The following is a 230,686-nucleotide window of genomic DNA, read 5'->3' on the forward strand; positions in this document are numbered from 1 at the left end:
ACATCCTGCTGACCAACCGGCTGATTGTGCAGCCGACCGCCGAGCTGAATGTCTACGGCAAAAACGATCCGCAGCGGGGCATTGGTTCCGGGCTCTCCAACACCGAAGCCGGGCTGCGGTTGCGCTATGAAATTCGCCGGGAAATCGCCCCGTACATCGGCGTGACCTGGAACCGCACCTACGGCAAAACCGCCGATTTCGCCAAAGACGATGGCGAGGATCGCAGTGAAGCACGCGTCGTTCTCGGCGTTCGGCTGTGGTTCTGATCGCACTCACATCACCATCAAAAAAAACCGCTTCGAGCGGTAAAGAGGCCTTGCATGCGCACAATGAAAACCACCGCTGTTGTCATCGGCTTGCTCATGAGCACACTGGCTCAGGCGCACCCGAAACTGCTCTCATCCACCCCGGCCGAAGGTGCGGATGGCGCGGCACCGAGCACAATCGAACTGCACTTTTCCGAAAGCCTCATGACCCAGTTTTCCGGCGCGAAACTGGTCATGACCGAGATGCCCGGCATGGCGCACTCCCCGATGCCGATGAAAGCCAAAGTCACCGGCGGCAGCGACCCGAAAACCATGCTCATCACCCCACTCTCGCCGTTGCCCGCCGGCAGCTACAAAGTCGAATGGCGCGCGGTGTCTTCGGACACTCACCCGATCACCGGCAACGTTACGTTCAAAGTGAAGTGATTGATGAGCGACTGGGTCAGCATTGCACTGCGGTTTGGGTTGTATGTGGATTTGATGGTGCTGTTTGGGCTGGGATTGTTCGGGCTCTACAGCCTTGCGGGGCGCGAGCGGGTGTCCGGGGCGGTGCTGCCGTTTCGGCTGATCCTTCAGGTGACGGCCGCGTTCGGAGTGCTGTTGTCCGTGGCGAGCATGCTGACGATGGTGAGTGCGATGAGCGGAGAATCGGACTTCACCGAGCTGCGACCGCATGTCCAGATGATGGTGTTCGAGACGGATTTCGGGTTGGCCTGGTCGGTTCGAGTTGTTGTGCTGGTGATGGCCGGTTTGATGCTGATGGTCAATCACCGCCTGCCCGGCGCCAGCTTGCTGGTTGCGTCGATTTGCGGCGCGATCGCCCTCGCCTCCCTGGCCTGGAGCGGTCATGGGGCGATGGATGAAGGCAGCCGTCGTTATTGGCATTTTGCGATGGACATTCTGCATCTGCTGGCGGCAGGCGCGTGGCTGGGTGCGCTGGTCGCGTTTGCATTGATGGCGAAAATCAACGCGCTGAAAACCGCAGAACGCATCAGGTTACTGGCTCGGGCTGTCGCTCGATTTGAATGGGTGGGCGCGGTGATCGTGGTCGTCATCACTGTCACGGGTGTCGTGAATTACCTGTTCATCGTCGGGCCGAAGCTTGATGACGTGTTGCTAAGTACCTACGGGATTTTGCTGTTTATCAAAGTGGGGTTGTTTGCCGGGATGCTGGTGCTCGCCGCGTTGAACCGGTTTCACCTTGGGCCGTTCCTGGAGCGCTCGTTACGGGAGGGGAAATACGAAGTTGCCGCCAACGCGTTGCGACGCAGCATGGTGGTCGAGTTGGCGCTCGCGGTGTTGATTGTGGGGCTGGTGGCCTGGCTGGGGACGCAGAGTCCGGAAATGCAGTCCGCAGCGCAATAGCCAATCGGGCAGCAGAATCCGAAGTACTTATAACCATCGGCAGGAAAAATTAAGTACTCTCAGCCCCAATCCATCACGGAAGTCGGGTACACATGAAAACCAATAAATACACAGTAATGCTCGGTAGCCTGCTCGCACTATCGTTTGGCGCCCAGGCCGAACAATCGCACCTGGACAGCGTCATCCAGCAAGGCCAACTACGCGTGTGCACCACGGGCGATTACAAGCCCTACACGTTTAAAGCCGAGAACGGCGAATACTCAGGCATCGACATCGCCATGGCCCGCTCGCTGGCCGACAGCCTTGGCGTCAAGGTCGAGTGGATACCGACCACCTGGAAAACCCTGATGCCCGACATGCTGGCGGGCAAATGCGACATCGGCATGGGCGGGATCTCGGTCACCCTGGAACGTCAGAAAAAAGCCTTCTTCAGCACCACGCTGGACGTCGACGGCAAAATCCCGTTGGTGCGCTGCGAAGATCAGGCGAAGTATCAGACCGTCGAGCAAATCAACCAGCCTTCGGTTCGCTTGGTCGAACCGGCCGGCGGCACCAACGAAGCGTTCGTTCACGCCTTCCTGCCCAAGGCGCAATTGAGCCTTCACGACAACGTGACCATCTTCCAGGAGCTGCTGGACAAGAAAGCTGACGTGATGATTACCGACACGTCGGAAGCCCTGTATCAGCAGAAACTCAAACCCGGTTTGTGCGCAGTGAATCCGAGCCAGTTCATGCAGTACGGTGAGAAAGCTTATTTATTGCCGCGAGACGACATGACGTGGAAGTTGTACGTCGATCAATGGCTGCACCTGGCCAAAGTGACGGGCAACTACCAGAAAGTTTTAGGCCAGTGGATCGCCACGCCCGAGCCTAAATAGGCTTATTTCAGGTAACAGGTGGGCGAACAGGCAACGGCAGGATTACCGCGCCGTTGCCGGTCAGTCGTCGTGCAACAGTCCCGAACCGTATTCACCGAAGCTGCTGCCCAATGCACTGCCATGGAAGTTCAGCTGACTGTGGCTATTGGTCGGGCCAGGACCGAAGCCGGCGGACGGCTCGAGGTCTTCTGAATAGTCGTTATGGGTGCTGACGCCCGAACAGGCGCTCAACAGCAGCGCACCACCGATCAGCAAGACTTTGAAGAAGTTCGAGATCATTTTTCAGGTTCCCTGTGGCCGGAGGTGGGGTGATGCAATCTTCAGTGTCCATCCTAGGCTGCGAACCCGGCAGCATCGTGAAACTTCACGCAGCGACAGCATTTGTTCAGGTATTCCGATTTCCCGAGCCCTCCAAAAAGGCTGTGGACGGTGGTGTTCGCAAGTTCGACAGGCTGCTGCAGCTGCTAAGCTCTGCGTTCAGTGCCCGCACAAAAAACAACATCCGCCGCGAGAGAAAGGAAGCATTGAATGAGTGGAATCACCGTTGATGACAAACATCGTCTTGCCCTGGTTGACGCATTGCGCTGTTTTGCATGCTTCTGGGTGGTTCTGTTTCATTTATCCGAAGGAAATCACATCCCAACCCTGCTGGCAGCCATTCCAGGCTGGTTGAAATACATGGTCTTTGACGCAGGCCATTTGGGAGTGCCTATATTTTTCGTACTAAGCGGCATTGTCATGGCGACCACGACATCCCGGGTGCCAATGAATAACGTGAACGCCACAAACTTTGTGGCACGTCGCCTGGTACGCCTCGCCCCTCCCTACTACGCCGCCATTGCACTGGGCGTGGCCGTGATCGCCGCAAAACACATGCTTGGGCAACCCGGAATCGAAATCCCCGGCGTGACGGCCATACTCGCCCACGTGCTGTTTCTCCAAGATTTCCTTGGCATCAGAAACATCATCACGGTGTTCTGGACCCTGTGTATCGAGGTGCAGTTCTACATCTTTTTTGCGGTGCTGCTGTGGTTAGCCGATCGTGCTGGAGAGGGTGTAACACCCAAGCGTCGCAACCTCTGGATTTGGGGCAGCGCATTGCTGGCGCTGCTGTGGCCCGCCGGGATAATTCATGCGATAGGCTGGAAAGGCGGATTTATTGCGTTCTGGTTCAGCTTCATGGCCGGGGTGCTGTGCGCTCAAACCCTGAGCGGCACTAAACAAAGCCGTTACATCGCCATTGGTTACTGTGCATTGGCGCTTGTTATCGGTCTTGCAACTAAAAACTCATTCACCATTGCTGCCGGGTTGACGGGCTTACTGTTCTGCTTCCTGGTTAATCGCTCCACCATGCTGGGTTTTATATCCAGCTACCCCGTGCAGAAAATTGCCCTGATTTCCTACAGCCTGTACTTGTTCCATTCTCCTGTGACCGGTTTCTTCATGCGCGTTTACCGGGCTTTCATGCCAACCGGCCTTTTCTCGGATGCACTGGCCGCCGTCCTGATCATTGCAACGTGCATCGCATTCTCGGCCATGGCCTATCTATTGTTCGAACGTCCCGCCATCGCGTGGAGCAGACGCATCAAGTTCAAGCGGCCTGATGCCGTCGTTCTGAATCGTACGTAAAGTCAGGCCAACCTGAGTCGCCCGCTCGCGGTCACAGACAGGGCTTGTCGGTGGTAGTGAACTCCAGAAATGAAAAAACCTCGCTTTGGCGAGGTTTTTTACATAACAAGGATCAACGTCAGAAAGCCTCGACAGGCTTCTTGGCCTGCTGAGCCATTTTGTGCTCATCGAGTTTCGGAAAAGAAAACTTGATAATGATGCTGGACTCATCGCCCTCGCCAGTGACTATCAAATCAGCCCCTCTAATGTTGGCGGGCGCTGATGCCATCAAGCTATGCACGTTGGAAGCGCCTTTGAACGAAGTAACTCCTTCAAAAAAGGAATAGGTCAATTCGTTGGCGTTCAACGCAACACTTTCATAATTCGTGAGCGTGGCTGTGTATTCATCTTTGCTTTTTGCTTTACCCGTGAGTTCAACGAGGTCCAGCACCGATTTCCCGTCAGTCAGTGCCACCAGACCAAACGTCTTGGCAAGGGCGCCAATGGCACGCGCGAATACATCGCGATCGTAGGGTGTAAACAGCGAAACAATAATCAGCTTGTCATCACTAAAAACCAGACTCGCCGTGAATTTTTGATCAATGAAATCCACATCATCAATACACCTGGCGGTAGCCCCCACATCAGCAGAGCAGTCATAAAAACCTGCAGCCTCGGTGTAATTCGCGAGAGGCGTGTCATAGGCGTAGCTCTTGAACAGGTTGTCACCCGCAACAGCATTTTGCATGCCGACAAAAATACCCAGTGTGGCCAACGCTATAGCAACAATCTTTTTTTGCATGGATTCCCTTCCTGAAGGTGCATCGGGATTGATAGCCAGATGCTATCAGCCAAGGGGCAGATTTGGCTACCAAGGTCTGACGGCTTCATTCCTCGGCGCTTGATTCAGCCTTGGAAAATTGCTCGCGGTCGAAGGCTTGGCTTTCCTGATAAACTGCCTTCCCGTCCCGATTGATCCGCATCTACGCCGTGCAGGACGTCAAGATGTCCTTGTGTTTGCGTGATGTGATCGTGCCCATTTCCTGTTGCTACATTGCCGATTTCGCTTGCTACCTTGTAGCAACCGAATTTGAAGGACAATGGAAATGGGTAAAAACCGTCGTATAAAAGATCTGTATCAATGACCTTCGAAAACCCTGAAGCGCCCGTAATCACTAGCCCCAATCGTTCTGAGCCGTCACGACGTTTCAGCGTGGCGCCCATGATGGACTGGACTGATAGGCATTGCAGATACTTCCTGCGCCTGCTCTCCAAGAACGCCCTCCTCTACACCGAAATGGTCACCACCGGCGCGCTGCTCAACGGTGATCACGATCGTTTCCTGCGCCACAACGAAGCCGAACACCCCCTCGCCTTGCAACTCGGCGGCAGTGTTCCGCTGGACCTGGCCGCTTGCGCTCGCATGGCGCAGGAGCACGGTTATGACGAGGTGAACCTGAATGTCGGCTGCCCGAGTGATCGGGTGCAGAACAACATGATCGGCGCGGTGCTGATGGGGCATCCGCAGTTGGTGGCTGATTGTGTGAAGGCGATGCGCGATGCGGTGTCGATTCCGGTGACGGTGAAGCACCGGATAGGGATTAACGGCCGGGACAGTTACGAGGAGTTGTGTGATTTCGTCGGCACGGTTCGCGATGCCGGATGCACGAGTTTTACGGTGCATGCGCGGATCGCGATTCTGGAGGGCTTGTCGCCGAAGGAGAACCGCGATATTCCGCCCCTGCGTTATGACGTGGCGGCGCGGTTGAAGGCGGATTTTCCGGAGCTGGAGATTATTCTCAACGGCGGGATCAAGACGCTGGAGGCCTGTCACGAGCATTTGCAGACCTTCGACGGTGTGATGCTGGGTCGTGAGGCGTATCACAATCCTTATGTGATGGCTGAGGTGGATCAGCAACTATTCGGCAGCACGGCGCCGGTGATCACTCGGGCGCAAGCGCTGGCGCAGTTGCGACCTTATATCGCGGCGCATATTGATGCAGGCGGTTCGATGCACCACATCACCCGGCATGTGCTGGGTCTGGGCACCGGGTTTCCGGGGGCGCGCAAGTTTCGGCAGTTGTTGTCGGTGGATATCCATAAGGCCAAGGAGCCTCTGGCGTTGCTGGATCAGGCGGCGGAGTTGCTTGAAGGGCGTTAACGGTCACCCGCGTTGAACCTGCGCCCGGATTTGGCATCGTATTTACGGACACCGCGCCCCGCCTTTCAAACATCCGTTTTCCAGATGTTGCCGCCGGGGCCTTCGATACGTACATGTGCCCTTGAGTGGCTGTCAGCGCTCGGGTAATGTCATTAGACCCATAGGACAGAGCACGCCCATGACTTCCAAGCTGGAACAACTCAAACAGATGACCACCGTGGTTGCCGACACCGGCGACTTCGAAGCGATCGCTCGCGTTAAACCGGTGGACGCTACCACCAACCCTTCCCTGCTGCTCAAAGCAGCGGCCATTCCGGGCTATGCCGAGTTGTTGAACGCTTGCGTCAGCGACTGCAAGGGCGATGTGGGCCTGGCCAGCGACCGTTTTGGCGTCGCGGTAGGGCAAGAGATCCTGAAAGTGATTCCGGGCCGTATTTCCACTGAAGTGGACGCGCGCCTGTCGTTCGACACTGACGCCGTATTGAAGCGTGCGCACCGTCTGATCGAGCTGTATGAAAAGGCCGGCATCGGCCGTGACCGCGTGCTGATCAAGATCGCTTCCACCTGGGAAGGTATCCGCGCTGCCGAAATCCTGGAAAAAGAAGGCATCCAGACCAACCTGACATTGCTGTTTTCGTTCGCCCAGGCGGCGGCGTGCGCCGATGCAGGTGTGTTCCTTATTTCGCCGTTCGTGGGCCGTATCTACGACTGGTACAAGAAGGCCAACGGCAACGACTACACCGGCGCGGATGATCCGGGCGTCCAGTCGGTGACGCGTATCTACAACTACTACAAGGCCAATGACTACAAGACCGTGGTCATGGGCGCGAGCTTCCGCAACCTGAATCAGATCGAGCAACTGGCCGGTTGCGACCGCCTGACCATCAGCCCGGACTTGATCGATAAACTGGCGGCGGACACTGGCAAGCTGGAGCGTAAATTGGCGCCAGGTCATACCGGTGAAGCGCGCTTGAGCCTGAATGAAGCGCAGTTCCGTTGGTTGTCCAACGAAGATGCGATGGCGACCGAGAAACTGGCGGAAGGGATTCGTCAGTTTGCCCGGGACCAGGAGAAGCTTGAGGCGCTGTTGCAGGCCAAGCTGTGATCTAGTTCAGCGCAATGCAAAAAGGGCGAACCTTGATGGGTTCGCCCTTTTTTGTGTGCGTTTGTTTGGTGCTCGCTTTGGGGATGTAGGGGCGATGAGGCCAGTCCCGCCCCTACCCTTTCAAAGGATCAATGACGCTCCAGCGCATTCACCAGATCATGAAACGCTTCACGATTCGAATCATTCAGCCCCATGAGGATCTTGTGCGCTTCAAGCACTTTGATCCGCACCACTTCTTCCGACTGGTCCTGGTCAGGCAAGTCGGTCAGGCACTCAGGGCACGGGATCGGGCGGTCAACGATGTTGAACACCTGCTCGAAGCCCATGGACTGCAGCAGACGCGTGATGTCTTCGTGGGTGGTGACGACGGTCGGCAGCAGGCCGACTTTCTGCCGCGACAGGATCGACAGTTTGGCCAACAGGCCAAGGGTGGTGCTGTCGATGCTGCGGGTTTCGGTCAGGTCGATCACGATCGCGTTGAAGTTCAACGCCGTGAAGATCCGCTCAATAGTCGCATCCAACGCCGAACACAGGGTCAGGCGAACTTCACCGACGAACTTCAGGACGAAGGTGCCGTCCTGCTCGGCGAACTGGATTCTACCGGTACTCATTAAAGATTCCTGCTCAACACCAACAGGGCGATATCATCCGGCATCTCCCCTAGCGTGGCCAATCCAAAAACCTGCCGCAGCCCATCCAGGGTGCCGCCCGCTGCCTTGACCCGCTGGGGCAAAGCCGCTTCTTTTTCTTTGAGTGTAGGTTCTGGCAAAAGGTCCAGAATGCCATCGGACATCAGCGTCAGGCTGAACGTCGGCGGCAGCTCCAGCACGTGATCTTCGTAGGTGGCTTCATTGAAGAGGCCCACCGGCAGACCACGCCCTTCCAGATATCGAACACTGTCTGGCGTGTACAACACAGGCAACGGTAAATGACCACCGATGCTATAGGTCAACAAACCTGTCTCCTCGTCGATGACTCCACCGACCATTGTGACGTGTTTACCCAGCTTACAACTGATCAGGCCCCGGTTGATATGACCAAGGACCTCTGAAGGCTTGAATTCCGGCAATGTGCCGTTGCGCTTGGATTCGAACAGCAAGCGCGTGGTCATGAATTTCAGCAGCACCGTGACGAAGGCTGAAGAAGCGCCATGACCGGAAACGTCCGCCAGGTAGAACGCTACCCGACGCTCGTCGACCCGAAAGTAGTCAACGAAATCACCCGACAGGTACAGCGACGGGATGATCTGGTGTGCAAACTGGAATTCGTCAATGGTCCAGGGGCTGACCGGCAGCATGTTCATCTGCACCTGGCGACCGGCATTCTGGTCTTCCTGGAGCAGGTTCAGGCTGGCTTCAAGCTCGCGATTGGCCTTTTCCAGCTTCTCACGGTAGCGCTGGTTTTCCAGCAGCAGACGCGCGCGATCCAGGGCCCGGCGCACAGAGTGCTCGAGCACGGCCAGATCTTCGAGAGGCTTGATCAGGTAATCCGCCGCACCCAGGCGCAAGGCCTCGACTGCGTCGTTCATCACGCCGGCACCCGAAACCACAATCACTGGGGTTTGCGGTGACCGCTCGGTGACCTGGCGAATGAGTTCGAGTCCGCCCATCTGCGGCATGCGCAGATCGCAGATGACCAAGTCGGGCTTGTCTTGCTCGAATACCTGAAGACCCTGCTGGCCATTGCTGGCCTGCAAGACGCTGAAACCACTGTCTTCCAAATAGGCGGCGAGGCTCGCGCGCACTACTTCGTCATCATCGATTATCAGCAGCGTGGCACTGGTTTTTGGCATGTGGGCAAACGGCGCCAGAATTAGGTTGGCGTAGCAGGCTGGGCAATTGACCCCGCACACACTACTGGATTCGCTTTCTAGCCTCTCTGTTGCACCGCTTTCGGGCATCGACCCTACTGACAGGCACACCAGAGGTGCCCTTCTAAGGCGCAGACGGTACTCCCATCCGCGGGGCGTTTCAAGCTCACGCCGATGGTCGCTTGACGTCTTTACTTGTCAAATCACCGAGAGTTATAAGAACTGATAAAACCGTAACCCAATGGAAGGATGAAGCCCATGAGCCAAACCGAACGGGACTACAGCGAAAAGCGTGATTTCATCCGCATGCGAGTCGATGCCGATGTCGCGCTGATTCATGAAGGGGACGAAGTTGCAGCCGTCTGCATCGACCTTTCCAGCAGTGGCATGCAGGTTGAGGCACCGCGTCTGTTCAAGGTCGGCGACCGGCTCAGCGTGCGGATCGACTCCGATCATGCGGCACTCAAAGGGCTCGAAGCCGACACTGAAGTGGTCCGGGTTAAAGAACAGGACGGCGCCAGTCAGAAACTCGGCCTTACAATCTTGAAAATGAAATAACCCGGATCCAAAACCAAAAAAGGCGGCCAACGGGCCGCCTTCTTCGTTTTTACCGGTCGAGATCAAAAATCGTCTTCGACCTGACCGTCTTTGACTTTGAACTCGCGGTTCTGCAAGTACGCATTGCGGATGAAGGTGTACTTGTCGCCGCTGATCAGCTTCTCGGCCGACAGCAGACTGGCGCGGGTGTCGACGATGTTCAGGGCGAAGATCGAGTTACGCACCGGTACGTCGTGGATGTACGGGTACGGGCCGGTGTAGCCGTCGACAAACTTGGCAGGCGCATCACGCAGAGTGCTTGGGCCCAGCAACGGCAGCATCACGTACGGGCCGCTTCCTACACCCCAGTAGCCCAACGTCTGACCGAAATCTTCGTCGCTGCGATTGAGGCCCATCTTGGTGCCCACATCGAAGAAACCCAACAGGCCGAAGGTGGTGTTGAAGATCAGGCGTGCGGTGTCGACGCCGGCAGCTCCCGGTTTGGCCTGCAAGATGTTGTTGGCAAGGTTGGTGACATCACCGACGTTGCGGAACATGTTGTGGATGCCGTCTTCGAGAAATTGCGGGGTCACGAACTGGTAGCCCTGCGCCAGAGGCTTCAGCGCATAGGTGTCGAGCACGTCGTTGAACTTGTAGATCGGACGGTTGATGCTTTCCCAAGGGTCCTCTTCCGTGGCTGCCTGGGCAGCGAACGGGGCCAGCAACACACTGGCGCACACACAAAACTGAGCTAGATGATTGCTCCAGCGCATAGAAAAACTCCTTGGATTGTACTGGCGCGGGCGTCTTGGCCCGAACATTAAGCCGGTGAGTATAAGACGGAAAAGCCGCTTTAGGCAGCATCGTGCGTGATGGCCTACGGATGATTCGCCATGACTGTGAGCGATTCACATCCATGTCACTCAACTGTCACCGGCGGCGCATAGCCTTGACGCTATTTCAGGGATGTTGACATGCCGCACGCCGAAACCTTGCCCCTCGCCGCCCCCAGCCTGACCGCCGTCCTGTTTGGCCTCAGCGGTTGCCTGGTGGACTTCGGCGCCCGCACGCACCAGCGCGGCGACCATTGCGCCGAGCATGCCGAAGTCACACCTGGCGCTCTGGACAGCCTGCACAGTTTGCAGCGCCAGCAGATTCCCTGTGCCTGGCTCGACGAACTTCCCCCCGCATTGAGCCTCTCGCTGGCCGCCGCCCTGCCCGACTGGGTCAAGCCGTCGCAACACCCCGCAACAATCAATCCGTGGCCAGCACCTAATGCATGCTGGCAAGCCTTGATGGCGCTGAATGTCGGGCAACTGGATGGTTGCGTGCTGGTCAGCGGCGAACCGCGATTGCTGCAATCGGGCCTGAATGCCGGGTTGTGGACCATCGGCCTGGCCTCCTGCGGCTCACTGTGCGGGCTGGCGCCCAGCGAATGGCAGGCCTTGAGCCAAAAGGAACGCGAACACCTGCGCGGCAAGGCCACCGTGCAATTGTTCGGCCTGGGCGTGCATTCGGTGATCGATCACCTCGGCGAACTCGACACCTGCCTGGCCGACATCAGCCTGCGTCGGCTCAAGGGTGAAAAGCCCTGATCGAGATCATGCAGGTTGCGCGCGAGTGGATTAATCTAAAGGTCAGCCATAGACCTTTGGCGCGCTGCCACGGTCTATGCCAGTGCCTATCGATAAAAGGAAGAACGCCATGCCTGCCCGCGAACTGCAACAACAGCTCAATGCCCTGCGCGAGCAATTGGAACAGAATCCTCCGCTGACCGAAGCAGAGCGCGCCGACCTGCATGCGCTGATGCAACAGATCGAACTTGAGCTTGAACTCGAAACCAAAACCCAGGACTCCAGCCTCGCCGATGGCGTAAACCTGGCCGTCGAACGCTTTGAACTTGAACACCCCGCCATTGCCGGCACCTTGCGCAACATTGTGCAATCCCTGGTCAGCATGGGGATCTGAACCCGCCAGATACAAAAAAGCCCCGCCAGTGATAGCGGGGCTTTTTCATAGCCCGGATTTGCAATGCAACCCCCTGTAGGAGCGAGCCTGCTCGCGATGGCTGAGTGTCAGTCAACATCAATGTTGAATGTGCTGGACTAATCGCGAGCAGGCTCGCTCCCACAGGGGTACTTTACTGGCGGACCAGGCGATGGTTCGGCAGTTGCACGTCTTCAGTGCTGCGATACGGGTTGATGTCCAACCCGCCGCGACGCACATACCGCGCGTACACCGTCAATTTCTCCGGTTTCAGCAAGCGTTGCAGGTCGAGGAAGATCCGCTCCACGCATTGCTCATGGAAGTCCGAGTGCTGACGGAAGCTCACGATGTACTCCAGCAGACTCGCGTGATCCAGCGCCGCGCCACGGTATTCCACCACCACGCTGCCCCAGTCCGGCTGACTGGTCACCGGGCAGTTGGATTTGAGCAAATGACTGTGCACGCTCTCCTCGACGATGCGCGAATCATCACAACGCAGCAGCTCCGGACGCGGATGCTCATAGTTGCTGACGCTGATGTCCAGGTCATCGATGCACACACCCGGCAACGCCACGACGCCTTCCGCTTCAACGTCTTTCAGGCGGCGAACCCGCACGCCGACCGGCTTGCCTGCCGCAGCGGACAGGTCGTTCACCAGGGTCGCTTCAAGGCTTGCGATATCGGCAAACGGTGTCTGATTCAGCGAGTTCAGATACAACTTGAACGACTTGGATTCGATAATGTTCGGCGAATCCGCCGGGATGCAGAATTCGCCGATCGCCACCACGGGTTTACCGGACGGCAACAGCCACGACAGCTCGAAGCAGTTCCAGAAATCCACGCCTTTATACGGCAGGGTTTCAGCCGTCAGCCCCAGCTCCGCCCATTTCGCAGTGCGCGGGATCGGAAACAGCAAGGACGGCGTGTAAGTGGCGATGTATTCGCTGGATTTACCCAGCGGCGAGTGTTCGGCTGCGGGATGCATGGCGGAAACCTGACTGAAGAATCAGCGGATTCTACCAGCCTTTGCTCGCGCCTTAGAGTGCTTACTGACTGACTGTCAGTTTACCGACCATGCCAGCCTGATAGTGACCTGGAATATTGCAGGCAAATTCCAGGTTGGTGGCCTTGGTGAAGGTCCAGGTCAGTTCGGCGGTTTTACCCGGCTCGACCAGCACGCTATTGGGGTCATCGTGTTTCATACCATGATCCATTCCCGCCATCGCGCCGTGGTCCATTTCCTTCATCCCTGTAGGCGTAAGCATGCCGCTCTGCTGCATCTTCATCATTTCCTGCTGATGTTTTGCATGCATCGCCGCGTCACCGAGGTTGAATTCGTGCAGCAACTGGCCTTTATTCACCAGCACAAAGCGAACTGTCTCACCGGCCTTGATATCGATGGCCTTTGGGGTGAACGACATGTCGCCCATCACCACTTCAACGCTGCGGGTCGCCTTGGCAGCCGGGGCCGGCTGCCCGAAGTCGTAGGTGTGCGCCGGCGATGCCCACACCGGCGAACTCAGCACCAGCAGGCACACAGCCAGCACCAGGGGTTTGCGCAAAAACATAGTCGTACTCCAACAAGATAAAGTTCAGCCTGCGGAAAACACTAAACTGCGGCCACTGCCCGTAACCTGACAGCCAGATTACAACTTTGTCAGGTTGGCCTGCACAACCGCTGCCCACGGTATAAAGCGTTCGTTCCATTTACCTCGAGTCGCCCATGAAACTGCTGATCGTCGAAGACCAACCGAAAACCGGCCATTACCTGCGTCAGGGCCTGACCGAAGCCGGGTTCAACACCGAATTGGTGGCCGACGGAGACACTGGCCAGCAATTGGCATTGAGCGGTGACTACGCGCTGTTGATCCTCGATGTGATGTTGCCCGGTCGCGATGGCTGGCAAATCCTCCAGGCAGTGCGCAGCGCAGGCCTCGACACGCCGGTCCTGTTTCTGACCGCGCGCGACGCGGTGGAAGACCGGGTTCACGGCCTCGAACTGGGCGCCGACGATTATCTGGTCAAACCGTTCGCCTTCTCCGAACTGTTGGCCCGGGTCCGCAGCCTGTTGCGTCGCGGCAGCACCACGCCACAGGAAACCAGCCTGCAACTGGCCGATTTGCGTCTGGATCTGATCCGCCGTCGCGTCGAACGCAGTGGCCAACGCATCGACCTGACCGCCAAGGAATTCGCCCTGCTGGAAATGCTTCTGCGCCGTCAGGGCGAAGTGCTGCCCAAATCGCTGATCGCTTCCCAGGTCTGGGACATGAATTTCGACAGCGACACCAATGTCATCGAAGTCGCCATCCGCCGTTTGCGCCTGAAAATCGACGACGAGTTTCCGAACAAATTGATCCATACCGTGCGCGGCATGGGTTATGTCCTCGAAGAGCGCCCGGCCTGATGCGCCGACTTTCATTGAGCAGCCGTCTGGCGCTGCTGTTTGCAGCTTGCACCGCCGTGGTTTCGTTGTTCGCTGGCGTGTTGTTCAGCCGAGCCAGCGAGGCGCACTTCGTTGAACTGGACCAGCAATTGCTGGACGGCAAGCTCATTGGTTTGCGCCGAGCGCTTCACGATCTTCAGTCCAGTGAAAGCGAAGTCAGACTGGCGGATGAATTGAACCGTCAGGCTGATTTGTCCCTGCGCATTTCTGGCAGCGACGGCAAGCGTTGGTACGACAGCGCCGCGAGCCTGCCCGACAAACTTCCGCAGAGGCCGGGTTTGTCGACCATGAACGACAACGGCACCGACTACCGCGTCCTCAATGCGCCGTTGTTTGTCGACAAGCCTGACTCACCGCAATTGACCCTGCTGCTGGACATCACCCACCACCAACACTTTCTGCAGCGCATGCAGCACTTGATCTGGCTGACCGTCGGTTTGTCGGCCCTGGCCACCGCTCTGCTAGGTGCCTGGGCGGCGCGTAGCGGGTTGCGTCCGTTACGGCGCATGAGTGCAATCGCCAGTGGCGTTTCCGCGCAGTCGCTGAACGCCCGACTGCCCGAAGAGAGCATGCCCCCCGAACTTGCGGAAATGGCCCACAACTTCAACGCCATGCTCGGACGCCTCGACGACTCTTTTCAGCGGCTCTCGGCGTTTTCTGCCGACATCGCCCATGAACTGCGCACCCCCCTGTCAAATTTGCTGACCCACACCCAGGTCACCCTCACCCGCCCACGCCCCCTTGAGGATTACCGCGAAGCGCTGCACAGCAACCTCGAAGAACTGCAATGGATGGCGCAACTGGTCAACGACATGTTGTACCTGGCCAAGGCTGATCACGGGTTGCTGATGCCCAAACGTGAACCCCTGGAATTGGCGGAAGAAGCGGATGTGTTGCTGGAGTTTTTTGCGCCATTGGCCGAAGACGCCCAGGTGACGTTGAGCCGCGAAGGCAACGCGCGCCTGGAGGGAGACCGGAGCATGTTGCGTCGGGCACTTTCGAATTTGCTGGATAACGCGCTGCGATTCACGCCGGCCGAAGGTGAGGTTCGGGTGCGGATGATCGAGCGGCCTGAAGGTTTGAGTCTGACGGTCGAGAACAGCGGCGAAGGCATTGACGGGGCATTACTGCCGCGTTTGTTTGATCGGTTTTATCGGGCAGATCCGGCGCGACAGGAAGGCAGCAGTGAACATGCGGGGTTGGGGTTGGCGATTACCCAGTCGATCATTCGTGCCCATGGCGGGCAGATTCGTTGCGAATCGGAGAATGGGTGGACGCGGTTTGTGATTGAGTTGCCGAAGGGAGATTGAGGCTAGCAGGGCCGACCTCATCGCGAGCAGGCTCGCTCCCACATTAGTCCTGAGTCGCCTCGGTCAATTGTGGGAGCGAGCCTGCTCGCGATAGCGGTGTCAGGGCTTACGAATATCTCAGCGCGTGAGCCGGCTCGATCTTCGCCGCACGCCACGCCGGGTAAACAGTGGCGAGGAAGCTCAACACAAACCCGGCCGAGCAGATCAGCAACACATCCCCACCCTGCAACTCCGAAGGCAGGTTGCTGACGAAATATACGTCAGAACTGAAGATGTGCTGCCCACTGACCCGCTCCACCCAGCCCACCAGCTCACTGACGTTCAGTGCGGCAATCACGCCGAGCACGCCACCGATCAAGGTGCCGACCACGCCGATCACCGTGCCCTGGACCATGAAGATCGCCATGATCTGCCGTGGCGTGGCACCGATGGTACGCAGGATCGCGATGTCCGCGCCCTTGTCGTTCACCACCATGATCAAGGTCGCGATGATGTTGAACGCTGCCACCGCAACGATCATCAGCAACAGCAGGCCGATCATGGTTTTTTCCATCTTCATCGCGCTGAACAGGCTGCCCTGGGTGTGAGTCCAGTCGTCAGCCTTGTATGCCGTGCCCAAGCCGCCAGCGATATCGCTGGAGACCTTCGGCGCCGCGTACAAATCCTTCACCGCCAGACGCACGCTCTGCACCTGATTCGGTTCCCAATGCTGCATCTGCGCGGCATCTGCAACGTGGATCAGCGCCATCGAGCCGTCCAGCTCTGCGCCGACCTTGAACACGCCTACTACGTTAAGCCGCTGCATGCGCGGGGTGATCCCGCCCGGTGCGGTGCTGACTTCCGGCACGATCAGGGTGATCTTGTCCCCGACATTCAAGCGGAAACGTCGTGCCGTGATCTCACCGATCACCACACCGAACTCGCCCGGTTTCAAGGCATCGAGACGCCCTTGGACGATTTGCTGGGCAACGATCGAGACCTTGCCTTCCAGCGCCGGATCGACACCACTGACCTGGATCGGCTGCATCGTGCCTTTATAGGAAAGCATGCCTTCCATTTCGGTGAACGGCACGGCGGCGGTCACTTCCGGGTTTTTCATCGCGGCGTCGGCCACCGGCTGCCAATCGTCGATCGGGTTCACGCCGACGATGGTCGCGTGAGGCACCATGCCGAGGATGCGCGAGCTCATTTCGCGCTGGAAGCCGTTCATGACCGACAACACCACGATCATCGCCAGCACACCGAGGGCGAGGCCGATCATCGAGGTCATCGAGATGAACGAAACAAAGCGATTGCGGCGCTTGGCGCGGGTATAGCGCGTGCCGATAAAGATCGATAACGGTCTGAACATTCGCTGGGGCACCGTATAAAAACAAAAAGACCCGACGCCTTTTCAGACATCGGGTTTCGGCCAATCAGATAGGCGTCAGGCAACCTTCCTGCAAGTGCAGGACGCGATCCATCTGGCGAGCCAGGTTCATGTCGTGAGTCACCACCAGGAACGCCGTGCGCATCGAGGTGCTGAGCTCCAGCATCAAATCCTGAATACCCTGGGCGGTGTGGGAGTCGAGGTTGCCGGTCGGCTCGTCGAGCATCACCAGCCCTGGCTTGTTCACCAGCGCGCGGGCGATGGCCACGCGTTGACGTTCGCCACCAGACAATTCCGCCGGTTTGTGTTCCAGGCGATGGCCCAGCCCTACCCGCTCCAGCAGCGCCGTCGCACGCTGACGCGCTTCCGGGATCGCGGTCTTGCCGATCAGCAACGGCATGCAGACGTTTTCCAGCGCGGTGAATTCCGGCAGCAAATGGTGGAACTGGTAAACGAAACCCAGCGACCGATTGCGCAACAGGCCGCGATTCTTCTCGCTGAGTGCCGACAGCTCTTCGCCGTCGAGCCAGACGCTGCCCTTGGTCGGCGTGTCGAGACCGCCCAGCAGGTTGAGCAAAGTACTTTTGCCCGAACCCGAGGTGCCGACAATCGCCACGCGCTCACCCGGATGCAGCTCCAGCTGCAGACCGGCCAACACTTCTACCGATTCCGGGCCTTCCTCGTAGGATTTGCCCAGGTTGCGGCAGCTCAAGATTGCTTTATCACTCATGCCCGACTCACTCATAACGTAGCGCCTCCGCAGGCTGGGTGCGCGCGGCACGCCAGGCTGGATACAGGGTGGCGAGGAAACTCAGGACCAACGCGGCGGCGCAGACCATCAACACATCCTGGCTCTGCACTTGCGACGGCAGGTAATCGATGAAGTACACGTCGGCGTTGAGGAACTTGTGTCCGATCAGGCCTTCGAGCACCGAGATCGCGGCGCTGACGTTCAGCGCGGCGAAGATCCCGACCACGGCGCCGATCAGCGTACCGACCACACCGATGACCGTGCCCTGCACCATGAAGATCGCCATGATCGAACCCGGCGTGGCGCCGAGGGTACGCAGAATGGCGATGTCGCCCTTCTTGTCGTTCACCACCATCACCAGCGTGGAAATGATGTTGAACGCGGCCACGGCAACGATCAGCAGCAACAGCAGACCGATCATGGCTTTTTCCATGCGGATAGCCTGATACAGATTGCCGTGGGTACGGGTCCAGTCGCGGGCGTAGAAATGGTCTTCACCGAGCTGCTGGGCGATGTTCCACGCGGTACGTGGCGCCTGGAACAGGTCGTCGAACTTCAGGCGGATGCCCTGCACCTGATCCGGTTTCCAGCGGTGCAGCTTCGCCAGATCCTGCAGATTGGTGACGCCCAGGTAACCGTCGATTTCACCGGCGCCGACATGGAAGATGCCGACCACGGTAAAGCGTTTCATGCGCGGGAACATGCCGGCCGGGGTCACGGTGACTTCCGGCGCAACGAAGGTCAGCTTGTCGCCGATGGCCGCGCCGAGCTTGGCGGCCGCCTTGTCGCCGATGACGATGCCGAAACTGCCGGGCGCGAGGTCGTCGAGTTTGCCCTGCAGCATGAACTTGTCAATGATCGACACCTGGCGTTCCAGCGCCGGGTCGATGGCATTGAGCAGCACCTTGGAGACCTTGCCGTTGTTGGTCAGCAACCCCTGCATCTGGGTAAACGGCGCCACGGCCGTCACTTGCGGGTTCTGCTTGACCTTGGCGGCGAGGCCCTGCCAGTCGCTGATCGGCTCACCGGACTCGATGGTCGCGTGGGGCACCATGCCCAACACGCGCGTGCGCATCTCATGATCGAAGCCGTTCATGACCGACAGCACGACGATCATCACGATCACGCCGAGGGCAAGACCGATGATCGAAGTCAGGGAAATGAACGACACAAAATGATTGCGACGCTTTGCACGGGTATAACGCGTGCCAATAAATACGAAGAGAGGTCTGAACATGTCGGGGCTTGTTCGGAGGGAAAAGGAACGTCCTTGTGGCGGGGGTCGATAACCAGCTTTACACTCAGACCACCGCCGCTACCATGGGTTCGCCATGTCGACATTAGATGAAGAAGATCGCCGCGAATACTACCGTATCGAGGACACGATCGCACTGGAAATTCGGCCCCTGTCCGCTCCCGAAGCCGCAGGCCAGGAAGTGTTGCAGGATGCTTCCCCACTCTTCAACCTGCTCAGCGAATTGCACCTGAGCGAATTCGAGTCGCAACACCTGCTGCGCCAGATCAGTGAACGCGACCGCACCCTCGCGGCGTTCCTGAAATCCCAGAACAAACGCATCGATCTGCTCAGCCAGGTGATCGCCATCACCGTGCTTGGGCAGATCGGCGAGCCGCAGCCAGTGATCATCTCGGAAGGCGGTATCGATTTCCAGAATCCGACCGCTATCGCTGAAGGCACTCACTTGTCGGTGAAACTGGTGTTGATGCCACAAGCCCTCGGCCTGCTGCTTCGGGCGCGCGTCACCCATTGCGACCGCAAGGGCGGCGGCTTCGACATCGGTACCGAGTTCGAACGCCCGACCGATGCCCAACGCCAACTGCTGGCCCGTTACATTCTGCAAAAGCAGGCCCAGGAACGACGCCTGGCCCGCGAAAACGAATCAGGCAATTAATTTAAGGAAGAACCGTGACCCTCATCTACGGCCATCGCGGCGCCAAGGGCGAAGCACCGGAAAACACGCTGAACAGCTTTCAGCAATGCCTCAAGCACGGCGTGCGCCGTTGCGAACTGGACCTGCACCTGTCCATGGACGGCGAGCTGATGGTCATCCACGACCCGACGCTCAAGCGTACTACCGACCGACGCGGCAAGGTGGTCGAGCACACGGCCGCCGAGCTGGTGACCTACGACGCGCGCAAGGGCGGACCGGGCTGGATCAAGCCGTGCCCGATTCCTACGCTGGAAGAGCTGTTCGAGAAATGCGATTTCGAACACTGGCAGCTGGAAGTCAAAAGCGCTTCACGCACCCGCGCCGCGACCACCGTCCTGGCGATTCGTGAAATGGCTGTACGTCACGACCTGCTCGACAAGGTGACCATCACCTCAAGCTCGCGCGAAGTACTGAAAGCCGCGCTGGACCTGGTGCCGGACGTGTCCCGCGGATTGGTAGCCGAGTACGCCTGGCTCGACCCGTTGAAGGTCGCGGCAAGCTATGGCTGTGAGATTCTGGCGCTGAACTGGACCCTGTGCACGCCGGAGCGCCTGGAGAAGGCACAGCGACAGGGGTTGCATGTGTCGGTGTGGACAGTCAACGAGCCCGCGCTGATGCGCAGACTCGCCGACTTCGGCGTTGACAGCCTGATTACAGACTTTCCCGGTTTGGCCACCGCCACGCTCGAGAATTGCTGAAATCGGTCTCCCCGGCCGGCTCAGGCCACCGGCCGGAGCCGCTCAAAAAAGCCGGTTGAGGCCATCGTACGCCGCTACCCGATAGGCTTCGGCCATGGTCGGGTAGTTGAACGTGGTGTTGACGAAGTACTTCAGCGTGTTCAATTCGCCCGGCTGGTTCATGATCGCCTGACCGATGTGCACGATCTCCGACGCCTGATAACCGAAGCAGTGCACGCCCAGCACTTCCAGCGTTTCGCGGTGGAACAGGATCTTCAGCATGCCCTGAGGCTCGCCGGCGATCTGCGCACGCGCCATGCCCTTGAAGAACGCCTTGCCCACTTCGTACGGCACTTTGGCCTGAGTCAGCTCCTGCTCGTTCTTGCCGATCGAGCTGATCTCCGGAATGGTGTAGATGCCGGTCGGTACATCGTTGACGAAGCGCCAGCTGCCGTTGTCGACGATGCTGCCAGCGGCCGAACGGCCCTGGTCGTGCGCAGCACTGGCCAGGCTCGGCCAGCCGATCACGTCACCGGCGCCGTAAATGTTCGGCACGCAGGTGCGGTAGGCTTCGTCGACTTCGATCTGGCCACGGCTGTTGACCTTGACGCCGATGTTTTCCAGACCCAACTGATCGGTGTTGCCGGTACGACCGTTGCACCAGAGCAAGGCGTCGGCCTTGATCTTCTTGCCGGACTTGAGGTGCAGGATCACACCGTTGTCCACGCCTTCGACGCGGTCGTAGTCTTCGTTGTGGCGAACCGTGATGTTGTTGTTGCTGAAGTGGTAGCTCAGCGCCTGGGAGATTTCCGAGTCGAGGAAGCTCAACAACTGACCGCGGTTGTCTACCAGCTCAACCAGTACGCCCAGACCACTGAAGATCGACGCGTATTCGCAACCGATCACGCCGGCGCCGTAAACGATGAGTTTGCGCGGGGTGTGGCCGAGGCTGAGGATGGTGTCGCTATCGTAGATACGCGGGTGATGGAAATCGATGTCCGCCGGGCGATAAGGACGCGAGCCGGTGGCGATGATGATGTGCTTGGCCACCAGTTTTTCAACCACACCGTTGGCGCAGACCACTTCGATGGTTTGCTCGTCGGCGAAGCTGCCGGTGCCGAAGAACACGTCGACGCGGTTACGGGCGTAGTAGCCGGTGCGCGAAGCGACTTGTTTGGAAATGACTTTCTCGGCGCTTTTCAGCACGTCCGGGAACGAGAACCAGCGCGGCTCACCAATGGCCCGGAACATCGGGTTGGTGTTGAACTGCATGATCTGCCGGACGGAGTGACGCAGTGCCTTGGACGGGATGGTGCCCAGGTGGGTGCAGTTGCCGCCAACCTGGCGACGACTATCGACCATCGCCACCTTGCGCCCTGCTTTGGCGGCGTTCATTGCCGCGCCTTCTCCCGCCGGGCCGGAACCCAGCACCACCACGTCGTAGTTGTAGACAGCCATGCATACTCCTCAGAACAGGCCGCGGCGCTCTCGGCACCCGCGGCTAAATCACGCCGATCTGCGGCGTGAAGGAACAATTTGGGGCCAGTGCAGAACCCGGACACAGTCTATAGAAGCGTCAACGCCGCGCACATTAACCCTTGGTCGCGTCGTAGGCTACTTTTGCCTGCACTACAACGCCAGTTTTCAATGCGTGCATCACCGTAATCATTCGGTTTTACCACCACTGAGACGCTCAAAAGCCTGATTGGTACGTATGACGAAACCTGTATCGGCACGAATCACAAAGAATGCACCTATGTTGTGGGTTTCGGCATAGTCCCAACCCCGTTCAGGACCGAGAATCAGCAACAGCGTCGATAGTCCATCGGCCATCAACGCTGAAGGATGAATGACCGTGACTGACGCCAGTGTGTGTGAGACCGGCGTACCGGTGTGAGCATCGAAGGTGTGGGAATAACGCCGACCGTCCTGCAGAAAATAGTTGCGATAGTCGCCGGAAGTGGAAACGCCGTAGCCGTCGACCGCGATGATGCGTTCTGCAACTTGCTGATCGTCTCGGGGTTGTTCAAGCGCGATGCGCCACGGCGAGCCATCAAGTTTCTTGCCAGCAGCCTTGAGCTCTCCGGTGGCTTCGGCGAGGTAGTCGTGGATGCCCATCGCGTCGAGCTTTGCGGCAATCGTATCGACGGCGTAGCCGGCGGCGATGCTATTGAAGTCGACTTCGACGGCAGCGTCCTTGCACAACTGATCGCCTTCGATGCGCAGATGCTGATAACCGACTCGCTGCCGCACCTCGGCAAGCGCTTGGGCATTGGGCACTTTTTCTTCACGCGCCCGGGGGCCGAACCCCCAGAGATTGAGCAATGGCTCCACGGTCAGGTCGTAGGATCCTTCGCTTTGCTCTGACAGTTGTTCACCAACGCGGATCAATTTGAGGATGGACGCGGGCATTTTCTGACAGCGATTGGCGGGCAGATCGTTGAAGCGTTCGATGTCCGAATCGCTGCGATAGGTAGACATTTGCTTGTCGACCTCGGCGAGGATCTTCTCCACCTCGCTGCGCACCTGTGCGGGCGCGGGCAGATTGGCATGGCGCACGTATTTGATTGAATAAGTGCTTCCCATAGTCGGGCCGCCGACGCTTTCCATGGAATCGCCATTGCCGCAGCCAGCCAAAACACCAGCCAGCATCACAACCACCTTCCAACGTCCAGTTAACAAATCTTCATCTCCCAGTAAAAGCACGCCAGCCATTATGGGACACACGCGAAACGCTTTCTTACAAGTTTTAAAAAGTGAGTATCCAGACATGTCCTCCACGACCGGCAAAGGCAAAGCGATTTTTCGCGTTGTCAGCGGCAACTTTCTCGAGATGTTCGACTTCATGGTCTACGGCTTTTACGCCACAGCCATCGCCAAAACCTTCTTCCCCGCCGACAGCGCTTTCGCTTCCCTGATGCTGTCGCTGGCCACCTTCGGTGCCGGCTTCCTGATGCGCCCGTTGGGGGCGATTTTCCTCGGTGCCTACATCGACCGTCATGGCCGCCGCAAAGGTTTGATCATCACCCTCGCGATGATGGCGGCCGGCACGGTGCTGATTGCCTGCGTGCCGGGTTACGCCACGCTGGGCGTGGCCGCGCCGCTGATCGTGCTGTTCGGCCGACTGCTGCAAGGTTTCTCTGCCGGCGTGGAACTGGGCGGTGTGTCGGTGTATCTCGCGGAGATTTCCACACCGGGGCGCAAAGGATTCTTCGTCAGTTGGCAGTCTGCCAGCCAGCAAGCGGCGGTGGTGTTTGCCGGCCTGCTGGGGGTGGGTTTGAACCACTGGCTCAGTCCGGAAGAAATGGGCGAATGGGGGTGGCGCGTGCCGTTCCTGATCGGCTGCATGATCGTGCCGGTGATCTTCGTGATTCGCCGTTCGCTGGAAGAAACGCCTGAGTTCCAGGCACGAAAACACCGCCCTACCCTGCGGGAAATCGTCCACTCGATCGGTCAGAACTTTGGCATTGTCATCGCCGGCATGGCGTTGGTGGTGATGACCACGGTGTCGTTCTACCTGATCACCGCCTACACCCCGACCTTCGGCAAGGCCGAACTGCACCTGTCGGATCTGGATGCGTTGCTGGTGACGGTCTGTATCGGCCTGTCGAACTTTTTCTGGCTGCCGGTGATGGGCGCTGTGTCCGACAGGATCGGGCGAAAACCCCTGCTTCTCGCGGCGACCATTCTGGCGATTCTCACCGCCTACCCGGCCCTGTCGTGGCTGGTAGCGAACCCGAGCTTCAGCCATTTGCTGATCGTCGAGTTGTGGTTGTCGTTCCTGTATGGCTCGTACAACGGTGCCATGGTCGTGGCGCTGACCGAGATCATGCCGGTGGAAGTTCGTACGACCGGCTTCTCTCTGGCCTACAGCCTTGCGACAGCAACCTTCGGTGGGTTTACGCCAGCAGCCTGTACGTACCTGATTCATGTGCTGGATAACAAGGCTGCACCGGGGATCTGGCTCAGCGGTGCGGCAGTGCTGGGGTTGATTGCGACGCTGGTGTTGTTCCGTGGTAACCGGCATGAGTTGCGGACGGCGCAGGCAGCGGTGGTTGGCGGCGCCTGACAGACCGCCATCGCTAGCAGGCTAGCTCCCACATTGGGTCTGTGTCGTTCACAAGCCCCCTGTGGGAGCTAGCCTGCTAGCGATGAGGCCCGACCTGGCGATACGGCTCAAAAGCCTGCACAAACAAAAACGCCCCGACCAAAGTCGGGGCGTTTTCATGTGCAGCTAAGGCTTAGCGCGGGAATGCTGGCGGGTTTACACCGGCCATGTCTTCCATCACGCGAACCACCTGGCAGCTGTAACCGAACTCGTTGTCGTACCAAACGTACAGAACAACGCGGTTATCTTGGGTGATGGTTGCTTCAGCGTCCACAACGCCTGCGTGGCGCGAGCCAACGAAGTCGGTGGAAACCACTTCCTGCGAATTGACGAAGTCGATTTGCTTGTGCAGATCGGAGTGCAGCGCCATGTAGCGCAGGTACTCGTTCATCTCTTCGCGGGTAGCGGCTTTCTCAAGGTTCAGGTTGAGAATGGCCATCGACACGTTTGGCGTCGGAACACGGATCGCGTTACCGGTCAGCTTGCCGGCCAGCTCAGGCAATGCCTTCGCAGCAGCGGTGGCAGCACCGGTCTCGGTGATCACCATGTTCAACGCGGCGCTACGGCCACGGCGATCGCCCTTGTGGAAGTTGTCGATCAGGTTCTGGTCGTTGGTGTACGAGTGAACCGTTTCAACGTGACCATTGACGATGCCGAACTTGTCGTTGACAGCCTTCAGCACCGGCACGATGGCGTTGGTGGTGCAGGAAGCAGCCGAAACGATCTTGTCGTCAGCGGTGATTTCGCCGTGGTTGATGCCGTGAACGATGTTCTTCAGCTTGCCTTTGCCAGGCGCGGTCAGAACAACGCGGTCGATACCCGGGCAGGCCAAGTGCTGGCCCAGACCATCGGCGTCACGCCATACACCGGTGTTGTCCACCAGCAGCGCGTCTTTGATGCCGTACTGGGTGTAATCCACTTCAGTCGGGTTCTTCGCGTAGATAACCTGGATCAGGTTGCCGTTGGCGGTGATGGTGTTGTTTTCTTCATCGATGGTGATGGTGCCGTTGAACGAACCATGTACCGAATCGCGGCGCAGCAGGCTGGCGCGCTTGGTCAGGTCGTTCTCGGCGCCCTTGCGCACCACGATGGCACGCAGACGCAGACCGTCGCCGCCACCGGTTTTTTCGATCAGGATGCGCGCCAGCAGACGGCCGATACGACCGAAGCCGTACAGCACAACGTCGGTGCCTTTGCGAGCGGAGGCGTTTTGCTGGCCAACCACTTCAGCCATTTCTTCACGGACGAACTGCTCGGCAGTACGGCCATTGCCTTCGACGCGGAATTTGTACGCCAACTTGCCCAAATCTACCGAAGCCGCGCCGAGCTTGAGCTCGCTCATGGCTTTCAGCAGAGGGAATGTTTCGTGGACGGAGAGTTCGCTATCGTCGGAAGAACGATGGCGAGCAAAGCGGTGAGCTTTGAGAATCGCGATGACAGACTGGTTGATCAGGCTGCGGCCATAGATCGAGCTCACCACGTTGTTATTGCGGTAGAGCTGACCGATAAGCGGAATCATCGCTTCTGCGAGTGCTTCACGGTCGATCCATTCACCAAGACACTGGTCGGGCTTCTGAGTCACGGGAACCTTCCACATGTAGGGGCAGAAAAAAGGGGCTACATTATGCCGCCGAGTGTCTCTCGTAGCAATGCGCGCCTGTCGTGCGATCCGTAACAATTTCTTCTTCAAAAAAATTACGCACCGCCGAAGCCCAGTAAAACCGCGGCTTTCAGCGAAGTCAATTTTTTGGAGACATCGCTGTCTTATCCGTAACCCTCCGTAACACTCGGTCATTTTGCCACTACATAATCAGTAATTTTCAGCAAAAAACCGGCGTTTTTTGTCTTTACCACTACATTTCGCCAAACCTGCGTAATAGACACAGTCAGCAACTGACAGGCGGCACCCGGGGCCGCTACAATTACCGACTTTGTCGCAACGCTTGGAGCTCAACCTTCCGTGCCCGTTCTGCGTCTACCGCTTCTCCCTGCCGCGGCAGGTAAACAGCACTGGGGCAACCTGCCCGGTGCCGCCCTGAGCCTGGCCATTGCCGAGGCTGCCAGCGCTGCCAAGCGCTTTACCCTGCTACTGACCGCCGACAGCCAAAGTGCCGAGCGGCTGGAGCAGGAGCTGGGTTTCTTCGCCCCGGATTTGCCGGTGCTGCATTTCCCGGACTGGGAAACCCTGCCCTACGATCTGTTTTCGCCACACCAGGACATCATTTCCCAGCGCATCGCTGCTCTATATAGATTGCCGGAGTTGAGCCATGGCGTGCTGGTGGTGCCGATCACCACGGCCCTGCACCGCTTGGCGCCGACCAAATTCCTGCTCGGCAGCAGCCTGGTGCTGGACGTTGGCCAGAAGCTCGACGTCGAGCAAATGCGCACCCGGCTTGAGGCCAGCGGTTATCGCTACGTCGACACGGTGTACGAGCACGGCGAATTCACCGTCCGCGGCTCGCTGATCGATCTGTTCCCGATGGGCAGCAAACTGCCCTTCCGGATTGACCTGTTCGATGACGAAATCGAGACGCTGCGTACCTTCGATCCGGAAAACCAGCGCTCCATCGATAAAGTCGACACCGTCCGCTTGCTGCCTGCACGGGAATTCCCGCTGCAGAAAGATGCGGTCACCCGTTTCAAGGCACGCTTCCGTGAGCGCTTCGATGTCGATTTCCGCCGCTGCCCGATCTTTCAGGACCTGAGCAGCGGGATTACACCGGCGGGTATCGAGTACTACCTGCCGCTGTTCTTCGACGAAACCTCGACCCTGTTCGATTACCTGCCCCAGGACACCCAGGTGTTTTCCCTGCCGGGCATCGAGCAGGCGGCGGAAAACTTCTGGAACGACGTGCGCAATCGTTATGAAGAGCGCCGTGTCGATCCGTCCCGCCCTTTATTACCGCCAGCCGAATTGTTCCTGCCGGTGGAGGACTGCTTCGCACGCCTGAAGAACTGGCCACGCGTCGTCGCCAGTCAACAGGACGTTGAAACCGGTGTTGGCCGCGAGCGCTTCCCGGCGCGAGAACTGCCGAACCTGGCCATCGAAGCCAAAGCCACTCAACCGCTGGCCGCGCTGGCCGGTTTCCTCGACGAGTTCCCTGGTCGCGTGCTGTTCACCGCCGAGTCTGCGGGCCGTCGCGAAGTGCTGCTGGAACTGCTGGAACGCCTGAAGCTGCGACCGAAAACCGTCGACAGCTGGCCCGACTTTGTCGCGAGCAAGGAGCGCCTGGCGATCACCATCGCACCGCTCGACGAAGGCCTGGTGCTCGACGATCCGGCCCTGGCGCTGGTCGCCGAAAGTCCGTTGTTCGGTCAGCGCGTGATGCAGCGCCGTCGCCGTGAAAAACGCGCCGACGCCAACAACGACGCCGTGATCAAAAACCTCACCGAACTGCGCGAAGGCGCGCCGGTGGTGCACATCGATCACGGCGTTGGCCGCTATCTGGGCCTGGCGACGCTGGAAATCGACGATCAAGCCGCCGAGTTCCTGACCCTGCAATACGCAGAAGGCGCCAAACTGTACGTGCCGGTGGCCAACCTGCACCTGATCGCCCGCTACACCGGCAGCGACGATGCCCTGGCCCCATTGCACCGTCTCGGCTCGGAAACCTGGCAGAAAGCCAAACGCAAAGCCGCCGAACAGGTGCGCGATGTGGCGGCTGAATTGCTCGACATCTATGCCCGCCGCGCTGCTCGCGAAGGTTATGCCTTCGAAGATCCGAAAGCCGATTACGCCACTTTCAGCGCCGGGTTCCCGTTCGAAGAAACCCCGGACCAGCAAACCACCATCGAAGCCGTGCGTGCCGACATGCTCGCGCCAAAACCGATGGACCGGCTGGTCTGCGGCGATGTCGGTTTCGGCAAGACCGAAGTGGCGATGCGCGCTGCGTTCATTGCGGTGCACGGCGGTCGCCAGGTGGCAATCCTGGTGCCGACCACCCTGCTCGCCCAACAGCACTACAACAGTTTCCGCGACCGCTTCGCCGACTGGCCGGTGACCGTGGAAGTGATGAGCCGCTTCAAGTCGACCAAGGAAGTGAATGCCGCCGTCGCCGACCTCGCCGAAGGCAAGATCGATATCGTCATCGGCACGCACAAGCTGCTGCAAGACGACGTGAAAATCAAAAACCTCGGGCTGGTGATCATCGACGAAGAACACCGTTTCGGTGTCCGTCAGAAAGAACAGCTCAAGGCCCTGCGCAGTGAAGTCGACATCCTCACGCTGACCGCCACGCCGATTCCGCGCACGCTGAACATGGCAGTGTCCGGCATGCGTGACCTGTCGATCATCGCCACGCCACCGGCCCGTCGCCTGTCGGTGCGGACGTTCGTCATGGAGCAGAACAAGAGCACGGTCAAAGAGGCGCTGCTGCGGGAGCTGCTGCGTGGCGGCCAGGTCTACTACCTGCACAACGACGTGAAGACCATCGAAAAATGCGCCGCCGACCTCGCCGAACTGGTGCCGGAAGCGCGGATCGGCATCGGTCACGGGCAGATGCGCGAGCGCGAACTCGAGCAGGTGATGAGCGACTTCTACCACAAGCGCTTCAACGTACTGATCGCCTCGACCATCATCGAGACCGGCATCGACGTGCCGAGCGCCAACACCATCATCATCGAGCGCGCCGACAAATTCGGCCTGGCGCAGTTGCACCAGTTGCGCGGACGCGTCGGTCGCAGTCACCACCAGGCCTATGCTTATCTGCTGACACCGCCGCGCCAGCAAATCACCCCGGACGCTGAAAAGCGTCTGGAGGCGATCGCCAATACCCAGGACCTCGGTGCGGGCTTCGTGCTCGCCACCAACGACCTGGAAATCCGTGGCGCCGGCGAACTGCTGGGCGACGGGCAGAGCGGGCAGATCCAGGCGGTCGGCTTCACCCTGTACATGGAGATGCTCGAGCGTGCGGTGAAGTCGATCCGCAAGGGCGAACAACCGAATCTCGATCAGCCGTTGGGCGGTGGCCCGGAAGTCAATTTGCGTGTTCCGGCGCTGATTCCCGAAGACTATCTGCCGGATGTCCACGCGCGACTGATTCTCTACAAACGCATTGCCTCGGCCACCGATGAGGAGGGTCTCAAGGACCTGCAAGTCGAGATGATCGACCGTTTCGGCCTGCTGCCAGAACCGACCAAGAACCTGATGCGCATCACGGGGCTGAAGTTGCAAGCCGAAGTGCTGGGCATCAAGAAAGTCGACGGCGGCCCGCAAGGCGGCCGGATCGAGTTCGCGGCGCAGACACCGGTCGATCCGCTAACCCTGATCAAACTGATTCAGGGCCAGCCTAAACGCTACAAATTCGAAGGGGCCACGATGTTTAAATTCATGGTCCCGATGGAGCGCCCGGAAGAGCGCTTTAATACTGTAGAGGCATTGCTTGAATGCCTCATTCCGAAAACTGCTTGAAGGACGCCGCATGCGCCTGTTTCGTTTACTGACTTTGCTGACCACCCTGGTCGCCCCAACGGCGTTTGCCGATGACCTGTATCAGATCGAAATGATTCTGGTCCGGCAAAACGCCGTGCCCGCCATCGTCAGCCGCGCCGCGCCGGAAGACTGGGCCGCCGGCGCCCAGCAAATCCGCCCCGAGAGCCTGCGTACGCCGAGCCTGAATGGCGAAGTGGAAAAACTCACCGCCAGCAATGAATACACAGTGTTGCTGCACAAGGCCTGGCAGCAAAATCTCGGCGAAGAAGCCAGCAAAGTTGCGGTCAGCGACGGCAAGGAACAGTTCGGCCAATTCCCGATCGAGGGCACGCTGAACCTGAAACTGGGGCGCTTCACCGACGTTGACGCCGACTTCTGGGTCAACCAGATCGACGCCAACGGCATGGTGACCGCCAGCGAACGCCTCAAACAAGAAAGCCACACCAAGAACGGCCAGCTGAACTTCCTCGACAACGGTCACCTCGGCCTGCTGATCAAGATCACCTCGCTCACCGCCCCTGCGCCTCGGCCAGTCCCCGAACAAATTCCGGACTGATTGAAGTCCCTATGCCCGCGACCCTGAGCAAACCCCTGGCACCTTCATGGGTCAGTCGATTCAAGGAACAAAGCCTGGAGCGCGGCCGCCGCTATGCGCTGGAGAACCGCGTCAGGATCGTGGAAGTCGGCGACGCAACCATTACTGCCGCGTGCGAAGGTTCTGGCGGTAACGTATACCGTCAGACCATTCGCCTGCGCGAGTCAGCCAAAAGCACGCTGCTGATGGTCGATGCCACGTGTACATGCCCGGTCCGCAGCAACTGCAAACATTGCGCAGCCGTGCTGTTGAAGGTGCAGGAAACCCTCGCCTATCCCGCCGCCGCTCAAGACGCCGAATTGCTGGAAAAACTCCAGGCCGTACTGGAAAACCGCAGCCCGAAAGCACCGCCGCAAGTGCTGGTGGACAACGTGCAACCGGTGCCGCGCCTGTGGCTGGCGAGCATTGAGTTCAGCGCCTTCGAGCCTCGCAACGGCAAGATGCAGCGTTACATCCAGCATCGCGCTGCGTTGTCTTTCAGCTATCTGGATGAATACGTTTGCGGACAGAAAAACGCCGACATCCTGATACGTCAGGAGGCGCAGACATTACGGATAAAACGCCATCCGGAAGTCGAACAGGCCTACAGGGAACAGTTACGAATCCTCGGTTTCAAGATCGCCACCCGGCAAAGTAAAGCCTTGCCGGAAAGTGCCGGCGAACTCTATGAGATGGTCAATGACAGTGCCTGGCTGACCTTCACGCTCAATGAGTTGCCGAAGCTGCGCACTCAAGGCTGGGAGTTGCAGATCGACGAGGATTTCGGTTTCGACCTGACCGCCGTGGACGACTGGTACGCCACCGTCGAACAGGCGCCGGAGCGCGACTGGTTTGATCTGGAACTGGGAATCATCGTCAATGGTGAGCGGTTAAGCCTGCTGCCCATCCTGTTGAACCTGATGCGCTCCCACACCGAGATCCTCAACCCGGAACGCCTCGCACGACGTCGCGACGATGAATTGATTTTGGTGAACATCCCCCATCGCCCGAACTCCGAGCATGGGCCGTTGCAAGTCGCCCTGCCCTTTGGCCGGTTGAAACCGGTGCTGGCGACCCTCGGCGAGTTCTATCTGCAAGAGCCCGGTGAAACCACGCTGCGCCTGAGCAAGGCCGACGCGACACGCCTGAATCCGCTGGAAGACCTGCCGCTGCTCTGGGAAGGTGGCGAACAGATGCGCAGCTTTGCCCAGCGTCTGCGGGACATCAAGGACTACACCGCAGCTGCACCGGAAGGCTTGAACGCGACCTTGCGCCCCTATCAGCTGGAAGGCTTGAGCTGGATGCAATCGCTGCGGCAACTGGAGGTTGGCGGGATTCTCGCGGATGACATGGGCCTGGGCAAAACCCTACAAACCCTGGCGCATGTTCTCAGTGAGAAAAACGCCGGGCGCCTCGATCGTCCGTGCATGGTGGTGATGCCCACCAGCCTGATTCCCAACTGGCTCGACGAAGCGGCGCACTTCACGCCGCAACTGAAAGTACTGGCACTGTACGGCGCCAGTCGTAAAAAGCATTTCGACAGTCTGGCCGATTACGACCTGATCCTCACCACCTACGCGCTGCTGCCCAAGGACGTCGAACGCCTGGCCGCACAGCCACTGCACGTGTTGGTGCTGGACGAAGCGCAATACATCAAGAACCCCAACAGCAAAGCCGCCCACGCCGCACGCGAGCTGAATGCACGCCAGCGTTTGTGCCTGAGCGGTACGCCACTGGAAAACCACCTGGGTGAGCTGTGGTCGCTGTTTCACTTCCTGCTGCCCGGCTGGCTCGGCGACGTAAAAAGCTTCAACCGTGATTACCGCGTGCCGATTGAAAAGCGCGCCAGCGAAGTACGACTTCAACACCTCAACGGCAGGATCAAACCGTTCCTGCTGCGCAGGACAAAAGAGCAGGTGGCTACGGAATTGCCGCCGAAAACTGAGATCATCCATTGGGTCGAGCTCAACGAAGCCCAGCGCGATGTGTACGAAACCATGCGTTTGGCGATGGACAAGAAAGTCCGCGACGAAATCACCCGCAAAGGTGTGGCACGCAGCCAGATCATCATCCTTGAGGCGTTGCTGAAGCTGCGTCAGGTCTGCTGCGACTTGCGCCTGGTCAACGACGCAGCCCTGCCGACTCGCGGAAGCACCTCGGGCAAGCTCGACAGCCTGATGGAAATGCTTGAGGAGTTGTTCGAGGAAGGCCGACGGATTCTGCTGTTTTCGCAGTTCACTTCGATGCTGGCGTTAATCGAGGTCGAACTGAAGAAGCGCGGCGTGGAGTATGCGTTGCTGACCGGACAGACTCGCGACCGACGCTCCCCGGTGAAAGACTTCCAGAGCGGCAAACGTCAGATCTTTCTGATCAGCTTGAAGGCAGGCGGTGTTGGCTTGAACCTGACGGAAGCGGATACGGTGATTCACTACGACCCGTGGTGGAACCCGGCGACGGAAAACCAGGCGACTGACCGCGCATATCGCATCGGCCAGGAGAAACCGGTGTTCGTTTACAAGATGATTGCCCGGGGCACGGTGGAAGAGAAAATTCAGCACCTGCAGAAGGAAAAATCCGACTTGGCAGCAGGCGTGCTGGATGGGCGCAAGGCTGGGGACTGGAAGTTGCAGAGTGATGATATCGAGGCGTTGTTTGCGCCGCTGCCGGAGAAGATCGATAAGTAGTGGCGCCAGTTAGATTGCCATCGCGAGCAGGCTCGCTCCCACAAGGGTTCTGGCCTACCCAAATCCCCCTGTGGGAGCGAGACCGGCTTGCCGGCGATAGCGTCGACTCGGTCTATCGACAGACTAACCTTTAAGCACCCGCGCCAACGTCGACTTCACCTTACCCATTCCGTCATGCAACGCCTGCTCGATCTCGGCCATGGTAATCACAGCTGTCGACTTGCCCGCCGCCGGGTTCACCACCAGCGCCAGGCACGCGTAATCCAGCTCCAGCTCACGCGCCAATGCCGCTTCCGGCATGCCGGTCATGCCGACGATGTCGCAACCGTCACGCTCCAGACGAGCAATTTCCGCCACCGTTTCCAGGCGCGGCCCCTGCGTGCAGGCATACACGCCATGACTGCTGTAGCCAACGCCTTCAGCCGCCAATGCCGCGATCAATTGCTCGCGCAGCGGTTCGCTGTAGGGATAGCTGAAGTCGATGTGGGTGACCTGTTCCAGATCATCGGCAAAATAGGTGTGTTCGCGACCGCTGGTGTAATCGATCAGTTGATGCGGCACGCAGAAATGCCCGGTGCCCATCGCGGCATGAATCCCACCAACTGCGTTGACCGCAAGAATCGCTTCGGCGCCAGCCTGCTTTAGCGCCCAGAGGTTGGCGCGGTAGTTCACCTGATGCGGCGGGAAACGGTGCGGGTGACCATGACGCGCGAGGAACAGCACTTCCTTGCCGGCGTACTCACCGATCTGCACCTCGGCCGAAGGCGTGCCGTAAGGGGTGTCCACCGCCAGTGACTGACGGATGCTCAGGCCTTCCAGTTGAGTCAGGCCGGTGCCACCGATAATCGCGTAAACCGTCATAACGTAAAGTCCTTATTCAATCAGTTGAGCGTCTTTGAGCGCACCAATGGCCGTCAGCCAGCGCGGGTCTTGACGGTATTCAGTGCTGGCATACGACTGGCCGCGCATCCGCGCAATGCGCTCGGACGGTTTGACCTTCAGACGCTGGGCGGCACTCAGCGCGAGCTCCGCAGCCGCGCGGTCGTTGCACACCAGGCCCATGTCGCAACCAGCGCTAAGCGCGGCTTCGATACGGCTGGCAGCATCGCCGACCACGTGAGCGCCGGCCATCGACAGGTCATCGCTGAAGATCACGCCGTCGAACTGCAACTCGCCGCGCAGGATGTCCTGCAACCAGCGACGGGAGAAGCCGGCCGGCTGGGAATCGACTTGTGGATAAATGACATGGGCCGGCATGACGGCGGCCAGTTGCTTGCTCAATTTGGCAAACGGCACCAGGTCGTTGGCGCGGATTTCATCAAGGCTGCGCTCGTCATTCGGGATCGCGACGTGGGAATCGGCCTCCGCCCAGCCGTGGCCAGGGAAGTGCTTACCGGTGGCGGCCATGCCGGCGCTGTTCATGCCACGGATAAATGCACCTGCCAGCAGTGCGGCGTGTTCCGGGTCACCTTCGAACGAACGGGTACCGACCACGGCGCTGCGCTGGTAATCCAGATCTAGCACCGGGGCAAAGCTCAGGTCGAGGCCGACGGCCAACACTTCGGTCGCCATGACCCAGCCGCACTGCTCGGCCAGGTATTCGGCGTTCGGGTTGTCGGCAATGGCGCGCATGGCCGGCAGTCGCACGAAGCCCTGGCGCAGGCGCTGCACCCGACCGCCCTCCTGATCCACTGCCAGCAGCAGATCAGGTCGAACGGCGCGGATGGCGGCGCTCAGTTCGCGCACCTGACGCGGGTGTTCGATGTTGCGGGCAAAAATGATCAGGCCGCCCACTTCCGGTTGGCGTAACAATTGGCGATCTTCAGCCGTCAGCCAGGTACCGGCGACGTCCACCATCAACGAGCCTTGCAGGCCAGCAGTCATAGAGATTCCTTGATAACGATAAACCCGGCTCGCACGCGTTCGCCGCTGCGGACTTTGCCCGGCAGGTCGGCGATATCTATGGGGAGCGGGTTCAGAACGAGAGTCGGCATGGGCGGCTAGCTTAGCGGATGTCAGCTGCCGCGCCCACCCGTGCGCGGTTAAACCTTGGCGGCAACCTGTGTCGATTTGCTGCGCGGACGCAATTGCGCAGTGGCCATGGCCGAGTCGGTCACGCCGGTTTCGGCGCGCATGCCTGCAGCCAGGAACGGCACCATCAGGCGCATCACTTGCTCAATGGAGGTGTTGACGCCGAAATCGGTCTCGGCAATCGCGCGCAAGGCCTTGATACCGGACATGCTGAACGCTGCCGCACCCAGCATGAAGTGCACGCGCCAGAACAGCTCGATCGGTGGAATGCGTGGCGCGGCTTCGTTGACCAGCATCATGTAGCGACGGAATACCTTGCCGTACATGTCTTCCAGATAACGACGCAGGTGACCCTGGCTCTGACTGAACGCCAGCCCCAGCAAACGCATGAAAATCGAGAGATCGTTGCCGCTGCGTGGCTGTACCACCAGGGCTTGCTCGACGAGAATTTCGAGCAGTTCTTCAAGTGTCGGCTTGTTCTCGGGCTTGGCCTGACGCCGCTCCAGCTCTTTATCAAGGCTTAAACAGAACGGCCCGAGAAAGCGCGAGAAGACGGCTTGAATCAGCGCCTTCTTCGACCCGAAGTGATAGTTCACCGCCGCCAGATTGACACCGGCCTTGCTGGTGATCAGACGCAACGAGGTTTCTGCGAAACCTTTTTCCGCGAACAACTGCTCGGCAGCATCAAGAATGCGTTCAACGGTTTCCGACTGGGCCATGGCTACTCCGCCTGACAAACACTTGTTTGAAACATACGTTTCAGCCCAGGCCTTGTCAAGTCTGGCGGTTCGTTTTGGGAATGGCCGGTCAGCTATTTAACCATACAACGACGACGCTTTAATCAGCCGGCTGATCGACCGTCTGGCGGCCGGTAAAAAAAGGGGCATTGCCAACTCGCTTTCACTGTATATAATCCCAGTCACTGTATAAAAAGACAGAGCGATCAATATGCTAAAGCTGACGCCACGCCAAGCCGAGATTCTGGCCTTCATCAAACGCTGCCTGGAAGACAACGGCTACCCGCCGACCCGCGCGGAAATCGCTCAGGAACTGGGTTTCAAGTCGCCCAACGCAGCGGAAGAACACCTCAAGGCGCTGGCTCGCAAGGGTGCGATCGAGATGACGCCGGGCGCATCCCGCGGCATTCGCATCCCTGGTTTCGAAGCCAAGGCCGACGAATCCACCCTGCCCATCATTGGCCGAGTGGCTGCCGGTGCACCGATCCTTGCCCAGCAGCACATCGAAGAATCCTGCAACATCAACCCAGCCTTTTTCCATCCTCGCGCTGACTATTTACTGCGCGTTCATGGCATGAGCATGAAGGACGTGGGTATTTTCGACGGTGACCTGCTGGCCGTCCATACCACCCGCGAAGCCCGCAACGGCCAAATCGTGGTGGCGCGGATCGGCGACGAAGTAACGGTCAAACGCTTCAAGCGTGACGGCAGCAAAGTCTGGTTGATTGCAGAAAACCCTGAATTCGCCCCTATCGAAGTGAACCTGAAAGATCAGGAACTGGTGATCGAAGGCTTGAGTGTCGGCGTCATTCGCCGCTAAAGGAGGCTTTATGCAGTTCCCACACACATCACAGCAAGCCCAACTGCCGTTGTTCGAGGCGTTCATGGTGCAGCCGATGGCACCGATTCTGAAGGATGTGGTCGAGTCGCCCTGGAGCGCCGAACCTGAAGTTTTCAGTGAGCTGTCATTGCGTGGTGCGGCCGGGAACTGCCTGAGCCTTCTGGCACCGATCCTCAGGGAACTGAGCGAGGATCAGGATGCACGCTGGCTGACATTGATCGCCCCGCCGGCCAGCCTGACACAAACCTGGCTTCGAGACGCTGGCCTGAATCGTGAACGCATTCTGTTGCTGCAACCGCGCGGCACCCAGAGCGCACAACAGCTGACCTGCGAAGCGTTGCGTCTGGGTCGCAGCCACACTGTCGTCAGCTGGCTCAATCCACTGAGCACCACATCACGGCAACAGTTGATCAGCGCCGCCCGGACCGGGGACGCACAAAGCCTGAACATTCGACTGGGTTAAACGAAGCACGCATTGAACTGCGCGGGGCTTCTCCAAGGATAGAGAAGCCGGTCTGTAGCTGTATCAGGAAAAAGCGACGAACGGGATCAATGAAGGACCCGTGAGCTCTCATCCGTATTGAAATCACCTTCAACCAAGCGGCCAGCCATCTGAACGCCGACGCTCAACATCGCCTTGGCGACTTCCACGTGCTGGCCCTGCAGGAACGCTTTGGCATCCTCAGAGAAATCCAAAGTAACCAGAGAACCCTCGTCCTCGGCCCTGCGCAGCTCGATTCGGCCGTCTGGTAACTCGACAATTTCTAGAAAGGACGTTGGCATAAAGGTCTGTTCTCCACGAAAGGCGGCGATTATATAGGCATCGGACAGGCTTCGCTCAGGATCTTGACCAGATGCCATTACGAAGAGACATTTCTCACAACACTCATCCCTGAAACGGACAGCCCGTCGGCCCCTCCGTTAAACACTCAATCCTTCAGCACTCGTTCAACCCTTCGCGAAAACGAATCGCCAGGCCTTTCAGGTTCTGACGCCAGCTCTCCAACTCCTCCCGACTCAGCTCTTCCGGCGAATCTTCTTCATCCAGATTAACGGCCAGGATCAACGGCTGTGTCACGTCGCCCTTGGGTTTGTGCGGTGCACGCGGCGGCTGGAACAACGCAGCATGAGCCGACAGCAGCTTGGCCAGCCAGGTTTCCGGGTTTTGCGCCAACTCGACCATCTCGGCCATTTCGGGAATGGCAATGGCTTCCAGCACTTCCCGAGTCAGCAACATCTCCGCCCGAGGCGCATTGGCCTGAGGCAAGCGATAGAAACCGGCAATTTCATGGCACAGCCCCAGCAACGCACCGTACAAGTGAAACAACGCCGATTCGCGCCCGGCCTGAATAAGCGCCAGGGAGTTCATCGCCCGCCCCTCTTCTGCCTTGGCAAGCGCTTCCAGCGACAGGCCGGCGAAATAAATCTTCTGATTGGTACGGGTATAGAGTTCGTGGGCCATGACGGCAGCCTCCACAACGAAATAATTGCTTCACACAGGTCAGACAGTGTCGTGGATCACCCAAGCACACCGCAAGCCCAAAACAAAAAGGCCGCATGAAAACCCGAGGGTTGTCATGCGGCCTTTTAATTACAGCGCTGTTTAAGCTTTGGCTGCCGGGCGCTTGTCTTCAACCGTCCACTTGCCGCCGTCGTAATACGCTTTCCAGCCAGTCGGCTTACCGTCGACTTCCGTCTGCACGTACTGCTCTTTGGTCTTGCGGCTGTAACGGATCACGGCAGGGAGACCGTCCGGGTCCTTTTTCGGCGCTTCACAGAGGAAGTGGTACTTCGGATCGATCTCATCCTTGTGCGGGATGATCTCCATGACCAGCGGCGCACGGGTCTCGCGGTTTTTCGGGAACTGGCTGGCGGCCAGGAACAGGCCGGAAGCCCCGTCGCGCAGGATGTAGGTGTCGTTGACCTTTTCGCATTTCAGCTCAGGCATCTTCACCGGATCCATCTTCGGCGGCGCAGCATCACCGCTTTTCAGCAGTTTGCGGGTGTTCTTGCACGTTGCGTTGGTGCAACCGAAGAACTTGCCGAAACGGCCCGTCTTGAGCTGCATCTCGCTGCCACACTTGTCGCATTCCAGGCTCGGACCTTCGTAGCCCTTGATGCGGTAAGTGCCCTCTTCGATTTCGTAGCCGTCGCAGTCCGGGTTGTTGCCGCAGATGTGCAGCTTGCGCTTCTCGTCGAGCAGGTAAGCGTCCATCGCCGTGCTGCAGATCGGGCAACGATGCTTGCCACGCAGCACCAGCGATTCCGACTCACCCTCGTCGTCCGCGGCGATTTCATCACCCGGCACCAGGTTGACGGTAGCCTTGCAGCGCTCCTTCGGCGGCAGGCTGTAACCCGAGCAACCGAGGAACACGCCGGTCGATGCGGTACGGATCTGCATCGGACGGCCACAGGTCAGGCACGGAATGTCGGTCATCACCGGCTGGTTGGCACGCATGCCGCTTTCCGGGCTTTCGGCCACTTCGAGCTTCTTCTTGAAGTCGCCGTAGAACTCGTCCAGCACGTTTTTCCAGTCGCGTTCGCCTTGGGCCACGTCATCGAGATTCTCTTCCATGCCGGCGGTGAAGCCGTAGTCCATGAGATTGGAGAAGCTCTCGGACAGGCGCTCGGTGACGATGTCACCCATCTTTTCCGAGTAGAAACGACGGTTGTGCAGCGCTACATAGCCACGGTCCTGAATGGTCGAAATGATCGCCGCGTAGGTCGAAGGACGACCGATACCGCGTTTTTCCATTTCTTTCACCAGGCTCGCTTCCGAGTAACGCGCCGGCGGCTTGGTGAAGTGCTGGGTCGGATCAAGCTTGATCAGCTTCATCGCGTCGCCCTGGGCCATGTCCGGCAGCACGTCGTCATCACCAGGCTTGGCGATTTGCGGCATGACGCGGGTGTAACCGTCGAACTTCAGGATACGGCCCTTGGCGCGCAGCTCGAAATCGCCGGCACCGACGGTGACCGTGGTCGACAGGTATTGCGCCGGCAGCATCTGGCAGGCGAGGAACTGGCGCCAGATCAGCTCGTAAAGCCGCTCTGCATCACGCTCCATGCCCGACAGCTTGCTTGGCTCGGTGTTGGCGTCAGACGGACGAATCGCTTCGTGAGCCTCTTGTGCGCCTTCCTTGCTGCTGTAGACGTTCGGGGTTTCCGGCAGGTACTTCTTGCCGAATTCGCCTTCAATATACGTACGCGCCATTGTCACGGCATCGGCCGAGAGGTTGGTGGAGTCGGTACGCATATAAGTGATGTAGCCGGCTTCGTACAAGCGCTGGGCCATCATCATGGTTTTCTTCACGCCGAAGCCCAGGCGGTTGCTCGCGGCCTGCTGCAGGGTGGACGTGATGAACGGTGCCGACGGCTTGCTGCTGGTCGGTTTGTCTTCGCGCTTGACGATGCTGTAGCTGGAAGCCTTGAGCTTCTCCAGCGCAGCCATGGCCTGGGCTTCGTTCAGCGGCTTGAACGCTTCACCCTTCTCGCGGGCCACGTCGAAACGCACGGTAGCGCCCTTGGCAGTGCCGAGGTCAGCATGGACTTCCCAGTACTCTTCCGGGATGAACGCGCGGATTTCACGCTCACGCTCCACCACCAGCTTCACGGCAACCGATTGCACGCGACCGGCGGACAGGCCACGGGCGATCTTGGCCCACAGCAGCGGCGAAACCATGTAACCCACCACGCGGTCGAGGAAACGACGCGCCTGCTGGGCGTTGACACGGTCGATGTCCAGCTCGCCTGGTTTGGAGAAGGCTTCCTGAATCGCTTTCTTGGTGATTTCGTTGAACACCACGCGCTTGTAGCGGCTGTCGTCACCACCGATGGCTTCGCGCAGGTGCCAGGCAATGGCTTCCCCCTCGCGATCCAAGTCGGTTGCGAGATAGATGGTGTCAGCATCCTTGGCGAGCCGGCGCAGCTCTTCGATAACCTTTTCCTTGCCCGGGAGGATCTCGTACTTGGCTTTCCAGCCATGATCGGGATCGACACCCATGCGCGAGACCAGCTGCTTGCGCGCTTTCTCTTTAGGCGAGAGCACCGGACCTTCACCCGCAGCGGCTTTGCCGCGCTTGGCGGCTGGCTCTTTGCTGGCGCTAGCCGAACCGCTGGTGGGCAGGTCTCGGATATGGCCGATACTCGACTTCACCACGTATTGGTTACCCAGATACTTGTTGATGGTCTTGGCCTTAGCCGGGGATTCCACAATGACCAGCGATTTGCCCATGGATCAGAAAATTCCTGAATTCTAGAAGTGAAAGGCGGTTGGCGCCTGACGCGGCACCGCTATATATAGTGGCTACAAGGTGAGGTCAAGCGCAGGGTTCTGCGCGCTCTCAGCTTATGGCTTGGTAAAAAGGCTCGGTTCGGCTTGCACCAAAGCAAAGCGTGGCACCTGTTCACCGTCAACCTCGACCGACTCCAGGAACATGCTCAAGGGGCGCACCCAAAAGCCGTAATCGCCATACAGGGCTTGGTAGAAGACCACTTCTTCTTCCGTTTCCGAATGCCGCGCAATACTGAATACGCGGTACTGCGGACCTTTGTAATGTTGGTAGAGCCCAGGTTGTATCGGCATGGTTTGGCCCTCACTCAAATTTTTTCAAAATAAAAACAAAATAAATCCGAAAAAACAAAAACCGGGGCACTTGGCCCCGGCTTCCGTCAACGGAACGCTTAAACGCGTTCGAAGACGGTGGAGATGCCTTGGCCGAGACCAATGCACATGGTGGCTACCCCGAAGGTGCCGCCATTTTGCTTCATCACGTTCAGCAAAGTGCCGGAGATACGCGCACCGGAGCAACCGAACGGGTGACCCAGGGCGATCGCGCCGCCGTGCAGGTTAACCTTCTCGTTCATCTTGTCGAGCACTTTCAGATCTTTCAGCACTGGCAGGGCCTGTGCGGCGAAAGCTTCGTTGAGCTCGAAGAAGTCGATATCGTTGATGCCAAGGCCCGCGCGCTTCAGTGCTTTCTGTGTTGCCGGTACTGGACCATAGCCCATGATTGCCGGATCCACACCTGCCACTGCCATCGAACGAATCACCGCCAGAGGCTGGATACCCAGATCCTGTGCACGCTGCGCCGACATCACGATCATGCACGAAGCACCATCGGTGATTTGCGACGAAGTACCGGCTGTCACGGTGCCACCCTTCGGGTTAAACGCTGGCTTCAACGCCGCCAGGCTTTCCAGGGTAGTTTCCGGACGAATGGTTTCGTCGTAGTCGAACAGTTTCAGGAAACCGTTCTCGTCGTAGCCCTGCATCGGGATGATTTCGTCTTTGAACTTGCCTTCCACAGTCGCCTTGTGGGCGAGCTGGTGGGAGCGCACGCCGAAAGCGTCCTGCTGTTCGCGAGTGATGCCGTGCATTTTGCCCAGCATTTCAGCGGTCAGGCCCATCATGCCCGAGGCTTTCGCCGCGTACAGCGACATGTGCGGGTTCGGATCGACACCGTGCATCATGCTCACGTGGCCCATATGCTCGACGCCGCCGACGACGAACACGTCACCGTTGCCGGTCATGATCGCTTGCGCAGCAGTGTGCAGAGCGCTCATCGACGAGCCGCACAGGCGGCTGACGGTCTGGCCGGCAGCGGTGTGCGGGATCTGAGTCATCAGCGACGCCATGCGAGCGATGTTCCAGCCCTGCTCCAGGGTCTGGTTCACACAGCCCCAGATCACGTCTTCGACTTCGTTCGGGTCGACCTTGACGTTGCGTTCCAGCAATTTGCTGATCAGGTGTGCCGACATATCTTCAGCACGGGTGTTGCGGTGCATGCCGCCCTTGGAGCGGCCCATCGGAGTACGACCGAAGTCGACAATCACGACGTCTCTTGGATTCAAGCTCATAAAATTTCACTCTCGCTCAAAAGTTGGGACGCTTAACCGAAGAACCGTTGGCCGGTTTTGGCCATTTCACGCAGTTTTGCGGTCGGGTGGTACAGCGCGCCCAAATCAGCGTACTGGTCAGCCAGGGCAACGAACTCGGCAACACCGATCGAATCGATGTAGCGCAGCGCACCGCCACGGAATGGAGGGAAACCAATACCGTAGACCAGACCCATGTCGGCTTCGGCAGCGGTTTCGACGATGCCGTCTTCCAGGCAACGCACGATTTCCAGGCACAGCGGGATCATCATCCAGTTGATGATGTCTTCGTCAGTCACTTCGCGCTGTTCAAAGACGATTGGCTTGAGCACTTCCAGCACCGACGGGTCGGCAACTTTCTTCTGCTTGCCCTTCTTGTCGGTCTCGTAGGCGTAGAAGCCTTTGCCATTCTTCTGGCCCAGGCGCTTGGCTTCGTAGAGCACGTCGACAGCCGAACGGCGGTCGTCTTTCATGCGGTCCGGGAAGCCTTCAGCCATTACGTCGCGACCGTGGTGGCCGGTGTCGATGCCGACCACGTCCATCAGGTACGCCGGGCCCATCGGCCAGCCGAATTTTTCCATGACCTTGTCGATACGGACGAAGTCCACACCGGCGCTGACCAGCTTGGCGAAGCCGCCGAAGTACGGGAACAGGACGCGGTTGACCAAGAAGCCCGGGCAGTCGTTGACGACGATCGGGTTCTTGCCCATTTTCTTGGCGTAGGCAACGGTAGTGGCAACGGCCAGCTCGCTGGACTTCTCGCCACGAATCACTTCAACCAGCGGCATCATGTGCACCGGGTTGAAGAAGTGCATGCCGACGAAGTTTTCCGGACGCTTGAGGGCTTTGGCCAGCAAGGTGATGGAAATGGTCGAGGTGTTGGACGCGAGGATGGTGTCCTCTTTGACCTTGTCTTCCACTTCAGCCAGCACAGCCTGCTTGACCTTAGGGTTCTCGACGACCGCTTCAACCACCAGATCCACGTGACCGAAGTCGCCGTAGGACAGGGTCGGACGAATGCCGTTGAGCACTTCGGCCATTTTCGCCGCGGTCATGCGACCTTTATCAACGCGACCGACCAGCAGCTTGGCGGCTTCAGCCAGGCCTTGCTCGATGCCGTGTTCGTTGATGTCTTTCATCAGGATCGGCGTGCCTTTGGAGGCCGACTGATAAGCGATACCGCCACCCATGATGCCGGCGCCCAATACGGCAGCCTGCTTCACGTCTTTGGCGATTTCGTCGTAGGCCTTGGCCTTTTTCTTCAGTTCCTGGTCGTTCAGGAACAGACCGATCAAGCTCTGCGCGGCAGAGGTCTTGGCCAGTTTGACGAAACCGGCGGCTTCGACTTCCAGCGCTTTGTCGCGACCGAAGTTCGCGGCTTTCTGGATGGTCTTGATCGCTTCGACCGGTGCCGGGTAGTTCGGGCCAGCCTGGCCTGCCACGAAACCTTTGGCGGTTTCGAAAGCCATCATTTGTTCGATGGCGTTCAGCTTCAACTTTTCCAGCTTCGGCTGACGCTTGGCCTTGTAGTCGAACTCGCCGGAGATGGCGCGTTTGATCAGTTCCAGAGCGGCTTCCTGCAGTTTCCCAGGCTCAACCACTGCATCGACGGCGCCGACTTTCAGCGCGTCTTCAGCACGGTTTTCCTTACCGGCGGCAATCCACTCGATGGCGTTGTCGGCACCGATCAGGCGCGGCAGGCGCACAGTGCCGCCAAAACCCGGGTAGATGCCCAGTTTGACTTCCGGCAGACCGATCTTGGCCGTGACGGACATGACGCGGTAGTCCGCCGCCAGGCACATTTCCAGACCGCCACCCAGGGCGATGCCGTTGATCGCGGCGACAGTCGGGACGTTGAGGTCTTCGAAATCGCTGAAAATCTTGTTGGCTTCGAGGTTGCCAGCGACAAGCTCTGCATCAGGCAGCTTGAAGTTCTCGACAAATTCGGTGATGTCGGCGCCGACGATGAACACGTCCTTGCCGCTGCTGACGATCACACCCTTGATCGAAGCATCTGCCTTGATGGTGTCTACGGCCTGACGCAGTTCGTTCAGGGTTAGACGGTTGAACTTGTTGACGGACTCACCCTTGAGGTCGAATTTCAATTCGACGATGCCACTTTCAAGAGCCTTAACCGTGATGGCTTTACCTTCGTAAATCATCAACTGATCTCCACGATATGGAAGCTGAACAGTACACGTCGGAAGCAGGCGAATGGCTTGGCAGTGACGTTTATCGTCGATGCTACGCCAATCCACCCGGCACACCCGCCAACGCGATAGTCGGGATTCTGTAGGAGCGATCTGAAATACAAACGCTCAATTCATACGCCCGTTTGATTTGGGTACGTCACCTTCACGGAATTTCCGACAATTGTCAATCGCCCAAAACACGGGTTGAAACGCGACTTTCCGGTCATTTCCGTAACACGAAGACCTGCAACACCCGGCTGCATGTGAGGCCATTCATAGAATCAATAGTTAGAAAAGTCGCCCTAATTCACGGCAGCCTTTGCTTAACGGGCTACGCTGGGCGGGAGATTGAGGAAAAAATATGAACGCGTCGGCGAATGCCCGGCGTAAGATCAGCGCACAGCGAATTACCGGCCTGCCTGGCCAACTCCAGCCCGATGTTGAATGTCGGGCTTTTTATTGCCTGCCCGTTAACCAAAATCCTGTAGGAGCCGGCTTGCTGCGGGCGGCGTTCCGACGATCCAGACGCCGCGGTTCGCCAGATAAACCGCGTTGCCTGGATCGCCAGCAAGCCGGCTCCTACAGGGATCGGGGGTCAGGCGAGGGCTTTGAGGGTTGCATCGATTTGTTGCAAAACTGTCGCTTCGCCCTTCTCGCCCCAGTACAACGTGATCATCTGCTTGTCCGCTTCGACCTTGTAGACGTTGGCCGGCAACTTTTCGAAATGAATCAGCAATGCCGGATCCTCGCAGACCTCCTGCCATTGATTCACCCAAACGCCCGGCGACTTTTGCCAATAACTCCAGCACGCAGGCTGATTGCCGCGACGCGGTCGATGGTACTGCGCGCAAGGGCTCGGCGGTTCCTGACTCAGCCAGTGCGGCCACTCCTGAGGCGCCAGTTGCATGGCCAGCCCGATGCGTCGCGCCTCCATGCGCAGGGCCATGCGGCCGCTTTGCCCACGGGACGGACGCAACCACGCCAGCGGACTGAGAACCACCAACAGGATTGACACCACTATCCAGACCGTCATATCTGTACTCCCGATTCTTGATGAGCGCTTTGAGTCACTTTGAAAACACTGCGCTTGAAACCAGCCATACTTACCAATATTGCAATCCTCAGGAGGAGCACCTCATGCCCTACAACCACATTCTGGTCGCTGTAGACCTGACCGAAGAGTGCGACCCTGTCATCCACCGAGCTCGCGAACTGTCGGTGAGCAACGGCGCGAAATTGTCCCTGGTGCACATTGTCGAGCCGATGGCCATGGCCTTTGGCGGCGACGTGCCGATGGACCTTTCCCAGTTGCAGCAGCAACAGTTCGATCAGGCCAAGGAACGTCTTGACCGGCTGATCGTGAAGTACCCGGAACTGTCCAAAGAGTACAGCCACCTGACCTACGGCCAGCCACGCCAGGAGATTCATCACCTGGCCAAAGAGCAGACCTGCGACCTGATCGTGGTGGGCAGCCATGGCCGGCATGGCCTGGCATTGCTGCTGGGCTCCACCGCCAATGACGTACTGCACGGCGCACCTTGCGACGTACTTGCCGTGCGCCTGCAAAACAAAAGCTGATAACCGATCCTTGTAGGAGCCGGCTTGCTGGCGATCACGGTGCATCAGTCGACATCAATGCCAGCTGACAAACCGCGATCGCCAGCAAGCCGGCTCCTACAAGGGATCGCATACGAAAAGCCCGGCGTTCATCACTGAACGCCGGGCTTTTTTATTGCAGGATCAATCAGGCATCCAGCTCGGCCCAACGCTCGACCATCACGTCGAGCTCAGCCTGCAACTGCTCCAACTGAGCGATCACCGCGGCCGTCTCGGCAGCAGGACGCTGATAGAAGCCAGCATCGGCCATCTGGGCCTCAACGACGGCGATCTGCTGCTCCATGGCTTCGATCTGGCCCGGCAACATTTCCAGCTCACGCTGCAACTTGTAGCTGAGTTTCTTCTTCGCCACCGGCGCTTCGACCGCCGCCGCAATCGGTGCAGGCTCAGCCGTCACGACCGCCGACGTCAGGTCGGCCTTGCCGGACTTGCTCTCGGTCACGCCCAGCAGGCGCGGCGAACCGCCCTGACGCAGCCAGTCCTGATAACCACCGACGTATTCGCGAACCTTGCCTTCACCTTCGAAGACCAGCGTGCTGGTGACCACGTTATCGAGGAATGCCCGGTCGTGGCTGACCATCAGCACGGTGCCATTGAAGGTCAGCAGGACCTCTTCCAGCAGTTCGAGTGTTTCCACGTCGAGGTCGTTGGTCGGTTCGTCGAGGACCAGCAGGTTGGCCGGCTTGCTGAACAGTTTCGCCAGCAACAGACGCGCACGCTCACCACCTGACAGCGCCTTGACCGGCGTGCGGGCACGCTGAGGGCTGAACAGGAAGTCGCCGAGATAACTCAGCACGTGACGGCTCTGACCATCGATGTCGATGAAGTCGCGACCTTCGGCCACGTTGTCGATCACGGTCTTTTCCAGGTCCAGCTGATGGCGCAACTGGTCGAAGTACGCCACGTCGATGCGCGTACCCTCTTCCACTTTGCCGCTGGTCGGTTGCAGACCGCTGAGCATCAGCTTCAGCAGCGTGGTCTTGCCGGTACCGTTGGCGCCGAGCAGACCGATACGGTCGCCGCGCGTCAGGACCATCGAGAAATCCTTGATCAGGAACGGGCCGCCCGGATGCGCGAAACTCACGTTCTCGAGGACCATCACCTGCTTGCCGGACTTGTCAGCGGTGTCCAGCTGAATGTTGGCCTTGCCGGTGCGCTCACGACGCTCGCTACGTTCAACGCGCAATGCTTTCAGTGCACGGACGCGACCTTCGTTACGGGTGCGACGGGCCTTGATGCCCTGGCGGATCCAGACTTCTTCCTGGGCCAGTTTCTTGTCGAACAACGCGTTGGCGGTGGCCTCGGCGGCCAGCTCGGCTTCTTTGTGCACGAGGAAACTGGCGTAGTCGCCGTTCCAGTCGATCAAGCCACCGCGATCCAGTTCGAGAATGCGGGTCGCGAGGTTTTGCAGGAAGGAACGGTCGTGCGTGATGAACAGCACGGCGCCCTGGAAATCCTTCAGCGCTTCTTCGAGCCAGGCAATCGCACCGATGTCCAGGTGGTTGGTTGGTTCGTCGAGCAGCAGCAGATCCGGCTCGGACACCAGTGCCTGCGCCAGCAGGACGCGACGACGCCAGCCGCCGGACAATTCGGCAAGGGTCTTGTCGGCCGGCAGTTGCAGACGGCTGAGGGTGCTGTCGACCAGGGTTTGCAAACGCCAGCCATCGCGGGCTTCGAGGTCGTGCTGGACGTGCATCAGCTTGTCCAGGTCGGCGTCGGTGACGATGTTCTGGCTCAGGTGGTGATACTCGGCAAGCAGCGCACCGACACCGTCCAGGCCTTCAGCCACTACGTCGAACACGGTCCGCTCGTCGGCTACCGGCAATTCTTGCGGCAATTCGCCAATCTTGAGGCCGGGTGCGCGCCACACGGAGCCGTCGTCAGGCTTCTGGTCGCCCTTGACGAGCTTCATCATGCTGGACTTGCCAGTGCCGTTGCGGCCGATGATGCACACCCGCTCACCACGGGCGATCTGCCAGGACACCTTGTCCAACAACGGCATAGCGCCGAAAGCAAGGGACACATCGCTGAATTTGAGCAGGGTCATGAGCTTCTCCAAAAACCGGGCGCGCATTCTACCTGACTTGAGGCTTCATAAGGCCGGCAATTTCACCTTCGGGGCACTCTGCATGACAAATGTTGCGAACTGATGCTGACAGGCCCGCAAAGCTTTCGCCGGTTGCTGGCAAAAGGCTAAGCTACAGATTATTCAGTGCGGGCATGCCTCGCACTTGTCATGATTTCTCTGCCCGGACGTCTCATGCGCAGTCGCCTTTTCAGTCTTTTATCCTGCTTTCTTCTCTCTGCCACTGCCGTTCAAACTGCCCAGGCGGTGGACCTGTCCACTCAACGCCAGTATTACGATGAAGCCAAGCGCGCCCTGGCCAAGGGTGATACCGGCCCGTACTTCCGTTATAGCAAGGCGCTCAGCGACTACCCGCTGGAGCCGTACCTGGCCTATGACGAACTGACCGCACGCCTGAAAACGGCGAGCAACGCCGAGATCGAAAAATTCCTCGCCGAACACGGTGACTTGCCGCAAGCCAACTGGATGAAATTGCGCTGGTTGCGCTGGCTGGCTGATCGCGGCGAATGGGCGACCTTCGTCAAGTACTACGATCCCAAGCTGAATTTCACTGAGCTGGACTGCCTGAACGCGCAGTACCAGATCGGGCACAACCTGAAATCCGAAGGCTACGCCAACGCCAACAAGCTCTGGCTGACTGGCAAATCCCTGCCTGCGGCGTGCGACGGCTTGTTCGGAGTCTGGGCTGCCGAAGGCCAACTGACCGAACAGAAACGCTGGGAACGCACCAAGCTTGCCGCCCAGGCGCGCAACTATCCGCTGGCCAACAGCCTGGTCAACGGCCTGACCACCCTCGCCCCTCGCGGCCGGTTGCTGGTGGACGTGGCGCAGAAACCCGAACTGCTCAACCAGCCGTCGCGCTTCACGCCAGCTGACGAACCGATGTCCGACATTGTCAGCCTCGGCCTGCGCCGCCTGGCCAAGCAAGACCCGGACAAGGCCATGGCGTTGCTCGACGGTTACGCCAGCAGCATGCATTTCTCCCGGGACGAAAAAGTCGCGATCGCCCGGGAAATCGGCCTGACCCTCGCTCGCCGTTTCGACAGTCGCGCGCTGGACGTGATGACCAAGTACGACCCGGAATTGCGTGACAACACCGTGTCCGAGTGGCGCTTGCGCCTGCTGCTGCGCCTGGCCCGCTGGGACGATGCCTATCAGTTGACCCGCCGTTTGCCTCAGGACCTGGCGACCACCAACCGCTGGCGTTACTGGCAGGCCCGCAGCCTGGAACTGGCGCAACCGCAGAACCCGGAGGCGCAGACGCTTTATAAAGGCCTCGCTCGCGAACGTGACTTCTACGGTTTCCTCGCTGCCGACCGTTCGCAGCTGCCTTACTCGCTGAACAACAAGCCGCTGGTATTGAGCCAGGCGCTGATCAACAAGGTTCGCAACACGCCGGGCGTGCGTCGCGCCCTGGAATTCCATGCGCGCGGGCAGATTGTCGATGGGCGTCGCGAGTGGTATCACGTCAGCCGCCACTTCAACCGTGACGAAATGGTCGCCCAGGCCAAACTGGCCTACGACCTGAAATGGTATTTCCCGGCGATCCGCACCATCAGTCAGGCGCAGTATTGGGACGATCTGGACATCCGCTTCCCGATGGCCCACCGCGAAACCCTCGTGCGTGAAGCCAAGGTTCGCGGCCTGCATTCGAGCTGGGTATTCGCCATTACCCGCCAGGAAAGCGCGTTCATGGCCGACGCCCGCTCAGGCGTAGGCGCCAGCGGCCTGATGCAACTGATGCCGGGCACCGCCAAGGAAACCGCACGCAAGTTCAGCATCCCATTGGCCTCGCCACAGCAGGTGTTCGATCCGGACAAGAACATCCAGCTCGGCGCCGCGTACCTCAGCCAGGTGCACAGCCAGTTCAACGGCAACCGCGTCCTCGCCTCCGCCGCCTACAACGCCGGCCCGGGGCGCGTGCGTCAGTGGCTGCGCGGTGCGGATCACCTGAGCTTCGACGTCTGGGTGGAAAGCATCCCGTTCGACGAAACCCGCCAATACGTGCAAAACGTACTGTCGTACTCGGTGATCTACGGCCAGAAGCTCAACTCGCCACAGCCGTTGGTGGATTGGCATGAGCGCTATTTTGATGATCAATAAGCCTGTCTGAGGCGTAAACAAAAATGCCCGCATTGAGAAATGCGGGCATTTTTTTTGGCGCTTCTACCTGGATCTGCACCGTGCTGCAACAAGCTCACCCTGCGCAGTCAAGCGGTAGCGTTGCACCGGGCTACGGGGGGAATCAGGATCAGTCATCTCAATCAAGCCTTCTACCAATGCAGGCTTGAGGTAGTTGGCCCGAAATGTCGCCTTGTGAGCCAATCCGAGCTCTGCCATCAGATCGTTAACCTTCGCGGGAGCGCTTCCACGCAGAGCACGAAGCAGTTTCGTTACTTGGTCGGTTACTTGGTCGGTTACTTGGTCGGTTACCGGCTCGGTTCTAACCGCCTCATCAAGCGCAAGGCTCAACGCTTGCAGCATGAACTCGACAAAAGGCGTCGATTCGGCCATTTGGTCGGCTGCCGATAACGCCGCGTAATAAGCATCCTGCTGCTCCCGAATCACGGCTTCGACCGGCAGATAAGCCAACACCGGGCGCCACCGACTGAGAATCAATGTCTGCCAAAGACGACCCATACGTCCATTGCCGTCTGCGAAGGGATGGATGAACTCGAATTCATAGTGGAAGACACAACTGATAATCAACGGATGCCAATCAGAAGCGCCGAGCCACGCCAGCAAATCATCCATCAAATGCGAAATGCGGCTCGGTGGCGGTGCCATGTGAACCAATTTCTCGCCACGGTAAATGCCCACACCGGCTCGGCGAAACTGCCCACAGTCGTCAATCAAGCCGCCCATCAGTAACTCATGCGCACGAAGCAGATCAACATGACTACTCGGCTGCCAATCCGGCATGGCTTCGTAAGCCGTGAAGGCATTACGCACTTCCTGGATTTCCCGAGGTAATCCCAGCACTCGCTGCCCCGCCAGAACAGCAGTCACCTGCTCGATGCTCAGGGTATTGTTCTCGATCGCCAGTGAAGCCTGAATCGTGCGAATCCGATTACCCCGCCGCAGTTGAGGCGTCTGCCGTCGATCATCCACAGCCGAAAGTTGACCGATCCGCTCACTGATTTCGGCAATCAACGTGAGCATCTTAGTGGTCAGGGTCAACGGTGGTTGATAACGGCTCATATCCTCATCCATGCTCGCACTGAGCTCGACATAATGCCCGAACCCGGCAGTATTCAGCAGCGTTCATTCATGCCGCTTCATGCCCATCACTGAACTGCAACGCCGCCAACCGCGCATACAGTGCATTGCTCGCAATCAGCTCCTGATGCGTGCCCACCGCCACCAGTTTCCCTTGATCCATCACTGCAATCCGGTCGGCGTTTTTAACCGTGGCCAGACGATGGGCGATGACCAGGGTGGTGCGGTTTTTCATCAGGCTGGGCAGGGCTTGCTGGATCAGGTGTTCGCTCTGGGCGTCGAGGGCGCTGGTGGCTTCGTCGAGCAGCAGGATGGGCGCGTCCACCAGCAGCGCTCGGGCGATGGCCAGGCGTTGGCGCTGGCCGCCGGACAAACCGAGGCCTGCGTCGCCCAAATGAGTCTGATAACCGTGGGGCATGGCCTCGATAAAGTCATGGGCGTAGGCGATTTTCGCCGCTTCCTGAACCTGTTCCAGCGTCGCTGTCGGGTTACCGTAGCGGATGTTCTCTTCGATGCTGCCGAAGAACAGCGCCGGGCTTTGTGAAACCAGCGCGAAGCAACGGCGCAAGTCCAATGGATCGAGTTGGGTCAGTGGCACGCCGTCGAGCAGGATGCGTCCTTCGGCGGGATCGTAAAAACGCAGCAGCAGGTCGTACACCGTCGATTTGCCAGCACCGGACGGCCCGACCAGCGCGAGGGTTTCGCCCGCCTTGATGGTCAGATTCAAGCCATCGACGGCGTAGCTTTCCGGACGCGACGGGTAGGAAAAACGCACCTCCTGCAGAACGAGATTGCCCGTCACCCGCTCGGGCAACGTCACCAGGCCAGTCGCCGGTGGCTGGATGATGTTTTCCGAACGAAGCAGTTCGGCAATCCGCTCGGCGGCGCCGGCGGCGCGCTGCAGCTCACCAATGACCTCACTCAACGTGCCGAATGCACTGCCGACAATCAGGCTGTAAAAGACGAACGCCGCCAGTTCCCCCGCTGAAATTCGCCCGGCCATCACGTCCATGCCGCCCACCCAGAGCATCACGCCGACCGCCCCCAACACCAGCACGATCACCAGGGTGATCAGCCAGGCCCGCTGGAAAATCCGTTTGCGTGCCGTGTTGAACGCCTCTTCCACGGTCACGGCAAAACGTTGTTCGTCCTGGGTCTGGTGGTTGTAGGCCTGCACGGTTTTGATCTGGCCCAGGGTTTCGGAAACATAACTGCCGATATCGGCAATCCGGTCCTGACTCAGGCGCGACAGGCTGCGTACCCGGCGACCGAAAATCAGGATCGGCGCAATCACCAGCGGCAAAGCCACAACGACGATGCTGGTGAGTTTGGGGTTGGTGATAAACAGCAACACAATCCCGCCGATCACCATCAGCAGATTGCGCAGGAACAGGGACAGCGATGAACCGATCACTGATTGCAGCAACGTGGTATCGGCGGTCAACCGCGACTGGATTTCGGAGCTACGGTTGTCTTCGTAAAACCCGGGATGCAGATAAACCAGATGATTGAACACCTGACGGCGGATGTCGGCGACCACGCGCTCACCGATCCACGACACCAGGTAGAAACGCGCGAAGGTGCCAATCGCCAGGCCTATCACCAGCAACATGAACAAACCAATCGTCTGGTTGAGCAGGTGCGGGGACTGGGTCATGAACCCCTGGTCCACCAGCAGGCGAATCCCCTGCCCCATGGACAAGGTGATGCCGGCCGTGACGACCAGCGCGAGCAAGGCGCCGAAGGCCTGCCAACGATAGGGCGCGAGAAAAAGGCTGGTCAGGCGAATCGCGCGGCGTTGACGGGCAGAGAGCATCGGGTTCATCCAGTTACACAATTGATAGGGCCAGCCTGACGGTTCAATGGGGTTGAACGCTGTAAATCACAATGAGTCAGGTTAATTATGACCGCGATGACCAGGTCCTAGACGCTATTGGTCTAAAGTCCGGGTGGTAACGTCTTGGTATTTCTGGTGGACTGGTGTGGCCGCTCGGGAAAGATCGCAGGGAGTTGTCATAGCCCGGTCACCTGACGGTTCTACAGTAAGCACACACCTGAAGAGGAGACAGGCCATGTCCTTGCAAAATAGCAGCGATGACAAGATTCAAGTGATCCGCACACAGCCAGATCAGTCTCTGGGTTGCTCAATCATTGACGAAAAAGGCCGCGAAGTACCGATCACTGAGGGCATGATCCAGGACGCTTGCCGCGAACTGGAAAAGCGATTGGTCAAGCCTGCCAAACAAGATTGATATAGCCCCGTCTTCTTGACCCGGCCCTGATGGCCGGTTTTTTTGTGGGTGTTGATCCGGAATTGCGGTGTGGCTGTTCGCGGGCAAGCCACGCTCCTACAGGGTCGGCGCCATTTTCAACATTGCACGGTCCCTGTATGAGCGAGTGGTGCGGCATCCCGACTTGCCCGCGAAGGCGGCCGACTAAATTTCTAGACGGCTGTTGCCCCCAAAGCCGCCACAATCTTCAGCAACTCAGGCGAATCCCCCTCAATCCGCACCCGCAACCCATCAATCTCGCGCCGCGATGGATAATTCTTGCGCAACGCATCAAACGCCGCACGCTGCTCGCTCACACTGCCTACAAGACTGCGGCGGAAATCCGCGTCGTCGCGGCGCGGGTCGTACACGCCACGGCACAACATCGCCAGCGCCCAGGCAGGATCGCTCTCAGCGTTCAAGGTCACCTGCGACAACCACGGTGCCGGCAGCAAATCGCTCAAGCGGACCTGCGCCGGTTGCCCGAGAAAATCGCAGTACGCCTGGTAGATCTGCGCCGTCCCGCGTTGCTTGCCGTCGAGGCTGTAACCGGCAATGTGCGGCGTGGCCAACACGCAGAGCTCGGCCAGTGCCACATCGACCTCAGGCTCGCCCTCCCAGACATCCAGCACCGCTTGCAGGTCTTCGCGTTGCAGCAGCACCTCGCACAGGGCGGCGTTATCTACCACCGGGCCACGGCTGGCATTGATCAGCCAGGCACCGGGCTTGAGCTGGTTCAAACGGTTTTGGTCGAACAAATGCCAGGTCGAACCGGCACCGTGTTTTTTCAACGGCGTGTGCAGGCTGATGACATCGCATTGCTCGATGATCTGCTCAAGGCTGACGAAATCGCCCCCTTCAGCAGCTTGCCGTGGCGGATCGCAGACCAGCACGTTCCAGCCCAGCCCTTGCAGCACCTTGACCAACCGCCCGCCCACTTCGCCGGCACCGACCACGCCGTACGTGCGCAGGGTGAGATCGGTGCCTTCGATTTCGGCGAGGGTCAGCAAACTGCCCAGCACGTAGTCGACCACGCCACGGGCATTGCAGCCGGGGGCGCTGGACCAGGTGATGCCGGCCTGCTGAAAGTAATCGAGGTCGAGGTGATCGGTGCCGATGGTGCAGGTGCCGACAAAGCGCACCTTGCTGCCTTCGAGCAACCCGCGATTGACGTTGGTCACCGAGCGCACCAGTAGCACATCGGCCTGCTCGACGGTGGCGCGGTCGATTGAACGTCCCGGCACCCGTCTGATTTCGCCGAAACCTTCGAAGAAGGCATCGAGCAGCGGAATATTTTCGTCGGCAACAATCAGCATGGCAGGCTCCTTTGGCGGATCGGCAGTGTAGGCGCAGATGACACTTCACGCCTAGCACGCACAATTTGTAGGAGCGAGCCTGCTCGCGAAAAACGCAAGAGCACTGCGGTGATTCAGGCAGCCCTCGTCATCGTTTACGTCCATCGCGAGCAGGCTCGCTCCTACAGGTTTTTGTGTGATTACAAATGGGTAACACAGGACTTTTCCTGACCGTTGCGTCAACGCGTAGAATGCGCCGCCTCGCGCATCAAAACCTTTTGGACGTTTTGCCTTTGAATTCCGTGACTGACCGCCTCGCCGCCATTTCCCTCAATCGCCCCGCCCGGGTTCGTCTCGAGCTGAAGAACCTGCTCGGCCTCGCGCTACCGATCATGATCGCGCAGCTGGCCACCACGGCGATGGGCTTCGTCGATGCGGTAATGGCCGGTCGCGTCGGGCCACGGGATCTGGCGGCGGTGGCGTTGGGCAACTCGATCTGGGTCCCGGTGTTTCTGTTGATGACCGGTACGCTGCTGGCCACCACGCCGAAAGTCGCCCAGCGCTTTGGTGCCGGCACCCACAGCGAAATCGGCCCGATCGTGCGCCAGGCGTTGTGGCTGGCGCTGGTGGTGGGCGTGATGGCGACCGGCATGCTGTTCAGCGCCGAACCGATTTTGCACCTGATGAAGGTCGATCCCGAGCTGATCGGCCCGTGCATGCAATACCTGCACGGTATCGCCAGCGGGCTGCCCGCCGTCGCGCTCTACCATGTGTTGCGCTGTTTCAGTGACGGCCTGGGACGCACGCGCCCGGCGATGGTCCTGGGGTTGTGCGGGCTCGCGCTGAACATTCCGCTGAACTATGTCTTCATTTATGGCCACTTCGGTGTGCCGGCCATGGGCGGCGTCGGTTGTGGCTGGGCCACGGCGATTGTGATGTGGGTGATGGCGCTGGGCATGGCCGGCTGGGAACGCTGGGCGCCGGCGTATCAGTCGAGCCAGTTGTTCAGCCGTTTCGACTGGCCGCAATGGGCGGTGATCAAACGCCTGCTGGGCATCGGCTTGCCGATCGGCATCGCGGTGTTTGCCGAATCGAGCATCTTCGCGGTGATTGCCCTGCTGATCGGCAGCCTCGGCGCCACGGTGGTGGCCGGGCATCAGATTGCACTGAACTTCAGTTCGCTGGTGTTCATGATCCCCTACTCCCTCGGCATGGCCGTGACGGTGCGCGTCGGCCAGGCCCTCGGTCGTCAGGAACCCCGTGAAGCGCGCTTCGCCGCCGGTGTCGGCATGGGCACGGCGCTGGCTTACGCGTGTATTTCGGCGAGCATGATGCTGTTGCTGCGCGAGCACATCGCAACGATCTACACGGCTGATCCGACGGTGATCCGCGTAGCGGCGATGCTGATTGTGTATTCGGCGCTGTTCCAGTTTTCCGATGCGATCCAGGTCACGGCGGCCGGCGCGTTGCGCGGTTTTCAGGACACCCGGGTGACCATGATCCTGACCCTGTTCGCGTACTGGGGCATTGGTTTGCCGGTGGGTTACGCGCTGGGCCTGACCGACTGGCTCGGCACGCCGAGCGGCCCGAGCGGGCTGTGGCAGGGTTTGATCGTGGGCTTGAGTTGCGCCGCGCTGATGCTGTCGATCCGCCTGACGCGCAGTGCACGCAAGCGGATCCGCATCAGTCATTCGGCGGGTTAAGCGAGCTTCTTGCGGATCCAGTAGAGGTAGGTGCCTGCCTCTTCATGCTGCGCAACCAGCTCGTGGTCGAGGAACACGCAGAACTTGGGAATGTCGCGACGGGTCGACGGGTCGGTGGCGATCACCTTGAGCAGGCCGCCGGGCGCCAGGTCACGGATGTGCTGGTGCAGCATCATCACCGGTTCCGGGCAGTTGAGGCCAGTGGCGTCGAGGGTGCCGTCTACCGGCGTATCAAGCATTTCACTCATGATTCACTCCTGAAACTGGCCGGCATTGTCGCGCATTACCGGGTGTTCGGTCATCTGTGGCATGACGCCATACCTGTAGGAGCCGGCTTGCTGGCGATCCAGACACCGCGGTGATTCAGATACACCGCGTAACGCGCTATCGCCAGCAAGCCGGCTCCTACACGGGTTGTGTACATCAGCGGGACTTGGGTTTTTTCACGTCCAGGCGGCGCAGGTGGCACGTCACTTCTTCGCGGTCGTGATACAGCTGCTTGCAGCCGATTTCGACGCGAATCCCGCGCTCCTTGAAACCGTCGGCAATGCGCTCCAGCAAGCGTTTCACTTCGGCGTAACGCTGCTTCATCGGCAGCTTGAGGTTGACCACCGCTTCGCGGCAATGCCCTTCGCCAATCCACTCTTCCAGCATCGCCGCGTTGCGTGCCGGTTTCTCGACGATGTCGCAGACCATCCAGTCCACAGGCTGCCGTGGCTTGAAGGTGAAACCGTCAGCCATCAAATGCTGCACCAGACCAGTGTCCATCAGGCTTTCAGCCATCGGGCCATTGTCGATGGCGGTCACCAGCATGCCACGATTGACCAGTTGCCAGGTCCAGCCACCCGGCGCCGCGCCGAGGTCGACGCCGGTCATGTCGCTGTGCAGACGCTCGTCCCACTGATCGCGCGGGATGAAATGGTGCCACGCCTCTTCCAGCTTCAACGTCGAACGGCTCGGCGCCTCGCGTGGAAACTTCAGGCGCGGAATGCCCATCGGCCACATGGCCGAGTTGTTCGACTCGGCCAGGCCCATGAACACTTCGCGACCACTCTTGAACGTCAGCAGCAAACGCGGCTTGTTCGCATCTTCCACCAGTTTGCCGGCCGCCATCAGCGCCTTGCGCAGGTGCACTTCGAATTTCTTGCAGAAGTTCGACAGCTCTTTGCCGTCGTTGGTGTCGACCATTTCCAGCCACAGGCTGCCGCACAGCGGGAAATCCGCCATGTGCGCGAGAATCACGCTGATGCGATCGGTTTCCGGCAGGTCGATGAAAATCCCGCGCGCCCATTGGCGCGGGAAGATCAGCTCGGCGAAACGCTGACCGCGCATCAGGCGCTCGGCGCCGTCTTCTTCGGTGCAGATGAATTCGGCGCAGGCGCTGGCGGTTTTTGCCTTGGCATAACCGGCCACGTTCAGCCGTGCGGCGTGTTCAGAAATCTCGGAACAGACTTCGCCTTCGAAGCCCGGCCGGCAATGCATAAAGAGGGTGTTCATTCTTACTCCTGGGCAGTTGGCGAAGAATTCAGCCACTGCGCGATGCCCAGACTTGCGTTGAAGCAAAGCCTGTCACGAAAACCGGCGCATGATAGCCGACTTCGGAACCTCGGGCTTATCGATAGAGTCCAGTTATTAGCCAGCTACTTAAAACAGGGCTAGGTTTAATGCTCTGTCCGTCCCCTCAGTCCGTAGCCGTGCGGACTTTAAGGAGTGATCGTAATGCCGTCCCTCGATAGCCTGAAAACCCTTAAAACCCTGCAAGTCGACGACAAGACCTACCATTATTTCAGTCTGCCCGATGCCGCCAAAAGCCTCGGTGATCTCGACAAGCTACCGATGTCGTTGAAAGTGCTGCTGGAAAACCTGCTGCGCTGGGAAGACGAAAAAACCGTGACCGGCGCCGACCTGCGAGCGATTGCCGCCTGGCTCAAGGAGCGCCGCTCCGACCGCGAGATCCAGTACCGCCCCGCCCGCGTCTTGATGCAAGACTTTACCGGCGTTCCCGCCGTGGTCGACCTCGCCGCCATGCGCGCCGCCATGGCCAAGGCCGGCGGCGACCCGCAGCGGATCAATCCACTGTCGCCGGTGGACCTGGTGATCGACCACTCGGTGATGGTCGACAAGTTCGGCAGCGCCAGCGCCTTTGAACAGAACGTCGACATTGAGATGCAGCGCAACGGCGAGCGTTACGCCTTTCTGCGCTGGGGCCAGAGCGCCTTCGACAACTTCAGCGTGGTGCCGCCGGGCACCGGGATTTGCCATCAGGTGAACCTCGAATACCTCGGCCGCACGGTCTGGACCAAGGATGAAGACGGCCGCACCTATGCGTTCCCGGACACGCTGGTCGGCACCGACTCCCACACCACCATGATCAACGGCCTCGGCGTCCTCGGCTGGGGCGTCGGCGGGATCGAAGCGGAAGCGGCGATGCTCGGCCAGCCGGTGTCGATGCTGATTCCGGAAGTGATCGGCTTCAAACTCACCGGCAAATTGAAGGAAGGCATCACGGCCACCGACCTGGTGCTGACCGTGACCCAGATGCTGCGCAAGAAAGGCGTGGTCGGCAAATTCGTCGAGTTCTACGGCGACGGTCTCGCCGACCTGCCGCTGGCCGACCGTGCGACCATCGCCAACATGGCCCCGGAATATGGCGCTACGTGCGGCTTTTTCCCGGTGGATGACATCACTCTGGATTATCTGCGCCTGTCCGGTCGTCCACTTGAAACCGTGAAACTGGTCGAGGCCTACAGCAAGGCGCAAGGCCTGTGGCGTCTGCCGGGCAAGGAACCGGTGTTCACCGACAGCCTGGCGCTGGACATGCGCAGCGTCGAAGCCAGCCTCGCTGGGCCGAAACGCCCACAGGACAGGGTGTCGTTGCCGAATGTTGCGCAAGCATTCAATGACTTCACCGACCTGCAATTCAAACCTACCAGCAAGGAAGAAGGTCGCCTCGAAAGTGAAGGCGGCGGTGGCGTTGCGGTGGGCAATGCCGACTTGGCCGGTGAAGCCGACTACGATTTTGAAGGTCAAACCTATCGCTTGAAAAACGGCGCGGTGGTCATCGCCGCAATCACCTCCTGTACCAACACCTCCAACCCGAGCGTAATGATGGCCGCCGGCCTGGTGGCAAAAAAAGCCGTGGAAAAAGGCCTCAAACGCAAACCGTGGGTGAAAAGCTCGCTCGCTCCCGGTTCCAAAGTGGTGACCGACTACTACAAGGCTGCCGGGCTGACGCAATACCTGGATCAACTCGGTTTCGATCTGGTCGGTTATGGCTGCACCACCTGCATCGGCAACTCCGGGCCCCTGCCGGAGCCGATCGAAAAAGCCATCCAGAAAGCCGACCTGACCGTCGCTTCGGTGCTGTCGGGCAACCGCAACTTCGAAGGCCGCGTGCATCCGCTGGTGAAAACCAACTGGCTGGCCTCGCCGCCGCTGGTCGTCGCGTTTGCGCTGGCCGGCACGGTGCGCATTGATATCAGCAGTGAGCCATTGGGTGACGACAAGGACGGCAACCCGGTTTACTTGCGGGACATCTGGCCAAGCACCCAAGAAATCGCCGACGCGGTGAATCAGGTCAACACCGCGATGTTCCACAAGGAATACGCCGAAGTGTTTGCCGGCGACGAGCAATGGCAGGCGATTGAAGTGCCTCAAGCGGCGACTTATGTCTGGCAGGACGATTCGACTTACATCCAGCACCCACCGTTTTTCGACGACATCGGCGGACCGCCGCCCGTGGTCAAGGACGTCGCGGGCGCACGGGTCCTTGCGCTGCTCGGCGACTCGGTGACCACCGACCACATCTCCCCCGCCGGCAACATCAAGACCGAGAGCCCGGCCGGCCATTACCTGCGCGAGAAAGGTGTGGAGCCGCGGGACTTCAACTCCTACGGCTCCCGTCGCGGCAACCATGAAGTGATGATGCGCGGCACCTTTGCCAACATCCGCATTCGCAACGAGATGCTCGGCGGCGAGGAAGGCGGCAATACGATTTACATTCCTACCGGGGAAAAACTGGCGATCTATGACGCGGCCATGCGTTACCAAGCCTCGGGCACGCCGCTAGTGGTGATTGCCGGACAAGAATACGGCACCGGTTCGAGCCGCGACTGGGCGGCCAAGGGCACCAATCTGTTGGGCGTGAAAGCGGTCATCGCCGAAAGCTTCGAGCGGATTCACCGCTCCAATCTGGTCGGCATGGGCGTGCTGCCCTTGCAGTTCAAGCTGGATCAGAACCGCAAGAGCCTGAACCTGACCGGCAAGGAGACCCTGGACATTCAAGGCCTGAGCGGCGTCGAGCTGACGCCGCGAATGAACCTGACGCTGATCATCACCCGTGAAAACGGCAGCCGCGAGAAGATCGAGGTGTTGTGCCGGATCGATACGCTGAATGAAGTCGAGTACTTCAAGTCAGGGGGGATTTTGCATTACGTGCTGCGACAGTTGATTGCGTCGTAAGTGTTTGCAGAAAAAGACACCGCCTTCGGGCGGTGTTTTTGTTTGTGGGGTGTATGTCCCTATAATCGCCGCGCTTTTATATACCGGACACCACACCACTGTAGGAGCGAGCCTGCTCGCGATGGGGCCGTAACATCCAATATCAGTGCCGCCTGACACTCCGCCATCGCGAGCAAGCTTGCTCCTACAAGGGACCGAGGCGACCCGCAGAATTTCGAACACAAGGACTTCAGATGTTTGCTTTGCCATGGACCTTCCTGGCCCTGCTCTCCCTCGGTTATGCCATGGCGCTGTCCTACGGCCATCTCGGCTGGCTGGCGCTTATCTCGGTCGCATTGCTGTTGATCGCCGGTTTCGCCGTGCGTCAGCAACAGGTCCGGGTCGGTCATTACCTCGGTCACGGCCTGTTTATTTTCATGGCGCTGGCACTGGCGATGCACTGGCTTCCCGGCTTCTACAACGGTCGAGGTATCAATCCGCATCGTATTACCGACGATGCCGTACCGTTTGCGCTGTACCTGAATCTGGACAAACCGCTGATTGGTTTCTGGCTGTTGCTGGTCTGCCCGTGGATTGTCGGCCGGCACTCGCTGCGGCTTTCCATTCCCGCCGCGCTGCTGGGGCTGACACTGAGCAGCGTGCTGGCATTGGGTGGCGCGCTGTTGTTGGGTGTGATCAGTTGGGCCCCGAAATGGCCTGATCAGGCCTGGCTGTGGCTGTTCAACAATCTGTTGCTGGTGACGCTGGTGGAAGAAGCGCTGTTTCGCGGCTACCTTCAGGGCGGCCTCAGCCGGCACTTTAAACACCTGCCTTATGGTGAAAACCTGGCGCTGCTGCTTGCCTCGCTGTTGTTTGGCCTGGTGCATGCGGGCGCTGGCTGGCAATGGGCGTTGCTGGCGAGTCTGGCAGGTGTCGGCTATGGTCTGGCCTACCGTTTCGGCGGGTTAGGTGCGGCCATTGCCACGCATTTCGGTTTGAACCTGCTGCATTTCAGCCTGTTCACCTATCCGATGCTGGCGGGCTGACGCAACGGTCGTTTTGCGACGCGCCGCTGATTATTGAAAAATATTTTCAATAAATCCCTGACGGTGCCGACAACCTCTCAAAGCCTTGCGGATTGAAAAAAGCCATGCGTAACAACCAGCCCATTACACAACGCGAACGGACCTTCCCGGCTCAGCAACGGTTGATTTCCACTACCGATGCCAAGGGCGTGATCACCTACTGCAACGACGCTTTCGTCGAAATCAGTGGGTATTCCCGCGAGGAACTGATCCGTGCACCGCATAACCTGGTTCGTCACCCCGACGTACCGGCCGCGGTGTTCGCGCACATGTGGGGCACATTGAAACAAGGCTTGCCATGGATGGGCATTGTCAAGAATCGCTGCAAGACCGGTGACCACTACTGGGTTAACGCCTACGTCACACCGGTGTTCGATGGCAACCAGGTGATCGGTTACGAGTCGGTGCGGGTCAAACCCACCGCCGAGCAGATCCAGCGTGCCGAAGCGCTCTACCAACGCATCAACCAGGGCAAGTCAGCGATTCCTTCCACCGATAAATGGCTGCCGGTCCTGCAGGACTGGTTGCCGTTCATTCTGGTCAGCCAGCTGAGCTTCATGATCGGTGCCACGCTCAACTCCCAATGGGGTTTTGCCCTGGCCGCCGGTCTTTCGGTGCCATTGGGCCTGCTGGGGTTGAGCTGGCAACAGCGCGGCCTCAAGCGCTTGCTGCGCCTGGCCGAGCAGACCACCTCCGACCCGCTGATCGCGCAGATGTACACCGACAGCCGTGGTGCCCAGGCTCGTCTGGAGATGTCGATCCTCAGCCAGGAAGCCCGCCTGAAAACCTGCCTGACCCGTCTGCAGGATACCGCCGAGCACCTGAGCGACCAGGCGAAACAGTCCGACACCCTGGCTCACAGCAGCTCCACCGGCCTGGAACGTCAGCGCGTCGAAACCGAACAAGTGGCCACCGCCGTCAACCAGATGGCCGCCACCACCCAGGAAGTCGCCAGCCACGTGCAACGCACGGCGGACGCGACTCAGGAAGCCAATCGCCTGACCGGGCGCGGCCGTGACATCGCCGGGGAAACCCGCCAAGCCATTCAGCGCCTGTCGGAGGTGGTCGGCGAAACCGGTCTGACCGTGACGCAACTGGCCAAGGACAGCGATGAAATCGGCGGCGTGGTCGACGTGATCAAAGGCATCGCCGACCAGACCAACCTGCTGGCATTGAACGCCGCCATCGAAGCGGCGCGTGCCGGCGAGATGGGTCGCGGCTTTGCGGTGGTTGCCGACGAAGTTCGCCAATTGGCGCAGCGCACCAGCGAATCCACCGGGCAGATTCACGCCCTGATCGCCAAGCTCCAGCAAACCGCCAGCACCGCCGTGCAAACCATGGAATCCGGGCATCGCCAGGCGGAAGAAGGTGTGGCACGGGTGCTCGAAGCGGATCAGGCACTGGTCGGGATCAGCGAAGCGGTGGCACACATCACCGACATGACCACCCAGATTGCGGCCGCGACCGAAGAGCAAAGTTCAGTGGCCGAAGAAATCAGCCGCAACATCAGCAACATCTCGCAACTGGCCGACCAGACGTCGGAACAGGCGCAGCACTCGGCGTTGTTGAGTGAAGAGCTGACCAAGACCGCGAATACCCAGTATTCGTTGGTGGAGCGGTTTAACCGCTGATTGATGCGGGAAAGACAAAAACCCGAATGGTGTAAACCTCCGGGTTTTTTATTGCCTCCATGAAGGGAGTGTTGCCTTTCCGGGCCTCTTCGCTGGCAAGCCAGCTCCTACAAGGTTTTGCATTGCTTACAAAATCCAGCTACACCGCCGGTCACTGTAGGAGCTGGCTTGCCGGCGAAGGGGGCATCCTCTGCGCCGCAAACCTCACCGAAGAAACGCAGCTACCCGACTCGCCGCAGCCGCCAAATGCTGCTCATGCGTAAACCCCGAAGCCTTCAACGGCTTCAAATCATGATCCCCCGCCACCAGCCAGAACACCTCGATACTCGGCGCCAACGCGTAAGCCTCGACCGCCTCACGATTGCCCAACGCATCGCGCTCACCCTGGACAATCAGCGTCCGGGTCTTCAGCGCAGCCAGATGCTCGACCCGTGGCTTCTCCGGTTTGCCTACGGCATAGAACGGATAGCCGAGGCACACCAACGCATCGGCTTTGAGCTCATCGGCCAATAGACTGGCCATCCGCCCGCCCATGGACTTGCCGCCAATGGCCAGGCGGCCAGTGACATGGCGTCGCACCACGGCGTATACCTCACGCCAGCACTCCTGCAGTTTCGGCGCCGGGTTCGGGGGACGCTTGCCGCCATCGACGCGTCGTTGCGCCATGTAGGGGAACTCGAAGCGCAACACGTTGACGCCCTGCACAGCAAGGCGCGCGGCCATGTCGTTCATCCAGGCGCTGTCCATCGGCGCCCCGGCGCCATGCGCAAGAATCAGCGTCACAGGCTCACCCGAAACCGTTGAAGCGGCTTCATTCCACAGCCATCCATGCTCCCGCACACACTGCGCCCATTGATCCCCGTCAATACTGGCCTTGTGCTCTTTGTCCATGCTTGCCTCGCTTTTAGTCTGCCTATAACTCCAGGCGAAGGGAGCGTCTGCCTTGCGCGAACGCCCTTTCGGCTGAACCGTGGATGGGGAACCATGAACACTTCTATCAGTACCGCCTACAACTACAAGGTGGTCCGCCAATTCGCCATTATGACGGTGGTGTGGGGCATCGTCGGCATGGGGCTCGGGGTTTTTCTCGCGGCTCAATTGGTCTGGCCCGAACTCAACTTCAATTTGCCGTGGACCAGTTTCGGCCGCTTGCGCCCGCTGCACACCAACGCGGTGATCTTCGCGTTCGGCGGTTGCGCCCTGTTCGCCAGTTCGTTCTATTCGGTGCAACGCACCTGCCAGACACAACTGTTTGCGCCGAAAGTCGCCGCGTTCTGCTTCTGGGGCTGGCAACTGGTGATCCTGCTGGCGGCGATCAGCCTGCCGCTGGGTTACACCAGTTCCAAGGAATACGCCGAGCTGGAATGGCCGATCGACATCCTGATCACCATCGTCTGGGTCGCCTACGCCATCGTGTTTTTCGGCACGTTGGCCAAGCGCAAGACCAAGCACATCTATGTGGGCAACTGGTTCTTCGGTGGTTTCATCATCACCGTGGCGATTTTGCACATCGTCAACAACCTTGAGCTGCCGGTGAGTTTCACCAAGTCCTACTCGCTGTACGCCGGTGCGACCGATGCCATGGTGCAGTGGTGGTACGGCCACAACGCCGTAGGCTTTTTCCTCACCGCCGGTTTCCTCGGGATGATGTATTACTTCGTGCCGAAACAGGCCGAGCGTCCGGTGTATTCCTATCGCCTGTCGATCGTGCACTTCTGGGCGCTGATCACCCTGTACATCTGGGCCGGCCCGCACCACTTGCACTACACCGCGCTGCCGGACTGGGCGCAATCGCTGGGCATGGTGATGTCGCTGATTCTGCTGGCGCCAAGCTGGGGCGGCATGATCAACGGCATGATGACGCTCTCCGGCGCCTGGCATAAGTTGCGCAGCGACCCGATCCTGCGCTTCCTCGTGGTCTCGCTCGCGTTCTACGGCATGTCGACCTTCGAAGGGCCGATGATGGCGATCAAGACCGTGAACGCCCTCTCCCACTACACCGACTGGACCATCGGCCACGTGCACGCCGGCGCACTCGGCTGGGTGGCGATGATTTCCATCGGCGCGCTGTACCACATGATCCCGAAAATCTTCGGTCGCCCGCAGATGCACAGCATCGGCCTGATCAACGCGCACTTCTGGCTCGCCACCATCGGCACCGTGCTGTACATCGCCTCGATGTGGGTCAACGGCATCGCCCAGGGCCTGATGTGGCGCGCAGTCAACGAAGACGGCACGCTGACCTACTCCTTCGTCGAAACCCTGGTGGCCAGCCACCCAGGCTTCATCGTGCGACTGGTGGGCGGTGCGATCTTCCTCAGCGGCATGTTCCTGATGGCTTACAACACCTGGCGCACCGTGCGGGCCTCGCAGCCTGCCGAAGTCGCCGCTGCCGCGCAGATGGCCTGAGGAGTCCGAGATGAAACACGAAACAATCGAAAAAAACGTCGGCCTGCTGATGCTGCTGATGGTCCTGGCCGTGAGCATCGGCGGTCTGACCCAGATCGTCCCGCTGTTCTTCCAGGACGTGACCAATAAACCGGTGGAAGGCATGAAGCCCTACACTGCGCTGCAACTGGAAGGTCGCGACATTTACATCCGCGAAGGCTGCGTCGGTTGCCACTCGCAGATGATCCGGCCGTTCCGCGCCGAGACCGAGCGTTACGGTCACTACTCGGTGGCCGGGGAAAGCGTCTGGGACCACCCGTTCCTGTGGGGCTCCAAGCGTACCGGTCCGGACCTGGCCCGTGTCGGCGGCCGTTACTCCGAAGACTGGCACCGCGCGCACTTGTACAACCCGCGCAACGTGGTGCCGGAATCGAAGATGCCGGCCTATCCATGGCTGGTGGCCAATCAGCTCGACAGCAGCCACACCGAAACCAAGATCAAGGCGATGCGCACCCTCGGCGTGCCGTACACCGATGCCGACATCGCAGGCTCGGTCGAATCGCTCAAGGGCAAGACCGAAATGGACGCGCTGGTCGCCTACCTGCAAGTGCTCGGCACTGCCATCAAGAGCAAGAGGTGAGCCATGCCCTTTGAAATAATGAGCGTAATGAGCAGTGGATTGATTCGCGGCCTGGGCACGGTCGTGGTGTTCGTGGCCTTCGTCGGCCTGACGTTGTGGGTGTTCAACAGCAAGCGCAATCCGGAGTTCGCCGAAGCACGTTTGCTGCCGTTCGCCGATGAGCCGCAAGCCGATAGCACCCAAGAACCTGAAGCAAGGAGTACCCGGTCATGACCACTTTCTGGAGTACGTGGATCTGCGTACTGACCATCGGCAGCCTGATCGGCCTGACCTGGCTGCTGATCGGCACCCGCAAGGGCGAAACCAAGGGCAGCGTCGACCAGACCATGGGCCACAGCTTCGACGGCATCGAGGAGTACGACAATCCGCTGCCGCAATGGTGGTTCATGCTGTTCGCCGGCACGCTGGTGTTCGCCGTGGGCTACCTGATTCTTTACCCGGGCCTGGGCAACTGGAAAGGCATCCTGCCGGGTTACGAGAACGGCTGGACCGGCGTTCACGAATGGGAAAAGGAGATGAACAAGGCCGACGCGAAGTTCGGACCGATCTTCGCCAAATTCGCCGCCATGCCGGTGGAAGAAGTGGCCAAGGACCCGCAAGCGCTGAAAATGGGCGGTCGCCTGTTCGCCTCGAACTGCTCGGTGTGCCACGGCTCGGATGCCAAGGGCGCTTTCGGCTTCCCGAACCTGGCCGACAGCAACTGGCGCTGGGGCGGCGACGCCGAGATGATCAAGACCACGATCATGGGTGGACGCATGGCGGCGATGCCGGCCTGGGGTGAAATCCTCGGTGAAGCCGGCGTGAAAAACGTTGCCGCGTATGTGCGTCATGAACTGGCCGGCCTGCCATTGCCGGCTGGCGACACCGCCGACCTGCACGCCGGACAGCAAGCGTTCAGCACCACCTGCGTAGCCTGTCATGGGGCAAACGGCCAGGGCACTGAAGCCATGGGGGCGCCGAACCTGACGCAACCGGCCGGTTTTATCTACGGTACAAGCCTGGCGCAACTGCAACAAACGATCCGCCATGGCCGCCAGGGCCATATGCCGGCGCAGAACGAACTGCTCGGCAACGACAAAGTGCAACTGCTGGCCGCTTATGTGTACAGCCTGTCCCACGGTCTGAATACAGAGCGTTTGCAGGCCGAAGGCAAAAGCGAATAATTCTTGACCGCTCTGCTGCCGCATTCTTCTCGGATGCGGCAGTTCCCTGCCCCTTTGCGACCCATTGTCGCACCCCTCCGTTAGTCCGCCTTTCGGTTCACCAGATTCGGGTCTAAGCTTGCCCCGATGCGGACTGGCTTGAGCCGGTTCCAGGTCGACCCGACCCGATGTGTTCGACGAATCAGCTCGATGACAAGCCGCAAAGGCTGGTAGATACCGGCTGTCGTGCCAATTGCCATCGGTCACCCGATCGTTGCGTTTGAACACACCCCGTTACAACTGACCTGACCCTCTCATCATTTTCGTTCGCTGCGACATTTTGTCCGAGGGCGATTTTGTCCTTACGCGGCGCATGGAAAGGCCGCAGAATCAGCTTTTGAAAGCATTGACCCAGGTCATGGCGCGTTGCAATGACCCCCTGCTTTCTCCATACTTGCGGCCGATTTTTACTCCTAATAAAACACCCAAACCGTGGAACCTTAGAATGAGCACAGCAATCAGTCCGACTGCTTATAACTATAAGGTAGTCCGCCAGTTCGCCATCATGACGGTGGTCTGGGGGATCCTTGGCATGGGGCTCGGTGTCTTCATCGCCTCGCAACTGGTCTGGCCGGAGTTGAACTTCGGTCTGCCGTGGACGAGCTTTGGACGCCTGCGCCCGTTGCACACTAACCTGGTGATTTTCGCCTTTGGTGGTTGTGCACTGTTTGCCACTTCTTATTACGTCGTGCAGCGAACCTGCCAAACGCGACTGATTTCCGACAGCCTCGCGGCCTTCACCTTCTGGGGTTGGCAAGCGGTGATCGTCGGCGCCATCGTTACCTTGCCGCTGGGTTACACCACCACCAAGGAATACGCTGAGCTGGAATGGCCCCTGGCTATTCTGCTGGCCATCGTCTGGGTCACCTACGGTCTGGTGTTCTTCGGCACCATCACCAAGCGCAAGACCAAGCACATCTATGTGGGCAACTGGTTCTACGGTGCCTTCATCGTCGTGACGGCGATGCTGCACATCGTCAACCACGCCTCGCTGCCGGTCAGTTTCTTCAAGTCCTACTCGGCCTACGCCGGTGCGACGGATGCGATGATCCAGTGGTGGTACGGCCACAACGCCGTAGGTTTCTTCCTGACCACCGGCTTCCTCGGGATGATGTACTACTTCGTTCCGAAGCAGGCCGAGCGTCCGATCTACTCCTATCGCCTGTCCATCGTGCACTTCTGGGCGCTGATCACCCTGTACATCTGGGCCGGTCCGCACCACCTGCACTACACCGCGCTGCCGGACTGGGCGCAGTCGCTGGGCATGGCCATGTCGATCATCCTGCTGGCGCCAAGCTGGGGCGGCATGATCAACGGCATGATGACCCTGTCGGGCGCCTGGCATAAGCTGCGCACCGACCCGATCCTGCGTTTCCTCGTGGTCTCCCTGGCGTTCTACGGCATGTCGACCTTCGAAGGTCCGATGATGGCGATCAAGACCGTCAACTCGCTGTCGCACTACACCGACTGGACCATCGGCCACGTACACGCCGGCGCTCTTGGCTGGGTAGCGATGATCTCGATCGGCGCGATCTACCACATGATCCCGAAACTGTTCGGTCGCGCGCAGATGCACAGCATCGGCCTGATCAACGCACACTTCTGGCTCGCGACCATCGGTACCGTGCTGTACATCGCTTCGATGTGGGTCAACGGCATCACCCAGGGTCTGATGTGGCGTGCAATCAACGACGACGGCACTCTCACCTACTCGTTCGTCGAAGCGCTGCAAGCCAGCCACCCGGGCTTCATCGTTCGCGCATTGGGCGGCGCCTTCTTCGCCACCGGCATGCTGCTCATGGCCTACAACGTATGGCGTACCGTACGTGCCTCGAACCCGGCAGAAGCTGAAGCCGCCGAACAGATTGCTGTAGTTGGAGCTCACTGATGAAGCATGAAGCAGTCGAGAAGAATATTGGCCTGCTGGCCTTCTTCATGGTCATCGCCGTCAGCATCGGCGGCCTGACCCAGATCGTTCCGCTGTTTTTCCAGGACGTCACCAACAAGCCGGTCGAAGGCATGAAGCCTCGTACCGCCCTTGAACTGGAAGGCCGCGACATCTACATCGCCAACGGTTGTGTCAGCTGCCATTCGCAGATGATCCGCCCGTTCCGTGCTGAAACCGAACGCTACGGCCACTACTCGGTTGCCGGTGAAAGCGTCTGGGACCACCCGTTCCTGTGGGGTTCCAAGCGTACCGGTCCGGACCTGGCCCGTGTCGGCGGTCGTTACTCCGATGACTGGCAGCGTGCGCATTTGTACAACCCGCGCAACGTAGTGCCCGAGTCGAAAATGCCGGCCTACCCGTTCCTCGTGGAAAACAAGCTCGACGGCAAAGACACCGCCAAGAAAATGGAAGTCTTGCGCACGCTCGGCGTCCCTTACACCGACGAAGACATCGCCGGCGCCAAGGATGCTGTGAAGGGCAAAACCGAAATGGACGCGCTGGTGGCCTATCTGCAAGGCCTGGGCACCATCATCAAAAGCAAACGGTGATTTAGATGGATATCGGGATGATTCGTGGCCTGGGCACCGTTGTTGTGATGGTGGCCTTCATCGGTCTGGCGTTGTGGGTGTTCAGCCCCAAGCGCAAGTCGGAGTTTGAAGACGCGACCTTGCTGCCTTTCGCGGATGATCCCGAAGCCATCAAGCACGTCGAGCAAGCTTCTAGGAGTAACAAAGAATGACTACGTTCTGGAGTCTGTACGTCACAGTCCTCAGTCTCGGCACCATCTTCGCCCTGACCTGGCTGTTGCTGTCCACCCGCAAGGGCCAGCGCAGCGAAGCCACCGAAGAAACGGTTGGCCACTCCTTCGACGGGATCGAGGAGTACGACAACCCGCTGCCGAAATGGTGGTTCATGCTGTTCGTGGGCACCATCATTTTCGCCCTGGGTTACCTGGTGCTGTACCCGGGCCTGGGCAACTGGAAAGGCCTGCTGCCAGGTTACAACTACCTGGATAACGAGAAGCAGACCGCGTTCGCCAACGGCCAGAGCGGCTGGACCGGCGTTCACGAGTGGGAAAAGGAAATGGCCAAGTCGGACGCCAAGTTCGGCCCGATCTTCGCCAAATTCGCTTCCATGCCGATCGAAGAAGTCGCCAAGGACCCGCAAGCCCTGAAGATGGGTGGCCGTTTGTTCGCCTCCAACTGCTCGGTTTGCCACGGCTCCGACGCCAAAGGCGCTTATGGCTTCCCGAACCTGACCGACGCCGACTGGCGCTGGGGCGGTGAAGCGGAAACCATCAAGACCACCATCATGGGCGGCCGTCATGCGGTCATGCCGGCGTGGGCTGAAGTGATCGGCGAGCAAGGCGTTGCTGATGTTGCTGCGTTCGTCCTGACCAGCCTCGATGGCCGCAAGCTGCCGGAAGGCACCAAGGCTGACCCGGCTGCCGGGCAAAAACTGTTCGCCGCCAACTGCGTGGCGTGCCACGGTCCGGCGGGCAAAGGGACGCCAGCGATGGGCGCACCTGACCTGACACACCCGGGCGCGTTCATCTACGGTTCGAGCTTCGCTCAACTGCAGCAGACCATCCGTTACGGCCGTCAGGGCCAGATGCCTGCGCAAGAACAGCTGCAAGGCAACGACAAGGTTCACCTGCTGGCCGCTTACGTCTACAGCTTGTCTCACGGTGAGAAAGCTCCGGCGGCGGATGCCCAGTAAGGCAAACGCTTGATGCAAAAAAACGGCCCCGCCAGTGATCTGGCGGGGCCTTTTTTATGGGCGACGGGCCTGAATTCATGTCACCGGCACTGTCGCTATCAGCTCACGTTTCTGCCACTGGTTGTTGTCGACCGCATAGACGTGCAGGTTTTTGCGATCCTCGGAAAAACTGGCGATCAGATAGGTCTGCTGGGATGCACTGCCGCTGATGAAACCGGGCACACTGCTCGTGTACCACATGGAGCCGCTGCTCCCATGGAGATGACCGGCGAATACTGCAGTCACTTCATACTTATCGACCATATCCCTGAACCGTTTTTCCTGACTCCAGTCACCCATAAAATCATTGGGTTTATGCATGTTCAGCAGAATGATTTTCCCCTGCGCGCGTGCCTGCTGAAGATCACGCTCAAGCCAATCGAGTGCCGGGGTTATTTCAAAAACCGTCGGACTGAAAAAAGTCCCCGAAGAGAAGGTCACCGAGTAAGTTGGCTCGTTATGTAACTGCACCAAGTGCACATCGCCATAATCCCTGGAGTACGCGAGACTGCCGTAATAAGTGGTGCTCGGCCATGAAGCCCGCGCTGCCAGATCCATACTGCCGACTTTTCCCCAATAGCGCTCCTTCAGATTTTCAATGCTTCCAGCGGCGCAATTATTCAGAAAACAATCATCCACGTTATTTTGATAGTCATGATTACCCAACCCGTAGTCATAATCCCCTTGAAGTTTCACATCCAGCGTCTGCTGGACATAGGAACGCTCATCCGCATGACCGAAGGCGGTCATATCGCCATTGATCATCACGGGAACCGCCGCGCCCCCACCCTGTTGCCGCCTGAAGTCGGCAATACTGTCGTACTGCGTTTCGATCAGCCAACGGGAGCGCTCCCGCTTCTGCGAATCGGACTCCGGCAACCGGGCGTCAGTGTTATCGGTCCAGGGAAACTGCGGGTCCGAAGCGAACACGATATGCCGTGGCATACTTTCATTTGAATGCGCGAGAGATGCCAACGACAGGATCCACATACACGCAAGTAATCTTACGCACTTTGTTACGCTCATAGAATTCCATTTCCACTTCAACTACATTTAATTTAAATAAAGCACATAAAATCTCGATCAAATACAAAACAAAAGCAACATCCAAAACAAATACAAAGCATTTCCCGCAAAATAGAACTCAGCATCCACAACACGCTTACACCTTGAAACCCATACCCACTGGAAAACAACCACAGAGTAGCCGTAACGTCTCTGCAACTTGATGACCGGCTTAAACTCCAGCGCAAGCAAACCTATAGTTAATTAAACACAAGGAAGTCATTACATGAACAACAAAACAACCGCCAACAGTTCCAACAACAATATTAAACCTGCCGTGCCTAATGAAGATCTACCACTGACTGAAGTAGTCAGCGAGACAACTGTCCTGAAACGCCGCGCAAGGTCGGCGGGCATCTCGAGCATCGCAGACCGACAAAAACCCCGCGGAACCGGGCTCGACAGCCTGGGTGGCGGCAATCTCCTTTTTGAAGAGGACTAAATTCCGCTGATGGATTGCAGCGCAGGCGCTCTGCAATCCATTGTCGTTGCGTGTGGTGCTCACCAAGACGAAATACGATTCGTCTATAGTCAATTGACCTGCATCATGTTTTGTTACATTCGCTACACCATTAGTAATTTTTCCCCAACGCGACCAAAGGTCGCACCCTTGATCTAGAGCTACAGGCGTATCATTGCGCCACTGCAACACCCCTTTTTGACCGCGGTCGGCATGTACTGACCGAGGCATTTTTCCACTGCCGTGGGATGCAACTGATGAGCAACCAGATTCCGGTACACGACGTTACCCCGCCTGCCAAGAACGCGAACAACAGCGTCGACCTCTACGCCTCTCGAGAAAAGATCTACACCCGCGCCTTCACCGGCCTGTTCCGTAACCTGCGGATGATGGGCGGCGCGTTTTTGTTTCTGTTGTATTTCGGCACGGTCTGGCTGAACTGGGCCGGTCATCAAGCCGTCTGGTGGAACCTGCCGGAGCGTAAGTTCTTTATTTTTGGCGCAACGTTCTGGCCGCAGGATTTCATCCTGCTCTCGGGCATTCTGATTGTCAGCGCGTTCGGCCTGTTCTTCATTACCGTGTACGCCGGTCGTGTCTGGTGCGGTTATACCTGCCCGCAGAGCGTCTGGACGTGGATTTTCATGTGGTGCGAGAAGGTCACCGAAGGCGACCGCAACCAGCGCATCAAGCTCGACAAGGCGCCGATGAGCGCCAACAAGTTCCTGCGTAAATTCAGCAAGCACTCGATGTGGCTGCTGATCGGCTTCGCAACCGGCATGACCTTCGTCGGTTACTTCTCGCCGATCCGCGAACTGACCATCGAATTCTTCACCGGCGAAGCGGATGGCTGGTCGTATTTCTGGGTCGGGTTCTTCACCCTCGCCACTTACGGCAACGCCGGCTGGTTGCGCGAGCAGGTGTGCATTTACATGTGTCCGTATGCGCGCTTCCAGAGCGTGATGTTCGACAAGGACACGCTGATCGTTTCCTACGATCCGCGTCGCGGTGAAAGCCGCGGCCCGCGCAAGAAAGGCATCGACTACAAGGCTCAGGGCCTGGGCGATTGCATCGATTGCACCATGTGCGTCCAGGTCTGCCCGACCGGCATCGACATCCGCGACGGCCTGCAAATCGAATGCATCGGTTGCGCTGCGTGCATCGATGCCTGCGACAGCATCATGGACAAGATGGATTACCCGCGCGGCCTGATCAGCTACACCACCGAGCACAACCTGTCCGGGCAAAAAACCCATAAACTGCGCCCGCGCCTGATCGGCTACGCCGCTGTATTGCTGGCGATGATGGCGTTGCTGGCGACGGCGTTCTTCATGCGTTCGCTGGTCGGTTTCGACGTCAGCAAAGACCGCGTGCTGTACCGCGAGAACGCCGAAGGCCGGATTGAAAACGTCTACAGCCTGAAGATCATGAACAAGGATCAGCGCGACCACACCTACGTGCTGGAAGCCGCCGGCCTGCCGGATCTCAAGCTGCAAGGCAAACGCGAGATCAAGGTCGCCGCCGGCGAAATTTTCAGCCAGCCGGTGGAACTGTCCATCGCGCCGGAAAAACTGCCATCGAGCACCAACGAGGTGAAATTCATCCTCAAGGATGCCGATGACGAGAGCATCCACGTTGAAGCCAAGAGCCGGTTCATCGGCCCACAAATTCGTTAAGAGAAGTGATCATGCCCGCAGCAAACGCCGCAAGTCCCTGGTACAAGCATCTTTGGCCGTGGATCATCATTGCCATCCTCGCCTGTTCGGTGACCTTGACCTTGTCCATGGTGACCATCGCGGTGAACAACCCGGATAACCTGGTCAACGACAACTACTACGAGGCCGGCAAAGGCATCAACCGCTCCCTCGACCGTGAACTGCTGGCGCAAACCCTGCTCCTGCGCGCCAGCGTGCACCTGGATGATGTGACCGGCGAAGTCGACCTGCGCCTGAGCGGCAACAGCCAACCGAAAACCCTCGAACTGAACCTGATCTCGCCGACCCAGCCGGAGAAGGATCGCAAGATCACCCTCGCCCAAAGCGAAACCGAACAGGGCCGCTACATCGGCCAGTTGAGCGACAAGGTTGAAGGTCGTCGTTTTGTCGAACTGCTGGGTACTCAGGACGACCACATCTGGCGTATGTTCGAAGAAGAGCTGGTCAGCCATGACAAGGATCTGCTGCTGGGTGACGAACCGCTGCAGGGCGCCGAAGACCTGAAAAAGTAAAGTCGCGCTTCGCGCATCGCCGGCAAGCCGGCTCCTACAGGATAGTGCGAACCCTTGTAGGAGCTGGCTTGCCAGCGATGAGGCCCTTCCAGACGACATAGATCCAAAATCATGACCACCCCAACCCCCTGCTATCACTGCGCCCTGCCCGTCCCGGCCGGCAGCCGCTTCACCGCGGCCGTCCTCGGTGAAACCCGCGAGTTCTGCTGCCCGGGTTGTCAGGCGGTGGCCGAAGCGATTGTCGCCGGTGGGCTGGAGAGCTATTACCAGCACCGCAGCGAAGCCTCGGCCAACCCCGAAGCGTTGCCGGTGCAGTTGGTGGATGAACTGGCGCTGTACGATCGCGCCGACGTGCAAAAACCCTTCGTGCGCCACGATGGCGAACTCGCCGAAACCACGCTGCTGATGGAAGGCATCAGTTGCGCGGCCTGTGGCTGGCTGATCGAGAAACACCTGCGCGGCTTGCCGGCGGTGGCCGAAGCGCGCCTCAACCTGTCCAACCATCGCCTGCACGTACGCTGGGCCGATGCGCAATTGCCGCTGAGCCAGGTGCTCAGCGAGTTACGTCACATCGGTTACGCCGCCCATCCCTATCAGGCCGACCGCGCCAGCGAACAACTGGCCAGCGAAAACCGCCTGGCCCTGCGCCAACTCGGGGTTGCCGGGCTGCTGTGGTTCCAGGCGATGATGGCGACCATGGCCACCTGGCCGGAATTCAACATCGACCTCAGCCCCGAGCTGCACACCATCCTGCGCTGGGTCGCGCTGTTCCTCACCACGCCGATCGTGTTCTACAGCTGCGCGCCGTTCTTCAAAGGGGCGATGCGCGATTTGCGTACCCGCCACCTGACCATGGACGTCTCGGTGTCGCTGGCGATTGGCAGCGCCTACATCGCCGGGATCTGGACTTCGATCACCGGGGTCGGCGAATTGTATTTCGATGCCGTCGGCATGTTTGCGCTGTTCCTGCTGGCCGGGCGTTATCTGGAGCGTCGCGCCCGAGAACGCACCGCCGCCGCCACCGCACAGCTGGTCAACTTGCTGCCCGCCTCGTGTCTGCGCCTGAGCGCCGACGGCCAGAGCGAGCGGATCCTGCTCAGCGAACTGCGCGTCGGCGATCAGGTTCTGGTGCATCCCGGTGCGATCCTGCCGGCCGACGGCAAGATCCTCGACGGCCAGTCGAGCATTGACGAATCCCTGCTGACCGGCGAATACCTGCCACAGCCACGCACGCTCGGTGATGCCGTCACCGCCGGCACCCTGAACGTCGAGGGCGCGCTGACCGTGGAAGTCCTCGCCCTCGGCCAGGACACCCGACTGTCTGCCATCGTCCGCCTGCTCGACCGCGCCCAGGCCGAGAAGCCACGACTGGCAGAGATCGCCGACCGCGCCGCGCAATGGTTCCTGCTGCTGACGCTGATCGCATCCGCTTGCATTGGCCTGCTGTGGTGGGAGCTGGACTCATCGCGCGCCTTCTGGATTGTCCTGGCGATGCTCGTCGCGACCTGCCCGTGCGCCTTGTCCCTCGCCACACCGACCGCCCTCACCGCCGCCACTGGCACGCTGCACAAACTGGGTTTGTTGTTGACCCGCGACCATGTGCTGGAAGGCCTGAACCAGATCGACACGGTTATTTTCGACAAGACCGGCACCCTCACCGAAGGGCGCCTGGCGCTGCGCTCGATCCGCCCGCTCGGCGCGCTCGACAGCGATCAATGCCTGGGCCTCGCCGCCGCCCTCGAAAACCGTTCCGAACACCCCATCGCCCGTGCGTTTGGTCGCGCGCCATTGGCCGCTGAAGAAGTCCACAGCACGCCGGGGCTGGGCCTGGAAGGCGTGGTCGGTGAGCAACGCCTGCGCATCGGCCAACCGGGTTTTGTTTGCGAACTCAGTGGCGCTGCCATCCCGCTGATGCCGGATGAAGCCGGCCAATGGCTGCTGCTCGGCGACAATGCCGGACCGCTGGCATGGTTCGTCCTCGACGACCGTTTGCGCAGCGATGCGCCCGCATTACTGGAAGCCTGTCGGGCGCGCGGCTGGCGCACGTTGCTGCTGTCGGGTGACAGCTCGCCGATGGTCGCCAGCGTCGCCGCCGAGCTGGGCATCGACGAGGCCCGTGGCGGTTTGCGTCCGGACGACAAATTGCAGGTCCTGCAACAGCTGCACAAGGAAGGGCGCAAGGTGTTGATGCTCGGTGACGGCGTGAATGACGTGCCGGTGCTGGCCGCCGCCGACATCAGCGTCGCCATGGGTTCGGCCACCGATCTGGCGAAAACCAGTGCGGATGCGGTGCTGTTGTCCAATCGCCTGGACGCGTTGGTGCAAGCCTTCAGCCTCGCTCGGCGCACCCGTCGGGTGATCATCGAGAACCTGTTGTGGGCCGGGCTGTACAATGGCCTCATGTTGCCGTTCGCCGCCCTCGGCTGGATTACGCCAGTGTGGGCGGCGGTCGGCATGTCCATCAGTTCGTTGACCGTGGTGCTGAACGCCCTGCGCCTGACTCGCCTGCCGAGCACGCCGGCCGCCAGCGCCGCGCCAGAAACCCGCCCGCTGCCGGCCTGAGCCGCGCGGGCATGGAGCCTCACCATGCCAGCTCTCTACGTGATGATCCCGGCCGCACTGCTGATCGTCGCCATTGCGGTCTACATCTTCTTCTGGGCGGTCGACAGCGGTCAGTACGACGACCTCGACGGCCCGGCCCACAGCATCCTGTTCGACGACCAGGACCCGAACCACACCGCAGCGGTCGACGAGGCCAGTGGCCAGCCGGCCAAACCGGACGACAAGGCGCCCCCGCATGTTTGAGCTGGCGCCACTGCTGGTGTCGGCGGTCATCCTGGGCCTTCTCGGCGGGGGGCATTGCCTGGGCATGTGCGGCGGCTTGATGGGCGCGTTGACCCTGGCAATTCCCAAGGAACAGCGCAGCCGCCGGTTTCGATTGCTGCTGGCCTACAACCTCGGGCGGATTCTCAGTTACGCAGCGGCCGGCCTGCTGATCGGCCTGGCGGGTTGGGCGGTGGCGAACAGCCCGGCGGCGATGTTCATGCGTATCCTCGCCGGATTGCTGCTGATCGCCATGGGGCTTTATCTCGCTGGCTGGTGGAGCGGCCTGACCCGCATCGAAAGCCTTGGTCGCGGTCTGTGGCGGCATATCCAGCCCGTCGCGAACAAGCTGCTGCCAGTATCGAGCCTGCCGCGAGCCTTGTTGCTCGGCGCGCTCTGGGGCTGGCTGCCGTGCGGGCTGGTTTACAGCACGTTGCTGTGGTCGGCGAGCCAGGGCAATGCGCTGGACAGTGCATTGCTGATGCTCGCATTCGGGCTGGGCACCTGGCCGGTGTTGCTCGCCACGGGGCTGGCGGCCGAGCGGGTCACGGCACTGTTGCGCAAACGGTATGTACGCATGACGGGCGGCTTGCTGGTGATGCTGTTTGGCATCTGGACCTTGCCGGGGCCGCATCAGCATTGGCTCATGGGGCATTGATCGGCGGCGCGGCCTTCGCGGGCAAGCCTCGCTCCTACTTTGAAATGCATTCCCCTGTAGGAGCGTGCGGTGCGACGATTCGACTTGCCCGCGAAGAGGCCCGCACCCACAACACAAATCCTGACCGTTGATGCAAATCAAGATGCCCCAACGCCGCACCCCATAGACTTGCCGACACTGCCAGCCTATCCGGGGGAATGCCCGCATGATGCTCGACGCCATTCGTTGGGATACCGATCTGATCCGCCGTTATGATCTGGCGGGACCGCGTTACACCTCCTACCCGACCGCCGTGCAGTTCGATGGTCATGTCGGCACCTTCGACCTGTTCCATGCGCTGCGCGAAAGTCGCAAGGCCCTGCGGCCTTTGTCGCTGTATGTGCACGTGCCGTTCTGCGCGAACATTTGCTACTACTGCGCCTGCAACAAAGTCATCACCAAGGATCGCGGCCGCGCCCTGCCCTACTTGCAGCGCCTGGAGCAGGAAATCCAGCTGATCGCCTGCCATCTCGACCCGGCGCAGAAGGTCGAGCAATTGCATTTCGGTGGCGGCACACCGACCTTTCTCAGCCATGACGAACTGCGTCAGCTGATGGCCCAGTTGCGTAAAAGCTTCAATTTGCTGGAGGACGATTCCGGCGACTACGGCATCGAGATCGACCCTCGCGAAGCCGATTGGTCGACCATGGGCCTGCTGCGCGAACTGGGTTTCAACCGGGTCAGCATCGGCCTGCAAGACCTCGACCCGGCCGTGCAGCGCGCGGTGAATCGCCTGCAAAGCCTGGAGGAAACCCGGGCGGTGATCGACGCCGCACGGACGCTGCAATTTCGCTCGATCAACATCGACCTGATCTACGGTTTGCCAAGGCAGACGCCGGAGAACTTCGCCCGCACGGTCGACGAAGTGATCAACCTGCAACCGGACCGCCTGTCGGTGTTCAACTACGCGCACCTGCCGGAGCGCTTCATGCCGCAACGGCGAATCAACAGCGATGAATTGCCGACGCCGGCACAGAAGCTGGAAATGCTCCAGCGCACCATCGAACAGCTGACCGCCGCCGGCTACCGTTACATCGGCATGGATCACTTCGCCCTGCCCGACGATGAGCTGGCAATTGCTCAGGAAGAATCAACCCTGCAACGCAACTTCCAGGGCTACACCACTCACGGCCATTGCGACCTGATCGGCCTCGGCGTCTCGGCCATCAGCCAGATTGGCGACTTGTACTGCCAGAACAGCAGCGACCTGAATCAGTACCAGAACGCCTTGGCCTCAGCACAACTGGCCACCAATCGCGGCCTGCTGTGCAATGCCGATGACCGCCTGCGGCGGGCGGTGATTCAACAATTGATTTGCAGTTTCAACCTGGAATTCGCCGAGATCGAGAAGGCTTTCAACATCGATTTTCGCGGTTACTTCGGCGAATTGTGGCCGCAACTGCAACGCATGGCCGAAGACGGACTGATCGAATTGAACAATGAACGGATCACCGTATTGCCGGCCGGGCGGTTGCTGGTGCGTTCGGTGTGCATGGTGTTCGACGCGTACCTGGAGCAACAGAATCGCCAGCGGTTTTCGCGTGTCATCTAACGCTCCACCAGCAGGGAAGTCGTCTTCAGCACTTGCTCAGGGGTCAGGCTCGCCTGCGAGATGGCTTTGGACAGCACCATATTGGCCGTGATCAGCCCGCCATTGAGGGTGGTGATGGTCGCTTGCAGCGCGCCGAGCTTGGCCCTGCGTTCTTCTGCTGAAAGTCGCTTGTCTGCCATTACCGCTTGCATGCTCGCGACTTTCTCGGCGATCTGCTTCTGTATTCGGCGAATCATTTTCAGGATCTGTTGAATGTTTTCCGGCAACCCGCTTTCTTCAATGTCCTTGTTGTCATCGTGGGAACTGGCAGCCCTGGTCAAACCGGCGCCAGACAACGAGACTTTGATGCCTTCAGCCACGGGCGAAGTGCCCGGGCCAATGGCGATTGCCGAGTCTTCGCCGGCCAAGCCGTTTGCGGGCTCATGCAGTGTTTGCACGCCACTGTTGCCGGGGTTGAGCACGCCGATGGTGGCCATGAAACGAGTACCTGCGCATAGGTTGGTGCCAGGTTATCGGCCGCCGATAGCGGCGCTTTACCATGGCGTGACAAATCGGCACAGCGCTGGCCTGAACGTCTTCCGGTAAGGTACCCTTACGTCTTATGTGTGCTTTCCCACAAGGATTTAAGAAATGTCCGAGCCAGTAAAACTGCGCGCTCATAACCAGGCCCATTGCAAGGACTGCAGCCTGGCTCCCCTCTGCTTGCCACTTTCTCTGAATCTGGAAGACATGGATGCGCTGGACGAAATCGTTAAACGTGGCCGCCCACTGAAGAAGGGCGAGTTCCTGTTCCGTCAGGGCGACGTTTTCGACTCCGTTTATGCAGTACGTTCTGGCGCCTTGAAAACCTTCAGTCTCAGCGATGGCGGTGAAGAACAACTCACCGGCTTCCATCTGCCGAGCGAGCTGGTTGGCCTGTCGGGCATGGACACCGAAAAGCATCCGGTCTCGGCGCAGGCGCTGGAAACCACCTCGGTCTGCGAAATTCCGTTCGAACGCCTCGACGAACTGGCGCTGCAACTGCCACAACTGCGCCGTCAGTTGATGCGCGTGATGAGCCGTGAAATCCGCGACGACCAACAGATGATGTTGCTGCTGTCGAAAAAAACCGCCGACGAGCGCATCGCCACCTTCCTGGTCAACCTGTCGGCACGCTTCCGCGCTCGCGGCTTCTCGGCCAATCAGTTTCGCCTGAGCATGTCGCGCAATGAAATCGGCAACTACCTGGGCCTGGCGGTGGAAACCGTGTCGCGGGTGTTCACGCGCTTCCAGCAGAACGAGCTGATCGCCGCCGAAGGCAAGGAAATCCACATCCTCGACCCGATCCAGCTCTGCGCCCTCGCCGGCGGTTCGATCGAAGGCTGATTACGACCACGGCGGCTGAGCGAAACGGTTCAGCCGCCGTTATACTGCGACGTTTGCAGCCTGCCAGGACACCTAGACAATGGTCTTCGACTCCTTCGACATCAAATCCCTGATCCGCCCGGTGATCGACTTCCCGAAACCGGGCGTCATTTTTCGCGACATCACCCCGCTGTTCCAGTCGCCCACGGCTCTGCGCCTGGTGATGGACAGCTTTGCCCACCGTTATGTCGAGGCTGATTTCACCCACATCGGCGCCATGGATGCCCGTGGTTTCCTGATCGGTTCGGTGCTGGCCTATCAGTTGAACAAGCCGCTGGTGCTGTTCCGCAAGCAAGGCAAACTGCCGGCGGATGTGCTGGCCGAAGGTTATGCGACCGAGTACGGCGAAGCCTTCCTCGAAGTCCACGCCGACAGCTTGTGTGAAGGCGACTCGGTGGTGATGTTCGATGATTTGATCGCCACCGGCGGCACGCTGATTGCGGCGGCGAACCTGATTCGACGCATGGGCGCCCGGGTGCATGAAGCGGCGGCGATTATTGATCTGCCGGAGTTGGGTGGATCGCAGCGCCTGGAAGATATGGGGATTCCGACGTTTTGCCTGACGCAGTTTGCCCTGGCTGATAAATAAGCGGCGCGCTCAAGGACGCCATCGCCGGCAAGCCAGCTCCTACAATTTCGAGTCGTGCCGAATGTGTGCGAACGACACCGAACCTGTAGGAGCTGGCTTGCCGGCGATAGCGTCAGCAGCAACACCACAACACTCAAAGCCCCATCTGCTTACTGATGATCTCGTTCATCACTTCCCGCGTCCCGCCGCCAATCGACAAGATGCGATTGTCGCGGTACAGCCGCTCCACCAGGCTTTCACGCATGTAGCCAAGACCGCCAAGGATCTGCACCGCATCCGTGGTAATCCGATCCGCCGTGTCCGTCGCGAAATTCTTCGCCATGGAAATCTCCTTGATCACACTCTGCCCCGCCGCCATTTTCGCCGCCTGGCGGTAAGTGAACTCCCGTGACACTTCCAGCGCCGTGGCCATTTCGGCGAGGCGATGCTTGAGCACCTGAAACTTGCCAATGGGCTTGCCGAACGCTTCGCGCTGACGAGCCCATTTCAGGCTTTCCTCCAGCGCCAGTTGCGCGGTCATGTTGGCCATCAGCGCCAACGCCAGGCGTTCGCTCTGGAAGTTGCCCATGATGCAAGCGAAGCCCATGTTCTCCGCGCCGATCAGATGGCCTACAGGTACGCGGCAATCGTCGAAGAACAACTCGGCGGTGTCCGACGCCCACCAACCCATTTTCTTCAACTGACGGCCTACGGTGAACCCTGGCGTGCCCTTCTCGATCAGCAGCAGGCTGATGCCACCGAAACCGGGCGCACCGGTGCGCACCGCAACGGTGTAGTAATCCGCACGCACGCCACTGGTGATAAAGGTTTTGCTGCCGCTGACCCGGTAGACGTCGCCGTCACGCACGGCGCGGGTTTGCAGGTTGGCCACGTCGGAACCACCGCTGGGCTCGGTGACGGCCAGGGCGCTGATCTTCTCTCCAGCCAGCACGGCCGGCACGATGCGATCGCGAACGTCCGGCCTGGCCCATTTGAGAATGGGCGGCAGACCGATGTCCAGCGAACCCAACCCGGCGACCAGACCGCCAGAGCCGCAGCGCATCAACTCTTCGCTGGCGGCGATCTTGGCGAACAGATCACCTTCATGGCTGCCGCCCAGAGCTTCGGGATAACCGATGCCCAGGATCCCCGCTGCACCGGCCTTGAGGTAGAGTTCGCGGGGAAAGCTTTCGGCTTCTTCCCACTGGTCGATGTCCGGAAGAATCTCGCGCTCGACGAAACGTCTGACGCTGTCGCGGACCAATTGGTGGCTGGGGTCGAAGTATTCCTGGAAGGCAGGCATCGGCGAACTCCATGGAAGGGTTCAGCGACGTTAACCGAGCGCTTGCTTGGTTTTCAACAGGATTGTGTGAATCAGCGGGACCGAGCTGCCTGGATCGCCAGCAAGCCGGCTCCTACAGAGGTATCGTGTTCCCTTGTAGGAGCCGGCTTGCTGGCGATAGCCTCGGTAAAAACACTACAAAGCGATCGGCTTACGCCCCGCAAACGAATGCGCCAACGTCCCGCCATCCACCAGTTCCAGCTCGCCACCCAACGGCACGCCGTGGGCAATCCGCGAGGCGATCAGGCCTTTGTTGCTGAGCAACTGGGCGATGTAGTGCGCCGTAGCTTCACCCTCGACCGTCGGGTTGGTCGCCAGGATGACTTCGGTAAAGGTGCCCGCCTCTTCGATCCGCGCCATCAATAGCGGAATCCCGATGGCTTCCGGCCCCAGCCCGTCGAGCGGCGACAGGTGGCCCTTGAGCACGAAGTAACGACCGCGGAAACCGGTCTGCTCCACCGCGTAGACGTCCATCGGCCCTTCCACCACGCACAGCAAGGTGTCGTCGCGGCGGTTATCGGCGCATTGCGGGCACAGGTCGTCTTCGGTCAGCGTGCGGCACAACCGGCAATGCCCCACCCCTTCCATCGCCTGGCTGAGTGCCAGGGCCAGTCGCGAGCCGCCGCTGCGATCACGCTCGAGCAGCTGCAACGCCATGCGTTGGGCAGTTTTCTGACCCACACCTGGCAAAATTCGCAGGGCATCGATCAGTTGGCGAATCAAAGGGCTGAAGCTCATGGGGAAACGTCCGACAAAACAACGAGACGCGGTTTATACCCGCGCCTCTCTTTAGCGTCAAATACTCAGTCCTGCGCGACGCGCACCACCAGTTTGCCGAAGTTGCGTCCCTCCAGCAGACCGATGAACGCCTCGGGCGCATTCTCAAGACCTTCGACCACATCTTCACGGAATTTCACCTTGCCGTCGCGCACCCACGGCGCCATGGCGCTGACGAATTCCGGCTGACGATCACCGTAGTCGTCGAACACGATGAAGCCCTGGATCCGCACACGCTTGGTCAGCAAGGTGCGCTGCAACTGCGGCAGGCGATCCGGACCGGTCGGCGCCTCGCTGGCGTTGTAGGAAGCGATCAGGCCACACAATGGAATCCGCGCCTTGGGGTTGAGCAACGGCACCACCGCGTCGAATACCTTGCCACCGACGTTCTCGTAATAAATGTCGATGCCCTGGGGACACGCCTGAGCCAGCTCATCGGCGAAGTCGGGACTCTTGTGGTCGATGCAGGCATCGAAACCCAACTCATCCACAACATAGCGGCACTTGTCCGCGCCACCGGCCACGCCGACCACACGCAAGCCTTTGATCTTCGCCACTTGCCCGACCACCGAACCCACCGCACCGGACGCCGCCGCGACCACAAGGGTTTCTCCGGAGGCTGGCTGGCCGATGTCCATCAAGCCCATGTAGGCGGTCATGCCCGGCATGCCGAGCACGCCCAGCGCCATCGACGGGCTCGGCAACCCGGACGGCACCGGAATGATATTGCGACCGTCGCTGATGCTGTGGCTCTGCCACCCGGTAGCGCCGACGACCAGGTCACCTTGCTGAAATTTCGGATTCAGCGAGCGCTCGACACGGCTGACGGCGCCACCGGTCATCACTTCGTCGATTGCCACTGGCGCCGCGTAGGACGGCGCGTCACTCATGCGGCCGCGCATGTAGGGATCCAGCGACAGGTACAGGGTTTTGAGCAATATCTGGCCATCCGCCAGGTCCGGCAGTGCTTCCCGTTCCAGGCGAAAATTCTCCGGCGTCGGTGCGCCCACCGGGCGGGATGCCAGGACGATACGTTGGTTGAGGGTCAATGCTTGTGGCATCTGAGCGTCTCCTTTGATCGATGAATTTGGCGGTATAGGGAAGCAGACCTTTGTGGCGGTCGGGTGTTCGATGTTTCTGTTCGAGACCGAGTCGACTTCTTCGCGGGCAAGCCTCGCTCCTACAGGTCATGAGTCGCTCTTGTAGGAGCGAGGCTTGCCCGCGAAGGCGCCCCCACAGACACTACATCTCCAACAGACAGAAACAAAAATGCCAGGCGCAATGCCTGGCATTTTTATGTAGCTCATCCGACGCGCTTTGGCGAATCAGAACGGCAGCTTCATCCCCGGTGGCAGTTGCATGCCAGCGGTCATGCCGGACATTTTGTCCTGGCTGTTGGCTTCGATCTTGCGCACGGCGTCGTTGACGGCGGCGGCGAATACGGCCTCCAGCATCTCTTTGTCGTCTTCACTCAGGCCTTCGACCAGGCTCGGATCGATGGTCACGCGCTTGACGTCGTGACGACCGGTCATCACCACGGTGACCATATCGCCACCAGCCTTGCCGGTGACTTCGGCGTTGGCCAGCTCTTCCTGCATCTTGGCCATTTTTTCCTGCATCTGCTGCGCCTGCTTCATCAGGCCGGCCATGCCACCTTTCATCATGGGAATCACCTCAAAGTACTTGGATAAAAACAGCGCCCGGCCCTTTCGGCCGAACGCCTTCAGTTATTAGCCCTGACTGACCAGAGCTTCGACAGGTTCAATAGTATCGTTACGGACCACCGCACCGAACTGCTGCATCATTTGCTGGATGAACGGATCACCGTGGATCGACTCTTCCGCCTCGCGCTGACGGTTGGCACGGCGCCGGGATGCGGCCTGGGCCGGGGTCTCCTGCTCGGGCTTGATCAGCTCCATGCTCAGGGTCAGCGTGCGCCCGTGAAACTGGTTCAGCGCATCGTTGAGACGACGTTGCTGAGTCGCGTTGAACAAGGCGCTATGGGCCGGGTCCAGGTGCATCAGCCAGTGGTCACCTTCCACGGAGATCAGCGTGCAGTTGGCGGCGATGCTCCCGGTCATGCCGGAAATCGGCAGTTTCGGGAACAGTTCCAGCCATTGCAGGGCCAGACCGGTGGCGGGCATCGCGGCCGGCTCAGGTTCGGGTTCCGGCGCGGGTTCGGCGGCGTGTTCACTGGCCAGTTCGTCGAGGTAGCTGTACGCCGAATCCATGTCCGGTTCGATGTAGTCCTCGTCCAGCGGCGGCTCGTCGTCGGAGTCGATGCCCCGTGTCGCGGCGTCGACGTCGGCCACGGAAGGTTCCGGGATCGGCGCAGCGGCCCATTCCGGCGCGTCTGGCACAACGCTGTCAGGCGTCGGCAACGGCATCGGGGGCAATTCGGGTTGTTCAGCGGCGGTTTCCAGCACCGGCTCGACGGCTGGCTGCTGGACGACTTCGGGTTCTACCGGATCATTCCACGGCAGATCGACGACCGCTTCGACCACTACCGGCGCAACAACGGGCTCCGGCACGACGACCGGCTCAGGCTCGGGAGCAACCACCGGCGCGACCGGCGCGGCAACAACCGGTGCAACTGCCGCAGCGACTACCGGCGCAACAACCGGCGCGGCAGCCACTGAGTTTGCGGAATCAACTGTGGCCTGGCTGATCCCCACTGGCTTTAGCGGTTGCCTCGGCGCATCCGCGGTGTCCGCCGGGCGGAACGCGAGCATCCGCAGCAAGACCATTTCGAAGCCGCCGCGCGGGTCCGGCGCCAGCGGTAAATCGCGGCGGCCGATCAGGCCCATCTGGTAATAAAACTGCACGTCTTCGGCCGGTAAGGCCTGGGCCAGCGCCAGCACCCGATCACGGTCGCCGTGACCGTTGTCGACGCCTTCAGGCAAGGCCTGGGCGATGGCGACACGGTGCAGCACGTTGAGAATTTCCGAGAGCACGCCGTTCCAGTCCGGGCCTTGTTCCGCCAGATGGCGGACGGCCTCGAGCAACGCCTTGGCGTCGCCTTCGATCAGCGAGTGCAGAACGTCGTAAACCTGACCGTGATCGAGCGTGCCGAGCATCGCCCGCACATCGGCGGCCATGACCCGACCTTCACCGAAGGCAATCGCCTGGTCGGTCAGGCTCATGGCATCGCGCATCGAACCGTCAGCGGCACGACCCAGCAGCCACAGCGCGTCGTCTTCGAACGGTACGTTTTCGACGCCCAGCACGTGGGTCAAATGCTCGACCACCCGTTCAGGGGTCATGTTCTTCAGCGAGAACTGCAGGCACCGCGAAAGAATCGTTGCAGGAAGTTTCTGCGGGTCAGTGGTCGCCAGGATGAACTTGACGTAGGGCGGCGGCTCTTCGAGGGTTTTCAACAGCGCATTAAAGGAATGGCTGGAGAGCATGTGCACTTCGTCGATCAGGTAGACCTTGAAGCGCCCGCGGCTCGGGGCGTACTGCACGTTGTCGAGCAGCTCGCGGGTGTCCTCGACCTTGGTCCGGCTCGCGGCGTCGATCTCGATCAGGTCGACGAAACGGCCTTCATCGATCTCGCGGCACACCGAACATTCGCCACACGGCGTCGAAGTGATACCCGTTTCACAGTTCAGGCATTTGGCAATGATCCGCGCGATGGTCGTCTTGCCGACCCCGCGCGTGCCCGTAAAGAGGTAAGCGTGGTGCAGCCGCTGGCTGTCCAAGGCATTGATCAGAGCCTTGAGCACATGGGTCTGGCCGACCATTTCGCGGAACGAGCGCGGACGCCATTTACGTGCAAGAACCTGATAACTCATCGAAAACCATCGCCACTGGGAAGCAGAAGCGGCTAATGCTAGCGGAGCAAGGCCAAAATTGCATCCGGCGCGCTCGTCTAATCTGGCTAAGCTGCACTTGCGGTGATTTTTATCGGCTCGATTTTCATCGATAGCGGAGCGTTTATGCGGCTGGCCTTGGGGGCACTGCTGTTGATGAGTCTGAACGTTATGGCTGCCAACGCGCCGCTGCGCTTCGTGGTGCCCGACAGTTGGGCGATGCCGATGGTGCAGCTTTATCAAGGCCAGCCGACCCAGGGCATCCTGCATGACGTGATGGTCAGCCTCGCGACCCAGGTTGGCGTTCCGGCCGAGTTTCACGTACTGCCGCGGGCCCGGGTGCAAAATGCCATGGAGCACGGCGAGATCGATGTCCGCTGCTACGCCGCGCAAACGTGGTCGCCAAATCAGTCCGGAGACTACATCTGGAGCATTCCGCTCTGGACCCAGCCGGACGTGCTGATCAGCCGGCACGAGTTGCAGACCTCAATCGATCCGGCGAATTTGCCACAACAATCCATCGGCACGGTGCTCGGCTACAGTTACCCCACCCTGCAACCGCTGTTCGACGCCGGGCGCCTGCTTCGCGAGGACGCGCGCAATCAGGAACAGGTCCTGGAAAAACTCATGGCCGGACGCTACCGCTACGCCGTGAGCAATCAATGGACGCTGGACTGGTTCAATCAGCGCCTGCTACCTGAGCAGCAACTGCAAGGCGTGGCGGTGCTGCAAGTGCAGAGTGTCGGTTGTTACGTGCGTAATGACCCGAAAGTGCCCGTGCAACGCATTCTGCGCACGTTACTGAGGATGAAAATGTCCGGGGAAATTGATGACATTATCCGCCTCTATGTCGGCAAACCCTGAACCTGTGGGAGCGAGCCTGCTCGCGATTGCGTACTTTCAGCCAGCACTTGCGTGATAGACACACCGTCTTCGCGAGCAGGCTCGCTCCCACATTTGATCTTCATAGGTCTGACAGTCTCAGGCTGTTTGATCGAGTGCCCGCCATTGCGCCGGCGCGACAAAACCTTCGACCCAGCCCGGCACATCAACCGCCGGCATCGGCCGGGCGATGAAATAACCTTGGGCAACGTCGCACCCCAACTGCATCAACAGCTCGCCGTGCTCGATACTTTCCAGCCCTTCGGCGATCACTTGTCGGCCAAACGCGCGGGCCAGGCCAATCACTGCGGTGGTGAGGGCCAAGTCGTCGCGGTCATGCAAAATGTCGCGGATAAACGACTTGTCGATCTTGATGGTCTGGGTGCGCAAGCGCTTGAGGTAGTTCAAGGACGAATAACCGGTGCCGAAGTCACCCAGTGAAAACTGCACGCCGAGCGCCTGACAGGCCTGCAGACAGGCGCTGACATGCTGGATGTTTTCTATCGCCACCGACTCGACGATTTCCAGATCCAGCATCTGCGGCGCGACCCGGGCATGGCGGGCGAGTACCTGCCTGAGCCGGTCGACGAAATCCGCTCGCTGGAAATGCCGGGCGGCGATGTTGACGCTGATCGGCCAGCCCTGCCCCGCTTGCTGCCAACGGTCCAACTGCATCAACACCTGATCCATCACCCATTCACCGATATCGATGATCAGGTCCGTCTCCTCCACCATCGGTAAAAACTCTCGGGCCGGCACCATGCCATTTTGCGGATGCTCCCAGCGCAAGAGCGCCTCGAAGCCGACGACGACACCGCGACGCATATTCACTTTTGGCTGGAAATGCACACGCAGCTCGCCGGCGGCCAACGCCTGCCGAACCCGTTCGACGGTCTGGTGAGTGGCCTTGACCTCTCGATCCCGGAACACGTCGAATAAATGAAAGCGATTGCGCCCGCTCTGCTTGGCCACGTACATCGCCTGATCGGCGTGACGCAGCAAGGTTTCAGCATCTTGATTGTCATCGGGGAACAGGGTGACGCCGATGCTGGCAAATACATTCAGGGTCTTGCCCCGCAGCTGGTACGGCGCCGAAATCGCGCCCAACACACGGTTCAGCGCCGCACGCAACTCCGGTACATCACGCACATAGCGCAACACCAGCACGAACTCGTCACCGGCCAGCCGCGCCACCACATCCTCGCCGCGAACAATGTCGCGCAAACGCTTGGCCACCTCCACCAGCAACAGATCGCCACTGGCATGCCCGTAGCCGTCGTTGACCGCCTTGAAGCCGTCGAGGTCGAGCATGCACACCGCCAGCGGGATGTTTTCCTCACGCGAGAACGCCAGCGCCTGATCCAGCAGGTCCGAGAGAAACGCACGATTGGGCAGCCCGGTCAGCACGTCATGGCCGACCCGCCATTGCAGGGAATGCAGCAGTTGGCGTTTTTCGCTGATGTCGAAACGGATCGCCAGGTAACGATGAATCCGCCCGGTGGCGTCATCCAGCAGTGGCACCAGCGTGCTTTCGACCCAATACAGACTGCCATTCTTGGCGCGATTGCAGATCTCGCCCTTCCAGACATTGCCCAGCGCAATGGTGCGCCACATGCCGGCGAAGAAATCAGCGGAGTGCAGGCCGGAATTGAGCAGGCGATGGTTCTGCCCAAGCAGTTCTTCGCGACTGTAACCGGAGACGGCGCAGAACTGATCGTTGACGTAGGTAATCCGGCCGGTCAGATCGGTCTCGGAAAAGATTGCGGCGGCGTCCACGGCCCTGCGGTATTTCTCATCCATGAGTCAGGCTCACTGTCGCTAGCGGTGGTACCGCTCGACCAGCGCAAAATGCCCGGAAGAGATGTTTTGATTCGTACTGCGCAGAGCCACGTGATCACTCCAGGAACAGCGATTGATGGCCCTTTGGCCGCCGAAGATCAACTAGGCTCAAAGACCCGGACAAAGGGCAGCAACAACGATTTCGATAACATTTTGCAAGGCTTCAGGGAGGCTTCGGCACTCCACATATTGTTCAAGGGAGCACCCTACTGGCTCTTTCGCATCAGCCAAACTTACGCAAACAGGTCACCAAATACCCTTTAGAGGAGGCAATTCTACGAAATGCATCACATTTTGCAAAGCAAGGTGATGGATCATGCAGTTGTCTAATGCAAAAATCTATCGTTAAGTTCTTGATTCTAAATGGGAATTGAGCGATGCAAATTTCAAGTTTGGGTTCAGCCATTCGGCGTTACCGCAAGGTCGCGGGGCTTACTCAGGCTGAACTCGGCGAAAAAACCGGTTTTGACCCGAAAACCATCAGCCGTTTTGAAACCGGCACCTACACCCCCAGCGTGGAAGCCCTGTTCCTGCTTGCCGGCGTGCTGGGGGTGAAACTGAAAGCCTTCTTCGCAGATTTGGGCGATGAGGATGAACAGCGGGCGTACCTGTTCGGAGTCATCCACAAAGCCACCCCGAAGGATCTGGGAAAGCTGATTGCAGCGGTTGACCAGGCCATGTCCAAGCCTTAGTGGCAGAAATGAAAAAGGAGGCCGACTTGTCGTGATTCGACAGGTCGGCCTCCTTTTTTGCGCCTGTTTTCAAAACGGAAACGACGAAAAATCCGCCCTGGACGAAATCCATGGCAGAGCAACAAGACAGTATTTTTTGATGAAAAACGCGAGAGAAGGCTCGCGGTGCGTTATGGAGGCAACCCCACCAGCCACACCCCGGCACACAATGTTCCCGCTGTGGCTGCTTCCTTCCGGATCTGACCAGGTTCACGGGTAATCGTTGCGGGGGGACCGATGGGGTCACCATAACGACGCTCACCTGACGGCGAGCCGCGCCATTGTACCTATCTGAGGCGAAGTTACAACCGTTCGGGCGGATTAAAAAATATGAGCGGCTTCAAGGACATGCGCAGTCCTGAAAAGAGCGCGGGCGCCTACAGGTCCTGCACCACTTCATCCGCCCTGCCGCCCTCCTGCTGGATCACCAGGTGAATGAAGTGCAACTTGGCAATCACCGCCGGCGGCAATATGAACGGGTAGAAATCCGGCTGGCCCATGCTGCGCGACAGTTCGTTGAGCATGCCGGCGAGTTCGATCCACGCATTGACGAATGACAGGAACGCCGCGCCGCCGGGATGCTGCGGATCATAGAGAGTACTGGACGGGAATGGCTGGTAGTCGAAATCCATTTCCCGCGCACTCATGCCGAAGCCGAGGGCGGTGTCCACCGCGTCCATCATGTGCAGGTAATGCGCCCAGGTTTCGGCCCAGTCTTCCCAGGGATGCATGGTGGCGTAGGCGCTGACGAAATGTTGCTGCCAGTCGAGCGGCGCGCCTTGCTGGTAATGCCGGTCGAGCGCCTCGGCGTAACTTGCGCGCTCGTCGCCGAACACGCCACGAAATGGTTCCAGCCACTGGCTGCTGGTGATCAGCCGATCCCAATAATAATGCCCGACCTCATGACGGAAGTGCCCGAGCAACGTGCGATACGGTTCGTGCATCTGCACCCGCACCTGCTCGCGGTGCGCGTCGTCGGCTTCTTTGATATCGAGGGTGATCAGGCCGTTGGCATGGCCCGTGGTCGGCGGCTTGCCTTCGAGGTCGACGCCGATGAAATCGAAGGCCAGCCCGCTCTCTTCGTCCACGGTTTTGGGGATGACCTGCAAACCCAGGCTGACCAATTGCGCGACCAGCCGACGCTTGGCGATTTCGACCTTGCGCCAGCGTTCGTGATTCTCGGGAAGCGATAGATCAGGAATGGTGTGATTCAGGCTACAGGCGATGCACAAGGTTTCGTGATCGTTGACCGGCAATAGCCAGTTGCAGGCGGCCGGGGTGTCGAGATTGGCGCAGCGCCGGAAGATACCCGCGCCGGGGTCGGCATCGAGAGTCCAGGTATCGGCCTGCGAAGCGGGCTGTAACGACGATAGGCGACCCTGTTCAGGCTGATAGCCCAAGGCCGCCGAACAGGCCAGGCACTGGCTGTTGCGAAAGAACAGTGACTGCCCGCAGCGGCAATGCCAGACCTTGCTGTTGCGCGAGCTTTCGCCAATGAAAGGCGCGGCGATGCGTGAACTGAGCTGTTCGAAGAAGCGGTACATGGCGATCTCTCCCTGGGCTTGCCAAGACTAGATCATGATTGGTTGTTGATCGTTCCCGGATTTTGCGTGATGGCGAATATCGCCTTCGCGAGCAGGCTCGCTCCTACAGGTAACCGCGTTTTTCCAGTAGGAATGCGGTCAAATGTGGGAGCGAGCCTGCTCGCGATTGGCATCACACAGAAATACCGTGCTTGCTCAAAAACCCGACAAACGCCTCTTCATCCAGCACCTTCAACCCCAGCTCATTGGCCTTGGCCAACTTCGAACCGGCGCCCGGCCCGGCCACCACGCAATGGGTCTTGGCCGACACCGAACCGGCCACTTTGGCGCCGAGGCTTTCCAGTTTATCCTTGGCAACATCGCGACTCATCAATTCCAGCGAACCGGTCAGCACCCAGGTCTGCCCTGCCAGCGGCAAGCCTTCGACGACCTTCTTCTCGCTCTGCCAATGCATGCCGAAATCACGCAGCTGCTTTTCAGCGGCTTCAGCGATCTGACGATTTTCGGCGACGGCAAAGAACTCACGAACCGAATTGGCCTGTTTCTCTGGCAAGGCCTGGCGCATGTCCAGCCAGTCAGCAGAAAACACACCCTCCAGCGAACCGAATTTTTCCGCCAGCTTCTGCGCCCCGCCCGGCCCGACCGAAGGAATGTGCAGCTTGTCGAGGAAACCGCCCAGCGTGGTGCTCGCCGCAAACTCGGCGCCCAACTCGCCCTGATCCTGAATCTGCAGGCCATGCTTGAGCAGATCGGCGATCACCTGCTGGTTATGCGCATCTTCGAAGAAGCTGTGAATCTCGTGAGCCACTTCCAGGCCGACATCCGGCAAGTACGTGAGCACTTGCGGCAACGCCTGCTGAACCCGCTCCAGCGAGCCGAGGGAGCGTGCCAGCACCTTGGCCGTCTCTTCGCCGACATCGGGAATGCCGAGGGCGTAGATGAAGCGCGCCAGGCCCGGCTTTTTGCTGTCTTCGATGGCGCTGAGCAGGTTCTTGCTCGACAGCTCGGCAAAGCCTTCGAGATCGACGATTTGCTCGAACGTCAGGGCGTACAGATCGGCCGGCGAACTCACCAGACCTTCATCCACCAACTGCTCGACGCTCTTCTCGCCCAACCCTTCGATGTCCATCGCTCGACGGGAAACGAAGTGAATGATCGCCTGCTTGAGTTGCGCGCCACAGGCCAGACGACCGACGCAGCGATACACCGCGCCCTCGCTGATAGTCTCGCGCCCCTTGCTGCGCTTGACCAATTGTGTGCGTTCGACATGCGAACCGCAGACCGGGCACTGCTCAGGAATCTGCACTGGCCGTGCGTTTTCCGGGCGGCGCTCCATGACCACTTGCACCACCTGCGGAATCACGTCGCCCGCGCGGCGGATGATCACAGTGTCGCCGATCATCAACCCCAGACGCGCCACTTCGTCCATGTTGTGCAGCGTCGCGTTGGCCACGGTGACGCCCGCCACCTTGACCGGCTTCAAGCGCGCCACCGGCGTTACGGCACCGGTTCGCCCGACCTGGAATTCCACGTCGAGCAATTCGGTGAGCTCTTCCATCGCCGGGAATTTATGGGCAATCGCCCAGCGCGGTTCGCGGGCGCGGAAGCCCAATTCACGTTGGGAGGCGATGCTGTTGACCTTGAACACCACGCCGTCGATTTCATAGGCCAGGCTGTTGCGGCGCTCACCGATGTCGCGGTAGTAATCCAGGCATTCATCGATGCCGTGTGCCAGTTTCAGCTCGCGACTGATCGGCATGCCCCATGCCTGAAGCTGCTTCAGATTGCCGATGTGGGTGTCGGCAATCTCCGCCGAAACCTGACCGATGCCGTAGCAGCAGAATTCCAGCGGACGGTTGGCAGTGATCTTCGAATCCAGCTGCCGCAAGCTGCCCGCCGCCGCGTTGCGCGGGTTGGCGAAGGTCTTGCCGCCGACTTCCAGTTGCGTGGCGTTGAGCCGTTCGAAACCGGCCTTGGACATGAACACTTCGCCGCGCACTTCCAGGGTCGCCGGCCAGCCGGTGCCTTGCAGCTTGAGCGGAATATTACGCACGGTGCGTACGTTGACACTGATGTCTTCACCGGTGGTGCCGTCACCGCGCGTTGCGCCGCGCACCAGCACACCGTCCTGATAAAGCAGGCTGACCGCCAGGCCATCGAGCTTCGGTTCGCAGCTGTACTCCACCGCCGCCCCGCCGCCAAACAAGTCGCCGGCTGGCAGGTCGAGACCTTCAGTCACCCGACGATCGAACTCGCGCATGTCGCTTTCTTCGAAGGCGTTGCCGAGGCTGAGCATCGGCACTTCGTGACGCACCTGGGTGAACGTCGACAGCGCCGCGCTGCCGACGCGCTGGGTTGGCGAGTCGCTGGTGATGAGGTCAGGATTGGCTGCTTCGAGGGCCTTGAGCTCATGGAACAACCGGTCGTACTCGGCGTCCGGAATGCTCGGCTCGTCCATCACGTGGTAGCGATAGTTGTGCTGATCCAGCTCAGCGCGCAGCTCTAGAATGCGGGTTTTGGCGGCGGTCATGGGTGTTCTCTCATAAAGCAAAAGAGCAGCCGAGGCTGCTCAATCTGTGGTGCGGCGTAGATTCAATGTAGGAGCCGGCTTGCTGGCGATGGTGTGTCAGTAGACATAGATGTATCTGATCCACCATCGCCAGCAAGCTGGCTCCTACACAGACCTGCGGAGAATTCAGAATTTTCCGCAGGCCACCAATATCAGCGCTTCTGGGTCAGGGCGCGGCGTTCGAATTCGACGATGCGCTGACGGTAATGCTCGATCGTCTGCGCGGTCAGCACGCTGCGCTGGTCGTCTTTCAGTTCGCCGTTCAGCTCCTGGGACAGTTTGCGCGCCGCAGCCACCATCACGTCGAAGGCCTGCTTCGGATGACGCGGGCCTGGCAGGCCGAGGAAGAAGCTCACGGCCGGTGTGCTGAAGTGGTCGATGTCGTCCAGATCGAAAACGCCCGGCTTGACCGCATTGGCCATCGAGAACAGGACTTCACCGTTGCCAGCCATGCTTTCGTGGCGGTGAAAAATGTCCATCTCGCCGAAGCGCAAACCGCTTTCCAGAATGTTCTGCAACAGCGCCGGGCCTTTGAAGCCAGCGGCGTCGCGGCAGATCACGCTGATTACCAGCACTTCTTCGGCTTGCGGTTGTTCTTTGTCGCTGACCGAAGGCGAAGACTTGGCGTCAACCGGGAAATCGTCGTCACGGCTGCTGAAGCTCGGGCCGCCGTCCAGGTCCAGGCTGAGGTTCATGTCGCCTTGCGACGGCTCGCCATGGCCACGCTTGCCGCGCTTGGAACCCGACTCACGGGGCTCACGGGCAGGCATGCTCACCGACGGCAGATCGTGCTCGTCCAGTTGCGGTTCTTTGTGGGTATCCAGAACGCGCGGCGGGCCCAACAGCTCGGCGCTGGTGTCCTCGTCCGGCAAATTGGACAGACTTCGATCAAGACGGAACTTCAGTTTTCCCTTGCCGCCGCGCATACGGCGCCAGCCATCGAAAAGAATACCGGCAATGACAATAATGCCGATGACGATCAGCCACTCGCGCAGACCGATTTCCATGTAATCCCGTGCCTCTATAAAAAATGCTGAAAAATAAGGGGTTTACAACTCGTAAACCGCTTTAAAACGTGGCGCCAACTCTATGTTCTGACAGGCGTTTTGCCCACGTATACGAAAAATTGACATTAAACTAGCACGACCAAAGGCAACTTTACACCGTCTGTCACAATGGCTTGCGCGAATATGTCGATTGGCCAGCAAGTCAAGGAAGGTAAATAAGTCCTACGGACAAAAAATACTCAACCTACAGACGCCGACTCAGGCATCCACCATCGCCATCGCCTCCTCGACATCCACTGCCACCAGACGCGAGCAACCCGGTTCGTGCATCGTCACCCCCATCAATTGATCGGCCATTTCCATGGCGATCTTGTTGTGGGTGATATAGATGAACTGCACCGTCTGCGACATCTCTTTCACCAGCCGGGCGTAGCGTCCAACGTTAGCGTCATCCAGCGGCGCGTCAACTTCATCGAGCATGCAGAACGGCGCCGGATTCAACTTGAAGATCGCAAAAACCAGGGCCAATGCGGTCAGGGCTTTTTCGCCACCGGAGAGCAAATGGATGGTGCTGTTCTTCTTTCCGGGCGGTTGCGCCATGATCGTCACCCCTGTATCGAGTAGATCTTCGCCCGTCAGTTCCAAATACGCGCGTCCTCCACCGAAAACTTTTGGGAAAAGCGCCTGTAAACCGCCATTGATCTGATCAAAGGTATCCTTGAAGCGGTTGCGGGTTTCCTTGTCGATCTTGCGAATCACGTTCTCGAGGGTGTCCAGCGCCTCGACCAAATCGTCGTTCTGCGCATCCAGATAACGTTTACGCTCGGATTGTTGCTGATATTCGTCGATGGCCGCGAGGTTGATCGCGCCGAGGCGCTGAATGCGTGCGGCAATGCGTTCGAGTTCCTCTTCGGCGTCCTTCTCGCTGGCTTCGGTCGTCAGCGTGGCGAGTACGCCGTGCAGGTCGTAGCCGTCTTCCAGCAACTGATCTTCCAGGGTCTTGCGGCGCACGGTCAGGGCTTGCCATTCCATGCGCTGGGTTTCCATCTGGCCACGAATCAACTGCGATTGCTGCTCAGCCTGGTGGCGGCGTTTTTCGGCGTCACGCAATTCGCGGTCGGCGTCTTCGAGGGCAATCTGTGCGGTCTTGAGTTCTTCGTCGACAGTCATGCGCTTGTCGAGCAACTCTTCGAGCTTCAGGCGCAGCTCTTCCAGCGGCGCCTCGCCCTCCTCCAGATTGAGGCTGAGCTGTTCGCGTTTTTCGGTCAGGCGCTCGGACTGCATTTCCAGCCGCTCCAGCGCCTGACGCGTCGAGTCGTGTTGCGCCTTGAGCGAACCCAGACGCACCGCCAATTGATGCGCGTGATCCTTGTGCTGCCGGGCTTCCTGACGCACGCGATCAAGGCGCTCGCGCAAGCTGTCGCGCTGGGCCAGCAGCAGCTCACGCTGCTCGGTGTCCAGAGCCATGGCGTCGAGAGCTTCCTGCAATTGCAGGCGCGCTTCGCCGATGTTTTCGTGTTCCAGCGCACGTTGCTCGGCCAGTTCGGTGAGCTCTTCATCGAGCCGAGTACGGCGCAAGGTCAACTGCTCGACCTTGGCTTTGCCGGCGGACAACTGGGCTTTCAATTCGCCTTGCTGACGCGCTTCGTCCTGCAGCAAACGGCGCAAATGTTCGCGACCGTTTTCCTGTTGACGCTGTTGCGCCCGCAGATTCTGAAGTTGGGTTTCGAGGGTTTCGACCGTGGCCTCGCGCTCTTCGCGTTCGCTGCTCAGACGCTGGATTTCCTGGCCGCGAGCCAGCACGCCACTTTCCGCTTCGCTGGCGCGGCGCACCCGTAAAAAGTGCCGACCGACCCAGTAACCATCACGGCTGATCAGGCTCTGACCGGCGCTCAACTGACTGCGCATTGCCAAGGCTTGTTCGAGGTTTTCAACCGGCTTGACCTGCCCCAGCCACGGCGACAGATCGATCTGCGCCTCGACCTTGTCGAGCAGACTGCCTGGCACGCGCACGCCATCGCTGGCGGGGCTGAGCAATCGCAAATCGCCCTGGGCAAAACCGGCCAGGTCGAAACCGCCGAAATCGTCCACCAGCACCGCTTGCAGATCGGCGCCGAGCACGGTTTCCACCGCCAGCTCCCAACCGGCTTCAACCTTGAGGCCTTCGGCCAGGCGTGGACGGTCGGCCAAGTGTTGTTCGCGCAACCATTCAGCGGTGCCGGTGCCCGGATCGAGCGCGGCTTGCTGCAAGGCTTCAAGCGAGGCGAGACGCCCGTTGAGACGCTGCAAATCACCCTGCGCCTGTTGCTGCGCCGACAACGCTTGCTGCAATTCCTGACGCAGTTGCTCAAGTCGCTCGACCTGCGCTTCTTCGCTGGCCTGCAAGTCTTCGAGCGTGGCCTCGGAAGCGGCCAACTGCTCGCTGAGTTCCATGATCGCCGCGTCTTCCGGGTCCGCCGAAAGCAAGGCGCGCTCTTCGCCGAGGCGCTTCTGGCGATCAGCCAAACGCTCCATGCTGGTTTCCAGCTGCTGGATGCGCGACTGCTGGACTTCGGACTGGCGACGCGGCTCGGCGGCGGTCAGGTTGAACGTGTCCCACTGCTCCTGCCAGCCGTGCATGGTGGTTTCGGATTCTTCCAGCGCGGCGGCGGCTTCTTCGGCGGCGGCGCTGGTGACTTCCTGCTCCGGCGTGAGCATGTCCAGCTCTTCGCCGAGGGTCAGCAGCAACGTGCGGTCGTGGCCCAGATGCGACTCGGTTTCCAGACGCGCGCGCTCGGCTTCTTTCAGATCGTCTTGCAGCTGACGCAAGCGCTGCTGGCCGTGCTGGATGCTCTGCTCGACCCGGGCGATGTCGCCACCGACCGAATAGAAACGCCCCTGCACCAGATTGAAGCGCTCCGACAGGTCATGGTGCCCGTCGCGAAAGCGTTCGATGCTCGCGTCGGCGTTTCGCTGCTCGGCCACCAGCGCTTCGAACGTGACTTCCTGGGTGCCAATGATCGCTTCGCGTTGACCGACCTGTTCGTTCAAGGCCTGCCAGCGCAGGGCCGATAGTTGCGCCTTGAGTTGACGCTCTTCGCCCTTGTATTCCTGATACTTCTTGGCCGCTTCCGCTTGGCGGTGCAGGCGTTCAAGCTGACGCGTCAACTCTTCGCGCAGGTCCGTCAGGCGCTCCAGGTTTTCGTGGGTGCGACGAATGCGGTTTTCGGTCTCGCGCCGGCGCTCCTTGTACTTGGAGATGCCCGCCGCTTCTTCAATGAAGTTGCGCAAGTCTTCGGGTTTGGACTCGATCAGCTTGGAGATCATCCCCTGCTCGATGATCGAGTAGCTGCGCGGGCCCAGGCCGGTACCGAGGAAGATGTCGGTGATATCGCGGCGACGGCATTTGGTGCCGTTGAGGTAATAAGTGGTCTGGCTGTCGCGGGTCACTTTGCGGCGAATGGAAATTTCCGCATAGGCGGCGTATTCGCCAAGCAGCGTGCCGTCGGTGTTGTCGAACACCAGCTCGATGCTGGCCTGGCTCACCGGTTTGCGGCTGGTCGAACCGTTGAAGATGACGTCGGTCATCGACTCGCCGCGCAAGTTCTTGGCCGAGCTCTCGCCCATCACCCAGCGCACGGCGTCGATGATGTTCGATTTGCCGCAGCCATTGGGCCCGACCACCGCCGCCATGTTACTGGGGAAGTTCACCGTGGTCGGATCGACGAAGGATTTGAACCCCGCCAGCTTGATGCACTTGAGCCGCACGCTTAAGCGTCCGTCAGGGCAGAAATCACCAGATCGCAACTGCGCTGGCAATACGCGGTCAGCACGGTGCGAATCAGCGCATGGTCACGGGCGATCACGGCCGCGAGCAAGCGTTCGAACAGTTCCAGATACTCGCTCATCGAGGCCTTGCGCTGCTCCAGGGCGAGGAAATACGCACGGCTCATGGCCGGTTGCAGATTCTCGACGGTTTCCTGCAAGTACGGGTTGTTGGCAAACCCGTACGTGGCGCGCATCACATTGAAACTGTCGTCGACGAAGGCATGGATGTCCTGGCGCTCGTAGCTCGCGGTCAGGCGCTGCTGGATCTGCACGAACGGCGCCAGGTCGGCCTGGACTTGCCAGCCAGTGGCCACGGCATTAGCGAGCAGGATGTACATCTCGCCCATCAGCGTGCACAGGCTCTGCACCTTGTGCACGGTGAGTTCGGTCACATGCGCGCCGCGTCGCGGCAGGATCGCGATCAGGTGGCGACGCTCGAGGATCAGCAAGGCTTCGCGGACCGAGCCGCGGCTGACATTGAGGGCCAGCGTGACCTTCTGTTCCTGGATGCGCTCCCCGGGCTTCATTTCGCCACGAATGATGCGTTCGGCGAGGTGGTGAGCAATTTGCTCGGCGAGGCTGTCCGGCGCCTTGAACGTCATGGGTGTCCTTCAAATTCTTCGATCTGTACAAGCGGCGCAGTGTAGCGCACATGAGGGGTCATGGCGGAGTGCCCACTCGGCGGTTTTTGGCACGAATCCCGCAAAAAGCAGGCTAACCCGCAAGGGTCAATAATGAAGGAACGAGTCGTTGATCGACAAAATGCTATTTCCTGACCTTTAAGTCAGAAAATCATTGACCGCAAAGTCAGACCTGATAAATTCGGTCCAAGTCGGTTAACAACAATAATGAGTCTGCGAGGCCTTCCGTGATCCAGTTTTTACTTAACCAGGAACTCCGTAGCGAGCACGCCCTGGACCCAAACCTGACCGTGCTCAATTATCTGCGCGACCATGTGGGCAAACCCGGCACCAAAGAAGGTTGCGCCAGCGGTGACTGCGGCGCGTGTACCGTGGTGGTGGGCGAGTTGCAAACGGATGACGATGGCCGCGAACACATTCGCTATCGCAGCCTCAACTCGTGCCTGACGTTCGTTTCGTCGCTGCATGGCAAACAACTGATCAGCGTCGAAGACCTCAAGCACCAAGGCGAACTGCACAGCGTGCAGAAAGCCATGGTCGAGTGCCACGGCTCGCAATGCGGCTTCTGCACCCCCGGTTTCGTGATGTCGCTGTTCGCGCTGCAAAAGAACAGCGAACAACCGGATTCGCATAAAGCGCACGAAGCACTGGCCGGCAACCTCTGCCGTTGCACCGGCTATCGGCCGATTCTGCAAGCCGCCGAGCAATCCTGCTGCGGCAAGCAACCCGATCAATTCGACGCTCGAGAAGCCGAGACCATTGCTCGTCTGAAGGCCATCGCGCCAACCGATATCGGCGAACTCAACAGCGGCGACAAGCGCTGCCTGGTGCCGCTGACCGTCGCCGATCTGGCCGACCTCTACGACGCTTATCCACAGGCCCGGCTGCTGGCCGGCGGAACGGACCTGGCGCTGGAAGTCACGCAATTCCACCGCACGCTGCCGGTGATGATTTACGTCGGCAACGTCGCCGAGATGAAGCGCATCGAACGTTTTGACGATCGCCTGGAAATCGGCGCCGCCACCGCCCTTTCCGATTGCTATGAAGCCTTGAACGCCGAGTACCCGGACTTCGGCGAATTGCTGCATCGCTTCGCTTCGTTGCAGATCCGCAACCAGGGCACCCTCGGCGGCAACATTGGCAACGCCTCGCCGATCGGTGACTCACCACCACTGCTGATCGCCTTGGGTGCGCAGATTGTGCTGTGCAAGGGCGAAACCCGCCGCACGATGGCCCTGGAAGATTATTTCATCGATTACCGCGTCACCGCGCGTCAGGAAAGCGAGTTCATCGAGAAGATCATCGTGCCGCGTGCCAGCGCCGAACAACTGTTCCGTGCGTACAAGGTTTCCAAGCGTCTGGACGATGACATTTCCGCCGTTTGCGCCGCCTTCAACATCCGCCTGGAAAACGGTGTGATCGCCGACGCACGCGTTGCCTTCGGCGGCATGGCTGCCATCCCGAAACGCGCCGCCAATTGCGAAGCCGTATTACTCGGTTCACCGTTCAACAACGCCACCGTCGAACGCGCCTGCGCTGCACTGGCCGAAGATTTCACGCCGCTCTCGGACTTCCGCGCCAGCAAGGAATACCGCCTGCTCAGCGCGCAAAACCTGCTGCGCAAATACTTCATTGAACTGCAAACGCCGCACATCGAGACTCGGGTGACCGCTTATGTCTAATCATCACGCTGTAGAGAAGACCCAAGCCGAACTGGCTGAACTGTTCGCCAAGGACCTGACCACCGGCGTCGGCCGCAGCGTCAAGCACGACAGCGCCGCCAAGCATGTGTCCGGTGAGGCGCAGTACATCGACGACCGCCTGGAGTTTCCGAACCAGCTGCACGTTTACGCACGGCTGTCGGACCGCGCCCACGCGAAAATCATCAGCATCGACACCAAGCCTTGCTACGCCTTCGAAGGCGTGCGCATCGCCATCACCCACGAAGACGTTCCGGGGCTGAAAGACATCGGCCCGCTGATGCCCGGTGATCCGTTGCTGGCCATCGACACCGTGCAGTTCGTCGGTCAGGTGGTATTGGCCGTTGCCGCTCGTGACTTGGAGACCGCACGCAAAGCCGCCATGGCCGCAGTGATCGAATACGAAGACCTGGAACCGGTGCTGGACGTGGTCGAGGCCTTTCGCAAAAAGCATTTCGTGCTGGACAGTCACACCCATGAACGCGGTGATTCAGCGGGCGCGTTGACGACAGCGAAAAATCGTATCCAGGGCACGCTGCACATTGGCGGCCAGGAGCACTTCTACCTCGAAACGCAGATTTCGTCGGTGATGCCCACTGAAGACGGCGGGATGATCGTCTACTGCTCCACGCAAAACCCCACCGAAGTACAGAAACTGGTGGCGGAAGTACTGGACGTGTCGATGAACAAAATCGTCGTCGACATGCGCCGCATGGGCGGTGGTTTTGGTGGTAAGGAAACCCAGGCAGCGAGCCCGGCCTGCCTGTGCGCGGTGATTGCGCACCTGACCGGCCAACCGACCAAAATGCGCTTGCCGCGTGTCGAAGACATGCTGATGACCGGCAAGCGTCACCCGTTCTATGTCGAGTACGACGTGGGCTTTGACGACAGCGGGCGCCTGCACGGCATCCAGCTGGAACTGGCGGGTAACTGCGGCTGCTCGCCGGACCTGTCGAACTCGATTGTCGACCGTGCGATGTTCCACGCCGACAACTCGTACTACCTCGGCGATGCAACCATCAACGGTCACCGCTGCAAGACCAACACCGCGTCGAACACCGCTTACCGTGGCTTCGGCGGCCCGCAAGGCATGGTCGCCATCGAAGAAGTGATGGACGCGATTGCCCGGCATCTGGCCCTCGACCCGCTGGCGGTGCGCAAGGCCAACTACTACGGCAAGACCGAACGCAACGTCACCCATTACTACCAGACCGTCGAGCACAACATGCTCGAGGAAATGACCGCCGAACTGGAAGAAAGCAGCCAGTACGCCGAGCGCCGCGAAGCGATTCGCCGCTACAACGCCAACAGCCCGATCCTGAAAAAAGGCCTGGCGCTGACCCCGGTGAAATTCGGTATTTCCTTCACCGCCAGTTTCCTCAACCAGGCCGGTGCGCTGGTGCACGTCTACACCGACGGCAGCATCCACCTGAACCACGGTGGCACGGAAATGGGCCAGGGCTTGAACACCAAAGTCGCGCAGGTCGTGGCCGAAGTGTTCCAGGTGGAAATGGACCGCGTGCAGATCACCGCGACCAACACCGACAAGGTGCCGAACACCTCGCCGACCGCCGCGTCCAGCGGTGCTGACCTGAACGGTAAAGCCGCGCAAAACGCGGCGGAAATCATCAAGAAACGCCTGGTGGAATTTGCTGCGCGCCAGTACAAGGTCAGCGAAGAAGACGTGGAATTCCACAACGGTCACGTACGGGTTCGCGATCACATCCTGACGTTCGAAGCGCTGATTCAGCAGGCGTATTTCGCTCAGGTGTCGTTGTCGAGCACCGGCTTCTACAAGACGCCGAAAATCTTCTACGACCGCAGCCAGGCACGTGGTCGGCCGTTCTACTACTACGCGTTCGGCGCGGCGTGCTGCGAAGTGATCGTCGATACGCTGACCGGCGAGTACAAAATGCTGCGCACCGACATTCTCCACGACGTCGGCGCCTCGCTGAACCCGGCCATCGACATCGGTCAGGTCGAGGGCGGTTTCATCCAGGGCATGGGCTGGCTGACCATGGAAGAATTGGTCTGGAATGCCAAGGGCAAACTGATGACCAACGGCCCGGCGAGCTACAAGATTCCGGCGGTGGCCGACATGCCGCTGGACCTGCGGGTGAAGCTGGTGGAAAACCGCAAGAACCCGGAAGACACGGTGTTCCATTCCAAGGCTGTGGGCGAGCCGCCGTTCATGCTCGGCATCGCGTCGTGGTGTGCGATCAAGGACGCTGTGGCGAGTCTGGGTGATTACAAACATCAACCGAAAATCGATGCGCCGGCGACGCCGGAGCGGGTGTTGTGGGGCTGTGAGCAGATGCGGCAGTTGAAGGCGGCGAAGGCCGTCGAAACCGAAACCGAGTTGGCTTCGCTCTAAGACCGAGGCGCGGCCAATCGCTAGCAGGCTAGCTCCCACAGGGGAATGCGATCAACTGTGGGAGCTAGCCTGCTAGCGATGAGGCCCGGATAGACAACACAGATGTCGAGGTGAAACATGTACAACTGGATCGACGCCCTCGCCGACCTGCAAAACCGCGGTGAACCCTGCGTGTTGGTGACCATCATCGAAGAGCTCGGCTCGACGCCGCGCAATGCCGGTTCGAAAATGGTCATCAGCGCCAGCCAGACCTTCGACACCATCGGAGGCGGGCATCTGGAATACAAGGCCATGCAGATCGGCCGCGAGATGCTCGCCAGCGGCAAACAGGACACGCACCTGGAGCGCTTCAGCCTCGGCGCCAGCCTCGGCCAGTGCTGCGGCGGCGTGACCGTGCTGCTGTTCGAACCGATGGGCCAGGTCCAGGCGCAGATCGCCGTGTTCGGCGCCGGCCATGTCGGTCGCGCACTGGTGCCGCTGCTCGCCAGCCTGCCCTGCCGGGTGCGCTGGATCGATTCGCGGGAAGATGAATTCCCTGAACAGATCCCCCACGGCGTACGCAAAATCGTCGCCGAAGAACCGGTGGATGAAATCGACGACCTGCCCGCCGGCAGCTACTGCATCGTCATGACCCACAATCATCAGCTCGACCTTGAACTCACCGCTGCGATCCTCAAGCGCAACGACTTCGCCTACTTCGGCCTGATCGGTTCGAAAACCAAACGGGTGAAGTTCGAACATCGCCTGCGCGACCGTGGTTTTGACAGCAGCGTGCTGCAACGCATGCGCTGCCCGATGGGCATCGGCGAAGTCAAAGGCAAATTGCCTGTGGAAATCGCCATCTCCATCGCCGGCGAAATCATCGCCACCTATAACGCGAATTTCGGCCAGCACACCGCCAGCGCCGGATCGTCGATTGCCAAATTGCTGCCTGCTTCACGCCGCAGCCAAGCCTCTAATTGAGAACGCCCATGCCTCTGACTCGCAAAGCCTACCGCGCCGCCATCCTGCACAGCATCGCCGACCCCGCTGAAGTGGGGATCGAAGCCTCGTACGAGTATTTCGAAGACGGCTTGCTGGTGGTCGATAACGGCCAGATCAGTGCCCTCGGTCACGCCAGCGAATTGCTGCCAACCCTGCCCGCCGATATCGAGATCACTCATTATCAGGACGCGCTGATCACCCCCGGTTTCATCGACACCCACATCCATTTGCCGCAAACCGGCATGGTCGGTGCGTACGGCGAGCAGTTGCTGGACTGGCTCAACACCTACACCTTCCCGTGTGAAAGCCAGTTCGCCGACAAGACTCACGCCGACGAAGTCGCAGATATTTTCATCAAGGAACTGCTGCGCAACGGCACCACCACTGCGCTGGTGTTCGGCAGCGTGCACCCGCAATCGGTGAATTCGTTCTTCGAAGCGGCTGAACAGCTGGACCTGCGGATGATCGCCGGCAAGGTGATGATGGACCGCAACGCGCCGGACTACCTGACCGACACCGCCGAATCCAGCTATGTCGAAAGCAAGGCGCTGATCGAGCGCTGGCACGGCAAGGGTCGCTTGCACTACGCCGTGACGCCGCGCTTCGCCCCGACCAGCACCCCGGAACAACTGACCCTCGCCGGTCAGTTGCTGAGTGAATATCCGGACCTGTACATGCAGACCCACATCAGCGAAAACCTCAAGGAAATCGAGTGGGTCAAGGAACTGTTCCCGGAGCGCAAAGGCTACCTCGACGTCTACGATCACTACCAGTTGCTCGGCGAGCGCTCGGTGTTCGCCCACGGTGTGCACCTGTGCGATGACGAATGCGCGCGATTGGCAGAAACCGGCTCGGCCATCTCGTTCTGCCCGACTTCGAACTTCTTCCTCGGCAGCGGCCTGTTCAACCTGCCGATGGCCGAGAAGCACAAACTCAATGTCGGCATCGGCACCGATGTGGGTGGCGGCACTAGTTTCTCGCTGCTGCAAACATTGAACGAGGCGTACAAGGTCATGCAACTGCAAGGGGCGCGGCTGAGCCCGTTCAAATCGTTGTACCTGGCGACGCTGGGCGGCGCACGGGCACTGCGGTTGGAAGACAAGATCGGCACACTGCAGCCGGGCACCGACGCGGACTTCCTGGTACTGGATTACAACGCCACGCCGTTGCTGAGCTACCGCTTGAAGCAGGCGAACAACATTGCCGAGACATTGTTTGTGTTGATGACGCTGGGGGATGACCGGACGGTATTGCAGACGTATGCGGCGGGGAATCAGGTGCATCAGCGATAAGGTTTTTCGGGCATAAAAAAATCCCCTGGCGGCGTTTGCCCCAGGGGATTTTTATTGCCTGTTCTGCCGCCATCGCTGGCAAGCCAGCGATGGGCGCGACTCGGTCTATCAGATTTTCGCCGGCGAACGGCCTGGCTTCTTGGTCTGCAACAAATGCGAGAACACCGCATGCAAATCATCCGACGCGCTTTCTTCGTCAAGGTTGAGCTTGCTGTCGATGTGGTCCATGTGATGCATCATCAGGTTCACCGCCAGCTCACCGTTGCGCGCTTCGATCGCGTCGATCAGTTGGGTGTGTTCGTCGTAGGAACAGTGCGAACGGTTGCCGCTTTCGTATTGCGCGATGATCAACGAAGTCTGGGACACCAGGCTGCGCTGGAAGCTGATCAGCGGTGCATTCTTCGCTGCTTCGGCCAGTTTCAGGTGGAATTCGCCCGACAGACGAATGCCGGCACCGCGATCGCCACGGGAGAAGCTGTCGCGCTCGTCGTTGACCATCTGCCGCAACTCGGCGATTTGCTCGGCGGTGGCGTGCTGCACGGCCAGTTCAGTGATCGCGCGCTCGACCAGACGCCGGGCGAGGAACACCTGGCGCGCTTCCTCGACACTCGGGCTGGCAACCACGGCGCCGCGATTCGGCCGCAACAGCACGACGCCTTCATGGGCCAGGCGCGACAGCGCGCGGCGAATGATGGTGCGACTGACCCCGAAAATTTCCCCCAGCGCTTCTTCGCTCAACTTGGTGCCGGGCGCCAGGCGCTGTTCGAGGATGGCCTCGAAGATATGCGCGTAGACAATATCGTCCTGGGTACCGCTGCGGCCGGCTTTGCCTGCTCGCGGTTGTTTCTTGAGGGGTTGCAACTGTTCGTTCATGGGCACTCGAGTCGGGAGAACTGCGGCGAATTGACCGTGACTGTAATACGGCACAGTGGGTCGCTGGCAAGTATCGCGTAAAAAACACCGCGATTGTACACAATGGATGGTGGCAACACGACTGTACGGCTGTTTGTCGCCTTTGCTGTATCGCAACGATTGCTTACGTTTGAGTTTAGGCTTATCCGCAGAATCCGCAGCGAATACGCTCCCCTGTAGGAGCCGGCTTGCTGGCGATGGCGTGTCAGACACATTGATGCTGACTGACACACCATCGCCAGCAAGCCGGCTCCTACAAGGGATTGTGTTGCTTTGGGTATTTTCGTACGTATTAAGGAACACCGTTGTCATGAACGACGCCACGCACACGCAGCTCCGCCCATTGGCGGACACGTCCCCTTCCGCCGTCGTCGCCGGGTTCATCGCGATGATGACCGGCTACACCAGCTCCCTGGTGTTGATGTTCCAGGCCGGGCAAGCGGCAGGCCTGAGCAGCGGGCAGATTTCGTCGTGGATCTGGGCGATTTCCATTGGCATGGCGGTGTGTTCGATTGGCCTGTCCCTGCGTTATCGCACGCCGATCACCATCGCATGGTCGACACCCGGCGCGGCGTTGCTGATCACCAGCCTGGGCGGTGTGAGTTATGGCGAAGCCATTGGCGCCTACATGACCTGTGCGGTGCTGGTGACCGTTTGTGGTTTGACCGGCAGCTTCGAACGCCTGGTGAAGAAGATTCCAGCCTCATTGGCCGCCGCGTTGCTGGCCGGGATTCTGTTCAAGATCGGCAGCGAAATCTTCGTCGCCGCCCAACATCGCACCGCGCTGGTGCTGGGGATGTTTTTCACCTACCTGGTGGTCAAGCGCCTGTCGCCGCGCTACGCGGTACTCGCTGCACTGCTGATCGGTACGGCGCTGTCAGGGATCATGGGGCTGCTGGATTTCAGCGCGTTTCACCTGGAAGTGGCGACGCCGGTCTGGACCACGCCGCACTTCTCCCTGGCCGCGACCATCAGCATCGGTATTCCGTTGTTTGTGGTGGCGATGACCTCGCAGAACATGCCGGGCATTGCGGTGCTGCGCGCCGACGGTTACACCGTGCCGGCCTCGCCGCTGATTACTACGACGGGCATCGCCTCGCTGCTGCTGGCGCCGTTCGGTTCCCACGGGATCAACCTGGCCGCCATCAGCGCGGCGATCTGCACCGGGCCGCATGCCCACGAAGACCGCAACAAGCGTTACACGGCCGCCGTGTGGTGCGGGGTTTTCTACGGGATTGCCGGGGTATTCGGCGCGACGCTGGCGGCGCTGTTTGCCGCGCTGCCCAAAGAACTGGTGCTGTCGATTGCGGCGCTGGCGTTGTTCGGCTCGATCATCAATGGCTTGAGCATTGCCATGGCCGAAGTGAAGGAACGCGAAGCGGCGCTGATCACCTTTATGGTCACGGCGTCGGGGTTGACGCTGTTTTCCGTGGGTTCGGCGTTCTGGGGGATTGTGGCGGGGGTGTTGACGCTGGTGATTCTGAATTGGCGCAAGGCTGCTTGATACACACCGTCCCCTGTAGGAGCGAGCCTGCTCGCGATGGACGTTAACGATTACGTGGGGATTCTGATACCCCGAGGTGCTCTGAAGTCCATTGCGAGCAGGCTCGCTCCTACAGGGGGGCGATGACTTTCTGACTGGCATAAAAAAACGGCGACCCTTGGGTCGCCGCTTCTTTTATGACATCAAGCTACCGGATTGATCGGCTTTTCCGGGTACCAGACGTCGATCAGCGGGCTGACGGTCACTTCAGTCAGTTCGCTGCGGCCTTTGAGCCAGGCTTCAACAGCTGCACGCTGCTCTTCGGACACCGAGCCACGTTTCTGCAGGCAAACCAGACCGAAGTCGTCGCCGCCAACATAGCCCAGACCGTTGGCTTCCATGGCTTCTTTCAGGAACGCGTCGAGGAAAGCATCAATGGCTTCATCAGCCAAATCTTCTTTGAAATCCAGGTTCAGCTCGAAACCCAGCTCTTGAAATTCATCGACGCACAGTTTTTTGCGCAGACGCTGGGAACGGTTAGTCGCCATTGGAACAATCCTCATAAGTAATAACGGGCGGCACTTTAGCAGTTTAAGCCGCCAATTGCCCGACTCTCTGGGCGCAACGCGTTACCGCCGGTAAAAAAATAGCGGATTAGAAGGCGCGGGCACGGCACAAGCCGCTACACCTTGGGGCATAATGCCGACACTTTCATGACCACTGAGGGAAATTATCTTCATGCCCTCGTCTTTTTCCCCCTCGGCTGTAGGGTTTTATTTCAGATGATCAAATCTTTGCGTCCACTGCTGCTGGCCAGTCTTCTTCTCCCGCTGGCCCTCCCCGTTTCCGCCGCCACCATCAACACCGCGCTGTCGCCCAACGTCGAAAAAGCCCTCAAGGCCAGCAAGCTGCAGGACAACGCCCTGTCGCTGGTGATGATCCCGCTCAACGGTCCTGGCACCCCGACCATTTTCAACGCTGACGTCTCGGTCAACCCGGCGTCCACCATGAAACTGGTGACCACCTATGCAGCGCTGGAAATGCTCGGCCCGAACCACCAGTGGAAAACCGAGTTCTACACCGACGGCACCCTCAGTGGCGGCATTCTCAACGGCAACCTCTACCTCAAGGGTGGCGGCGATCCGAAGCTGAACATGGAAAAACTCTGGCTGCTGATGCGCGATCTGCGGGCCAACGGCGTGACACAAGTCACCGGCGACCTGGTGCTGGATCGTGGCTTCTTCGTGCAACCGCAACTGCCGGAGTTCAACGATGACGGCAATGACGAGAACAAACCGTTCCTGGTCAAACCCGATTCGCTGCTGGTCAACCTCAAGGCCCTGCGCTTCGTCGCGCGCAACGACAACGGCCGCGTGCTGATCTCGGTAGAGCCGCCGATTGCCAGCATCCGCATCGAAAACCAGGTCAAGGCCGTCAACGGCAAGCAATGCACCGGTGGCGTGCGTTACAACCCGGTGACCCAGGCCGACGGCAGCGTCACCGTGACCGTCGGCGGGCAATTGGGCGATGGCTGCAGCTCGCAGACTTACCTGTCGCTGCTCGACCACGCAACGTACACCGCCGGTGCCGTCCGGGCGATCTGGAAGGAACTGGGCGGCAGCATTCAGGGCAAGGACGTTCTGGCGGCCACGCCGAAAGACGCCAAGGTCCTGGCTCGCGCCTTCTCGCCGGACCTGGCGGAAGTCATCCGCGACATCAATAAATACAGCAACAACACCATGGCGCAGCAGCTGTTCCTGAGCCTGGGCCAGAAATTCCGCACCGACGCCGACGCCGATGACGCCAAAGCGGCCCAGCGCGTGGTGCGTCAGTGGCTGGCGAAGAAAGGCATTACCGCGCCGCACCTGGTGATGGAAAACGGTTCCGGCCTGTCCCGCGCAGAACGCGTGAGCGCCCGTGAAATGGCGGCGATGCTGCAAGCCGCGTGGCATAGCCCGTACGCTGCCGAGTTCATCAGTTCGATGCCGATTGCCGGCACCGACGGCACCATGCGCAAACGCCTGAAGACCACCGCGATGCGCGGCGAAGCCCACGTCAAGACCGGCACCCTGAACACCGTGCGCGCGATCTCCGGCTTCAGCCGCGACGTCAATGGCAACACCTGGGCGGTGGTGGCGATCCTCAACGACAAGGCCCCGTTTGGCGCATCGTCGGTGCTGGATCAGGTGCTGCTGGACCTGTATCGCCAGCCGAAACTGCCTGATACCGCTTCAGTGTTGTAAGCACACCTCAAATCCAATGTGGGAGCTAGCCTGCTAGCGATAGCGGTGTGTCAGTCGGCACATGTATTGACTGACACACCGCTATCGCTAGCAGGCTAGCTCCCACAGGGGTTGTGTGTAGCCCTGACTTAACCCAACTCGCCCTGAACCCGATCCCGTCCCGCCTGTTTCGCCGCATACACCCCCGAGTCCGCCCGCAACAGCAGCGCATCCGCGCCTTCGTCGACACGCCAACTGGCAATGCCGAAACTCGCCGTGACGACCCCGACATCGTCGATCGGTGAACTGCGCAAGCCCTGCCACAACTCCAGCGCCAGCCCATAGGCTTGTTCGCCATCGATGTCCGGGCAGAGCACCATGAACTCTTCACCGCCCAGGCGACAGAACACATCGGTGCGACGCAGGCGATTGCCGATGCGCTCGCACACCGCCTGCAACACCCGATCGCCCACGGCGTGGCCATGCTGGTCATTGATGCGTTTGAAATGGTCGATGTCGAGCATGATCACCGACAACTCGCCGCCACCGCGTTCCACACGAACCATCTCGGTGGTCAGGCGTTCCTGGAAGTAGCGCCGATTGTGGATCCCGGTCAGCGAGTCGGTGATCGACAGCGCCCGCAGCTCTTCTTCGACACGCTTGAGGTCGGAGATGTCCGAGATGTAACCATGCCAGAGCACGCCACCGCCGGGCAGTTCCTCCGGGGTCGCTTCGCCACGGACCCAGCGCACCCCCCGCGTTGGCAACTGCACGCGGTACTCTTCGCGCCACGGGCTGAGCGTGTCCGCCGACGCCCGGATCGAAGCGCGGACCCGGGTGGTGTCCTGGGGGTGAATCCGGGTGAAAATCGCTTCGGCATTGAGCAACAAGACATCCGGCTCGAGCTCGTAGATATCGCGGATACCATCGCTGGCGTAGATCACACTGAAGCGCCCGTCGAACTCCATCTTGAACTGATAGATCCCACCGGGCACATGGGCGCTGAGTTTCTTCAAGAGCAAATCCCGAGCAGCAAGCGCCTCGTACACGCGCTTACGCTCGGTGACGTCGATGCAAATCGCCAGGTGCCCGACCCACAAACCTTGCTCGTCGAGCACCGGGGTCGCCAGCATGTTCACCGTCAACTGGCTGCCATCGCCACGCACCAGCGTCCACTCCCGCGCCTCGTGACCGCCCTCCTCGCCCCCCTCGACCAACATCGCCTGGCATGTCGGAATCGGTTTGCCATAACGTGCACTCAACTCGGCCGAACGCGCGGCAAGTTCCCGGGGCAGGTGCAGGTTTTCCAGGGTCATGTGCCCCACCACTTCCACGTTTGAGTAGCCGAGCATCTGCTCCGCTCCGGCGTTGAACGTGCTGATGACGCCGCGCAGGTCGGTGGCGATGATCGCCACCTGGGTCGCGGCATTCAATACGCCACGCAGCTGACCATGGGTACCGCGCAGTTCCTGCTCACGGGCGCGCAACTCCTGGGTCCGCTGCTCGACCATTTTCAGCGCGCGTTGACGCTGACTGACCAACACATAAAGCAGCGAGCTGAGCAGCAGACTGAGCAACCCACCCAGCACCACAAGGCTGCTGACCGAAGAGTGGTTGGCTTGCAGGAAGGCCTCGCTGGGCTGGATGTCGACCTGATAGTCATGGTCGGCCAGCCGCAGCAGCCGGGTCGCGGACAACTCACTGACGGCAGGGCCGTTGGGCGATTCGTAAAGCACTTCGTGCTGTTCTTCGATGGACAGGTCGAGGATTCGCACTGACAGATAATCACGGCCCGCTTCCGGCAAGCCATCGGCCAGCAACTGCCGCATGCTGATCACCGCCATCACATAACCGTAAGGTTTCGTGTCTGGACTTTTGCGTGGCATGACCGGCGCCACCAGCAACACGCCCCGTGCATAAGCCGGCTCGATAGCGACAAGATGCATCGGCTGCGACACCGCCATCTGGCCATGCTGGTCCGCCCGGTCCAGGGTGGCACGGCGCAGGGGCTGCGCGGCCAGGTCGTAACCCAACGGTGAGCCGAGCTTGCTCTGGGTCTGGCTGTACAGCACCGCGACATACTCATCGCGCTCCGCCGCCAATTGCAGCTGACCGTCGGCATTGAGCTCACGAATGTTGAAATCGGGTACCCCTTCTTTCCGCACCCGACGCTCAAACTCCGCCCGCTCGGCACGGCTGACCCGCAGGGCGAACGAATAGGCCTGAGTCCGGTGCAGCAAAGGTTGGGTGTAACCGTCGAATTCCTCGCGGGCAACCGAAGCGGAATTGACAAAGAACCGGCGCAGGCCATCGAGGCGCTGCTCCTGATCTTCGAAGCGTTCTTCGATACGGCTGTAACGTTCACTGGCCAGCAGTTGGAAACGTTGCCGCAATTGTTGGTGAAACAGATTCAGGGTCGACCAGGCGAGCAACCCGGTGAGAACCCCGCCGACGACCAATACAAACAGCGCGACCAGCCGGGCCGAGACGTCTTCACTGATAAAACCCAGGATCTTTGGGCGCACGGCGTGCAACGACATAGAGGCAACTCAAAACGCCAGGTGCCGGAAAAGCCCATTGGCCATGCGATGAGTTATAGCTATTAGCCATCAATTTGACCAGCACTGAAAGAAGCCAAGAGCCTTTAAAAATCAAGGCTCTGTGGATCCAATGCAAAAAACTGTCAACGCGCAGTGATTTTCCAGGCCCGGTGGATCTTGCCGTTGCGGGCGAAGTCCGGATCGATGGTCTGGGTCGTGATCTCCTCGACCGCGTAACGCTCGGTGAGGTTTTCCTCGAGCGCGAACTTGCGGAAGTTGTTGGAGAAGTACAACACGCCACCCGGCGCCAGTCGTGCCATGGCCAGGTCGATCAACTGCACCTGATCTCGCTGCACGTCGAAGATCCCTTCCATGCGCTTGGAGTTGGAGAAGGTCGGCGGGTCGATGAAGATCAGGTCGAACTCGTCACGGCAGGCATCCAGCCAGACCATCACGTCGCTCTGCTCCAGACGGTTCTTGTCGGAGAAACCGTTCAGCGACAGGTTGCGACGCGCCCAGTCGAGGTAGGTTTTCGACAAGTCGACGCTGGTGGTGCTGCGCGCGCCGCCCTTGGCTGCGTGGACGCTGGCCGTCGCGGTGTAGCAATACAGATTGAGGAAGCGCTTGCCGGCCGCCTCTTTCTGAATGCGCATGCGCATTGGCCGGTGGTCGAGAAACAGCCCGGTGTCGAGGTAGTCGGTGAGGTTGACCAGCAGCTTCACGCCGCCTTCGTTGACCTCGACGAACTTGCCTTGTGCAGCCTGGCGTTCGTACTGCTTGGTGCCGCTCTGACGCTCGCGACGCTTGACCACTACGCGGTTCTTGTCGATGTTCAACGCCTGTGGAATGGCTGCCAGTGCATCGAACATGCGCGCCGAGGCTTTTTCCGGGTCGATGGATTTCGGCGCGGCGTATTCCTGGACGTGGACCCAATCCTGATACAGGTCGATGGCCATCGAGTATTCCGGCATGTCGGCATCGTAGACGCGATAGCAGTCGATGCCTTCACGCTTGACCCACTTGCCCAGTGCCTTGAGGTTCTTTTGCAGACGGTTGGCAAACATCTGCCCGCCTTCGCTCAAACGCGGTTGCTCGATCACCGGAGCGGGTGCCGCGGCCGGTTTGATCGGGTTACCGTTTTTGTTGTACTGGCGTTCCTGCGGCTCGTTTGGCGCCTGATCGTATTCCGCCTGCTCGCGCTCGACCTGACGCTGCTCCGGGGTGCGACGCTCGCCGGTGACGAACTGATCCGGCGTGACCTTGATCAGCAGCAGCTTGCACGGCAACGCGCCGTTCCAGAACGAATACTGTTTGTGGCTGCGGATGCCCATGCGCTTGCCCAGGTCCGGCGCGCCGGTGAACACCGCCGCTTCCCAGTTCAGGCAGGCCTGACGCAGACGCTCGCCGAGGTTCTGGTAGAGGTAGAGCAAGCTCGCCTCGTCGCCCAGACGCTCGCCGTACGGTGGGTTGCAGATCACCAGGCCTTTCTGGTTCTGGTCCGGACGCGGCTCGAAGGTGCCGACTTCGCCCTGGTAGATCTTGATCCACTCGCTCAGGCCGGCACGCTCGACGTTGTTGCGGCCCGGTTGAATCAGGCGCGGGTCGGCTTCGTAGCCACGAATCCACAGCGGTGGCTTGGCCAGACCGGCCGCAGCGCGCTCGGTGGCTTCTTCGTGAAGCTTTTTCCACAGCGCCGGCACGTGGCCAAGCCACGCGGTGAAGCCCCACTGCTCGCGACGCAGATTCGGTGCCATATCGGCGGCGATCATCGCCGCTTCGACGAGGAACGTACCGACACCGCACATCGGGTCAGCCAGCGCGCCGCCGTCGGCAGCAATGCGCGGCCAGCCGGAACGGATAAGGATGGCGGCCGCGAGGTTTTCCTTCAGCGGCGCCGCGCCTTGCTGCAGGCGGTAACCGCGCTGGTGCAGGCTGTGGCCGGAGAGGTCGAGGGACAGGATCGCTTCGCCACGGTCCAGGCGCAGGTGAATGCGCAGGTCCGGGTTGAGTTTGTCGATGGACGGACGGTCGCCCTGCGGAGTGCGCAGTTTGTCGACGATGGCGTCTTTGACTTTCAGGGCGCCGAAGTGCGTGTTGTCGATGCCCGAACCGTGACCGCTGAACTCGACGGCCAGGGTGCCGTCGTTGAGCATGTGGTCTTGCCACTCGATATCGAGCACGCCGTGATACAGGTCTTCGGCGTCCTTCATCGGGAAACGCTTGAGCACCAGCAGCACCCGGTTCGCCAGACGCGACCACAGGCACAGGCGATAAGCGGTTTCCATGGTCGCCATGCCGCGCACGGCAGAGGTGTGCTCACGCGCTTCTTCAAGGCCAAGCCCGACGGCTTCCTCGATGAGCAGGCCTTCGAGGCCTTTGGGGCAAGTGAGGAAGATTTCGAATTGATCGGACATTGGAATTTCAGAGCCTTTGGCTAAGTGAACCGACAACGCATTGCCGGCCCGGTTTTCAATCAGGCGCTTTTCTAAAAGAGCGCCCGCGTGGCACGAAGGTGTGCCGTCCCACCCGTGCTGCTCAGGTTAGAAGAGCTTAGATGCACGGGCAGATAAAAAAGTTGATGCAACAAAATGTCATAACTCGACCCTTCGTCGAATAATGCCCGAGACCAACGCGAGGCATTCTCACTAAAGGATTAACCCCATCATCCTGCGGGGGGCCGATCATACAGGGCTTTGGCTAATAAACACGGGACAAACATCGTGTTACTTATGGCCATAGCATCTTTATGGTTACGTCCTTATGACAAAACGATCATTCCCTCGATGTGACGCATTGGTTAGAACTCAATACAGGTTGGCGCCACAACGGACGTCAACACCTTGGCTCGCCACGCCGGCAGCGAGCCCCCCAACGGCAGACATTTCTGCCAGACCTCGATTGAGGTCAACGCGATACATACAGTCAACAAGTGAGGGCAACACCCTATGAGAAGACTTAAGCGTGATCCGTTGGAAAGAGCATTTTTGCGCGGATATCAATATGGCGTTGGTGGTAAATCCCGTGAGCTTTGCCCATTTACTCTACCGTCAGTACGCCAAGCCTGGATTAACGGCTGGCGAGAAGGACGCGGCGACAACTGGGACGGTATGACCGGCACTGCGGGAATCCATAGACTCAACGAACTTCACGCCGTCGGCTAACACAGGGCACACACTCCGACACGACAACCTGATTACGTAACGACTTACCACGCACGCCCCATCCGGGCGGCGGGCTTCGGCCCAGGGGCTCCTTCAAGGGGCCCTTTTTTATGCCTGCATTCTGACAAAACACATTCCCCTTGTAGGAGCCGGCTTGCTGGCGATGGCGGTGGGTCAGCGACACACGTATCGCCTGATAGGACGCCATCGCCAGCAAGCCGGCTCCTACAGGGTTATGCAATGCTGCGAAAGCGATCTCGAGGACGCCAAAGTCCCTGTAGGAGCCGGCTTGCCGGCGATGGCGATCTTGGAGACGCCATCGCCGGCAAACGGAACGCCGCCCGGCCGCTCCTACACAGGTACGGGGTTTAGCGCAGGGCGGCGATGGCGTCTACGGACTCGCGAATCAGCGCCGGGCCTTTGTAGATGAAGCCGGAATAGAGCTGCACCAGGCTCGCACCCGCCGCGATTTTTTCGGCGGCATGCTTGCCTTCGGTGATGCCGCCCACGGCGATGATCGGCAAGCGACCCGCCAATTCTGCCGCCAGCACCTTCACGGTGTGGGTGCTCTTGTCACGAACCGGCGCCCCGGACAGACCGCCCGCCTCGTCACCGTATTCCATGCCTTCGACGCCAACGCGGCTCAAGGTGGTGTTGGTGGCGATCACCGCGTCCATCCCGGTTTCGATCAGCGCTTGAGCGACTTGCGCGGTTTCTTCGTCGGTCATGTCCGGTGCGATCTTGATCGCCAACGGAACATGTTTACCGTGACGCAACGCCAGCTCGGCACGACGAGTCGCCAGGTCAGCCAGCAATTGCTTGAGCGAATCACCGAACTGCAGGCTGCGCAGGCCTGGGGTGTTCGGCGAGCTGACGTTGACCGTCACATAGCTGGCGTGGGCGTAGACCTTGTCCAGGCAGATCAGGTAGTCGTCGACTGCACGCTCGACCGGGGTATCGAAGTTCTTGCCGATGTTGATGCCCAGCACGCCCTTGTACTTGGCCGCAGCCACGCGGGCCAGCAGGTGATCGACGCCGAGGTTGTTGAAGCCCATGCGGTTGATGATCGCCTCGGCTTCCGGCAGACGGAAAATGCGTGGCTTCGGATTGCCCGGCTGTGGACGCGGCGTGATGGTGCCGATTTCGACAAAACCAAAACCCAACTGGGCAAAACCGTCGATGGCCGCGCCGTTCTTGTCCAGACCGGCCGCCAGACCCACCGGGTTCGGGAAATCCAGGCCCATGACGCTCACCGGCATTTTTGCCGGCGCCTTGCACAGCAAGCCATTGAGGCCCAAACGCCCGCCCGCGCCGATCAGGTCCAGGGACAGATCGTGGGAGGTTTCCGGGGAAAGTTTGAACAACAGCTGACGGGCCAGGGTGTACATGGGCGGCGTTGACTCGAATGGCGGCGAAATGAGGCGGCGATTATAGCCGGGCATCGGGGTCGCAAGCGAGGCACGCGACAAAATCAGCAAGCGATGGCATATGCCTTGCACCAACACAGGCATCAGCACTCATGCCAACGACGGGATGAGTGGAAGGACAATGGCGTCGTCACCCGGCTTTGCTTGAGCGAAGGCCTGGGACGACGTTTTTTTTGGAAGGTGTTTTGCCATGAATGAAACCACAGTGGGCCCTCTGGCCTGGGTCAACGGCAGCGATGCCCCGGAAAAGACCGACATCAATCTCGGTTTCATGGCCTTGAGCGATTGCGCCTCGGTGGTGGTCGCCGCCACTCAGGGCTTCGCCCAGCCCTACGGCCTGACCTTGAATCTCAAGCGCCAGTCTTCCTGGGCCAACCTGCGGGACAAACTGGTCAGCGGCGAACTCGATGCCGCCCATAGCCTGTACGGTTTGATCTACGCCGTGCACCTGGGCATCGGCGGCGTGGCGCCGACCGAGATGGCGGTGCTCATGGGCCTGAACCAGAACGGCCAGAGCATCAACCTTTCCCACGGCTTGCAGGCGTTGGGCGTGACCGGTCCTGAAGCACTGGACCGCCACGTGCACCAAACTCGCCCAAAACTCACCTTCGCCCAGACTTTTCCGACCGGCACCCACGCCATGTGGCTGTATTACTGGCTGGCGAGCCAGGGCATTCATCCGTTGCACGACGTCGACAGTGTGGTGGTGCCGCCGCCGCAAATGGTCGCGCACCTGCAAGCCGGGCGGATTGACGGTTTCTGCGTCGGTGAACCGTGGTCCGCCAGCGCCGTGAAACACAATCTCGGCTTCACCATGGCAACGACCCAGACCATCTGGCCCGATCATCCGGAAAAAGTCCTCGGCTGCACCCGCGCCTTCGTCGAGCAATACCCCAACACCGCACGGGCGCTGGTGAAGGCGATTCTGGAGGCCAGTCGCTTCATTGAAGAAAGCGTCGAGAATCGCCGCAGCACCGCCCAATTGCTGAGCGCCCCCCAATACCTGGACGCACCGCTCGACTGCATCGAACCGCGCCTGCTCGGCGACTACGCCGACGGCCTCGGCAATCGCTGGCAAGACCTGCACGCGCTGCGCTTCCATGGCGCCGGCGAGGTCAATCAGCCTTACCTGTCCGATGGCATGTGGTTCATGACCCAGTTCCGTCGCTGGGGTTTGCTGCGCGACGACCCGGACTACCTCGCGGTGGCCCGTCAGGTCCAGCAACTAGACTTGTATCGAGAGGCCGCCAGCGTGGTCGGTGTCGATTCTTCGGCCAGGGAAATGCGCAGCAGCCAGTTGATCGACGGCAAAATCTGGGACGGCTCGGACCCGGCCGGGTATGCCCGCAGCTTCAAACTGCACGCCATGAGCGACAGCTCGCCCCTACTCGCCAGCCGCTGACAGGAGACTACGAACATGCTGCGTATCCTGCTGATCAACGACACCGCGAAGAAAGTCGGCCGTTTGAAGGCCGCCCTGACCGAAGCCGGATTCGAGGTCATCGACGAGTCCGGCCTGACCATCGACCTGCCCGCGCGCGTCGAAACGGTGCGTCCGGATGTGATTTTGATCGATACCGAGTCACCGAGCCGCGATGTGATGGAGCAAGTGGTGCTGGTGAGTCGAGACCAGCCACGGCCGATTGTGATGTTTACCGACGAACATGACCCCGACGTGATGCGTCAGGCGATCAAGTCCGGGGTCAGCGCCTACATCGTCGAAGGCATTCACGCACAACGCTTGCAGCCGATTCTCGACGTGGCCATGGCACGCTTCGAAAGCGACCAGGCCCTGCGCGCGCAACTGCACGCCCGCGACCAGCAACTGGCCGAGCGCAAGCGCATCGAGCTGGCCAAGGGGCTGCTGATGAAGATGAAGGACTGCAACGAGGAAGAGGCCTACACGCTGATGCGCCGCCAGGCCATGAGCCGGCAGCAGAAGCTGATTCAGGTGGCGGAGCAGATCATTGCGATGAGTGAATTGCTTGGCTGAAGGACGCCTTCGCGGGCAAGCCTCGCTCCTACGGGGTTTACGCTGTACCTGTAGGAGCGAGGCTTGCCCGCGAAAGGGTCGACTCGATCTTGGACTGTTGGCACAAATCTCGCTAAGCAATCACTACAGGTAACCAACGGCGGTTGCCCCACCTACGACAAAGACGTCGCTCACCTCATTTGCCCATGGCGAATCGGGTGGCGGCGTTTTTTTGTTTTGGCCCCACAGACCGGGGCCGGTGGTGCGGCCGTTGCGGCCCCCCACCTGCAAGCTCATGACTCCTTCTCGAGACGACTCACAGCTGAGGTGCGCGATGAATTCAAGCTTCTGGAAATCCGGCCATACCCCGACCCTGTTCGCGGCCTTCCTCTATTTCGACCTGAGTTTCATGGTCTGGTACCTGCTCGGCCCTCTGGCGGTGCAGATCGCCGCCGACCTGCACCTGACCACCCAACAACGCGGGCTGGTGGTGGCCACGCCGATTCTGGCCGGGGCCGTACTGCGCTTTATCATGGGCATGCTGGCGGATCGCCTGTCGCCAAAAACCGCCGGGCTGATCGGCCAGGTGATCGTCATCTGCGCCCTGTTCGTCGCGTGGAAGCACGGCATTCAAAGTTACGAACAAGCGCTGCTGTTGGGCTTGTTCCTCGGCATGGCGGGCGCGTCGTTCGCCGTGGCCCTGCCGCTGGCGTCGCAGTGGTATCCGCCGCAGCATCAAGGCAAGGCCATGGGCATCGCCGGGGCCGGTAACTCGGGCACCGTGCTCGCCGCGCTGATCGCTCCGGTGCTGGCCGCCGCGTTCGGCTGGAGCAACGTGTTCGGCTTCGCGCTGATCCCGCTGATCCTGACCATCATCGTCTTCGCCTGGCTGGCCAAAAACGCGCCTGAACGGCCGAAAGCCAAGTCGGTATCCGACTACTTCAAAGCCCTGGGCGACCGCGACAGCTGGTGGTTCATGTTTTTCTACAGCGTGACCTTTGGCGGCTTCATCGGCCTGGCCAGCGCCCTGCCCGGCTACTTCAACGACCAATACGGCCTGAGCCCGGTGACTGCCGGTTACTACACGGCGGCCTGCGTGTTTGGCGGCAGTTTGATGCGTCCTCTGGGCGGCGCACTGGCCGACCGCTTCGGCGGGATTCGCACATTGCTGGCGATGTACACGGTGGCGGCGATCTGCATTGCGGCGGTGGGTTTCAACTTGCCGAGTTCCTACGCGGCGCTGGCACTTTTCGTCTGCACGATGCTCGGCCTGGGTGCCGGTAACGGCGCAGTTTTCCAATTGGTCCCGCAACGTTTTCGTCGCGAGATCGGTGTGATGACCGGTTTGATCGGCATGGCCGGTGGTATCGGCGGCTTCGCCCTCGCGGCGGGCATGGGCGCGATCAAGCAAAGCACCGGCAGTTATCAACTGGCGCTGTGGTTGTTCGCCAGCCTCGGCGTCCTCGCCTGGTTCGGTCTGCACGGTGTGAAGCGTCGCTGGAGAACCACTTGGGGTTCGGCGGCCGTCACCGCTGCGCGGGTGTGAGGGCTGAATGAGCCTGCAACTGAGTTTTGCCGAAGCCAGCGCCATCGGTCCGCGCGAGGAGAACCAGGACGCCCTGCGCCTGGTGACGCCGGCCCCGGCACTCGCGGCGAGCAAGGGCTACCTGTTCGCCATCGCCGACGGCGTCAGCCAATGCGCCGATGGCGGCCTCGCGGCACGTTCGACCTTGCAGGCGCTGGCACTGGACTACTACGCCACCCCGGAAACCTGGGGTGTCGCCCAGGCACTGGATCGTTTGCTGCTGGCGCAAAATCGCTGGTTGCAGGCCAATGGCGGTGGGCAACCGCTGTTGACCACCGTCAGCGCCTTGGTCGTGCGCGGCAGGCGTTTTACCTTGGCGCATGTCGGTGACTGCAGGGTTTATCGCTGGCACGCCGATCAATTGCAGCGGGTCACGGAGGACCACGTCTGGGATCAACCGGGCATGCAGCATGTGCTCAAACGGGCGCTCGGCCTCGATCAGCATCTGGTGCTGGATTTTCTCGATGGCGAACTGCGCCTGAATGAGCATTTCGTGCTGCTCAGCGACGGCATCTGGGCTGTGCTGGGCGACACCGCGATTGCGGCGATTCTGCGCGATCAACCGGATCTGCACAGCGCCGCGCAGACCCTGGTGAATGCGGCGCATCTGGCGGGCAGTCAGGACAACGCCAGCGCGTTATTGGTGCGGGTCGACGCCCTCGGTGAAACGAGCATCGGCGATGCGTTGATTCATGTGCAGCAATGGCCGCTGCCGCCAGCGCTGAAATCGGGCCAGACGTTTGAGGGCTGGCACGTCGAAGGAATACTCGGCCAGAGCCAGCAGTCGCTGCTCTATCGGGTGCGCGACGCACAGCAACAACCCTGGCTGCTGAAAACCCTGCCCGGCGCGTTGCGCGACGATCACCTGGCCGGGCAAGCCTTGCTGTCGGAGGAATGGTTTCTCAAGCGCGTGGCCGGCCGGCATTTCCCTGAAGTCCATGCCGCCAGTCAGCGTCAGCATTTGTACTACGTGATGCGTGAATATTCCGGTTCGACTTTGGCGCAACTGGCTGAGCGAACCACAACGCTGCCGCTGGCCCAATGGCAGGATCTGGCGGAACGTTTGCTGCGGGCGGTCGGTATGTTGCATCGACGGCAGATTCTGCATCGCGACATCAAACCGGAGAATCTGCTGCTGGGGGATGACGGCGAGCTGCGGTTGCTGGATTTCGGCCTGGCCTACTGCCCTGGCCTGTCTGAAGATCAGGCCTCGACCCTGCCCGGAACACCCAGCTACATTGCGCCGGAAGCTTTTCGCGGTGACGCGCCGAGCCCGCAACAGGATCTGTATGCGGCCGGCGTGACCTTGTATTTCCTGCTCACCGGGCATTATCCCTACGGCGAAATCGAAGCGTTCCAGCGTCCACGGTTTGGTGTACCGGTCAGCGCCAGTCGCTACCGCCCGGACCTGCCCGAATGGATCGCACAAAGCTTGGAGCGCGCCGTGGCGGCGGACCCGGCGGAGCGATTCGAAACCGCGGAAGAATGGTTATTGGTGCTGGAACAGGGTGAACGACGCAGTTTGAGCGTACGGCCCCGGCCGCTGCTGGAGCGCGAGCCAGTGAAGGTCTGGCGGACGTTGGCGTTGGTGGCGCTGCTGGTGAATGTGGTGCTGCTGGTTTTGCTGTTTCGCGGCTAGACCGAGTCGCGTCCTTCGCGAGCAAGCTCGGCTCCTACAGGTTGCGGGTTGATCGACCTGTAGGAGCCGAGCTTGCTCGCGAAGGCGGACTGACAACCAACACAGATCCATCAGCAACCCGCTCCATTAGCGGGCACCACGCTTCGATTCGGTGCAGAAGCCCCCTTTGACAAAGCACTCCGAGCCAACAAAACCGGGCGCAGGACAACTTGGCACAACCACTGCATTACCTCTCTCAACAGACATAAAGCCCAGCCTTCAACGACGAAGGATGCGCTTCCCGAGAGAACGGGACCAGGACAAAGGCGTCCTCGCTAGGCAACTAGCGGGACGCCTTTTTTTGTTTGCGCAAAATTTGTCGAGCACGACCTGAACGCCCTGTCGAGGCGGGTCCGAGCTCCCCGGAGAACCTGATGAAAAAACTAAAACTGGTGATGATCGGCAACGGCATGGCCGGGGTTCGCACCCTGGAAGAGCTGCTCAAGCTGAGCAACGAGCTGTACGACATCACGGTCTTCGGTGCCGAACCCCATACCAACTACAACCGCATCCTGCTGTCGCCGGTACTGGCCGGCGAGCAAACCTTCGAAGAGATCGCGCTCAACGACCTGGACTGGTACCTGGACAACAACATCAAGTTGCTGCTCAACCGCAGAGTCGTAGAGATCGACCGGATCAAACGTCGGGTCATCGCCGACGACGGCACCGAGGCCGAATACGACCGTCTGCTGATTGCCACCGGCTCGACCCCGTTCATCCTGCCGATCCCGGGCAACACGTTGCACGGCGTGATCGGCTACCGCGACATCGCCGACACCCAAGCCATGATCAACACCGCAAAAACCCACAAGCACGCGGTGGTCATCGGCGGCGGCCTGCTCGGCCTGGAAGCGGCCAATGGCCTGATGCTGCGCGGCATGCACGTCACTGTGGTGCATAACGGTGAATGGCTGTTGGAGCGGCAACTGGACAGCGTCAGCGGCCGCTTGCTGCAAACCGCGCTTGAGGACCGTGGCCTGCACTTTCGCCTGCGCGAGCAAACCCAGGCCCTGCATGATGCCGGCAATGGCCGGGTCGGCTCGGTCGAGTTCAAGAACGGCGAGCGCATCCCCGCCGACCTGGTGGTGATGGCCGCCGGCATCCGCCCCGCGAGCGAACTTGCGGAGCGCTCCGGGCTCCCGTGCAACCGTGGGATTCTGGTCAACGACACTCTGCAAACTTACGACCCACGGGTTTACGCCATCGGCGAATGCGCCAGCCATCGCGGCATCGCCTACGGCCTGGTGGCGCCGCTGTTCGAACAGGCCAAGGTCTGCGCCAACCATCTCGCACAGCTTGGCTTCGCCAGCTACAAAGGCTCAGTGACCTCGACCAAATTGAAAGTCACCGGCATTGATCTGTTCTCCGCCGGCGATTTCATGGGCGGCGAAGGCACCGAAACCATCACCCTTTCCGACCCGATCGGCGGGATCTACAAAAAACTGGTGATCAAGGACGACGTGCTGGTCGGGGCCTGCCTGTACGGCGACACGGCCGATGGCGGTTGGTATTTCCGGCAGATTCGCGAGAACCGGAATATCGACGAAATCCGCAATCACCTGATGTTTGGTGAAAACATGCGGGAAGCCAGCTGATGAACCGCCAGATCACCGCCTCCACCTGTTGCTACTGCGGCGTCGGCTGCGGCGTGCTGATCGAGCATGACGGCGAGCGCATCCTCGGCGTCAGCGGCGATCCGGCCCACCCGGCCAACTTCGGCAAGCTGTGCAGCAAGGGCTCGACCCTGCACTTGACCGGCGACCTCGCGGCCCGAGCGCTGTACCCGGAACTGCGCCTGGGCAAAGGCCTGGCCCGCAGCCGCACCGACTGGGACACCGCCCTCGATCACGCCGCCAGCGTGTTCGCCGAAACCATCACCGAACATGGCCCGGACAGCGTGGCGTTTTACATCTCCGGGCAGTTGCTGACCGAGGATTACTACAGCTTCAACAAACTGGCGCGAGCGTTGGTCGGCACCAACAACATCGACAGCAATTCGCGCCTGTGCATGTCATCGGCAGTGGTCGGCTACAAGCGCAGCCTCGGTGCCGACGCACCGCCATGCAGCTACGAAGACCTTGAATCAAGCGACTGTGTGATGATCGTCGGCAGTAACATGGCTTACGCCCACCCGGTCCTGTTTCGTCGCCTGGAAGAGGCCAAATCCCGCCGACCACAGATGAAAGTCATCGTCATCGACCCACGTCGTACGGATACCTGCGACTTGGCTGACCTGCATCTGGCGATTCTTCCCGGCACCGATGTCGCCTTGTTCCATGGGATTTTGTACCTGCTGCTGTGGGAAGACTGGATCGATCGCGACTTCATCGAGGCCCACACCGAAGGCCTGGCCGAACTGAAAAACCTGGTGCGCGATTACACGCCGCCGATGGTCTCGCAACTGTGCGGGATCAGCGTCGAGCAACTGCAGCAATGCGCCGAGTGGGTCGGCACCTCGCCAAGCTTTCTGTCGCTGTGGTGCATGGGACTGAACCAGTCCACCGCCGGCAGTGCGAAAAACAGTGCGCTGATCAACCTGCACCTGGCCACCGGGCAGATCGGCCGTCCCGGCGCAGGACCTTTCTCCCTGACCGGTCAGCCGAATGCCATGGGTGGTCGCGAAACCGGCAGCCTGTCGAACCTGCTGCCAGGCCATCGCGAAGCGGCCAATGCCGGGCATCGCGCAGAAGTCGCAGCCTATTGGGGCGTGGATCAACTGCCGGCAAACACCGGGCTCACCGCGATCGAACTGTTTGAGCAGGTTCGTAACGGAACCATCAAAGCCCTGTGGATCGCCTGCACCAACCCCGCGCAATCGATGCCGGACCAGAGCGCCGTGCGCGAGGCGCTGCAAGCCTGCCCGTTCGTGGTGTTGCAGGAAGCCTTTCGCACCACCGAAACCGCCGCGTTCGCCGACCTGCTGCTGCCTGCTGCCAGTTGGGGTGAAAAAGACGGCACGGTGACCAACTCCGAACGGCGGATTTCCCACGTTCGCCGGGCGATTGTCACCCCCGGAGAAACGCGTTCCGACTGGGCAATTACAGTGGATTTCGCACAGCGCCTGGAAAAATACCTGCGTCCCGGACAACCCAGTCTGTTTGCGTTCGACACCCCGGCGCAGGTCTTCGATGAGTACAAACTCCTGACGCGCGACCGGGACCTGGATTTGTCCGGTATCAGTCATGAGCTGATTGATCGTCTCGGTCCACAGCAATGGCCGTTTCCCGCCGGCGCCCGTGAAGGTACGGCCCGACTGTATCGGGACGGAATTTTCCCGACCGCCAACGGGCGTGCCCGGTTCGTGGCCGATCCGTACCTTGCCGCCAAGGAACAACGCGATGGGCAATTCCCGCTGACCCTGATCACCGGCCGCCTGCGCGATCAGTGGCACGGCATGAGCCGCACCGGCACTGCCGCGCAGTTGTTCGGTCATGTCAGCGAGGCCGTGCTGAGCCTGCACCCGGATGAATTGCATCGCCATGGACTGCAACCGGGAGAACTGGTCAGTTTGAAAAGCCGTCGCGGCGCGGTGATTGTCGCCGTCGGCAGCGATGACAGCGTGCGTCCGGGCCAGGCGTTTCTGCCGATGCACTGGGGCGACCGGTTCCTGAAGGGCGGGGTCAATGCGCTCACCCAACCGGCATTCGATCCGTTGTCGAAACAACCGGAACTCAAACACAGCGGCGTACGAATCGACCCCGTGCATTTGCCTTGGAACCTTTTCGTACTGATTGAGGGCGATGTTCAAGAGCATTTTGAGACGCTACGACCACTCTGTGAGGCGTTTTCCTACGTTAGCCTCAGTCTCACCGGTCGTGAACGCCCTGCGCTGCTCATACGCGCTGCCAGCGCCACAGCGCCAGATCCGCAATTGTTATGCGATATCGACCGTTGCCTTGGGCTCAATGAAGGTCCGGTGCTGGCGTACGACGACCCACGGCGCGCCATCGGCAAACGGGTGCGGATCGAGCACGGCAGGATCACCGCGATTCGCCTGGCCGGCGAAACCCTCGCACAGCACTGGCTGCAGGACCTTTGGCAAGAAGGTCGCGCCGATGAACAACTGCGGCGCTGGCTGCTTGCACCGCTGAGCGCACCACCGGGCAACGCCACCACATCGGTTGCCGGCACTAAAACCCTGTGCAACTGCAAAAACGTCAGCCAAGGCGCGGTCTGTGCCGGTATCCGTCGAGGCCTGGATTTGCAGGGGTTGAAACAGGAATTGGGCTGCGGCACGCAATGCGGCTCGTGCGTCCCGGAAATCAAGCGTTTGCTGGCCACCACGGCGCAGCCGATCGCCGTCATCTCGTGAGGAAAACACTATGAACGCAAAAGTCTGGCTGGTGGGTGCGGGTCCTGGTGACCCGGAATTGCTGACCCTCAAAGCCGTCAGGGCGCTGAGCGAAGCGGATGTGGTGCTGATCGACGATCTGGTGAATGGCGCCGTGCTGGAGCATTGCCCGCAGGCGCGGATCATTCCGGTGGGCAAGCGCGGTGGCTGTCGCTCGACGCCTCAGGCGTTCATTCATCGATTGATGCTGCGTTATGCCCGTCACGGCAAATGCGTGGTGCGGCTCAAGGGTGGCGATCCGTGCATTTTTGGGCGGGGCGGTGAAGAAGCGCAGTGGCTGCGCGAACGCGGGGTCGACGTGGAGCTGGTCAATGGCATCACCGCCGGGCTGGCCGGTGCGACGCAATGCGATATTCCATTGACCCTGCGGGGCGTTGCGCGTGGCGTGACGCTGGTCACCGCTCACACTCAGGATGGCAGCAGCCTGAATTGGCAAGCCCTGGCACAAAGTGGCACAACACTGGTGGTGTACATGGGCGTAGCGAAGCTCAGTGAAATTCGCGAGCAACTGCTGGCCGGAGGGATGGCGGCGGATACGCCGGTGGCGATGATTGAAAACGCTTCCCTGCCGCATCAACGGGAATGTCGGAGCGATCTGACAGCGATGGAGGAAGATGCCTGCGCCTTTGAGTTGAAAAGCCCGGCGATTCTGGTGATCGGTGTTGTAGCGGCACGCTCTGAAACCTGTAGGAGCCGGCTTGCTGGCGATGATTCTGTGATCACCGCGGGGTGCCAGGCTTAACGCGTCATCGTTGACGACCATCGCCAGCAAGCCGGCTCCTACAGGGGGCCGGTGATTCGAAAACCCAAATCGCAGGCAAAGAAAAGCCCGGCCTAAGCCGGGCTTTTCTCAGAGCTGCGGGCTAATTACTTAGCTTGAGCTTCAACCTGCGCTTCTACGCGACGGTTTACAGCGCGGCCAGCGTCAGTTTTGTTGTCAGCAACTGGGCGGGATTCGCCGTAGCCAACAGACTGAACGCGGGACGATTCAACACCGTACTGGTTGGTCAGAACTTGCTTAACGGCGTTTGCACGACGCTCGGACAGTTTCTGGTTGTAAGCGTCAGGACCGACGTTGTCAGTGTGACCTTCAACAGTAGTGGTGGTGGATGGGTACTGCTTCATGAAGTCAGCCAGGTTCTTGATGTCGCCGTAGCTGTTGGTTTTAACAACAGATTTGTCGAAATCGAACTTAACGTCCAGCTCAACACGAACAACTTCAGCAACTGCTGGGCAGCCATCAGCGTCAACAGTTACGTTGGCTGGGGTGTCCGGGCACTTGTCAACGTTGTCGCAAACGCCATCGTTGTCGCTGTCGGAGCAGACTTCAGCTGGTGCTGGAACTGGAGCAGCTGCAGGCTTGGAGCCGCCACCGAAGTTCACACCGATACCGACGCTTGGAGCCCACTCGGTGTCACCTTGGTCGATGTTGTACTGAGCTTCAACGCCGGCACGGGCGTAGAAATTGTCAGTGAAGTACAACTTGGCACCGCCGCCAACGTTGGCGAAGGTGGAACCGTTACGACCACCGCGATCGTTCTGACCGATGCTCTGATCGGAGAAGCCGGCCGAAACGTACGGACGCAGCATGTCGCCTGGGTTGTTGAAGTGGTACAGAGCGTCCAGGGCAGTGTTGGAGCCCTTGATGTTCTTGCCCGACTCGCTACGAACGTTGTGCACTTCGTCGTAGCCCAGACGCAGTTCAACGTCGTCGGTCAGGAAGTAACCAACCGAACCACCGAACAGGTTGCCGTCGTTTTTGAAATCGCGCTGGCTATCGTAATACTCTTTCTTTGCAAAGCCTTCGATTTCAACTGCGCCTTGGCCTTGTGCCAATGCGCCGAACGAAGTGGCCGCAATAAGAGAACCAATGGCCAAGCCCAAGGTGTTTTTCAGTTTCATCCGTTAAATCCCCATCTGGTGATTGTGAAGCAGTCCCGCAAACCGGGGGACAACTCGGCGGCAAGTCTATCAGAACTTGCCTACACGTAAGAGATATTTGCGCCGAACTAAGTTTCAGCAATGCCTGCAAATTTCTCACGCAATTTGTCTAGAGCGCGTTTGTAACGCATTTTTGTCGCACTCAAACCCATGTGCATGATGTCTGCGATCTCCTGAAACTCTAGCTCTGCGACAAATCGTAGCACCAGAATTTCACGGTCAATCGGGTTCACATACACCAGCCAGCGATCAAGCCCGCCCTTCTCCTCGGGTTTCGGCGCCTTTTCTTCAGACGCTTCCTCGAGGGGGTCCAGACTCAATGCGTCCATCAAGCGACGCTTTCGCCGTTCTTTCCGATACTGTGTGATGCACTCGTTGTACGTGATGCTATATAGCCATGTCTTGAACTTCGATTTACCTTCGAAGTTCTTCAAGCCATACAACACCTTCAACATCACTTCCTGACAGACATCGTCTGCATCGCGATCGTTCCCAAGATATCGTGCACAAACGTTAAATAATGTTCGTTGGTAACGGCGCATCAATTCTTCATAGGCGCGCGTTACGTGAAACAGCTCGGTATGCGAGCGCGCGACCAACTCCTCATCAGAGAGCTCGCGGGGGTCGTAGCGCGTGGAGAGCGATTGAGCTTTATTCAAAACAAGTCGGGCCGACAGTCAGGTCAATGTCCGCCGCAGCCCTTCAGGGCATTTTGCGGCGGCATACATTAGCAGGGTTTGCCGGGTTAGCGGCTACTCACATGCTGCTCCAGGAGAATCCGATTAGAGAGAGAGACTAGCTCACCCTCATCGGTCAGCAATGTGGTCTTAACCGTGCCGATCTCTTCGATCTGACCTTCGACCTCGCCAACACGCACTTGTTGCCCAACCTGATACAACTCACGCACATAGATTCCCGCAAGAATCTGACCGGCAATTTCCCGGCTTCCCAACCCCATGGCCAGCGCTACCGCCAGACCAACGGTAATCAAAACAATCACAATCACATGGTTGAGCAGGTCAGTCTTGACCTCCAACTGGCTGATTGCGACCGAAATACTGATGATAATCACCAGGCCCTGGGCAATTCGCCCCAGCCCGGCGGCGTAATCCAGCCCTACGCCCTCTGCCGCACCTCGCACCAGCCCATTGGCCAGTTGTGCCAGCAAAACACCTACCAGCAGCACCAGCGCGGCGCCAAACACTTTCGGCAAATACAGCGCAAGCATGTCCAGCGTAGCCGAAACTCGCTCAAGTCCAAGCGATTCTGCTGCAGAAACCAGAAAAATCAGTAAAACGAACCAATAGACAATTTTGCCTATCAGCGTCGAAATCGGCACTTGAAGGCCGGCCCGGGACAGCAATTTTGTCAGACCGGTGCCACCCATCAAGCGGTCGAGACCGAGCTTGGCGAGCAACTTGGACAGCAAAGTATCCAAAAGTTTCGCCACGACGAAACCCAACAGCAGCACGACCAGTGCGCCGAACAGGTTCGGAATGAAATTCGCAACCTTGGTCCATAACGCAGTCATTGCAGTGACGAGGCTCTGAGTCCAGAGATCAAGTTCCATATTCAATCAGCCTTATCAGCAGTGCGAACGGTAGGTTTACGGTGACGGGAAACCGGCGAGACGTGAGCCGATCCGTTGTTCAAGGCGATCATCAGCGCGGGCAACCAGCGGCCCAGCAGGCTGAACAGATCGCCGGCGCCGACCTGGCGGTTGGCGGTTTTCAGGACGCGCCCAAGACACGCATCGTCGTCGCGGGTGGACGGCGAAGCGTTCAGCATGTCACGCAAAGACTGTTCAAACGGATCGTGCATACGCACCTCTCGTGATGTCTGTGAAAGACGCGGTCAAATTTACCCGGGTCACATGGCGCATCGTCATACCCAGCGCAAACGTCGGAATAACCACCACTGCCCCAGTGCCACCGAGATCATCATCAGGCAGGCAATCAGGAAGCCATACGGGCTGGCAGAGAACGGAATACCGCCGACGTTGATACCCAAAAGACCGGTCAGAAAACTCATCGGCAAAAAGATTCCGGTGATGATCCCGAAGCGGTACATCGTGCGATTCATGCGCACGCTCAAACGTCTGTCCTCGGCCTCGAGGACCAGCCCCACCCGCTCCCGGGTCAATTCCAGCTCCTCGAGATAGCGGGTCAGGCTGTTGTTCAATTCGTTCCAGTAGTCGCCGTCATCTTCGACAAACCAGGGCAGTTTTATCCGGGTCAGTTGCCCGAAAATATCCCGCTGCGGTGCCAGGAAACGTTTCAGCGCGGCAGCCCTGCGACGGATCTGCAAAATGGAGTCATGCTCGGGTGAATACCGTTCGTCGGCATCCAGTTTTTCTTCTTCCTCATCGACCACTTCCGAGAGGCAACTGACCAGATCCTGCACCTTATTGGTGAGGTACTGGGCCATATAAAGGATGAGTTCGGAAGCGGTCTTCGGCCCCTTGCCCTCCGCGAGCTGCACCAGCAACTCGTCGGTGGCGCGCAATGGACGCAGGCGCAGGGAAATAACCCGCTGTGCCGAGGCGAAGATCCGCACCGAGACCATGTCTTCCGGCTCGGCCCCGGGGTTGAGGTTGACCCCACGCAAAAATAGCAGCAGTTCGCTGTCGGAAAGCTGTAGAAGACGCGGACGGGTGTTTTCTTCCAGCAGCAGATCACAGCTGAATTCGCTCAGACCGCTGGATTTGCGCAGCCAGGTCTGGGTTTGCGGGTGACTGCGATCCCAGTGCAGCCACAGGCTTTCATGGGCCTGAAGCTGCAAGTCATCGAGTTCAGTCCGGGCTATCGAACGCGCGCCGCCTTTACCATCCAGCACCAGGGCATGCACCAGCCCCCACTGCGCGTTTTCTTCCTCGAACATCCTCACCCCTTCGGTTGGCGCAACGCTTATTCAGGCATCTTCAGCGGGCTTGGCGAGATGATCACGCCATTATTGTCCGCATAAATGTATTCGCCTGGACGGAACGTCACACCGGCAAACGTCACCACAACGTTGAGATCGCCAATGCCACGTTTGTCGGTTTTCATCGGGTGACTGGCCAGGGCCTGAACGCCCAGATCAGTCTGCGCGATGACATCGACGTCGCGGATGCACCCGTAGATCACCATCCCTTCCCAACCGTTTTTAGCGGCTTTCTCGGCGATCATGTCGCCCAGCAGCGCGCGACGCAGGGAACCGCCACCATCGACCACCAACACCTTGCCATTACCCTTGAGTTCGGCTTGCTCCTTGACCAGCGAGTTGTCTTCGAAGCACTTGATGGTCACGATTTCGCCGCCGAAGGAATCACGGCCGCCGAAATTGCTGAACATCGGTTCCAGCACCTGTACCAGTTCCGGATAGGCGTCGCACAGGTCAGGCGTGAGGTAATGGTTCATCGAGAAACTCCTGTAAAGAGGAAGACAATCGAGGATGTCGCAAAGTGACCAGAAAAGCTCAATGCGTCATATCTTAGCCGCAAGCCGATCAGAGCGGAATGCCCTTGATAGAGCATCGGGCTCAGACTGCCGAGGCCAAATCCGCTTTTTCACCGAGCAAAGGCGTGTGCTGATCCGACAGCCAACGCGCCACCAACGGCCAGACTTCGGCTTGAGCGGCTTTGCTGACCAACATTTCCACGTGACCGAAATTGTCGCCAAAGCCCTGCTCGCGGCCAAGGTTGATGAATTGCTTGTGCTCGGAACCGATCTGATCAAACAACTTGCGGCACGCCCACGCTGGATCCTGATGATCGCTGACGGCACTCACGGCCAAGACAGGGCTCTGAACGTCAGCCAATCCGGCCCACCAATCCTTGTCGGCATCGCCAAAACGCCCGAACAGGCCATACCAACGCATGCTTTCCAGGGCCAGGCCAATCGGCTCGTCCTCCGGACCGCGCTTGAGCCGTGATCCGGACAGTTGGGCAAAACGCTTGAGAATGAAGCGCCCGCTCCACTCCACCGGCGGAATTTTCAACGGCCAATAGGTGCGGCTGACTTGCGTACCGAAGAATGCCGCAGATGCGACGACCGGTTCACCGATGTACCCGCCACCCAAGGCTGCCGCCAGGGTAATGCCACCCAGCGAGTGACCGATCCAGTGCGGAACCTGGCCGCTCTGCTCGCGCACGAACGCGCCAATGGCCGGCAGATCGTAACGAGCGTAGTCGGCGACGCGGTTCTTGCGATAGTTCTGGTTGCGCTGGGACAGGCCATGACCGCGCATTTCCGCGATCCACACATCAAACCCCAGGCGCGCCAGATAGGCGCCCAGCCCCAGGCCTTTAGGGGAGAACCAGAAGCGCCGATTGGAAAAACTGCCGTGCAACAGAATTACCGGCACACCACCGTGCGCGGGCGCGTCCGCCATGCCCAGACGGGTCACGGCCAGTTCCACGGTGCCGTCAGGGCTGTTGCCAGGTTTCAAACGATAAACGTCTTCGCTCAGATCACCGCGCCGCTCGGCGCTGATCAGGGCGACAGGAAATAGGTTGCTGCTGCTTTGCATAGTCTCTTGCACAAAAAAGGGCGGCATCCAGAGGAGCCCGCCCTACTTCAATCTCTTAAAACGGCCACCCCCTGTAGGAGCACAGTTTGCTGGCGATGGCGATTTTGAAGACGCCATCGCCAGCAAGCTGTACTCCTACAGTGAGCGAGCCGTTCCCACACCATTAAGCCGAAGCTTGACCTTCAGCCAGGAAGAACCAGGTTTCCAGTACGGAATCGGGGTTCAACGAAACGCTTTCGATGCCCTGCTCCATCAGCCACTTGGCCAGATCAGGGTGGTCCGAAGGCCCCTGACCGCAGATACCGATGTACTTGCCCGCCTTGTTGCACGCAGCAATGGCGTTCGCCAGCAGCTTCTTGACCGCAGGGTTACGCTCGTCGAACAGGTGAGCGATGATCCCGGAGTCACGATCCAGGCCCAGCGTCAGCTGAGTCAGGTCGTTGGAGCCGATGGAGAAACCGTCGAAGAACTCAAGGAATTCTTCCGCCAGAATCGCGTTGGACGGCAGTTCGCACATCATGATCACGCGCAGACCGTTGTCGCCACGGGCCAGACCGTTTTCGGCCAGCAGGTCGACGACCTGGCTCGCTTCGCCCAGGGTACGGACGAACGGCACCATGATTTCAACGTTGGTCAGGCCCATCTCGTTGCGCACGCGCTTGAGGGCGCGGCACTCGAGCTCGAAGCAGTCACGGAACGATTCGCTGATGTAACGCGAGGCGCCACGGAAGCCCAGCATCGGGTTTTCTTCTTCCGGCTCGTAGAGCTTGCCGCCGATCAGGTTCGCGTATTCGTTGGACTTGAAGTCCGACAGACGCACGATGACCTTTTTCGGCGTAAACGCGGCGGCCAGAGTGCTGATGCCTTCGACCAGTTTGTCGACGTAGAAGTCGACCGGGTCGTTATAACCGGCAATGCGCTTGTCGACGCTGTCCTTGATTTCCTGCGGCAGGCCGTCGTAGTTCAACAGCGCTTTAGGGTGCACACCGATCATGCGGTTGATGATGAATTCCAGACGGGCCAGGCCCACACCGGCGTTCGGCAGTTGCGCGAAGTCGAAGGCGCGGTCCGGGTTGCCGACGTTCATCATGATCTTGAACGGCAGATCCGGCATGGCATCCACGGAGTTCTTCTTGATGTCGAAGCCCAGCTCACCTTCGAAGATGTAACCGGTGTCGCCTTCCGCACAGGAAACGGTCACGCCCTGGCCGTCTTTCAGCAGTTGGGTGGCGTTGCCGCAACCGACCACGGCCGGAATGCCCAGTTCGCGAGCGATGATCGCCGCGTGACAGGTACGACCGCCACGGTTGGTGACGATGGCGCTGGCGCGCTTCATGACCGGCTCCCAGTCCGGGTCGGTCATGTCGGAAACCAGCACGTCGCCTGGCTGGACTTTGTCCATCTCGGACACGTCCTTGATGATCCGCACTTTGCCGGCGCCGATGCGCTGGCCGATGGCGCGACCTTCAACCAGCACGGTGCCGGTTTCTTTCAACAGGTAACGTTCCATGACGTTGGCCTGGGTGCGGCTCTTCACGGTTTCAGGACGGGCCTGAACGATGTAGAGCTTGCCGTCGTCGCCGTCTTTGGCCCATTCGATGTCCATCGGGCACTGGTAGTGCTTCTCGATGATCATCGCTTGCTTGGCCAGTTCGCTGACTTCGGCGTCGCTCAGGCAGAAACGTGCGCGATCGGCCTTGTCGACGTCGATGGTCTTGACCGACTTGCCGGCCGTGGCGACTTCGCCGTAGATCATCTTGATGGCTTTGCTGCCCAGGTTGCGACGCAGAATCGCCGGACGACCGGCGGCCAGCGTGCCTTTGTGGACGTAGAACTCATCCGGGTTCACCGCGCCTTGTACGACGGTTTCACCCAGGCCGTAGGCGCCGGTGATGAACACCACGTCACGGAAGCCCGATTCGGTATCGAGGGTGAACATCACGCCGGCAGTGCCGGTTTCGGAGCGGACCATGCGCTGCACGCCAGCCGACAGGGCGACCAGCTTGTGGTCGAAGCCCTGGTGCACGCGGTAGGAGATCGCACGGTCGTTGAACAGCGAAGCGAACACCTCTTTGGCGGCGCGAATAACGTTTTCGACACCACGGATGTTCAGGAAGGTTTCCTGCTGACCAGCGAAGGAAGCATCCGGCAGGTCTTCGGCGGTAGCGGAAGAGCGCACGGCCACGGCCATGTCAGGGTTACCGGCCGACAGCGTGGCGAACGCGGTGCGGATCTCGGCGTTGAGCTTCTCGGGGAACTCGGCTTCCATGATCCATTGACGGATCTGGGCGCCGGTCTTGGCCAGGGCGTTGACATCATCGACGTCCAGGGCGTCGAGGGCGGCGTGGATCTGATCGTTCAGGCCGCTCAGTTCCAGAAAATCACGATAAGCCTGAGCTGTCGTGGCGAAGCCACCGGGCACCGATACACCGGCACCTGCAAGGTTACTGATCATCTCGCCCAGGGATGCGTTCTTGCCCCCCACATGCTCAACATCGTGTTTGCCGAGCTTATCGAGGGAAACTACGTACTCTACCAAGGTGATCTCTCCACTAACTGTGTTGGAAAAGCTCAGAAGCCGGCGCTCGAAAGGAGCATTTGCCGGCTGTATGGCCTGGACCTGGAAAATAAGTGAGAATGCGGGCCACTCGAGGCCGGCAAACCGCGCCTATCATATCCAAGATTCGTCACTAGCTTAAGGCCCAAGGTGCAAATGAAACGATCTGCTTTCTTTATCTCCGATGGCACCGGCATTACCGCCGAAACCCTGGGTCAAAGCCTCTTGGCGCAGTTCGAAAACATTACCTTCAGCAAATTCACGCGGCCGTACATCGACAACGTGGATAAAGCGCGGGCCATGGTACAACAAATCAACAAGGCCGCCGAAACCGACGGCTTCCGGCCGATCATATTCGACACCATCGTCAACCAGGACATTCGTGAGATCCTCGCGACGTCCAATGGTTTCATGATCGACATTTTCTCGACTTTCCTGGCACCGCTTGAACAGGAACTGACCGAGCATTCTTCCTACACTGTCGGCAAGTCTCACTCTATCGGTGGCAACTCCAATTACATGGAACGCATCGAGGCGGTGAACTTCGCCCTCGACAACGACGACGGTGCGCGCACGCATTATTACGACAAGGCCGACCTGATCCTAGTGGGGGTGTCGCGTTGTGGTAAGACGCCGACGTGCCTGTACATGGCGATGCAATTCGGCATCCGCGCGGCCAACTATCCGCTGACCGAAGACGACATGGAGCGCCTGACGCTGCCAAACGCCCTGCGCGCCCACCAGCACAAGTTGTTCGGACTGACCATCGACCCGGACCGCCTGACCGCGATCCGCAATGAGCGCAAGCCCAACAGCCGCTATTCGAGCTACGCGCAGTGCGAGTTTGAAGTGCGCGAAGTGGAGAACCTGTTCCGCCGCGAGAATATTGCGCACATCAACTCCACGCATTTTTCGGTGGAAGAGATTTCGGCGAAGATTCTGGTGGAGAAAGGTGTGGAGCGGCGGTTCAAGTAGTTATTCAGCGTCTGTCAGGCCGCTATCGCGAGCAGGCTCGCTCCCACAGGGGTTTTGTGAACGCCGCAAATCCACTGTGGGAGCGAGCCGGCTCCGGGCGGCGTTCCGACGATGAACGATTACACGGTCTCTGTTAATGCCCCGACCAACGCTTCAAACCCTCGAATCAACAATCCATCGTCCCCCGACGAATTACACACACTCGCCCGAATGAACTGCGGCACCGCCCCATGCCCGACCGCAAACGCCTCGGCGGTGGCGACCAGGTAATTGTTTTCCTTTAGCTCCGCCGCAATCTGCGACGCCCGCCAGGGCTCGGGCACTTCGATCCAAAAGTGCGGGCTGTCGGGATGGGTTTTGTACACCACGCCCTCCAACACCCCACTGACCAAAGCCTTGCGCCGACCGATCTCGACAATCTGCTGAGCCAGCAACTGCGCCGCACTACCGTTTTCGATCCAAAGGCTCGCCACCTCCAGCGCCAACGGACTGGCCATCCAGCACGTTCCGCGTACCGCAGCGCTCAAGCGCCCAATCAACGGTTGCGGCGCATGCAGATAACCGACGCGCAACCCCGCCGAAACCGCTTTGCTCAGGCTGCCGATCAACACCGAGCGCTCCGGGGCGAAATAACTCAAGGGTAACGGTCGCTGCCGAGCCAACACCGCGTGGGCTTCATCCTCAAAGATCAGCAGATTGTGCTGCCGACAGACCTCGGCAATCGCCTCACGCCGTGGGACGGACATCACCGCCGCCGTAGGATTCTGGATCGTCGGCGTGCAGTACAGCGCCGACACACGATGGTTGCGACAAACGTCTTCCAGCGCATCAGGCATCAGCCCTTCGTCATCCATCGCGACGCCGATCAGTTTGATCCCAAGCATGCGTGCAACGCTGATCAACCCCGGGTAAGTCAGGTGTTCCGTGACCACGGTATCGCCCGCCTTGAGCAACCCCATCAAGGCACATAACAGACCGTGCTGGCCGCCGTTCACGCATACGACCTGCTCGGCGTCCGGCACAAATTGCAGGTGCCGCAACCAGTGCGCACCCGCCGCACGATGGCGTAGCGATCCGGCATCGGCGGTGTAGCCGCTGATGCTCTGCAAGGCATCTGGATCGAGCGCCAACGCCTGCAAGCTCTGGCTTAAAAACAGTGCTTCATGCCCCGGAATCGGTTGATTACGGCTCATGTCGAAACATGCCTGCGGCTCTTCGCTGACATTGCGAAAGCCAGCATCGCGCTGACGTTCCATCCCGCGCTGACGCACGTAAGTGCCATCTCCTACGCGAGCGACCACCCGTCCTACGCGCTCGAGCTCGCCGTAAGCACGGCTGACGGTGCCGATGGTCACGCCGAGGCTGTCGGCCAACAGCCGATGCGGTGGCAGTTTGCAGCCGGGCTCGATCACGCCTTCAACGATCGCTTTTTCCACGGCGTCCGCCAGGCGCTTGTACTTCACGCCCAGTCCGTTGACGAGCCCGTCGCGCAGGATTGACACCATGGCAATACTTACTTTGACACTCATTTCAGTCCCGAATAGCGTGCTTTAAACAGGTTCAATCAGGGATAGACCTTTTGCAGATGCAGGTCAATTCCGACAACAAAAAAGGAGCTCGATCATGTCCGTCGCTCTCATCGCGAATTCAAGCACTGGAAAACCCTGGTTAGCCGCGCTGATCACCAGCGTCCTGTTTCTGATCGTGTGCCTGAGCTGGGGAACGACATGGCTCGGGATCAAGATTGCGGTTGAAACGGTGCCACCGCTGACGGCCGCCGGGCTGCGGTTCCTGATCGCCTTTCCGTTGTTCCTTGTTTTCGCCCTCATACGTCGTGAGCCGTTGATGTTCCCCAAGGAAAGCCGCTGGTTTTTCCTGTTCGTGACGCTGTCGTATTTCAGCCTGCCGTATTACTTGCTCAACTACGGCGAGATGCATGTTTCATCCGGGCTCACGGCCCTGCTGTTCAGTTGCATGCCGGTGTTCATCCTGCTGTTTTCCGCGCTGTTTCTGCGGGAAAAAATCTACCCGTCACAAGTGCTCGGCATTGCCATCGGCTTCGGCAGCCTGTTCATGATTATTCGCAGCCAGGGATTGCACCTGGACCACGCCGAACTGTTCGGCGTGCTGGCGATTCTCTGTGCGGCGGTGATGCATGCGTTGTGTTACGTGGTGACCAAGAAACACGGCTCGGCGATCAGCGTGATTACCTACAACACGCTGCCGATCGGCATTGCGGGCTTGATGCTGTTTGTCGCGGGGCTGAATGTCGAAGCGCCGGTGTTCGATGGGATCAGCCTGCGTTCCTGGGGCGCCCTGCTCTACCTGGGACTGGTGGCGTCGGTGGGCGGGTTTATCGTTTATTTTTTGCTGCTCAAGCGGCTGAGCCCGATCATTTTGTCGTTTGTGTTCATCATTTTTCCGGTGTTCGCGGTGGTGATCGGCGCTTGGTATGAGGGGCAAAGCCTTTCGCGAGAGTTGATGATCTATTCGGCGATCTTGTTGAGCGGGTTTGCGATAACCAAATTGCCGCTGGAGAAATGGCTGACACGGACCTTGTAGGAGCCGGCTTGCTGGCGATCACAGACGCTGCGGTGTTTCAGGTAGACCGCGTAACGGCTATCGTCGGAACGCCGCCCGCAGCAAGCCGGCTCCTACAGGTGTGTAGTCAGATTACGAACAGGTCCATGAAGCGGTTCACCGGCGTGGCTTCAAGCGCTGCCTGATCCTTGCACAAGGCAAAAATCTCGGCACTGCGCTGGCCGGTGAAGCGTGTCGCCAGGTTGGCTTTGAACTTGTCTTCCAGCAACGGAATGCCGTCGGTGCGGCGCCGGCGATGGCCGATCGGGTATTCCACCACCACGTTCTCGGTGCTGGAGCCGTCCTTGAAAAACACCTGAATCGCATTGGCGATCGAGCGTTTGTCTGCCTCCAGGTATTCGCGGGTGAAGCGAGGGTCTTCGACGATGACCATTTTCTCGCGCAGCACATCGATGATCGGGTGCGCCGCGTGGAACTCGTCTTCGTATTGCTCGGCCACCAGATTGCCGAACGCCAGCGGCACGGCGGCCATGTATTGAAGGCAATGATCGCGGTCCGCCGCATTGGCCAGCGGGCCGACCTTGGAGATGATGCGGATCGCCGACTCATGGGTGGTGATGACGATTTTGTCGATTTCGTGCAGGCGATTCCGGACTTGCGGGTGCAGGGTGACGGCGGCTTCGCAGGCGGTTTGTGCGTGGAATTCGGCCGGGAAGCTGATCTTGAACAGCACATTTTCCATCACGTAACTGCCGTACGGGCGGGAGAAACTGAACACACGTTTGCCTTCAGGTTTGAGCGCCAGGTCGTTGTTGCTGTGGCTGAACAATACGTCGTAGAAACCCCACTGTTTGGCAGTCAGCACGCCGGGGATACCCATCTCGCCACGCATCGCGATGTCGGCCAGACGCACGCCCCGGCTGGAGGCATCGCCCGCTGCCCAGGATTTGCGCGACCCGGCATTCGGCGCATGCCGATACGTGCGCAACGCCTGACCATCGGCGAAAGCATGGGACAACGCCGACAGCAGCTGCTCGCGATTGGCGCCCATGAGTTTGGCGGTGACGGCGGTCGAGGCAACTTTCACCAGGATGACGTGATCGAGGCCTACACGGTTGAAGGAGTTTTCCAGCGCAATCACGCCTTGAATCTCATGGGCCATGATCATCGCTTCGAGTACGGCGCGAACGGTCAGCGGCGCATCGCCATTGGCCTGGCGCTTCTGCGACAGGTGATCGGCCACCGCAAGAATGCCCCCGAGGTTATCGGACGGATGGCCCCATTCGGCGGCGAGCCAGGTGTCGTTGTAGTCGAGCCAGCGCACGATGCAGCCGATGTCCCAGGCTGCTTTGACCGGGTCGAGACGGTAGCGGGTGCCCGGCACGCGAGCGCCGAACGGGACGACGGTGCCTTCGACAATCGGGCCAAGGTGCTTGGTGCATTCGGGGAAGCGCAGGGCCAGGAGGCCGCAGCCGAGGGTGTCGATCAGGCAGTTGCGGGCGGTGTCGAGGGCTTCTCTGGATTCGATCTTGAAGTTGAGGACGTAGTCGGCAATGTCCTGCAGGACCGTGTCGTAGTCGGGGCGGTTGTTCAGGTCGACGTTGGTGCTCATGTTCGATTCACTCGTAAAGTGGTTCGTTGATGGGACCTCGGTTCAGGTAAATCACATTCTTATAATTGAAATGCGGTCCCTGTAGGAGCCGGCTTGCTGGCGATTCAGACGACTCGGTATGTCAGGCAGACCGCGTTGACAGGATCGCCAGCAAGCCGGCTCCTACAGGGGTTGTGTGGGGTTAGAAGGCATCGCCAGGTATGCGCACGAAGCCTTCCATCAACACCCGCGCACTGCGGCTCATGATGGCTTTGTTGACGGTCCACTCGCCGTTCACCTGGCTGGCTTCAGCACCCACACGCAAAGTGCCGGACGGATGACCGAAGCGTACGGCGTTGCGTTCGATACCACCCGCCGCGAGGTTTACCAACGTGCCGGAAATGGCGGCAGCAGTGCCGATAGCCACCGCAGCAGTCCCCATCATCGCGTGGTGCAACTTGCCCATCGACAACGCACGCACCAGCAAGTCGACGTCACCCGCAGCAATCGCTTTACCGCTGGAGGCAACGTAATCCGCCGGTTTGGCCACGAAGGCAACCTTGGGCGTGTGCTGACGCTTGGCCGCTTCGTCCAGCGACTTGATCAGCCCCATGCGCAACGCGCCATACGCACGAATGGTCTCGAACATCGCCAGCGCTTTCGGATCACCGTTGATGGCGCGCTGCAACTCGGTGCCGGTGTAACCGATGTCTTCGGCATTGACGAAGATGGTCGGAATGCCCGCATTGATCATGGTCGCCTTGAAGGTCCCGACGCCGGGCACTTCGAGGTCATCCACCAGGTTGCCGGTCGGAAACATCGAACCACCGCCGCCCTCTTCTTCTGCCGCCGGGTCCATGAATTCGACCTGCACTTCGGCCGCCGGAAAGGTCACGCCGTCGAGTTCGAAATCACCGGTTTCCTGTACTTCACCGTTGGTGATCGGCACGTGGGCGATGATGGTCTTGCCAATATTGGCCTGCCACACGCGCACCACCGCCACACCGTTGTGTGGAATGCGGCTGGCATCGACCAGACCGTTGCTGATGGCGAACGAACCGACCGCTGCGGACAGGTTGCCGCAGTTGCCGCTCCAGTCGACGAAAGGTTTGTCGATGGATACCTGACCGAACAGGTAATCGACATCGTGATCAGCCTTGATGCTTTTCGACAAGATCACGGTTTTGCTGGTGCTGGAGGTCGCGCCACCCATGCCGTCGATTTGCTTGTCGTACGGGTCGGGACTGCCGATCACCCGCAACAACAAGGCATCGCGCGCCGGGCCTGGAACCTGCGCCGCTTCGGGCAAGTCTTTCAGGCTGAAAAACACGCCTTTGCTGGTGCCGCCACGCATGTAGGTGGCGGGGATTTTGATTTGAGGTGCGTGAACCATTGGTGCTCCTTCAAAGCGGACACGGAATCTGAAACTCCGTGCCCGCACAGCGTGTTTTAGACGGCGACGGCCGATTCTTCGAGGAAGTCCTGGGCGAAGCGTTGCAGCACGCCACCGGCCTCGTAGATCGACACCTCTTCGGCGGTGTCGAGACGGCAGGTGACTGGCACCTCGACGCGCTCACCGTTCTTGCGATGGATCACCAGTGTCAGCTCGGCACGCGGCGTACGCTCACCGATCACGTCGTAGGTTTCGCTGCCGTCGATGGCCAGGGTGTGACGGTTGGTGCCCGGCTTGAACTCCAGCGGCAACACGCCCATGCCCACCAGGTTGGTGCGGTGGATGCGCTCGAAACCTTCGGCGGCAATCGCTTCCACACCGGCCAGACGCACGCCTTTGGCCGCCCAGTCGCGGGACGAACCCTGACCGTAGTCGGCACCGGCAATGATGATCAGCGGCTGCTTGCGCTCCATGTAGGTTTCGATGGCTTCCCACATGCGCATGACCTTGCCTTCCGGCTCGACGCGGGCCAGCGAACCCTGCTTGACCTTGCCGTTTTCCTGGACCATTTCGTTGAACAGTTTCGGGTTGGCGAAGGTGGCGCGTTGCGCGGTCAGGTGGTCACCGCGGTGCGTGGCGTAGGAGTTGAAGTCCTCTTCCGGCAAGCCCATTTTCGCCAGGTATTCGCCGGCGGCGCTGTCGAGCATGATCGCGTTCGACGGCGACAGGTGATCGGTGGTGATGTTGTCCGGCAGCACCGCCAGCGGGCGCATGCCCTTGAGCGGACGCGCGCCGGCCAGCGCACCTTCCCAGTACGGCGGACGGCGGATGTAGGTGCTCATCTCGCGCCAGTCGTACAGCGGTGCCACTTTCGGGCCGGTGTCTTCGTGGATGGCGAACATCGGAATGTAGACCTGACGGAACTGCTCCGGCTTCACCGACGCTTTCACCACCGCATCGATTTCTTCATCGCTTGGCCAGATGTCTTTCAGGCGGATTTCCTTGCCGTTCGCATCCAGGCCCAGCACATCTTTTTCGATGTCGAAACGGATGGTGCCGGCGATGGCGTACGCGACTACCAACGGCGGCGAAGCGAGGAATGCTTGCTTGGCGTACGGGTGAATCCGGCCGTCGAAGTTGCGGTTGCCGGAGAGCACGGCCGTGGCGTACAGGTCGCGGTCGATGATCTCTTGCTGGATCATCGGGTCGAGCGCACCGGACATGCCGTTGCAGGTGGTGCAAGCGAAAGCTACGACGCCGAAACCGAGTTGTTCCAGCTCGTCAGTCAGGCCCGCTTCATCGAGGTACAAGGCCACGGTTTTCGAGCCCGGTGCCAGGGACGATTTGACCCACGGTTTGCGGGTCAACCCGAGCTTGTTGGCGTTGCGCGCCAGCAGGCCGGCAGCGATCACGTTGCGCGGGTTGCTGGTGTTGGTGCAGCTGGTGATGGCGGCGATGATCACCGCGCCGTCCGGCATCTGGCCGGGCACATCGTCCCACTGGCCGGAGATACCTTGAGCCGCCAGATCGGAGGTGGCGACGCGGGCGTGCGGGTTGCTCGGGCCGGCCATGTTGCGCACCACCGAGGACAGGTTGAAGGTCAAGCCGCGCTCATATTGCGCGCCCTTCAGGTTGTCGGCCCACAGGCCCGTGGTCTTGGCGTAGTTCTCGACCAACTGCACCTGCTCGTCTTCGCGGCCAGTGAGTTTCAGGTAGTCGATGGTCTGCTGGTCGATGTAGAACATCGCCGCCGTGGCGCCGTATTCCGGGGCCATGTTGGAGATGGTTGCGCGGTCGCCGAGGGTCAGCGCGGAAGCGCCTTCGCCGAAGAATTCCAGCCACGCGCCGACGACTTTTTGCTTGCGCAGGAACTCGGTCAGCGCCAGCACCATGTCGGTGGCGGTGATGCCTGGTTGCAGCTTGCCGGTCAGTTCGACGCCGACGCTTTCCGGCAGGCGCATCCACGATGCGCGGCCGAGCATCACGCTTTCCGCTTCGAGGCCACCGACGCCGATGGCGATCACGCCCAGCGCATCGACGTGCGGGGTATGGCTGTCAGTGCCGACGCAGGTGTCGGGGAACGCGACGCCGTCACGCACCTGAATCACCGGAGACATTTTCTCCAGGTTGATCTGGTGCATGATCCCGTTGCCCGGTGGGATCACGTCAACGTTCTTGAAGGCCTTCTTGGTCCAATTGATGAAGTGAAAACGGTCTTCGTTGCGACGGTCTTCGATGGCGCGGTTCTTCTCGAACGCCTGTGGATCGAAGCCACCGCGCTCGACGGCCAGCGAGTGATCGACGATCAATTGCGTCGGCACCACCGGGTTCACTTGCGCCGGGTCGCCACCTTGTAAAGCGATGGCGTCACGCAGGCCGGCGAGGTCGACCAATGCGGTCTGGCCGAGGATGTCGTGGCACACCACGCGAGCCGGGAACCATGGGAAATCGAGGTCGCGTTTGCGCTCGATGAATTGCTTCAGGGATTCGGTGAGCGTGGCCGGGTCGCAGCGACGCACCAGGTTTTCCGCCAGCACGCGGGAGGTGTACGGCAGAGTGTCGTAGGCGCCGGGCTGGATGGCTTCGACTGCCGCACGGACGTCGAAATAATCCAGATGGCTGCCGGGCAGCGGTTTACGGAATTCAGTGTTCATCGTCAGGACTCGGTCACGGTAATAACAAAAGGCGGGGCGGCACCAGTTTCAAAATCAACACAATCCACTGTGGGAGCGGGCCTGCTCGCGATGACTGAGTCATATCCGACATTGATGCCGATTGACCCACCGCTATCGCGAGCAGGCTCACTCCCACAGGGATCTGAGTTGAATTCAGATCCCGGTGCTGGCCCCCACCATTCAGCGTTGTTCGATTGGCACGAACTTGCGCTGTTCGACGCCGGTGTATTCGGCGCTCGGGCGGATGATGCGGTTGTTGGCACGCTGTTCGAACACATGCGCCGCCCAGCCGGTCAGGCGCGAGCAGACGAAAATCGGCGTGAACAACTTGGTCGGGATGCCCATGAAGTGGTACGTCGACGCATGGTAGAAATCGGCGTTGGGGAACAGTTTCTTCTGCTCCCACATGGTTTTGTCGATGGCTTCGGAAACCGGGAACAAGACAGTGTCACCCACCTCTTCAGCGAGTTTTTTCGACCAACCCTTGATCACCTCGTTGCGCGGATCGTTGTCCTTATAGATCGCGTGGCCGAAGCCCATGATCTTGTCCTTGCGCTCGAGCATGCCGAGGGTGCCTTTGATCGCCTCTTCCGGCGATTTGAAGCGCTCGATCATTTCCATCGCCGCTTCGTTGGCGCCGCCGTGCAGCGGACCGCGCAGGGAACCGATGGCGGCGGTGATGCAGGAGAACAGGTCGGACAGGGTCGATGCACACACCCGAGCGGTGAAGGTCGAGGCGTTGAATTCGTGTTCCGCGTAGAGGATCAGCGAAACGTTCATCACTTTGACGTGCAGCTCGCTCGGTTTCTTGTCATGCAGCAGGTGCAGGAAGTGGCCGCCGATGGAGGGCTCGTCGCTCACGCAACTGATGCGTTTGCCGTCGTGACTGAAGCGATACCAGTAGCACATGATCGCCGGGAACGCGGCCAGCAGGCGGTCGGTTTTGTCATGCTGCTCGGAGAAATCCTTCTCCGGCTCGATGTTGCCCAGGAACGAGCAACCGGTGCGCATCACGTCCATCGGGTGGGCGTCGGCGGGGATGCGTTCCAGCACTTCTTTCAGCGCTTGCGGCAGGTCGCGCAGCTTGCCGAGTTTGCTTACGTAAGCGGCGAGTTGCGCCTGGGTCGGCAGTTCGCCGTACAGCAGCAGGTAGGCCACTTCTTCGAATTGGGCGTCAGCCGCCAGTTCGCGAACGTCGTAGCCGCGATAGGTCAGGCCTGCGCCCGACTGGCCCACGGTGGACAGTGCGGTTTGCCCGGCAACCTGGCCACGGAGCCCGGCGCCACTGAGTACTTTTGCTTCGGCCATTGCTGTCTCCAATCTTGAATTTATTAGGGAAACCTGTAGGAGCGAGCCTGCTCGCGATGCAAGCTCTGACACCACGGTGTGTCAGGAGCCCCGCGTTATCGTTGGCGCCCATCGCGAGCAGGCTCGCTCCTACATTTACAGGTACAGGGTGTTCATTACTTCTTCGCGGCGAACAACGCATCGAGCTTCTGCTCGAACGTGTGGTAGTCGATGCGATCGTAAAGCTCCATGCGCGTCTGCATGGTGTCGATCACGTTCTGTTGCGTACCGTCGCGGCGGATCGCGGTGTAGACGTTTTCCGCGGCCTTGTTCATGGCGCGGAACGCGGACAATGGGTATAGCACCAGCGACACATCGGCACCGGCCAACTGCTCGGTGGTGTACAGCGGCGTCGCGCCGAATTCGGTGATGTTGGCCAGGATCGGCGCTTTCACACGGCTGGCGAACAGCTTGTACATCTCCAGCTCGGTGATGGCTTCCGGGAAGATCATGTCGGCGCCGGCCTCGATGCACGCTGCAGCGCGATCCAGTGCGGATTCCAGGCCTTCAACGGCCAGGGCGTCGGTGCGAGCCATGATCACGAAGCTGTCATCGGTGCGCGCATCAACAGCGGCCTTGATGCGGTCGACCATTTCCTGCTGCGAGACGATTTCTTTATTAGGGCGGTGACCGCAGCGCTTGGCGCCAACCTGGTCTTCGATGTGAATCGCCGCCGCGCCAAACTTGATCATCGACTTGACGGTACGGGCGACGTTGAACGCCGAGGAACCGAAACCGGTGTCCACGTCCACCAGCAGCGGCAGGTCGCAGACGTCGGTGATGCGGCGTACGTCGGTCAGCACGTCGTCCAGGCCGGTGATGCCCAGGTCCGGCACGCCGAGGGAGCCGGCAGCGACGCCGCCGCCCGACAGGTAAATAGCCTTGAAACCGGCGCGCTTGGCCAGCAACGCGTGGTTGGCGTTGATCGCGCCGACCACTTGCAGCGGATGTTCGCTGGCGACCGCATCGCGGAAACGCTGGCCTGGAGTGCTCTTGTTGGAACTCATGACTCACCTCGTTCAGTGGCTGTCGGGTTAGCGCCGTCCTGGTAGTGACGGGCGATATTGCGTTTGGAGGCGCCGATGTGACGGCGCATCAACAACTCGGCCAGTTCACCGTCACGGTCGGCGATGGCATCGAGAATCCGGTGGTGCTCGGCAAAGGCCTGGCGCGGGCGATTGGGCGTGGTGGAAAACTGGATGCGGTACATGCGCACCAGTTGATAAAGCTCGCCGCAGAGCATCTGCGTCAGGGTGCGGTTGCCGCTGCCCTGGATGATTCGGTAGTGGAAGTCGAAATCGCCTTCCTGCTGGTAGTAGCCGACACCGGCCTGAAACGCGGCGTCGCGCTCGTGGGTTTCGAGGACCCGGCGCAGTTCGTCGATTTCTTCGACGGTCATGCGTTCGGCGGCCAGGCGACAGGCCATGCCTTCGAGGGATTCGCGGATTTCGTAGAGTTCCAGCAGCTCGGCATGGCTCAGGGAAACCACTCGTGCGCCGACGTGCGGCACGCGAACCAGCAGGCGCTGGCCTTCCAGACGGTGGATCGCTTCGCGCAGCGGGCCGCGGCTGATGCCGTAGGTGCGCGCCAGTTCCGGTTCGGAGATCTTGCTGCCAGGGGCGATCTCGCCTTTGACGATGGCCGCCTGAATGCGCCGGAAGACGTTCTCGGAAAGTGTTTCCGAATCGTCTTGGGCTATGACTGGGGGATCGAGTTGATCCAGCATATTGTCGACACCTTGTAAGCTGATGCGGCAAAAACTAGCGAATAGCGGGGTAATAGTCAAAGGATAAATGGGTATTGTCGACAATCGTCTAATAACCTATCTGCTTTTTGTAGGAGCGAAGCTTGCTCGCGAAGGCTTTGTGTCAGGCGGTTGGTTTTTTGGGGGTGTACATATCCGTTTCTTCGGTAACGGCGGCTAATGGTTTCGCTTTTACAGCGAGTCACTTTCGAAAAGCCCCAAAGTAACCAAAGGGCTCTTGCCCCTTTCGTTCGGTACCTCGCTAATGCTCGGCATGCCCTCGCTCCGGTCCTGCTCCGTGGGCCCGCCGCCATCGGCCATCCATGGCCGGGGGTGGCTAACCCGGCATCCTTGCCGGGTTGCCCACTGCGCAGAACCTGCGCTCGGCCTCTCGAGGGGGCGCTCAGATCAAAAGCTGAAGGCGAGCTAACGCTCGGCCTGATGAGTGGTGAAAAAGCGAAAGCAAACGCGATTACCTGTAGGAGCGAGGCTTGCCCGCGAAAAACGTCTGGGCGACGCGTTCATTCAGACAGCCCGCGTTATCGTTGGCGTCCATCGCCGGTAAGCCAGCTCCTACAATTTCAAACCGTGTGAACCCAATCCCGTGTAGGAGCCGGCTTGCTGCGGGCGGCGTTCCGACGATAGCGGTGTATCAGTCGACGCATTTATCGCCTGAACAGACGCCATCGCCAGCAAGCCGGCTCCTACACGGGATCGGTGTACATATCCGGAATAAGTGGCCGCAGCAGTGAAACAGAACGCGTACGCAAAATGAGCCAGGTCGGCTTTCAGGCCGCCTCGGCGGCTGTGGCGGTAGTCGCCCCCTCGAGAGGCCGAGTGGAGGTTCTGCGCAGTGGGCAACCCGGCATGGATGCCGGGTTAGCCGCCCCCGGCCATGGATGGCCGATGGCGGCGGGCCCACGGAGCAGGACCGGAGCGAGGGCATGCCGAGCCTTAGCGAGGCACCGAACGAAAGGGGCAAGAGCCCTTGGTTACTTGGGGCTTTTCCAAGTGACTCGCCGTAAGGGCGAAACCAATCCCCGCCATCACCCAAATAACGGATATCCCCCCCATCACCCAAACACCAAACCCAAGGCCCCAGCGCTGGCGCCATAAAACCACCGTGCTAGAATGCCGCCCGCATTTGTTTGTGACATCTGCACGAACTGTCACAAATAGTTGATAGGCATACGAGGGAGCTTGCGCAGCGATGCCAGGGCCTTGAATCGAAACACGGACCGCTGCGCACCAGGATTTATGAGACTCAAGCCCTTCCCCACCTTCCTTTATCTGCTTTGCCTGCCCGGTGTCGCCGCGGCGGGGGAAAAAACCGTGTACGGCCTCAACGAGTACGCCTCGCTGGACGGCATCAATCTGGAAGTCGCGGCCAAACTCGACACCGGGGCGAAAACCGCCTCCCTGAGTGCCCGCGACATCAAACGCTTCAAACGCAATGGCGAGTCCTGGGTGCGCTTCTATCTGGCGATCGACGCAGCGCACTCGCACCCGATCGAACGACCACTGGCCCGCGTCAGCAAGATCAAGCGTCGTGCCGGCGACTACGATCCGGAAGAAGGCAAGAAGTACACCGCCCGTCCGGTGATCGAGCTGGATATCTGCATGGGCTCGGCGTTACGCAGTATCGAAGTGAACCTTACCGACCGCAGCGCTTTCCAATACCCGCTCCTGATCGGCTCCGAAGCGCTCAAGCGCTTTGATGCGCTGGTCGACCCCAGTCTTAAATACGCTGCTGGCAAACCCGCCTGCGCCACCGACGCTCATACCGCAGAGTAATTCCAATGCGCTCTCTTACCCTCCATCTGAAAATGCTGATCGCCATCCTGGTGGTGCTGGGCATTTCAGTTACGGCCTATCAGATCTTCGTGCTCGGCATTCCCGTGACCGAAGACGCCACCGACGACTTGTGGAACATCGACGCCAAGGTCGAGTTCGTCGCCAGTGCCAAAGACCCGGTCAAGATCCAGATGTTCGTGCCACCGCTGAGCCGTGATTTCGTCAGCCTCAACGAAAGCTTCATCTCCAATAATTATGGCGTGGCCGTGAACCGTATCGACGGCAACCGCAAGGTGACTTGGTCGGCACGTCGGGCCAAAGGCAACCAGACCCTTTATTACCGCCTGGTGCTGACCAAGCGCTACACCGGTGAAAAATCCAAGGTCAAAGGCCCGACCTTCCGCGACAGCATCGCCGTCGAAGGCGCGGAAAAAGTTGCCGCTGAAGCCTTGCTCGCGCCGATCCGCCAGCACTCGGCTGACGTCGAAACCTTCATCGGCGAAGCGATCAAGCGGGTCAACAACGTCAACGACGACAACGTGAAACTGTTGCTGGGCGGCGATCCGTCCAGCGGGCACAAGGCCAAAATCGTTGAACTGGTCCTGTCCATCGCCCACGTGCCGGTGGAAAAGGTCCACACCATCCGCCTCGTGGCCGACCAGCCGCAAACCCCGGAGCTCTGGCTGCGCAGCTTCAACGGCACCGACTGGCTGTACTTCAACCCGGAAACCGGCGAACAAGGCCTGCCGACCGACCGCCTGTTGTGGTGGACCGGCGACGAAAACCTGATCACCGTCGATGGCGGCAAGAAGGCCACTGTCACCTTCAGCATGAACAACAGCGAAATGAACGCCATTCGCCTGGCCAAGCTGACCGACGAAAACACCGACGCCAATTTCCTCGAATACTCGCTGTACGGCCTGCCGCTGCAAACCCAGCAGACTTTCATGATCATGGTGATGATCCCGATCGGCGTGCTGGTGATCCTGATCCTGCGCAACCTGATCGGCCTGCAGACCCTCGGCACCTTCACCCCGGTGCTGATCGCCCTCGCCTTCCGCGAAACCCAGCTCGGGTTTGGCATCGTGCTGTTCACCATCATCACCGCGCTGGGGCTGTCGCTGCGCTCCTACCTTGAACACCTGAAGCTGCAAATGCTGCCGAGGTTGTCGGTGGTGCTGACCTTCGTCGTGGTGCTGATCGCGGCGATCAGCCTGTTCAGCCACAAGCTGGGCCTGGAACGCGGGTTGTCCGTGGCGCTGTTCCCGATGGTGATTCTGACCATGACCATCGAACGCCTGTCGATCACCTGGGAAGAACGCGGCTCCGGGCATGCGATGAAAGTGGCCATCGGCACGTTGTTCGCTGCGTCCCTGGCGCACCTGATCATGAGCGTGCCGGAGCTGGTTTACTTCGTGTTCACCTTCCCGGCGATCCTGCTGATCCTGGTGGGCTTCATGCTGGCTATGGGCCGTTATCGCGGCTATCGCCTGACCGAACTGGTGCGTTTCAAGGCTTTCCTGAAGAAGGCTGACGCCTGATGTTCGGCTTCTGGAAGACCTGGAAAGCCCTGGAAGCCCGGGGCATCATGGGGATCAATCGGCGCAACGCGGACTACGTACTCAAGTACAACAAGCGCAGCCTGTACCCGATTGTCGATGACAAGATCATCACCAAGGAGCGCGCCATCGCCGCCGGCATTCATGTGCCGGAACTGTATGGCGTGATTTCCACCGAGAAGGAAATCGACAACCTCGACGAAATCATCGGCGGGCGCAGCGATTTCGTGATCAAACCGGCCCAGGGCGCCGGTGGCGACGGCATCATTGTCATTGCCGACCGCTTCGAGGGGCGTTACCGCACGGTGTCCGGCAAGATCATCAGTCATGAGGAAATCGAGCACCATGTCTCCAGCATCCTCACCGGCCTGTATTCGCTGGGCGGCCACCGTGACCGTGCGCTGATCGAATACCGCGTGATCCCCGACCAGATCTTCAAAAGCATCAGCTACGAAGGCGTGCCGGACATTCGCATCATCGTGTTGATGGGCTATCCGGTCATGGCCATGTTGCGCTTGCCGACGCGCCAGTCCGGCGGCAAGGCCAACCTTCACCAGGGCGCCATCGGCGTCGGCGTCGACCTCGCCACTGGCCTGACCCTGCGCGGCACCTGGCTGAACAACATCATCGCCAAGCACCCGGACACCACCAACGCGGTGGACGGTGTGCAACTGCCCTACTGGGACGGCTTCATGAAACTCGCGGCCGGCTGTTACGAGCTGTGCGGACTGGGTTACATCGGGGTCGACATGGTGCTGGACCAGGAGAAAGGCCCGCTGATTCTTGAGCTGAATGCCCGGCCGGGGTTGAACATCCAGATCGCCAACGATTGCGGCCTGACGTTGCGCACCCATGCGGTCGAGGCACGGCTGGAAGAATTGAAAGCACGCGGGATTACCGAGACTGTCGAGGAACGCATGGCGTTTGTGCAGGAGATGTTCGGGCATATTCCTGCGGTTGAGGGTTGATCCGGGACCGAGTCGCGCCCATCGCGAGCAGGCTCGCTCCCCCAGGAGTATGCGATCCCATGTGGGAGCGAGCCTGCTCGCGATGGCTGACCGTCGGCCACCACAGCTCTTGACCCTGCCCCCAATCTGCCAATCCCCTACATCCCCTCTAGGAGCAATTCCCCGAGGGGACTACAATCGCCACCCCGCCTCGATGGCTGATCTGCCCCGCCCATGCTGACCTGTTCCGTACATCCGCTGCCCTATCGCGCCAACCCCGCCGAGTACTTCGCGGCGATCCGTCATGCCCCCGGCGCCGTGCTGCTCGACAGTGGCCGGCCAACGGCTGATCGCGGGCGTTATGACCTGCTCAGTGCCTGGCCATTGGAACAACTGGCGGTAATGCCTGACGAAAGCGGTGGCGATTTCCTGCAACGCCTTCGCGACAATCTGACACGACTCGGTGAGGCGACGCTGGCACCTGACCTGCCCTTCGCCGGTGGCCTGATCGGCTACCTGAGCTACGATTTCGGCCGCCATCTGGAAAACCTGCCGAGCCAGGCACAGGACGATCTGCAATTGCCGGATGCGCGTTTCGGGCTCTACGACTGGGCACTGATCAGCGATCACCAACGGATGACCAGTCAGCTGGTGTTCCACCCGTCGCTGATCGACAGCGAACGTCAACGCCTGATCACGCTGTTCAGTCATCCCGTGGCTGAAACGTTCGAATCGTTCAAGCTCAAGGCACCGATGAGCGCCGACCTGAGCGCTGATGACTATCGCCAGGCGATAGAACGTATTCAGCAATACATTCAGGCGGGCGACTGCTATCAGGTCAACTTTGCCCAACGCTTCCGCGCCGAGTGCCAAGGTGATCCGTGGGCCGCGTACTGCGCGTTGCGTGCGGCGTGCCCGACGCCATTCTCCGGTTTCCAGCGCCTGCCCGACGGTGGCGCGGTGCTGAGCCTGTCGCCGGAGCGCTTCGTCAAAGTCAGCGACCGCCACGTGGAGACCCGCCCGATCAAGGGCACTCGCCCTCGTGGCCAGAACGCAGCGGAAGATGCGGCGAACGCCGCCGAACTGATGGCCAGCCCCAAGGATCGCGCAGAAAACCTGATGATCGTCGACCTGCTGCGCAATGACCTTGGCCGTACGTGCCGCATTGGCTCGGTTCGGGTGCCGGAGTTGTTCAGTCTCGAAAGCTATCCGAATGTGCATCACCTGGTGAGCAGCGTGACCGGCGAACTGGCAGATGACCGGGATGCACTGGACCTGATCGCTGGCAGCTTCCCCGGCGGTTCGATTACCGGCGCGCCGAAGATTCGCGCGATGCAGATCATTGATGAACTGGAGCCGACCCGACGCGGTTTGTACTGCGGTTCGTTGCTGTATCTGGATGTGCGCGGCGAGATGGACAGTTCAATCGCGATTCGCAGCTTGCTGGTCAAGGATGGGCAGGTGTGTTGCTGGGGTGGTGGCGGGATCGTTGCGGATTCGCAGTGGCAGGCCGAGTATCAGGAGTCGATCACCAAGGTGAAGGTGTTGCTCGATACCCTGCAAAACCTTTGAAAGCTTCGCGGGCAAGTCGGATCGCCGCCCGCTCGCTCCTACAGGTGATCACCGGTCGCTGTAGGAGCGAGGCTTGCCCGCGAAGGCGTCCTAGAAAACGCCTACAAACTCAACGCCCGATTCGAAGCCTTGATGAACTCCTGCTTCAAATCCTCAAACGTATGCACCGCAGGGAATTGCGGGAACTCGCGAATCACGTTATCCGGCGCATGGAACAGAATCCCCGCATCCGCCTCGCCCAGCATCGTGGTGTCGTTGTAGGAATCCCCCGCCGCAATCACCCGATAATAAAGACTCTTGAACGCCAGAACCGACTGACGTTTCGGATCTTTCTGACGTAACTGATAGCTGGTCACCCGCCCGGCATCGTCGGTAATCAGACGATGGCAGAGCAAGGTAGGGAAACCCAGTTGGCGCATCAGCGGTTGGGAGAACTCGTAGAACGTGTCCGACAGAATCACCACCTGAAAGCGCTCACGCAGCCAGTTGACGAACTCGATGGCGCCGTCCAGCGGCTTGAGCGTGGCGATCACTTCCTGGATGTCGGTGAGTTTCAGGCCATGCTCATCGAGAATCCGCAGGCGCTGCTTCATCAGCACGTCGTAGTCGGGAATATCCCGAGTGGTGGCCCTGAGGGATTCGATTCCGGTTTTTTCGGCGAAGGCGATCCAGATTTCCGGGACCAGCACACCTTCAAGATCCAGACAGGCAATTTCCACAAGACACTCCCATTTGTATTGATTATTGAGTCGAGCGAGCAAAAGGACTGCCGAACTCTAGCGACTCGCACTGACCTGCGCAACGCAGAGGGCGCGCCAGTGGTTGCAGGATTTTGTTACCATCAAGGCCATATAGAGCGCCCAGCGCCACCGACCTGTAGGAAGCCGCCCTGATGAGCCCATCGTTCGATGTCGTGGAACTCGCCACGACCTATGCCAACAAATCCGCCCAGGACATCCTGAAACTCGCGTTTGCCGAGTTCGGCGATGACCTGTGGATATCTTTCAGCGGCGCCGAAGACGTGGTGCTGGTAGACATGGCCTGGAAGCTGAACAAGAACGTCAAAGTGTTCAGCCTCGACACCGGCCGCCTGCACCCCGAGACCTACCGCTTCATCGATCAAGTGCGCGAGCACTACAAGATCGACATCGAGCTAGTGTCGCCGGACTACACGAAACTCGAACCGTTCGTGAAGGAAAAAGGCCTGTTCAGTTTCTACAAGGACGGCCATGGCGAGTGCTGCGGTATCCGCAAGATCGAGCCGCTGCGCCGTAAACTCTCGGGCGTGACCGCCTGGGCCACCGGCCAGCGTCGGGACCAGAGCCCTGGCACCCGCAGCGCCGTTGCGGTGCTGGAAATCGACACCGCCTTCTCCACCCCGGAACGCACCCTGTACAAATTCAATCCGTTGGCGCAAATGACCAGCGAAGAGATCTGGGGCTACATCCGCATGCTCGAGCTGCCGTACAACAGCCTGCATGAACGCGGCTTCATCAGTATCGGCTGCGAACCGTGCACCCGCCCGGTGCTGCCGAACCAGCACGAGCGTGAAGGTCGCTGGTGGTGGGAAGAAGCGACGCAGAAAGAATGCGGGTTGCATGCGGGGAATATCATCAGCAAGTCAAAAGCCTGATCCCATACAGGCCTGACGAATTCCCTGTAGGAGCCGGCTTGCTGCGGGCGGCGTTCCGACGATGGCGGCGTACCAGTCAAAACCTCCATCGACTGACACACTGCTATCGCCAGCAAGCCGGCTCCTACAGGTTTTCGTGACCGGTCCAGTAAATGTGTACACACGAATGTCACCTTAGGTGCCATTTATGTGTGCACTTTTCGTTTCTGCGCCCTGAAAAGTTACATTCATCCCGCCTGACACTCCCTCGTTCACACCTCCGCGAATCCCGCTGAAAAATAAATACCTGTTCAATCGGTCAATTTATATCGTCTTGATTTCAGTTACTTACCAATTACAGATAACAAAACGAAATTACCGGTGAATTTTATAGATCGCTGACTGGCATGGATCTGGCTTAAGTGCATACATGTTTTGTATACAATTACTTCAAAACATACACACACTTTAGATCCGCAAGCCTGAAGCGCCCTATCCCGTACAGGCTGCAGATGCCCCGTAACCAATGATGCTTGTTGTCCGCGACGAAGATTTGTCGAGCCCACGCTCATGCACAGTCATCGCGACGCCAAGCTCGGAGCCTGCCGGAATGCGTACTAGTCTCTCCAATAACAACATCGCGCTGGATCTGCCCTCCTCTTCCCCCGTTCAAACGTTTCAAGACCCCGTGGTGCTCAGCCCGCGCCTGCACAATAAAGACCTGGCACCGACCAAGGCCGAAGGCCGGCGCTGGGGCCGTTACAGCATTTTTGCCCTGTGGACCAACGACGTTCACAACATCGCCAACTACTCCTTCGCCATCGGACTGTATGCGTTAGGTCTGGGCGGCTGGCAGATTCTGTTGTCGCTCGGGATCGGCGCGGCGCTGGTGTATTGCTTCATGAACCTCTCCGGCTACATGGGCCAGAAAACCGGTGTGCCGTTTCCGGTCATCAGCCGGATCAGTTTCGGAATCCATGGGGCGCAAATTCCTGCATTGATCCGCGCCGTTATCGCCATCGCCTGGTTCGGCATTCAGACGTACCTCGCCTCGGTGGTGTTTCGCGTGCTGCTGACGGCGGTGCATCCGGGATTCGCCGACTACGACCACAACTCGATACTCGGTCTGTCGAGCCTGGGCTGGGTGTGTTTCGTCGCGATCTGGCTGGTACAACTGGCGATTCTTGCCTACGGCATGGAGATGGTGCGGCGCTATGAAGCGTTCGCCGGTCCGGTGATTCTGCTGACCGTCGCCGCCCTGGCCGCGTGGATGTACACCCAGGCCAACGCGACCATCGCGTGGTCGATCCGTGAGCCGCTCACTGGCGGCGAGATGTGGCGCAACATTTTTGCCGGTGGCGCGTTGTGGCTGGCGATCTACGGCACACTGATCCTCAACTTCTGCGACTTCGCCCGCTCTTCACCGTGCCGCAAGACGATCAAGGTCGGAAATTTCTGGGGCCTGCCGGTGAACATTCTGGTGTTCGCCGGCATCACCGTCCTGCTGTGCGGTGCGCAATTTCAAATCAACGGCCGAATCATCGAAAGCCCGACGGAAATCATCGCGTCGATCCCCAATACTTTCTTCCTGGTCCTCGGTTGCCTGGCCTTCCTGATCGTCACCGTGGCGGTGAACATCATGGCCAACTTCGTCGCCCCGGCCTTCGTGCTGAGCAACCTGGCACCGAAATACCTGACCTTCCGCCGCGCCGGGTTGATCAGCGCGACCATCGCCGTGCTGATCCTGCCGTGGAACCTCTACAACAGCCCGTTGGTGATCGTGTATTTCCTGTCCGGCCTCGGCGCCCTGCTCGGCCCGTTGTACGGCGTGATCATGGTCGACTACTGGCTTGTACGAAAAGGTCAGATCAACGTGCCGCAGTTGTACAGCGAAGATCCCGACGGCGCTTATTACTACAGCCGAGGCGTCAATTTACGTGCGGTGGCGGCGTTCATTCCTGCAGCGCTGATCGCCATCGTCCTGGCGCTGGTGCCGGGTTTCCATCTCGTATCGCCGTTCTCCTGGCTGATTGGTGCCGGGATTGCCGGGATGCTCTACCTGATCATCGCCAAGCGGCAGCCGCACTACGCGGATGTCAGCGGCGAAGCCATCGCGGTCGATAACGTCAGCCACTAACCCCATGACGGCCCGGCACCGTCGGGCCGCTGAACCACCCCGCCATAAGGACTTTCCATGCGAATTCTCGTGGTCAACGTCAACACCACCGAATCCATCACCCAGGCCATCGCCCGTTCGGCTCAAGCCGTGGCCGCGCCAGGCACCGAAATCATCGGCCTGACACCGCACTTCGGCGCCGACTCCATCGAAGGCAATTTCGAAAGCTACCTGGCTGCCATCGCCGTGATGGATCGAGTGATGTCCTACGATCAACCCTTCGATGCGGTGATTCAGGCCGGTTACGGCGAGCACGGTCGCGAAGGGTTGCAGGAACTGCTCAACGTACCGGTGGTGGACATCACCGACGCTGCCGCCAGCACGGCGATGTTCCTCGGTCATGCCTATTCGGTGGTCACTACGCTGGACCGTACCGTGCCGTTGATCGAGGATCGGCTGAAACTTTCAGGGCTGTGGGACCGTTGCGCATCCGTGCGGGCCAGTGGCCTGGCGGTGCTGGAGCTGGAATCCGATCCGCAACGGGCGCTTGAGGCGATTGTTCGTCAGGCAGAATTGGCGGTACTGGAGGACAAGGCTGAGGTGATTTGCCTCGGTTGCGGCGGGATGGCCGGGCTGGACGAGCAGATTCGTCAGCGCACCGGCGTGCCGGTCGTAGATGGCGTGACGGCGGCGGTGACGATTGCCGAGTCGCTGGTGCGATTGGGGTTGTCGACGTCGAAGGTGAGGACGTATGCGACGCCTCGGCCGAAGAAGATTGTGGGTTGGCCGGGGCGGTTTGGGCGGTAGACCGCGTTATCGTTCTTCGCGGGCAAGCCTCGCTCCTACAGAATACGTGTGATCCCTGTAGGAGCGAGGCTTGCCCGCGAAAGGGCCGACTCGGTATCAATCCTGACTCATACCGCACTAAACCGCGATGCCAACCCCTGCTCCGCAAACTGTTCAATAATGAAATCCACAAACGCCCGCGTCTTGCCCGGCAACAATTTGTGCTCAGCGTAGTAAATGGAAATGTTGCCATCGTCGACGTACCAGTCCGGCAATACCCGCTGCAACGTCCCGGCTTCCAGATAACCCGAAGCAAACGGCATGCTCACCAATGCGATCCCCAACCCCTGAACCGCCGTCGCACACGCCGCTTCGGAATCGCTCATGGTCATCCGCGCCTTTAGCGTCAAAGGGCTGTGTTGCTGGGTGCGGCTGGTCAATTGCCAGGAGCGCACTCGCCCCGTCTGCGGCGACCGAATCAGAATCCCGTCGTGATGTTTGAGATCATCCGGTTCAACGACCACTTCGCGCCCCGCCAGATATTCAGCTGACGCCACCAACACCCGATGCGCCGGCGTCAGCTTGCGCGCGACCACGCCCTGCGGCAGCTCGAATCCACCGCCAATTGCGGCATCGAACCCTTGTGCAATCAGATCGACCTGGCGGTTATCAAAATGCCAGTCCGGATTGATTGCCGGAAACCGCCTCAGAAACTCGCCCAGCAACGGCACCACATACAATCGCCCGAACACCGTGCCCATGCTGACTTTCAGCGTTCCCGCCGGACGCCCTTCGGCGCTCGCGAGATTGGCCACGGCATTCTGGATCGTGTGCAGGCTGGAACTGACTTCGCCGAGAAACAGATGGCCGGCCTCGGTCAGCGTCAGGCTACGGGTGCTGCGCTGAAACAGCCGCACACCGAGCCGCGCCTCAAGTTTTGCCACACTCTTGCCCACCGCCGCCGGGGTCAGGCTCAGGCGTCGCGCGGCCTCGGCAAAGCTGCCGACTTCGGCGCTGCGCACGAAGCATTCGATACTGCTGAAGGTTTCCATAAGCGCCACTATAAACTTTTGGTTTACACAGACTATCGCAATTACCGTCTACACAGCCTGTAATCCTGAATCAATACTAGGCTCCATCAACCGCGGCATCTCGCCACGGCGACTTTGGAGATCGACATGACTACTCAGAACCTCAGCGGCAAAGTGGCTTTGATTCAAGGCGGGTCCCGCGGCATCGGCGCTGCCATCGTCAAACGCCTGGCCGCTGAAGGCGCGACGGTTGCCTTCACCTACGTAAGCTCCACGGCCAAGGCCGAAGAACTGCAGAACAGCCTCACCGCCAACGGCGGCAAAGCGCTGGCCATCAAGGCTGACAGTGCCGACGCCGAGGCGATTCGCAACGCCGTGAGCGCCACCGTCAAAGCCTTCGGTCGCCTGGACATCCTGGTCAACAACGCTGGCGTGCTGGCCGTTGCCCCGCTGGAAGACTTCAAACTCGAAGACTTCGACCAGACATTGGCGATCAACGTACGCAGCGTGTTCATCGCGACTCAGGCCGCCGCGAAACACATGACCGAAGGCGGCCGCATCATCAACATCGGCAGCACCAACGCCGACCGCATGCCCTTCGCCGGCGGTGGCCCGTACGCGATGAGCAAAGCGGCACTGGTCGGCCTGACCAAAGGCCTGGCACGCGACCTTGGGCCACGGGGCATCACCATCAATAACGTGCAACCGGGCCCGGTCGACACCGACATGAACCCGGCCAGCGGCGACTTCGCCGAAAGCCTGATCCCGCTGATGGCTGTGGGTCGTTATGGTAAGGCTGAAGAAATCGCCAGCTTCGTCGCTTATCTTGCAGGCCCGGAAGCCGGGTACATCACCGGTGCCAGCCTGACCATCGACGGTGGTTTCGGCGCCTGATTCGGGAAGGTTAAACGCAAAATAAACTGTGGGAGCGAGCCTGCTCGCGATAGCGGTTTGTCAGCCTACATTGATGTCGACTGAAAAACCGCTATCGCGAGCAGGCTCGCTCCCACATGGGTCTGTGTCATTGCACCAATCGTGTTAAGACCACTCAAGCGCCGGCAAACCGCACGCACTCGGCTTGAACGCTTTCAACGTACGAAGAATGCCATCGGCATGTGCGTATTTTTCGTCGGCCATCGCGGCGTCGGGAATCGCAATCGCCGTCATCCCCGCCGCTTTCGCCGCAGTCACGCCGAACGGCGAATCTTCGAACACCAGGCAATCCCCCGGCGCCACGCCCAGGCGGCGCGCTGCGGTGAGGAAGATGTCCGGCGCCGGTTTGGCCGCACCGACTTCCGGGTCATCGGCTGTCACGACGAAGTCGAACAGCGCAAACCAGTCACGGTGCAACGTGGTTTTCTGGCCGAACGACAGACGCGACGAACTGGTGCCCACCGCGATCGGAATGTTGTTGGCCTTCAAGTGCCGCACCAGCTCCTCGGCACCGGGCATCGCCAGCGCGGTGGGAAAACGCTCGCGCATCAGCGGCTCGCGGATCACCAGGAACTCCTCGGCGGTAATCGGCAGGTCCAGCGCTTCAACCACATAACGCGCCAGGTCACCCGCACCACGGCCGATGATGTTCTGTTTGACGCTCCAGTCGAAAGTCCGGCCATATCGCTCGGCGATCATCGACGTGACTTCGGTGTAAATGCCCTCGGTGTCCAGCAACAAGCCGTCCATGTCGAAAATCACGGCTTTGATCGGGCCGAACTCTTTCAGCGGTGCATTCATCGCATCTGATCCGTTTTTAATGACACCCCGGTTGGCTCAGGCATAGCTGATTCCGGGATTTGATTAAAGGGTTCAGCAGCATAGCGAGCGCGGCCGGCAGAGAGCAACGGGCAATCTCCCGGCGGTGACAAAACCTTTGCCGAATCGCTGAGCATGATTTAGCGATTCGCCCTACACCAAACACCTCCTTTCCCGACTTCTTTCCTCGTTGATCCCCCGCAAAGTCTCGCGACCCCAATTTATCCGCGCGAGGGACTGCGAATGTTCAACCCTGACAAGGTCCTGGCCTTGAACAACGCCATCGGCCTGTTGGTGGTGGCAGCCATGAACCCCGAGCATCCGGACGTTGAAGCACTGCTCGGCGATTTTCGCCTGTGCCTCAACGACTACGAGGCCTGGGCGGAAAGCTTCTGGACAGGATGGGCGCTGGATGTCGAGCAAGTGTTCAAGGTCGGCAACGACGTTCGTTTGAGCACACCGAGGGATTCCTCCGCCCCCGTCAGTTCGACAATCGCCAGATGCCCGGCCAGCGGTCCGTTGACCCTCGTGCATATGTTCGACGCGGCTCGCTTTGTGCCCATTGGTGATACGCCGCTGATGCTCGAACCGATCATTGAAAAGAGCAACGGCGAGATGACCTTTGGTGAACCGGTGCATCACACCATCGGCCCCAGCGGCATCCTCGAAATCCCTGAGTGTTGGCGCGGTCATCGTTACCGCATCACATTCTTTCCCAATGTTTCCACCGCTCATGTCCAGGCGCTTCATGCCTCCTATCACAGCGTGATCGATGAGCTTGAAGGCTGGTTGCGCAACGAGTGGACGAGTGAATTCCAGCCTTTATGGGCGGGGTTTTCCGAGGCCGGTTTCCCTGAGCGCTACGGCATGCTGCAACGGGCCGACTGGCGCGGATTCGAGAAGTCGCTGCACGGCTTGTGGGATGACGTGAAGCAGATCTACGCCCTGATCGCGGACCTGCAGGCCAATAGTGAAAATCTTCTTGAATACCTGACCGAGGTTGAACTCGAGACTCTGCTGAACGCTCCGGCCGAAGCCATCGCCAATGTGATGCTGGTGTTGAGTGATGAGCCGTTGATGTTCATTCATCTCGCGGCTTTCACCAGTTGGCTGCGGATGTTGCCGCCGCAGTACATCGCCGAAGTGGTCGCGGAAATTCGTACAGAAATACTCATCGCTTTCCTGCTGGTGCGGCTCACAAGTCCTACAGGCCTGAAACTCGGCATTAGCGCCAAGGTGCTGGGCAAGATCAAGTCCGAGCGAGCCCGACAATGGCTGGCCGCCGCAAGCTTGCGCCTGGCTGAGCGTCCGAACAGGTCGGATCTGAGCAGCCACGCCGGCACCCTCAAACCGTTGATGGTTAGCGCGCGGAACGTGCCACTCAAACCCGCGCCGGCCACTCCGTTGCACATCACCACCGGTGAATCACCGATTGTGCGGGTGAACAACCCGGTCGCCCTTGCCCGTGACAAGTCCGAAGCCAAGACCCGCCTGAGCCGCCAGGAACACCGCGACGACGCCCCTGCTCCCGCGCAAAACCCAAACGGCGACAACGTCGATTCAGCGGATAGAACCACAACCAACGGCTGCCCGGTATCGATGGTCACTGGCGAAGAACTGCTGACCCTGATCGATGGTTCGCTGGATGGGCGGTTGCCGTTCGAGTTCATCCGCGTGTATCGCACCAGTGCTGTCGGAATCGACTTCGGGCTCGGATTTGGCTGGAGTCATGCCCTTGCACACCGGCTGGAAATCGACGGCGAACAGGTTAGCTGGATCGACCACGAAAACCGTCGTACGACCTTCCCTTTACCCAAGGTTGAACGCCCGAGCATTCACAACAGCCTGTCGCGGGCGGCGATTTTCCTGGGGGATGAGCCGGAAGAACTGATCCTCGCAATGGCAGGCGAAGCGACGCGTTTTTACCACTTTCGTACAGGCCGGATGACAGCCATCAGCGATGCCTATGGCAACCGTCTGACAGTGCAACGGGACAACGCCGACAGAATCATGCGCCTCGACAACGGTGCCGGACGCTCGCTGCGATTGCGCTATGACCGCCGACACCTCGCCGCTGTCGAGTATCAGCGCTTTCATCCCGCCGACACCCTGGAAGATGCCTGGCGCACTGAACAGACATTGGTGACCTACCGCTACGACGCCTGTCATCGCTTGATCGAAGCGACCAACGCCGCCGGCGAAAGCGAACGTTACGACTATGACGACCAGCACGTCATCCTGCAGCGGCAATTGGCTGGTGGCGCGAGCTTCTTCTGGGAGTGGGAAAGGTCCGGCAAGTCTGCGCGATGCGTCCGACATTGGGCGTCGTTTTCGCAGGTGGACACGCGCTATGTCTGGGATGACAACGGCGGCGTGCAGGTTAAAAACGTTGATGGCAGCGAAGCGTTTTACCAGCACGACGACCGGGCACGCCTGGTGCGGAGGGTCGAACCCGACGGGGCGGAACACCTCAATGCCTATGACGACCAGGGGCGGCTGATTGCCGAAAAGAATCCGCTCGGGGCAATTACCCACTACCGCTATGACGATGTCGGCCGGCTGATTGCCCTGATTCCACCCGAAGGTGAGCCAACGTCTTACGAATACCGCAATGGTTTCCTGCATGCGCGGTATCGCGGCAACGCCGCGTGGAAGTATCAGCGCAATGCTCAGGGTGAGGTCATCGAGGCGACCGATCCCGAGGGGTATGTCACCCACTACCACCACGATGAAAAAGGCCTGCTGCTGTCGATCCGCTTTCCCGACAACAGTCGGCATGTCTTCGTCCGCAATGCCTTGGGTCAACTGATCGAAGAGACCTTGCCGGATGGCGGTCAGCGGCGCTTTTCCTATGATGCGTTGGGCCGGCAGGTTACCCGCCAGGACGAACACGGTGCCGTCACTCGCTACTCATGGGATGCCGTTGGACGACTGATTCAGACGACGCTTCCTACAGGTGCCAGTCGCACCTTCAGCTACAACGCCTACGGCAAGATCACCGCCGAGCGCGATGAACTGGGGCGCACCACGCGCTTTGAATATGCCGATGATCTGCATCTGGTCAGCCGTCGGATCAATCCCGATGGCACACAACTGCTTTATCGGTACGACAACGCACGGTTGTTGCTGACCGAAATCGAGAATGAGTCCGGCGGGAAATATCTGCTGGACTACACGCTCAATGGATTGATCCGACAGGAAACCGGATTCGATGGCCAACGCACCGCGTATGCCTACGACCTCAATGGACAGTTGCTGAAAAAAATCGAGTTCGGCGACGACGGCTCGCAATGGGTCACGGGCTATCAACGGGACTCAACGGGACGGCTGCTGGTCAAGACGCTGCCCGACGGTGTCAATGTCGAGTACCGATACGACAGCCTTGGCCGACTGGTCAGCGTCGATGACGGTCACGATCACCCGCTGGAGTTCGAATACGACAAACAGGGTCGGCTAATCACCGAACACCAAGGCTGGGGCACGCTGCGATATGGCTACGATGCCTGTGGCCAACTCAACCACCTGCGCCTGCCCGACAACAGCAAACTCGATTACCACCATGCCAAGGGTGGCGCGCTGACGGCCATTGATCTCAATGGCGCCCGACTGACCGCTCACACCTTTTTCGCCGGCCGCGAACAGAACCGTCAACAAGGCCTGCTGCTCAGCGACTATCAGTATGACAATCAAGGCCGACTGAACGCCCACGCTGTCCGGCAAAACCTGCAACCTCTGTATCGCCGCGACTATGCCTACAGCGCCAACGGCAACCTCGACCACATTGCCGACACGCGGCACGGTCAGCGCAGCTACCTCTACGATTCGCTCGATCGCCTGATCCGCGTCCGCCACTCCCGAGATCACCAACCGGAAAACTTCGCCCACGACCCGACCGGCAACCTGCTGATGCAGGACCGCCCCGGTCCGGCCATGGTCAAAGGCAATCGCCTGCTGATGCAAGGTGACCGCCACTACGATTACGACGCCTTCGGCAACCTGATCCGCGAACGCCGCGGCACTGCACAAAAACTGGTCACAGAGTACCGTTACGACTGCCAGCATCGCCTGATCGGCGTCACCCTGCCCAACGGCAGCCAGGCGACCTACCGCTACGATGCCTTCGGCCGTCGCATCAGCAAAAACGTCGATGGCAACACCACCGAGTTTTTTTGGCAGGGCGACAATCTCATCGCCGAAAGTAGTCGCGAGCACTACCGCAGCTACGTCTACGAACCCGGCAGCTTTCGCCCGTTGGCCATGCTCGACGGCAAAGGCCCGCGCAACGCCTGCCCGTTTTACTACCAACTCGATCACCTCGGCACACCGCAAGAACTCACCGATTACAGCGGCGAAATCGTCTGGTCCGCCCAATACACCGCCTACGGCCGCCTCACCCGCCTCAACCGCGACACCCACCAGATACTCGACCAGCCGCTGCGGTTTCAGGGCCAGTACTTCGACCCGGAAACAGGCTTGCACTACAACCGGCATCGGTATTACCAGCCGGATGTGGGGCGGTATCTGACGCCGGACCCGGTCGGATTGGCGGGTGGTCTGAACGGGTATCGGTATGTGTTGAGCCCCACGGGGTGGGTTGATCCGTTGGGGTTGAGTGATTGTCCGGGGATGGGTGGGTGCGGGTCGGTTGAGGGGGTTGAGGATCCGGCGGGTAAGGTCGCGGTTATTATTAGTGAACCCGATCTACCCACTGTGGCCTATGGGGTCGACCCAAAAAATTTGAACAGAACGCACGCCATTTCAGGTAAAGGCTCGACTAAAAAAGTAGAAAATCTGGCAAAAGATATGCGCGACAGTGGTTTTGACGCTACATACCCTATCGATGTAGCTGAACATGACGGGGAACTTTATATACTTGACGGGCACCATCGCGCCTCTGCCGCAAGGCAGACATCAACTGACGTGATAATAAAACTAGTGAAAGACATCAAGGGTCACAGGGGCTACCTCAACAACATTGATGAAGTCTTAGAGTCAGCCAACAACGTAGGACACGACAGACTGGAGCCTCGTAGACGATGAGTGAAAGAAACCTGGATTTAGAACAATTGATATTTGATTTCCTTGCCAAAGTAGAAAAAGCTACTGCTTTGCTGGAAGAAAAATTTGGCACGCGCTGCATTCTTGGGTTATGGCGAACCAATAAAATCGAGCGATGCGGAACAATTGTTGGAAACATCACGTACGAGCTGCACGGAGTTGGCTGTGCGATTTATCTGCCTGAGGCATGCGTAGACTTTGATTACGGGACAGATGAGAGAATAGATGGCTTCGATGCCTGGCGTCTTTACTTGTTTGCTTGCGAGCTGCCTCAACAATATAAAAAGTACACAGACAAAAAAGTTTTGAAGGCTGATTTTCAAAACTATATAGCAGCAGGATTTCTCGAAAAAATGTCAGGACCTACAGATTACTTATACATATTTAAAGGTCGCGATATTTGAGTTTGCCGTACTCGGCATACCTGACTAATGAATAGCCGCTCAAACGACAAGCGGCTATTCGGCAATACACGTATCAACTCGGTTCGCCCGAGCAATCATTCCCTGCAATATCCGGATCGTCAGCGTCAGCCTCAACATCAGTGCGCCGCACGTCATCATCCGGCACCTGCTCCACCCCCACCTCATCATCATCCGGTGGACGCTGGTCACGACTCAGAGAATCTGTAGGTGAAGGCAACGGATACTCAGGGGTGTCATCGACATCAGTATCTTTCGGGTCAGTGTTCATAAAGCACCTCTCACAGGGGTATTGAAAACAACACCTGAAATTTTGATGACACCACCACGGAAACCGTTCGATCGAAGGGACGATCGGTTGAGCGGATAACGATCTGTCGATCACTGCTCGTCTTCAAACTCAGTCAGCCCCACGTCACCCGCGTTATTGGCATCGTTGAGCGGCAACGTTCCGATATCACGCTCGCGAAAATGAAAAACCCGGCACCAGGCCGGGTTTTGCTGTCACTGAACGTCGAATCAGTGGTGTTTGTTCTTGTGCTTATGTTTGTGTTTGTGCCCGTTGCCGGAATGGGAGCTGCCGCTGTCAGTACCCAGGTTGTTGCCCACCGCACCACCCGCTGCACCGCCGAGGCCTGCGCCAATGGTCGAACCGGTCTTGCCGCCAAGGCTGTTACCAATCACCGAGCCGCCCGCCGAGCCCAAACCACCACCGATCGCTGCTTCAGTGCGACTGCCTTTAGGTGCACCAACAGCGCTACCCGCCGCGCCGCCTACACCTGCGCCAATCGCGGCACCGGTGCTGCCGCCCATTTGCTGACCCACAACGTTACCCAATGCACCGCCGATACCACCGCCAACAGCAGCGGTGCCATCACCGGCAGCCATCGCACCTTGAGCAACCAAGAGTCCCAGAAACAATGTGGACAATGTCAAACGCATGATATGAACCTCTAATTCCGCATCGGGAGAAAAGAATTCGCTGCGGATGGGCGGAGTCTAGCACCTACCCCCACTGAATCCGGCCTGCGATGACCGTTGGACCGCTAAAGATGCAAAAGCTGCGAAATAGAAACAGCCAGATACAAAAAGCCCGGCATCAAGCCGGGCTTTTTGAGCGGATCGATCAGGATCAGTGGCGCTTGTGGCCCTTGGCCAGGTTGCTGCCCACGCCGCCGCCCAAAGCACCGCCCAGGCCTGCGCCGATGGTCGAACCGGTCTTGCCGCCCAGGCTGTTGCCGATTATCGAGCCGCCCGCAGCACCCACGCCGCCGCCGATGGCCGCTTTGGTGCGGCTGCCTTTGCGTGCTCCAACAGCGCTGCCGGCGGCGCCCGCGACACCAGCACCAATCGCAGCGCCAGTGCTGCCGCCCATGCTTTGGCCGACCACATTACCCAGCGCGCCACCCAGACCGCCACCCAGTGCGGCAGTGCCGTCGCCAGCAGCCATTGCACCTTGAGCAACCAAAAGCCCCAGAACCAGAGCGGGCAGTGTTAAACGCATGACAAGAACCTCAAAAATAGGGGGAAATCAAAAAGGGTCGAGATTGAATGCTTTAGCGGCGAGAAAGTCCAGACACACAGCCCCAACCTCACCATCGGCGACGGTTGGACAGCTTTTATGGAAAAGGTTTTATGCCAGACAAAAAAAAGCCCGCTGGGGAGACGGGCCAGGTGTTGCTTTCTAACGGATGAGTTGAGATTACGTAAGGCCTTGTGAAAACTTTGTGAAAACCCAGGCCGAAAAACACACGTCGCAAAAAAGGTTTCGGGCATAAAAAACCCCGCTCAATGACGGGGTCTGGAGAGGATGGATTACTTCCTGACGGGTGCCGCAACCTTGGGTAAAAATTTCGCCTTCGGCCCTTGGGGCACCTGGGATTTCATTTTGCCAAGTTTGGCCTGGTCATCACCAAAGCCCACCACATACTCCGCCTGGCCACACCGCACGCAATTGTTGATCGGAAATTCAGCACCGTCGTCTTCGATATACGGATCAGCCATCTTTTCGCCCCTTTCAAAAGCGGGATCGATACCGGCAAGCCCTTTTGCCTGAAACATATCGACCACCAAGCTTTTGAGACTAGCCGGTCATTACCGGACTTGTAATTCAGATTCCCCAAGACCCGACGAATGGCCCGCACCGCTTCCTACAAAACAAACACATGAACCGTTACCTGACTCACCTCAGTTTGACGGCCGTCCCGGTCACAAATACCACCACCATGCCGCCCTTGCCGGCCGGCATGCTGATCTCATAATCGAGCCCCACCACCGCGTCGGCCTGCAGTGCCCGCGCCCGCTCCTTGATCTCGTCGGTGGCCTGAATCCGCGCCTCCTTCAATGCACGCTCCAATGTTTGAGAGCGCCCGCCGAAAAAATCCCGCATCCCGGCGAACATGTCGCGGATAACGTTGACACCCTGCACCGACTCGGCGCTGACGATGTCGAGGTAAGCGGTGATTTGGCGGCCTTCGATGGCGTGGGTGGTGGTGGTGATCATGGGCATTCCTTCTTCATAAATAGTCACTCAAGGCCTGAAACCTCAATTATTGATACACAAAGAGATCCTCTGAAGAGTCCACCTCTCCCCACTCTCCAGTGTAAGCAACGGCGTGTATCGGCACCCGCCCCGCATCAATGACGTGTTGAAGCGTGTTCGTCATATGCACCTTGTCACTCTGTTCCGGGGTCAAGGCCTGGCGAAGCCGGACGACCTCTGCCCATCCCTCAGGCGTGAAGCGTAGAAGCCCCATGTATTGACCCTGAACATCATCGACTGAAGTCGGTTTGTTGCCGATTTCGGTCAAGGTGCCGGTAGAGGCAAGGCGGAACGTTTCGGCATCCAGTAACGGATCACCAAAGCGCTGTGTCCAGAGCGCCAGCCAGTTCGGATCATAGGTGACGGCCAGGGAAGCCTTGCATGTCATTAACGATTGGACTGCTGCGGGGCTGTAAAAGATGTCGGAGTAACTCACGATGCACGGAGCATCCTGCAACCAGGCTTCAGCACACGCCAATGAGGAGACCATGTTGGTTTGCGCCCAGCGAGGATTATGGAACTCGATCAGCCCTTGGTCTGCCAACACCTCGCGCTTGTAGCCGGTCACGATGGCTATCTCGCTAATGCCTGCACCGCGCAGCGCCAAAAGTTGCCACTCCAGCAGTGTCTTGCCACGCAATTCGACCATGCATTTCGGACGTTCATCCGTGAGACTTTTCATGCGGCTGCCACGTCCGGCAGCCAGAATAATGGCTTTCACAACAGTCCTACCTCATGAAATGTCTTTATTAACCGAACAATTGCTTCAGTCGATGAACGTCGTGCGCAGCCCAGACGTCCTCTCGCTCCGGGTGCCACATCCAGCCCTCCCAAGGGAGGTTGCGGTGCCGGATGGCTTCAATTTCCCCATCCCCACTGCACGCCAGGACCTCAAAACCTTCCGGGCAAGCGGCAAGCGAAAAACCGTGATAACTGTTCACCTCGGCAACGATTTTTCCTGACAGTTCATGCCGGGTTCGCACATGACCGTTCACCGCTTTCAGCTCGCCGCCCGACCAGTGCGCAATCATCTGCATGCCCCGGCAAATTCCAAGTACGGGCAGGTGGAGGGATCGTGCATGGGCGAGCAATCTGCCTTCAGTCAGGTCGCGCGCCGGACACTGGCCGATGTCATTTCCCCCCGAAAGCACAATGGCTTGTGGCGACACCGTGTGCAGCCAGTCATGCAGGGCGTCCTGAGTCAGCCGTCCGTCAGCGGTTTGCAGACACAACCCGTTGGGCACCGGCACCGGCAAAAAGCCGGCATCCAGTAGAAAGCTGATCAGACGCTGGTCAACTGCATCGCGGCTTTCACCACGCTCGGGAAATACGTCCACACGCTGGCTGAGGGCAACGACTTTCATGCCAGCATCTCCACGCAGCGCCCCGGACAATCCAGGTGCAAGCGTTGCGCCGCCGACCAGCGCCGATAGAGGACTTCGCCGGCACCGATCACTGCCGGCAAGCCAAGTTCTCCTGCACGAATCGCCATGTGAGAGTTCGCGCCGCCCCAAGCCGTTATCAACCCGGCAATCGGGTAGGCAAACAACCAATCGAACCCGGGGTCCGCATTGGGAATGCAAACAATCGCACCGGCGAGTTTTTCTCGGTCATCACTACCCACCACGGGGGCAGTCACCTGCTTCTGGGTGATGAAGTTGGGAGCTGTTTCCGGCCATTCGAAGGACCAGACATCCTCAGGCCGGGTGATCACCGGCGGTAGCGAGACCTTTAGTGTCTCTGCGTGGCGGGCCTTGCCCTGCTCAATGCTGCGCAACAGCACATCGCTCGTGTTGGCTGCCGCAACGTGCAGCTCCTTGAAGACACTGATGTCGCAATAGGCCATGTCTTCACGGCTGATGCCGTGCTGGGCGCCCACTTGCGCGATCAATGCCAGGGCATCCGAGAGATTGCGGGTGAAGTGGAACTTGGCCAGCTCGCGCAGTTCGATTCCTGCTTGCATGAAGTCCAGCAAGCCGACGGGGTCGGGCTGCAAGCCGTGTGATTCCAGTTGCTTCACGATTTCGCGCATTTGTGGAAGGGTCAGCGAAAACGGTTGTACGGGCTCCGGGACGGACGGACGCTGAGTCCAGTCAAAGTAAAGTTCCGGCGCTTCATCGTAGCGAGGCGAAAGGATGTCGTAGGTGCCCGGGCGCAAGTGGCCGTAGCGCGCGAGGAACGTCGCCTTGTCCAATGTCGCGCGATCACGTGCCAACTGGCCGCTGACAGTCGACACCCCCCCCATGAAACAATCGTAGTCAGCCTGCGAGAGCACACCCACCGTCATCAGGGATTTGAGCATCTGCACCGCGACGAAGCCGGCGCGGGCCAGACCGGCGAATGGCAGGGTCCCGTAGCGTTTGGCATCCTCCAGCAGCCAGTAAATCCGTTCCAGAGGGTCGGCGTTGGAGGCCAGCAATGCCTCACGTCGCGCATTCAGCGTATCGAGTTTGTTGGCATCAGCGCGCCACAAGCCATCCTTGGGATGGACGATGCGGTTGGTCAATTTGCGCAAACTGCTGCTGATGGCTTCCAGCTCATGCTCCAGGAAACCGGCACTCGCCAGGCGCTCCAGTCGTTGCGACAAATCCAGTGTGTAGCACGAGAACACAATCTCGAACTCCACTTTGTCGTGCAGCGTCGGCTCCGACAGCAGCCGATCGATATAGTGGTCGACCAGACGCCCCGCCAACCCCTCATCCAGGTCTGCCGGGATGAACGAGTTGAAAGACAATCGAACATCGATGTACGGCAGCCCGAAAAAATGCGGCATCAGCGGAAAGCTGCGCAAGTTGCGGTAGCCGTAATTATGGCGTTGATAGGCCCAGATCGAGTCAGTCACCAATTCCCGGTAAAGAGAAAGCGCCAGTGGTTTGGGACGGATACCGATAATTTCGGCCGGATTCCAGTCCGGCATCACACCATAAACGGTACGCTGGCCGATCAGGAACGGGTGCGGTCGCATGCCCCGCGCCACCTTGCGTTGAATATTATCCAGCCGCTCGGCTTGAGTTGCTTCGGATTCCGGGCGTGCTGGCAAAATCAGTGGTCGGGCTTGCAATAACCACAACACCTCGCCTTCAGCCTCCCGCGTGACAGCGAACTCACAGTCGACCGGCACCCCCTCGAACAACCCCAACAACTCTTCGAGCAAGGTCACGACGGGCAGCATATCTGGCGGTGGCGGCACTTTGCTGTGGGCCGCCTGCTGCCAAAGCCGGCCACCCAGACCGCCCGTGACAGAGGCAGTGTCACGGCCCTCCGTCCAGTTCACCACCCGATAGGGCGCACAGGTATTCGGGTCGTGGGAAAAGGCAACGCCGGACCGAACGACATTGTTCAACATCGGTTGAATCAGAACTTCGTCTGCCTGGTTGGCATCGCCATAACTGGCGATGACCTGTTCAACCGCCGATTCCAACCCTGCTTCATTAACGTCAAGTACAGAGAGAAACGCCCCCGCACCGGATGCTTGTACGCCATCTTCGCGCAGACAACTGGAGCGCACGATCCAGGGGCCGGCGTCCAAGCGTCCCTGAATGTCGCGAAAACAGGCTTGCCGGCCCATTTGCCAATCCCTTACGGTGAAAGACAGCAACGGAGCAATGCGCGCCGAAGTCAGCCGCTCTTGCAGGCCGGCAAGCGTACCGGCCTTGGTGGAAAATCGCAGAGCCATCAGGATTATCTCAGCTGAGCAACCCAGATATTGGTTGAGTACGGAATCTGGATCGAGGCAGTCCCCAGGCCTTTCAAATAGTCATCGATTGCGCTAATCACCTCATGGAAATTCGCACCTGCCTGACGCTCAAGCGTTGCGTGAGAACGCCACGCCTCCAGACATTCTTCAATGGTTTGTTCGTGAATGACACGCGCATCAAGATGAACAACAGGACCGAATAGCGCACTGGCATCAATCACCGCAGTTTGATCTTCACGACGAGTACCGTAGCCGTAACCCTGAACCCGCTCTTTAATGATCGCTTCAATTCGGGCCTGGACAGGATCTTCAAGATGACGATGATTCCACATACAGGCGAACCAGCCTCGCGGCTTGAGAATGCGCGCGGTTTCCTTGAGAGCCTGTTCACGGTCACAGACATTGAAGGAACTGCCGAAAGTGACCATGTCGAAAGCTTGCGACTGCTGCCCTGTTACTTCGCCTGTGCCTTCATGCCAACTGACATGAGTCAGGTCCGCGGTACGCTTGATGCCATTTGCTCGCATCGCATCATTAGGTTCCACCGCAACAACATCCAGGCCTCGCGCAGCCAACATTAAGGTCAGGTGCGCAACCCCGGCTCCAACGTCGCAGAACTTGTCGCCTTTCTCGGCGCCTGCAATCGAAAGCATTGCATCGATCGCAGCATCGGCGTAGTCAGGACGCTTCAAGTAAGCGTCAGCCAGTGTGGTGTAATCCCATTCCGTCTTCATACCAACTTCCTTTTATAAAAATGGTGCAGTAAGTCATCAGTCAACATAGATAGAGGGCGGTGGGGGTCGAACTCCACCACCCAGTCTGCCGCGCCCGGTTCATCAATCGACAAATCTAGCCCCGCGACGTTGTGCAACTCGCCCGCATCGAACCGGCGATAGATGCCCTTGGGATCCCGACGGCGCAGCTCCTCCATCGGCACCTTCAAATAGATTTCGAAATAACCAGGCAGGTGGGCACGGTTCCACGCATGAACTTCGCGGAACAGCGAAATCGTGGCGATCACCACCGTGAACCCCTGCGCCGCTATGACCCTGCATAAATGAGCGTATTGCATGGCCAGCGCCAACCGCCCTTCACGCCCGTGGTTTTGCGCATTGGCCGTACTTGCGCCAAACACATCACGCAGTTCATCGCCATCCAGCATGACAACCGGATGACCATCGTTTCTAAGCCTGGCAACAAGCTCATGGGCCAGCGTTGATTTACCGGCACCCGACAAACCGGTAATCCACACGACTTCGCCGATAGAGTTATTCATATCAACACTGGGAGCCTGAAAGTTACTCACGATCATTGCAGCGCTCTTTCAGGATCGCTAATGAGGTTCTCGTGAACGCCCCCAAAAGAGTCGATCACACAGTAACGAAAACGGGACTCATGTCGGTTTTCAACCAACTCAAGAAACACCTCATCAGGATGATGAAGCCCGCTGTACTCTGAGTCGTAGAACTTCTTATAAATGAAGTACTTTTGCTCTGAAGTAAGCAGTTTAAATCCAAGCACCATATCCTTAAGCTCATCGCCATTTTTAGCGATCGGCAACAAGCCCTCCATTTGTTCCAGCCAGGCTTTGACGATTGGACTGCTATCGTGACCCACTGGAACATAATAAATGGGCAGCTTGCACGTATTCAGCATAAAGGACACACCACCACTGGAGGCATCAGTGATGATCGTGTCACATATCCGATAGAAGTCTTTACTGCTGCCTTTAGTATCGTCAATTGAAACCCATGGGTACTGGGCAAGTTGCTCACACAACTCTTTTACATAGGGACGTTCAAAATCCGTCATATACGGTCGAAAAATAATCTTTGCATGAGGAATCTGGGATTTCACCGAGTTAATGACCACCTCCATGTTTTCAAACAGAGAAGCGCCACTCGGGCAAATACCTATCTGGGTAGGCAGAAGACCAACAACATACTCCTCGGACATGCACCGAAACTCAGGGGGACCGCTGAACACTTCGGGAATTTTGATGGGCAGTACGGATACTGCGCTAGTGTTTCGAAGGTCCGTACGTGATCGGTCCGGTTCAAGCTCCAGACGCAAGGCGACTCTGTCCCGCCTGAAGTAGTACATACCTGTTTTAATCAAATCAAAAAGCGATCTGGAGGAGGAAACAATTACATCCCAATAGGATGTCCAGCCGGAACAGTAGTAAACATCCGCGAGGGGCATCCCTACATTGCCGTGCGCAATAAAAATGGAAAAATTTGATTCATCAATTAACTTCCCGATAGAAGCATCGTTCGAGATAATTACTTGTGATTTCAGTTTTCCAATATCATCCAGCCCCACCTCTTCAACTGGACAGCCTAGAAACTGTTCTGCTTCAAACTTGCTGATACCGACAATATTTGTCTGAAGCACAATGCAGTTGTAGTGATTGCGAAGAGCATTTAGCGCTGGCAGCAAGTACTCAAGATAGGTTTTTCCGCCATTATTGACGTTACTGATCAAATAAACGCTTTGCATATAAAACGCGCACCTTCAAAGCTGTCCCAGGCAAGCCAGGCTTAGGCCAAGTAAACGTGCAAAAAAGGGGAAAGCATTTGATCCTGCCTAAGTGCATACCCCTTTCGCACGTGTACATCCTTGTTGTTAAGCGAATCAGACTAAAGTCGTATTAATTTTCATTGAAAATCAATGATAAGGCTTTGATCCTGGTCACATAAACGGCGCCAATATATCATACGCTGGCAAATTGACACCCCACCAGGCAAGCATTTTTTACCCTTGTCGCGGCCAACGTGCCGCCTCGAAATCCAGACACCCAGAAACCACAAAACCCCTGATTTCTTTCGAAATCAGGGGTTCTGGCTACATCGAATTTGGCGGTGAAGGAGAGATTCGAACTCTCGATACAATTTCTTGTATACACACTTTCCAGGCGTGCTCCTTAAGCCACTCGGACACTTCACCGTATCTCGTCAAACATGTTCTGTCTGTCGAGGCGCGCTAATGTAGTCGAAAGCTTTTCTGATGGCAAACTTTTTTTGCAGAATTTTCATGTGCTTAGCGGTTTGGAGGTTCCGGGAGCATTCCGGGCCATGGCAAACCTGCCAATCTCTGGCTTCGCGCTCTCCTATATAGAGAGAGGAATGCACGGCGGGAGCGGCGGGCTACGCTTGCCCGGCGGGGAAAGGGTGACTGGCGGGTCAGTCACGGCGCTTTACCTGGCCTGCGGCGGTGGGTAACGTCTGCCCCAACTTTCATACAAGGAATAGCGTCATGAGTGAGTTGATTTCCTACCACCTCGAAGACGGTATCGCGACCCTGACCTTGAGCAACGGCAAGGTCAATGCCATCTCTCCGGACGTGATTGCTGCGTTTAATGCTGCGCTGGATCAGGCGGTGACTGATCGTGCAGTGGTGATCATCACCGGTACGCCAGGAATTTTGTCGGGCGGTTATGACTTGAAGGTGATGACAGCAGGCCCTAAAGAAGCCGTATCGCTGGTGACGGCTGGTTCGACATTGTCCCGTCGTCTGTTGTCGCACCCGTTTCCAGTAATTGTCGCGTGCCCTGGGCACGCAGTGGCCAAGGGTGCGTTCCTGTTGTTGTCGGCGGATTATCGCATTGGTGTCGACGGCCCGTTCAGCATTGGCCTGAACGAAGTGCAGATCGGCATGACCATGCACCACGCCGGTATTGAAATCGCCCGTGATCGCCTGAGCAAGGCAGCGCTGCATCGTTCGGTGATCAACGGTGAGATGTTCAACCCGAAGAGTGCCGTGGATGCCGGTTTCCTCGACTTGGTGGTGTCGCCCGAAGAGCTGCAAGGCGCGGCGCTGGCAGCGGCTCGTCAGTTGAAGAAGATCAACATGACCGCGCACAAGAACACCAAGCTGAAAGTGCGCAAGGCACTGCTGGACACCCTGGACAACGCAATCATCCAGGATCAGGAGCATTTGGGTTAACCCAAAGATGCTGCACCGAAAAGCCTGACCATCGTGTCGGGCTTTTTCATACACGCTCTGTGGAAAAGTCTACAACCCCTCTAGAACACATCTGACCAACTAGTCGGAAACATGCGCTCAAACATCGGCTATCTCCTACCTCTATAGAGGCAATTGCCGAAAACAGTGCACATCCGTACACTGCGCCACCTTTTGTCCCGGTGGGGCCTGTAAATGCTGTTCGTGTTTCGTATGTTATTGATGGGCCTGCACTTTATTCTCGCTGGTGTGCTGGGGGTGATTCTGGGGCTGTTTCGCCCGTTCAACCCGGACAACAGCCGTTTGTGCGCGCGCCTGTATGCGTGGCCGGCAATGTGCATTTTGCGTTTGCGAGTGAAGGCCGACGTCGGGCCATTGATGGACAAACCCGAGAGCTGCGTGATCATCGCCAACCACCAGTCCAACTATGACTTGTTTGTTTTCGGCAACGTGGTGCCCCGCCGCACCGTGTGCATCGGCAAGAAGAGCCTGAAGTGGGTGCCGTTGTTCGGTCAGCTGTTCTGGTTGGCCGGTAATGTGTTGATCGACCGTGGCAATGCGCACAAGGCACGCCAGTCGATGCTGACCACCACGCACACCTTGCAACATGAAGACACCTCGATCTGGGTGTTCCCGGAAGGCACGCGCAATCTCGGTGAAGACCTGCTGCCCTTCAAGAAAGGCGCGTTCCAGATGGCGATCGCGGCGGGCGTGCCGATCGTCCCGGTGTGTGTCAGCAGTTACGTCAAACACATGCGATTGAACCGCTGGCGCAGTGGGAAAATTCTGATCCGCTCTTTGCCGGCCATTCCAACTGCCGGACTGAGCCTGGACGACATGCCGCTGCTGATCGCCCAGTGCCGCGAGCAGATGCGCGAGTGCATTGCCTCGATGGATCGGCAACTGCAAGCCGCGTGAAACGAAACCCGCCCTGTGCGGGTTTTCTTTTGCCTGCGAACTTTTGCCTGCGAACTCTGCAGATTTCACTGACTCTCAAGCGGTATAGAAGGATAAGCTGAACACTGCCTGCTACTAATAAGAAGTGAAGCTGAATCATGGGTAGAGTTGTTGCTGCTGCGGTTTACAGCGCTGGTAAGAAGGTCACCAATATCACCCTCGACGAAGGCGCTGCCTGGGCCGCCAAGCCTGGTCACTTTGTCTGGATCGGCCTCGAAGAGCCGAATGCCCAGGAGCTGTTCAATCTGCAACGCCAGTTCAACCTGCACGAACTGGCCATTGAAGACGCCCTGGAAAAACACAGTCGACCGAAGTTGGAAACCTTTGGCGATGCGCTGTTTATCGTCACGTATTCGCCGATCCGCCATGAAGGAAAGCTTGAGTTCATCGAGACTCATATCTTTGCCGGCAACGGTTACATCATTACTGCGCGTAACGGTCATTCGGCGTCCTACGCTTATGTCCGCCAGCGTTGTGAGGCGCGTCCACTGTTGCTGGAGCACGGGGAAGATTTCGTACTCTATGCCATCCTCGACTTTGTGATTGAAAACTATCAGCCGATGGGCGAAGCGATCCATGCAGAGATCGATGAGCTGGAACGTAACGTCATGTGCAGCTCCCTCAACGAGCGCGACATTCAAAAACTCCACAGTCTGCGCCGCGATGTATTGCGTTTGCGGCGGTATGCGGCGCCGATGGTGGAAATCGGTGAGGAGCTGCAGAAGCTGAGTTTTCCGTTCATCGACAAGAACATGCGCCCGTACTTTCGCGATGTGCAGATCCATGTGACCCGGCAGATGGAAGACCTGACGACCCTGGCGGACATTGCCAGCCAGACCATTGAAGTCGGGGTGTTGCTGGAGGCGTCACGGCAAAGCGTGGTGCAGCGTAAGTTCGCGGCGTGGGCGGCGATTCTGGCGTTCCCGACGGCAGTGGCCGGGATCTATGGGATGAACTTCCAGAACATGCCCGAGCTGACCTGGCATTACGGGTATTTCGCGGTGCTGGGGTTTATTGCGGTGGGGTGTGTGAGTTTGTGGGCGAGTTTCAAGAAGTCGGGGTGGTTGTAGCCACAACCGAGTTGTCAGTGACATTCGCGGGCAAGTCGGATCGCCGCACCGCTCGCTCCTACAAGGAGCGAGGCTTTTCAGCTTCAAACAGTTTCTGGTTTATGCGCCACAAACCGCATCATCCACTCCGCAACGGTCGCGCCATGATGCTCATGCTCAAGGCTCGCCATGCCTTTGGTATACACCTGCTCGCCCAACGCTTCCTGACGAATATCCAGCAAGGCTCGCGAGTAATCGTGAATGAATTCCGGGTGCCCCTGGAAGCACAACACCTGATCGTTGATGTGGTACGCGGCAAACGGGCAGAAATCGCTGGAAGCGATGACCGTGGCGTTTTCCGGCAGCGACGTCACCTGGTCCTGGTGGCTGATCAACAACGTCAACTCTTCGCGCACCGGGCTCATCCACGGTGCCTTGGCGGCGAGTTTGTAACTGTGGGTGCCGACGCCCCAGCCCTGGGTCGCACGCTCGCTCTTGCCGCCCAGCAGCAGCGCCAGCAACTGATGGCCGAAGCACACGCCCAGCAGTTTGTCGCCGCGTTCGTAGCGGGTCAGCAGGTAAGCCTTGAGGGTTTGAATCCATGGGTCGGTGCCGAAGGAATCGGCCTTGCTGCCGGTGACGAGATAGGCGTCGAAGGCCTCATCATCGCTGGGGTATTCGCCCTGCATCACGTTGTAGACAGTGAACTCGGCCGCGATGGGTTGTTGCGAAAACAGACGCTGGAACATCTGCCCGTAACCCTGATATTGATCGACCAGTTCCGGACGCAGGATGTCGGTTTCCAGAATGCAGATGCGTAACGACATAAAAAATACCTGACACGTGATGGGAATAATGCACACCCCAGAGCCTGCCTCGAAACACCGTTCCAAGGCAAGCCCCACGAGTCGTCATCGGTCCCTTAAAACACCTCCCCTTTGGCCGCTTTCTCCAGCAGCAGCGCGGGTGGCGCGAACCGTTCGCCGTACTGCTCGGCCAGGTATTGCGCACGCGCGACGAAGTCCTTCACGCCGTACTGGTTGATGAACTGCAGCGCGCCGCCGGTCCAGGCCGCGAAACCAATGCCGAAGATCGAGCCGACGTTGGCATCCGCAGTCGAGGTCAGCACGCCCTCCTCCACGCAACGCACGGTTTCGATGGCTTGCACGAACAGCAGGCGATCACGCACGTCCTTCGGTGAAATCTGCCCGTCAGCCTTCTCGAAACGACTTTTCAGCTCTGGCCACAAGTGCTTCTGGCCACCGGCCGGGTATTCGTAAAAACCACCACCTGCCGCTTTGCCGGGACGTTTGTATTCGTTGAGCAGCAAGTCAATCACGGCAAACGCCGGGTGCTCAATCAGTGGTTTCCCTTCCGCTTGCAGGTCTTTAGCCGTTTGCTGGCGGATATGGCTCATGAGGCTGAGGGAAACTTCGTCGGAGATCGCCAGAGGCCCGATGGGCATGCCCGCCTTGCGCGCTTCGGTCTCGATCATCGCTGCGCTCACGCCTTCGCCGAGCATGGCAATGCCTTCGTTGGTGAAGGTGCCGAACACCCGTGACGTGAAGAAGCCACGGCTGTCGTTGACCACAATCGGGGTTTTCTTGATTTGCAGGACGAAATCGAAACCGCGGGCCAGGGTTTCGTCGCTGGTGTGGGCGCCCTTGATGATTTCCACCAGCGGCATTTTTTCCACGGGGCTGAAGAAATGCAGGCCGATGAATTTGCTCTGATCCGGTACCGCGGTGGCGAGCCCGCTGATGGGCAAGGTCGAGGTGTTGGAAGCGATCACCGCGTCAGGGCCCACGACCTGTTGCGCGGCCGAAGAGACTTTGGCTTTCAGTTCGCGGTCTTCGAACACGGCTTCAATGATCAGGTCGCAACCGGCCAGATCGGCGTCATTTTCAGTGGTTTTGATGCGCGCTAGCACTGAGTCCCGCTGTTCAACGCTCAACTGCCCCCGGGCAACTTTCTTGTCCAGCAACGCCGCCGAATGAGCCTTGCCCTTTTCCGCCGCAGCGAGGTTGATGTCTTTGAGCACCACTTCGATACCGGCCGAGGCGCTGACAAAGGCAATGCCGGCTCCCATCATCCCCGCGCCCAGAACCCCCACGCGACGCGTCACGTAAGGTGCAAACCCTTGAGGTCGCGAACCGCCGGCATTGATCTCGTTGAGCTGGAACCAGAACGTGCCGATCAGGTTCTTCGAGATCTGGCCGGTGGTCAGCTCGGTGAAGTAGCGGGTTTCGATCAGGTGCGCCGTGTCGAAATCCACCTGAGCGCCTTCCACAGCGGCGCAAAGAATCTTCTCTGGTGCGGGCATACAGCCCTGGGTTTTAGTGCGCAGGATCGACGGTGCAATCGCCAGCATCTGCGCGACTTTCGGATGCGACGGCGTACCGCCCGGAATCTGATAGCCCTTCACATCCCAACGTTGCACTGCCGTCGGATTGGCCAGAATCCAGGCGCGCGCCTTGCTCAGCAGTTCATCGTGATCCAGCGCCAACTCATCGATCAAGCCCGCCTGCAAGGCTTGTCGCGCGCGGACTTTCTTGCCTTCAAGCAGATACGGCAAGGCCTTCTCCAGACCGAGCATGCGCACCATGCGCACTACCCCGCCACCACCCGGCAACAGGCCGAGGGTGACTTCCGGCAGGCCGAGCTGCACCGATGAATTGTCCAGCGCCACGCGGTGATGACAGGCCAGGCAGATTTCCCAACCTCCCCCCAGCGCCGCGCCGTTGATTGCGGCGACCACCGGTTTACCCAGGGTTTCCAGGGTGCGCAGTTGGCCCTTCAGCGTCAGCACCATGTCGTAGAACGCTTTGGCTTCAGGCTTGCCGACCTTGATCAGTTCATTGAGGTCACCGCCGGCGAAGAAGGTCTTCTTCGCCGAGGTGATGATCACGCCGGCGATGCTGTCTTTCTCGGCAACCAGTCGGGCGACGCAAGCGGCCATGGCCTCGCGATAGACCGCGTTCATGGTGTTGGCGCTCTGGCCCGGCATGTCGATGGTCAGGACGACGATCTGGTCCTGCCCTTTTTCGTAACGAATGGCTTCAGTCATGAAGATAATTCCTTGAAATCGTGGCTCAGAGGCGTTCGATGATGGTGGCAATGCCCATGCCGCCGCCGACGCACAGGGTCGCGAGGCCAAAGCGCAGGCGCCGGGTTTCCAGTTCATCGAGCAGCGTGCCGAGGATTGCGCAACCTGTAGCGCCCAGCGGATGCCCCATGGCGATGGAGCCGCCGTTGACGTTGACCTTGTCCGGGTCGATGGCCATGTCCTTGATGAATTTCAGCACGACGGAGGCAAACGCCTCGTTGACCTCGAACAGGTCGATGTCTTCGACCCGCAGCCCGGCCTTGGCCAGCGCTTTGCGGGTGGCCGGTGCCGGGCCGGTGAGCATGATCGTCGGGTCGGTGCTGGTGACCGCCGTGGCGACGATTCGCGCCCGTGGCTGCAAGCCCAGTGCACGTCCCTTGGCTTCGGAGCCGATCAGCATCAACGCCGCGCCATCGACGATCCCGGAGCTGTTGCCCGGCGTGTGCACGTGATTGATCCGCTCCACGTGGCTGTAGACCCGCAATGCCGTTGTGTCGAAGCCCATTTGCCCCATCATCTCGAAGCTCGGCTTGAGTTTGCCCAGGCCTTCCAGGGTGGAGTCGGCGCGGATGAACTCATCGTGATCGAGCAAAATGATGCCGTTCTGATCCTGCACCGGCACCAGCGATTTGCTGAACGAACCGTCGGCCCGGGCCCGCGCCGCTTTTTGCTGGGAGTGCAGCGCGTAGGCATCGACGTCCTGGCGGCTGAAGCCTTCGAGGGTGGCGATCAGATCGGCGCCGACGCCTTGCGGGGTGAAATGGCTGTGCAAATTGGTTTCCGGGTCCAGCGCCCAGGCGCCGCCATCGCTGCCCATCGGCACCCGTGACATCGACTCGACGCCACCGACCACCACCAGGTCTTCGAAGCCGGAACGCACTTTCATCGCCCCGAGGTTGACGGCCTCCAGCCCTGACGCGCAGAAGCGGTTGATCTGCACGCCCGCGACGCTGACGTCCCAATCGGCCACCTGTGCGGCCGTTTTGGCGATGTCCGCACCTTGATCGCCAACCGGCGTCACACAGCCCAACACCACGTCGTCGACCTGACTGGTGTCCAGCGCCGTGCGCTGTTGCAGCGCCTTGAGCAACCCCGCCACCAGGTTCACCGGCTTGACACTGTGCAAGGCACCATCGGACTTGCCCTTGCCACGGGGCGTGCGTAACGCGTCGAAAATCAAAGCTTGGGTCATGACGTCCTCGAACCTGGCGGTGAAAATACTGAGCCCTCACCTTATGCCGAGCCACCGCCGATTCAATGACCGCAATGCTCACTGACGTTGACGGACACGCTCAGACGGACGGTAGTGTGCTACCGGATTGATCGTTTCAGGACACCGAGATGTCTAGCAAAAGGGCGGCAAAGAAGCTGGCAATAGGCCTCATGCCTTTTTTAAAGCAATAAGTGCGCGCTCCATACGAAAGGGATCTAAGTCACGAGTGACGCGGGCCCTAAGGTGAACATATGCGAAGTTGTCGTCGGGTTTTGCCGAGGCGGTCGCCTTACAGGAAGTGCAACGCTCTGCCGTCATGGAGATATGCAGGCAGGCATCAGGAAATAACAAAAAAGGCGGTCAAGCCATGTTCAAACATTCGAAAGTACGTCAAGCCGGGCTCATTCTTTTCGCTACTACGTTGCTGTTGATTTTGCCGAACCTGACGAAGGTGATCGGCTGAGTCTTTATTAAAAAATCGGCGCACAGTTTCCATCGCCTCTTAAAAATGTGACTGGCTCGCTACCCGGGCCGGCGTGGGTGTGCCAACCTTTGCGGCACTTCCACGACATGGACGGCGATCTGTTGAAAACGCTCATTCTGCTCGGGGCCTTGCTGTTCGGCTCGCCCCTTTATGCCGCACAGCTGAACCTGGAGCTGGGCGCACACAGCCGCACCTGGCAGACCGAGGAATTGCTCAAGCATCCTCAGGTTCAGACCATCACCATTACCAACGACGTTTCCTACAAACGGGACATGAGCTATCGCGCCGTGCCCTTGGCGGCTTTGTTGACCGGCATCAAGCGTGACGATCACCTGCAAGCTGTGGCACTGGATGGTTTTGCTGCCGAACTGGCTGCCGCGCCGTTGCTCAACAGCCAAGGTGCGCGAGCGTGGCTGGCGATTGAAGACCCGACAAAACCGTGGCCGGCGCTGTCGGCAGACAAGCCGAGTGCCGGGCCGTTTTATCTGGTGTGGACGGATCCGCAGGCCGGCAATATCAGTCCCGAGCAATGGCCCTTTCAAGTGGCTGACATCAAACGCATGGCACCGGTGGCCGAGCGCTTCCCTGCCCTGCTGCCGGATCCGGCGCTGAAGGCGGGCGACCCGGTGAATGTGGGGTTTGCGCTGTTTCAGAAGAATTGTCTGGCGTGTCATCGATTGAACGGTGCCGGGGATGCGCAGTTCGGGCCGGATCTGAACATTCCGTTTAACCCGACCGAGTATTTCGGGGCGGACTTTTTGAAGCGCTACATCCGTGATCCGCAGAGTTTGCGGCAGTGGCCGCAGGCGAAGATGCCGGGGTTTTCGGCGGCGGTTTTGCCGGATGGGGATCTGGAGATGTTGGTGAGGTATTTGAAGCACATGGCCGGGCGCAAGGTTAAACCCTGACGCTATTCCAGCCTGACGCGATCCCTTGTAGGAGCTGGCTTGCTAGCGATGGTGTGTCAGCTAAAACAATGTTGACTGACACTCCATCGCCAGCAAGCCAGCTCCTACACAGGGGTTGTGCAGTGTCTAGGATTACTGCTGCTGGACTGAAATCACCGGCATCGGTGTCGGCGACACAAATACCTTTGCGTGCATCTGCTCACACCCGCCGCCCCGACGCATCCCGCGTACCGGGCAGGCATCCAGGTAATCCAGACCCACCGCCAGTTTCAAATGCCGCTCCGGGCGCGCCAGTTCATTGGTCACGTCAAAGCTGTACCACGCGTCATCCAGCCAGGCTTCAGCCCACGCGTGGCTGGCCAGATGCTCGCTGTTCTCGCTGTACAAATAGCCCGACACATAACGCGACGGAATGCCCAGGCTGCGGGCGCAGGCGAGAAACGCGTGGGTGTGGTCCTGACAGACACCCGAACGCCCGGCGAAGGCTTGCGCGGCGCTGGTGTCCACTTCGGTGGAGCCCGGCGTGTAGGTCATGTGCGAATTCAGGCCATGCATCAAGTCGATCAATGCCGCGCGGTCCCGGCGCTTTTTACACGCCTTCTCGGCGAACTCACGCAAGGCTTCGTCGGCCTCGGTCAGGCGCGTGAAGCGCAGGAACGGCAGCGCCGACTGGCTCTCGTGCTCGGCTTCACGCAGTTCGTCGATGTCGACCTGGCCACGGGCGCCGATGATGATCGCTTCATGCGGCTCATCCATGGTCAGCACGTGCAGGATGTTGCCGAACGGGTCGAGTTGCGCGCGCACCGGGCGCGGCAGGTCGAGCTGCCAGCTGAGCACGTGCTGGCGCTCGCTATCGTGAGGGGTCAGTCGCAGGTACTGGATGCTCGCCCGCACCTGATCTTCGTAGTGATAGGTGGTCTCGTGGCTAATGGAAAGTCTCATGCAGCCTCCAGGTAGGAACTGTGTATGGCGTTACCCAACTGGCGCACCAGCGGGATGAACTCGGTCAGCCACGCGTGCAGGCCTTCGTCGAGAATTTCGTTGATGCCGGTGTAGCGCAGGCGTGCGTCCATCTCGGCGGCCAGACGTTGCGCAGGACGGCCATTGGCCCCTGGCAGTTGAGCGAGGATCTGGTCGATTTCTTCGGTGCACGCGCGCAGGGATCGCGGGACATCGGCGCGCAGCAACAGCAGTTCGGCCACATGCCGGGCGCCGGGCGCGTCGCGGTAGATCTCGGTGTAGGCCTCGAACGACGACAACGCCCGCAACAAGGCACTCCACTGGTAATAGGCGTGAGCCGTGCCGTCGCTGACCGCATCGGCCTGATCGCCCGCCATTTCGTAGCGTGCATCCAGCAGGCGCAAGGTGTTGTCCGCCCTTTCGATAAAAGTGCCCAGACGAATAAACCGGAACGCATCGTTACGCATGATCGTGCCGTAGGACGCACCGCGAAACAGGTGGGAACGTTCCTTGATCCACTCGCAGAAACGACTCATGCCGTAGCGACTCAAGCCCTGATCGGCGATGCCGCGAATTTCCAGCCAGGTGGCGTTGATGTTCTCCCACATGTCCGCGGTGATTCGCCCCCGCACGGCATGCGCGCTGGCCCGCGCCGAACCGAGGCAGCTGTAGATGCTCGCCGGGTTTGCCGCGTCCAGGGCAAAAAAGTGCAGCAGCCGTTCGGCATGCAACTCGCCGTGGCGTTCGAGGTAATCGTCCAGGGTGCCGGTTATCAGCAGCGGCATGGCGAGTTCGTGCAGACCGTCACCGCGGCCATCCTGCGGCATCAGCGACAGCGAATAACTGATGTCGAGCATCCGTGCGAGGTTTTCCGCCCGCTCCAGGTAACGCGACATCCAATACAAATCCGAGGCAGTTCTACTTAACATGACAGGCTTCCTTCAATCCTCGACCACCCAGGTGTCCTTGGTTCCGCCGCCCTGGGAGGAATTCACCACCAGGGAGCCTTCACGCAGGGCGACACGGGTCAAACCGCCGGGCACAACCCGGGTTTCGCGGCCAGACAATACAAACGGACGCAGGTCGATGTGGCGTGGTGCGATGCCGTTTTCGACAAAGGTCGGGCAGGTCGACAGGGACAACGTCGGTTGCGCGATATACGCGTGGGGCTTGGCCTTGATTCGCTCGCGGAAGGATTCGATTTCCGCTGCCGTCGCCGCCGGCCCCACCAGCATTCCATAACCGCCGGAGCCTTGGGTTTCCTTGACCACCAGTTCTGGAAGATTGGCCAGCACGTGGGACAGTTCGGAGGGATTACGACACTGGAACGTCGGAACGTTCTTCAGGATCGGCTCTTCGTCGAGATAGAAACGGATCATGTCGGTGACAAACGGATACACCGACTTATCGTCCGCCACCCCGGTGCCGATGGCATTCGCCAGCACCACATTGCCCGAGCGGTACGACGACAGCAGCCCCGGAACGCCGAGCATCGAGTCCGGATTGAACGCCAGCGGATCGAGGAATGCATCGTCGAGACGGCGGTAGATCACATCCACCGCTTTCGGCCCGTCCGTGGTGCGCATGAACACCTTGTCGTCACGCACGAACAGGTCCGCGCCTTCCACCAACTCAACACCCATTTCCCGAGCGAGAAACGCATGCTCGAAAAACGCGCTGTTGAAGCGACCCGGCGTCAGTACCACCACGCTCGGGTTATCGAGGTGGCTGGAGCTTTTCAGGGTGTCGAGCAACAGGTTCGGATAATGATCGATCGGGGCGATGCGCTGGGCCGAGAACAACTCGGGGAACAGGCGCATCATCATCTTGCGGTCTTCGAGCATGTAGCTCACGCCGCTGGGTGTGCGCAGGTTGTCTTCCAGCACGTAGTACGTGCCGTCACCATCGCGCACCAGGTCGACGCCGGAAATGTGGGAATAGATATCCCGGTGCAGATCCAGCCCCTGCATCGCCAACTGGTATTGCTCGTTGGCCAGCACTTGTTCGGCCGGGATGATGCCGGCCTTGATGATGCGCTGCTCGTGATAGAGGTCGGCGAGGAACATGTTCAGCGCCTTGACCCGCTGGATGCAGCCGCGTTCGACGATCCGCCATTCACTGGCGGGGATGCTGCGTGGAATGGTGTCGAAGGGAATCAGGCGCTCTGTCCCCTGCTCGTCCCCGTAGAGCGTGAAAGTAATCCCGGCGCGATGAAACAGCAGATCGGCCTCGCGTCGCCGTTGTGCCAAAAGCTCGTCAGGCGTTTCGGCCAGCCAACGGGCAAACTCCCGATAATGCGGGCGGACCTGGCCGCCGGCATCGTACATCTCATCAAAATAGGTGCGGATCATGCCGTACTCCTTGTCACCCGGACATCTGGGCTTCGCAAGGCCCGTGCCATCGGCAGAAACGCTTTGATATCAATCGGTTGGATAATCACATGATTAACACCGCACCAATCCTGTGCGGCAAATGCCCCAACCTGATCGCCCCCGCTTCATTGCGAAGCAATGCTGTCGCCTATCACCAGCATAGTCAGAGTTGATTTCACTGCCCGGAGGGGGATGCGGATAATTCGCGCATTCGCTGGAAATGCTCACCGAACTTCCCTTTTAGCCGCCTTGCTCAGGCGGCTTTTTTTTGTTTCGGGATTTGTGGCTGATGGTTTGGCGGTGATTGGGAGGACGTCATCGCCAGCAAGCTGGCTCCTACGGGGGGCGGTGATTTGTGGCACGCCGGATTTCTGTAGGAGCCGGCTTGCCGGCGATGAGGCCTGAAATTCTGCGGTGATTCGCAGGGCGTCATCGCCAGCAGGCTGGCTCCTACAGGGGGCTTGATCGCCGCAAACGAAAACGGCCAACCCGAAGGTCAGCCGTTAGTGGATGTTGTCGCTGTTCATAGTGTTATGCGAGTAGCCCTCGTACCTCCTGCTTGACGCCCCATCCTTCGATGATGCCACCCAAAGGCTCGACCACCGCCTCGAAGTCCTGCTCAAAGTCGCCGATGCCGTCATAGGTGGCGTACATCACTTTGCTCAGTTCCAGGGACCAGGCGCCGTCGTCGCGCACGCTGATTTGTGCATTCATGGATTCACCGCAGTAATGCCCTGCCGCCCTGCGTGCCCGCTCCTCGTCCGGGAAAATGGCGTAGAACTCGATGGGATGGAAACGTGAAAAGTCGAAACCGCCTTCTTTCATGCGGCGCAGAACCGAGCTGCTGATGTCTTCTTGATAGGCTGTGCTCATGAAACGTCCTCCTGATACCGATGGATAGACTTTCCGTACTCCCGACGCCGGCAACCGAAGGGTGCGAGCGCTGCGGCAAGCAAATTGCCGATGGGAAACAAGCATGTAGCTGACAAGACCAGACCTTAGCGATCCATTCGCTGATCTCGCTTGCAGAGTAGCCCCAAGTCGGAGGCGCTGCCAAGGCCTGGTTATTTCACGAGTGTTCCAGAGGGGGTATCAGACGGGGGTGATGCCGAGGATTTGTATGCTGTTCTGGGTCTTGAGATTTTTGACGGTGGCGTCAGAAGTCCGCCCTTCCAGATCGTTCAGATCCAGTTCGGAGGCGACTGGGAGAAGCCGTTCCTTGAGCAGTTTCGCGGCGTGCTCGTTGTCCGGGCATTCGTCGCACTCAAAAACTTCGTTGGCTGTTTCACCGTGATCATCCACGAAAGTGATTTTCCACTTTTGCATCACTGCCTCCTCGAACAAACCCGTAAATGGGCTTACATCCATCTGGACTTTTACCCAGACCGTTCGTTCAAACAGATTACGCCGTGCAAGCATGAAAAACACGGTCCCTGTAGGAGCTGGCTTGCTAGCGATGCAGGCGCTGCGGTTTGTCTGAGACACCGCGTCGATCCGATCGCCAGCAAGCCGGCTCCTACAGGGGTTTTGTGTACTTTTAGTCGTTGCTTGGTTTGTTCACGGCCTGCAACACGTATTGCGGCAAGGCGAACGCGCCGATGTGGATTTCCGGATTGTAGTAGCGGGTGATGATGCCGCTACCGGCAAAGCGCTGTTGCAGGGTTTCGCGGGACAATTTGCGATAAGCGGTGTTGGTCGCGCCCCAGGCAAAGGTCATCGAACCGCCGATGTAGGTCGGCACGGCGGCCTGGTAGAAGTGCCAGTCCGGGAACAGGCTGCGCAGGCGGCCGGCGGTGGTTTTGACTTCTTCGATCTGCATGAACGGCGTGCCGTTCTGGGTCACCAGGATGCCGCCTTCGTTGAGGCAACGACGGCAGGCCTGGTAGAAGTTTTCCGAGAACAGCACTTCGCCCGGACCAATCGGGTCGGTGGAGTCGGAAATGATCACGTCGAACTTTTCAGTGGTGGTGGCGACGAAACGCATACCGTCGTCGATCACCAGGTTCAGGCGCGGATCATCGAATGCACCCTTGGAGTGGTTCGGCAGGAACTCCTTGCACATGTCGACCACGGTGCCGTCGATCTCGACCATGGTGATGTGCTCGACGTTACGGTGCTTGGCCACTTCACGCAGCATGCCGCCGTCGCCACCACCGATGATCAGCACGCGCTTGGCGCTGCCATGCGCCAGGATCGGCACGTGGGTGAGCATCTCGTGGTAGATGAATTCGTCGGCTTCGGTGGTCTGGATCACGCCGTCCAGCGCCATGACGCGGCCCATGCGCGGGTTCTCGAAAATCACCAGGTGCTGGTGTTCGGTGCGCACTTCGTGCAGCAGTTTTTCCATGCGAAAACGCTGGCCGTAGCCTTCGTAGAGGGTTTCCAGGTAATCGCTGGTTGGAGTGTTGCTCATGGGAAGTGCTCCGATGAATGCGGTGGCAACGGACGGTTACCCGCCCATGATGGCCAATCGATCAGCTCGATTGCCCGGGAAAGGCGCGCATTCTACGTCGCGGAAGATGACAGGTCGAACCTTCTGGTGACTACATATCTGTAGGAGCGGCCGGGCGGCGTTCCGTTTGCCGGCGATGCAGACGACGCGGTCTGTCACATACACCGCGGTGATCGGATCGCCGGCAAGCCAGCTCCTACAGATTTTGTGTCGGGTCAGATACGCACATTGCCCCGTGGCCCGGCGATGGCCCAGATGATCAGGCCCAGGACCGGCAGCAGCAGGATCAGCAGGACCCAGATGATTTTCATCCCGGTGTCGGCGCCACTTTTCAGCACATTGATGATTGCCCAGATGTCCAGGACAAGGATGATCAGGCCCACCAGGCCGTTAAACGTGGAACCCATGGTGTCGCTCCCTAAGCGTTGTGTGCCCTCTCAGGATAGTCGGCCCCAGGGGTTTCGTTTCATGCCATCAAACGTGGATGGCGACTTTCAGGGCTTCCAGGGAAGGCGCGGCAGCGATGCCGACCTCGGCGCACAGCTCGAGCACACGCGGTACGTCGTTGCCGTAGACCAGCACCACTTGCAGCTCGTCGTCGAGCAACTGGCTGAAATTCATCAGCGTATAACCGCCGTTTTCCTTGTTCATGCTGCCCATTTGCACCTGGATGCGATTGAGCGCGGTCAGCGCTTCGGTCTTGGCCAGTTGCTTGGGTTTGATGTTGAAATCCACGCCCGGGCCGAACGAAGCGACGATCTGCGCGAACAGGTCCATATAGGTGTCAGCCTGGAACAGCACGGTTTCCGGCAGGCTGCCGACGACGACCCACTCGCCCAATGGAATCGGGAAGGTGTCGTCGTAGTTAATGTCTGGATTGGCTGTCAGAAAAGCCTCTGGATCGGCGTAGGCCTGGGCCGCTTCGTCGGCGACTTTGAGGATTTCGTCTTCGCTCATGCACCCGGAGCTGATTTTGCTGATGAGTTCGACGAGTGCGGCTTTCATGGGGGCGGAATCCTGTAGCGAGGGAATTTTTAAGGCGCGAAGGATAGCGCATTACGTCCCGCAGTTCCTGTGCGCGAGCGTGACCGGGAATGTTGACCCATATCAAGATCCGGCGCACGGGGCCGCGGCACAATGCTGGCACCTTGCCAATACTGTTTCCGCTATCAGAGAAGACCTCCATGGGTGCCTGGCTTAGCAACATCTCGCTGAAATATAAATTCTGGGCGGTCAATGCTGTCGCCTTCGTCACGACCCTGTTGTTGGTGCTGTATGCCGTACAGCTCGAACAACAGGCCCGCAGTCACGCATCCAAAGTGTCCGCCCAGGCACAGGCACGCCTGCTCGGCGCCTGGCCAGCCGGGCAAGCGCTGCCCAAGGCCGATAACCTGCTGACGTTCAGTCGCGGGCAAGCGCCGTGGCTCAACGACCAGCCCGTGCTGGAACTGACGGACAGCAACGGCTGGGTCGAGATCAACTCGATGCCGCTGTTCGGCGAAAACCCGTTGATGGGCGCCGAAGTGTTCGCGCGTGCCGACGGCCAACACATCGCCGTGATTGCTTATGGCCCGAGCCTGAGCCAGGTGTTCGAAGAACGTTTCGCCAACTACGCCGTGGCGGTGTTCATCCTGATGCTGGCGATGCTCGGAGCGTCGCAATTGTTGATCCGCTTTCTGCTCAGCCAGCTCAATACGTTGAAAGACGTCATGCTCCACGTCGAAAAAACCGGCGACCTCTCGGCCCGTGTGCCGCTAGCCTGCACGGACGAAGTCGGGCAGATGGCCGGCGCGTTCAACGCGATGCAGGCCGGTTACCAGCGGGTGGTCAACACCGTCGCCAGCACCGCACGACAACTGGATGACGGTGCCGCTCGGCTGGCATCGAGCATGAACGAAGTGCGCCACGGCATGCTCGGTCAGCAAAGCGAGACCGATCAGGCCGCCACGGCGATCAACGAAATGACCGCCACCGTCTACCACATCGCCCAGCACGCCGGTGCCACCCGCGACCTTTCGAAAACCGCCGACACCCTGGCCGGCAGCGGCCAGGAAGTGGTCAGCCGCGTGCAGAAGTCGATTGCCGGGTTGTCCACTGGCGTCCAGCAGACGGCCGAGATGATTCAGCGTCTGGCCGAAGACAGCCAGAAGATCAACGGCGTGGTCAATGTGATCCACAGCATCGCCGAGCAAACCAATCTACTGGCGCTGAATGCGGCGATTGAAGCAGCCCGGGCCGGGGAAATGGGTCGTGGTTTTGCCGTGGTCGCCGATGAAGTGCGCAACCTGGCCAAAAGCGTGCAGACCTCGACCGACGAGATCACCCTCATGGTTTCGGCGTTGCAGGCCGGTACGCGGGACGCGGTGGATTTCATGCAGGAAAGCTCGTTCAAGGCGGACGACTGCGTGCAACAGGCGCAAGAGGCTGGCGCCGCACTGGCCGAAATCACCAGCGCCGTGGCGCAGATGCGCGAAAGCAATACCCAGATCGCCGTGGCGGCGGAACAGCAGAGCCAGGTGGCGGAAGAGATGAATCGGGCGGTGGTGAGTATTCGCGATGTGACCGAGAACACCGTGAAGCAGACCGTGGACTCGGCGACGACCAGTAATGAGTTGGCGGCGCTGGCCGGGGAGTTGAGCAAGGCCATTGGACAGTTGAAACTCTGAAGCCCCCATCGCTGGCAAGCCAGCTCCTACACGTTCAGCGTTGATCGCATTTCTTCGGTTAACTCGGTCATTGTAGGAGCTGGCTTGCCAGCGATAGCGTCAGCCCGGTCAACATCAATATTGACCATGACACCTATCACTCCGATAGCCATCCTTGATTCGCCGCCCGCCCATGCCGCGCCTATTCTTCAATCATGTGTTCAACATGGATCGAGGATCAGCATCATGGGCAAACGTCACCCCAACCTTCCCGCCTGGCAATGGCGCGCGTACCCGGACAATCACCAGCACCCGGCCAATCTGGTGTTGCACCTGATTGCCGTGCCGCTGTTCATCGTGGCGTTTCTGCTGCTGGTTTGCGGGGTGTTCAGCCTGAGCTTTGCGAACTTCGCGATTGGCGTCATCGGCCTGCTCGCGGCATTGGGCCTGCAACGCCACGGTCACAGCCTGGAGGCGCAAGCCTCCGAGCCGTTCAGTGATCGCAAAGACGCGGTGTCGCGCCTGCTGGTCGAGCAGTTCCTGACCTTTCCACGGTTTTTCCTCAGCGGCGGCTGGTGGCGCGCCTGGCGTGAGCGCCACCGTCGTCACTGATCAGGCGAAAACCGTCACCGTCTGCCGGCTCATGGCAATCAACTGATTTTCTGCGTTCCACAGCTGCGCCGCCGCGTGACCGTAGCCGTCAGCGGCATGTTCGATTTCAACGAGGTATTTACACCAGTCCAGCGTGCTCAATTCCAGCACCGGCTGGACGAATTCGATGGTCCAGGTCAGCGTGCTGCCCATCGCCGGTTTCGTCAGGTGCGGCATCAAGGACGGGGGCCAGGCGTCCACCAGCGCCAGAATATGCGCCTCACTGACCGCCTCTTCCTTCACATCCCCGCGCAAACGCACCCAACCGCCCATCTCGCGGGATTTATTGCCGGTAAACGGCAGGCCGCCAACACTCCAGCGCATCGCCAGATGGCGCATGAATTCCGGGAGCACGCCTTTGATGAATGGCAGCTCCTGGCAATCGTCCCAGTGCTTCATTTCGGGGGCCGGCGTGGCTGTTACCGCCACTTCGGACGGTCGCGAGGCGCCGAAGCTGCCCTGGATGAGTGTCACCACCTGGCCCTTCTGCATCGCCCGACCCAGTACCTGGCTGACCGCCTTGCCTTCGCGCAGGACGTCGACTTCAAAACTGACCGGTACTTCAGGCTCGACCGGCCCGACAAAGGTGATCGCCAGCGAACGCACAGGACGATCCGCCGGCACCTTCGCGCGCATGGCTTCGTATTGCAAGGCAGCCACCAGGCCACCAAAACTGGCGCGACCCTGCGCCCATTCGGCCGGAATAGACAGCTCCAGCGGCTGGCTGCGGACGGCGTCGAGCAGATCGGAAAAGCGCATGGAAACCTCAAGGGTAGAAAAGAATGAAGGGATGTTAACCAGCCAGCTAAAACGGCACAGCGCTTGTTCCGGCCAAAAGTACGGACAGATGGGCCGCGCATGGCTCGGCTCCACACCGAACCCATGTGGGAGCGAGCCTGCTCGCGATAGCGGTACAACATCCGACATTGATGCTGCTGATTTACCGCGATCGCGAGCAGGCTCGCTCCCACAAGGTTCTGTGTTGTCCAGCCAATTAGTGATCAAGTCATCCATGGTGGTTTCAGGATTTGAAACAGGTGGCACTGAGTTTGTCGAGCACACGGTCCGCACGGCCCTCGGCCTGGGCCATGGTGGTTTTCCAGACCGCCACGCAAGGCTGCAAATCGGCTTCCTGTTCGGCCCGGGCCAACCATTGCCAGCAGTCGTGCCAATCGCCCAAAGCGGCCTGGGCCGATTTCAGTCTGGGCAGCGCCGGTTTCAGCAAGCGATCCAGCTCGGGATACGCCTCGATGCCATAGCGTACGCGCTTGATCAGCAAGCGCAGACGATGGCGATCATGGGCGGGATCGTGCAGCGCCTGGTCGAGTTTCTTCCATTGTTTGGCCAGGCGTTTCTCGATGCGTTGACGCAAGCCCTTGAGCAAACCCTGACGCTGCGAGGCGCGTATAAAGCGCGGAAAGGCGTCAAGGATCATCAGCAACTGCAACAGCTCAGGACTCGCCGCAACCGCTGGATAAGCCTCGGCCATCTGCACCATGCGCCGTTGCGCCGCCTCGGGTTGATCGTGCTCGAGCAAGTACGCCGCCAGCACTTCGCGATCGCGCAACGGCGTGGTCAACTGCCCCACGGCCGACGCCGCCGCTTCCAGCTGCTCGACACCGGGCAAGCCACGCAATGGTCGCAGCAGGCTGCGCAAACGGCGAACCGTGGTGCGCAGATCGTGCAATGCTTCCGGGTCGGTGCGGGCATTCAATCGGGCCTGACAGGCCAGCAAACGGACTTCCAGGCCCAGAATTTGAGCCACCAACCGATTAATCATGGGATTGACTCCAATTGTAGGAGCCGGCTTGCTGGCGATGGCGGCCATGATGACGCCTTCACCAGCAAACCGGCTCCTACAGATTAGCGCCTTGTTTAACGGCCAGCGCGTGACTCACGAATATAAAAGCGCGCCTTCTCGGCTTTCTTGCTGCAGCCTTCGAACGCTTCGAATTGCTGCTGGGTCTTGGCGCCGGTCAGCAACGACAGGGCCTTAGAGTAGCTGACGGTGCCGGCAAAACCTTCGGCCTTGGCCAGGTCCAGCTCACGCCACGCCGCATCGATCCCGTTGCCGCAGCTGTCACGGTAAGCGGTTTTGCCGGCACAACCGGCGAGTGCCAGCGCAATCAAGGGCACACAGATCCAGGCTTTCATCACTCACACCTCAACAATAGGAAAACAGTCTTGCAGGTAAGACGGTCCGGCGCGTGAAAAGTGCCTTGCTCCCACCGCCGAAACTATCGCGCTCGGGAGAATAACCATCTGCCGCCATGGAGTGTCGAAAAAACGACGCCTTCACCCTGCCAAGCGACCTTGACGATTGAAGCGCGCCCCTCGATGGGTGCATTGTTGAACCTTGTCAGACGAGGGCGATTCATGAAAAAGCGCGTCGCACTGGTATTGGGCTCAGGTGGGGCCCGAGGATATGCCCATATCGGGGTCATTGAAGAGATCGAACGGCGTGGCTATGACATCTCCTGCATTGCCGGCTGCTCGATGGGTGCGGTGGTCGGCGGGATTTATGCCGCCGGCAAACTGGACGAATACCGTAACTGGATCGAAAGCCTGGATTACCTCGACGTGTTGCGCCTGGTGGACGTCAGTTTTCGGCTGGGGGCGATTCGCGGCGAGAAGGTCTTCGGGCAGATCCGCAAGATCGTCGGCGAAATCAATATCGAAGACCTGCGCATCCCCTACACGGCGGTGGCCACCGACCTGACCAACCAGCAGGAAATCTGGTTTCAGGAAGGTTGTCTGCACCAGGCGATGCGCGCCTCGGCGGCCATCCCGAGCCTGTTCACCCCGGTGATGCAGGGCAATCGCATGCTGGTGGACGGCGGCATCCTCAACCCGTTGCCGATCGTGCCCGTGGTGTCGAGCCATTGCGACCTGATCATCGCGGTCAACCTCAACTCCACCAACCAGCGTCACTATCAATTGCCGGTGATCCAGCGCCCTGCCGCGTTCAGGACCCGGTTCGACAGCCTGATCAGTTCGCTGGGTTCGAAAATGCCGTTCCGCCGCAAACAGGCAGAACAATTGCTGTTGCTGGAAAAGGAAGCGTTGATGGCCGAAGCGGCCGAGATCAATCCCTGGGTCGAGTCCGCCGAACCCGAAGCCCAGCAACCGGCGGCCGCTCCTGAACGCGACGGTGCGCCGAAGTCGGCCACCGGTTCATTCATCATCGACAACGTGGGACCGGCGTCCTTGCTGGATTTGATCAACCAGAGTTTCGAGGTGATGCAGACGTCGTTGGCGCAGTACAAGATCGCCGGTTATCCGCCGGATATTCTGATCAACGTGCCGAAGCGGGTGTGCCGGTTTTTCGAGTTTTACAAGGCGCCGGAGTTGATCGCGCTGGGGCGCGAGATTGCGCGGGACACCCTGGATCGGTATGAGAATGAGCGGGATTCCTGAGGTTCTCGGGTGAATGTGAGGGCCTCATCGCCGGCAAGCCAGCTCCTACAAAGGTTGAGGTGATCACAAGATTTGCAAACGACTCTGGTCCCTGTAGGAGCTGGCTTGCCGGCGATGGGGCCGGATCATCCAACACAAAAAACTAAAGCCCACCCTCACTCAACAACCGATACCCAACCCCCGCCTCGGTCACGATAAACCGTGGCTGCGTCGGATCATCCGCCAGCTTCTGCCGCAAATGCCCCACCACAATCCGCAGATAATGACTGTCTTCGGTATGGGTCGGCCCCCAGATATCCTTGAGCAATTGCTGCTGGGTGATGACCCTTCCCGGATGCCGGGCCAGTTGCGCCAGCACTGCGTATTCCTTGCGGGTCAACGCCACTTCGATGCCTTCGAGCAGCACCCGGCGGTACGCCAGATCCACGGTCAACGGGCCGAACGTCAGCGCCGCTTGTTGCGCCTCGCCCACCGGCGCCTGACGCAACAGGGCACGCACCCGCGCCAGAAATTCCTGGATGCCGAACGGCTTGGTCACGTAGTCATTGGCCCCGCCATCCAGCGCTTCGACCTTCTGCCCTTCACCAGCGCGCACCGACAGCACCAGCACCGGCACCGTCGACCATTCACGGAACTCGCGCAGCACTTGCTGGCCGTCCATGTCCGGCAGGCCGAGGTCGAGCACCAGCAAATCGGGTTTGTTCAATGCGGCTTGCGCCAGGCCTTCGGTGCCGGTGCCGGCCTCCAGCACTTTGTAGCCTTGGGAGGCGAGGCTGATGCGCAGGAACTTGCGGATCTGCGGTTCGTCGTCGATGACCAAAATGGTCGCGGTCTGGCTCATGGTTTCCGGTCGCGGCATGGAGATGTCCAAAGGGTATCAGGCTTCACTTTCAGTGCTCACTGTCCGCTCTCGATTTCAAAGGAAGGTTGTTCCTGCAAGGGCAAGTGAAGGGTGATGCAGGTGCCGCGCCCGTCGATGCCGTCATCGACGCTGATGCGCCCGCCGTGCGCGCCGACCATGCCCTGACAGATCGCCAGCCCCAGCCCGGTCCCCTGCCCGCCACGATCACCGCGTGCGGCGGTGTAGAACATGTCGAAAATCTTCGCGCGCTCTTCTTCCGGAATGCCCGGACCTTCATCGCTGACCGAGAAGAACAGCTCGTTTTCATCCACGCCGGCGCGCAATTGCAAACGCCCATGCACCGGTGAAAACCGTGCGGCGTTTTCCAGCACGTTGACCAGCGCCTGCTCGATCAGCGCGGCGTGGACGAACAGCAGCGGCAGTTGCGCGGGCACATCGGTGCTGACCTGCAACGGCGCCAGCACTGCGCGCAGGCGATTGAGCGAACTGCCAACGATGTCAGCCGGTGACACCCAGTCCCGCGCGAGCTTCAGCGCACCGTGACCGAGGCGGGTCATGTCCAGCAGGTTTTGAATGTAGCGATCGAGGCGCTCGGCTTCATCGCGCGTGCCTTCGAGCAGTTCGCGACGATCCTCCAGCGGGATGGCTTCGCCGAGCGCCAACAGGCTGTCGATGCTGCCGCGCATGGAGGTCAGCGGCGTGCGCAGATCGTGGGACACCGAGGCCAGCAAGGCACTGCGCAGTTGCTCGGTTTCACCGTGCAGCCGCGCCGCTTCCAGGTCTTCGGCCAGTTGTGCGCGTGCCAGCGCCTGGGCCAGCGGCTGACTGAGCGCAGTCAACAAGCGTCGACGCTGACCGCTCAAGGTCTGCCCTTCTTTGGCACAGACGCCGAGCAACGCCAGCGGCCCGTCTTCCACCGAAAGCGGCCACCACCACCAACGCCCCAACGGCAACGTGCCGGTGCCCGCGCCCGCCGGTTGATCGTGTTGCCAGGCCCAATCGGCGGCGGCGCGTTCGGCTTCGGTGAATTCCAGCGGGCCACCGGTTTCGACTTTCCAGCCCGCCTGACCGTCGCGATTGAGCAGGCACAGCTGCACGTCTTTCCAGCCGTTGAGGTGCTGCGCGGCCGCGCTGACCACGGCCTGGCGGTCGGTGGCGGCGGTGAGTTTGCGCGACAGGTCGAGCAGTTCGGTGGTCTCTTCCTGCGTATCGCGCAACGCCTGCAATTGCCGGCGCTGGCGCGCCGCGAGGTTGCCGGTGAGCGCAGCCATCAGCAGGAAAAACAGCAGCGTCAGTACGTCTTCTTCGCGCTGGATGCTGAAGGAAAAATTCGGCGGAATGAACAGAAAGTCATAGGTCAGAAACGACAGCGCCGCACAGGCGAGCGCCGGGCCGAGGCTGCTGCGCACCGCCACCAGCAACACGGCCGCGAGGAACACCAGCGAGATGTTCGGCAGCGGCAAGACACTCGCCACGGCCCAGGCCAGTGCGCTGGCGAGCACGGTTGCGACCAGCGCCAGCGCATAGTCGAACCACACCAGTGACTGCGCCGAACGCTGGCGCGGCTGATGCTGCTCGTGATCGCTGTCGAGGACGTTGATTTCCAGTCCGCGTGCATCGCGCAGCAAGCGTGAGGCCAGACCACCGCCGAACAGGCGTCGACGCAAACGCTGCCGGGACTGGCCGACCAACACCAGGCTGGCACGGCGTTCGGCAGCGTGCTGGATCAGGGTTTTCGCAACTTCGCCGGCACGCAACAACACCACTTCGCCACCGAGACGTTCAGCCAGTTGCTGGGCACTTTGCAGACGCAGGCGCGATTGCTCGTCGCGCACGCTGCCGTTGTCCACGTGCACCAGGCTCCACGGTAAATGCCGGCGCTGGGCGACACGACTGGCGTGACGCACCAGGCGTTCGGCCTGAGCATCGCCATCGACACCGACCAGCAGCCGACCGCGTACCGCAGGTGCCGCCTGGCCAAGCTGGCGATACCCTTGCGCCAAATCGTTATCGACCTGGGCCGCTGCCGTCTGCATCGCCAATTCGCGCAGGGCGGTGAGGTTGGTCTGGGTGAAAAACGCATCGATGGCCGCCCGCGCCTGCTCCGGCACGTAGACCTTGCCGTCGCGCAGTCGCTCGAGCAGCTCGCGTGGCGGCAAGTCGATCAGCAGCAGTTCATAGGCTTCTTGCAGCACCCAGTCCGGCAAGGTTTCGCGGACCTGCACGCCGGTGATGCCGCGCACCTGGTCGTTGAGGCTTTCCAGGTGCTGGACGTTGACCGTGGTGAACACGTCGATGCCGGCGGCGAGCAGTTCCTGAATGTCTTGCCAGCGTTTGGCGTGACGACTGCCGGGCGCGTTGCTGTGAGCCAGTTCGTCGACCAGCACCAGTTTCGGTTTGGCCGCGAGCAGGCCGTCGAGGTCCATTTCTTCGAGCATCACGCCACGGTATTCCGAGCGCACCAGCGGTTGCTGCGGCAAGCCGCCGAGCAGCGCTTCGGTTTCGGCACGGCCGTGGGTTTCTACCACGCCGGCGATGACTTTTACGCCCTGGCGCAGTTGAGTGTGGGCCGCTTGCAGCATGGCGTAGGTCTTGCCGACACCGGGCGCGGCACCGAGGAAAACCTTGAGCCGGCCACGGCCATCGCGGGGCAGGTCTGCTAACAGCGCGTCGGCGCGGCCGGAGTCACTCATGTTTGGGGATCTCTTATTTCAGATGTTGATGTGGTGATTGTTCTATCGCCATCGCTAGCAGGCTAGCTCCCACAGGGGGTATGCATTTCCATGTGGGAGCTAGCCTGCTAGCGATTGGCGACGCCACCGACTTACAACTTTTCCAGCGCCATATTCAGCGCCAACACATTCACCACCGGCGGGCCTACCAACGGCTGTTCGATGTGCGCGGCCAGCAGATTCTGAAGCGTAGACACCGGCAGATTCCGCGTCGCCGCAACACGCGCCAGTTGATAGGCAATCGCCGCTGGTGGCAAGTGCGGATCAAGCCCGCTGCCAGAAGTGGTCAGCAGCGCCAACGGCACCGGCCCCTGGCCTGGCACCAGCAGTTTGTTGGCATCGTCGATCACCCGAGTGGCCAGCGCCGGGTTGCTTGGCGACAGGTTGCTGGCGCTGCTCGATACCGTGGCGAAAGCCCCGGCCGACGGGCGCGGATGGAACCACGCGTCACCGGTGAAATCCTGGGCAATCAGCGAAGAGCCGCGGACTTTGCCGTCGGCGTCACGCACGAGGCTGCCATTGGCCTGGTCAGGGAACGCGACCTGCGCGACGCCAGTGACCACCAACGGGTAAGCGACGCCGGTGATCAGGGTCATCAGGACCAGCAGGCTCAGGGCCGGACGTATCATTGTGGACATTTCAAAATCCTCGAATTCGGGTAACAGATTCGGTGTTCATATAGATGAACCGTGGTGCATTCTTCGCGAGCAAGCTTCGCTCCTACAGGGCGGTGTCACACCTGTAGGAGCCGGCTTGCCGGCGATCGAGCGCGAAGCGCTCGCCAAGGGTCAAACCAGATGCAACGCCGTCAACAGCATGTCGATCGCCTTGATGCCCACGAACGGCACCAGAATCCCGCCCAGTCCGTAGATCAACAGGTTGCGGCGCAGCAACGCCGCCGCACTCGCCGCCTGCACACGCACGCCACGCAAGGCCAGTGGAATCAGCACCACAATGATCAAGGCGTTGAACACGATTGCCGACAGAATCGCGCTCTGCGGACTGCTCAGTTGCATGACGTTGAGCACACCCAGTTGCGGGTAGATCGAGGCAAACAGCGCCGGCAGAATCGCGAAGTATTTGGCGACGTCGTTGGCGATGGAAAACGTCGTCAGCGCACCGCGGGTTACCAGCAATTCCTTGCCGATCTGCACCACGTCCAGCAGCTTGGTCGGATCGCTGTCGAGGTCGACCATGTTGGCCGCTTCGCGCGCCGCTTGTGTGCCGTCGTTCATCGCCATGCCGACGTCGGCCTGGGCCAGTGCCGGGGCGTCGTTGGCACCGTCGCCGCACATGGCGACCAGACGACCGTCGTTCTGCTCATGACGAATGCGCGCCAGTTTTTTCTCCGGCGTAGCTTCAGCCAGCACGTCGTCCACACCGGCTTCGGCCGCAATCGCCGCGGCGGTCAGCGGGTTGTCGCCGGTCACCATGACGGTGCGAATCCCCAGCTTGCGCAGCTCGGCGAAACGCTCGCGGATGCCTGGCTTGACCACGTCCTTGAGGTGGATCGCGCCGAGCAATTTACCGTCGGCGCACACCAGCAACGGCGTACCGCCGCTCTGGGCGATCTTGTCGATTTCCCGGGACAGTGCCGGGGCGAGATCGGCGCGTTTCAGGCCGACGAACGCCAGCAGCGAATCCACCGCGCCCTTGCGATACACACGGCCCTGATAGTCGACACCGGACAAGCGAGTCTCGGCGCTGAACGGCACCGCCGTCAGCACTTCGGTGCCAGGCTCGGGTTGTGGATGAACGCCGCGCAGGTATTCGACGATGGACTTGCCTTCCGCGGTGTCATCGGCCAGCGAAGCGAACAGCGCACCCTCGGCCAGCTCCTTGGCGCTCACACCCGGTGCGGCATACACCGCGGTGCAACGACGGTTACCGAAGGTGATGGTGCCGGTCTTGTCCAGCAGCAGGACGTGCACGTCCCCCGCCGCTTCCACGGCACGCCCGGATTTGGCGATCACGTTCAGGCGCACCAGACGGTCCATGCCAGCGATACCAATGGCCGAGAGCAAACCGCCGATGGTGGTTGGAATCAGCGTGACCAATAACGCCACCAGGAACACCAGCGGCAGGCTGCCGTTGGCGAAGTGGGCGAACGGTTGCAGGGTCACGACCACCAGCAGGAAGATCAGTGTCAGGCCGATCAGCAGGATGTCGAGCGCCACTTCGTTCGGGGTTTTCTGGCGTTTGGCGCCTTCGACCAAAGCGATCATGCGGTCCAGTGTCGACTCGCCCGGGTTGGCGGTGATGCGCACCAGCAGCCAGTCGGAGACCAGTCGGGTGTTGCCGGTGACGGCCGAACGGTCGCCGCCGGATTCACGGATCACCGGCGCGGATTCACCGGTAATCGCCGCTTCGTTGACCGCCGCGATGCCTTCGATGACCTCGCCGTCACCGGGGATCATTTCCCCGGCTTCGACGCGCACCACATCGCCCTTGCGCAGGCTGGTGGCCGGCACTACTTGAAAGGCGCCGTTGCCGGTTTTGCGGCGTGCGCTCAAGCCTTCGCTGCCAGCCTTGAGGCTGTCGGCGCGAGCCTTGCCGCGACCTTCGGCCAAGGCTTCGGCGAAGTTGGCGAACAGCACGGTGAACCACAGCCACACCGCGATTTGCGCAGCGACGAAGGTCGGCACGGCGCTGTCGGGAATGAAGCACAGCACGGTGGTCAGCACGGCAGTCAGTTCGACCACCAGCATCACCGGCGCACGCTGCAACTGCCGTGGGTCGAGCTTGACGAAGGCTTGCACCAGCGCCGGACGCCACAGGGCCGAGATCGCGGTTTTCGGTTGTTCCAGCGCCTTGACGGTGGCGGCTTTACTTACGGGCATATTCATCATTGACTCCTCAGCTTCCTATTCCAAAGGCAGCCATGCTCAAATGTTCAGCGATTGGGCCCAGCGCCAGGGTCGGCAGGAAGGTCAAACCACCCACCAGCAAAATGGTCACGGTCAGCAACGTCACAAACAGCGGGCCGTGGGTCGGGAAACTGTTCTGGCCGATCGGTGCGGTTTTCTTCATCGCCAGGCTGCCGGCCAGGGCCAGTACCGGGAGGATGTAACCGAAGCGACCGATCAACATGCCCAGACCGAGCATCAGGTTGTGGAACGAGGTGTTGGCACCGAAGCCGCCGAATGCCGAACCGTTGTTGGCACTCGCCGAGGTGTAGGCGTACAGCAACTGGCTGAAACCGTGGGCGCCGGGGTTGCTCACCGAGGCGACCGGGCCCGGCAGGCTCGCGGCAATCGCACCGAGCACCAGCACGCCGACCGGCATCACCAGCAAAGTCACCACCAGCAATTGCACTTCCTTGGCCTGCAGTTTCTTGCCGAGGTATTCCGGGGTGCGGCCGATCATCAGGCCGGCGAGGAACACCGCGATCAGCACGTTGAGCAACATGCCGTAGAGCCCGGCACCGACGCCGCCGAAGATCACTTCGCCGACCATCATGTTGACCATCGCAACCATGCCGCTCAGCGGGTTGAGGCTGTCGTGCATGCCGTTGACCGAGCCGTTGGACGCGGCGGTCGTGGTCACCGACCACAACACCGTGGCGGTGGTGCCGAAGCGCGCTTCCTTGCCTTCCAGCGGTGCGGTCTGTTCGACGGCGACGTTGTTCAGGGTCGGGTTCGGTTGGTATTCAGCCCACAGCGAGGTCGCGCCGCCAATCAGGAACAGCGCCAGCATGCAGGCGATGATCGCGCGGCTCTGACGCAGGTCTTTGACGTAATGACCGAAGGTGAATACCAGGGCGACCGGGATCAGAATGATCGAGGCCACCTCGAACAGGTTGCTCCACGCCGTCGGGTTCTCGAACGGGTGCGCCGAGTTGACGCCGAAGAAGCCGCCACCGTTGGTGCCCAGTTGCTTGATCGCAATCTGGCTGGCGGCCGGGCCGAGCGGGATCACCTGATCGACGCCTTGCATCGTCACCGCATTCACGTACTGCGCGAAAGTTTGCGGCACGCCCTGCCAGACCAGGTACAGCGCCAGCAGCAGGCACAGCGGCAGCAGGCCGTAGAGGGTGGCGCGGGTCATGTCGACCCAGAAATTGCCCAGGGTTTTGGTCGATTTGCGACCGATGCCCCGGCACAGCGCAACCAGCACAGCGAGGCCGGTGGCGGCGCTGACGAAGTTCTGCACGGTGAGGCCGACCATCTGGCTCAGGTAGCTCAGCGAGGCTTCGCCGCTGTAGCCCTGCCAGTTGGTATTGGTCATGAAACTGACGGCGGTGTTGAACGCCAGCGTCCATTCCTGACCCGGCAGGTTTTGCGGGTTGAGCGGCAAGTGGTCCTGAAACAACAGGATCGCGAACAACAGCAAAAAGCCCGCAAGGTTGAAGGCGAGCAAGGCCAGGGTGTATTTCTGCCAGCTCTGTTCGGCTTGCGGATCAACGCCGGCCACCCGATAACAGCCACGCTCCACAGGTCCCAGGATCGGTGTCAGCCAGGTGCGCTGGCCTTCCATGACCTTGTAGTAGAACCGCCCGAGAAACGGTGCCGGGATCAGCACCACGGCGAAGAAGGCCAGGATCAGCCAATAGTCATAACTGTGCATAGCCGCTCCTAGTTCCGGTCCGCGCGCAACAGCGCAACCAACAGATAAATGAACAGCCCCACTGCCAACAGCAGTGACACCCCGTCCAGAACGCTCATGGAAGTTCTCCGTGTTACGGCGTATTGCCGCGTGTGGAGTCATTGTCGGAAGGAAGGCTGTAAAGGAGCGAGATCGAGGGGGTTAGCTGGGCATAAAGAAAGTGTAAAGAGTGGGTTTATGCGGGCGTTACAGCTTGGTTTTGTGGTGTCTGTTCTGCCGTCATCGCGAGCAGGCTCGCTCCCACAGGATTTTTGTCGTACACAAATTTTGTGCTCGATCCAGAACCTGTGGGAGTGAGCCTGCTCGCGATGACGGCAGAACAGACGACAACGCCCTCAACTGGCGCACAAAAAACCTACATCCAGCGCCAAACATCCTCGATACGACGTGTTTTTACGCTTTACGACGGCCATCACCACAATGGCACGCCCACTGCACACGCCCTCCCCGATCTGTCCAAACCGTTCAGGGAGCAAACGCATGAACACACAACTCAAACCCACGCTGGGCACGCTGCACCTGTGGGGCATCGCGGTCGGGCTGGTGATTTCCGGTGAGTATTTCGGCTGGAGTTACGGCTGGGGCGTGGCGGGCACACTTGGTTTTCTGGTGACGTCCTTCATGGTCGCCACGATGTACACCTGCTTCATCTTCAGCTTCACTGAGCTGACTACGGCGATTCCCCACGCCGGCGGTCCCTTTGCCTACAGCCGCCGCGCCTTTGGCGAGAAAGGCGGATTGATCGCCGGGCTGGCGACACTGATCGAATTCGTCTTCGCCCCACCGGCCATCGCCCTGGCGATCGGCGCCTACCTCAACGTGCAATTCCCCGCCCTCGACCCGAAACACGCAGCGGTCGGCGCTTACATCGTGTTCATGGGCCTGAACATCCTCGGGGTGAAACTGGCGGCCACCTTCGAGCTGGTGGTCTGCGTACTCGCGGTGGCTGAATTGCTGGTGTTCATGGGCGTGGTTGCGCCGGCGTTCAGCTTCAGCAACTTCGCGCTGAACGGCTGGGCCGGCTCCGATGTGTTCGGCGCACCGGCGATTGCCGGGATGTTCGCGGCGATTCCGTTTGCCATCTGGTTTTTCCTCGCCATCGAAGGCGCCGCCATGGCCGCCGAAGAAGCCAAGGACCCGAAACGCACGATTCCCAAGGCGTACATCAGCGGCATTTTGACCTTGGTGTTGTTGGCCATGGGCGTGATGTTCTTTGCCGGCGGCGTCGGCGACTGGCGCACTTTGTCGAACATCAACGACCCACTGCCGCAAGCGATGAAAACCGTGGTCGGCGAAAGCTCCGGCTGGTTGCACATGCTGGTGTGGATTGGCCTGTTCGGCCTGGTGGCGAGTTTCCACGGGATCATCCTCGGTTACTCGCGGCAGTTCTTCGCCCTTGCGCGAGCCGGTTACCTGCCCGCGTCGCTGGCCAAACTCTCACGCTTCCAGACGCCGCACCGGGCAATCATCGCCGGTGGTGTCATCGGGATCGCAGCGATCTACAGCGACGGTTTGATCAACCTCGGCGGCATGACGCTCACCGCCGCGATGATCACCATGGCGGTGTTCGGCGCGATCGTGATGTACATCATGAGCATGCTCAGCCTGTTCAAACTGCGTAAAACCGAGCCGAACCTGGAGCGCACTTTCCGCGCGCCGTGCTACCCGTTGGTGCCGGCCATTGCACTGGTGCTGGCGGTGGTGTGCCTGGTGGCGATGGCGTGGTTCAACGCGCTGATCGGCGCGATTTTCCTCGGCTTCATGGCCGTGGGTTTCGTGTACTTCATGTTGACCGCGCAATTGCGCGCCGATGCACCCGCGGACGCGATGTTGACCGGGCTCTGAATCGCAGAGGTGTTGCGGGTCGATCAGGCATAGAATGGAACCACTGCGAAATTGAATCGCTCAAAGTGGTATGCACGATCGATTGGCGAAACCCGCCAATCGGCCTGCCCTCAAGGAGAGCCCTATGCCCTGGTATGCCTGGTTGATTCTGGTCGTTGCAATCGGCTCGATCGTGGGTGGTTTGATGATGTTGCGCGACACCGCCAACAAAGTTGAACTGACCGATGAGCAACGCAAACGCGTCGCTGAACGCAACGCGCAAGCGGATGCCAAGGATGCGCAGGACCGCTGAAAAAAACCTGATCCCTGTAGGAGCGAGCCTGCTCGCGATGTACCTGAGAACAACGCGTTTATTCAGAATAAACGCGTTATCGTTAACGTCCATCGCGAGCAGGCTCGCTCCTACAGGTGACGGTTATTTTTCCCAATCGGCCTTGGCGATGTGCAAGCCATGCAGCCCTTTGTACGCCGCACGCTCCGGCTGGCTCCAGCCTTCGAGCAGTGAATCCTCCAGTTTGTAGATCTCCACCCCAAGCGGGCGACATACGCTCAGCGGGTCCTGCGCGTCCGGCCCCCACATGGCCAGCGACAGATCGCCCCCCGGGCACGTCGACAGCGCACACAACAGATCGATCTCGGCAAAGAATTCCAGGTAATCGCCCTTCTGCGCCGGACAGGCTTTCATGAAGTACATGTCGTCGTGATTGAGGCCGGTGCACTGGAAAATGTTCAGCACGTCATGCACGTCGAACTCGGTCAGGCTATGGGGCAACACTGCGCGGGTCAGGTTGGAGTGGCAGTGATGGTGGAAGTCTTCGCCGGTGAGCATTTTGTTCACATAGGGATCGCAGCGGGTACCGAGCAAGTCGTGCAGGCGCCCACCATGTTCGTCAATGCCGTAGTCGGCCAGGCTGTCATCGGTGATGGTCACCAGCGGCCGCAAGAATGGCAGGTTCGACCAGAGCCGGTCGTGAGTGCTGACATGCGCCCCTTGCAACTGCCGCGTGCGCGAAGCCCACAAGCGTTCACGCGGATCGTTGGCATTCCAGACGTTGAAATCCCCGACTTGCGGGCCGACCGGCGTGGTCACGCGAAACACGTGCCCGGCCGGGACATTCCAGGCGCGGCCGGTGCGGATCGGCACTTCGAACTGCTCGATCAGCGTGCGCCCCTCCTTCGTATCCCGGATCTTTTCATAGAAGGCTTTGTCCACCTGCAAGGCCGAACCTTTGCTGACTTGGTAGGCCGCTGGATAATCTTTGTACATGGCACGAATCCTCGATCAGTGATGGGAAGAAGGGGCAAGCATTTGCAATAGAAGGTGTTCGGAGTCGTCGAGATAACGGCTCATGGCGTCCTCGGCGGCGCGTTTGTCGCCTTCGGCCAGCAGCTCGTGAATCTGCCGGTCACGCGCCAGCCAGGGCGCCTGAAACCGTGATTCATCGGGCGCGGCGCAAAACACCAGGCGCAGTTGCGCGACGACATTGGTGAAGAACTCATCGAACAACGGGCTGCGCAGCAACCCGACGATGTGCTGATGAAACGCCAGGCTGTGCGTGCCCACGGCGCGCCAGTCCTCCCGCTCCCGGGCCAGTTCGGTGGCTTCCAGGGCTTCGAGCATCCGGTCGGACTGATAATCGCGCAGCGGCTGACTGGCACTGATGGCCTGTAACTCCAGCGTGCGGCGGACGTTGAACAGATCCCGCACATCGTCGACGCCCAAGCGACGCACCATCACGCCTTTGTTGCGCACATAACGGGTCAGACCTTCCTGCCCCAGCCGATGCAAGGCTTCGCGAATGGTGTTGCGGGAAGCGTTATAGGCTGACACCAGATCGTTTTCCACCAGCGCCATGCCGGGCAGCAAACGACCGCCAATGATGTCGGCGCGTAACTCCAGGGTGATGTGATCGGCCAGGGACAGTCCGCTGTTCATACTTATCGCCTCATGATTGTTCAACAATCGTCAGCTAACGGGTAATCACTATCCGTGCCAGTTCGGTCGAGACGTCATGAAGGAGTTGGACGCATCTGCATGCTTTTTAGAAATAGAAGTACAGTCACCATCCCATTTCCATTGGTTAAGATGGCGCATTGTTGCGGAGATACCAGATGCGTTACTCGCAGGACCATAAAGCTCAGACCCACAAACGCATCATCAAGGAAGCTTCGGCGCGATTTCGCCGCGACGGTATTGGCGCGACCGGCTTGCAGCCCCTGATGAAAGCGCTGGGCTTGACTCACGGCGGCTTCTATTCGCATTTCAAGTCCAAGGATGAGCTGGTAGAAAAGGCCCTGCAGGCTGCAGGCGCCGAGGTGGAAGTCATCTGCGCCGAACTGTTCGCTCAGGAACGCCCACTCGAGGCGTTCATTGATGCGTACTTGTCCGAATGGCACCAGACTTCGCCCCATGAAGGGTGCCCGCTGCCGACCATGTCATCGGAACTCGGCCTGCACGGACAGCCAAGTCCGACCTCCGATGTAGTGCTCAATGCGCGGCTCGAACAAATACAAGGCACCCTTGAAGGTGATGATGCCGCCGACCAGAGCATCTTCATCATGTCCGCAATGGTCGGGGCGCTGCTGTTGTCGCGCAGTGTCGAGAGCGCCGATCTGGCCCAGCGGATTCTCGACGTCACGCGCGATTTTCTCAAAAAGCCTCGGGATTAAGCCTGCCAGCGCTTGAAGAGCACGCTGGCATTGACCCCACCAAACCCGAAACCGTTGGACAGCGCATACTCGATGGTCATTGGCCGCGCCTGACCATGGACGATGTCCACACCTTGCGCCGCCGGATCCGGGTTATCCAGGTTGAGGGTGGCCGGCACGATCTGATCACGGATCGCCAACAGCGTGAAGATCGCCTCGATCCCGCCCGCCGCGCCGAGCATATGCCCGGTGGCCGACTTGGTCGACGTGACCGCAATCTTGTTATCCGTGCCGAACAACGATTTGATGGCCGCCAACTCGCCCAGATCTCCAACCGGCGTCGAGGTTGCGTGAGCATTGAGGTGCTGCACCTGTGCCGCAGCAACGCCAGCCTGAGCCAGCGCCAGCGACATTGCCCGTCGCGCACCACTGCCATCTTCGGGGCCGGCGGTCAGGTGATAGGCGTCGGCGCTGGTGCCGTAACCGACCAGTTCCGCCAGCGGTTGCGCGCCACGGGCCAATGCATGCTCCAGGGATTCGATCACCAGAAGGCCTGCTCCCTCACCCATGACAAAACCATCGCGGTCACGGTCGAACGGACGCGAAGCCCGCTCCGGAGTTTCGTTGTAACCACTGGACAACGCGCGAGCCGCAGCGAACCCGGCGAGACTGACACGATCGATCGACGCCTCCGCACCGCCACACACCGCAATGTCCGCCTCGCCGCAACGGATCAGCCGCGCCGCATCGCCAATCGCCTGAACCCCGGCCGCGCACGCCGTTACCGGAGCACCCAGGGGGCCTTTGAATCCGTGCTGGATCGACACATGGCCCGCGGCCAGATTGACCAGAAAGGAGGGAATGGTGAAAGGCGACAAACGCCGCGGGCCACGACTGTCGGTGGTGCGGACCGCATCGGCAATCGCGCCGAAACCACCGACCCCCGAACCGATAATGGTCGCCGTACGCTCCTGGGCATTGGCATCCTGTGCCTGCCAACCGGCTTGCTCAAGCGCCTGACGTGCCGCTTCCATGGCAAACATAATGAAGCGGTCCATCTTCTTCTGCTCTTTGGGTGGCGTCGCACGATCCGGGTCAAAACCCGCCTCGGCATCTTCGGCCAGCGTCGGCACTGCGCCACCGACCTTGGCCGGCAGATCAGCCACGACTTCGTCCGGCAGGTTGCGCAATCCCGAACGCCCGGCCAACAGACGCTCCCAGACGGCTTCGACCCCGCTACCCAGCGGAGTCACCAAACCCATGCCCGTTACAACCACTCGACGTTCACTCATACCGCAACTACCTCAAGCCAATGGAGGGTGCCTCACTTGTAACGCGAAGCGGCCTTGCTTTTGGAAAGATTCGGCGCCATCACCAGACGCGCCGCGACAAACGCATCCCAGTCGGAGGCATCCGGCAACGAAGGAATGGTGATCAGTTCTCCCTGGTCCAGCCCCGACAACGAAGCATCGACCATCTCGCCCGCTTCCATGACCATGTCCGCCGGGATCTGGCTTGCGTCAATACCGGAACGCTCCCAGATTTCGGTGCGAGTCACGCCTGGCAACACCGCTTGCACTTTGACCCCGGTGCCATCCAGCTCGGCATTCAACGACTGGGTCAGGCTCAACACATAAGCCTTGCTGGCGCTGTAAGTGGCGTTGAAGCGCTCGGGGAACAACGCCACCACCGAGGCGATGTTGATGATCGTACCCCGGCCGGCTTTGGCAAAACTGGCGGCCGCCGCCGAAGCCAGGCGCGTGACCGTCGTTACGTTCAATTGAATCAAACGTTCCAGTTGGTCCAGATCGGCGTTGGCCAGCAAGCCATCTGCCGCGACACCCGCGTTATTCAGCAGCAGACTGATACCCGAATCGCTGCGAAGGCGTTGCTCAAGTTTCAGCACATCATCCTTTTGCGTGAGATCCGCTTTCAGCACCTCGACCTGAACACCATGCTCGGCGCGCAGCTTGCTCGCCGCGGCCTGAAGACGCTGTTCGTCACGTGCGACCAGCAACAAATCAAAACCGCGCGCGGCCAAGCGCTCAGCGTAAATGGCACCAATCCCGGATGAAGCACCGGTGACAAGAGCCGTACCTTGGGTCTGGACAGAATTCATGACGTGCTCCTGGAATGCGTAAGGAAAAAGAAAAGCGCCTGCGCTTCAGAGCGCCAAGCTGGATGACGAATTTATTATAGGCATAATTTAATCACAATATGATAGCCGTAATTTTTCACCTGCCGACGGAAGGCGCTAAATCGCCACGTACGCCAGAATGCAAAAAGGCCGGTCAATGACCGGCCCATGGCGCTGAATTACAAGCTTAGTTCACCTCAAGCTTTTCGCGGTTCTTATCCAGAATGGCTTTGCCGATTCCCTTCACTTCGAGCAGCTCGTCTACCGATGCAAACGGCCCATTACTCTCACGATAGGTAACAATCGCCTTGGCCTTGGCTTCCCCGATGCCGGACAACTCCCGTTGCAGGGTCGACGCGTCGGCCTGATTCAAATCAACCTTTTCGGACTGAACCTTGGGAGCGACCTCCATGACCAGAGGTGCAGTGCCCGCCTCCGACTTGGCCGCGGGTGCAGCAATAGCGGCGACAGAGGCAGTGCTCAGGAGGGCAAAAATCAGAGAGTAGAAGTAGCCAGTACGCATAAATGAAGCTCCATGACATCAATTGGGAAAGCAGCTTTTCCGAAGCTGCCTTCCAAACTTAGGCGATGTCTGGAGCCTGTCAAAAATGTGTCAGTTACAGGATGTGAAACAATCAGGGCTCGAGGCGACGCTGCTGATAGATCCAGTCGACGATCTCGCCGTCAGGGGTATAGCCGCTGACCGTTTCGCGCAGAAGCTGGCGGACTCTCGAATAATCATCCTGATCAACCGCTGCCAGCAATTCGCCCAACCGCGCCTTCAGCACATCCCAGGTCAGGTAATCTTCGCTGGCCGTCATGATCATCGGATGCGAGGTCGCCGCAACGTTGTCGCCGATCAGCAGCTCTTCGTAGAGCTTTTCACCCGGACGCAGGCCGGTGAATTCGATCGAAATGTCACCGTGGATATTTTTGTCCGACCGGACACTCAACCCTGACAGATGAATCATTTTCTCTGCCAACTCGATGATTTTTACCGGCTCGCCCATGTCCAGCACGAAAACGTCCCCGCCCTGCCCCATCGACCCGGCCTGGATCACCAACTGAGCGGCCTCGGGAATGGTCATGAAATACCGGGTGATTTTCGGGTGTGTGACGGTCAACGGTCCGCCAGCCTTGATCTGCTTGTGGAAAAGCGGGATCACAGAACCTGACGAGCCCAACACATTACCGAACCTGACCATGGTGAATCGGGTCTTGTTGACGCGAGACACGCTGGACTTGTCGCCAAACAACACAGGGGCTTTTTCACGGCTGAGCGCCTGCAATGTCAACTCTGCAAGTCGCTTGGTACTCCCCATTACATTGGTGGGGCGAACAGCCTTGTCGGTGGAAATCAGTACAAAGTTTGCAACTCCGGCCTGAAGTGCAGCCTGGGCCGTATTTAACGTGCCCATGACATTGTTCAACACGCCTTCTGCAATATTGTGCTCGACCATAGGTACATGTTTGTACGCTGCGGCGTGGTAAACCGTATCGACATGCCAGGTCTTCATGACGTCCAGCAACTTGTTCTCGTTACGGACAGAACCCAGGATCGGCAGCAGTTTGACGGACAACGATTCACGCGCAATTCGCTGCTCAAGCTCGGACAGGATGCTGTAAAGATTGAACTCGCTGTGTTCGAACAACAACAGGGTCGTAGGCCTTAACGCAAGTATCTGCCGGCACAGTTCCGAACCGATTGATCCGCCCGCACCGGTAACCATCACTGACTGGCCGGTGATGCAATGCTCCAGCAGGTCCTCTTGAGCCGGTACCGCATCACGCCCAAGGAGGTCGGCAATGTCCACTTCCTGGATATCGTCGACCTTGACCCGGCCACTGGCCAGATCCATGAATCCCGGCACGCTGCGCACATGAAGCGGGAAGCGCTCCAGGTAGCCCAGAATTTCCCGGCGGCGCCCACGGTTGGCCGAAGGGACTGCAAGCAGGATTTCCTGAGCGCCTGTCGTGTCAATCAGTTGCTGGATATGCTTGGGCTTGAACACTTGCAACCCGGAAATGACACGACCGGCAATACTTCCGTCATCATCGATGAACGCAACCGGGCGCATCACCCTGCCCATGCGCAGCGCCGCAACAAGCTGGTTGCCTGCGGCGCCAGCGCCGTAAATGGCCACTTTCGGCAAACCATTATCACGATTGGCAAAAGGCACATGTTGCGCCGCCGCGAACCAATCACCCAAAAAGTACTGGCGCATTGCCAAACGCAAGCCACCAATCATGATCAGGCTCAACCACCAGTAGTTGAAAATAATCGAGCGGGGCACGACCGTTTGATGATTGCTATATAAATAGACGATGACGCCAAGAATAAGCGAAGAAAGGCTGACGGCTTTAATTATCGCAATAAGTGCATCATTACCGAAATAACGCATCACAGCGCGATACATGCCAAATCGAATAAACAACGGGATGGCAACAACGGGAGCACTAAGAAATAACCAGAGGTGCTGTTGAACAGGGCTGTTCATTTCGTCGATCCCTAGACGAACGACAAAAGCCATCCATAACGAGACCCAAACCAAACCAACATCGGCAACTACCTGCAGGACCCGCTTGTGTCGGCGCGGAAGGCTCAACAAAAAAGCTCTTATTTTATCCATAACCCTATCGAACACCTCACCAAGCTCCTGAAATCAAAAAATAAACTATTGCCTTTGAACCCGCAAAGAAAACCGGCCGATTTACGATGAAATACCAGCACGGGCAAATGCCGCACCAGCGTAAGGACTTCAAAAAATAAACTTCGATCAGGCACCCTTGTACCAAAACAGCTGGGGGGAGGCAGAGCCTGACAGGCTACCGAAGGCAATCCCGATATAATACCTGTGTTGCGTCAGAAATCTCTGCTCGCAGGCAAAATTACTGCCATCAAACGCAAGCGCAACCCAGGCGGCCTCGGTTACCCCGGCAGGTGCCGGTAAAAAATGACGAACGTGCCGGAATCGCGGTTCCTACCTGATACAATGCCCCGAACTGCACGCAGCCTATAAGAATCGCAGCTACGCCCCTCCGGTGTTGTATCAAAACTGATCAAGATGACCACAAGGAATAGTCTCTCGCCATCAGGCCTTTCACGATTGGCGAGGCACATCTGGCAATCGGCCGGCCCCCTGACAACCAATCCGGAAGAAAATTCGCTGCATCGAAGACGCATCAAGCTGCAACCTTGGAAAGCATCGGACAAAGAAGGCTATAATCCGCGGCGCCTAAAAAGCTTTCCAGTTCTTAGCGATAAAGAAGAGCGAGCAGGGACACGCTGTAAGAAACTTCTGTCTCCGACGAAAGACCCGGCTAACACGAACTGAACGGTTGACCCCCGATGACAAAGATGTCACTCCGCGATCGAGATCATGCCAGCGGAAGTAAACAGACCCGCTGCGAGCACCTTCTCGAGAGGGATCAGGCTGTCTCCAGGAAGGGGTGGATTAGATCGATTGAACAGCGCGCCCCAAAGGACAATGATATCCATCTCCTACACTCGCCGACGCCCATGTTTTTTGCTCCTCTGATACTGGAAGGGTTCGGCGATGGCCGCTTGGCAACCAGAGACGATCTGCGCCAGACAATGATCCTGCGCCCGCACACCGGGCTGCTTGTGGATCAGACTCCCGGCAAAACCCTGCGTGCCTGCGCCGCTACTCCGTTAGTGGTAAATAGCGGTTCTGTGCAGCACAAGGAAACAGTGCAAAAACCAATCGAATTCGCCCTTCTCTCATTCGCGTGATAGGCCTGTGCACGCAATAATTTTTTTTATTTTTTAATAGCGGTGTAGCTATGACTTTGAAAACCTTGTGTGTGTTTGGCACGCGCCCCGAAGCAATCAAAATGGCCCCTTTGGCGTTAAGCCTCGCGGCGGACGAACGCTTCGAAGCCAAGGTATGTGTAACCGGCCAGCATCGCGAGATGCTGGACCAGGTACTGAATCTTTTCGAGATCACGCCTGACTTCGATCTGAACATCATGAAGTCTGGCCAGGACTTGACGGACGTCACCACCACTATTTTGCAAGGCATGAAATCGGTCTTCGCCGAGTTCAAGCCCGACATCGTCCTCGTGCATGGCGACACTGCTACCACTTTCGCCACTACCCTGGCGGCCTACTACCAACAGATCCCTGTCGCTCATGTCGAGGCCGGTCTGCGCACGGGCAATCTCTATTCGCCCTGGCCAGAAGAAGCCAACCGCAAGTTGACCGGCGCTCTGGCAGCCCTGCACTTTGCCCCGACAGACACCTCCAGTCAGAATCTGCTCCGGGAAGGGGTAGCCGCTCAAAGCATTCACGTCACAGGCAACACAGTGATCGATGCCCTGCTGGACGTCGTGGCGAGAATTAAAAACAGCGCCACCCTGCAGCAACAGTTTCACCAACAATTCTCCTTCCTGGGTGAAGGGAAGCGAATCATCCTGGTCACCGGCCATCGCCGCGAAAGCTTCGGTGACGGATTTGAAAAAATCTGCCAGGCACTGCTCACGACGGCGAAAGAATTTCCCGACGTCGAAATCGTCTACCCCGTCCACCTGAATCCGAATGTTCGCGAGCCCGTCAATCGACTCCTGGCCGGCATCGACAACGTTCACTTGATTGAACCACTGGATTATTTGCCTTTTGTGTACCTGATGGACCGCTCCTACCTGATCCTCAGCGATTCGGGCGGCATCCAGGAAGAAGCACCTTCGCTGGGCAAACCCGTTCTGGTCATGCGTGACACCACTGAACGCCCGGAAGCCGTCGAGGCAGGCACTGTCAAACTGGTGGGCACCGACATAGACGTTATCACGGGCAACTTGCGCAGCCTGCTGACAGACTCCAACGCTTACAGCCAGATGAGCTTCGCTCACAACCCCTACGGTGATGGCAAGGCGTGCGCGCGGATTCTTGAAACTCTTTCCCAATTTAAAAGAGGCTAACCTATGAGCTTTGAAACCATTTCCGTAGTCGGCCTCGGCTACATCGGACTGCCCACTGCCGCAGTTTTTGCCGCACGCAAGAAAAAAGTCATAGGCGTCGATGTTAATCCTCACGCCGTTGCAACGATCAATCGCGGTGAAATTCACATCATCGAACCGGATCTGGACATTGTCGTGCGGGCAGCGGTAACCGAAGGTTATCTGCGCGCAACCACCACTGCCGAACCGGCCGATGCGTTCCTTATTGCGGTACCGACCCCTTTCAAGGGCGACCACGAACCGGACCTGTCTTACATCGAGTCAGCCAGCAAAGCCATCGCTCCAGTCTTGAAGAAAGGCGATCTGGTCATCCTTGAATCGACTTCTCCGGTCGGCGCAACCGAGCAGATGTCCGCATGGCTGGCTGAAGCGCGCCCGGACTTGAGCTTCCCGCAAACGCATGGCGAAGACTCTGACGTTCGTATTGCACACTGCCCTGAACGCGTCTTGCCGGGCCATGTGCTGCGCGAGCTGATCGAGAACGACCGCATCATCGGCGGCCTGACCGCCAAGTGCTCGGATGCTGCAATGCGTCTGTATAAAACGTTCGTGGAAGGTGAATGCATCATCACCGACGCGCGCACTGCAGAAATGTGCAAGCTGACCGAAAACAGCTTCCGCGACGTCAACATCGCTTTTGCCAACGAACTGTCGATCATCTGCGACAAGCTCGACATCAGCGTATGGGAACTGATCCGCCTGGCAAACCACCACCCGCGAGTCAACATCCTGCAACCCGGCCCTGGTGTAGGCGGTCACTGCATCGCTGTCGACCCTTGGTTTATCGTGAGCAAGACACCCGATGAAGCGCGCTTGATTCGCGCCGCGCGGGAGGTCAACGACAGCAAGCCGCAATGGGTGCTCGATCAGGTCGCGCTCGCAATCGGCAAGTATCTGCAAGAGAACCCGGCTAAAACAGCGAAGGACGTCACTGTCGCCTGTCTGGGCCTGGCGTTTAAGCCGGACATCGATGATCTGCGCGAAAGCCCATCCCTTGAAATCACGGTGCAGATTGCAAAAAATCATCCGGGCACCGTTCTGGCCGTTGAGCCGAACATCGAGCGCCTCCCTGCTCGCCTGGAAGGCATCGCAACCCTGAGCCCGGTCGATCAGGCCCTGTCTTCGGCCAACGTCATCGTTCTGCTCGTAGATCACAGTGCGTTTAAAACCATCCCGAAAACCCGCTTGTCATCGCTGAAAGTTATCGATACCCGCGGAGTCTGGACCTGAAAAATCAGGGGTAACTTGATTGCGTACAAAAATCAGGTGGGTCATACACTCACCTGATTTTTTTGCGCTATAAAGCGACAGCGATTTTTACTCTAGATGATCGTGTGCTCGAATTTGTCATGATGAGGTTTAAGAGGTTCCGGCATGGTCAATCTACTAATTCAGGTGCTGACGCTGATAAGTGGCCTGGTTGTAAACTTTGTTATTCCTGGCCTGTATGGACTGGATGCGTATGGCGCGTTCATCAAGGCCAATGTGCTGGTATTTTTATTTCAAAAACTTCTCGACATCGTTAACGAGCAACTTATTGCCAGTGTCGAAGCCGAGTACATCCTCGTCACCTCATTATTTATGGCGACGTTGATTTTTTTACTGTTCAGTGTGGTCAGCCTGGTAGACGACATCGGTAGTCCTTTATTGCTGAGTGTCATGCTGCTCAGCTCAGCGTGCCTGCTTTCCCTGTTCGGGCTCCGTTTGCAGCGCTGGATAGTCGGATACCTCGTTCTCTTTCTGTGTGTTTTTTTCGTCCTCTTGTTCATCAGTTATCAACAGATCCTGCCGCTGAGTATCGTGGACATTCTGCTGCTGACGAATCTGATACCGTGCCTGTTTGCCGTGGCGGTGCTGTTTAGCCATGGCGCAAAACTGCCAGTGGGCAGGCAGTTATTGTCCACCTGCAAGAACGTCTTGTTTTTGTTGCCTAGAATGGTATCCATCACTCTGGTCTTCAATCTGTTTACCAATATCCTGCCCTACATTCTTTCGAAGAGTCTGCCCGTTCGGGACCTTGGACTCTTCCGGGTGATCGTGTCGATCATTCAGTCAGCGACGAGCCTGTTCCCTATAAATGTCAGGGCTGTATTTGTTGCGTTTGTCTCCGGGGGACAGCGTCAAGAGCAATACAGAATCATCATGTCCGTCGCCCTTTTCTACTTCGCACTGGTTGGCTTGTCCGGGTATGCGATGGGATGGCTGTTCCCGCAATACTCCGCTTATCTGGCGATGCTTCCTTGCCTGCCAGTCCTGTACTGGGCGGTAGTGACAGAAAGGTATCTCGTTGCTTCCGGGCTTCATCGTAAAGTAATCATCGCCAACCTCGTCCTGGGCGTAATGGCTGTGGCCGGGATGATCCTGTTCGTTCAAGGCCTGAAACAGGCAGAACTGTTTTATGCGCTTGGGTTCTCTGCCTATTTATTGTTTTTGCACTTGCTGTGCCGACCAGGAATCCGTCTACCGGTCATATTCTGGGTCTCTGTACTCTCCCCCTTCGCAATCGTATTGAAAGACGTCAATTTGATCTGGGGCGTTCTTTACATGCTTTCTCTTTTGATCATTGCGGTTGGGATACTTCGGCTTCGTCCGGCTGACTTTCGCACCTTGAGGTTTTGACAATGAACGCAGTTAAGTTGTATCGCGTAGGAAACTGGTTTTATCAGCGTCGTGTACCTGTCGTACCTGGCCTGATTCGCAACCTGATTTTTCTTTTGTTCAATTCATACATTCCGGTGTCCGCCAATCTTGGAAAAGGCACCATTTTCGCTTACGGCGCCATTGGTGTCGTACTTCACGCGAACGCTAAAGTCGGGACGGGCTGTGTATTAGGCCAAGGAATTACGATTGGTGCTGCAGAAGGCTATGTCACCAGCGAGATCAACAAATGCCCGGTGATTGGAGACAACTGCTACATCGGTGCAGGTGCAAAGATCATTGGCGATATTAAAATCGGGGATAACTGCCAGATTGGAGCATCGGCCGTAGTACTGAAAGACATACCCAACAATTCAATCGTTGTCGGCATTCCAGCCCGAGTGATTGGACAGACCTCTGTAGACTATAAAGCTATACGCCCCTGAAATGGCGAACGGAGTATCGCAATGAGTAGTAACGACTGCATTAAAAACAGCATGGCAATTGCAGCGGCAGCGTGCATTTCCATTCTGCTTATGCAGGATCCTGGCGTTCTTTTCTACACCGGCATTGTTGGTGTTTCCCTGCTTGTGCTGACGGCCATTATTTCGCCTTGGCTGGGCCTGTTGGCGTTATTCCCGCTGGCCTTTGCCTTGCGCCCGGCCCCACCGTCAGTAGGGGCTCAAGAAATATCGTTCGCCGCTTTGCTGGCAGTGATATTCATTGCTGCATTGATCAAGTTGCTTCGCACTTGCGGAATCAGGTCCGTACTGCGCCTTTTCGGTATCCCGCTGCTGATAGGCGCGGGAATATTGAGCATCAACCTGGCCGTGGCCATGCACAATCATGTGCCGATGCTGGACTGGATCAGGGGCGTCATTCCCTTTCTGTTTATATATGCACTGATACCTGTCTGCGCACTGGTCAGCGGTGACGAAAGCAAGATCCGCTGGGTCGGCGCTTCAGTGGGAACCCTGATTTTCCTGACCGCCGGCTACATCGTTTTCTACTACTTCTACCACGACATGTGGCAACCGTACTGGCTCATCCTGACTAACGGAGAGGAAGTCAAAATCTCTCAAGAAGCGGCCTTGAACAACGTCAACGCCATGGGGCCGATGCGCGACCGGATTACCATGCTGCTGGCACAGGCAACAGATGCGTTGCTGCCTGTCGGCATGGTTGTGGGGTTCGTTGTAAGCACGTTGGCACGAGACCGGCGGATTACTATTGTCGGCGCTTTGGTGGCCATGCTTTGCATGGCAGCCGTACTGATCACCTTCACAAGAAGCATGCTGATCAGCGCCCTTTTGGTCATGCTGCTCTTTTCGCTCTATGCATTTTTCGCCCATAAAAACTTGCGCGTGAAGTTGTCGGCCAATTTGGCCACTCAGGGCGTATTTGGCGTTGCATTCATCTTTTCCACTGGCATGGATCAGGTTTGGCTCGGACGCTTGAGTTTGTTATCGGGGGCAGCCTGGAAACGAAAAGGTGACTTCAACGTAATGTCCCGGCTTGAAGAATACAAAATCGCCTGGGAAATGTTCTTGAGCCATCCAGTGCTGGGCAACGGGATGGGTATCAAGCATGGAATGCGCTGGGAAACTTCTGAAGGTGTCTCCTTCACCGAGATGGTTGCGTACATACACAACTGGCCGCTCTACATGCTGATGGTAGGCGGGCTGCTGGGCTTTCTGGTTTATTCGTTGGTCATCGCAGGCCCCGTTCTCTATCGTCTTACGTCCCTCAGATCTGAGTCTGCACATTTAACAGTTGTTCGTGCAGCCGTCATGACACTGGCGGTCTATGGTTTGTTTTTCGCGGTATTCCGTCTGATTTCGTTCAACCTGTTGCTTGCTGCTGCATGGGGAGTGGTCTTCGCGCATAAGTGGTCCCGAGAGAACCGTGCGTCTAGCGCCCATGCCGTACATTCACACACGGCCTCGACTCAAACCAAAGAAAAGCCTGTTGGGCATGAGCCTGCCGATCAAAAAAATGTGGAGCTATCTGTATAATGTGCGGCCTAAGTTTTTTTGCTGTTAAACGCGAGGTCCTCGGAGTTCAGAGCCAGCTGGAATCAAGCCTGGCCGTCACCAAACATCGCGGCCCGGATGCGTCTGGTACTTACTTCGCCAGTGTCGGGGACTACCAGGTAGGCCTCGGACATAACAGGCTCAGCATCCTGGACCTTTCGCCGACCGGCAGTCAGCCAATGTTCGCCGGCAATGGCGTCAGCATCGTATTCAATGGTGAGGTATTCAACCATCATGAACTGCGTAATCAGCTGATCGAAAAAGGCTACTCATTCAAGGGCACCTCGGATACAGAGGTCATTCTTCAGCTTTATGTTGAGCACAAGGAACACGCTTTCAAACTGCTTGAAGGCATGTTCACTTTTGTCATCCTGGATGAAGCCAGAAATAAATTCTTCCTGGTAAGAGATGTTATCGGGATCAAGCCTGTGTACTGCTACTCCAGCACGAACGGCATCTACGCCTGCTCGGAAATACGCGGCCTCAAGAGTTATTCGGAGGTCACCGCCGATATTGATCACGATGACGTTTTCGAGTTCTTCAATAACGGTTTCCTCTACGAACCGAACACCGGCTACAAAGCCATCAAAAAATTGATGCCCGGGACTTACCTTGAGTTCGATCTGCTCACGGGCGCTTGCGAGACCCAGCGTTACCAGACCGTGATGAACTTCAAGACCGAGCAAAACCTCGCCGCAGATGTGAGCAGCGCGGTGACACGGCAATTGGAGGCGGATGTTCCGGTTGGCGTATTTTTCAGTGGCGGCGCTGACTCCAGTATTCTGGCCAGTTACACGGGTGAGGCAGATCTGTTTTTCGCCAAGTACGAAGCGACGGAAGATTCTGCTGTCGATATGAAGTTCTCGGCTGATATCGCTGAACACTTGGGCAAGAAACTAGTGGTGACAGAGATTCTCGATTCGAACACCAACGTGTTCGAGTCGATCGATTTCGTCGCAGCGAATACGGAAGAGCTGGTTTCCGATTACACGTTCTGGGCTACCTATCGGTTATCAACAGAAGCCAGGAAGAGCGGCTACACCGTAATGCTCAGCGGGATGGGTGGGGACGAGGCATTCGCCGGTTATCCACGCTACAAAGTCCTGAAGCATCACGGGCTGATTCGGCGGCTCTACCCAGTGCTGAATGCTCTGCTGAAATTCAAGCTGTTTCCCAAGCAGCTCGACAAAAAATTCGAACGACTGGTGTCCTATGCCCAGGAAAGTTACTGGCCTTTGGCGTATTCACGAATGCTGGGATATTTCTCCAGGCAGGAGTTGAAAGGCTTTTTCCCCGATTACTCGAAACGGGAACAGCATTACAAGCAACGCCTTGAGTCCGTGCTCGTCAATTACAAGGGCGATCCCGCAGACAAAGTAAAATGTGCACAACACTTTGACCTGACAGGCTTTCTAAGCCACAACCTCAGTGTTTCCGATAAAGCGAGCATGCTCGCCAGTATCGAGTTGCGTGTGCCTTTGCTCGATGAGCGAGTCGTTGCCAATGGTTTCGCCACCTCAAGTGCAGAACTGCTGAAGGATGGCGCGCCAAAGGCCCCTCTGAAGAGCCTATTGAAAAGCCTGCTTCCAGCCGCTCTTGTGGATCGCCCGAAAACCGGCTTCAACCCTCCCCTCGACGGCATTATCCGTCGGATAGGGGCGGAGCGATTGCTCAGCGAGTTCGAGCGGATTTATCAGTATCTAGAGCGCGAAGAAGTGGAAAAGCTGGTGACGAATCATTTTTCGGGCGCAATCAACAACACGTACAAGCTGTGGCAGGTGCTGTACTTTGAACGTTGGTTGAAACTGAACTTTGCGTAAAAGCTTTCAGGTCCGCTTGTAAACGACGACATCTTTCATTATTTAAGTGATTTTTATGGGCAATGCGCTGACATCTCGGCTTTTCAAGCTCTACCACACAGCCAAAATGTTACGGTTGAAGCAGATTTTCTACCGGATCTATTACCGTTTCGCCAAAGTAAAACCATTTACGGCAACCGGATTCGGCAAGCGATCGGCCTTTGACCTGGCAAAAGCCCCAGGCTGGAGTGCGTCCCGCTTTACGACGGACGAGCAGTTCGACTTCATGGGCATGAAATCGCCCATCGAGTGGAGCAACACGACACTCCCGAAAATCTGGCAATACAACCTGCATTACCTCGACCATTTGGCGGCATCCGACCAGGCATCCACTGCATTCGACACCCGCCTGGTCAACAGCTGGATTGTGAATAACCCTCCCTTCGGCGGTTGCGGATGGGAACCCTATACGCTCTCTCTGCGCATCGTGAATCTGGTGAAGTGGCTGCAGAGACAGCCGAGCCTGGAAGGCCATTGGCTGGACAGCCTGGCCATGCAAACCCATGCCCTGTCCGAACAGGTGGAATATCACATCCTGGCAAACCACCTGTTTGTGAACGGCAAGGCGCTCGTGTTTGCCGGCACCTTCCTGGAAGGCGCTCATGCTGAACGCTGGCAGTCGCTGGGACTGGAGATTCTGGATAGCGAGGTCAAGGAGCAGTTTCTGGCGGACGGCGCGCACTTTGAATTGTCCCCCATGTACCACGCCTCCCTGCTGTGGGACATGTGCGACCTGGTGAACCTGGCCACCCATACCAATCTTGCACCACTAAGAAACCGACTGGACGAATGGAAGCACGTTGTCGAACGAGGCATCGTCTGGCTACGCAGCCTCCAGCACCCCGACGGTGGCATCCCTTTCTTTAACGATTCGGCGTTCGGCATCGCTCCCGCGCTGCACGATATCGAAACATACGCACGCCTGCTCAATTGCCTGCCAGAGCAAAAAAACAGCACTGCCACTGCTGTCTCGGCTGAACATCACGCCGAAAGCGGCTACGTCTCGATTGATTTTGGCAATCAATGCAAGGCGCTATTGAACCTTGCGCAGGTGGCCCCCGACTACCAACCGGGGCATACCCATGCCGATACCCTGAGTTTCGAACTCAGCCTCTTTGGTCAGCGCGTCTTCGTCAACTCCGGAACATCGCAGTACGGCGAAGACTCCGAACGTCATCGCCAACGCAGTACAGCAGCACACAACACCGTCGAAGTGGACGGCGAGAGTTCCTCCGAAGTATGGGCCGGCTTCAGGGTTGCCCGGCGTGCGCGTGTTGCGCTGGATACGTTCGACCATACCGATGGCATCGTCCGCGTCCGCTGTAGTCATGATGGTTACAAGCGTTTGAAAGGGAAAAACCTGCACACCCGTGAATGGCTCGCAAAAGTTGACGAGTTGCAGATCACGGATTCGCTCACAGGAAGTTTTAACCGAGCGAAAGCCAGGTTTTTTGTACACCCCGAGGCCTTGGTTGTTCAAAATGGCGGGCAATTGACGATCACCCTTCCCGGCGGCCAGGTTGCTTCCGTTTTCCTGGAGGGTGCAACCAAGATCAACGTAGTTACTTCAACGTGGCATCCAGAATTTGGCAAGTCTGTTCCGAACCAGTGCATCGTCGCTGAGCTGTCGTCGAACACGCTGACCACCCGTATAACTTGGTGAGGTTTATTTGAAACTTTTAATCCTGAGCTTTTACTACCAGCCTGACTTATCTGCCGGATCGTTTCGTACTACGGCATTGGTAAAGGCGCTTCTCGAGAAACTGCCGGCGCACGCACATATCGAGCTGATTACAACCTTGCCAAACCGCTACAGCTCGTTCAGCAGCGAAGCGCCGGAACTGGAAGAGCATCCTCGCCTGACCATTCGCCGAATCGCATTGCCGGCCCACAAAAGCGGTATGGCAGATCAAGCCAAGGCTTTTCTGGTTTACGCGAACGGCGTACGCAAGATTGTTCAGAACAAACAATATGACCTTATCTATGCGACCTCTTCGCGCCTGATGACCGCGTCGCTGGGCGCCCTCATCGCCCGCCAGAAAAAGACTCCGCTTTATCTGGACATTCGCGATATTTTTGTCGACACGATCAAGGATATTCTGCCGAAGAAGCTGATCTGGCTGCTCAAGCCCATGCTTTCGCTACTTGAAAGTTTTACCATCAAGTCGGCCAAGAAGGTCAATCTGGTTTCTGCCGGTTTTCTTCCTTACTTCAAATCCCGGTATCCGGACCAACACTACTCGTTGTTCACAAACGGTATCGATGACGAGTTCCTGGATGTCCAGCCTGTCGACAGCTCCACGAGTCTGAATCCGGTCCTGGACGTGGTCTACGCCGGAAACATCGGTGAAGGCCAAGGGCTGCACACGATCATTCCTGCGCTAGCCAAACGCCTTGAGGGGAAGTTGCGATTTCGAGTGATCGGTGATGGAGGGAGACTCGCTCACCTGAAGGAGGCTATCAGTTCAGCCGGCTGCACTAACGTTGAGCTGTTGAACCCGGTCAAGCGCAATGAACTGATTCAGGTCTATCAGTCGGCAGATGTGCTGTTCCTGCACCTCAATGACTACGACGCGTTCCGCAAGGTCTTGCCGTCCAAACTGTTTGAATACGCCGCGTTGGGTAAACCGATCTGGGCCGGCATTTCGGGTTACGCGGCAAGCTTTGTCGCTGAACATATCGAAAATACAGCCGTCTTCGAACCTTGCGATGTGGATGCTGCAACCAGGTCTTTCGAGAACCTGAATATTCTGACCAGCCCGCGGCATGCCTTCGTCGAGCGTTTTGCCCGCGGCAATATCATGCGCGAGATGTCGCAAGACATTCTTTCCCTGAAGGAGGCTCGTTAATCATGCGCATTCTTCTGGCAGGGGCCAGCGGCTTTGTCGGCAGCGGGCTGATCGCTCCGTTGCTTGAGCGTGGCCACGAAATTACCGCCGCCGTACGCAAGTTGAAGGTTGATCTCGACTCGCGTGTGACACAGAGCCTGGTCAATGGGCTGTCGGCCGATCAGGATTGGCAGGAATTGTTGAAGGACCAGGATCTGGTCATCCAGTTGGCTGCTCGCGTACACGTCATGAGTGACGAATCCTCCGATCCCCTTGCCGAATATCGCAAGGTGAACGTCGAAGGAACGCTCAATCTGGCTCGGCAGGCCGCTGACGCCGGGGTCAAGCGCTTCATTTTCCTCAGTTCAATCAAGGTCAATGGCGAAGGCACGGCTCTCGGCAAGCCTTACGTTGCCGATGGAGAGGAGGCGCCAAGCGACCCTTACGGCATTTCCAAAATGGAAGCGGAACATGCCCTGAGAGCGCTGGCGGCTGAAACCGGCATGGAAGTGGTGATTATTCGTCCGGTGCTGGTTTATGGGCCTGGCGTACGAGCCAACTTCCTCAGCATGATGCGCTGGCTGGACAAAGGCGTACCCCTGCCGTTTGGCGCCATTCACAACCAACGCAGCCTCGTTGCCCTGGATAACCTGGTTGACCTGATTGTGACGTGCACCGAGCATTTCGCAGCAGCAAATCAGACCTTCCTCGTGAGTGATGGTGAGGATCTTTCGACTACCATGTTGTTGCGTCGAATGGCGACGGCCCTGGGCAAGCCTGCGCGCTTGCTACCGGTGCCGAGCTGGATGCTTGAAACCGGCGCGACACTCCTGGGCAAGCAAGCACTGGCCCAGCGTTTGTGCGGCTCACTTCAGGTCGATATCAGCAAGACTCGTGAACTATTGAATTGGAAACCGCCGGTCAGCGTCGATGAAGCGCTGCGCAACACGGCTAAACACTTTTTGGAACTACACACTCAATGAATATGTGGTGGCTATTACCGGCTGCGGCCGTTGTCGCACTTTTTCTGACTGGCGCCCTGCGCCGGTACGCATTGGCTCGAAGCCTGATCGACATACCGAATGCGCGCAGCTCACACGTCGTGCCGACACCAAGAGGTGGTGGTGTCGCGATCGTAGTGAGCTTTCTGCTGGCATTGATGTGGACGGCCAGTCTGGGCTTCGTTGCCTGGCCTCTGACCTGGGCATTACTGGGCGCAGGCGTCGGTATTGCGGTACTGGGGTTTCTGGATGATCACGGCCATATCAGCGCTCGTTGGCGCTTGCTGGGTCACTTCATCGCAGCCACTTGGGCGCTGTTCTGGATAGGTGGCTTGCCGCCGCTGACACTGTTTGGATTCGCGCTCGACCTGGGATGGATCGGTCATGCGTTGGCAGCCGTTTATCTGGTGTGGCTGCTGAACCTGTACAACTTTATGGACGGGATTGACGGCATTGCCAGTGTCGAAGCTATTTGTGTATGCCTGAGCGGAGCGTTGTTGTACTGGCTGGCGGGGAATGAACTGGCAGCGCTGTTGCCTCTGTTACTGGCTTTTGCGGTAGCAGGCTTCCTGTATTGGAACTTCCCAAGAGCGCGGATTTTCATGGGTGATGCTGGCAGCGGTTTCCTGGGCATTACCTTGGGGGTACTGTCGTTGCAGGCTGCCTGGACGGCACCACAGCTTCTCTGGAGCTGGTTGATTTTGCTCGGCGTGTTCATTGTTGATGCTACGTGGACTCTGCTTCGCCGCTTGTTCAGGGGTGACAAGGTCTATGAAGCCCACCGTAGCC

Annotated in this window: 196 protein-coding genes, 1 tRNA gene, 1 other RNA gene and 1 pseudogene (2 of these 199 only partly in view); 93 read left to right on the forward strand and 106 right to left on the reverse strand. The window is 59.3% G+C overall.

All coding sequences use genetic code 11. The features are described 5' to 3' along the window. From IB254_RS07125 to IB254_RS07140, 4 genes are all read left to right on the forward strand, one after another. Positions 1–266: the 3' end of a copper resistance protein B gene (locus IB254_RS07125; RefSeq protein WP_192416873.1), read on the forward strand. The gene continues 622 nt to the left of window position 1, outside the view; the window shows 266 of its 888 coding nt (coding positions 623–888); the start codon falls outside the window, past its left edge; it ends in the stop codon at positions 264–266. A gap of 54 nt (positions 267–320) precedes the next feature. Continuing rightward, positions 321–692: a copper homeostasis periplasmic binding protein CopC gene (copC, locus tag IB254_RS07130; protein ID WP_008037673.1), complete on the forward strand. Its 372-nt coding sequence runs from the start codon at positions 321–323 to the stop codon at positions 690–692. A gap of 3 nt (positions 693–695) precedes the next feature. After that, positions 696–1,631, forward strand: coding sequence for a copper homeostasis membrane protein CopD (gene copD / locus IB254_RS07135; protein WP_192416874.1), 936 nt, complete (start codon positions 696–698; stop codon positions 1,629–1,631). Positions 1,632–1,723: 92 nt separating this feature from the next. Continuing rightward, positions 1,724–2,509, forward strand: a complete 786-nt coding sequence (locus tag IB254_RS07140) for a transporter substrate-binding domain-containing protein (protein WP_192416875.1) — start codon at positions 1,724–1,726, stop codon at positions 2,507–2,509. Positions 2,510–2,569: 60 nt separating this feature from the next. On the opposite strand, the gene IB254_RS07145 is transcribed toward IB254_RS07140, so the two are convergent. Next, entirely contained in the window at positions 2,570–2,788 is a 219-nt protein-coding gene (locus IB254_RS07145; RefSeq protein ID WP_008037677.1) for a hypothetical protein, read from the reverse strand. A 32-nt stretch (positions 2,789–2,820) separates the two neighbouring features. Between IB254_RS07145 and IB254_RS07150 the strand changes: the two genes are divergently transcribed. Continuing rightward, positions 2,821–3,057, forward strand: a complete 237-nt coding sequence (locus IB254_RS07150) for a hypothetical protein (RefSeq protein ID WP_008037679.1) — start codon at positions 2,821–2,823, stop codon at positions 3,055–3,057. Then, a complete protein-coding gene (locus IB254_RS07155) occupies positions 3,038–4,138 on the forward strand; it encodes an acyltransferase family protein (RefSeq protein WP_192416876.1) in 1,101 nt (366 codons plus the stop codon). Before IB254_RS07150 ends, IB254_RS07155 begins: the two co-directional genes overlap by 20 nt. 118 nt (positions 4,139–4,256) lie before the next feature. Here IB254_RS07155 and IB254_RS07160 read toward each other — a convergent pair whose 3' ends face one another. Together IB254_RS07160 and IB254_RS07165 are read right to left on the reverse strand one after the other, a co-directional pair. Continuing rightward, complete coding sequence (locus tag IB254_RS07160; RefSeq protein ID WP_192226309.1) at positions 4,257–4,919, reverse strand: hypothetical protein; 663 nt, start codon at positions 4,917–4,919, stop codon at positions 4,257–4,259. A 104-nt stretch (positions 4,920–5,023) separates the two neighbouring features. After that, the gene (locus IB254_RS07165; protein ID WP_192417010.1) at positions 5,024–5,341 is read right to left on the reverse strand and encodes a hypothetical protein; all 318 of its coding nucleotides are present in this window, start codon (positions 5,339–5,341) and stop codon (positions 5,024–5,026) included. Here IB254_RS07165 and dusA point away from each other — a divergent pair. Further along, a complete protein-coding gene (gene dusA / locus IB254_RS07170) occupies positions 5,259–6,278 on the forward strand; it encodes a tRNA dihydrouridine(20/20a) synthase DusA (RefSeq protein WP_192226307.1) in 1,020 nt (339 codons plus the stop codon). The two genes, IB254_RS07165 and dusA, sit on opposite strands and share 83 nt — an antisense overlap. Before the next feature lie 178 nt (positions 6,279–6,456). Then, on the forward strand, positions 6,457–7,383 hold the full coding sequence (gene tal / locus IB254_RS07175) for a transaldolase (RefSeq protein WP_008028427.1): 927 nt from the start codon (positions 6,457–6,459) through the stop codon (positions 7,381–7,383). A gap of 128 nt (positions 7,384–7,511) precedes the next feature. Here tal and rssC read toward each other — a convergent pair whose 3' ends face one another. After that, positions 7,512–7,994 (reverse strand): anti-sigma factor antagonist RssC, encoded by a 483-nt coding sequence (gene rssC, locus IB254_RS07180; RefSeq protein ID WP_007935262.1) that lies wholly within the window; start codon positions 7,992–7,994, stop codon positions 7,512–7,514. Further along, positions 7,994–9,175, reverse strand: a complete 1,182-nt coding sequence (gene rssB, locus IB254_RS07185; protein ID WP_084323765.1) for a two-component system response regulator RssB — start codon at positions 9,173–9,175, stop codon at positions 7,994–7,996. The genes rssC and rssB overlap by 1 nt, the downstream gene beginning before the upstream one ends. Before the next feature lie 276 nt (positions 9,176–9,451). Between rssB and IB254_RS07190 the strand changes: the two genes are divergently transcribed. Then, entirely contained in the window at positions 9,452–9,751 is a 300-nt protein-coding gene (locus IB254_RS07190; protein WP_192416877.1) for a PilZ domain-containing protein, read from the forward strand. A gap of 62 nt (positions 9,752–9,813) precedes the next feature. On the opposite strand, the gene IB254_RS07195 is transcribed toward IB254_RS07190, so the two are convergent. Next, positions 9,814–10,503, reverse strand: a complete 690-nt coding sequence (locus tag IB254_RS07195; protein ID WP_192416878.1) for a VacJ family lipoprotein — start codon at positions 10,501–10,503, stop codon at positions 9,814–9,816. A 201-nt stretch (positions 10,504–10,704) separates the two neighbouring features. On the opposite strand from IB254_RS07195, the gene IB254_RS07200 reads away from it, so the two are divergent. Then, positions 10,705–11,325 carry an HAD family phosphatase gene (locus IB254_RS07200; RefSeq protein ID WP_192416879.1) on the forward strand — a complete coding sequence of 207 codons (621 nt, stop codon included), beginning with the start codon at positions 10,705–10,707 and terminating at the stop codon, positions 11,323–11,325. A gap of 109 nt (positions 11,326–11,434) precedes the next feature. Beyond that, positions 11,435–11,698: a DUF4404 family protein gene (locus IB254_RS07205; protein ID WP_008028435.1), complete on the forward strand. Its 264-nt coding sequence runs from the start codon at positions 11,435–11,437 to the stop codon at positions 11,696–11,698. A 172-nt stretch (positions 11,699–11,870) separates the two neighbouring features. On the opposite strand, the gene queF is transcribed toward IB254_RS07205, so the two are convergent. Both queF and IB254_RS07215 read right to left on the reverse strand, forming a co-directional pair. Continuing rightward, positions 11,871–12,701, reverse strand: a complete 831-nt coding sequence (gene queF / locus IB254_RS07210; RefSeq protein ID WP_008028439.1) for an NADPH-dependent 7-cyano-7-deazaguanine reductase QueF — start codon at positions 12,699–12,701, stop codon at positions 11,871–11,873. A gap of 61 nt (positions 12,702–12,762) precedes the next feature. Further along, complete coding sequence (locus tag IB254_RS07215; RefSeq protein ID WP_192416880.1) at positions 12,763–13,284, reverse strand: plastocyanin/azurin family copper-binding protein; 522 nt, start codon at positions 13,282–13,284, stop codon at positions 12,763–12,765. Between the two features lie 155 nt (positions 13,285–13,439). Between IB254_RS07215 and IB254_RS07220 the strand changes: the two genes are divergently transcribed. Together IB254_RS07220 and IB254_RS07225 are read left to right on the forward strand one after the other, a co-directional pair. Then, positions 13,440–14,120, forward strand: coding sequence for a heavy metal response regulator transcription factor (locus IB254_RS07220; RefSeq protein ID WP_008028443.1), 681 nt, complete (start codon positions 13,440–13,442; stop codon positions 14,118–14,120). Next, positions 14,120–15,469 carry a heavy metal sensor histidine kinase gene (locus tag IB254_RS07225; RefSeq protein WP_192416881.1) on the forward strand — a complete coding sequence of 450 codons (1,350 nt, stop codon included), beginning with the start codon at positions 14,120–14,122 and terminating at the stop codon, positions 15,467–15,469. Before IB254_RS07220 ends, IB254_RS07225 begins: the two co-directional genes overlap by 1 nt. Positions 15,470–15,575: 106 nt before the next feature. Here IB254_RS07225 and IB254_RS07230 read toward each other — a convergent pair whose 3' ends face one another. The 3 genes from IB254_RS07230 to IB254_RS07240 form a co-directional block, all read right to left on the reverse strand. Next, positions 15,576–16,820, reverse strand: coding sequence for a lipoprotein-releasing ABC transporter permease subunit (locus IB254_RS07230; protein ID WP_192416882.1), 1,245 nt, complete (start codon positions 16,818–16,820; stop codon positions 15,576–15,578). A 64-nt stretch (positions 16,821–16,884) separates the two neighbouring features. Next, complete coding sequence (lolD, locus tag IB254_RS07235; RefSeq protein ID WP_167362922.1) at positions 16,885–17,568, reverse strand: lipoprotein-releasing ABC transporter ATP-binding protein LolD; 684 nt, start codon at positions 17,566–17,568, stop codon at positions 16,885–16,887. Between the two features lie 7 nt (positions 17,569–17,575). Then, positions 17,576–18,826, reverse strand: coding sequence for a lipoprotein-releasing ABC transporter permease subunit (locus IB254_RS07240; protein WP_008028449.1), 1,251 nt, complete (start codon positions 18,824–18,826; stop codon positions 17,576–17,578). A 94-nt stretch (positions 18,827–18,920) separates the two neighbouring features. Here IB254_RS07240 and IB254_RS07245 point away from each other — a divergent pair, with 94 nt between their 5' ends. After that, positions 18,921–19,499, forward strand: a complete 579-nt coding sequence (locus IB254_RS07245; RefSeq protein WP_008037701.1) for a PilZ domain-containing protein — start codon at positions 18,921–18,923, stop codon at positions 19,497–19,499. Between the two features lie 14 nt (positions 19,500–19,513). Further along, positions 19,514–20,236: a glycerophosphodiester phosphodiesterase gene (locus IB254_RS07250; protein ID WP_192416883.1), complete on the forward strand. Its 723-nt coding sequence runs from the start codon at positions 19,514–19,516 to the stop codon at positions 20,234–20,236. 42 nt (positions 20,237–20,278) lie between these two features. Here IB254_RS07250 and sthA read toward each other — a convergent pair whose 3' ends face one another. Then, positions 20,279–21,673 carry a Si-specific NAD(P)(+) transhydrogenase gene (gene sthA, locus IB254_RS07255; protein WP_008028455.1) on the reverse strand — a complete coding sequence of 465 codons (1,395 nt, stop codon included), beginning with the start codon at positions 21,671–21,673 and terminating at the stop codon, positions 20,279–20,281. A 207-nt stretch (positions 21,674–21,880) separates the two neighbouring features. After that, complete coding sequence (locus tag IB254_RS07260) at positions 21,881–22,930, reverse strand: FAD:protein FMN transferase (protein ID WP_192226579.1); 1,050 nt, start codon at positions 22,928–22,930, stop codon at positions 21,881–21,883. A 55-nt stretch (positions 22,931–22,985) separates the two neighbouring features. Here IB254_RS07260 and IB254_RS07265 point away from each other — a divergent pair, with 55 nt between their 5' ends. Next, positions 22,986–24,284, forward strand: a complete 1,299-nt coding sequence (locus IB254_RS07265; RefSeq protein ID WP_008028459.1) for an MFS transporter — start codon at positions 22,986–22,988, stop codon at positions 24,282–24,284. A gap of 172 nt (positions 24,285–24,456) precedes the next feature. Here IB254_RS07265 and IB254_RS07270 read toward each other — a convergent pair whose 3' ends face one another. Further along, on the reverse strand, positions 24,457–25,920 hold the full coding sequence (locus IB254_RS07270) for a glyceraldehyde-3-phosphate dehydrogenase (RefSeq protein WP_008028461.1): 1,464 nt from the start codon (positions 25,918–25,920) through the stop codon (positions 24,457–24,459). 363 nt (positions 25,921–26,283) lie between these two features. Here IB254_RS07270 and mfd point away from each other — a divergent pair, with 363 nt between their 5' ends. The 3 genes from mfd to IB254_RS07285 are packed head-to-tail and all read left to right on the forward strand — an operon-like array spanning position 26,284 to position 33,012. Continuing rightward, the gene (gene mfd, locus IB254_RS07275) at positions 26,284–29,733 is read left to right on the forward strand and encodes a transcription-repair coupling factor (protein WP_192416884.1); all 3,450 of its coding nucleotides are present in this window, start codon (positions 26,284–26,286) and stop codon (positions 29,731–29,733) included. 10 nt (positions 29,734–29,743) lie between these two features. Then, positions 29,744–30,310 (forward strand): CsiV family protein, encoded by a 567-nt coding sequence (locus tag IB254_RS07280; protein ID WP_008028464.1) that lies wholly within the window; start codon positions 29,744–29,746, stop codon positions 30,308–30,310. Between the two features lie 11 nt (positions 30,311–30,321). Further along, the gene (locus tag IB254_RS07285; RefSeq protein ID WP_192416885.1) at positions 30,322–33,012 is read left to right on the forward strand and encodes a DEAD/DEAH box helicase; all 2,691 of its coding nucleotides are present in this window, start codon (positions 30,322–30,324) and stop codon (positions 33,010–33,012) included. A 123-nt stretch (positions 33,013–33,135) separates the two neighbouring features. Here the strand turns inward: IB254_RS07285 and IB254_RS07290 are convergent, their stop codons facing one another. The 3 genes from IB254_RS07290 to IB254_RS07300 form a co-directional block, all read right to left on the reverse strand. After that, positions 33,136–33,873 carry an S-methyl-5'-thioinosine phosphorylase gene (locus tag IB254_RS07290; RefSeq protein ID WP_008028469.1) on the reverse strand — a complete coding sequence of 246 codons (738 nt, stop codon included), beginning with the start codon at positions 33,871–33,873 and terminating at the stop codon, positions 33,136–33,138. 12 nt (positions 33,874–33,885) lie between these two features. After that, complete coding sequence (nagZ, locus tag IB254_RS07295; protein WP_192416886.1) at positions 33,886–34,896, reverse strand: beta-N-acetylhexosaminidase; 1,011 nt, start codon at positions 34,894–34,896, stop codon at positions 33,886–33,888. A gap of 158 nt (positions 34,897–35,054) precedes the next feature. Further along, positions 35,055–35,762 carry a TetR/AcrR family transcriptional regulator gene (locus IB254_RS07300; protein ID WP_008037709.1) on the reverse strand — a complete coding sequence of 236 codons (708 nt, stop codon included), beginning with the start codon at positions 35,760–35,762 and terminating at the stop codon, positions 35,055–35,057. Between the two features lie 229 nt (positions 35,763–35,991). Here IB254_RS07300 and lexA point away from each other — a divergent pair, with 229 nt between their 5' ends. Both lexA and sulA read left to right on the forward strand, forming a co-directional pair. Continuing rightward, positions 35,992–36,600, forward strand: a complete 609-nt coding sequence (lexA, locus tag IB254_RS07305; RefSeq protein ID WP_007944149.1) for a transcriptional repressor LexA — start codon at positions 35,992–35,994, stop codon at positions 36,598–36,600. Positions 36,601–36,610: 10 nt separating this feature from the next. After that, positions 36,611–37,084 (forward strand): SOS-induced cell division inhibitor SulA, encoded by a 474-nt coding sequence (gene sulA / locus IB254_RS07310; RefSeq protein ID WP_008028477.1) that lies wholly within the window; start codon positions 36,611–36,613, stop codon positions 37,082–37,084. A gap of 86 nt (positions 37,085–37,170) precedes the next feature. Here sulA and IB254_RS07315 read toward each other — a convergent pair whose 3' ends face one another. The 7 genes from IB254_RS07315 to IB254_RS07345 all read right to left on the reverse strand — a co-directional run bounded on the left by IB254_RS07315 (position 37,171) and on the right by IB254_RS07345 (position 45,720). Continuing rightward, on the reverse strand, positions 37,171–37,404 hold the full coding sequence (locus IB254_RS07315) for a hypothetical protein (RefSeq protein ID WP_008028479.1): 234 nt from the start codon (positions 37,402–37,404) through the stop codon (positions 37,171–37,173). Positions 37,405–37,558: 154 nt separating this feature from the next. Next, positions 37,559–38,083 carry a DUF6586 family protein gene (locus IB254_RS07320; RefSeq protein ID WP_008028481.1) on the reverse strand — a complete coding sequence of 175 codons (525 nt, stop codon included), beginning with the start codon at positions 38,081–38,083 and terminating at the stop codon, positions 37,559–37,561. 141 nt (positions 38,084–38,224) lie between these two features. Further along, positions 38,225–40,852 (reverse strand): type I DNA topoisomerase, encoded by a 2,628-nt coding sequence (gene topA, locus IB254_RS07325; protein WP_008037710.1) that lies wholly within the window; start codon positions 40,850–40,852, stop codon positions 38,225–38,227. A gap of 114 nt (positions 40,853–40,966) precedes the next feature. Continuing rightward, a complete protein-coding gene (locus IB254_RS07330; protein WP_008028485.1) occupies positions 40,967–41,203 on the reverse strand; it encodes a DUF1653 domain-containing protein in 237 nt (78 codons plus the stop codon). 98 nt (positions 41,204–41,301) lie between these two features. Next, positions 41,302–42,477 carry an acetyl-CoA C-acyltransferase FadA gene (fadA, locus tag IB254_RS07335; RefSeq protein WP_008028488.1) on the reverse strand — a complete coding sequence of 392 codons (1,176 nt, stop codon included), beginning with the start codon at positions 42,475–42,477 and terminating at the stop codon, positions 41,302–41,304. 32 nt (positions 42,478–42,509) lie between these two features. After that, on the reverse strand, positions 42,510–44,657 hold the full coding sequence (fadB, locus tag IB254_RS07340; protein ID WP_192416887.1) for a fatty acid oxidation complex subunit alpha FadB: 2,148 nt from the start codon (positions 44,655–44,657) through the stop codon (positions 42,510–42,512). A gap of 625 nt (positions 44,658–45,282) precedes the next feature. Further along, complete coding sequence (locus IB254_RS07345; protein WP_008028493.1) at positions 45,283–45,720, reverse strand: hypothetical protein; 438 nt, start codon at positions 45,718–45,720, stop codon at positions 45,283–45,285. Between the two features lie 104 nt (positions 45,721–45,824). On the opposite strand from IB254_RS07345, the gene IB254_RS07350 reads away from it, so the two are divergent. Beyond that, positions 45,825–46,265 carry a universal stress protein gene (locus tag IB254_RS07350; RefSeq protein ID WP_008028495.1) on the forward strand — a complete coding sequence of 147 codons (441 nt, stop codon included), beginning with the start codon at positions 45,825–45,827 and terminating at the stop codon, positions 46,263–46,265. Positions 46,266–46,431: 166 nt separating this feature from the next. On the opposite strand, the gene IB254_RS07355 is transcribed toward IB254_RS07350, so the two are convergent. Continuing rightward, positions 46,432–48,351: an ATP-binding cassette domain-containing protein gene (locus IB254_RS07355; protein WP_192416888.1), complete on the reverse strand. Its 1,920-nt coding sequence runs from the start codon at positions 48,349–48,351 to the stop codon at positions 46,432–46,434. Between the two features lie 213 nt (positions 48,352–48,564). On the opposite strand from IB254_RS07355, the gene IB254_RS07360 reads away from it, so the two are divergent. Then, positions 48,565–50,493: a transglycosylase SLT domain-containing protein gene (locus IB254_RS07360; protein WP_192416889.1), complete on the forward strand. Its 1,929-nt coding sequence runs from the start codon at positions 48,565–48,567 to the stop codon at positions 50,491–50,493. Positions 50,494–50,556: 63 nt separating this feature from the next. On the opposite strand, the gene IB254_RS07365 is transcribed toward IB254_RS07360, so the two are convergent. Further along, positions 50,557–51,591 (reverse strand): Fic family protein, encoded by a 1,035-nt coding sequence (locus IB254_RS07365; RefSeq protein ID WP_192416890.1) that lies wholly within the window; start codon positions 51,589–51,591, stop codon positions 50,557–50,559. A gap of 67 nt (positions 51,592–51,658) precedes the next feature. After that, on the reverse strand, positions 51,659–53,434 hold the full coding sequence (locus IB254_RS07370; RefSeq protein ID WP_192416891.1) for an ABC transporter transmembrane domain-containing protein: 1,776 nt from the start codon (positions 53,432–53,434) through the stop codon (positions 51,659–51,661). Positions 53,435–53,681: 247 nt separating this feature from the next. Between IB254_RS07370 and IB254_RS07375 the strand changes: the two genes are divergently transcribed. Continuing rightward, positions 53,682–53,861 (forward strand): PA1571 family protein, encoded by a 180-nt coding sequence (locus IB254_RS07375; protein WP_008037721.1) that lies wholly within the window; start codon positions 53,682–53,684, stop codon positions 53,859–53,861. A gap of 191 nt (positions 53,862–54,052) precedes the next feature. Here IB254_RS07375 and pdxB read toward each other — a convergent pair whose 3' ends face one another. Next, positions 54,053–55,195 carry a 4-phosphoerythronate dehydrogenase PdxB gene (gene pdxB, locus IB254_RS07380; RefSeq protein WP_192416892.1) on the reverse strand — a complete coding sequence of 381 codons (1,143 nt, stop codon included), beginning with the start codon at positions 55,193–55,195 and terminating at the stop codon, positions 54,053–54,055. Positions 55,196–55,467: 272 nt separating this feature from the next. Between pdxB and IB254_RS07385 the strand changes: the two genes are divergently transcribed. Further along, positions 55,468–56,877 carry an MATE family efflux transporter gene (locus IB254_RS07385; RefSeq protein ID WP_192416893.1) on the forward strand — a complete coding sequence of 470 codons (1,410 nt, stop codon included), beginning with the start codon at positions 55,468–55,470 and terminating at the stop codon, positions 56,875–56,877. On the opposite strand, the gene tusA is transcribed toward IB254_RS07385, so the two are convergent. Together tusA and rlmM are read right to left on the reverse strand one after the other, a co-directional pair. Further along, positions 56,874–57,125 (reverse strand): sulfurtransferase TusA, encoded by a 252-nt coding sequence (gene tusA, locus IB254_RS07390; RefSeq protein WP_054054315.1) that lies wholly within the window; start codon positions 57,123–57,125, stop codon positions 56,874–56,876. The genes IB254_RS07385 and tusA overlap by 4 nt on opposite strands. A gap of 175 nt (positions 57,126–57,300) precedes the next feature. Further along, the gene (gene rlmM, locus IB254_RS07395; RefSeq protein ID WP_192226279.1) at positions 57,301–58,374 is read right to left on the reverse strand and encodes a 23S rRNA (cytidine(2498)-2'-O)-methyltransferase RlmM; all 1,074 of its coding nucleotides are present in this window, start codon (positions 58,372–58,374) and stop codon (positions 57,301–57,303) included. Between the two features lie 222 nt (positions 58,375–58,596). Between rlmM and acnA the strand changes: the two genes are divergently transcribed. The 3 genes from acnA (at position 58,597) to IB254_RS07410 (ending at position 64,033) form a co-directional block, all read left to right on the forward strand. Continuing rightward, positions 58,597–61,338 (forward strand): aconitate hydratase AcnA, encoded by a 2,742-nt coding sequence (gene acnA / locus IB254_RS07400; RefSeq protein ID WP_192416894.1) that lies wholly within the window; start codon positions 58,597–58,599, stop codon positions 61,336–61,338. Positions 61,339–61,571: 233 nt separating this feature from the next. Then, positions 61,572–62,363 carry a CPBP family intramembrane glutamic endopeptidase gene (locus IB254_RS07405; protein WP_192416895.1) on the forward strand — a complete coding sequence of 264 codons (792 nt, stop codon included), beginning with the start codon at positions 61,572–61,574 and terminating at the stop codon, positions 62,361–62,363. 104 nt (positions 62,364–62,467) lie between these two features. Next, on the forward strand, positions 62,468–64,033 hold the full coding sequence (locus tag IB254_RS07410) for a methyl-accepting chemotaxis protein (protein ID WP_192416896.1): 1,566 nt from the start codon (positions 62,468–62,470) through the stop codon (positions 64,031–64,033). Between the two features lie 204 nt (positions 64,034–64,237). Here the strand turns inward: IB254_RS07410 and IB254_RS07415 are convergent, their stop codons facing one another. Beyond that, the gene (locus IB254_RS07415; protein WP_192416897.1) at positions 64,238–64,924 is read right to left on the reverse strand and encodes an alpha/beta family hydrolase; all 687 of its coding nucleotides are present in this window, start codon (positions 64,922–64,924) and stop codon (positions 64,238–64,240) included. 93 nt (positions 64,925–65,017) lie between these two features. Here IB254_RS07415 and ccoN (IB254_RS07420) point away from each other — a divergent pair, with 93 nt between their 5' ends. From ccoN (IB254_RS07420) to ccoP (IB254_RS07455), 8 genes are all read left to right on the forward strand, one after another. Continuing rightward, on the forward strand, positions 65,018–66,442 hold the full coding sequence (gene ccoN / locus IB254_RS07420; RefSeq protein ID WP_192416898.1) for a cytochrome-c oxidase, cbb3-type subunit I: 1,425 nt from the start codon (positions 65,018–65,020) through the stop codon (positions 66,440–66,442). A 10-nt stretch (positions 66,443–66,452) separates the two neighbouring features. After that, entirely contained in the window at positions 66,453–67,061 is a 609-nt protein-coding gene (gene ccoO / locus IB254_RS07425; RefSeq protein ID WP_008028522.1) for a cytochrome-c oxidase, cbb3-type subunit II, read from the forward strand. 3 nt (positions 67,062–67,064) lie between these two features. Next, complete coding sequence (locus IB254_RS07430; protein ID WP_008028524.1) at positions 67,065–67,274, forward strand: cbb3-type cytochrome oxidase subunit 3; 210 nt, start codon at positions 67,065–67,067, stop codon at positions 67,272–67,274. Beyond that, positions 67,271–68,224 (forward strand): cytochrome-c oxidase, cbb3-type subunit III, encoded by a 954-nt coding sequence (gene ccoP, locus IB254_RS07435; protein ID WP_192226269.1) that lies wholly within the window; start codon positions 67,271–67,273, stop codon positions 68,222–68,224. Before IB254_RS07430 ends, ccoP (IB254_RS07435) begins: the two co-directional genes overlap by 4 nt. Positions 68,225–68,708: 484 nt before the next feature. Continuing rightward, the gene (gene ccoN / locus IB254_RS07440) at positions 68,709–70,151 is read left to right on the forward strand and encodes a cytochrome-c oxidase, cbb3-type subunit I (RefSeq protein WP_008028528.1); all 1,443 of its coding nucleotides are present in this window, start codon (positions 68,709–68,711) and stop codon (positions 70,149–70,151) included. Next, a complete protein-coding gene (gene ccoO / locus IB254_RS07445; protein ID WP_008028530.1) occupies positions 70,151–70,759 on the forward strand; it encodes a cytochrome-c oxidase, cbb3-type subunit II in 609 nt (202 codons plus the stop codon). The genes ccoN (IB254_RS07440) and ccoO (IB254_RS07445) overlap by 1 nt, the downstream gene beginning before the upstream one ends. Before the next feature lie 5 nt (positions 70,760–70,764). Beyond that, positions 70,765–70,950, forward strand: a complete 186-nt coding sequence (locus IB254_RS07450; protein WP_003175465.1) for a CcoQ/FixQ family Cbb3-type cytochrome c oxidase assembly chaperone — start codon at positions 70,765–70,767, stop codon at positions 70,948–70,950. Beyond that, positions 70,947–71,930, forward strand: coding sequence for a cytochrome-c oxidase, cbb3-type subunit III (gene ccoP / locus IB254_RS07455; protein WP_192416899.1), 984 nt, complete (start codon positions 70,947–70,949; stop codon positions 71,928–71,930). The genes IB254_RS07450 and ccoP (IB254_RS07455) overlap by 4 nt, the downstream gene beginning before the upstream one ends. A gap of 75 nt (positions 71,931–72,005) precedes the next feature. Here ccoP (IB254_RS07455) and IB254_RS07460 read toward each other — a convergent pair whose 3' ends face one another. After that, positions 72,006–72,959 carry a metallophosphoesterase family protein gene (locus IB254_RS07460; protein WP_412548219.1) on the reverse strand — a complete coding sequence of 318 codons (954 nt, stop codon included), beginning with the start codon at positions 72,957–72,959 and terminating at the stop codon, positions 72,006–72,008. Between the two features lie 301 nt (positions 72,960–73,260). On the opposite strand from IB254_RS07460, the gene IB254_RS07465 reads away from it, so the two are divergent. The 7 genes from IB254_RS07465 (at position 73,261) to hemN (ending at position 80,790) form a co-directional block, all read left to right on the forward strand. Next, on the forward strand, positions 73,261–73,476 hold the full coding sequence (locus IB254_RS07465; RefSeq protein WP_192416901.1) for a hypothetical protein: 216 nt from the start codon (positions 73,261–73,263) through the stop codon (positions 73,474–73,476). A 275-nt stretch (positions 73,477–73,751) separates the two neighbouring features. Then, the gene (ccoG, locus tag IB254_RS07470) at positions 73,752–75,167 is read left to right on the forward strand and encodes a cytochrome c oxidase accessory protein CcoG (protein WP_008028537.1); all 1,416 of its coding nucleotides are present in this window, start codon (positions 73,752–73,754) and stop codon (positions 75,165–75,167) included. Positions 75,168–75,178: 11 nt separating this feature from the next. Beyond that, positions 75,179–75,718: a FixH family protein gene (locus IB254_RS07475; protein ID WP_008028539.1), complete on the forward strand. Its 540-nt coding sequence runs from the start codon at positions 75,179–75,181 to the stop codon at positions 75,716–75,718. A gap of 111 nt (positions 75,719–75,829) precedes the next feature. Beyond that, positions 75,830–78,280, forward strand: a complete 2,451-nt coding sequence (locus tag IB254_RS07480) for a heavy metal translocating P-type ATPase (protein WP_192416902.1) — start codon at positions 75,830–75,832, stop codon at positions 78,278–78,280. A 24-nt stretch (positions 78,281–78,304) separates the two neighbouring features. Continuing rightward, the gene (gene ccoS / locus IB254_RS07485; protein ID WP_192416903.1) at positions 78,305–78,523 is read left to right on the forward strand and encodes a cbb3-type cytochrome oxidase assembly protein CcoS; all 219 of its coding nucleotides are present in this window, start codon (positions 78,305–78,307) and stop codon (positions 78,521–78,523) included. Further along, positions 78,516–79,199, forward strand: a complete 684-nt coding sequence (locus tag IB254_RS07490; RefSeq protein WP_008028545.1) for a sulfite exporter TauE/SafE family protein — start codon at positions 78,516–78,518, stop codon at positions 79,197–79,199. The genes ccoS and IB254_RS07490 overlap by 8 nt, the downstream gene beginning before the upstream one ends. Before the next feature lie 208 nt (positions 79,200–79,407). Beyond that, entirely contained in the window at positions 79,408–80,790 is a 1,383-nt protein-coding gene (gene hemN / locus IB254_RS07495) for an oxygen-independent coproporphyrinogen III oxidase (RefSeq protein ID WP_192226574.1), read from the forward strand. On the opposite strand, the gene IB254_RS07500 is transcribed toward hemN, so the two are convergent. Then, entirely contained in the window at positions 80,787–81,266 is a 480-nt protein-coding gene (locus tag IB254_RS07500; protein ID WP_192416904.1) for a hypothetical protein, read from the reverse strand. The genes hemN and IB254_RS07500 overlap by 4 nt on opposite strands. A 154-nt stretch (positions 81,267–81,420) precedes the next feature. Between IB254_RS07500 and fnr the strand changes: the two genes are divergently transcribed. Then, on the forward strand, positions 81,421–82,155 hold the full coding sequence (gene fnr, locus IB254_RS07505; RefSeq protein ID WP_008028550.1) for a fumarate/nitrate reduction transcriptional regulator Fnr: 735 nt from the start codon (positions 81,421–81,423) through the stop codon (positions 82,153–82,155). A 79-nt stretch (positions 82,156–82,234) separates the two neighbouring features. Next, the gene (locus IB254_RS07510; RefSeq protein WP_008028553.1) at positions 82,235–82,783 is read left to right on the forward strand and encodes an adenine phosphoribosyltransferase; all 549 of its coding nucleotides are present in this window, start codon (positions 82,235–82,237) and stop codon (positions 82,781–82,783) included. 133 nt (positions 82,784–82,916) lie between these two features. Here IB254_RS07510 and IB254_RS07515 read toward each other — a convergent pair whose 3' ends face one another. The 5 genes from IB254_RS07515 to dnaX form a co-directional block, all read right to left on the reverse strand. Continuing rightward, the gene (locus tag IB254_RS07515) at positions 82,917–84,065 is read right to left on the reverse strand and encodes an acyl-CoA dehydrogenase family protein (RefSeq protein ID WP_192416905.1); all 1,149 of its coding nucleotides are present in this window, start codon (positions 84,063–84,065) and stop codon (positions 82,917–82,919) included. Positions 84,066–84,239: 174 nt separating this feature from the next. Continuing rightward, positions 84,240–84,842, reverse strand: a complete 603-nt coding sequence (recR, locus tag IB254_RS07520) for a recombination mediator RecR (RefSeq protein ID WP_192416906.1) — start codon at positions 84,840–84,842, stop codon at positions 84,240–84,242. A 65-nt stretch (positions 84,843–84,907) separates the two neighbouring features. Continuing rightward, on the reverse strand, positions 84,908–85,942 hold the full coding sequence (locus tag IB254_RS07525; RefSeq protein WP_008028559.1) for an NADP-dependent oxidoreductase: 1,035 nt from the start codon (positions 85,940–85,942) through the stop codon (positions 84,908–84,910). A gap of 264 nt (positions 85,943–86,206) precedes the next feature. Then, the gene (locus IB254_RS07530; protein ID WP_008028561.1) at positions 86,207–86,545 is read right to left on the reverse strand and encodes a YbaB/EbfC family nucleoid-associated protein; all 339 of its coding nucleotides are present in this window, start codon (positions 86,543–86,545) and stop codon (positions 86,207–86,209) included. A 66-nt stretch (positions 86,546–86,611) separates the two neighbouring features. After that, positions 86,612–88,675, reverse strand: a complete 2,064-nt coding sequence (gene dnaX, locus IB254_RS07535) for a DNA polymerase III subunit gamma/tau (RefSeq protein WP_192416907.1) — start codon at positions 88,673–88,675, stop codon at positions 86,612–86,614. 144 nt (positions 88,676–88,819) lie between these two features. On the opposite strand from dnaX, the gene IB254_RS07540 reads away from it, so the two are divergent. Beyond that, the gene (locus IB254_RS07540) at positions 88,820–89,557 is read left to right on the forward strand and encodes a substrate-binding periplasmic protein (RefSeq protein WP_008028565.1); all 738 of its coding nucleotides are present in this window, start codon (positions 88,820–88,822) and stop codon (positions 89,555–89,557) included. A 117-nt stretch (positions 89,558–89,674) separates the two neighbouring features. Here the strand turns inward: IB254_RS07540 and IB254_RS07545 are convergent, their stop codons facing one another. Beyond that, complete coding sequence (locus IB254_RS07545; protein WP_192416908.1) at positions 89,675–91,375, reverse strand: putative bifunctional diguanylate cyclase/phosphodiesterase; 1,701 nt, start codon at positions 91,373–91,375, stop codon at positions 89,675–89,677. Between the two features lie 416 nt (positions 91,376–91,791). Between IB254_RS07545 and IB254_RS07550 the strand changes: the two genes are divergently transcribed. Beyond that, on the forward strand, positions 91,792–92,106 hold the full coding sequence (locus IB254_RS07550) for a helix-turn-helix domain-containing protein (protein ID WP_008028568.1): 315 nt from the start codon (positions 91,792–91,794) through the stop codon (positions 92,104–92,106). Positions 92,107–92,288: 182 nt separating this feature from the next. On the opposite strand, the gene ffs is transcribed toward IB254_RS07550, so the two are convergent. The 6 genes from ffs to IB254_RS07580 all read right to left on the reverse strand — a co-directional run bounded on the left by ffs (position 92,289) and on the right by IB254_RS07580 (position 101,674). After that, positions 92,289–92,385: signal recognition particle sRNA small type (gene ffs / locus IB254_RS07555), an RNA gene on the reverse strand. A 137-nt stretch (positions 92,386–92,522) separates the two neighbouring features. After that, positions 92,523–93,689, reverse strand: a complete 1,167-nt coding sequence (locus IB254_RS07560) for a putative zinc-binding metallopeptidase (RefSeq protein WP_192416909.1) — start codon at positions 93,687–93,689, stop codon at positions 92,523–92,525. Positions 93,690–93,861: 172 nt separating this feature from the next. Then, positions 93,862–96,219, reverse strand: coding sequence for an NAD-dependent DNA ligase LigA (gene ligA, locus IB254_RS07565; protein ID WP_192416910.1), 2,358 nt, complete (start codon positions 96,217–96,219; stop codon positions 93,862–93,864). Between the two features lie 191 nt (positions 96,220–96,410). After that, positions 96,411–97,265 (reverse strand): cell division protein ZipA, encoded by an 855-nt coding sequence (gene zipA / locus IB254_RS07570; protein ID WP_008027358.1) that lies wholly within the window; start codon positions 97,263–97,265, stop codon positions 96,411–96,413. Positions 97,266–97,523: 258 nt separating this feature from the next. Beyond that, positions 97,524–101,012 carry a chromosome segregation protein SMC gene (smc, locus tag IB254_RS07575; protein ID WP_192416911.1) on the reverse strand — a complete coding sequence of 1,163 codons (3,489 nt, stop codon included), beginning with the start codon at positions 101,010–101,012 and terminating at the stop codon, positions 97,524–97,526. Between the two features lie 2 nt (positions 101,013–101,014). After that, complete coding sequence (locus IB254_RS07580) at positions 101,015–101,674, reverse strand: GntR family transcriptional regulator (protein ID WP_192226244.1); 660 nt, start codon at positions 101,672–101,674, stop codon at positions 101,015–101,017. A 266-nt stretch (positions 101,675–101,940) separates the two neighbouring features. Here IB254_RS07580 and xdhA point away from each other — a divergent pair, with 266 nt between their 5' ends. The 4 genes from xdhA to guaD all read left to right on the forward strand — a co-directional run bounded on the left by xdhA (position 101,941) and on the right by guaD (position 108,063). Continuing rightward, entirely contained in the window at positions 101,941–103,395 is a 1,455-nt protein-coding gene (gene xdhA / locus IB254_RS07585) for a xanthine dehydrogenase small subunit (protein ID WP_192416912.1), read from the forward strand. Beyond that, positions 103,388–105,787: a xanthine dehydrogenase molybdopterin binding subunit gene (gene xdhB / locus IB254_RS07590; protein WP_192416913.1), complete on the forward strand. Its 2,400-nt coding sequence runs from the start codon at positions 103,388–103,390 to the stop codon at positions 105,785–105,787. Before xdhA ends, xdhB begins: the two co-directional genes overlap by 8 nt. Positions 105,788–105,904: 117 nt before the next feature. Continuing rightward, the gene (gene xdhC / locus IB254_RS07595) at positions 105,905–106,750 is read left to right on the forward strand and encodes a xanthine dehydrogenase accessory protein XdhC (protein WP_008027370.1); all 846 of its coding nucleotides are present in this window, start codon (positions 105,905–105,907) and stop codon (positions 106,748–106,750) included. Positions 106,751–106,758: 8 nt separating this feature from the next. Further along, positions 106,759–108,063 carry a guanine deaminase gene (gene guaD, locus IB254_RS07600; RefSeq protein ID WP_008027372.1) on the forward strand — a complete coding sequence of 435 codons (1,305 nt, stop codon included), beginning with the start codon at positions 106,759–106,761 and terminating at the stop codon, positions 108,061–108,063. Positions 108,064–108,171: 108 nt separating this feature from the next. On the opposite strand, the gene IB254_RS07605 is transcribed toward guaD, so the two are convergent. Further along, complete coding sequence (locus IB254_RS07605) at positions 108,172–108,936, reverse strand: GntR family transcriptional regulator (RefSeq protein ID WP_008027375.1); 765 nt, start codon at positions 108,934–108,936, stop codon at positions 108,172–108,174. 349 nt (positions 108,937–109,285) lie between these two features. On the opposite strand from IB254_RS07605, the gene IB254_RS07610 reads away from it, so the two are divergent. Then, complete coding sequence (locus IB254_RS07610; RefSeq protein WP_192416914.1) at positions 109,286–110,479, forward strand: benzoate/H(+) symporter BenE family transporter; 1,194 nt, start codon at positions 109,286–109,288, stop codon at positions 110,477–110,479. 182 nt (positions 110,480–110,661) lie between these two features. Here the strand turns inward: IB254_RS07610 and IB254_RS07615 are convergent, their stop codons facing one another. Then, on the reverse strand, positions 110,662–111,006 hold the full coding sequence (locus tag IB254_RS07615; protein WP_008027379.1) for a YggL family protein: 345 nt from the start codon (positions 111,004–111,006) through the stop codon (positions 110,662–110,664). A gap of 234 nt (positions 111,007–111,240) precedes the next feature. Between IB254_RS07615 and dacB the strand changes: the two genes are divergently transcribed. Beyond that, positions 111,241–112,701, forward strand: coding sequence for a D-alanyl-D-alanine carboxypeptidase/D-alanyl-D-alanine-endopeptidase (gene dacB, locus IB254_RS07620; protein ID WP_192416915.1), 1,461 nt, complete (start codon positions 111,241–111,243; stop codon positions 112,699–112,701). Between the two features lie 128 nt (positions 112,702–112,829). Here the strand turns inward: dacB and IB254_RS07625 are convergent, their stop codons facing one another. Beyond that, positions 112,830–115,220: a GGDEF domain-containing protein gene (locus IB254_RS07625; RefSeq protein WP_192416916.1), complete on the reverse strand. Its 2,391-nt coding sequence runs from the start codon at positions 115,218–115,220 to the stop codon at positions 112,830–112,832. Between the two features lie 143 nt (positions 115,221–115,363). Next, on the reverse strand, positions 115,364–117,634 hold the full coding sequence (gene rlmKL, locus IB254_RS07630) for a bifunctional 23S rRNA (guanine(2069)-N(7))-methyltransferase RlmK/23S rRNA (guanine(2445)-N(2))-methyltransferase RlmL (RefSeq protein WP_008027386.1): 2,271 nt from the start codon (positions 117,632–117,634) through the stop codon (positions 115,364–115,366). Between the two features lie 531 nt (positions 117,635–118,165). On the opposite strand from rlmKL, the gene rmf reads away from it, so the two are divergent. Beyond that, the gene (rmf, locus tag IB254_RS07635) at positions 118,166–118,381 is read left to right on the forward strand and encodes a ribosome modulation factor (RefSeq protein ID WP_003223300.1); all 216 of its coding nucleotides are present in this window, start codon (positions 118,166–118,168) and stop codon (positions 118,379–118,381) included. Between the two features lie 368 nt (positions 118,382–118,749). Here the strand turns inward: rmf and IB254_RS07640 are convergent, their stop codons facing one another. Then, the gene (locus IB254_RS07640) at positions 118,750–119,769 is read right to left on the reverse strand and encodes a quinone-dependent dihydroorotate dehydrogenase (protein WP_032832392.1); all 1,020 of its coding nucleotides are present in this window, start codon (positions 119,767–119,769) and stop codon (positions 118,750–118,752) included. A gap of 229 nt (positions 119,770–119,998) precedes the next feature. On the opposite strand from IB254_RS07640, the gene IB254_RS07645 reads away from it, so the two are divergent. The 7 genes and pseudogenes from IB254_RS07645 (at position 119,999) to cobA (ending at position 130,136) form a co-directional block, all read left to right on the forward strand. Then, the gene (locus IB254_RS07645; protein WP_192416917.1) at positions 119,999–121,210 is read left to right on the forward strand and encodes a CmpA/NrtA family ABC transporter substrate-binding protein; all 1,212 of its coding nucleotides are present in this window, start codon (positions 119,999–120,001) and stop codon (positions 121,208–121,210) included. A 15-nt stretch (positions 121,211–121,225) separates the two neighbouring features. Next, positions 121,226–121,801, forward strand: a complete 576-nt coding sequence (locus IB254_RS07650) for an ANTAR domain-containing response regulator (protein ID WP_008027390.1) — start codon at positions 121,226–121,228, stop codon at positions 121,799–121,801. A 313-nt stretch (positions 121,802–122,114) separates the two neighbouring features. Further along, positions 122,115–123,326, forward strand: a complete 1,212-nt coding sequence (locus tag IB254_RS07655) for a nitrate/nitrite transporter (protein WP_008027395.1) — start codon at positions 122,115–122,117, stop codon at positions 123,324–123,326. A 7-nt stretch (positions 123,327–123,333) separates the two neighbouring features. Then, positions 123,334–125,004 carry a bifunctional protein-serine/threonine kinase/phosphatase gene (locus IB254_RS07660; protein WP_192416918.1) on the forward strand — a complete coding sequence of 557 codons (1,671 nt, stop codon included), beginning with the start codon at positions 123,334–123,336 and terminating at the stop codon, positions 125,002–125,004. 413 nt (positions 125,005–125,417) lie between these two features. After that, positions 125,418–126,620 (forward strand): annotated as a pseudogene (locus IB254_RS07665) (NAD(P)/FAD-dependent oxidoreductase); the annotation flags it as partial. Between the two features lie 17 nt (positions 126,621–126,637). After that, on the forward strand, positions 126,638–129,355 hold the full coding sequence (locus IB254_RS07670) for a nitrate reductase (RefSeq protein ID WP_192416920.1): 2,718 nt from the start codon (positions 126,638–126,640) through the stop codon (positions 129,353–129,355). Positions 129,356–129,365: 10 nt separating this feature from the next. Beyond that, positions 129,366–130,136, forward strand: coding sequence for a uroporphyrinogen-III C-methyltransferase (gene cobA / locus IB254_RS07675; protein ID WP_192416921.1), 771 nt, complete (start codon positions 129,366–129,368; stop codon positions 130,134–130,136). A gap of 125 nt (positions 130,137–130,261) precedes the next feature. Here cobA and IB254_RS07680 read toward each other — a convergent pair whose 3' ends face one another. The 8 genes from IB254_RS07680 to ppsA all read right to left on the reverse strand — a co-directional run bounded on the left by IB254_RS07680 (position 130,262) and on the right by ppsA (position 138,383). Further along, positions 130,262–131,296: an OmpA family protein gene (locus tag IB254_RS07680; protein ID WP_008027405.1), complete on the reverse strand. Its 1,035-nt coding sequence runs from the start codon at positions 131,294–131,296 to the stop codon at positions 130,262–130,264. A gap of 107 nt (positions 131,297–131,403) precedes the next feature. After that, entirely contained in the window at positions 131,404–131,994 is a 591-nt protein-coding gene (gene sigX, locus IB254_RS07685; RefSeq protein WP_017337463.1) for an RNA polymerase sigma factor SigX, read from the reverse strand. An 86-nt stretch (positions 131,995–132,080) separates the two neighbouring features. Beyond that, complete coding sequence (locus IB254_RS07690; RefSeq protein WP_008027407.1) at positions 132,081–132,905, reverse strand: mechanosensitive ion channel family protein; 825 nt, start codon at positions 132,903–132,905, stop codon at positions 132,081–132,083. 2 nt (positions 132,906–132,907) lie between these two features. Further along, positions 132,908–133,156, reverse strand: a complete 249-nt coding sequence (locus tag IB254_RS07695) for a hypothetical protein (RefSeq protein ID WP_007944521.1) — start codon at positions 133,154–133,156, stop codon at positions 132,908–132,910. A 63-nt stretch (positions 133,157–133,219) separates the two neighbouring features. After that, positions 133,220–134,215, reverse strand: coding sequence for a zinc transporter ZntB (locus IB254_RS07700; protein WP_008027409.1), 996 nt, complete (start codon positions 134,213–134,215; stop codon positions 133,220–133,222). Positions 134,216–134,241: 26 nt separating this feature from the next. After that, positions 134,242–134,733, reverse strand: coding sequence for a ribonuclease E activity regulator RraA (gene rraA, locus IB254_RS07705; RefSeq protein ID WP_008037775.1), 492 nt, complete (start codon positions 134,731–134,733; stop codon positions 134,242–134,244). A gap of 121 nt (positions 134,734–134,854) precedes the next feature. Then, positions 134,855–135,844 carry an alpha/beta fold hydrolase gene (locus tag IB254_RS07710; RefSeq protein WP_032832384.1) on the reverse strand — a complete coding sequence of 330 codons (990 nt, stop codon included), beginning with the start codon at positions 135,842–135,844 and terminating at the stop codon, positions 134,855–134,857. A gap of 163 nt (positions 135,845–136,007) precedes the next feature. Beyond that, positions 136,008–138,383 (reverse strand): phosphoenolpyruvate synthase, encoded by a 2,376-nt coding sequence (gene ppsA, locus IB254_RS07715; protein ID WP_192416922.1) that lies wholly within the window; start codon positions 138,381–138,383, stop codon positions 136,008–136,010. Between the two features lie 174 nt (positions 138,384–138,557). Here ppsA and IB254_RS07720 point away from each other — a divergent pair, with 174 nt between their 5' ends. Further along, complete coding sequence (locus tag IB254_RS07720) at positions 138,558–139,376, forward strand: pyruvate, water dikinase regulatory protein (RefSeq protein WP_008027418.1); 819 nt, start codon at positions 138,558–138,560, stop codon at positions 139,374–139,376. A gap of 119 nt (positions 139,377–139,495) precedes the next feature. Here IB254_RS07720 and IB254_RS07725 read toward each other — a convergent pair whose 3' ends face one another. Continuing rightward, positions 139,496–140,905 (reverse strand): PLP-dependent aminotransferase family protein, encoded by a 1,410-nt coding sequence (locus IB254_RS07725; RefSeq protein ID WP_192416923.1) that lies wholly within the window; start codon positions 140,903–140,905, stop codon positions 139,496–139,498. A gap of 94 nt (positions 140,906–140,999) precedes the next feature. Between IB254_RS07725 and IB254_RS07730 the strand changes: the two genes are divergently transcribed. Further along, entirely contained in the window at positions 141,000–141,938 is a 939-nt protein-coding gene (locus IB254_RS07730) for a DMT family transporter (protein ID WP_192416924.1), read from the forward strand. A 106-nt stretch (positions 141,939–142,044) separates the two neighbouring features. On the opposite strand, the gene prpD is transcribed toward IB254_RS07730, so the two are convergent. From prpD to IB254_RS07760, 6 genes are all read right to left on the reverse strand, one after another. Then, a complete protein-coding gene (prpD, locus tag IB254_RS07735; RefSeq protein WP_192416925.1) occupies positions 142,045–143,529 on the reverse strand; it encodes a 2-methylcitrate dehydratase in 1,485 nt (494 codons plus the stop codon). Between the two features lie 181 nt (positions 143,530–143,710). Further along, positions 143,711–144,901 carry a 2-methylaconitate cis-trans isomerase PrpF gene (prpF, locus tag IB254_RS07740; protein WP_192416926.1) on the reverse strand — a complete coding sequence of 397 codons (1,191 nt, stop codon included), beginning with the start codon at positions 144,899–144,901 and terminating at the stop codon, positions 143,711–143,713. A gap of 56 nt (positions 144,902–144,957) precedes the next feature. Next, complete coding sequence (acnD, locus tag IB254_RS07745; protein WP_192416927.1) at positions 144,958–147,555, reverse strand: Fe/S-dependent 2-methylisocitrate dehydratase AcnD; 2,598 nt, start codon at positions 147,553–147,555, stop codon at positions 144,958–144,960. A 201-nt stretch (positions 147,556–147,756) separates the two neighbouring features. Beyond that, the gene (prpC, locus tag IB254_RS07750; RefSeq protein WP_008027431.1) at positions 147,757–148,884 is read right to left on the reverse strand and encodes a 2-methylcitrate synthase; all 1,128 of its coding nucleotides are present in this window, start codon (positions 148,882–148,884) and stop codon (positions 147,757–147,759) included. 155 nt (positions 148,885–149,039) lie between these two features. Beyond that, positions 149,040–149,930, reverse strand: a complete 891-nt coding sequence (gene prpB / locus IB254_RS07755; RefSeq protein WP_008027432.1) for a methylisocitrate lyase — start codon at positions 149,928–149,930, stop codon at positions 149,040–149,042. Beyond that, the gene (locus IB254_RS07760) at positions 149,927–150,646 is read right to left on the reverse strand and encodes a GntR family transcriptional regulator (protein WP_177318157.1); all 720 of its coding nucleotides are present in this window, start codon (positions 150,644–150,646) and stop codon (positions 149,927–149,929) included. Before IB254_RS07760 ends, prpB begins: the two co-directional genes overlap by 4 nt. 1,278 nt (positions 150,647–151,924) lie before the next feature. Here IB254_RS07760 and IB254_RS07765 point away from each other — a divergent pair. From IB254_RS07765 to pabB, 4 genes are all read left to right on the forward strand, one after another. Next, complete coding sequence (locus IB254_RS07765; RefSeq protein WP_008042313.1) at positions 151,925–152,461, forward strand: ATP-dependent zinc protease; 537 nt, start codon at positions 151,925–151,927, stop codon at positions 152,459–152,461. A gap of 5 nt (positions 152,462–152,466) precedes the next feature. After that, positions 152,467–154,002 carry an inactive transglutaminase family protein gene (locus IB254_RS07770; RefSeq protein WP_008042311.1) on the forward strand — a complete coding sequence of 512 codons (1,536 nt, stop codon included), beginning with the start codon at positions 152,467–152,469 and terminating at the stop codon, positions 154,000–154,002. Further along, on the forward strand, positions 154,002–154,988 hold the full coding sequence (locus IB254_RS07775; RefSeq protein ID WP_008027343.1) for an alpha-L-glutamate ligase-like protein: 987 nt from the start codon (positions 154,002–154,004) through the stop codon (positions 154,986–154,988). Before IB254_RS07770 ends, IB254_RS07775 begins: the two co-directional genes overlap by 1 nt. A gap of 213 nt (positions 154,989–155,201) precedes the next feature. Continuing rightward, positions 155,202–156,539 carry an aminodeoxychorismate synthase component I gene (gene pabB, locus IB254_RS07780; protein ID WP_192416928.1) on the forward strand — a complete coding sequence of 446 codons (1,338 nt, stop codon included), beginning with the start codon at positions 155,202–155,204 and terminating at the stop codon, positions 156,537–156,539. 101 nt (positions 156,540–156,640) lie between these two features. On the opposite strand, the gene thrH is transcribed toward pabB, so the two are convergent. Then, complete coding sequence (gene thrH / locus IB254_RS07785; protein WP_008027341.1) at positions 156,641–157,258, reverse strand: bifunctional phosphoserine phosphatase/homoserine phosphotransferase ThrH; 618 nt, start codon at positions 157,256–157,258, stop codon at positions 156,641–156,643. Positions 157,259–157,431: 173 nt separating this feature from the next. Here thrH and IB254_RS07790 point away from each other — a divergent pair, with 173 nt between their 5' ends. The 3 genes from IB254_RS07790 (at position 157,432) to IB254_RS07800 (ending at position 161,074) form a co-directional block, all read left to right on the forward strand. Further along, the gene (locus IB254_RS07790) at positions 157,432–158,172 is read left to right on the forward strand and encodes a phosphoadenylyl-sulfate reductase (RefSeq protein ID WP_008042297.1); all 741 of its coding nucleotides are present in this window, start codon (positions 157,432–157,434) and stop codon (positions 158,170–158,172) included. Between the two features lie 589 nt (positions 158,173–158,761). Continuing rightward, positions 158,762–160,288 (forward strand): NCS1 family nucleobase:cation symporter-1, encoded by a 1,527-nt coding sequence (locus IB254_RS07795; RefSeq protein WP_008042296.1) that lies wholly within the window; start codon positions 158,762–158,764, stop codon positions 160,286–160,288. 57 nt (positions 160,289–160,345) lie between these two features. Further along, entirely contained in the window at positions 160,346–161,074 is a 729-nt protein-coding gene (locus IB254_RS07800) for an aspartate/glutamate racemase family protein (protein WP_192416929.1), read from the forward strand. Positions 161,075–161,181: 107 nt separating this feature from the next. Here IB254_RS07800 and IB254_RS07805 read toward each other — a convergent pair whose 3' ends face one another. Next, complete coding sequence (locus IB254_RS07805; RefSeq protein ID WP_192416930.1) at positions 161,182–162,105, reverse strand: LysR family transcriptional regulator; 924 nt, start codon at positions 162,103–162,105, stop codon at positions 161,182–161,184. Positions 162,106–162,231: 126 nt separating this feature from the next. On the opposite strand from IB254_RS07805, the gene IB254_RS07810 reads away from it, so the two are divergent. After that, complete coding sequence (locus tag IB254_RS07810) at positions 162,232–162,978, forward strand: 3-oxoacyl-ACP reductase family protein (protein ID WP_008027336.1); 747 nt, start codon at positions 162,232–162,234, stop codon at positions 162,976–162,978. A gap of 144 nt (positions 162,979–163,122) precedes the next feature. Here the strand turns inward: IB254_RS07810 and IB254_RS07815 are convergent, their stop codons facing one another. Then, positions 163,123–163,818, reverse strand: a complete 696-nt coding sequence (locus IB254_RS07815) for an HAD-IA family hydrolase (protein ID WP_008042293.1) — start codon at positions 163,816–163,818, stop codon at positions 163,123–163,125. A gap of 261 nt (positions 163,819–164,079) precedes the next feature. Between IB254_RS07815 and IB254_RS07820 the strand changes: the two genes are divergently transcribed. After that, a complete protein-coding gene (locus tag IB254_RS07820) occupies positions 164,080–168,876 on the forward strand; it encodes an RHS repeat-associated core domain-containing protein (protein ID WP_192416931.1) in 4,797 nt (1,598 codons plus the stop codon). Next, complete coding sequence (locus tag IB254_RS07825; RefSeq protein WP_192416932.1) at positions 168,873–169,298, forward strand: DUF6896 domain-containing protein; 426 nt, start codon at positions 168,873–168,875, stop codon at positions 169,296–169,298. Before IB254_RS07820 ends, IB254_RS07825 begins: the two co-directional genes overlap by 4 nt. Before the next feature lie 73 nt (positions 169,299–169,371). Here IB254_RS07825 and IB254_RS07830 read toward each other — a convergent pair whose 3' ends face one another. The 12 genes from IB254_RS07830 to IB254_RS07885 form a co-directional block, all read right to left on the reverse strand. Then, positions 169,372–169,587, reverse strand: coding sequence for a hypothetical protein (locus tag IB254_RS07830; RefSeq protein WP_192416933.1), 216 nt, complete (start codon positions 169,585–169,587; stop codon positions 169,372–169,374). A gap of 248 nt (positions 169,588–169,835) precedes the next feature. After that, a complete protein-coding gene (locus IB254_RS07835) occupies positions 169,836–170,258 on the reverse strand; it encodes a glycine zipper domain-containing protein (protein ID WP_192416934.1) in 423 nt (140 codons plus the stop codon). Positions 170,259–170,448: 190 nt separating this feature from the next. Further along, the gene (locus IB254_RS07840) at positions 170,449–170,820 is read right to left on the reverse strand and encodes a bacteriocin (RefSeq protein WP_192416935.1); all 372 of its coding nucleotides are present in this window, start codon (positions 170,818–170,820) and stop codon (positions 170,449–170,451) included. Between the two features lie 311 nt (positions 170,821–171,131). Beyond that, positions 171,132–171,320 carry a hypothetical protein gene (locus IB254_RS07845; RefSeq protein ID WP_192417007.1) on the reverse strand — a complete coding sequence of 63 codons (189 nt, stop codon included), beginning with the start codon at positions 171,318–171,320 and terminating at the stop codon, positions 171,132–171,134. Between the two features lie 178 nt (positions 171,321–171,498). Further along, positions 171,499–171,819: a YbjQ family protein gene (locus IB254_RS07850; RefSeq protein WP_008027329.1), complete on the reverse strand. Its 321-nt coding sequence runs from the start codon at positions 171,817–171,819 to the stop codon at positions 171,499–171,501. Between the two features lie 46 nt (positions 171,820–171,865). Continuing rightward, positions 171,866–172,579 carry a phosphocholine cytidylyltransferase family protein gene (locus IB254_RS07855; RefSeq protein WP_192416936.1) on the reverse strand — a complete coding sequence of 238 codons (714 nt, stop codon included), beginning with the start codon at positions 172,577–172,579 and terminating at the stop codon, positions 171,866–171,868. A gap of 28 nt (positions 172,580–172,607) precedes the next feature. Further along, positions 172,608–173,222: a gamma-glutamyl-gamma-aminobutyrate hydrolase family protein gene (locus tag IB254_RS07860; RefSeq protein WP_192416937.1), complete on the reverse strand. Its 615-nt coding sequence runs from the start codon at positions 173,220–173,222 to the stop codon at positions 172,608–172,610. After that, complete coding sequence (locus tag IB254_RS07865) at positions 173,219–175,534, reverse strand: PEP-utilizing enzyme (protein ID WP_192416938.1); 2,316 nt, start codon at positions 175,532–175,534, stop codon at positions 173,219–173,221. Before IB254_RS07865 ends, IB254_RS07860 begins: the two co-directional genes overlap by 4 nt. A gap of 5 nt (positions 175,535–175,539) precedes the next feature. Continuing rightward, the gene (locus IB254_RS07870) at positions 175,540–176,289 is read right to left on the reverse strand and encodes a class I SAM-dependent methyltransferase (RefSeq protein WP_192416939.1); all 750 of its coding nucleotides are present in this window, start codon (positions 176,287–176,289) and stop codon (positions 175,540–175,542) included. Then, complete coding sequence (locus tag IB254_RS07875) at positions 176,286–176,867, reverse strand: adenylyl-sulfate kinase (RefSeq protein WP_192416940.1); 582 nt, start codon at positions 176,865–176,867, stop codon at positions 176,286–176,288. The genes IB254_RS07870 and IB254_RS07875 overlap by 4 nt, the downstream gene beginning before the upstream one ends. Then, complete coding sequence (locus tag IB254_RS07880; RefSeq protein WP_192416941.1) at positions 176,864–178,054, reverse strand: hypothetical protein; 1,191 nt, start codon at positions 178,052–178,054, stop codon at positions 176,864–176,866. The genes IB254_RS07875 and IB254_RS07880 overlap by 4 nt, the downstream gene beginning before the upstream one ends. Before the next feature lie 357 nt (positions 178,055–178,411). Continuing rightward, positions 178,412–178,501 (reverse strand) — tRNA-Ser (locus IB254_RS07885). Between the two features lie 309 nt (positions 178,502–178,810). On the opposite strand from IB254_RS07885, the gene IB254_RS07890 reads away from it, so the two are divergent. From IB254_RS07890 to IB254_RS07900, 3 genes are all read left to right on the forward strand, one after another. Further along, entirely contained in the window at positions 178,811–179,500 is a 690-nt protein-coding gene (locus IB254_RS07890) for a crotonase/enoyl-CoA hydratase family protein (protein WP_008027327.1), read from the forward strand. A 213-nt stretch (positions 179,501–179,713) separates the two neighbouring features. Beyond that, positions 179,714–180,436 (forward strand): 1-acylglycerol-3-phosphate O-acyltransferase, encoded by a 723-nt coding sequence (locus IB254_RS07895; protein ID WP_008027326.1) that lies wholly within the window; start codon positions 179,714–179,716, stop codon positions 180,434–180,436. A gap of 137 nt (positions 180,437–180,573) precedes the next feature. Continuing rightward, positions 180,574–181,545: a magnesium and cobalt transport protein CorA gene (locus tag IB254_RS07900; protein WP_008027325.1), complete on the forward strand. Its 972-nt coding sequence runs from the start codon at positions 180,574–180,576 to the stop codon at positions 181,543–181,545. 83 nt (positions 181,546–181,628) lie between these two features. On the opposite strand, the gene IB254_RS07905 is transcribed toward IB254_RS07900, so the two are convergent. The 3 genes from IB254_RS07905 to IB254_RS07915 all read right to left on the reverse strand — a co-directional run bounded on the left by IB254_RS07905 (position 181,629) and on the right by IB254_RS07915 (position 185,822). Continuing rightward, positions 181,629–182,351 carry an amidotransferase gene (locus IB254_RS07905; protein ID WP_008027324.1) on the reverse strand — a complete coding sequence of 241 codons (723 nt, stop codon included), beginning with the start codon at positions 182,349–182,351 and terminating at the stop codon, positions 181,629–181,631. Positions 182,352–182,446: 95 nt separating this feature from the next. Beyond that, on the reverse strand, positions 182,447–184,591 hold the full coding sequence (locus tag IB254_RS07910) for a 3-hydroxyacyl-CoA dehydrogenase NAD-binding domain-containing protein (RefSeq protein ID WP_192416942.1): 2,145 nt from the start codon (positions 184,589–184,591) through the stop codon (positions 182,447–182,449). Between the two features lie 25 nt (positions 184,592–184,616). After that, positions 184,617–185,822 carry an acetyl-CoA C-acetyltransferase gene (locus IB254_RS07915; RefSeq protein WP_192416943.1) on the reverse strand — a complete coding sequence of 402 codons (1,206 nt, stop codon included), beginning with the start codon at positions 185,820–185,822 and terminating at the stop codon, positions 184,617–184,619. A gap of 591 nt (positions 185,823–186,413) precedes the next feature. Here IB254_RS07915 and IB254_RS07920 point away from each other — a divergent pair. Beyond that, positions 186,414–187,235 carry a c-type cytochrome gene (locus tag IB254_RS07920; protein ID WP_192417008.1) on the forward strand — a complete coding sequence of 274 codons (822 nt, stop codon included), beginning with the start codon at positions 186,414–186,416 and terminating at the stop codon, positions 187,233–187,235. 132 nt (positions 187,236–187,367) lie between these two features. Here the strand turns inward: IB254_RS07920 and IB254_RS07925 are convergent, their stop codons facing one another. The 8 genes from IB254_RS07925 to IB254_RS07960 all read right to left on the reverse strand — a co-directional run bounded on the left by IB254_RS07925 (position 187,368) and on the right by IB254_RS07960 (position 194,024). Further along, positions 187,368–188,177: a transglutaminase family protein gene (locus tag IB254_RS07925; RefSeq protein WP_192416944.1), complete on the reverse strand. Its 810-nt coding sequence runs from the start codon at positions 188,175–188,177 to the stop codon at positions 187,368–187,370. Next, on the reverse strand, positions 188,174–189,124 hold the full coding sequence (locus IB254_RS07930; protein ID WP_008027318.1) for an alpha-E domain-containing protein: 951 nt from the start codon (positions 189,122–189,124) through the stop codon (positions 188,174–188,176). The genes IB254_RS07925 and IB254_RS07930 overlap by 4 nt, the downstream gene beginning before the upstream one ends. Positions 189,125–189,136: 12 nt before the next feature. After that, positions 189,137–190,546 (reverse strand): circularly permuted type 2 ATP-grasp protein, encoded by a 1,410-nt coding sequence (locus IB254_RS07935; RefSeq protein WP_008027316.1) that lies wholly within the window; start codon positions 190,544–190,546, stop codon positions 189,137–189,139. Between the two features lie 552 nt (positions 190,547–191,098). Then, positions 191,099–191,440, reverse strand: coding sequence for a ribonuclease E inhibitor RraB (locus IB254_RS07940; RefSeq protein WP_008027314.1), 342 nt, complete (start codon positions 191,438–191,440; stop codon positions 191,099–191,101). Between the two features lie 219 nt (positions 191,441–191,659). Beyond that, positions 191,660–191,893 (reverse strand): hypothetical protein, encoded by a 234-nt coding sequence (locus IB254_RS07945; protein ID WP_192416945.1) that lies wholly within the window; start codon positions 191,891–191,893, stop codon positions 191,660–191,662. Positions 191,894–192,104: 211 nt separating this feature from the next. Then, positions 192,105–192,980: a polyamine aminopropyltransferase gene (gene speE / locus IB254_RS07950; RefSeq protein WP_192416946.1), complete on the reverse strand. Its 876-nt coding sequence runs from the start codon at positions 192,978–192,980 to the stop codon at positions 192,105–192,107. 254 nt (positions 192,981–193,234) lie between these two features. Beyond that, on the reverse strand, positions 193,235–193,426 hold the full coding sequence (locus IB254_RS07955; RefSeq protein WP_008042187.1) for a PLDc N-terminal domain-containing protein: 192 nt from the start codon (positions 193,424–193,426) through the stop codon (positions 193,235–193,237). Between the two features lie 67 nt (positions 193,427–193,493). Continuing rightward, positions 193,494–194,024, reverse strand: coding sequence for a hypothetical protein (locus IB254_RS07960; protein ID WP_008042186.1), 531 nt, complete (start codon positions 194,022–194,024; stop codon positions 193,494–193,496). A 179-nt stretch (positions 194,025–194,203) separates the two neighbouring features. Between IB254_RS07960 and IB254_RS07965 the strand changes: the two genes are divergently transcribed. Next, on the forward strand, positions 194,204–195,685 hold the full coding sequence (locus IB254_RS07965; RefSeq protein WP_192416947.1) for a methyl-accepting chemotaxis protein: 1,482 nt from the start codon (positions 194,204–194,206) through the stop codon (positions 195,683–195,685). A 225-nt stretch (positions 195,686–195,910) separates the two neighbouring features. Beyond that, on the forward strand, positions 195,911–196,276 hold the full coding sequence (locus IB254_RS07970) for an Mpo1-like protein (protein WP_008027303.1): 366 nt from the start codon (positions 195,911–195,913) through the stop codon (positions 196,274–196,276). Here the strand turns inward: IB254_RS07970 and IB254_RS07975 are convergent, their stop codons facing one another. The 3 genes from IB254_RS07975 to IB254_RS07985 all read right to left on the reverse strand — a co-directional run bounded on the left by IB254_RS07975 (position 196,277) and on the right by IB254_RS07985 (position 198,469). Next, on the reverse strand, positions 196,277–197,074 hold the full coding sequence (locus IB254_RS07975; RefSeq protein ID WP_008027301.1) for an acyl-CoA thioesterase: 798 nt from the start codon (positions 197,072–197,074) through the stop codon (positions 196,277–196,279). It abuts the gene before it with no gap. A 262-nt stretch (positions 197,075–197,336) separates the two neighbouring features. After that, positions 197,337–198,095: a CHAD domain-containing protein gene (locus IB254_RS07980; RefSeq protein WP_192416948.1), complete on the reverse strand. Its 759-nt coding sequence runs from the start codon at positions 198,093–198,095 to the stop codon at positions 197,337–197,339. A gap of 95 nt (positions 198,096–198,190) precedes the next feature. After that, positions 198,191–198,469, reverse strand: a complete 279-nt coding sequence (locus IB254_RS07985; protein WP_192416949.1) for a hypothetical protein — start codon at positions 198,467–198,469, stop codon at positions 198,191–198,193. A gap of 222 nt (positions 198,470–198,691) precedes the next feature. Between IB254_RS07985 and IB254_RS07990 the strand changes: the two genes are divergently transcribed. Then, positions 198,692–199,732, forward strand: coding sequence for a patatin-like phospholipase family protein (locus IB254_RS07990; protein WP_192416950.1), 1,041 nt, complete (start codon positions 198,692–198,694; stop codon positions 199,730–199,732). Between the two features lie 142 nt (positions 199,733–199,874). Here the strand turns inward: IB254_RS07990 and IB254_RS07995 are convergent, their stop codons facing one another. The 6 genes from IB254_RS07995 to kdpF form a co-directional block, all read right to left on the reverse strand. Continuing rightward, positions 199,875–200,573, reverse strand: coding sequence for a response regulator (locus IB254_RS07995; RefSeq protein WP_192417009.1), 699 nt, complete (start codon positions 200,571–200,573; stop codon positions 199,875–199,877). Between the two features lie 56 nt (positions 200,574–200,629). Continuing rightward, the gene (locus IB254_RS08000; RefSeq protein WP_192416951.1) at positions 200,630–203,287 is read right to left on the reverse strand and encodes a sensor histidine kinase; all 2,658 of its coding nucleotides are present in this window, start codon (positions 203,285–203,287) and stop codon (positions 200,630–200,632) included. Positions 203,288–203,418: 131 nt separating this feature from the next. Then, positions 203,419–203,964 (reverse strand): potassium-transporting ATPase subunit KdpC, encoded by a 546-nt coding sequence (gene kdpC, locus IB254_RS08005; protein WP_008027289.1) that lies wholly within the window; start codon positions 203,962–203,964, stop codon positions 203,419–203,421. A gap of 150 nt (positions 203,965–204,114) precedes the next feature. Next, on the reverse strand, positions 204,115–206,172 hold the full coding sequence (gene kdpB / locus IB254_RS08010; protein ID WP_192416952.1) for a potassium-transporting ATPase subunit KdpB: 2,058 nt from the start codon (positions 206,170–206,172) through the stop codon (positions 204,115–204,117). Between the two features lie 10 nt (positions 206,173–206,182). Then, positions 206,183–207,892, reverse strand: coding sequence for a potassium-transporting ATPase subunit KdpA (gene kdpA / locus IB254_RS08015; RefSeq protein ID WP_192416953.1), 1,710 nt, complete (start codon positions 207,890–207,892; stop codon positions 206,183–206,185). Between the two features lie 8 nt (positions 207,893–207,900). After that, entirely contained in the window at positions 207,901–207,990 is a 90-nt protein-coding gene (gene kdpF / locus IB254_RS08020) for a K(+)-transporting ATPase subunit F (RefSeq protein WP_007899818.1), read from the reverse strand. A gap of 421 nt (positions 207,991–208,411) precedes the next feature. Here kdpF and eat point away from each other — a divergent pair, with 421 nt between their 5' ends. Then, on the forward strand, positions 208,412–209,776 hold the full coding sequence (eat, locus tag IB254_RS08025; RefSeq protein ID WP_192226174.1) for an ethanolamine permease: 1,365 nt from the start codon (positions 208,412–208,414) through the stop codon (positions 209,774–209,776). 124 nt (positions 209,777–209,900) lie between these two features. Continuing rightward, entirely contained in the window at positions 209,901–210,068 is a 168-nt protein-coding gene (locus tag IB254_RS08030) for a DUF2897 family protein (RefSeq protein ID WP_017337332.1), read from the forward strand. A 123-nt stretch (positions 210,069–210,191) separates the two neighbouring features. On the opposite strand, the gene IB254_RS08035 is transcribed toward IB254_RS08030, so the two are convergent. Then, on the reverse strand, positions 210,192–211,043 hold the full coding sequence (locus IB254_RS08035; protein ID WP_192416954.1) for an urea carboxylase-associated family protein: 852 nt from the start codon (positions 211,041–211,043) through the stop codon (positions 210,192–210,194). Between the two features lie 15 nt (positions 211,044–211,058). Continuing rightward, entirely contained in the window at positions 211,059–211,712 is a 654-nt protein-coding gene (locus IB254_RS08040) for a GntR family transcriptional regulator (protein ID WP_008042177.1), read from the reverse strand. Positions 211,713–211,888: 176 nt separating this feature from the next. Here IB254_RS08040 and IB254_RS08045 point away from each other — a divergent pair, with 176 nt between their 5' ends. Continuing rightward, the gene (locus tag IB254_RS08045) at positions 211,889–212,446 is read left to right on the forward strand and encodes a TetR/AcrR family transcriptional regulator (RefSeq protein WP_192416955.1); all 558 of its coding nucleotides are present in this window, start codon (positions 211,889–211,891) and stop codon (positions 212,444–212,446) included. On the opposite strand, the gene fabF is transcribed toward IB254_RS08045, so the two are convergent. From fabF to IB254_RS08065, 4 genes are all read right to left on the reverse strand, one after another. Beyond that, positions 212,443–213,717, reverse strand: a complete 1,275-nt coding sequence (gene fabF / locus IB254_RS08050) for a beta-ketoacyl-ACP synthase II (protein WP_192416956.1) — start codon at positions 213,715–213,717, stop codon at positions 212,443–212,445. The genes IB254_RS08045 and fabF overlap by 4 nt on opposite strands. 32 nt (positions 213,718–213,749) lie before the next feature. After that, the gene (locus tag IB254_RS08055; RefSeq protein ID WP_192416957.1) at positions 213,750–214,544 is read right to left on the reverse strand and encodes an SDR family NAD(P)-dependent oxidoreductase; all 795 of its coding nucleotides are present in this window, start codon (positions 214,542–214,544) and stop codon (positions 213,750–213,752) included. Positions 214,545–214,749: 205 nt separating this feature from the next. Beyond that, positions 214,750–215,085: a ComEA family DNA-binding protein gene (locus IB254_RS08060; RefSeq protein ID WP_192416958.1), complete on the reverse strand. Its 336-nt coding sequence runs from the start codon at positions 215,083–215,085 to the stop codon at positions 214,750–214,752. Between the two features lie 112 nt (positions 215,086–215,197). Continuing rightward, positions 215,198–217,192: a polysaccharide biosynthesis protein gene (locus tag IB254_RS08065; RefSeq protein WP_192416959.1), complete on the reverse strand. Its 1,995-nt coding sequence runs from the start codon at positions 217,190–217,192 to the stop codon at positions 215,198–215,200. A gap of 1,174 nt (positions 217,193–218,366) precedes the next feature. On the opposite strand from IB254_RS08065, the gene wecB reads away from it, so the two are divergent. The 10 genes from wecB to IB254_RS08115 form a co-directional block, all read left to right on the forward strand. After that, a complete protein-coding gene (gene wecB, locus IB254_RS08070; RefSeq protein WP_008042169.1) occupies positions 218,367–219,500 on the forward strand; it encodes a non-hydrolyzing UDP-N-acetylglucosamine 2-epimerase in 1,134 nt (377 codons plus the stop codon). 3 nt (positions 219,501–219,503) lie between these two features. Next, positions 219,504–220,769: a UDP-N-acetyl-D-mannosamine dehydrogenase gene (gene wecC, locus IB254_RS08075; protein ID WP_192416960.1), complete on the forward strand. Its 1,266-nt coding sequence runs from the start codon at positions 219,504–219,506 to the stop codon at positions 220,767–220,769. Positions 220,770–220,913: 144 nt separating this feature from the next. Then, positions 220,914–222,158, forward strand: a complete 1,245-nt coding sequence (locus tag IB254_RS08080) for a hypothetical protein (RefSeq protein ID WP_192416961.1) — start codon at positions 220,914–220,916, stop codon at positions 222,156–222,158. A 2-nt stretch (positions 222,159–222,160) separates the two neighbouring features. Continuing rightward, a complete protein-coding gene (locus IB254_RS08085; RefSeq protein WP_008042166.1) occupies positions 222,161–222,622 on the forward strand; it encodes a serine O-acetyltransferase in 462 nt (153 codons plus the stop codon). Positions 222,623–222,643: 21 nt separating this feature from the next. Continuing rightward, positions 222,644–224,191, forward strand: a complete 1,548-nt coding sequence (locus IB254_RS08090; protein ID WP_192416962.1) for an O-antigen ligase family protein — start codon at positions 222,644–222,646, stop codon at positions 224,189–224,191. Next, positions 224,191–226,029: an asparagine synthase (glutamine-hydrolyzing) gene (asnB, locus tag IB254_RS08095; RefSeq protein ID WP_008042146.1), complete on the forward strand. Its 1,839-nt coding sequence runs from the start codon at positions 224,191–224,193 to the stop codon at positions 226,027–226,029. Before IB254_RS08090 ends, asnB begins: the two co-directional genes overlap by 1 nt. 55 nt (positions 226,030–226,084) lie before the next feature. Continuing rightward, on the forward strand, positions 226,085–227,731 hold the full coding sequence (locus IB254_RS08100) for a heparinase II/III family protein (protein ID WP_192416963.1): 1,647 nt from the start codon (positions 226,085–226,087) through the stop codon (positions 227,729–227,731). A 7-nt stretch (positions 227,732–227,738) separates the two neighbouring features. Beyond that, positions 227,739–228,917, forward strand: a complete 1,179-nt coding sequence (locus tag IB254_RS08105) for a glycosyltransferase family 4 protein (RefSeq protein WP_192416964.1) — start codon at positions 227,739–227,741, stop codon at positions 228,915–228,917. Positions 228,918–228,919: 2 nt separating this feature from the next. Further along, on the forward strand, positions 228,920–229,879 hold the full coding sequence (locus IB254_RS08110; protein ID WP_192416965.1) for a UDP-glucose 4-epimerase family protein: 960 nt from the start codon (positions 228,920–228,922) through the stop codon (positions 229,877–229,879). Beyond that, a protein-coding gene (locus tag IB254_RS08115; RefSeq protein WP_008042115.1) for an MraY family glycosyltransferase crosses the window boundary here: on the forward strand, positions 229,876–230,686 show its 5' portion. The gene runs 203 nt beyond the window's last position; the window shows 811 of its 1,014 coding nt (coding positions 1–811); it begins with the start codon at positions 229,876–229,878; its stop codon lies off the right edge, out of view. The genes IB254_RS08110 and IB254_RS08115 overlap by 4 nt, the downstream gene beginning before the upstream one ends.

The sequence above is a fragment of the Pseudomonas sp. PDM03 genome, from assembly GCF_014852385.1.
GTDB lineage: Bacteria > Pseudomonadota > Gammaproteobacteria > Pseudomonadales > Pseudomonadaceae > Aquipseudomonas > Aquipseudomonas migulae.

Bases quoted from the DNA above. Each gene is read 5' to 3' on its own strand.
- copC (WP_008037673.1), top strand. From the start codon at position 321: ATGCGCACAATGAAAACCACCGCTGTTGTCATCGGCTTGCTCATGAGC.
- copD (WP_192416874.1), top strand. From the start codon at position 696: ATGAGCGACTGGGTCAGCATTGCACTGCGGTTTGGGTTGTATGTGGAT.
- IB254_RS07140 (WP_192416875.1), top strand. From the start codon at position 1,724: ATGAAAACCAATAAATACACAGTAATGCTCGGTAGCCTGCTCGCACTA.
- IB254_RS07145 (WP_008037677.1), bottom strand. From the start codon at position 2,788: ATGATCTCGAACTTCTTCAAAGTCTTGCTGATCGGTGGTGCGCTGCTG.
- IB254_RS07150 (WP_008037679.1), top strand. From the start codon at position 2,821: ATGCAATCTTCAGTGTCCATCCTAGGCTGCGAACCCGGCAGCATCGTG.
- IB254_RS07155 (WP_192416876.1), top strand. From the start codon at position 3,038: ATGAGTGGAATCACCGTTGATGACAAACATCGTCTTGCCCTGGTTGAC.
- IB254_RS07160 (WP_192226309.1), bottom strand. From the start codon at position 4,919: ATGCAAAAAAAGATTGTTGCTATAGCGTTGGCCACACTGGGTATTTTT.
- dusA (WP_192226307.1), top strand. From the start codon at position 5,259: ATGACCTTCGAAAACCCTGAAGCGCCCGTAATCACTAGCCCCAATCGT.
- IB254_RS07165 (WP_192417010.1), bottom strand. From the start codon at position 5,341: ATGGGCGCCACGCTGAAACGTCGTGACGGCTCAGAACGATTGGGGCTA.
- tal (WP_008028427.1), top strand. From the start codon at position 6,457: ATGACTTCCAAGCTGGAACAACTCAAACAGATGACCACCGTGGTTGCC.
- rssC (WP_007935262.1), bottom strand. From the start codon at position 7,994: ATGAGTACCGGTAGAATCCAGTTCGCCGAGCAGGACGGCACCTTCGTC.
- rssB (WP_084323765.1), bottom strand. From the start codon at position 9,175: ATGCCAAAAACCAGTGCCACGCTGCTGATAATCGATGATGACGAAGTA.
- IB254_RS07190 (WP_192416877.1), top strand. From the start codon at position 9,452: ATGAGCCAAACCGAACGGGACTACAGCGAAAAGCGTGATTTCATCCGC.
- IB254_RS07195 (WP_192416878.1), bottom strand. From the start codon at position 10,503: ATGCGCTGGAGCAATCATCTAGCTCAGTTTTGTGTGTGCGCCAGTGTG.
- IB254_RS07200 (WP_192416879.1), top strand. From the start codon at position 10,705: ATGCCGCACGCCGAAACCTTGCCCCTCGCCGCCCCCAGCCTGACCGCC.
- IB254_RS07205 (WP_008028435.1), top strand. From the start codon at position 11,435: ATGCCTGCCCGCGAACTGCAACAACAGCTCAATGCCCTGCGCGAGCAA.
- queF (WP_008028439.1), bottom strand. From the start codon at position 12,701: ATGCATCCCGCAGCCGAACACTCGCCGCTGGGTAAATCCAGCGAATAC.
- IB254_RS07215 (WP_192416880.1), bottom strand. From the start codon at position 13,284: ATGTTTTTGCGCAAACCCCTGGTGCTGGCTGTGTGCCTGCTGGTGCTG.
- IB254_RS07220 (WP_008028443.1), top strand. From the start codon at position 13,440: ATGAAACTGCTGATCGTCGAAGACCAACCGAAAACCGGCCATTACCTG.
- IB254_RS07225 (WP_192416881.1), top strand. From the start codon at position 14,120: ATGCGCCGACTTTCATTGAGCAGCCGTCTGGCGCTGCTGTTTGCAGCT.
- IB254_RS07230 (WP_192416882.1), bottom strand. From the start codon at position 16,820: ATGTTCAGACCGTTATCGATCTTTATCGGCACGCGCTATACCCGCGCC.
- lolD (WP_167362922.1), bottom strand. From the start codon at position 17,568: ATGAGTGATAAAGCAATCTTGAGCTGCCGCAACCTGGGCAAATCCTAC.
- IB254_RS07240 (WP_008028449.1), bottom strand. From the start codon at position 18,826: ATGTTCAGACCTCTCTTCGTATTTATTGGCACGCGTTATACCCGTGCA.
- IB254_RS07245 (WP_008037701.1), top strand. From the start codon at position 18,921: ATGTCGACATTAGATGAAGAAGATCGCCGCGAATACTACCGTATCGAG.
- sthA (WP_008028455.1), bottom strand. From the start codon at position 21,673: ATGGCTGTCTACAACTACGACGTGGTGGTGCTGGGTTCCGGCCCGGCG.
- IB254_RS07260 (WP_192226579.1), bottom strand. From the start codon at position 22,930: ATGGCTGGCGTGCTTTTACTGGGAGATGAAGATTTGTTAACTGGACGT.
- IB254_RS07265 (WP_008028459.1), top strand. From the start codon at position 22,986: ATGTCCTCCACGACCGGCAAAGGCAAAGCGATTTTTCGCGTTGTCAGC.
- IB254_RS07270 (WP_008028461.1), bottom strand. From the start codon at position 25,920: ATGTGGAAGGTTCCCGTGACTCAGAAGCCCGACCAGTGTCTTGGTGAA.
- IB254_RS07280 (WP_008028464.1), top strand. From the start codon at position 29,744: ATGCGCCTGTTTCGTTTACTGACTTTGCTGACCACCCTGGTCGCCCCA.
- IB254_RS07285 (WP_192416885.1), top strand. From the start codon at position 30,322: ATGCCCGCGACCCTGAGCAAACCCCTGGCACCTTCATGGGTCAGTCGA.
- IB254_RS07290 (WP_008028469.1), bottom strand. From the start codon at position 33,873: ATGACGGTTTACGCGATTATCGGTGGCACCGGCCTGACTCAACTGGAA.
- nagZ (WP_192416886.1), bottom strand. From the start codon at position 34,896: ATGACTGCTGGCCTGCAAGGCTCGTTGATGGTGGACGTCGCCGGTACC.
- IB254_RS07300 (WP_008037709.1), bottom strand. From the start codon at position 35,762: ATGGCCCAGTCGGAAACCGTTGAACGCATTCTTGATGCTGCCGAGCAG.
- lexA (WP_007944149.1), top strand. From the start codon at position 35,992: ATGCTAAAGCTGACGCCACGCCAAGCCGAGATTCTGGCCTTCATCAAA.
- sulA (WP_008028477.1), top strand. From the start codon at position 36,611: ATGCAGTTCCCACACACATCACAGCAAGCCCAACTGCCGTTGTTCGAG.
- IB254_RS07315 (WP_008028479.1), bottom strand. From the start codon at position 37,404: ATGCCAACGTCCTTTCTAGAAATTGTCGAGTTACCAGACGGCCGAATC.
- IB254_RS07320 (WP_008028481.1), bottom strand. From the start codon at position 38,083: ATGGCCCACGAACTCTATACCCGTACCAATCAGAAGATTTATTTCGCC.
- topA (WP_008037710.1), bottom strand. From the start codon at position 40,852: ATGGGCAAATCGCTGGTCATTGTGGAATCCCCGGCTAAGGCCAAGACC.
- IB254_RS07330 (WP_008028485.1), bottom strand. From the start codon at position 41,203: ATGCCGATACAACCTGGGCTCTACCAACATTACAAAGGTCCGCAGTAC.
- fadA (WP_008028488.1), bottom strand. From the start codon at position 42,477: ATGAGCTTGAATCCAAGAGACGTCGTGATTGTCGACTTCGGTCGTACT.
- fadB (WP_192416887.1), bottom strand. From the start codon at position 44,657: ATGATTTACGAAGGTAAAGCCATCACGGTTAAGGCTCTTGAAAGTGGC.
- IB254_RS07345 (WP_008028493.1), bottom strand. From the start codon at position 45,720: ATGACGGTCTGGATAGTGGTGTCAATCCTGTTGGTGGTTCTCAGTCCG.
- IB254_RS07350 (WP_008028495.1), top strand. From the start codon at position 45,825: ATGCCCTACAACCACATTCTGGTCGCTGTAGACCTGACCGAAGAGTGC.
- IB254_RS07355 (WP_192416888.1), bottom strand. From the start codon at position 48,351: ATGACCCTGCTCAAATTCAGCGATGTGTCCCTTGCTTTCGGCGCTATG.
- IB254_RS07360 (WP_192416889.1), top strand. From the start codon at position 48,565: ATGCGCAGTCGCCTTTTCAGTCTTTTATCCTGCTTTCTTCTCTCTGCC.
- IB254_RS07365 (WP_192416890.1), bottom strand. From the start codon at position 51,591: ATGAGCCGTTATCAACCACCGTTGACCCTGACCACTAAGATGCTCACG.
- IB254_RS07370 (WP_192416891.1), bottom strand. From the start codon at position 53,434: ATGAACCCGATGCTCTCTGCCCGTCAACGCCGCGCGATTCGCCTGACC.
- IB254_RS07375 (WP_008037721.1), top strand. From the start codon at position 53,682: ATGTCCTTGCAAAATAGCAGCGATGACAAGATTCAAGTGATCCGCACA.
- pdxB (WP_192416892.1), bottom strand. From the start codon at position 55,195: ATGCTGATTGTTGCCGACGAAAATATTCCGCTGCTCGATGCCTTCTTC.
- tusA (WP_054054315.1), bottom strand. From the start codon at position 57,125: ATGAGTGAAATGCTTGATACGCCGGTAGACGGCACCCTCGACGCCACT.
- rlmM (WP_192226279.1), bottom strand. From the start codon at position 58,374: ATGAACACCCTCTTTATGCATTGCCGGCCGGGCTTCGAAGGCGAAGTC.
- acnA (WP_192416894.1), top strand. From the start codon at position 58,597: ATGCCGTCCCTCGATAGCCTGAAAACCCTTAAAACCCTGCAAGTCGAC.
- IB254_RS07405 (WP_192416895.1), top strand. From the start codon at position 61,572: ATGTTTGCTTTGCCATGGACCTTCCTGGCCCTGCTCTCCCTCGGTTAT.
- IB254_RS07410 (WP_192416896.1), top strand. From the start codon at position 62,468: ATGCGTAACAACCAGCCCATTACACAACGCGAACGGACCTTCCCGGCT.
- IB254_RS07415 (WP_192416897.1), bottom strand. From the start codon at position 64,924: ATGGACAAAGAGCACAAGGCCAGTATTGACGGGGATCAATGGGCGCAG.
- ccoN (WP_192416898.1), top strand. From the start codon at position 65,018: ATGAACACTTCTATCAGTACCGCCTACAACTACAAGGTGGTCCGCCAA.
- ccoO (WP_008028522.1), top strand. From the start codon at position 66,453: ATGAAACACGAAACAATCGAAAAAAACGTCGGCCTGCTGATGCTGCTG.
- IB254_RS07430 (WP_008028524.1), top strand. From the start codon at position 67,065: ATGCCCTTTGAAATAATGAGCGTAATGAGCAGTGGATTGATTCGCGGC.
- ccoP (WP_192226269.1), top strand. From the start codon at position 67,271: ATGACCACTTTCTGGAGTACGTGGATCTGCGTACTGACCATCGGCAGC.
- ccoN (WP_008028528.1), top strand. From the start codon at position 68,709: ATGAGCACAGCAATCAGTCCGACTGCTTATAACTATAAGGTAGTCCGC.
- ccoO (WP_008028530.1), top strand. From the start codon at position 70,151: ATGAAGCATGAAGCAGTCGAGAAGAATATTGGCCTGCTGGCCTTCTTC.
- IB254_RS07450 (WP_003175465.1), top strand. From the start codon at position 70,765: ATGGATATCGGGATGATTCGTGGCCTGGGCACCGTTGTTGTGATGGTG.
- ccoP (WP_192416899.1), top strand. From the start codon at position 70,947: ATGACTACGTTCTGGAGTCTGTACGTCACAGTCCTCAGTCTCGGCACC.
- IB254_RS07460 (WP_412548219.1), bottom strand. From the start codon at position 72,959: ATGTGGATCCTGTCGTTGGCATCTCTCGCGCATTCAAATGAAAGTATG.
- IB254_RS07465 (WP_192416901.1), top strand. From the start codon at position 73,261: ATGAACAACAAAACAACCGCCAACAGTTCCAACAACAATATTAAACCT.
- ccoG (WP_008028537.1), top strand. From the start codon at position 73,752: ATGAGCAACCAGATTCCGGTACACGACGTTACCCCGCCTGCCAAGAAC.
- IB254_RS07475 (WP_008028539.1), top strand. From the start codon at position 75,179: ATGCCCGCAGCAAACGCCGCAAGTCCCTGGTACAAGCATCTTTGGCCG.
- IB254_RS07480 (WP_192416902.1), top strand. From the start codon at position 75,830: ATGACCACCCCAACCCCCTGCTATCACTGCGCCCTGCCCGTCCCGGCC.
- ccoS (WP_192416903.1), top strand. From the start codon at position 78,305: ATGCCAGCTCTCTACGTGATGATCCCGGCCGCACTGCTGATCGTCGCC.
- IB254_RS07490 (WP_008028545.1), top strand. From the start codon at position 78,516: ATGTTTGAGCTGGCGCCACTGCTGGTGTCGGCGGTCATCCTGGGCCTT.
- hemN (WP_192226574.1), top strand. From the start codon at position 79,408: ATGCTCGACGCCATTCGTTGGGATACCGATCTGATCCGCCGTTATGAT.
- IB254_RS07500 (WP_192416904.1), bottom strand. From the start codon at position 81,266: ATGGCCACCATCGGCGTGCTCAACCCCGGCAACAGTGGCGTGCAAACA.
- fnr (WP_008028550.1), top strand. From the start codon at position 81,421: ATGTCCGAGCCAGTAAAACTGCGCGCTCATAACCAGGCCCATTGCAAG.
- IB254_RS07510 (WP_008028553.1), top strand. From the start codon at position 82,235: ATGGTCTTCGACTCCTTCGACATCAAATCCCTGATCCGCCCGGTGATC.
- IB254_RS07515 (WP_192416905.1), bottom strand. From the start codon at position 84,065: ATGCCTGCCTTCCAGGAATACTTCGACCCCAGCCACCAATTGGTCCGC.
- recR (WP_192416906.1), bottom strand. From the start codon at position 84,842: ATGAGCTTCAGCCCTTTGATTCGCCAACTGATCGATGCCCTGCGAATT.
- IB254_RS07525 (WP_008028559.1), bottom strand. From the start codon at position 85,942: ATGCCACAAGCATTGACCCTCAACCAACGTATCGTCCTGGCATCCCGC.
- IB254_RS07530 (WP_008028561.1), bottom strand. From the start codon at position 86,545: ATGATGAAAGGTGGCATGGCCGGCCTGATGAAGCAGGCGCAGCAGATG.
- dnaX (WP_192416907.1), bottom strand. From the start codon at position 88,675: ATGAGTTATCAGGTTCTTGCACGTAAATGGCGTCCGCGCTCGTTCCGC.
- IB254_RS07540 (WP_008028565.1), top strand. From the start codon at position 88,820: ATGCGGCTGGCCTTGGGGGCACTGCTGTTGATGAGTCTGAACGTTATG.
- IB254_RS07545 (WP_192416908.1), bottom strand. From the start codon at position 91,375: ATGGATGAGAAATACCGCAGGGCCGTGGACGCCGCCGCAATCTTTTCC.
- IB254_RS07550 (WP_008028568.1), top strand. From the start codon at position 91,792: ATGCAAATTTCAAGTTTGGGTTCAGCCATTCGGCGTTACCGCAAGGTC.
- IB254_RS07560 (WP_192416909.1), bottom strand. From the start codon at position 93,689: ATGTACCGCTTCTTCGAACAGCTCAGTTCACGCATCGCCGCGCCTTTC.
- ligA (WP_192416910.1), bottom strand. From the start codon at position 96,219: ATGACCGCCGCCAAAACCCGCATTCTAGAGCTGCGCGCTGAGCTGGAT.
- zipA (WP_008027358.1), bottom strand. From the start codon at position 97,265: ATGGAAATCGGTCTGCGCGAGTGGCTGATCGTCATCGGCATTATTGTC.
- IB254_RS07580 (WP_192226244.1), bottom strand. From the start codon at position 101,674: ATGACGTTCAAGGCGCCGGACAGCCTCGCCGAGCAAATTGCTCACCAC.
- xdhB (WP_192416913.1), top strand. From the start codon at position 103,388: ATGTCTAATCATCACGCTGTAGAGAAGACCCAAGCCGAACTGGCTGAA.
- xdhC (WP_008027370.1), top strand. From the start codon at position 105,905: ATGTACAACTGGATCGACGCCCTCGCCGACCTGCAAAACCGCGGTGAA.
- guaD (WP_008027372.1), top strand. From the start codon at position 106,759: ATGCCTCTGACTCGCAAAGCCTACCGCGCCGCCATCCTGCACAGCATC.
- IB254_RS07605 (WP_008027375.1), bottom strand. From the start codon at position 108,936: ATGAACGAACAGTTGCAACCCCTCAAGAAACAACCGCGAGCAGGCAAA.
- IB254_RS07610 (WP_192416914.1), top strand. From the start codon at position 109,286: ATGAACGACGCCACGCACACGCAGCTCCGCCCATTGGCGGACACGTCC.
- IB254_RS07615 (WP_008027379.1), bottom strand. From the start codon at position 111,006: ATGGCGACTAACCGTTCCCAGCGTCTGCGCAAAAAACTGTGCGTCGAT.
- dacB (WP_192416915.1), top strand. From the start codon at position 111,241: ATGATCAAATCTTTGCGTCCACTGCTGCTGGCCAGTCTTCTTCTCCCG.
- IB254_RS07625 (WP_192416916.1), bottom strand. From the start codon at position 115,220: ATGTCGTTGCACGCCGTGCGCCCAAAGATCCTGGGTTTTATCAGTGAA.
- rlmKL (WP_008027386.1), bottom strand. From the start codon at position 117,634: ATGTCCGATCAATTCGAAATCTTCCTCACTTGCCCCAAAGGCCTCGAA.
- rmf (WP_003223300.1), top strand. From the start codon at position 118,166: ATGAGAAGACTTAAGCGTGATCCGTTGGAAAGAGCATTTTTGCGCGGA.
- IB254_RS07640 (WP_032832392.1), bottom strand. From the start codon at position 119,769: ATGTACACCCTGGCCCGTCAGCTGTTGTTCAAACTTTCCCCGGAAACC.
- IB254_RS07645 (WP_192416917.1), top strand. From the start codon at position 119,999: ATGAATGAAACCACAGTGGGCCCTCTGGCCTGGGTCAACGGCAGCGAT.
- IB254_RS07650 (WP_008027390.1), top strand. From the start codon at position 121,226: ATGCTGCGTATCCTGCTGATCAACGACACCGCGAAGAAAGTCGGCCGT.
- IB254_RS07655 (WP_008027395.1), top strand. From the start codon at position 122,115: ATGAATTCAAGCTTCTGGAAATCCGGCCATACCCCGACCCTGTTCGCG.
- IB254_RS07660 (WP_192416918.1), top strand. From the start codon at position 123,334: ATGAGCCTGCAACTGAGTTTTGCCGAAGCCAGCGCCATCGGTCCGCGC.
- IB254_RS07670 (WP_192416920.1), top strand. From the start codon at position 126,638: ATGAACCGCCAGATCACCGCCTCCACCTGTTGCTACTGCGGCGTCGGC.
- cobA (WP_192416921.1), top strand. From the start codon at position 129,366: ATGAACGCAAAAGTCTGGCTGGTGGGTGCGGGTCCTGGTGACCCGGAA.
- IB254_RS07680 (WP_008027405.1), bottom strand. From the start codon at position 131,296: ATGAAACTGAAAAACACCTTGGGCTTGGCCATTGGTTCTCTTATTGCG.
- IB254_RS07690 (WP_008027407.1), bottom strand. From the start codon at position 132,905: ATGGAACTTGATCTCTGGACTCAGAGCCTCGTCACTGCAATGACTGCG.
- IB254_RS07695 (WP_007944521.1), bottom strand. From the start codon at position 133,156: ATGCACGATCCGTTTGAACAGTCTTTGCGTGACATGCTGAACGCTTCG.
- IB254_RS07700 (WP_008027409.1), bottom strand. From the start codon at position 134,215: ATGTTCGAGGAAGAAAACGCGCAGTGGGGGCTGGTGCATGCCCTGGTG.
- rraA (WP_008037775.1), bottom strand. From the start codon at position 134,733: ATGAACCATTACCTCACGCCTGACCTGTGCGACGCCTATCCGGAACTG.
- IB254_RS07710 (WP_032832384.1), bottom strand. From the start codon at position 135,844: ATGCAAAGCAGCAGCAACCTATTTCCTGTCGCCCTGATCAGCGCCGAG.
- IB254_RS07720 (WP_008027418.1), top strand. From the start codon at position 138,558: ATGAAACGATCTGCTTTCTTTATCTCCGATGGCACCGGCATTACCGCC.
- IB254_RS07725 (WP_192416923.1), bottom strand. From the start codon at position 140,905: ATGAGTGTCAAAGTAAGTATTGCCATGGTGTCAATCCTGCGCGACGGG.
- IB254_RS07730 (WP_192416924.1), top strand. From the start codon at position 141,000: ATGTCCGTCGCTCTCATCGCGAATTCAAGCACTGGAAAACCCTGGTTA.
- prpD (WP_192416925.1), bottom strand. From the start codon at position 143,529: ATGAGCACCAACGTCGACCTGAACAACCGCCCCGACTACGACACGGTC.
- prpF (WP_192416926.1), bottom strand. From the start codon at position 144,901: ATGGTTCACGCACCTCAAATCAAAATCCCCGCCACCTACATGCGTGGC.
- acnD (WP_192416927.1), bottom strand. From the start codon at position 147,555: ATGAACACTGAATTCCGTAAACCGCTGCCCGGCAGCCATCTGGATTAT.
- prpC (WP_008027431.1), bottom strand. From the start codon at position 148,884: ATGGCCGAAGCAAAAGTACTCAGTGGCGCCGGGCTCCGTGGCCAGGTT.
- prpB (WP_008027432.1), bottom strand. From the start codon at position 149,930: ATGAGTTCCAACAAGAGCACTCCAGGCCAGCGTTTCCGCGATGCGGTC.
- IB254_RS07765 (WP_008042313.1), top strand. From the start codon at position 151,925: ATGAGACTCAAGCCCTTCCCCACCTTCCTTTATCTGCTTTGCCTGCCC.
- IB254_RS07770 (WP_008042311.1), top strand. From the start codon at position 152,467: ATGCGCTCTCTTACCCTCCATCTGAAAATGCTGATCGCCATCCTGGTG.
- IB254_RS07775 (WP_008027343.1), top strand. From the start codon at position 154,002: ATGTTCGGCTTCTGGAAGACCTGGAAAGCCCTGGAAGCCCGGGGCATC.
- pabB (WP_192416928.1), top strand. From the start codon at position 155,202: ATGCTGACCTGTTCCGTACATCCGCTGCCCTATCGCGCCAACCCCGCC.
- IB254_RS07790 (WP_008042297.1), top strand. From the start codon at position 157,432: ATGAGCCCATCGTTCGATGTCGTGGAACTCGCCACGACCTATGCCAAC.
- IB254_RS07795 (WP_008042296.1), top strand. From the start codon at position 158,762: ATGCGTACTAGTCTCTCCAATAACAACATCGCGCTGGATCTGCCCTCC.
- IB254_RS07800 (WP_192416929.1), top strand. From the start codon at position 160,346: ATGCGAATTCTCGTGGTCAACGTCAACACCACCGAATCCATCACCCAG.
- IB254_RS07805 (WP_192416930.1), bottom strand. From the start codon at position 162,105: ATGGAAACCTTCAGCAGTATCGAATGCTTCGTGCGCAGCGCCGAAGTC.
- IB254_RS07810 (WP_008027336.1), top strand. From the start codon at position 162,232: ATGACTACTCAGAACCTCAGCGGCAAAGTGGCTTTGATTCAAGGCGGG.
- IB254_RS07815 (WP_008042293.1), bottom strand. From the start codon at position 163,818: ATGAATGCACCGCTGAAAGAGTTCGGCCCGATCAAAGCCGTGATTTTC.
- IB254_RS07820 (WP_192416931.1), top strand. From the start codon at position 164,080: ATGTTCAACCCTGACAAGGTCCTGGCCTTGAACAACGCCATCGGCCTG.
- IB254_RS07825 (WP_192416932.1), top strand. From the start codon at position 168,873: ATGAGTGAAAGAAACCTGGATTTAGAACAATTGATATTTGATTTCCTT.
- IB254_RS07830 (WP_192416933.1), bottom strand. From the start codon at position 169,587: ATGAACACTGACCCGAAAGATACTGATGTCGATGACACCCCTGAGTAT.
- IB254_RS07835 (WP_192416934.1), bottom strand. From the start codon at position 170,258: ATGCGTTTGACATTGTCCACATTGTTTCTGGGACTCTTGGTTGCTCAA.
- IB254_RS07840 (WP_192416935.1), bottom strand. From the start codon at position 170,820: ATGCGTTTAACACTGCCCGCTCTGGTTCTGGGGCTTTTGGTTGCTCAA.
- IB254_RS07845 (WP_192417007.1), bottom strand. From the start codon at position 171,320: ATGGCTGATCCGTATATCGAAGACGACGGTGCTGAATTTCCGATCAAC.
- IB254_RS07850 (WP_008027329.1), bottom strand. From the start codon at position 171,819: ATGATCACCACCACCACCCACGCCATCGAAGGCCGCCAAATCACCGCT.
- IB254_RS07860 (WP_192416937.1), bottom strand. From the start codon at position 173,222: ATGAAAGTCGTTGCCCTCAGCCAGCGTGTGGACGTATTTCCCGAGCGT.
- IB254_RS07865 (WP_192416938.1), bottom strand. From the start codon at position 175,534: ATGGCTCTGCGATTTTCCACCAAGGCCGGTACGCTTGCCGGCCTGCAA.
- IB254_RS07870 (WP_192416939.1), bottom strand. From the start codon at position 176,289: ATGAAGACGGAATGGGATTACACCACACTGGCTGACGCTTACTTGAAG.
- IB254_RS07875 (WP_192416940.1), bottom strand. From the start codon at position 176,867: ATGATCGTGAGTAACTTTCAGGCTCCCAGTGTTGATATGAATAACTCT.
- IB254_RS07880 (WP_192416941.1), bottom strand. From the start codon at position 178,054: ATGCAAAGCGTTTATTTGATCAGTAACGTCAATAATGGCGGAAAAACC.
- IB254_RS07890 (WP_008027327.1), top strand. From the start codon at position 178,811: ATGAGTGAGTTGATTTCCTACCACCTCGAAGACGGTATCGCGACCCTG.
- IB254_RS07895 (WP_008027326.1), top strand. From the start codon at position 179,714: ATGCTGTTCGTGTTTCGTATGTTATTGATGGGCCTGCACTTTATTCTC.
- IB254_RS07900 (WP_008027325.1), top strand. From the start codon at position 180,574: ATGGGTAGAGTTGTTGCTGCTGCGGTTTACAGCGCTGGTAAGAAGGTC.
- IB254_RS07905 (WP_008027324.1), bottom strand. From the start codon at position 182,351: ATGTCGTTACGCATCTGCATTCTGGAAACCGACATCCTGCGTCCGGAA.
- IB254_RS07910 (WP_192416942.1), bottom strand. From the start codon at position 184,591: ATGACTGAAGCCATTCGTTACGAAAAAGGGCAGGACCAGATCGTCGTC.
- IB254_RS07915 (WP_192416943.1), bottom strand. From the start codon at position 185,822: ATGACCCAAGCTTTGATTTTCGACGCGTTACGCACGCCCCGTGGCAAG.
- IB254_RS07920 (WP_192417008.1), top strand. From the start codon at position 186,414: ATGGACGGCGATCTGTTGAAAACGCTCATTCTGCTCGGGGCCTTGCTG.
- IB254_RS07925 (WP_192416944.1), bottom strand. From the start codon at position 188,177: ATGAGACTTTCCATTAGCCACGAGACCACCTATCACTACGAAGATCAG.
- IB254_RS07930 (WP_008027318.1), bottom strand. From the start codon at position 189,124: ATGTTAAGTAGAACTGCCTCGGATTTGTATTGGATGTCGCGTTACCTG.
- IB254_RS07935 (WP_008027316.1), bottom strand. From the start codon at position 190,546: ATGATCCGCACCTATTTTGATGAGATGTACGATGCCGGCGGCCAGGTC.
- IB254_RS07940 (WP_008027314.1), bottom strand. From the start codon at position 191,440: ATGAGCACAGCCTATCAAGAAGACATCAGCAGCTCGGTTCTGCGCCGC.
- IB254_RS07945 (WP_192416945.1), bottom strand. From the start codon at position 191,893: ATGCAAAAGTGGAAAATCACTTTCGTGGATGATCACGGTGAAACAGCC.
- speE (WP_192416946.1), bottom strand. From the start codon at position 192,980: ATGAGCAACACTCCAACCAGCGATTACCTGGAAACCCTCTACGAAGGC.
- IB254_RS07955 (WP_008042187.1), bottom strand. From the start codon at position 193,426: ATGGGTTCCACGTTTAACGGCCTGGTGGGCCTGATCATCCTTGTCCTG.
- IB254_RS07960 (WP_008042186.1), bottom strand. From the start codon at position 194,024: ATGAAAGCCGCACTCGTCGAACTCATCAGCAAAATCAGCTCCGGGTGC.
- IB254_RS07965 (WP_192416947.1), top strand. From the start codon at position 194,204: ATGGGTGCCTGGCTTAGCAACATCTCGCTGAAATATAAATTCTGGGCG.
- IB254_RS07970 (WP_008027303.1), top strand. From the start codon at position 195,911: ATGGGCAAACGTCACCCCAACCTTCCCGCCTGGCAATGGCGCGCGTAC.
- IB254_RS07975 (WP_008027301.1), bottom strand. From the start codon at position 197,074: ATGCGCTTTTCCGATCTGCTCGACGCCGTCCGCAGCCAGCCGCTGGAG.
- IB254_RS07980 (WP_192416948.1), bottom strand. From the start codon at position 198,095: ATGATTAATCGGTTGGTGGCTCAAATTCTGGGCCTGGAAGTCCGTTTG.
- IB254_RS07985 (WP_192416949.1), bottom strand. From the start codon at position 198,469: ATGAAAGCCTGGATCTGTGTGCCCTTGATTGCGCTGGCACTCGCCGGT.
- IB254_RS07990 (WP_192416950.1), top strand. From the start codon at position 198,692: ATGAAAAAGCGCGTCGCACTGGTATTGGGCTCAGGTGGGGCCCGAGGA.
- IB254_RS07995 (WP_192417009.1), bottom strand. From the start codon at position 200,573: ATGAGCCAGACCGCGACCATTTTGGTCATCGACGACGAACCGCAGATC.
- IB254_RS08000 (WP_192416951.1), bottom strand. From the start codon at position 203,287: ATGAGTGACTCCGGCCGCGCCGACGCGCTGTTAGCAGACCTGCCCCGC.
- kdpC (WP_008027289.1), bottom strand. From the start codon at position 203,964: ATGTCCACAATGATACGTCCGGCCCTGAGCCTGCTGGTCCTGATGACC.
- kdpB (WP_192416952.1), bottom strand. From the start codon at position 206,172: ATGAATATGCCCGTAAGTAAAGCCGCCACCGTCAAGGCGCTGGAACAA.
- kdpA (WP_192416953.1), bottom strand. From the start codon at position 207,892: ATGCACAGTTATGACTATTGGCTGATCCTGGCCTTCTTCGCCGTGGTG.
- kdpF (WP_007899818.1), bottom strand. From the start codon at position 207,990: ATGAGCGTTCTGGACGGGGTGTCACTGCTGTTGGCAGTGGGGCTGTTC.
- eat (WP_192226174.1), top strand. From the start codon at position 208,412: ATGAACACACAACTCAAACCCACGCTGGGCACGCTGCACCTGTGGGGC.
- IB254_RS08030 (WP_017337332.1), top strand. From the start codon at position 209,901: ATGCCCTGGTATGCCTGGTTGATTCTGGTCGTTGCAATCGGCTCGATC.
- IB254_RS08035 (WP_192416954.1), bottom strand. From the start codon at position 211,043: ATGTACAAAGATTATCCAGCGGCCTACCAAGTCAGCAAAGGTTCGGCC.
- IB254_RS08040 (WP_008042177.1), bottom strand. From the start codon at position 211,712: ATGAACAGCGGACTGTCCCTGGCCGATCACATCACCCTGGAGTTACGC.
- IB254_RS08045 (WP_192416955.1), top strand. From the start codon at position 211,889: ATGCGTTACTCGCAGGACCATAAAGCTCAGACCCACAAACGCATCATC.
- fabF (WP_192416956.1), bottom strand. From the start codon at position 213,717: ATGAGTGAACGTCGAGTGGTTGTAACGGGCATGGGTTTGGTGACTCCG.
- IB254_RS08055 (WP_192416957.1), bottom strand. From the start codon at position 214,544: ATGAATTCTGTCCAGACCCAAGGTACGGCTCTTGTCACCGGTGCTTCA.
- IB254_RS08060 (WP_192416958.1), bottom strand. From the start codon at position 215,085: ATGCGTACTGGCTACTTCTACTCTCTGATTTTTGCCCTCCTGAGCACT.
- IB254_RS08065 (WP_192416959.1), bottom strand. From the start codon at position 217,192: ATGGATAAAATAAGAGCTTTTTTGTTGAGCCTTCCGCGCCGACACAAG.
- wecB (WP_008042169.1), top strand. From the start codon at position 218,367: ATGACTTTGAAAACCTTGTGTGTGTTTGGCACGCGCCCCGAAGCAATC.
- wecC (WP_192416960.1), top strand. From the start codon at position 219,504: ATGAGCTTTGAAACCATTTCCGTAGTCGGCCTCGGCTACATCGGACTG.
- IB254_RS08080 (WP_192416961.1), top strand. From the start codon at position 220,914: ATGGTCAATCTACTAATTCAGGTGCTGACGCTGATAAGTGGCCTGGTT.
- IB254_RS08085 (WP_008042166.1), top strand. From the start codon at position 222,161: ATGAACGCAGTTAAGTTGTATCGCGTAGGAAACTGGTTTTATCAGCGT.
- IB254_RS08090 (WP_192416962.1), top strand. From the start codon at position 222,644: ATGAGTAGTAACGACTGCATTAAAAACAGCATGGCAATTGCAGCGGCA.
- asnB (WP_008042146.1), top strand. From the start codon at position 224,191: ATGTGCGGCCTAAGTTTTTTTGCTGTTAAACGCGAGGTCCTCGGAGTT.
- IB254_RS08100 (WP_192416963.1), top strand. From the start codon at position 226,085: ATGGGCAATGCGCTGACATCTCGGCTTTTCAAGCTCTACCACACAGCC.
- IB254_RS08110 (WP_192416965.1), top strand. From the start codon at position 228,920: ATGCGCATTCTTCTGGCAGGGGCCAGCGGCTTTGTCGGCAGCGGGCTG.